This is a genomic window from Chryseobacterium sp. WLY505 (assembly GCF_030846215.1).
In the GTDB taxonomy this organism is placed as follows: Bacteria; Bacteroidota; Bacteroidia; order Flavobacteriales; family Weeksellaceae; genus Chryseobacterium.
Genome location: NZ_JAVCWI010000001.1, coordinates 979,779 through 1,171,321 on the forward strand (window position 1 = coordinate 979,779; position 191,543 = coordinate 1,171,321).

General features: G+C 36.4%; 161 protein-coding genes, 3 tRNA genes and 3 rRNA genes (1 of these 167 only partly in view). 82 read left to right on the top strand and 85 right to left on the bottom strand.

The genetic code is table 11. From position 1 onward, the window contains the following. The 7 genes from RAH34_RS04570 to RAH34_RS04600 all read right to left on the bottom strand — a co-directional run. A protein-coding gene (locus RAH34_RS04570) for a hypothetical protein (protein WP_306595313.1) crosses the window boundary here: on the bottom strand, nucleotides 1–940 show its 5' portion. 290 nt of this gene lie to the left of the window's left edge; 940 of the gene's 1,230 nt are visible here — the first part of the coding sequence; it begins with the start codon at nucleotides 938–940; the stop codon falls past the left edge of the window. A gap of 444 nt (nucleotides 941–1,384) precedes the next feature. Beyond that, the gene (locus RAH34_RS04575) at nucleotides 1,385–2,218 is read right to left on the bottom strand and encodes a GLPGLI family protein (protein ID WP_306595315.1); all 834 of its coding nucleotides are present in this window, start codon (nucleotides 2,216–2,218) and stop codon (nucleotides 1,385–1,387) included. 209 nt (nucleotides 2,219–2,427) lie between these two features. Continuing rightward, nucleotides 2,428–3,612 carry a glycosyltransferase gene (locus RAH34_RS04580; protein WP_114819445.1) on the bottom strand — a complete coding sequence of 395 codons (1,185 nt, stop codon included), beginning with the start codon at nucleotides 3,610–3,612 and terminating at the stop codon, nucleotides 2,428–2,430. After that, entirely contained in the window at nucleotides 3,612–4,655 is a 1,044-nt protein-coding gene (gene gwsS, locus RAH34_RS04585) for a grasp-with-spasm system SPASM domain peptide maturase (RefSeq protein ID WP_306595316.1), read from the bottom strand. Before gwsS ends, RAH34_RS04580 begins: the two co-directional genes overlap by 1 nt. Further along, nucleotides 4,655–4,849: a hypothetical protein gene (locus tag RAH34_RS04590; protein WP_114819447.1), complete on the bottom strand. Its 195-nt coding sequence runs from the start codon at nucleotides 4,847–4,849 to the stop codon at nucleotides 4,655–4,657. Before RAH34_RS04590 ends, gwsS begins: the two co-directional genes overlap by 1 nt. 8 nt (nucleotides 4,850–4,857) lie before the next feature. Continuing rightward, a complete protein-coding gene (gene gwsG, locus RAH34_RS04595) occupies nucleotides 4,858–5,844 on the bottom strand; it encodes a grasp-with-spasm system ATP-grasp peptide maturase (protein WP_162800863.1) in 987 nt (328 codons plus the stop codon). Nucleotides 5,845–5,933: 89 nt separating this feature from the next. Next, nucleotides 5,934–6,167 (bottom strand): hypothetical protein, encoded by a 234-nt coding sequence (locus RAH34_RS04600; protein WP_114819449.1) that lies wholly within the window; start codon nucleotides 6,165–6,167, stop codon nucleotides 5,934–5,936. Between the two features lie 978 nt (nucleotides 6,168–7,145). Between RAH34_RS04600 and RAH34_RS04605 the strand changes: the two genes are divergently transcribed. The 5 genes from RAH34_RS04605 to pyk are packed head-to-tail and all read left to right on the top strand — an operon-like array spanning nucleotide 7,146 to nucleotide 11,327. Then, nucleotides 7,146–7,385, top strand: coding sequence for an acyl carrier protein (locus tag RAH34_RS04605; protein WP_002976354.1), 240 nt, complete (start codon nucleotides 7,146–7,148; stop codon nucleotides 7,383–7,385). 34 nt (nucleotides 7,386–7,419) lie between these two features. Then, nucleotides 7,420–8,664, top strand: a complete 1,245-nt coding sequence (fabF, locus tag RAH34_RS04610; RefSeq protein ID WP_114819450.1) for a beta-ketoacyl-ACP synthase II — start codon at nucleotides 7,420–7,422, stop codon at nucleotides 8,662–8,664. Between the two features lie 9 nt (nucleotides 8,665–8,673). Beyond that, on the top strand, nucleotides 8,674–9,438 hold the full coding sequence (gene rnc / locus RAH34_RS04615; protein ID WP_114819451.1) for a ribonuclease III: 765 nt from the start codon (nucleotides 8,674–8,676) through the stop codon (nucleotides 9,436–9,438). Beyond that, the gene (locus tag RAH34_RS04620; RefSeq protein ID WP_034693113.1) at nucleotides 9,416–9,889 is read left to right on the top strand and encodes an IPExxxVDY family protein; all 474 of its coding nucleotides are present in this window, start codon (nucleotides 9,416–9,418) and stop codon (nucleotides 9,887–9,889) included. Before rnc ends, RAH34_RS04620 begins: the two co-directional genes overlap by 23 nt. Next, nucleotides 9,882–11,327 (top strand): pyruvate kinase, encoded by a 1,446-nt coding sequence (gene pyk / locus RAH34_RS04625; RefSeq protein WP_062675798.1) that lies wholly within the window; start codon nucleotides 9,882–9,884, stop codon nucleotides 11,325–11,327. The genes RAH34_RS04620 and pyk overlap by 8 nt, the downstream gene beginning before the upstream one ends. A 223-nt stretch (nucleotides 11,328–11,550) precedes the next feature. On the opposite strand, the gene RAH34_RS04630 is transcribed toward pyk, so the two are convergent. From RAH34_RS04630 to hutI, 3 genes are all read right to left on the bottom strand, one after another. Continuing rightward, a complete protein-coding gene (locus tag RAH34_RS04630; RefSeq protein WP_306595317.1) occupies nucleotides 11,551–12,843 on the bottom strand; it encodes an aldehyde dehydrogenase family protein in 1,293 nt (430 codons plus the stop codon). 138 nt (nucleotides 12,844–12,981) lie between these two features. Next, nucleotides 12,982–13,902 (bottom strand): formimidoylglutamase, encoded by a 921-nt coding sequence (hutG, locus tag RAH34_RS04635; RefSeq protein WP_306595318.1) that lies wholly within the window; start codon nucleotides 13,900–13,902, stop codon nucleotides 12,982–12,984. Nucleotides 13,903–13,988: 86 nt separating this feature from the next. After that, complete coding sequence (gene hutI / locus RAH34_RS04640) at nucleotides 13,989–15,212, bottom strand: imidazolonepropionase (RefSeq protein ID WP_306595320.1); 1,224 nt, start codon at nucleotides 15,210–15,212, stop codon at nucleotides 13,989–13,991. A 259-nt stretch (nucleotides 15,213–15,471) separates the two neighbouring features. Between hutI and ruvB the strand changes: the two genes are divergently transcribed. The 4 genes from ruvB (at nucleotide 15,472) to coaE (ending at nucleotide 18,686) form a co-directional block, all read left to right on the top strand. After that, nucleotides 15,472–16,494, top strand: coding sequence for a Holliday junction branch migration DNA helicase RuvB (gene ruvB, locus RAH34_RS04645; RefSeq protein ID WP_062675795.1), 1,023 nt, complete (start codon nucleotides 15,472–15,474; stop codon nucleotides 16,492–16,494). A gap of 61 nt (nucleotides 16,495–16,555) precedes the next feature. Further along, complete coding sequence (locus RAH34_RS04650; RefSeq protein WP_114819457.1) at nucleotides 16,556–17,167, top strand: FMN-binding negative transcriptional regulator; 612 nt, start codon at nucleotides 16,556–16,558, stop codon at nucleotides 17,165–17,167. A 13-nt stretch (nucleotides 17,168–17,180) separates the two neighbouring features. Beyond that, entirely contained in the window at nucleotides 17,181–18,047 is an 867-nt protein-coding gene (locus tag RAH34_RS04655) for an MBL fold metallo-hydrolase (RefSeq protein ID WP_306595321.1), read from the top strand. A 9-nt stretch (nucleotides 18,048–18,056) separates the two neighbouring features. Next, nucleotides 18,057–18,686 carry a dephospho-CoA kinase gene (gene coaE / locus RAH34_RS04660; RefSeq protein ID WP_306595322.1) on the top strand — a complete coding sequence of 210 codons (630 nt, stop codon included), beginning with the start codon at nucleotides 18,057–18,059 and terminating at the stop codon, nucleotides 18,684–18,686. Between the two features lie 138 nt (nucleotides 18,687–18,824). On the opposite strand, the gene RAH34_RS04665 is transcribed toward coaE, so the two are convergent. The 12 genes from RAH34_RS04665 to lpxB all read right to left on the bottom strand — a co-directional run bounded on the left by RAH34_RS04665 (nucleotide 18,825) and on the right by lpxB (nucleotide 39,015). After that, the gene (locus RAH34_RS04665) at nucleotides 18,825–23,255 is read right to left on the bottom strand and encodes a GEVED domain-containing protein (protein ID WP_114819460.1); all 4,431 of its coding nucleotides are present in this window, start codon (nucleotides 23,253–23,255) and stop codon (nucleotides 18,825–18,827) included. Nucleotides 23,256–23,422: 167 nt separating this feature from the next. Further along, complete coding sequence (locus RAH34_RS04670; protein ID WP_306595323.1) at nucleotides 23,423–26,455, bottom strand: reprolysin-like metallopeptidase; 3,033 nt, start codon at nucleotides 26,453–26,455, stop codon at nucleotides 23,423–23,425. Between the two features lie 277 nt (nucleotides 26,456–26,732). Then, complete coding sequence (locus RAH34_RS04675) at nucleotides 26,733–27,398, bottom strand: DUF6048 family protein (protein ID WP_306595324.1); 666 nt, start codon at nucleotides 27,396–27,398, stop codon at nucleotides 26,733–26,735. After that, a complete protein-coding gene (locus RAH34_RS04680) occupies nucleotides 27,364–27,840 on the bottom strand; it encodes a DUF6452 family protein (protein ID WP_306595325.1) in 477 nt (158 codons plus the stop codon). Before RAH34_RS04680 ends, RAH34_RS04675 begins: the two co-directional genes overlap by 35 nt. Nucleotides 27,841–27,871: 31 nt before the next feature. Further along, nucleotides 27,872–29,284: a 23S rRNA (uracil(1939)-C(5))-methyltransferase RlmD gene (rlmD, locus tag RAH34_RS04685; RefSeq protein ID WP_114819464.1), complete on the bottom strand. Its 1,413-nt coding sequence runs from the start codon at nucleotides 29,282–29,284 to the stop codon at nucleotides 27,872–27,874. Nucleotides 29,285–29,392: 108 nt separating this feature from the next. Beyond that, complete coding sequence (locus RAH34_RS04690) at nucleotides 29,393–30,934, bottom strand: TlpA disulfide reductase family protein (protein ID WP_114819465.1); 1,542 nt, start codon at nucleotides 30,932–30,934, stop codon at nucleotides 29,393–29,395. Between the two features lie 308 nt (nucleotides 30,935–31,242). Continuing rightward, nucleotides 31,243–32,010, bottom strand: a complete 768-nt coding sequence (locus RAH34_RS04695; RefSeq protein WP_034693080.1) for a succinate dehydrogenase/fumarate reductase iron-sulfur subunit — start codon at nucleotides 32,008–32,010, stop codon at nucleotides 31,243–31,245. A gap of 24 nt (nucleotides 32,011–32,034) precedes the next feature. Further along, nucleotides 32,035–34,047 carry a fumarate reductase/succinate dehydrogenase flavoprotein subunit gene (locus RAH34_RS04700; protein WP_114819466.1) on the bottom strand — a complete coding sequence of 671 codons (2,013 nt, stop codon included), beginning with the start codon at nucleotides 34,045–34,047 and terminating at the stop codon, nucleotides 32,035–32,037. 15 nt (nucleotides 34,048–34,062) lie between these two features. Further along, the gene (locus tag RAH34_RS04705; protein ID WP_047435493.1) at nucleotides 34,063–34,725 is read right to left on the bottom strand and encodes a succinate dehydrogenase cytochrome b subunit; all 663 of its coding nucleotides are present in this window, start codon (nucleotides 34,723–34,725) and stop codon (nucleotides 34,063–34,065) included. A gap of 145 nt (nucleotides 34,726–34,870) precedes the next feature. Then, entirely contained in the window at nucleotides 34,871–36,643 is a 1,773-nt protein-coding gene (locus tag RAH34_RS04710; protein WP_306595326.1) for a ComEC/Rec2 family competence protein, read from the bottom strand. A 141-nt stretch (nucleotides 36,644–36,784) separates the two neighbouring features. Further along, nucleotides 36,785–37,876: a glycoside hydrolase family 99 protein gene (locus RAH34_RS04715; RefSeq protein ID WP_306595327.1), complete on the bottom strand. Its 1,092-nt coding sequence runs from the start codon at nucleotides 37,874–37,876 to the stop codon at nucleotides 36,785–36,787. 35 nt (nucleotides 37,877–37,911) lie between these two features. Continuing rightward, on the bottom strand, nucleotides 37,912–39,015 hold the full coding sequence (gene lpxB, locus RAH34_RS04720; RefSeq protein ID WP_306595328.1) for a lipid-A-disaccharide synthase: 1,104 nt from the start codon (nucleotides 39,013–39,015) through the stop codon (nucleotides 37,912–37,914). 78 nt (nucleotides 39,016–39,093) lie between these two features. Here lpxB and RAH34_RS04725 point away from each other — a divergent pair, with 78 nt between their 5' ends. Both RAH34_RS04725 and RAH34_RS04730 read left to right on the top strand, forming a co-directional pair. Further along, nucleotides 39,094–39,603: a DUF2480 family protein gene (locus tag RAH34_RS04725; RefSeq protein WP_306595329.1), complete on the top strand. Its 510-nt coding sequence runs from the start codon at nucleotides 39,094–39,096 to the stop codon at nucleotides 39,601–39,603. 111 nt (nucleotides 39,604–39,714) lie between these two features. Beyond that, nucleotides 39,715–40,371, top strand: coding sequence for a DUF937 domain-containing protein (locus RAH34_RS04730; protein WP_306595330.1), 657 nt, complete (start codon nucleotides 39,715–39,717; stop codon nucleotides 40,369–40,371). A 60-nt stretch (nucleotides 40,372–40,431) separates the two neighbouring features. Here RAH34_RS04730 and RAH34_RS04735 read toward each other — a convergent pair whose 3' ends face one another. Together RAH34_RS04735 and RAH34_RS04740 are read right to left on the bottom strand one after the other, a co-directional pair. Next, nucleotides 40,432–40,551 (bottom strand): 30S ribosomal protein THX, encoded by a 120-nt coding sequence (locus RAH34_RS04735; RefSeq protein WP_079243310.1) that lies wholly within the window; start codon nucleotides 40,549–40,551, stop codon nucleotides 40,432–40,434. A 120-nt stretch (nucleotides 40,552–40,671) separates the two neighbouring features. Then, the gene (locus tag RAH34_RS04740; protein ID WP_306595332.1) at nucleotides 40,672–42,066 is read right to left on the bottom strand and encodes an MATE family efflux transporter; all 1,395 of its coding nucleotides are present in this window, start codon (nucleotides 42,064–42,066) and stop codon (nucleotides 40,672–40,674) included. 112 nt (nucleotides 42,067–42,178) lie between these two features. Between RAH34_RS04740 and RAH34_RS04745 the strand changes: the two genes are divergently transcribed. The 3 genes from RAH34_RS04745 (at nucleotide 42,179) to RAH34_RS04755 (ending at nucleotide 46,282) form a co-directional block, all read left to right on the top strand. Then, nucleotides 42,179–42,541: a hypothetical protein gene (locus RAH34_RS04745; protein WP_306595333.1), complete on the top strand. Its 363-nt coding sequence runs from the start codon at nucleotides 42,179–42,181 to the stop codon at nucleotides 42,539–42,541. 138 nt (nucleotides 42,542–42,679) lie between these two features. After that, complete coding sequence (aspS, locus tag RAH34_RS04750; RefSeq protein WP_114819474.1) at nucleotides 42,680–44,434, top strand: aspartate--tRNA ligase; 1,755 nt, start codon at nucleotides 42,680–42,682, stop codon at nucleotides 44,432–44,434. A 516-nt stretch (nucleotides 44,435–44,950) separates the two neighbouring features. Continuing rightward, the gene (locus tag RAH34_RS04755) at nucleotides 44,951–46,282 is read left to right on the top strand and encodes a M12 family metallopeptidase (RefSeq protein WP_306595334.1); all 1,332 of its coding nucleotides are present in this window, start codon (nucleotides 44,951–44,953) and stop codon (nucleotides 46,280–46,282) included. Nucleotides 46,283–46,351: 69 nt separating this feature from the next. Here the strand turns inward: RAH34_RS04755 and RAH34_RS04760 are convergent, their stop codons facing one another. Then, complete coding sequence (locus tag RAH34_RS04760; protein ID WP_306595335.1) at nucleotides 46,352–47,620, bottom strand: adenylosuccinate synthase; 1,269 nt, start codon at nucleotides 47,618–47,620, stop codon at nucleotides 46,352–46,354. Nucleotides 47,621–47,800: 180 nt separating this feature from the next. After that, nucleotides 47,801–48,370, bottom strand: coding sequence for a Crp/Fnr family transcriptional regulator (locus RAH34_RS04765; protein WP_114819476.1), 570 nt, complete (start codon nucleotides 48,368–48,370; stop codon nucleotides 47,801–47,803). 147 nt (nucleotides 48,371–48,517) lie between these two features. On the opposite strand from RAH34_RS04765, the gene RAH34_RS04770 reads away from it, so the two are divergent. From RAH34_RS04770 to RAH34_RS04785, 4 genes are all read left to right on the top strand, one after another. Beyond that, nucleotides 48,518–49,303, top strand: a complete 786-nt coding sequence (locus RAH34_RS04770; protein ID WP_114819477.1) for a Ku protein — start codon at nucleotides 48,518–48,520, stop codon at nucleotides 49,301–49,303. Continuing rightward, the gene (locus tag RAH34_RS04775) at nucleotides 49,303–49,908 is read left to right on the top strand and encodes a DNA polymerase ligase N-terminal domain-containing protein (RefSeq protein ID WP_306595336.1); all 606 of its coding nucleotides are present in this window, start codon (nucleotides 49,303–49,305) and stop codon (nucleotides 49,906–49,908) included. The genes RAH34_RS04770 and RAH34_RS04775 overlap by 1 nt, the downstream gene beginning before the upstream one ends. 71 nt (nucleotides 49,909–49,979) lie before the next feature. Next, nucleotides 49,980–51,851: a DNA ligase D gene (gene ligD, locus RAH34_RS04780; RefSeq protein WP_306595337.1), complete on the top strand. Its 1,872-nt coding sequence runs from the start codon at nucleotides 49,980–49,982 to the stop codon at nucleotides 51,849–51,851. 32 nt (nucleotides 51,852–51,883) lie between these two features. Continuing rightward, the gene (locus RAH34_RS04785; protein ID WP_306595338.1) at nucleotides 51,884–52,423 is read left to right on the top strand and encodes a hypothetical protein; all 540 of its coding nucleotides are present in this window, start codon (nucleotides 51,884–51,886) and stop codon (nucleotides 52,421–52,423) included. A 51-nt stretch (nucleotides 52,424–52,474) separates the two neighbouring features. Here RAH34_RS04785 and RAH34_RS04790 read toward each other — a convergent pair whose 3' ends face one another. The 5 genes from RAH34_RS04790 to RAH34_RS04810 form a co-directional block, all read right to left on the bottom strand. After that, nucleotides 52,475–53,320, bottom strand: coding sequence for a mechanosensitive ion channel family protein (locus RAH34_RS04790; RefSeq protein ID WP_306595339.1), 846 nt, complete (start codon nucleotides 53,318–53,320; stop codon nucleotides 52,475–52,477). Between the two features lie 276 nt (nucleotides 53,321–53,596). Next, on the bottom strand, nucleotides 53,597–54,331 hold the full coding sequence (locus RAH34_RS04795) for an SDR family NAD(P)-dependent oxidoreductase (protein WP_306595340.1): 735 nt from the start codon (nucleotides 54,329–54,331) through the stop codon (nucleotides 53,597–53,599). Nucleotides 54,332–54,471: 140 nt separating this feature from the next. Further along, nucleotides 54,472–54,834, bottom strand: coding sequence for a preprotein translocase subunit YajC (yajC, locus tag RAH34_RS04800; RefSeq protein WP_062675766.1), 363 nt, complete (start codon nucleotides 54,832–54,834; stop codon nucleotides 54,472–54,474). 10 nt (nucleotides 54,835–54,844) lie between these two features. After that, nucleotides 54,845–55,351 carry a DUF1573 domain-containing protein gene (locus RAH34_RS04805; RefSeq protein WP_114819483.1) on the bottom strand — a complete coding sequence of 169 codons (507 nt, stop codon included), beginning with the start codon at nucleotides 55,349–55,351 and terminating at the stop codon, nucleotides 54,845–54,847. Between the two features lies 1 nt (nucleotide 55,352). Beyond that, nucleotides 55,353–56,258: a transcription antitermination protein NusB gene (locus tag RAH34_RS04810; protein ID WP_306595341.1), complete on the bottom strand. Its 906-nt coding sequence runs from the start codon at nucleotides 56,256–56,258 to the stop codon at nucleotides 55,353–55,355. Between the two features lie 91 nt (nucleotides 56,259–56,349). Here RAH34_RS04810 and RAH34_RS04815 point away from each other — a divergent pair, with 91 nt between their 5' ends. Both RAH34_RS04815 and RAH34_RS04820 read left to right on the top strand, forming a co-directional pair. Then, nucleotides 56,350–58,011, top strand: coding sequence for an ABC transporter ATP-binding protein (locus tag RAH34_RS04815; protein WP_306595342.1), 1,662 nt, complete (start codon nucleotides 56,350–56,352; stop codon nucleotides 58,009–58,011). Nucleotides 58,012–58,110: 99 nt separating this feature from the next. Further along, nucleotides 58,111–58,446 carry a DUF3276 family protein gene (locus tag RAH34_RS04820; RefSeq protein WP_002976288.1) on the top strand — a complete coding sequence of 112 codons (336 nt, stop codon included), beginning with the start codon at nucleotides 58,111–58,113 and terminating at the stop codon, nucleotides 58,444–58,446. Between the two features lie 128 nt (nucleotides 58,447–58,574). On the opposite strand, the gene RAH34_RS04825 is transcribed toward RAH34_RS04820, so the two are convergent. The 13 genes from RAH34_RS04825 to RAH34_RS04885 all read right to left on the bottom strand — a co-directional run bounded on the left by RAH34_RS04825 (nucleotide 58,575) and on the right by RAH34_RS04885 (nucleotide 73,418). Beyond that, entirely contained in the window at nucleotides 58,575–60,908 is a 2,334-nt protein-coding gene (locus RAH34_RS04825) for a VCBS repeat-containing protein (protein ID WP_306595343.1), read from the bottom strand. Between the two features lie 208 nt (nucleotides 60,909–61,116). Next, complete coding sequence (locus RAH34_RS04830) at nucleotides 61,117–62,787, bottom strand: T9SS type A sorting domain-containing protein (RefSeq protein ID WP_114819487.1); 1,671 nt, start codon at nucleotides 62,785–62,787, stop codon at nucleotides 61,117–61,119. A gap of 150 nt (nucleotides 62,788–62,937) precedes the next feature. Further along, nucleotides 62,938–63,013, bottom strand: a tRNA-His gene (locus tag RAH34_RS04835). 35 nt (nucleotides 63,014–63,048) lie between these two features. Then, nucleotides 63,049–63,768 carry a bacillithiol biosynthesis deacetylase BshB1 gene (gene bshB1 / locus RAH34_RS04840; protein WP_114819488.1) on the bottom strand — a complete coding sequence of 240 codons (720 nt, stop codon included), beginning with the start codon at nucleotides 63,766–63,768 and terminating at the stop codon, nucleotides 63,049–63,051. 82 nt (nucleotides 63,769–63,850) lie between these two features. Further along, nucleotides 63,851–65,503 (bottom strand): hypothetical protein, encoded by a 1,653-nt coding sequence (locus RAH34_RS04845; RefSeq protein WP_306595344.1) that lies wholly within the window; start codon nucleotides 65,501–65,503, stop codon nucleotides 63,851–63,853. Nucleotides 65,504–65,594: 91 nt separating this feature from the next. Then, a complete protein-coding gene (locus RAH34_RS04850) occupies nucleotides 65,595–66,467 on the bottom strand; it encodes a PstS family phosphate ABC transporter substrate-binding protein (protein WP_306595345.1) in 873 nt (290 codons plus the stop codon). Further along, nucleotides 66,457–66,654, bottom strand: coding sequence for a DUF308 domain-containing protein (locus RAH34_RS04855; RefSeq protein WP_171006307.1), 198 nt, complete (start codon nucleotides 66,652–66,654; stop codon nucleotides 66,457–66,459). Before RAH34_RS04855 ends, RAH34_RS04850 begins: the two co-directional genes overlap by 11 nt. A 75-nt stretch (nucleotides 66,655–66,729) precedes the next feature. Then, nucleotides 66,730–67,572 (bottom strand): energy transducer TonB, encoded by an 843-nt coding sequence (locus tag RAH34_RS04860; RefSeq protein ID WP_062675757.1) that lies wholly within the window; start codon nucleotides 67,570–67,572, stop codon nucleotides 66,730–66,732. 29 nt (nucleotides 67,573–67,601) lie between these two features. After that, the gene (locus RAH34_RS04865; protein WP_114819491.1) at nucleotides 67,602–68,171 is read right to left on the bottom strand and encodes a biopolymer transporter ExbD; all 570 of its coding nucleotides are present in this window, start codon (nucleotides 68,169–68,171) and stop codon (nucleotides 67,602–67,604) included. An 11-nt stretch (nucleotides 68,172–68,182) separates the two neighbouring features. After that, nucleotides 68,183–68,791 (bottom strand): biopolymer transporter ExbD, encoded by a 609-nt coding sequence (locus RAH34_RS04870; RefSeq protein WP_114819492.1) that lies wholly within the window; start codon nucleotides 68,789–68,791, stop codon nucleotides 68,183–68,185. 61 nt (nucleotides 68,792–68,852) lie between these two features. After that, nucleotides 68,853–69,716, bottom strand: coding sequence for a MotA/TolQ/ExbB proton channel family protein (locus tag RAH34_RS04875; RefSeq protein WP_105681686.1), 864 nt, complete (start codon nucleotides 69,714–69,716; stop codon nucleotides 68,853–68,855). Between the two features lie 240 nt (nucleotides 69,717–69,956). Continuing rightward, a complete protein-coding gene (gene leuS, locus RAH34_RS04880; RefSeq protein WP_306595346.1) occupies nucleotides 69,957–72,770 on the bottom strand; it encodes a leucine--tRNA ligase in 2,814 nt (937 codons plus the stop codon). Between the two features lie 171 nt (nucleotides 72,771–72,941). Beyond that, the gene (locus RAH34_RS04885; RefSeq protein ID WP_047373532.1) at nucleotides 72,942–73,418 is read right to left on the bottom strand and encodes a lipocalin family protein; all 477 of its coding nucleotides are present in this window, start codon (nucleotides 73,416–73,418) and stop codon (nucleotides 72,942–72,944) included. Nucleotides 73,419–73,563: 145 nt separating this feature from the next. On the opposite strand from RAH34_RS04885, the gene RAH34_RS04890 reads away from it, so the two are divergent. Genes RAH34_RS04890 through RAH34_RS04900 form a run of 3 tightly spaced genes read left to right on the top strand, consistent with a single transcriptional unit; the run spans nucleotide 73,564 to nucleotide 76,002 of the window. Continuing rightward, the gene (locus RAH34_RS04890; RefSeq protein ID WP_306595347.1) at nucleotides 73,564–74,595 is read left to right on the top strand and encodes an acyltransferase; all 1,032 of its coding nucleotides are present in this window, start codon (nucleotides 73,564–73,566) and stop codon (nucleotides 74,593–74,595) included. A gap of 22 nt (nucleotides 74,596–74,617) precedes the next feature. Continuing rightward, on the top strand, nucleotides 74,618–75,376 hold the full coding sequence (locus RAH34_RS04895; RefSeq protein WP_306595348.1) for a glycosyltransferase: 759 nt from the start codon (nucleotides 74,618–74,620) through the stop codon (nucleotides 75,374–75,376). Further along, nucleotides 75,376–76,002, top strand: coding sequence for a deoxyuridine 5'-triphosphate nucleotidohydrolase (locus tag RAH34_RS04900; RefSeq protein WP_306595349.1), 627 nt, complete (start codon nucleotides 75,376–75,378; stop codon nucleotides 76,000–76,002). Before RAH34_RS04895 ends, RAH34_RS04900 begins: the two co-directional genes overlap by 1 nt. Here RAH34_RS04900 and RAH34_RS04905 read toward each other — a convergent pair. The 5 genes from RAH34_RS04905 to RAH34_RS04925 all read right to left on the bottom strand — a co-directional run bounded on the left by RAH34_RS04905 (nucleotide 75,994) and on the right by RAH34_RS04925 (nucleotide 79,518). Further along, on the bottom strand, nucleotides 75,994–77,232 hold the full coding sequence (locus RAH34_RS04905) for a 3-deoxy-D-manno-octulosonic acid transferase (RefSeq protein WP_306595350.1): 1,239 nt from the start codon (nucleotides 77,230–77,232) through the stop codon (nucleotides 75,994–75,996). The genes RAH34_RS04900 and RAH34_RS04905 overlap by 9 nt on opposite strands. Before the next feature lie 5 nt (nucleotides 77,233–77,237). Then, a complete protein-coding gene (locus RAH34_RS04910) occupies nucleotides 77,238–77,582 on the bottom strand; it encodes a cupin domain-containing protein (protein WP_306595351.1) in 345 nt (114 codons plus the stop codon). Then, nucleotides 77,579–78,046 (bottom strand): DUF1648 domain-containing protein, encoded by a 468-nt coding sequence (locus tag RAH34_RS04915; RefSeq protein ID WP_306595352.1) that lies wholly within the window; start codon nucleotides 78,044–78,046, stop codon nucleotides 77,579–77,581. The genes RAH34_RS04910 and RAH34_RS04915 overlap by 4 nt, the downstream gene beginning before the upstream one ends. Before the next feature lie 22 nt (nucleotides 78,047–78,068). Further along, nucleotides 78,069–78,785, bottom strand: a complete 717-nt coding sequence (locus RAH34_RS04920) for a C40 family peptidase (protein WP_034693014.1) — start codon at nucleotides 78,783–78,785, stop codon at nucleotides 78,069–78,071. Between the two features lie 85 nt (nucleotides 78,786–78,870). Then, a complete protein-coding gene (locus RAH34_RS04925; protein WP_114819500.1) occupies nucleotides 78,871–79,518 on the bottom strand; it encodes an O-methyltransferase in 648 nt (215 codons plus the stop codon). Between the two features lie 1,116 nt (nucleotides 79,519–80,634). Here RAH34_RS04925 and RAH34_RS04930 point away from each other — a divergent pair. From RAH34_RS04930 to RAH34_RS04940, 3 genes are read left to right on the top strand one after another with little or no spacing between them, the layout of a single operon-like run. Next, the gene (locus RAH34_RS04930) at nucleotides 80,635–81,228 is read left to right on the top strand and encodes a hypothetical protein (protein WP_306595353.1); all 594 of its coding nucleotides are present in this window, start codon (nucleotides 80,635–80,637) and stop codon (nucleotides 81,226–81,228) included. A gap of 53 nt (nucleotides 81,229–81,281) precedes the next feature. Next, a complete protein-coding gene (locus RAH34_RS04935; RefSeq protein ID WP_306595354.1) occupies nucleotides 81,282–81,854 on the top strand; it encodes a hypothetical protein in 573 nt (190 codons plus the stop codon). Then, nucleotides 81,817–82,821 (top strand): HTTM domain-containing protein, encoded by a 1,005-nt coding sequence (locus RAH34_RS04940; RefSeq protein ID WP_306595355.1) that lies wholly within the window; start codon nucleotides 81,817–81,819, stop codon nucleotides 82,819–82,821. The genes RAH34_RS04935 and RAH34_RS04940 overlap by 38 nt, the downstream gene beginning before the upstream one ends. 52 nt (nucleotides 82,822–82,873) lie before the next feature. Here RAH34_RS04940 and RAH34_RS04945 read toward each other — a convergent pair whose 3' ends face one another. Beyond that, nucleotides 82,874–83,707, bottom strand: coding sequence for an OmpA family protein (locus tag RAH34_RS04945; RefSeq protein WP_047435593.1), 834 nt, complete (start codon nucleotides 83,705–83,707; stop codon nucleotides 82,874–82,876). 87 nt (nucleotides 83,708–83,794) lie between these two features. Here RAH34_RS04945 and tilS point away from each other — a divergent pair, with 87 nt between their 5' ends. The 7 genes from tilS (at nucleotide 83,795) to RAH34_RS04980 (ending at nucleotide 91,682) form a co-directional block, all read left to right on the top strand. Then, on the top strand, nucleotides 83,795–85,147 hold the full coding sequence (tilS, locus tag RAH34_RS04950) for a tRNA lysidine(34) synthetase TilS (RefSeq protein ID WP_306595356.1): 1,353 nt from the start codon (nucleotides 83,795–83,797) through the stop codon (nucleotides 85,145–85,147). Beyond that, entirely contained in the window at nucleotides 85,120–85,698 is a 579-nt protein-coding gene (locus RAH34_RS04955; protein WP_114819504.1) for an RNA polymerase sigma factor, read from the top strand. The genes tilS and RAH34_RS04955 overlap by 28 nt, the downstream gene beginning before the upstream one ends. 61 nt (nucleotides 85,699–85,759) lie before the next feature. Beyond that, nucleotides 85,760–86,719 (top strand): redoxin domain-containing protein, encoded by a 960-nt coding sequence (locus RAH34_RS04960; protein WP_306595357.1) that lies wholly within the window; start codon nucleotides 85,760–85,762, stop codon nucleotides 86,717–86,719. 334 nt (nucleotides 86,720–87,053) lie between these two features. Next, a complete protein-coding gene (locus RAH34_RS04965; protein WP_306595358.1) occupies nucleotides 87,054–89,123 on the top strand; it encodes a thioredoxin family protein in 2,070 nt (689 codons plus the stop codon). A gap of 262 nt (nucleotides 89,124–89,385) precedes the next feature. Further along, entirely contained in the window at nucleotides 89,386–89,910 is a 525-nt protein-coding gene (locus tag RAH34_RS04970) for a biopolymer transporter ExbD (RefSeq protein ID WP_114822250.1), read from the top strand. A 110-nt stretch (nucleotides 89,911–90,020) separates the two neighbouring features. Next, on the top strand, nucleotides 90,021–90,803 hold the full coding sequence (locus RAH34_RS04975) for an alpha/beta fold hydrolase (RefSeq protein WP_306595359.1): 783 nt from the start codon (nucleotides 90,021–90,023) through the stop codon (nucleotides 90,801–90,803). A gap of 72 nt (nucleotides 90,804–90,875) precedes the next feature. Then, nucleotides 90,876–91,682 (top strand): patatin-like phospholipase family protein, encoded by an 807-nt coding sequence (locus tag RAH34_RS04980; RefSeq protein ID WP_306595360.1) that lies wholly within the window; start codon nucleotides 90,876–90,878, stop codon nucleotides 91,680–91,682. 35 nt (nucleotides 91,683–91,717) lie between these two features. Here the strand turns inward: RAH34_RS04980 and RAH34_RS04985 are convergent, their stop codons facing one another. Beyond that, nucleotides 91,718–92,722, bottom strand: coding sequence for a bifunctional oligoribonuclease/PAP phosphatase NrnA (locus tag RAH34_RS04985; RefSeq protein ID WP_114822248.1), 1,005 nt, complete (start codon nucleotides 92,720–92,722; stop codon nucleotides 91,718–91,720). A gap of 235 nt (nucleotides 92,723–92,957) precedes the next feature. Between RAH34_RS04985 and rpmH the strand changes: the two genes are divergently transcribed. Both rpmH and RAH34_RS04995 read left to right on the top strand, forming a co-directional pair. Further along, nucleotides 92,958–93,116 carry a 50S ribosomal protein L34 gene (gene rpmH, locus RAH34_RS04990; protein WP_002976260.1) on the top strand — a complete coding sequence of 53 codons (159 nt, stop codon included), beginning with the start codon at nucleotides 92,958–92,960 and terminating at the stop codon, nucleotides 93,114–93,116. A 153-nt stretch (nucleotides 93,117–93,269) separates the two neighbouring features. Further along, nucleotides 93,270–93,980 carry a cell division ATP-binding protein FtsE gene (locus RAH34_RS04995; RefSeq protein ID WP_062675736.1) on the top strand — a complete coding sequence of 237 codons (711 nt, stop codon included), beginning with the start codon at nucleotides 93,270–93,272 and terminating at the stop codon, nucleotides 93,978–93,980. A gap of 64 nt (nucleotides 93,981–94,044) precedes the next feature. On the opposite strand, the gene RAH34_RS05000 is transcribed toward RAH34_RS04995, so the two are convergent. The 3 genes from RAH34_RS05000 to RAH34_RS05010 are packed head-to-tail and all read right to left on the bottom strand — an operon-like array spanning nucleotide 94,045 to nucleotide 96,777. Then, the gene (locus RAH34_RS05000) at nucleotides 94,045–94,737 is read right to left on the bottom strand and encodes a tRNA1(Val) (adenine(37)-N6)-methyltransferase (RefSeq protein ID WP_306595361.1); all 693 of its coding nucleotides are present in this window, start codon (nucleotides 94,735–94,737) and stop codon (nucleotides 94,045–94,047) included. Next, nucleotides 94,737–96,191: a HAMP domain-containing sensor histidine kinase gene (locus tag RAH34_RS05005; protein ID WP_047435610.1), complete on the bottom strand. Its 1,455-nt coding sequence runs from the start codon at nucleotides 96,189–96,191 to the stop codon at nucleotides 94,737–94,739. Before RAH34_RS05005 ends, RAH34_RS05000 begins: the two co-directional genes overlap by 1 nt. A 1-nt stretch (nucleotide 96,192) precedes the next feature. Beyond that, complete coding sequence (locus RAH34_RS05010; protein ID WP_114822246.1) at nucleotides 96,193–96,777, bottom strand: riboflavin synthase; 585 nt, start codon at nucleotides 96,775–96,777, stop codon at nucleotides 96,193–96,195. A gap of 48 nt (nucleotides 96,778–96,825) precedes the next feature. Here RAH34_RS05010 and pdxA point away from each other — a divergent pair, with 48 nt between their 5' ends. The 12 genes from pdxA to RAH34_RS05070 all read left to right on the top strand — a co-directional run bounded on the left by pdxA (nucleotide 96,826) and on the right by RAH34_RS05070 (nucleotide 108,208). Beyond that, a complete protein-coding gene (pdxA, locus tag RAH34_RS05015; RefSeq protein ID WP_306595362.1) occupies nucleotides 96,826–97,917 on the top strand; it encodes a 4-hydroxythreonine-4-phosphate dehydrogenase PdxA in 1,092 nt (363 codons plus the stop codon). Nucleotides 97,918–98,001: 84 nt separating this feature from the next. After that, nucleotides 98,002–98,532, top strand: a complete 531-nt coding sequence (locus tag RAH34_RS05020; RefSeq protein WP_079243351.1) for a DUF177 domain-containing protein — start codon at nucleotides 98,002–98,004, stop codon at nucleotides 98,530–98,532. Nucleotides 98,533–98,599: 67 nt separating this feature from the next. After that, nucleotides 98,600–98,803, top strand: a complete 204-nt coding sequence (gene rpmF, locus RAH34_RS05025; protein ID WP_002976251.1) for a 50S ribosomal protein L32 — start codon at nucleotides 98,600–98,602, stop codon at nucleotides 98,801–98,803. Nucleotides 98,804–98,930: 127 nt separating this feature from the next. Further along, nucleotides 98,931–99,413 (top strand): acetyl-CoA carboxylase biotin carboxyl carrier protein, encoded by a 483-nt coding sequence (gene accB / locus RAH34_RS05030; protein ID WP_034692974.1) that lies wholly within the window; start codon nucleotides 98,931–98,933, stop codon nucleotides 99,411–99,413. Between the two features lie 84 nt (nucleotides 99,414–99,497). Then, a complete protein-coding gene (accC, locus tag RAH34_RS05035; protein WP_045501198.1) occupies nucleotides 99,498–100,853 on the top strand; it encodes an acetyl-CoA carboxylase biotin carboxylase subunit in 1,356 nt (451 codons plus the stop codon). Nucleotides 100,854–101,165: 312 nt separating this feature from the next. Next, nucleotides 101,166–102,413: an ornithine--oxo-acid transaminase gene (gene rocD / locus RAH34_RS05040; RefSeq protein ID WP_306595363.1), complete on the top strand. Its 1,248-nt coding sequence runs from the start codon at nucleotides 101,166–101,168 to the stop codon at nucleotides 102,411–102,413. Further along, nucleotides 102,414–103,214 (top strand): glycosyltransferase family 2 protein, encoded by an 801-nt coding sequence (locus RAH34_RS05045; protein ID WP_114822242.1) that lies wholly within the window; start codon nucleotides 102,414–102,416, stop codon nucleotides 103,212–103,214. Nucleotide 103,215: 1 nt separating this feature from the next. Further along, the gene (locus tag RAH34_RS05050; protein WP_306595364.1) at nucleotides 103,216–103,980 is read left to right on the top strand and encodes a polysaccharide deacetylase family protein; all 765 of its coding nucleotides are present in this window, start codon (nucleotides 103,216–103,218) and stop codon (nucleotides 103,978–103,980) included. Between the two features lie 53 nt (nucleotides 103,981–104,033). Further along, nucleotides 104,034–104,780 carry a glycosyltransferase family 2 protein gene (locus tag RAH34_RS05055; RefSeq protein WP_114822240.1) on the top strand — a complete coding sequence of 249 codons (747 nt, stop codon included), beginning with the start codon at nucleotides 104,034–104,036 and terminating at the stop codon, nucleotides 104,778–104,780. Between the two features lie 4 nt (nucleotides 104,781–104,784). Continuing rightward, on the top strand, nucleotides 104,785–105,771 hold the full coding sequence (locus RAH34_RS05060; RefSeq protein WP_306595365.1) for a hypothetical protein: 987 nt from the start codon (nucleotides 104,785–104,787) through the stop codon (nucleotides 105,769–105,771). Between the two features lie 3 nt (nucleotides 105,772–105,774). Further along, on the top strand, nucleotides 105,775–106,962 hold the full coding sequence (locus tag RAH34_RS05065; protein ID WP_306595366.1) for a glycosyltransferase: 1,188 nt from the start codon (nucleotides 105,775–105,777) through the stop codon (nucleotides 106,960–106,962). Nucleotides 106,963–106,966: 4 nt separating this feature from the next. After that, nucleotides 106,967–108,208: a glycosyltransferase gene (locus RAH34_RS05070; protein WP_306595367.1), complete on the top strand. Its 1,242-nt coding sequence runs from the start codon at nucleotides 106,967–106,969 to the stop codon at nucleotides 108,206–108,208. A gap of 48 nt (nucleotides 108,209–108,256) precedes the next feature. Here the strand turns inward: RAH34_RS05070 and RAH34_RS05075 are convergent, their stop codons facing one another. From RAH34_RS05075 to RAH34_RS05095, 5 genes are all read right to left on the bottom strand, one after another. Beyond that, complete coding sequence (locus RAH34_RS05075) at nucleotides 108,257–109,522, bottom strand: glycosyltransferase (protein WP_306595368.1); 1,266 nt, start codon at nucleotides 109,520–109,522, stop codon at nucleotides 108,257–108,259. 26 nt (nucleotides 109,523–109,548) lie between these two features. Then, nucleotides 109,549–110,202, bottom strand: a complete 654-nt coding sequence (locus RAH34_RS05080; protein WP_114822236.1) for a glycosyltransferase — start codon at nucleotides 110,200–110,202, stop codon at nucleotides 109,549–109,551. Between the two features lie 3 nt (nucleotides 110,203–110,205). Continuing rightward, nucleotides 110,206–111,003, bottom strand: coding sequence for a hypothetical protein (locus tag RAH34_RS05085; protein ID WP_306595369.1), 798 nt, complete (start codon nucleotides 111,001–111,003; stop codon nucleotides 110,206–110,208). A 181-nt stretch (nucleotides 111,004–111,184) separates the two neighbouring features. Further along, complete coding sequence (locus tag RAH34_RS05090) at nucleotides 111,185–112,573, bottom strand: MAC/perforin domain-containing protein (RefSeq protein ID WP_114822234.1); 1,389 nt, start codon at nucleotides 112,571–112,573, stop codon at nucleotides 111,185–111,187. A 280-nt stretch (nucleotides 112,574–112,853) separates the two neighbouring features. Beyond that, nucleotides 112,854–114,284, bottom strand: coding sequence for an MAC/perforin domain-containing protein (locus RAH34_RS05095; protein ID WP_114822233.1), 1,431 nt, complete (start codon nucleotides 114,282–114,284; stop codon nucleotides 112,854–112,856). A gap of 440 nt (nucleotides 114,285–114,724) precedes the next feature. On the opposite strand from RAH34_RS05095, the gene gltX reads away from it, so the two are divergent. Together gltX and RAH34_RS05105 are read left to right on the top strand one after the other, a co-directional pair. Beyond that, nucleotides 114,725–116,233: a glutamate--tRNA ligase gene (gene gltX, locus RAH34_RS05100; RefSeq protein WP_114822257.1), complete on the top strand. Its 1,509-nt coding sequence runs from the start codon at nucleotides 114,725–114,727 to the stop codon at nucleotides 116,231–116,233. A 49-nt stretch (nucleotides 116,234–116,282) separates the two neighbouring features. Beyond that, the gene (locus RAH34_RS05105) at nucleotides 116,283–117,239 is read left to right on the top strand and encodes an acetyl-CoA carboxylase carboxyltransferase subunit alpha (RefSeq protein ID WP_047435651.1); all 957 of its coding nucleotides are present in this window, start codon (nucleotides 116,283–116,285) and stop codon (nucleotides 117,237–117,239) included. 61 nt (nucleotides 117,240–117,300) lie between these two features. Here the strand turns inward: RAH34_RS05105 and RAH34_RS05110 are convergent, their stop codons facing one another. Beyond that, complete coding sequence (locus RAH34_RS05110; RefSeq protein WP_114822232.1) at nucleotides 117,301–118,071, bottom strand: DUF6759 domain-containing protein; 771 nt, start codon at nucleotides 118,069–118,071, stop codon at nucleotides 117,301–117,303. A 143-nt stretch (nucleotides 118,072–118,214) separates the two neighbouring features. Between RAH34_RS05110 and tsf the strand changes: the two genes are divergently transcribed. The 8 genes from tsf (at nucleotide 118,215) to RAH34_RS05150 (ending at nucleotide 129,642) form a co-directional block, all read left to right on the top strand. Further along, nucleotides 118,215–119,039, top strand: coding sequence for a translation elongation factor Ts (tsf, locus tag RAH34_RS05115; RefSeq protein ID WP_034692936.1), 825 nt, complete (start codon nucleotides 118,215–118,217; stop codon nucleotides 119,037–119,039). A gap of 280 nt (nucleotides 119,040–119,319) precedes the next feature. Next, the gene (locus RAH34_RS05120; RefSeq protein WP_114822231.1) at nucleotides 119,320–122,145 is read left to right on the top strand and encodes a gliding motility-associated C-terminal domain-containing protein; all 2,826 of its coding nucleotides are present in this window, start codon (nucleotides 119,320–119,322) and stop codon (nucleotides 122,143–122,145) included. A gap of 118 nt (nucleotides 122,146–122,263) precedes the next feature. Further along, entirely contained in the window at nucleotides 122,264–125,662 is a 3,399-nt protein-coding gene (locus tag RAH34_RS05125; RefSeq protein WP_306595371.1) for a T9SS type B sorting domain-containing protein, read from the top strand. Between the two features lie 204 nt (nucleotides 125,663–125,866). Next, nucleotides 125,867–126,661: a hypothetical protein gene (locus tag RAH34_RS05130; RefSeq protein WP_306595372.1), complete on the top strand. Its 795-nt coding sequence runs from the start codon at nucleotides 125,867–125,869 to the stop codon at nucleotides 126,659–126,661. Nucleotides 126,662–126,947: 286 nt separating this feature from the next. After that, nucleotides 126,948–127,712, top strand: coding sequence for a DUF6759 domain-containing protein (locus RAH34_RS05135; protein WP_306595373.1), 765 nt, complete (start codon nucleotides 126,948–126,950; stop codon nucleotides 127,710–127,712). A gap of 96 nt (nucleotides 127,713–127,808) precedes the next feature. After that, entirely contained in the window at nucleotides 127,809–128,486 is a 678-nt protein-coding gene (gene trmB / locus RAH34_RS05140) for a tRNA (guanosine(46)-N7)-methyltransferase TrmB (protein ID WP_034692928.1), read from the top strand. 17 nt (nucleotides 128,487–128,503) lie between these two features. Beyond that, complete coding sequence (locus RAH34_RS05145) at nucleotides 128,504–129,205, top strand: DUF6759 domain-containing protein (protein WP_306595375.1); 702 nt, start codon at nucleotides 128,504–128,506, stop codon at nucleotides 129,203–129,205. After that, nucleotides 129,202–129,642: a DUF6759 domain-containing protein gene (locus RAH34_RS05150; protein WP_306595376.1), complete on the top strand. Its 441-nt coding sequence runs from the start codon at nucleotides 129,202–129,204 to the stop codon at nucleotides 129,640–129,642. Before RAH34_RS05145 ends, RAH34_RS05150 begins: the two co-directional genes overlap by 4 nt. Nucleotides 129,643–129,925: 283 nt before the next feature. On the opposite strand, the gene rpsB is transcribed toward RAH34_RS05150, so the two are convergent. From rpsB to rplM, 3 genes are all read right to left on the bottom strand, one after another. Next, a complete protein-coding gene (gene rpsB / locus RAH34_RS05155; protein WP_034692922.1) occupies nucleotides 129,926–130,687 on the bottom strand; it encodes a 30S ribosomal protein S2 in 762 nt (253 codons plus the stop codon). 207 nt (nucleotides 130,688–130,894) lie between these two features. Further along, nucleotides 130,895–131,281, bottom strand: coding sequence for a 30S ribosomal protein S9 (rpsI, locus tag RAH34_RS05160; RefSeq protein WP_002976218.1), 387 nt, complete (start codon nucleotides 131,279–131,281; stop codon nucleotides 130,895–130,897). 6 nt (nucleotides 131,282–131,287) lie between these two features. Then, nucleotides 131,288–131,743: a 50S ribosomal protein L13 gene (gene rplM, locus RAH34_RS05165; protein ID WP_002976217.1), complete on the bottom strand. Its 456-nt coding sequence runs from the start codon at nucleotides 131,741–131,743 to the stop codon at nucleotides 131,288–131,290. 348 nt (nucleotides 131,744–132,091) lie between these two features. Here rplM and RAH34_RS05170 point away from each other — a divergent pair, with 348 nt between their 5' ends. Next, the gene (locus RAH34_RS05170; protein WP_306595377.1) at nucleotides 132,092–133,189 is read left to right on the top strand and encodes a DUF3667 domain-containing protein; all 1,098 of its coding nucleotides are present in this window, start codon (nucleotides 132,092–132,094) and stop codon (nucleotides 133,187–133,189) included. 38 nt (nucleotides 133,190–133,227) lie between these two features. On the opposite strand, the gene RAH34_RS05175 is transcribed toward RAH34_RS05170, so the two are convergent. Further along, nucleotides 133,228–133,560 (bottom strand): hypothetical protein, encoded by a 333-nt coding sequence (locus tag RAH34_RS05175; protein ID WP_062675912.1) that lies wholly within the window; start codon nucleotides 133,558–133,560, stop codon nucleotides 133,228–133,230. A 256-nt stretch (nucleotides 133,561–133,816) separates the two neighbouring features. Between RAH34_RS05175 and RAH34_RS05180 the strand changes: the two genes are divergently transcribed. The 4 genes from RAH34_RS05180 to RAH34_RS05195 all read left to right on the top strand — a co-directional run bounded on the left by RAH34_RS05180 (nucleotide 133,817) and on the right by RAH34_RS05195 (nucleotide 139,827). Then, nucleotides 133,817–137,164 (top strand): methylmalonyl-CoA mutase family protein, encoded by a 3,348-nt coding sequence (locus RAH34_RS05180; RefSeq protein ID WP_306595379.1) that lies wholly within the window; start codon nucleotides 133,817–133,819, stop codon nucleotides 137,162–137,164. Nucleotides 137,165–137,235: 71 nt separating this feature from the next. After that, complete coding sequence (locus RAH34_RS05185; RefSeq protein ID WP_306595380.1) at nucleotides 137,236–137,946, top strand: diphthine--ammonia ligase; 711 nt, start codon at nucleotides 137,236–137,238, stop codon at nucleotides 137,944–137,946. Between the two features lie 213 nt (nucleotides 137,947–138,159). Further along, nucleotides 138,160–139,272 carry a serine hydrolase gene (locus tag RAH34_RS05190; protein WP_306595381.1) on the top strand — a complete coding sequence of 371 codons (1,113 nt, stop codon included), beginning with the start codon at nucleotides 138,160–138,162 and terminating at the stop codon, nucleotides 139,270–139,272. Nucleotides 139,273–139,302: 30 nt separating this feature from the next. Continuing rightward, complete coding sequence (locus tag RAH34_RS05195) at nucleotides 139,303–139,827, top strand: 2'-5' RNA ligase family protein (RefSeq protein ID WP_306595382.1); 525 nt, start codon at nucleotides 139,303–139,305, stop codon at nucleotides 139,825–139,827. 30 nt (nucleotides 139,828–139,857) lie between these two features. Here RAH34_RS05195 and RAH34_RS05200 read toward each other — a convergent pair whose 3' ends face one another. Together RAH34_RS05200 and RAH34_RS05205 are read right to left on the bottom strand one after the other, a co-directional pair. Beyond that, entirely contained in the window at nucleotides 139,858–141,216 is a 1,359-nt protein-coding gene (locus tag RAH34_RS05200; protein WP_306595383.1) for a M64 family metallopeptidase, read from the bottom strand. A 2-nt stretch (nucleotides 141,217–141,218) separates the two neighbouring features. Beyond that, nucleotides 141,219–141,704 (bottom strand): hypothetical protein, encoded by a 486-nt coding sequence (locus tag RAH34_RS05205; protein ID WP_306595384.1) that lies wholly within the window; start codon nucleotides 141,702–141,704, stop codon nucleotides 141,219–141,221. 100 nt (nucleotides 141,705–141,804) lie between these two features. On the opposite strand from RAH34_RS05205, the gene ruvC reads away from it, so the two are divergent. The 5 genes from ruvC (at nucleotide 141,805) to RAH34_RS05230 (ending at nucleotide 145,340) form a co-directional block, all read left to right on the top strand. After that, nucleotides 141,805–142,359, top strand: coding sequence for a crossover junction endodeoxyribonuclease RuvC (ruvC, locus tag RAH34_RS05210; protein ID WP_034692903.1), 555 nt, complete (start codon nucleotides 141,805–141,807; stop codon nucleotides 142,357–142,359). A 151-nt stretch (nucleotides 142,360–142,510) separates the two neighbouring features. After that, complete coding sequence (locus RAH34_RS05215; RefSeq protein WP_114822220.1) at nucleotides 142,511–143,581, top strand: DUF4407 domain-containing protein; 1,071 nt, start codon at nucleotides 142,511–142,513, stop codon at nucleotides 143,579–143,581. Between the two features lie 173 nt (nucleotides 143,582–143,754). After that, nucleotides 143,755–144,348, top strand: a complete 594-nt coding sequence (locus RAH34_RS05220) for a phage tail protein (RefSeq protein ID WP_306595385.1) — start codon at nucleotides 143,755–143,757, stop codon at nucleotides 144,346–144,348. 5 nt (nucleotides 144,349–144,353) lie between these two features. Next, complete coding sequence (locus tag RAH34_RS05225) at nucleotides 144,354–145,046, top strand: T9SS type A sorting domain-containing protein (RefSeq protein WP_114822218.1); 693 nt, start codon at nucleotides 144,354–144,356, stop codon at nucleotides 145,044–145,046. Nucleotides 145,047–145,142: 96 nt separating this feature from the next. Next, nucleotides 145,143–145,340, top strand: coding sequence for a KTSC domain-containing protein (locus RAH34_RS05230; protein ID WP_114822217.1), 198 nt, complete (start codon nucleotides 145,143–145,145; stop codon nucleotides 145,338–145,340). Between the two features lie 54 nt (nucleotides 145,341–145,394). Here RAH34_RS05230 and RAH34_RS05235 read toward each other — a convergent pair whose 3' ends face one another. The 9 genes from RAH34_RS05235 to RAH34_RS05275 all read right to left on the bottom strand — a co-directional run bounded on the left by RAH34_RS05235 (nucleotide 145,395) and on the right by RAH34_RS05275 (nucleotide 154,596). After that, entirely contained in the window at nucleotides 145,395–147,260 is a 1,866-nt protein-coding gene (locus RAH34_RS05235; protein WP_306595386.1) for a GEVED domain-containing protein, read from the bottom strand. A gap of 348 nt (nucleotides 147,261–147,608) precedes the next feature. Then, nucleotides 147,609–149,069, bottom strand: a complete 1,461-nt coding sequence (gene guaB / locus RAH34_RS05240; RefSeq protein WP_306595387.1) for an IMP dehydrogenase — start codon at nucleotides 149,067–149,069, stop codon at nucleotides 147,609–147,611. Nucleotides 149,070–149,258: 189 nt separating this feature from the next. Then, a complete protein-coding gene (locus RAH34_RS05245; protein WP_306595388.1) occupies nucleotides 149,259–149,963 on the bottom strand; it encodes a hypothetical protein in 705 nt (234 codons plus the stop codon). A 25-nt stretch (nucleotides 149,964–149,988) separates the two neighbouring features. After that, nucleotides 149,989–150,492, bottom strand: coding sequence for a DUF4252 domain-containing protein (locus RAH34_RS05250; RefSeq protein WP_306595389.1), 504 nt, complete (start codon nucleotides 150,490–150,492; stop codon nucleotides 149,989–149,991). 11 nt (nucleotides 150,493–150,503) lie between these two features. Then, nucleotides 150,504–151,790 carry a DUF4252 domain-containing protein gene (locus tag RAH34_RS05255; RefSeq protein WP_228412050.1) on the bottom strand — a complete coding sequence of 429 codons (1,287 nt, stop codon included), beginning with the start codon at nucleotides 151,788–151,790 and terminating at the stop codon, nucleotides 150,504–150,506. A 16-nt stretch (nucleotides 151,791–151,806) separates the two neighbouring features. Further along, on the bottom strand, nucleotides 151,807–152,496 hold the full coding sequence (locus tag RAH34_RS05260; protein WP_306595390.1) for a hypothetical protein: 690 nt from the start codon (nucleotides 152,494–152,496) through the stop codon (nucleotides 151,807–151,809). Next, nucleotides 152,471–152,980, bottom strand: a complete 510-nt coding sequence (locus tag RAH34_RS05265; protein ID WP_002976192.1) for an RNA polymerase sigma factor — start codon at nucleotides 152,978–152,980, stop codon at nucleotides 152,471–152,473. Before RAH34_RS05265 ends, RAH34_RS05260 begins: the two co-directional genes overlap by 26 nt. A 99-nt stretch (nucleotides 152,981–153,079) precedes the next feature. Next, nucleotides 153,080–154,240: a putative sugar nucleotidyl transferase gene (locus tag RAH34_RS05270; protein ID WP_185144374.1), complete on the bottom strand. Its 1,161-nt coding sequence runs from the start codon at nucleotides 154,238–154,240 to the stop codon at nucleotides 153,080–153,082. A 104-nt stretch (nucleotides 154,241–154,344) separates the two neighbouring features. Next, complete coding sequence (locus RAH34_RS05275; RefSeq protein ID WP_002976190.1) at nucleotides 154,345–154,596, bottom strand: type B 50S ribosomal protein L31; 252 nt, start codon at nucleotides 154,594–154,596, stop codon at nucleotides 154,345–154,347. Nucleotides 154,597–154,780: 184 nt separating this feature from the next. On the opposite strand from RAH34_RS05275, the gene RAH34_RS05280 reads away from it, so the two are divergent. The 5 genes from RAH34_RS05280 (at nucleotide 154,781) to RAH34_RS05300 (ending at nucleotide 159,918) form a co-directional block, all read left to right on the top strand. Continuing rightward, nucleotides 154,781–156,190: a hypothetical protein gene (locus RAH34_RS05280; protein ID WP_306595392.1), complete on the top strand. Its 1,410-nt coding sequence runs from the start codon at nucleotides 154,781–154,783 to the stop codon at nucleotides 156,188–156,190. Next, nucleotides 156,190–156,516, top strand: a complete 327-nt coding sequence (locus RAH34_RS05285) for a nucleotide pyrophosphohydrolase (RefSeq protein ID WP_034692883.1) — start codon at nucleotides 156,190–156,192, stop codon at nucleotides 156,514–156,516. The genes RAH34_RS05280 and RAH34_RS05285 overlap by 1 nt, the downstream gene beginning before the upstream one ends. A 70-nt stretch (nucleotides 156,517–156,586) precedes the next feature. Then, nucleotides 156,587–157,810, top strand: a complete 1,224-nt coding sequence (locus RAH34_RS05290) for a 3-phosphoshikimate 1-carboxyvinyltransferase (RefSeq protein WP_306595393.1) — start codon at nucleotides 156,587–156,589, stop codon at nucleotides 157,808–157,810. Nucleotides 157,811–157,883: 73 nt separating this feature from the next. Beyond that, complete coding sequence (locus tag RAH34_RS05295; protein ID WP_306595394.1) at nucleotides 157,884–158,564, top strand: hypothetical protein; 681 nt, start codon at nucleotides 157,884–157,886, stop codon at nucleotides 158,562–158,564. A gap of 355 nt (nucleotides 158,565–158,919) precedes the next feature. Next, nucleotides 158,920–159,918, top strand: coding sequence for a phosphatidylinositol-specific phospholipase C (locus tag RAH34_RS05300; RefSeq protein WP_306595395.1), 999 nt, complete (start codon nucleotides 158,920–158,922; stop codon nucleotides 159,916–159,918). A gap of 223 nt (nucleotides 159,919–160,141) precedes the next feature. Here RAH34_RS05300 and RAH34_RS05305 read toward each other — a convergent pair whose 3' ends face one another. The 3 genes from RAH34_RS05305 to RAH34_RS05315 all read right to left on the bottom strand — a co-directional run bounded on the left by RAH34_RS05305 (nucleotide 160,142) and on the right by RAH34_RS05315 (nucleotide 166,515). Further along, the gene (locus RAH34_RS05305) at nucleotides 160,142–161,968 is read right to left on the bottom strand and encodes an alkaline phosphatase (protein ID WP_114822206.1); all 1,827 of its coding nucleotides are present in this window, start codon (nucleotides 161,966–161,968) and stop codon (nucleotides 160,142–160,144) included. A 123-nt stretch (nucleotides 161,969–162,091) separates the two neighbouring features. Continuing rightward, nucleotides 162,092–163,600 (bottom strand): RagB/SusD family nutrient uptake outer membrane protein, encoded by a 1,509-nt coding sequence (locus RAH34_RS05310; protein WP_306595396.1) that lies wholly within the window; start codon nucleotides 163,598–163,600, stop codon nucleotides 162,092–162,094. 26 nt (nucleotides 163,601–163,626) lie between these two features. Beyond that, on the bottom strand, nucleotides 163,627–166,515 hold the full coding sequence (locus RAH34_RS05315) for a TonB-dependent receptor (RefSeq protein WP_306595397.1): 2,889 nt from the start codon (nucleotides 166,513–166,515) through the stop codon (nucleotides 163,627–163,629). Between the two features lie 397 nt (nucleotides 166,516–166,912). On the opposite strand from RAH34_RS05315, the gene RAH34_RS05320 reads away from it, so the two are divergent. The 10 genes from RAH34_RS05320 to RAH34_RS05365 all read left to right on the top strand — a co-directional run bounded on the left by RAH34_RS05320 (nucleotide 166,913) and on the right by RAH34_RS05365 (nucleotide 182,390). After that, nucleotides 166,913–167,707 (top strand): SDR family oxidoreductase, encoded by a 795-nt coding sequence (locus RAH34_RS05320; RefSeq protein ID WP_114822253.1) that lies wholly within the window; start codon nucleotides 166,913–166,915, stop codon nucleotides 167,705–167,707. A gap of 122 nt (nucleotides 167,708–167,829) precedes the next feature. Then, the gene (locus RAH34_RS05325; protein WP_306595398.1) at nucleotides 167,830–169,434 is read left to right on the top strand and encodes an autotransporter assembly complex family protein; all 1,605 of its coding nucleotides are present in this window, start codon (nucleotides 167,830–167,832) and stop codon (nucleotides 169,432–169,434) included. A 319-nt stretch (nucleotides 169,435–169,753) separates the two neighbouring features. Beyond that, nucleotides 169,754–172,894, top strand: coding sequence for a SusC/RagA family TonB-linked outer membrane protein (locus RAH34_RS05330; protein ID WP_306595399.1), 3,141 nt, complete (start codon nucleotides 169,754–169,756; stop codon nucleotides 172,892–172,894). 20 nt (nucleotides 172,895–172,914) lie between these two features. Then, nucleotides 172,915–174,435, top strand: coding sequence for a SusD/RagB family nutrient-binding outer membrane lipoprotein (locus RAH34_RS05335; RefSeq protein WP_306595400.1), 1,521 nt, complete (start codon nucleotides 172,915–172,917; stop codon nucleotides 174,433–174,435). A gap of 82 nt (nucleotides 174,436–174,517) precedes the next feature. Next, entirely contained in the window at nucleotides 174,518–176,863 is a 2,346-nt protein-coding gene (locus RAH34_RS05340) for a phosphocholine-specific phospholipase C (RefSeq protein WP_306595401.1), read from the top strand. A gap of 188 nt (nucleotides 176,864–177,051) precedes the next feature. After that, nucleotides 177,052–177,630, top strand: coding sequence for a hypothetical protein (locus RAH34_RS05345; RefSeq protein WP_114822199.1), 579 nt, complete (start codon nucleotides 177,052–177,054; stop codon nucleotides 177,628–177,630). Nucleotides 177,631–177,735: 105 nt separating this feature from the next. Further along, nucleotides 177,736–178,536, top strand: a complete 801-nt coding sequence (locus tag RAH34_RS05350) for a WxL protein host-binding domain-containing protein (protein WP_306595402.1) — start codon at nucleotides 177,736–177,738, stop codon at nucleotides 178,534–178,536. Further along, nucleotides 178,529–181,282, top strand: a complete 2,754-nt coding sequence (locus RAH34_RS05355; RefSeq protein WP_306595403.1) for a hypothetical protein — start codon at nucleotides 178,529–178,531, stop codon at nucleotides 181,280–181,282. Before RAH34_RS05350 ends, RAH34_RS05355 begins: the two co-directional genes overlap by 8 nt. Then, entirely contained in the window at nucleotides 181,279–181,812 is a 534-nt protein-coding gene (locus RAH34_RS05360; protein ID WP_306595404.1) for a hypothetical protein, read from the top strand. Before RAH34_RS05355 ends, RAH34_RS05360 begins: the two co-directional genes overlap by 4 nt. An 8-nt stretch (nucleotides 181,813–181,820) precedes the next feature. Next, nucleotides 181,821–182,390 carry a hypothetical protein gene (locus tag RAH34_RS05365; RefSeq protein ID WP_306595405.1) on the top strand — a complete coding sequence of 190 codons (570 nt, stop codon included), beginning with the start codon at nucleotides 181,821–181,823 and terminating at the stop codon, nucleotides 182,388–182,390. 138 nt (nucleotides 182,391–182,528) lie between these two features. Here RAH34_RS05365 and RAH34_RS05370 read toward each other — a convergent pair whose 3' ends face one another. The 7 genes from RAH34_RS05370 to RAH34_RS05400 all read right to left on the bottom strand — a co-directional run. After that, complete coding sequence (locus RAH34_RS05370) at nucleotides 182,529–184,424, bottom strand: SusD/RagB family nutrient-binding outer membrane lipoprotein (RefSeq protein ID WP_306595406.1); 1,896 nt, start codon at nucleotides 184,422–184,424, stop codon at nucleotides 182,529–182,531. A gap of 15 nt (nucleotides 184,425–184,439) precedes the next feature. Beyond that, the gene (locus tag RAH34_RS05375) at nucleotides 184,440–187,337 is read right to left on the bottom strand and encodes a SusC/RagA family TonB-linked outer membrane protein (protein ID WP_306595407.1); all 2,898 of its coding nucleotides are present in this window, start codon (nucleotides 187,335–187,337) and stop codon (nucleotides 184,440–184,442) included. A 493-nt stretch (nucleotides 187,338–187,830) separates the two neighbouring features. Continuing rightward, a 5S ribosomal RNA gene (gene rrf / locus RAH34_RS05380) occupies nucleotides 187,831–187,938 on the bottom strand. 158 nt (nucleotides 187,939–188,096) lie between these two features. Then, nucleotides 188,097–190,851: ribosomal RNA gene (locus tag RAH34_RS05385) — 23S ribosomal RNA — on the bottom strand. 153 nt (nucleotides 190,852–191,004) lie between these two features. Then, nucleotides 191,005–191,078: transfer RNA gene (locus tag RAH34_RS05390), tRNA-Ala, on the bottom strand. A gap of 94 nt (nucleotides 191,079–191,172) precedes the next feature. Beyond that, nucleotides 191,173–191,246, bottom strand: a tRNA-Ile gene (locus tag RAH34_RS05395). 209 nt (nucleotides 191,247–191,455) lie between these two features. After that, a 16S ribosomal RNA gene (locus RAH34_RS05400) occupies nucleotides 191,456–191,543 on the bottom strand; the annotation flags it as partial.

The following is a 191,543-nucleotide window of genomic DNA, read 5'->3' on the forward strand; positions in this document are numbered from 1 at the left end:
AATAAATTTTATAATAATCAGGATCTTGTCGTGAGGAATTGGTTAGAGCTTCATCAGTAATAGATATAGCTCTGCTATAGTCTTTGATATCGTAATACAGATTAGCTATATACACGTACTCGTTAGGAGATATCTTGTACTTTGAATTCGTAATACGTTCAAGCAAATGATATTTCCTTTTTAAATTTCCTAAAATATCATATTTATTGTTTAAAATAAAATCAGTCTCTAAACTGCTTATAATCCAAGGATCAAAAACATAGTTTATTGAGTTGTAAATAGACATAGGAATTATAGTATTGTGATTTGCAGTGGGGAAATAATCATATTTCACCTTAAAACCGGGGCTATTTATACTATCAATTTTTTCTTTATACGCTTCTGTTTCTTTTTTAAACGAGTTTTCATATTGCCCCATCCCTCCATGGGATAAGTATAAACTTATATCCTGTGCGGGAACATTTAATTTATCGACGGTCTTGGATGGAGAGTACGCAATATACGCATGGAACAGCTTACTGAAGTTTATATTGTTTGCAATGTCTAAAACAAAGGATGCAGAATTAGAATGACCTAAAATAATATTATAATTCAATGCATTATATTGATTAAGGTGAACAATTGTTTTTCTCAACATCTCTGCTAACTCATTTACCCCTTCACCAAAATATAACTTAGAGCGGTCATATATCTCTACTCTTACGAATATTACCTCAGGAATCTCTTTACCAAAATTTTGTAAATAATATATGTTTGATTTAACTATATCAACAATATTTTTTTCCTGAGAATCTAATATAAAAAACACAGGATACTTTTTATTTTTCTCTGAAGAATTTTTAGCTGCGGGCAGATCAACAATTATTTTAGCGTTCTTAGTATTTACTACAGTATCACTTATCACAGACTTATTTTGTGAAGACAAAAGGTTAGATATCATAGCCGTAATAATTAAAAAGCATTTACAAAAAAATTTCATTTAGTCTTTATTACAAATTAATATTAATAATTTGATTACCTGCAGGCAAACACTTAAAGATTAAACCCTATTATAAACACATTTGATAATAAGGCCTTTGTACTTTTTAAACAAGATTAATCAGTGAAAAAGTAATCAATATGTCTTACCAGAGATTAAGTTAAATACAGAATGCATTGCTACTCCAGCAAGGTTAGAATTCAGTTTAAAACGCTCCAGGCAATTTCCATAACTAAAACAATAAATCATGTGAAATTAAACAGCATTTTGAAGATTTAATTTCACATGGTATCAAAACTAGGAATAACTCTGTTAATCCAATACATTCTTAGCTTATTATTCGGAGTATGCATTACATAGTCCGCAACAAAACCTCATTCATTTAAGTAACAAATAGTTATGTAATTATTTTTTTTGATAACGGATTACCTTGTTAATTTCAATCGGATTGTTTTCTTTCATCATTTCATCCTGTGCTTGTCTTTCAAAGATTTTCAGTTGATCTTTACTTGTAATTTGAGTACCTCTGTAAAAATATTGTGCATCCGGCTGCTTATCAAACTGTACCATAAAATCTTTAAATGGCTCATTGAATTTTTCTAATTTCTTTTTCCGAAACATTTCCTCACTAACCTCTAAAGGTTTGGTTCCTGCATAGTTTTCTATAAAACCGCTCGTATCATAGGTAGCATCCAATGACTTTGACTGCAACATGTTATATTTAAACTGACTTTTTGAATCATAAATTTGAAATATTAACCCAGGCAATCCTCTAAACTTATAAGGCCCTTCATTATAAGGAACTTCTTTGCAAAACCAAGCCGTCCAAAGTCTTCCTCCAAAAAATGTAGTAGCTTTCTGCAGAAGATATTGATCTGCCATTTTTGTTTCATTGCTTAAATTCCATTTCATTGAATCATCTGTTTGATAAACAAACAAATCATCCAAATTTTCAAAGTTTTTATTTTTGAAGGAATTACGCTCCCTTGTAATAATATTTTGAAAACCCCATGTTCGAAAGCGGTAATTCTGATTAGCTTTATTGATTGAATCCATCCTAAGGAATTTATATTCATAAAATTTGACATCCTTGGGATTAATATCCAAAACCATATTGGTTTTAATGTAATCTGTAGAGCTTGAATCTATTTTGAATTGTAATTCGTAAATAAAACGATGAGTTTGTGCGGAAGTAAAAACACAGCTCATCAATAGAAGAAGAAATATTCGGTTTAACATAGTGATTGGTAGTTTTTTTTAATAGGAAAAATAGCTATCGCATATTTACTATTATATGATAAATCTATAGAATTTTTCGATGCTAACAGAATTCGAAAAAAAATACAGTTTTAATTTTTGGTATTTTACCTAAAATATTTAATATAAAAAAGTTAAAAAATGTTTTAATTATTGAACTTTTTTTTACAGATTTTCGCAGAAAACCCGTGCTAAAAATACATTAGAAAGTGATTCACTTCATTGATATCATTAAGAGATTCTGAATCAAACCATTCCGGATTATCATCAATTAGCACATTCAGCTTTTCAGCAACAATTTTTGCTTCATCCATATGGCTTATTTTTATGCAAATTCTCAAATGTTTATATAGTAATTTCCAGTTATACAATTCTAATTCAACAAATAATAATCTTTGAGGAAATGGACTTTTACCATGATATAAGTTTAGAAACTTTTTCGAATACTTGTAAGCTAACGCATAGTCCTCATTGTCATAATAATGACAAATGATTTTGTATGCAGGCTCAGCTCTTACAGGATCAATATCATAAGCTTTTGTATATTCCTGTAAGACAATATCCCAATCTTTTTCTAATAAGCTCAAGATACGCCCTATCGTATAATGTGAATAAAATATTTCTTCACTGTACCCGCTATCTGCAATAGCAATTCTCTCTTGATATGCTTTTAATGCCTTATTTAATTTATCGATACGGTCATCATTATTAAATGTAAACAATGCTGAAAAATAGTAGCTTTGAGCCAAATAAAAAAGCCATCGCGCACTATCGCTTATATCACTTTTCTCCAGATGTCTTTCTAATATATTTGCGTGATTTAAATATTTTCCTGTCAAATTGCTTTGCCATGAGTTACCATCGTTATAAACGTTGATTTCAAAGTTTTCAATTACGGCACACGTAAATGCTGAATCACACTTTAAATATTCATGAACAGGGCCATCCCAAAAGAAAGGAATATCTGTTCTGAAAAATGTTAATCTTGAAAAGACGTCACCATTTAAATGCGCTTTGCTCAGGTATGAGTCTTCCGTCAGCTCATTTTTATTAAAATCTTTATGTACCACAACTTCATCACAATCCAGCCAATATCCATAAGTTTTCTTTTCGTCCCATCCCAGTGTATTAATAACTTCTTTTAATTTATGTAAAGCGAAATTGCGGCAACTGTCAAAGTAATCAAAAGCTTTATAAAATATAAACAATTGTTTTTTATTTGCTTCCGCCCACCGCTGAATCACCTCTACCGTATTATCTGTTGATCCCGTATCTACACACACTACCAAATCTGCTAAATATAAATTACTGTTTAACATTCGTTCGATAACATGCTCCTCATTTTTAAAAATAAAATTAAGTGCTATTTTTTTCATTATTCGTGCCAGACATTATGGTAAGGATCATAATTACATAAAGCAGGTTTTGCGCTGTGAATTTGGCTTTCATCTAAAAACCCTCTACAGTCACTGCATATATTTCTGTATTCACAATCTTTACAAGTATTCAATTGGTTTTTATTAATATTCCAGATATCAGTAAATGATTCTTTAATTACAATTTCAGTTAATCTCTCTTGTTTTATATTACCATAAGACGATGCCAATGTTGGACAATTCTTAATATTACCTTTGGTATCTACACCAATTTTCTTGTACAGACATGAATTGTATTTTATGGATTCATTAAACATCCTAAAGTTTGTCGTAAAATATTCAGTAGAGATTTTACCACAGTGCGTCTCATCTTTAATTTCCTGCATAATAAAAACCACATTTCCCATGTATGAGAAATATTCAGAATTAATGACTTCTATTTTATTAAAAGGAGTTGAATGAATAAAAACACTTTTAATTCTTAAGTGCTGTTTAGTTAAATCTATTAAAAAGTCAACATTATAGGATTCATCATATTTGATAATAAAATCCAGAGAAGTAATTCTTGAGTGGCTAAGAAGTGTCACAATTTTAATTATTTCTGCTTTTGATGGGGAATGAAAAAATCTGAACTGACAGTTTTTACACCCAAGCAATTCCAGATCAGAAAATATTTCCTCAAGATGCTTTAAATTTTGCGAACTGCTGTCAAAATCAATAATAGCACTTTCTATGATTGAAGGACTTTCAATATAATTATCCAGCAATGGGAAGTTATCTGCGAAATCAGAATAAAATATCAAATCATTTTCATATAAAAAATCCAAGTACTCCACTAAAACCTCTTCTTCCCCTTTGAAATCATCGAATAGCTTTTCTAGTTTTTGGTTATTATAGGTTAAAAGAATAGTATGTAAAGAATTTGGGATATGATACCATTCTTCTCTTTGGGTATCTACGATCACAGATCTTTTCACACCTTTTGTCATAAGACATACTGAGTATAATTGTAAAAATTTATCCTTTAAAATTGTATAATCCATTATTTAGTTTTCAGGTTGATGTCTTCATTTAGTTTTTTTAAATCAATAATTTTACTGATAGGTTTGTTTGCCCCTCCTTCGGGCACACAATAGGTGCTATCATAATCATTTATTGGAAATGCCTCTTGTTTTTTCTTATCAATATTTAATTTTATTTTGGTTAAATATTTATATACGTATGGTAGTTTTGTCATCTTGAAAATTAATTAGATAGATACTCTGCTATTTTTGATTCCAGATTATAAGAACATGATTGAGACACTGCTCCAAACTGCCCTACTGGATTTACCTCTAAAAAGTAATATTGTCCTTTTGTATATATTAAATCGAGTGAACCACAATTTAAATTTATCTTATGCATGAATGAAATTATTTTTTCTTCCACATCAACAGGTAATTTATAGCGAACATTCCGATTGGGTTTTTCGAAGTTGTATTTTCTGAAATCAGTTTGGGTCTTAGCGTCAGACTGGCTAAAAATAGCCATACTATAACAAGTTCCATGAAGATAAAAAATCCTGATTTCATATTCCTTTTCAATCTTGTGTTGAAATAAGCTAGGATAAAATTGGATAGAATCATTCATATCATCTGCCGGAACATCTTCAGTAAAATACATATATCTATTGACTTCATCCTGGGCATGAAGAATGTCTTGGATACTTTTAGTTATAAGTTTAGCTCTCGCTGTATTTTTAAAATTGGTTAAAATCTTAGTTTCAGGAATTGGCAAACCACAACTGCTCGCCAGGCTAAGCTGCTTTAATTTATTAATATGAGCGGTTGACTGACTTCCAATAATCTTCTCTGTATTGTTCTCTATATACCAATGTATATATTCATGCAATTCACGGGACTCTGCATACAGATGTTCTCTTGATTTAAGTGATACTTTTTCACTTTTAAATAGCTCATATATATCTTTCATTTCCGGTAAAGGAAACATGGGAATACCGCCTCTCCTGTACCAACATGAATAGACATCATTTAAATCCAGAGGTTCTTTGTTTTCAAAATAAAGTATAAATTTTGTCACTTCTCCGTTTTCGAAATCCAATCGTACATCAATCAGCCTGTCGGAATCTACATTTACCCTGTAAAAGTCTTTTTGAGAAGCTATCAGATAATCAATTACTCTATTAGTAGAGATATCAGATTTTTGACTTAATATTAAAATAGTTTTTTTCAACTTAAAATTATTTTTACTATTAAAAATAAAAAGCCTTAAATACTAACTATATAAATAAGCTAGATATTTAAGGCTGGATAATTTAAAAATTATTTAGCTGACCTACCAAGACCGAAGCCAGGTTCTAAGCCAACATTTGTTCCTCCATTTGGATCCTTTTCACAATCTGGGCATGCGCTATCAGTATCAAAAGTACTCTCATTGGTTACAGAACTTGATGTGCTCGTGTTGCCTGCTAAACCTCCTTTAATTAATTCAGTGATTTCCAAAGTGTTTTTTGAATACTTACCAAATTTCTCGCTGTTTAAACTTTCTAATTTCATAGTGTAAAAATTTAATATTTTGTAATGTTTTTTAGTTTTCTTTAAAGATCATTCTTAATTTAAACTGCGTGCACTCAATCACAATTAAAAATTCAACTTAAATCAAAACTTTTCTAAAAGTATTAAAAAAAAATTAAAGTATTCCACTGATTGTGAGTTTTTTTTTAATAAAAATAACAATTAAATACATTTGTTACAAACGTACTCTCATTTATGTGAATTAAAATTTTAAACCGTCAAGTATCTGCAAAGGCTTTGGGAATATTAGACAAATTCTGAAATTATCTCTCAGAAAAAAAATTACAGAATTAAAAATTAATTATATCTACGTCTATAGAAATAATTTAAAATTTCAATGTAAAATGTGTCAAAAAAAGCAGATAAATCGAGGTAAAAATCATAGCAGATATGTATCTGAATAGAATGCAACAGAAAGAAAATAAACACACTTGTATTTGGGAATTCAACTCTTATCAAAAACTCTATAATCATTAAATTTTATTTTGAATCTGTGTATTGTCTACAGTAAGGAGGATATATTCAAATACATTTAGAAGAAGACCTTTAATGGGAGTAGTCCTGCAACGACAAGTACTGTTAGAGCTTATATAATAAAGGAAACACTAAAATCAACATTATACAACAATGTGCCTAATATTATATTATGGTTAAAAAAAATTACAAAAATTGACCATAAGCCACAGATTTAAGACCTTTTCGGTGATAACTATACATAAATACACTACCCTCCATAGAGTACAAAGCTATTAATAATGAAATTTGTGTGATATATCTCTTAGTTCACCATGACAATTTACACCTTTGCAGCAACAGCAATATAACCACCTGAAAACGAAAAGACTAAAGCAAAACAATCTAAAATAAAAGCTTCTGGTCCACAAAAAAGACTAAAAAAATGTTTTATCGTAAAGAATTTTATATATTTGCACCATCTAACAATTAAAAAAATAATTTACTATGTCAGACATTGCATCAAGAGTAAAAGCTATCATCGCTGATAAGCTTGACGTTGAAGAAACAGAAGTAACTCCTGAAGCTAGCTTCACTAACGATTTAGGAGCTGATTCACTAGATACAGTTGAGTTAATCATGGAATTTGAAAAAGAATTTAACATTCAGATCCCTGATGATCAAGCTGAAAAAATTACTACTGTAGGACACGCTATCGCTTACATCGAAGAAGTAGTAAATAAATAATATTCTTCAACAAAAAAGAAATTAAACAAAGTTTATGGAATTAAAAAGAGTAGTTGTAACCGGATTTGGAGCAATAACACCAATAGGAAATAATGCAAAAGAATACTGGGAAAATCTTGTGAAAGGTGAGAGCGGTGCCGCTCCGATTACTCTTTTTGATGCCACAAACTTTAAAACAAAGTTCGCTTGCGAGGTAAAAAATTTCGATCCGTTACAGCATTTCGATAAGAAAGAGGCTAAAAAAATGGATAGAAATACTCAATTGGGACTTGTTGCAGCAAGAGAAGCTGTAACGCATTCCGGCATTATTGAAGACAATGTAGATAAAAACAGAGTTGGTGTAATCTGGGGTTCCGGAATCGGAGGATTAGAGACTTTTGAAACGGAAGTTTTAGGATGGGCCAATACGGAAATTCCGAGGTTCAATCCTTTCTTTATCCCAAAAATGATTGCAGATATCACTCCCGGACATATCTCAATCGAATATGGGTTCCACGGACCAAACTATACGACTGTATCTGCGTGTGCATCTTCAGCAAATGCTATAATTGATTCCAAAATGCTGATCCAGTTAGGAAAAGCAGACGTGATTGTATGCGGAGGCTCTGAAGCAGCCGTTACAGCAAGTGGTGTCGGTGGATTCAACGCAATGATGGCACTTTCTACAAGAAATGATGATCCTAAAACAGCTTCAAGACCTTTTGACAAAGACAGAGATGGATTTGTATTAGGAGAAGGAGCAGGATGTATCGTTCTTGAAGAATATGAGCACGCTGTAAAACGTGGTGCTACAATTTATGCAGAATTACTGGGAGGAGGTCTGAGTGCTGATGCACATCACATGACAGCTCCACATCCTGAAGGTCTTGGCGCTTATCTGGTAATGAAAAACTGTTTGGAAGATGCAGGCTTAACTGCTGATGAAGTAGATCATATCAACATGCATGGTACATCTACTCCATTAGGAGACATCGCAGAATCCAATGCAATTTCTAAATTATTAGGCGAGCATGCTTATGACATTCAGATTAATTCTACAAAATCAATGACAGGCCACCTTTTAGGTGCTGCAGGTGTTATTGAAGCTATCGCTGCATTGGGAACTATTATTCATGGTACTGTTCCTCCAACCATCAACCATTTTACTGATGATGAAAATATTGACAGCCGACTGAACTTTACGTTCAATACAGCTGTTAAGAAAGATGTAAAAGTAGCCATGAGCAATACTTTTGGATTTGGCGGGCACAACGCTTGCGTTCTATTTAAGAAAATCTAAATTCAATGAATGGAGTTACAGAAATACTTTTCTAAATTCCTTCTCAAAAAAAGAAAAAGACAATTAACGGAGAGAGAATATTTTCTCAGTACCGAGCTTAGAAAAGTTTTGGGTACAGAGGTACAGAATATCGCTCTTTACCGCGAAGCTTTTTCTTTGAAAAATTCTTCTAAAAATCAAGACAGCAATTACGAAAGACTTGAATTTTTGGGAGATTCTGTTTTGGGTACAATTATTTCTTGTCATTTGTTCCAGACTTATCCTCAAGCCAATGAGGGATATCTGACACAAATGAAATCTAAGATTGTTAATAGGAAAAACCTCAATAAATTAGGAGAAGATCTCAAGCTTACCAGCCTTTTGCAAAAGCAAAACAGCTCATCAGCTTTGGGAGAAAATATCTCTGGAAATTTGTTTGAAGCCTTAATCGGTGCCGTTTATTTAGACTTCCATTATGATGCCTGCAAAAGGATTATTTTGGAAAAATTGCTGACCCCTTCCGAGATCAATAAGCTTGAAAACAAAATTGTAAGTTATAAAGGTCTCCTGCTCGAATGGAGCCAAAAGAAGAAGGTCAATATAAAATACGAAACCTGCGAGGAAATACAGGCTAATAAATCTGTCGTATTCAGGTGCCATGTATGGCTGGGAGACGAGAAAATTGCTAATGCAACAGAGACTTCCAAGAAGAAAGCAGAGGAAAAAGCAGCACAGAGGGCATTTTATATTTTAAACAAAAAAGAAAATATACTTGGAAATTCAAAAACTTTATGATCTTGATGATATAGAATTTGAAGATATTGCCATAGGATTGGTAAGATTAGCCAAAGATGTACCTGCTCACGAGTTTTTCTACAAAATAAATCAAACCAACAACCTCAATTTTTCAAGGAAGAAAGATCTTGTCTTTCATGGAGGTTATTATGATTATTTTTTTCCAAGATTTGAAGCTTACCACAAGTATACGAAGACCTGTTTTACCTTCATTTCCAATAAATCTTCTGAAAGTAAACAAAAAAAAATTCAGACAGAACTCTTTACAGAAGAAGAAAACATTAAATTTTTATTAAATAATCAGGTAGATGTGGAATATATTCTGCATAGTTCGGAACAGTTTCCTGATTTTTCCGTAATTTTGCTCCCTGAAAATCTTGTGTTTCCAATTCAAGATTATACACTGAGTTCTGATGAGGAACTTTATCAAATTATCCAGTATTATGAATAAGTATTTAAAGAAGACAAAAATTATCGCAACACTAGGGCCTGCTTCATCGTCGAAGGAGGTAATGTTAGATTTAATGAAAGCGGGTGTTGATATTTTCAGAATAAATTTTTCACATGCAGATTACGACTTAGTTCGAAAAAATATTGAAATAATTAGAGAGCTAAACAATGAGTATGGTTATTCTGTAGGAATTCTTGGAGACCTTCAGGGACCTAAGCTGAGAGTGGGAGTTGTAAAAGAAGGGTCTTACCTGAATCCGGGTGATATTCTTACTTTCACCAATGAAAAGATGGAGGGAGATTCCACCAAGGTGTATATGACGTACCAACAGTTTCCGCAGGATGTAAAAGTAGGGGAAAGAATCCTTATTGATGATGGGAAACTCATGCTGGAGGTTATCGAAACCAATGAAAAAGATACTGTAAAAGCAAAAACTATTCAGGGAGGTCCGTTAAGTTCTAAAAAAGGAGTTAATCTTCCTAATACAAATGTTTCTCTTCCTGCATTGACAGAAAAAGATGTTCAGGATGCTAATTTCATGCTTGACATGGAGGTAGACTGGATTGCTCTTTCTTTTGTACGTCACGCACAGGACATTATTGACCTGAAAGAATTAATTGCCAACCATCCGAACGGTAAATTCAAGACTCCTATTATTGCGAAGATTGAAAAACCTGAAGGTGTTAAAAATATTGATGAAATCCTTCTTGAATGCGACGGATTAATGGTTGCACGTGGAGATCTTGGAGTAGAAGTTCCTATGGAAGAAGTTCCTGCGATCCAGAAAAACCTGGTAGAAAAAGCAAGGTTCTATTCCAAGCCGGTAATTATTGCTACCCAGATGATGGAAACCATGATCAACAGCTTAACGCCAACAAGAGCGGAAGTAAATGACGTTGCGAACTCTGTATTGGATGGAGCTGATGCCGTAATGCTTTCCGGAGAAACTTCTGTAGGGAGATATCCGGTACAGGTTGTGGAAAACATGGCTAAAATTGTAAAGAATATCGAGACCACTCATTTCTACCAACACAAAAATGAGCCTATCGAGAAAGATTATAACTGCATCGATGAAAGATTCATTACAAACAGGGTTTGTCTTGCAGCAGTAAGAATTGCTAAAACAACCAACGTTTCTGCGATTGTAACCCTTACTCATTCCGGATATACAGCTTTCCAGCTTGCAGCACACAGACCAAACTCTCACATCATTGTATATAGTGGTAACAGAAGAGTAATTACGATGCTGAACCTTCTTTGGGGTGTACATGCCTATTACTATGATATGAAAAAGTCTACTGACGAAACGATCATTCAGGTCAATATGCTGACGCACAACTATGGTTATATTGAAACCGGAGACTTCGTAATCAACATCAATGCTACTCCATCATATGAAGGTGGAAAAACGAATACATTGAGATTGACTACGGTATAAGCAATAAGCAATAAGCAATAAGCAATAAGCAATAAGCAATAAGCAAAATTACTTTTTGTCAAAGCATAAAAAAACTCCCGAAAATTGATTTTCGGGAGTTTTTATTTATTATGTAAAAGTACACTGTTAACTTTTAAACGGTAATTTGTCATTCTGACCGAAACGGAGTGAAGTGAAGAATCTCAGATATTCCTCGTTTCCCCGGAATGACATGATACCTAATTTAGTTACCAACAATAGTCTTAGCGGTCACAAATTCTTTTAAAGCTAATAAGGATAGTTCTGTTCCATATCCTGAAGCTTTTGATCCTCCAAATGGAAAACGTGGATCAGAGCTTGTCATACGGTTGATATTGACTGTTCCAGATTCAAGATTTTCAATGAAGAATAACTGACGGTCTCTATCTTTAGTCCATACAGAATTGGAAAGTCCAAAAGGAATATCATTGGCCATCTGTAAAGCCTCTTCATTAGTTTTTGCAGTCATAACCATACCAAGAGGGCCAAAAAGTTCTTCTTTTAAAATTGGATTTCCTTCCTGAACTCTGATTAAACCTGGTTTAAATTCATTTTCAGAAACTCTTTCTAAAGGAATAATGATTTCAGCACCGTTTTCCAATGCTCTATTGAACTGAGCTTCCAATTCATCAGCAAGATCCGGTCTTGCCATCCCTGCCAGTTTGGTTTCTTTATCCAAAGGATCTCCGATCTCATATTTCTTATATTCTTCAATGAATATAGGTAAAAATGCATCTTCAATCTTTTCATCAATGATAAATCTTTTTGCTGCAGTACAGGTTTGTCCGCAGTTTTGAAGTCTGGACTTTGCTCCTGCTTTTGCTGCAGCTTCAAGATCTGCATCATCAAAAATGATGAAAGCATCACTTCCTCCTAATTCAAGTAAAGATTTTTTAATATTTAAACCAGCAATTGAAGCCACTTCACCTCCTGCCTTTCCACTTCCTGTAAGGCTTACTCCTTTTACAGCATCATGTTCAAGGATTTCTTTTACCGCTTTATGCCCTACTTCAAGATTTTGAAAAATACCTTCCGGAAAACCAGCTTCCAGAAGAACTTCTTCAATGGCATTTCCACTTCCGAAACAAATTGAAGCATGTTTCAAAACGATTGTATTTCCAGCTAAAATTGCAGGAGTAGCAAATCTCAGCACCTGCCAAAAAGGAAAGTTCCACGGCATTACACCTAAGATTACTCCTTTCGGAGCATAATGAACTTCAGAATAAGCAAATTCTGAATCAACTTTTTCTGGTTTTAATATATTTTCAGCAGTGGCATAATAATTCATCATTAAAGCACACTTTTCCACTTCAGCAATAGATTCTGAAATGGGTTTATTCATTTCTGTAGTAATTATTTTCCCAAATTTCTCCGAATTATTCTTTAAAATTTCCGCTGCTTTTGCAATTAACTTCTGCCTTTCCTCAAACGGCACTTTTCTCCACACTGAAAACGCTTTATCTGCTTTAATAAGCTTGCTTTCAATTAATTGTTCCATAATATAAATTTCTGTTTTAAATTCAGCTAATGAATTTATGAGCGCTTTTATTTTAAAAGCACGGTGAAACGAGCAAATTCCATTCCTTAAGGGTCAATAAAATAATGATTTTCTCTATCGGAAGAATATAACTTTATCTTACATCATTAGCCATTCATTCACAAGACAGGCTGCCAGTCTTGCTGTTCTGTCCTGGATATCAAAAGAAGGGTTAACTTCTGCCACATCCAGTGCCACCAATTTTTTATTTTTTAAGATATGTCTGTAAAAATGCATAAAGGCTGCATCTGCAAAGATACCATTATATGCTGCAGCTGAGACTCCGGGAGCCACGGAAGCATTAAAGACGTCCATACAAATGGTAAGATAAGCATAATCTACGCTCTCCAGCAACTCATCAATACGTTGATAGATAGATGTAAGATTTTCAAAAAATAATTCGTCTGCCAGGATATATTTCATCCCATACTGATGAGCCGTATCAAAAAGTTTCAAAGTATTGGAGTTTCTCTGAATTCCAATATGTAAAGAATTGATAGGACCTTCCTGAGCAATCTGCCAGAATCCGGTTCCTGAGCTTGGTCCTACTCCATTTTCCGGCTGTCTGTTATCAAAATGAGCATCGATATTAATAATGCCAATTTTTTGTTCCGGAAAGGCTGTTTTAACACCTAGATAATGAGCGTAAGTTACCTCATGACCTCCACCCAAAACAAGAGATTTTCCTCCTTTCAAAAGTACTTTTGAGACATTTTTGGCAAGATTATTCTGGGTATTTTCAAGATTACCATCCTCACAGGTAAGATTCCCAAAGTCAAGCATTGAAAAGTCAGGAAGAATTACCGGAAAATTAGACATATTTTTCCTGATCACATCCGGAGCATCTTTCGCTCCCTGACGGCCTTTATTTCTCCTTACTCCTTCATCTACAGCAAAACCATGCAATGCAAAATCTCCTGTAGAAATATTGTCGTAATTACGTTCTTCTTTTACTCTCTGAAATAATCTGTGATAGAGAAGTTCTTCTCCGTCCAATCTGCCTTGCCAAATATTACTCATTATTCAGTCATTTGCCTATTGTATGTCATTGAATGAAATAGTTATGATCTTCTCATTCAATAACAAAGTATGGTTAATTTATAATTTTAAATCTGACTACCATCAATGTACACATGTTCTGCGTTCAAGCTTCCCTGATTGTAAAGTACATTCTGGAAGTTGTTGGTTTTAAAAGTGACAAAATCTGCTTTTTTCCCTGCTTCCAATTGTCCTCTGTCTTCAAGGTTCAATGCATAAGCAGCACGGAAAGTCATCCCTGCCAAAACTTCAGCTGTAGTTAGTTTCTGGAAAGTAGCTAAAATTGATGCCTGGGTAATTAAATTTCCCATTGGGGCAGATCCCGGATTCCAGTCACTTGCAATGGCTACAATAGCGCCTGCATCCAATAATTTTCTTGCCGGAGTAAATTTCTCACCTAGTCCAAGGCTCGCTCCCGGAAGGGCTGTTGCCACCGTATCAGATTCTGCCAGAAACTGAATATCTTCATCTATTGTTGCTTCCAAATGATCTGCAGATTTCGCTCCTACTTCTACAGCAATTCTTGAACTTCCAGGGGTAAACTGATCTGCGTGAACCGTAATTTCAAAGCCTAATTCTTTTGCTTTAAGTAAGAATTCTTTACTTTCTTCCGGCTGAAAAGCAGACTTTTCAATAAAGATATCTACTCTGTTTGCCAGTTCTTCTTCTTTTACTTTTGGTAAAATTTCGGTGATGATATATTCCAGATATTCGGGATTGCTTCCTTCAAAATCTCTTGGTTTTAAGTGGGCTGAAAGACAGGTTGGAACTAAAGTGGCTTTGGTTACATTCTGCGCTTTTTTAATAATTCTAAGCATTTTCAGCTCGTTTTCCACATCCAGACCGTAACCACTCTTCACTTCAATGGTGGTAATTCCGAGATCAACCAAAAAGTTGATTCTTTCTCCTAAAGTTTTTAACAATTCTTCTTCTGAAGCATTTCTTGTATGCTGCACGGAACTCCAGATTCCACCACCGCTTTCTGCAATTTCCAGATAGGTTTTTCCTGCATTACGCATGGCAAAGTCATTCGCACGGTTTCCTCCGAAACAAATGTGGGTATGTGAATCTACAAAAGCAGGAAGAACAACCTGTTCTCCTTCAATCTGTTCGATTTCTATGGTAGGATTTTCTGTTTTTAATGTTTCAAAATTTCCAACTTTCCGGATGGTATTCTGATCTACTACAATTCCTCCGTCTACAATAATTTCCAGCTGCTCATCGGAAAGTTTTCCTCTTAATGGTAAGTTAGCAAGCGTTACCACCTGCTTAAATGGTCCTATTAATTTCATTAGTTTAAAGTTAATGCATTGTTTAGATTCAAGCTGACTCAATTTTATATCAGTACTCTTTTCTAAACATTGAAAATTTTATTAATTTTCATTAATAATTTCTCCTCTCAAAAATACTTAAAATATCCCAATTATTTAAATCTTAGCTGTTCTCATTTTCAGCCGGGGCTTAAACCTCTCTATCAATCTCAACGTTTTCTCAATCTCAGCTTAAACCTTAGTCGAAATTTGCTATCTTTGAAGTAAATGAAATGAATTAATGCCAGATTTTTTACATCCAGATAAGGAAAACTACTCACGAGAGGAGCTGATGCAGGAAGAACAGATCCGTCCCCAGAGCTTTAAAGATTTTGCGGGACAGAGAAAGACGCTGGAGAACCTTGAGGTTTTTGTTACCGCTGCGAAAAGACGTGGCGGAGCACTAGATCATGTTTTATTGCATGGTCCACCGGGGCTTGGTAAAACGACTTTAGCCAATATTATCGCTAATGAACTTGGGGTAAACTGTAAGGTTACTTCGGGTCCTGTATTGGATAAACCCGGAAGTTTAGCTGGTTTATTGACCAATCTGGAAGAAAATGATGTTCTTTTCATTGATGAGATTCACCGTCTTTCTCCTGTAGTAGAGGAATACCTGTATTCTGCAATGGAGGATTACAAGATTGATATCATGCTGGAAACAGGTCCTAATGCAAGAAGTGTACAGATAGGACTGAATCCTTTTACTCTCGTAGGTGCTACAACAAGAAGTGGTATGCTTACAAAGCCAATGCTTGCCCGATTCGGAATTCAAAGCAGACTGGAATACTACTCTATTGAGCTTTTGTCTATGATTATTCAAAGAAGTGCAAGGGTTTTAGGCGTAGTTATTTATGAAGATGCAGCGATCGAAATTGCGAGAAGAAGCCGTGGAACACCAAGGATTGCGAATGCATTATTAAGAAGAGTGCGAGATTTCGCTGAGATCAAAGGGAATGGTGAAATTGAAATCAAGATTACAAAATATGCTTTGGACTCTTTAAATGTGGATGAATTTGGTCTGGATGAAATGGATAATAAGATCATGCGTGTCATGATTGAAAACTTTAAAGGAAAACCGGTTGGTATTTCTGCCCTGGCAACATCTATTGCTGAAAATCCGGAAACACTGGAAGAAGTGTATGAACCGTTTCTGATTCAGGAAGGGTTTATTATCCGTACTCCGAGAGGACGAGAAGTTACTGACAAAGCTTACAAACATTTGAATATTACAAGACCTAAAAATCCGGGAGAGCTATTTTAATTCAAAGTTTTGAGTTCAAAGTTTAAGGTTAAGGTTAAGGTTAATGAGAATTGATTAGTTTATGTTTATACCCAAATTATATAGAAGTGAAGATTTTGATGTGATGCGAAAGATCATCAAAGAAAATTCTTTTGCTTTACTGATTTCTTCCGTCGATAAGATACGGGCTACCCATTCTATGATGATGCTTAATGAAGATGATCCTCAAAATGCCTATATTGAAACTCATATTTCAAGAGCAAATCCCCAGGCCAAAGCCTTAAAAAATGGTGATGAAGTTCTTTGTGACTTCTTAGGGTCCCATACTTATATATCCAGCAGCTGGTATGATCATATCAATGTTTCCACCTGGAATTATGAGGCCGTACAGATTTATGGAAAAGTTGAAATAATGAATCATGATGAACTGTATGCGCATTTGGATAAATTAACGTCCAAATATGAAAGTTTTCAGCAATGTCCAATGATGGTGAAAGACATGGGAAAAGAATTTGTAGAAAAGGAAATGAAAGGTGCTTTTGGGATTAAAGTTATTCCAACCGAAATATTTATCAAACAAAAACTTTCTCAGAACAGAAAAGAGAATGATTTTAACAACATCATTACTCAACTTGAACAATCTGATGATAATGCGAGAAAGATTGCGGAGAAAATGAAATTAATAAAGAAATAATCAAAATATACATATGAAGTTATATCCAATACAATGTGGAAAATTTAAACTGGACGGCGGTGCTATGTTCGGAGTCGTCCCGAAGAGTCTGTGGGAAAAAACAAACCCAGCAGACGAAAAAAACCTGATCGAGCTGGGGACACGTTCTCTGCTTATTGAAGATGGAAAAAAACTAATCCTGGTAGACTGCGGTCTTGGTAACAAACAGGATGATAAATTCTTCGGTCACTACTCTCTTTGGGGAGATGATACTCTTGATAAAAATCTTAAAAAATACGGCTTTATAAAGGAGGATATTACGGATGTATTCCTTACTCACCTTCACTTCGATCACTGTGGTGGAGCGATAGAATGGAATGATGATAAAACCGGGTACAGACCTGCCTTTAAAAATGCCAATTTCTGGACAAATGAAAATCACTGGCAATGGGCAACAGAGCCTAATGCACGAGAAAAAGCAAGCTTCCTGAAGGAAAACATTATGCCAATGCAGGAAAGCGGGCAACTTAACTTTTTGCCACTTCCTACTACAGGAAACTATGGTTTTGCTCCTGATCTTAAAATGGACGTTATCTTCGTAGACGGACATACAGAAAAACAAATGCTTCCGGTTATCCAGTATCAGGAAAAAACTGTTGTTTTTGCAGCGGACCTTATTCCTACAGCTGGACATATCAACCCGGTGTATGTGATGGGATATGATACCAGGCCTCTTCTCACAATGGAAGAGAAAGCAAAGTTCCTGAAGCAGTGTGTAGACAACGAATATTTATTATTCTTTGAGCATGATGCCCACAACGAGCTGGCAAGTCTTAAAATGACCGAAAAAGGAGTGAGACTTGATGAGACGTTTAGCTTTAATGATGTTTTTGGATATTAATTTTTAATCATGGAAGAATTACATTCAGAAACACAACAGACAGAGCCGGAACCAGCACCCAAGATCATTGGTTTAACAGGAGGAATAGGTTCAGGAAAAACCACAGTAGCGCGCTTTATAGAGGAATTCGGTTTTCCGGTTTATTATTCCGATGACAGAGCCAAAGCCATTGTCAATGAGAGTGAAGACCTGAAAATAAAAATCAAGGAACTTCTTGGTGAAGAATCTTATGATGAAAACGGGTTGTATGACAGAAAATTTGTGGCTGATCAGGTTTTTAATAACAGAGATCTGCTTCAGCAATTGAATGAGATCATCCACCCCGCTGTAAGAATTGATTTTGAAAACTGGGTAAAGAAACAAAGCAAATATTTAGTTTTTAAAGAAACAGCTTTATTGTTTGAATTGAAACTTAACAGACAATGTTATAAATCTCTTTTAGTAACTGCTGAGGATAATATCAGAATTAAAAGAGTAATGGACAGGGATAACAAAACCTATCGCGAGGTAGAAGCTGTCATGGAAAAACAGATGCCTGAAAGGGATAAAATTAAAATAGCAGATTGTATCATTTACAATAATACCAATCTGGAAGAACTAAAAGAACAGACTGAAAAAGTAGTTTTCAGTATTGAATAAAAAAGAACTCGTTAGAAGCTTTTCTAACGAGTTTTTTTATGCAAAAAAATAATTTCTGAGGGATTATTCCAATGAGATATTTTAATAAAAAATAAGCCTCCATTTCTGGAGGCTTATTCTATTTGAAATTTAAATGACTTATTCTTTGATAAATTTCTTTTGGGTAGTATTACCGTTATCATCGATATCAATAACATAAACACCGTTAATCAATCTGCTTACATTGATCTGGTTGTTTAGTAAGATACCGTCAGCAATAACCTGCCCGGCAGCATTGTAGATCTTGTATTTAGCTCTTTTGCTAACATTTTTCACAAACAATACTGAGCTTACCGGGTTAGGATAAATCATCACACTTGTCTGATCAATTGGATTAGCAACTACCGGTTTAGAGATTCTTACCGTGTAATCCTCTACTTCTCCGTTTTTGAAGTCTGTACAGTTTACTGGGATGCCGTCTCTAGACATGGCTACTCTCATCACTACATACTTGTAATCTGTCATGCTTACAAATGCATCTGCAGGTACATTGAATTTACCTGAAACAGGGCTGTTTGAATTGGGTGAAGAAGTGAATACTCTTTCGTTGATGTCAAACTCTCCGTTTCTGTTGAAGTCAATCCAAACTGCAATTCCTTCGTTGTAAGTAGTTCCTGTCCATTTTTTCTCGATGATGATCTCATTGTCGGTTGATCCCTGGATCATTTCGATGAATGTTTTAGGAACTCCGGTATAATCTGTATAAGTAGATGCTCCGGATTCGTTCTCCATTGTTTTCTTACCTGTAGGCTTCACTGTCACTTTAGAGATATGCTCTCCTGTAGAGTTTTCAGCCTTCATCTTACAGTAGATTACTGTAGGCGTTGTAAAGTAGTAAGGAGGAGTATAGTTTCCTGGCGTACCATTACAGATATTTACTACCTGCATTTCATATTTTGTTAATTCTGTAAGACCAGTCAATACAAGGTTATTAACTAATGATGGTACTTCTGTCCAACTTGGAATACCCACTTTTCTATATCTAAGAACATACGTTGCTCCCGGGAACGGATCCCACTGGATAGCCGCTGATGTAGGAAGCAATTGAGTAATTGTTAATCCCGGAGGCGGAATCTGACATATTCTTTCTGTCGTAAATACTTTAGGGTTAGAATATGGATTTAATGTAGTTTCACCGTTACACTGGTTAGCAATCTGCACTTCATAAGTTGTATATGGCTCTAAAGGAGTTACACTTCCTAATACATAAGTATTTGCAGGAGCTGCCGGTAAACTTATAGTAGCCCATGTAGTAGTACCTACTTTTCTCCATCTCATTGTATACGTAGAACTTGCCGCAAGCGGAGACCACGTAATCAATGCCGTTGTTGGAGTAATATTTGTTACAGTTACATTTGGAGGTGTAGGATCACATCTGGTAGTGAAGGTCTTGATTGGAGTTGCGGTTCCAACGATATCTCCACAAATTGCTGCTACCTCTACTTCATAAGTAGTAGCTGGTGTCAATCCACTGATTACCAGCGGAAGGTTACCCAATTGTGCTGAAGCATATACTTGCGTCCAAGCTGTTGTTCCCTGAACTCTGTATCTTACCACATAGCTCACTCCTGCTCCTGTGATGGTTACTGTAGCTGTTGTATGCGTTGTAGTAAATGTTGGAGCGTTAGGAGTTGCATTGCTACAAGGTCTTATTCTTACTCTGTAGTCTTCCACTTCTCCATCTACTGCATTCTGACACATTGTAGGAGCACTTGTACGTTTCAGTACCACTCTCATTGTAGTTGTCAATGGTCCTGTGTAAGCATTTGAAGGAACAGCAAAAGTAGCTGTTACCGGAGTAGTTGTGTTAGCTGGAGATATTAAAATTCTCTCAGCATCTGTAAACTGTCCGTTTCTGTCAAAGTCTATCCACGCTGTTACAGCGTCGTTACCCGTTGCACCAGTCCATCCTTTTGCAACAGAGATTTTGTTATTCTGAGAATTTACATCTAAAGTAACAAGAGTCTCGGCTGTAGTATAGCTGATATAGTTGGTTTGTACTGAAGTATTATTCATTGGTGGAACTCCAAGATTCGAAGAGGTAATGGTTACATTCGAAATATGGTCATTCGTACCGGTACCTGTCATTGGACAGTAAGTTAACGGAGGTGTTGTGAATGTTACTGTTGACGAGTAAGATCCAGTAGAACCGTTACAAGTTGTAGAAACCTGAACATCATAATTAGTCTGTTCTGTAAGACCAGTTATTCCATAGAAGTTCTGACCAGCAGGAACTGTAGCTGTTTGCCAAGCTCCACTTGGAGAAACTCTCCATCTGATATTATAAGTAGCTCCTGTTGTTGCAACCCACGATACGGTTGCTGTAGTAGCACCAATATTATTCACTGTAATATTTGTTGGAGCAGCTGTTGAACAAGGCTGAGCATCTACAAATTTTACTGCATAATCTTCTACTTCTCCCTGAGTGAATGTTCCACAAGGATTGGCGTTATCAAAATATCTCATTACTACACGCATACGGGTAGGAAGGGTTCCCGTATAAACATTACCACTTGCAACGGTAGGTACTGCGAAAGTAGCTGTTACCGGAGTAGTTGTATTGTATGTAGTATTAAGAATTCTTTCACTGGTTTCAAATGTTCCGTTTCTGTTAAAATCTACCCAGGCTGAAACTGCATATGAAGAAGAAGAACCTGGCCAGTATTTATTTACAGAGATTTTATTATTTCCAGAACCTCTTTCAAAGATTACTACTCTTGTAGCATCTGCCGTATAATCTTTATAATTGTCAGATCCGGAATTACTCATCATAATAGGAGTATTCGTAGGAGTAACAGTTACATTATTAATATATCCGCTTGTTGCAGTATTACTTGTAGGGCCTGCAGTACAATAAGTAAGAGCAGGTGTTGTAAAGGTAATAGTTGGTGAGAATGCACCTGTTGTTCCTCCACATACCGTAGCTACCTGTACATCATAAGCAGTCTGCTCCAATAATCCGGTAAGAATTTGGTTACTGATTAATGGGGTATTTACTGCAATTTGCTGCCATGCTCCGGAAGGAGAAACCCTGTATCTTACTATATAAGTAGCTCCTGTAGTTGATGTCCAAGTAACATTTGCCGAAGAAGGAGTTACGTTGTTAACCATGATATTGGATGGCGGTGCTGTAGAACATCCTGCCAAATCGATCAGTTTTACTGCATAGTCTTCAGTTTCACCATAATAATAAGTTCCACAAGCGTTAATAGGGCTGTATTCATTTAATACAACACGCATTTTTGTCGTCAGGTTTCCTGTGTAGGCACCACCGGCAGCAGTTGGTACTGTAAATGTAGCGGTAACCGGAGTTGTTGTATTACTTGGTGAAGTAAGTACTCTTTCAGTTGCTTCAAAAACACCATTACGGTTAAAGTCAATCCAAACTCCTGTTAAGAAGCTATATTGAGTTCCTGGCCAAGCTTTTGAAACTGAAACGGTACCTGTACCTCCTCTTACCAAAGTAACTACTCTAGCAGGATCTGTACTGTAATCTGTATAGCCGCTCTGGCCAGAGTTGCTGTACATAGACGGAGCTCCCTGTGCATTCACAGAAACCTGATTGATATATCCGTCAATATAGGTACTTGTAGCACCGGAAGTACAATAAGTAAGTGCAGGGGTTGTAAAGTTGACACTGGAAGAGAATGCTCCCTGTGTACCTCCACAGATAGTCGCTACCTGAACTTCATATTGAGTCTGCTCAGTCAATCCGGTAATAATCTGGTTTGCGACCATAGGAGTCGTAACATTGATTGTTGTCCAAGCTCCCCCTGAAACAGGTCTGTATCTTACAACATAAGTGGCACCTGAGGCAAGATACCATCCTACATTAGCAGAAGTTGTTGTCAGGTTTGAAACTGTAATATTGGTAGGTGGCGCTGTTGAACAAGCTGCAAGCGGGTGGCTTTCCAACTGTATTCTTGGAATATCTGCAAGTCTGTCTTTTGCAGAAGGCGGTGCTGCAGGGTCCGGGTTTGCACTATCTTCATAATAGATTATCCCTCTATTTGCTCCTGCATTATATGATCCCCAGGCCGTACCCGGAGAAGATGCATAATCGGGAGTTTTTTCATTTACGGCAACCACAAGATTGTCTGTTCCATTCCATAAAAATGGTGTAGACAATTGAAGAGTTACCCAGCTTCCGTTCGTTAAGTTAGGTAAAACTCCGTCAAACACCTGAGTCATAGAACTTACCGGAACCCAGTTTGTATTGGATGTAAAGCTAGTCTGGGTTGTGTTTCCCATATATACCACCCAATCCTTATATACAGCCTGAGAGGCTGCAACGGTGGTGGAATAAAACTTTATAGCCGTGATATAGTTCGACGTACCAATGGCAGTCGTAAGTTCCGCAGCCGTATAGATCTGCTGGGAATAACTATACCCATAATAGGAACGTATGGGGAGATACACAGAGGTACCCGTTCCTGTCCCGATCTGTCCTGCCTGAGCCGAGACTTTGGATACAAAGCCTGTGCAAATCAAACAGAGAAACAGAATTAAAGAGGTAAAGAATTTCTTCATAATGTTTTCATTATAATATTAATCACACAAATCTAATCATTTTTTATTATTAATTTATAAGTACATTTATGTTTTTTTTATAAAAAAATAACAAATTTATTACTTATGCTCTAAATAAAGAAATCCCCGGGACTTCCCGGGGATTTACTAATATTTAAAGGTTATCTTTATTTCTTGATAAATTTAGATTTGAATTGTTCAATTCCTTTATCATCTATTGTAATAATATAACCACCTTTAACTAAAGCTGAAACATTAACCTTTCCATTATTGATATTTCCTCTGTCTACTAATTGTCCAGCTGCACTATAAATCTTATAAGTTGCTTTATCTGAAACTTTAGTAATATTCAGAACATCAGTTGCAGGGTTTGGATAAATCTGAATACCATTATTTTTAACAGTACTTTCAGAAGTAGCAAGGTTACCTGTAATCACTACGTTATAATCCTCAACCTCACCATCGAAAAGTTCATCACAAACATAATCTGAAGGTAATGATAAACCAACGTTACCACCTCCAGTTCCAGCACCTACATAGAATGCTACAACTCTCATTCTTAACGGCTGTCCTTCTACTGCATTCGCAGGAATTGTAACGTTCCCACTTACTACAGTTGATGGCTGCGTTAATGTTACAGGATAATTCAATACTCTTTCTGAATCACTGAAAACACCATCCTTATTAAAGTCTATAAATGCAGCTACAGTATCATAATCAGCACCACCGGAGTTCCCTACAGTAACAGACATAGGGTAAACGTTCCCTTTTGTTAAGTTAATCTGAAGTGCTGTATTTGTTGCATAGTTTGTATATGTACTATTTGCAGAAGTGTTATTTACATTCGCAAGTGTCACATTGGCAATATACTCATAGTCTGCACTCGTTGAAGCAGCGGCACAGTAAGAAAGTGCAGGTGTACTGAAGTTTACAGATGCAGAATATGTTCCTACTGTAGTACCACAAACTAAAGCTACCTGAACTTCATAAGTAGTACCATCAATTAAATTACTTAAGTTGATTGAAGGAACTGCTGTATCAGCTTCAGTCCATACAGTTGTACCTACTTTTCTGTAACGTACTTTATACGTTGCGCCTGTATAAGACATCCAAGATACACTTCCTGAAGACACTGTAATGTTACTTACAACAACGTTAGTTGGTGCAGCACTGCTACAAGCAGATAGAGGAGCAATACTTACAGGTCCTACTGCATAGAAAACATTTCCTATTGAAGAAACTCTTACTTTAATTGTCTGACCGTTCAATGAAGAAGGGAAAGTAAAGTTTTCAGATCCGTCGTTAGGTGTTGACGCAGATAGTACTGTCCAGGTTGTTCCGTTATCTGTAGTATAATCAATTTTTACATTAGCAACATTATAAGGAGCTGCATTGGTATTGGCAACAATCCATTGAACCGGAGTTGGCGTATTTACATCAGCATATTGGTTCGCTAATCTGAATGGGCCATTATCTCCTACAACAATAGTCTGAACTTTAAAAGCAGATTGCTGTTCAGCTACATTGGAATTATTATCTCTTACCGTTAATGCAAAATTTGTAGTTCTTGCCGTAGTAGATACTGCTTCCCAAGTATTGTTTGCATTATTTAATACTCCGTTCATTACAGACGTAAATTTCGGGAAATATCTTGTTGGGCTTGCGTTTGGAGCAGCAGATCTGAATGAAGCTCCTGATGTTGTATTTCCTAAGTTATATTTATTAATAGAAACTAAGGCATCATCTACTTCTTCCCAAGAATAAGTCATTGGGTCATTTTCAGGATCTGTAGCACTACCTGTCAAGGCAAAAGCAGTACCTTTTGGTATAGTATATGTTGGCAGATCAGCAATTACCGGTGGGTTATTGGTAATGGTAGTTTCTACGTCACAAGTTTTTGCAATTAAGTTCGCCTGTACCTGACCGATACTTGCTTTATGGAAATAAGGATCAGAGTTTTGCTGAACATCTGTATCAGGACCGGTAATACCAGCATATCCCATAATAGTAGTTCCTGAACCAGGTTCCATATTTACTCCACTTCCTTCAAGATTATGAGAGAAAGTATGGTTAGCTCCTAACTGGTGCCCCATCTCATGAGCTACATAGTCGATATCGAAGCTATCCCCTGATGGAATTCCATTTGCAGGAGAAGTAAATCCTGAACCTTTTCCTTTAGGAACTGAAGTTGTAGGATTAATACATACACATCCGATACATCCGGCGTTTCCTCCACCTCCTGATTTACCGAATAAGTGTCCGATATCATAGTTGGTATTTCCTACATTATTTGTCAAAGCCGTTTGCAGCTGTGTATTCCAAGCTCCACCCGCTCCGGTTGCAGCAGCAGAATATGGATCAGTAGCAGGATCAATATAAATTACATTAGGAAAGTTCTGTAAATTCAAATGCAATGCAAAGTCTTTTTCAAAAACCCCATTTACTCTGGTTAGAGTATTATTGATAGCAACAATTGCAGGAGCTCTTTTCTGATCATCCGTAGCAGTAGCAGGTACACCAGCAAGTCCCATAAAGTATTGCGTGTACTCACCCGTAACAGACATTGCCAGTCTCATTGTTCTGTATTTTTTATCAGAACTTTTGTTAAAAGTTGTTGGCTGATTAGTGAACGACTGTCCGTTTTTTAATAGAGCATCTATTTCCTTCTTAGCAGCAGGAGATTCTTCTGTAGAACACAAGAAACCGTTTTTATCCTTTTTTGTTTTAGGATGAACAGCATACACTGTTTTGTCTGCTGAAGCAGGATCAATAAATTCATATTTATCTCCATGGATAATCATTGACTGAAAATCATTAGGAGCGATACTGAATCTTAAGTATTTGGTAGGGTCATCTACACTTGTTCCAACATAAGATCCTAATTCATACTTGTCTGCCAGTTCTTTTACAACTACTGGAAAACTGTATACATTAAACCTTTCAATCTTCCCACTCATTGTAGGAAGAGAAATTACTACAGGAGTGGAATTTGTTCCCATTTCCTGTGCATTCTTCAGCTGAGATCTCAGTAAGTTCAGGTCCAGTTTATAGTACCCGTTACTTCTTACATTAGATTGATCTACTCTAAATCCTGTACTTCTTTTGTTATCGTCTCCTTTTTTAAGAGAAGTGGGTGTCCATTGGCCGAACACTGCCCCTCCTATACAAGTTAACATTAAAGCAGTAAATACTCTTTTCATAAATTAAAACACAATTATAATTTCCGCCAAATATAACCATTTTACGACTCAAACAAATAAAATAACTTAATATTTTTTAATATTATACATACAACAAGCACAATCATTAAAAAAAATTCAAAGCAAACAACAAGATTAAGTTTGTATTTTATATATTGTAAAAGTTAATGATTATCATTTCTAAAAATTATAAGTAGCATTCATTAAAAAAACCACAAACTTTAGAATAATCTAAAGTTTGTGGTTTTTATATTTTAAACGGTAAGAGCTTTTATTTCTAAAACTTATAAGCTATATTCCATGCAAATCCCATATTAAACTTTGAGGAACTTTTTCCAAACCCGGGAACTATCATCGGAGAGATGTCATCCTGCTTGGAAGTGTATACCATATATCTTGGCTGAAGATTCACATCAATATAAAAATTAGAGCTGAATAACTGCACTCTTCCTCCTATAGTTCCTTCCAGCCAAAAAGAAGACTGTGAGGATGAAGGAAATGCTTCAGAGGAGTTACTTCCCCCAAATCCACGAACGGGAACAGCCATATACTCCTGATTATAAAATGATCCAGCCACTTTTCCTCCGGCATAAAATCCGTTGAATTCATTTTCCGCATCTTTTGCAAGCATATAGAATGCTCCCAACTTAACGAAAGGACCGCTTGCCTTAGCATCGTAGCCATTCTTCTGATATACGTTTTTCTCAAAACCGGCTTCTGCAATAGCATGAATACTTCCTTTGATCTTTGAGGAAATAAATCCCTGATACAGCTTTCTATCCGAAAAAAATCCGGCTCCTGTATTCAATACATCAAGGCCAACCATAAAATTAGGTTCATATTTTTCGTGAACCTTCTTTTCTGCTTCCTTTTTTTTGTCTTGTGCCCAGTTTATTATTCCAAATAAACTAAAAAGAAAGGTAAAGATTAGTCTTGTCTTCATTCTCTATTTGATTTTGTCCGGCCTCCACTTTCAGCACCGGGTTAGGAGTTACTAATTCTGAAGTTAAATTCTCATAATACTTTTTGATTCCGCATCCCGGAGATACATAGGTCGATTTTGTAGTATAATTAACCCTTACTTTAGATTCCGTCCCCTTTTTGGTAAGTTTAAAATAAACGTCTGTATAAGGCGAGTTATCTACCCGTAGAGGAATTAACCTGGAATCAGTCTTTACAGCTACTCCCAAATCTACCTTTCCTGCACCATAATCTACTGCAACATAGAGAGAGTCCAGAGTAGTCTCTTTTCCACTGTCCATATCTCTGTAGGCCACCTTCATTCTGGGAGTTCCTTCTCCGCTTTCACAAATATCATCGTCACCCCCACAGGAAACAAGCATTCCTAAAAAGCAGATCGCTATAAGAAATTTAAAGTACTTCATATTAAGATTTGAAATTCAAATTTAAATAAATTTATTTTTTAATCAGTAATGCAATGTTTTCTACATGGTGTGTCTGCGGGAACATATCTACCGGTAAGATCTTCACCAAAGTGTAATGTTCTTTCATTAAAGCAAGATCTCTTGCCTGTGTAGCAGAGTTACAGCTTACATAAACTACTTTTTCCGGTGAAAGCTTAAGAATCTGTTCTACAACCTTCTGATGCATTCCGTCTCTTGGTGGATCTGTGATCAATACATCTGCTTTAGGATGATTGGCCATGAATTCATCATTAAAGATATCTTTCATATCTCCACAATAGAATGTTGTATTTGTTAAGCCGTTCAATGCAGCATGTTCTATTGCCGCATCTATGGCTTCCTGTACAGATTCTATTCCGATTACCTGCTTTGCATTTCTTGCAACATACTGAGCAATTGTTCCTGTTCCTGTATAAAGGTCATATACTACTTCATCACCTTTCAGATCTGCAAACTCCAGTGTTTTTCTGTATAGTTCCAACGCTTGTTTATAATTGGTCTGGAAGAATGATTTCGGTCCGATCTTAAACTTCAGCCCATCCATTTCTTCCATAAGGTACCCTTCTCCGAAGTATACATTGATGTTTAAATCATAGATAGAGTCATTCTGCTTAGGATTGATGGCATATACCAATGTTTTAATCTGCGGGAACTTTTCTAATAAGAATTCAAAAAGCTTCTCTCTGTTTTCTTTTTCTTCTCTGTAAAGCTGGAAAAGAACCATCCATTCTCCATGAGAGTTCTGTCTCATCATTAAGGTTCTTAAGAAACCTTCCTGATTTCTTACGTCAAAGAAATCCAAACCATTATTAACTCCATATTCTTTTACAGCCAGTCTAATAGCATTGGAAGGGTCTTCCTGAAGGAAACATTCTTTCAAGTCAAGAATTTTGCTCCACATGCCGGGAATATGAAAACCTAAAGCATCTTTGCTCCCGAAATTTTCTTCAGAACTGATTTCGTACTGAGTAAGCCATCTTGCATTGGAGAATGAAAACTCCATTTTATTTCTATAAAAATATTGTTCTTCAGATCCTAGAATTGGCACGGTTTCAAACTCATCAATTCCTCCGATTCTTTTGATATTGTTATAGACTTCTTCTTGTTTAAAATCAAGCTGTTTTTCATAACTCATGTTCTGCCACTTGCATCCTCCGCAAGTACCGAAATGAATACATTTAGGCTCAACTCTGTACGGTGATTTTTCAAGTACTTCAATTGCTTCGCCTTCATAATATTTCGACTTTGCTTTTTTCACTCTCACATTCACAATATCACCAGGAATTGCGCCTGTTACCATTACCGTTTTACCTTCTTCTGTTTTTCCTATTGCCACGCCTTTTGCTCCGGCAGTCAACAATTTTATATTTTCAAGAGTCAGATCTCTTTTTTTCTTCCTACTCATTCTAAAATTTTCTATTTTCCTAATGGGAACTTTTACATTCCAGTTTGCAAAAATACAATAAAAAAAACCTTATCCGAAGATAAGGTTTCTATACTGTGTTAAAGTTTATTATTTTGTTGGAGCCGGCTGTGGATTTGCTGGCTGTGGAGCTTGCTGCATTGCAGATGGATCAAGCTGTAATTGTGGCTGCATTTGTGCATTTGGATCTACCTTCGGTGCTGAAAGACCTGTTTGTTTATCCAAAATAGTCACCAATTCCTGCTCACCAAGGTTTACGAAAGATCTGCTGGCAATTTTACCATCTTTATCAATAATGACAAAGCAAGGTAATTTGAAACCATATACTCCGTATTTCTTAGCAATATCAGAGTTCAGCCCTCCTTCTCCATAAACATTTACTCCCTGAATTCCTTTTAATAAAGAATTGCTTGTTTTAATGAATTGATCTTTTGTATCGTCTACGTTTACAAAAACAAAATTCATTTTTGACTTATAAAAGTTTACCACTTCTTTTAATACAGGTACAGTAGCTTCGCTAATGTAAGGATTCCATGAAGCATAAAAGAATAACATATAAGGTTTTCCTTTGTTTTCAGAAAGTTGATATGCTTTTCCGTCTTGTTTTGCTAACGCTGCTTCTGGAGCTGCTTCTCCGATTTTAAGTCCTGTAATAGCAACCTGCATTTTTAAAAGGTCACTTTTAATCGTAGCATCTTTAATATCTGTATCGATGATCTTTTTAATCTTGTCAATATTGGCAGCTGGAGTTGTTGGATGAATATCAGCCTGAGCCATTACAAATGCAAGTAGATAATCTTTTGCAGTTTGAGATAAATCTTTTTTTGTTTTTAAATACTGAGCGAACATCTCAGAAGTTGTAATCCCAGTTTTTCCTTTGCTGTTTGCTTCCGCATACTTCTGGAAATCCGGAGTCATTTTTACAAGAAGATATTGTCTGTAAAGAGGAATCGTTTTTACCATTCCATCTTTATCTGTTTCTAATTGAGTTTCGTAATCTTTGAAAGCCTTAGAAGATTTGTAAGAAGGGTTTCCGGACATCTGGCCATGAGACATTTCATAGTTGGCAAGCAAGTTAAGAATGGTTACTTTCACATCGTTTTTCTTCCACTCTAAAAGTCCTTTGCTTGGATTATTTTTCTTGGCAAGGTCATCCACATTTTTATTAATATCTGCTTCAATTTTATGCATTCCTTTCAAAAATGCAGCTTCATCTCCACCCATTAATACCGGTAAATTTACTTTGCTACCATAGTCTGCCAAGAATTTCATACTTGCTGTAAGGAAGTCATTATTTTTTTTAGCATCTCCGGTAATCACATATTCATTTGGGAAAGTAGCTCCGTTTCCTGAGATATTTACTTTTTGTCCACCTTCAAGATAGATCAGGCTTTGTCTGCCAGCGTAATTGATTACGTACATTCCATCTTTAGGAGCGTCAAAATTTCCTGAAAAGTTTCCGTCTTTATCCAGACCTATATTAATTAAAGGCAGGGTTCCTACTCCTGAAGCTTCTACAAATTCAATTCTTTCTAATGGTGAGCTTCCGGTAATTTTTCCTTTTACTTCTACTTTTTTTGAACAAGACATCACAAAGAATGTGATGATAAACAATAAAAGATATTTTTTCATTTCAATTTTTAATATTACACAAAAATACGCTTTTTAGGGCTTGTTAATTCACTCTGATAATTTTTTTTAAAAATTTTATTATTACCATTCAAAAGGGATATTCCAATTATTGAGGGCTATCTTTTTGAAGGTAAAAAGTATTTGAAAGTTTTTTCAGAAAACGATTCAATTACCTCCCAAATATATACTTAATAAATAAAGAATAACGAAGATCAATCAATAAGTTAACAAACTTTAACAGGATCATCTTTTTCATAAAAAAAACGCCTCCAAAAATGAAGGCGATTTTTTATGTATTTGAATCAATTCTATCCTTGATCTGCAAGAGCAGCCATGTACTCTCTGTTCATTCTTGCGATGTTTTCAAGAGAAATACCTTTAGGGCATTCTACCTCACATGCTCCGGTATTTGAACAGTTTCCGAATCCTTCTTCGTCCATAGCCTTCACCATGTTCAGAACTCTTCTCTTAGCTTCTACTCTACCTTGTGGAAGTAATGCATACTGAGAAACTTTTGCTCCAACGAATAACATTGCAGATCCGTTTTTACATGTAGCTACACACGCTCCACATCCGATACAAGCTGCAGCATCCATTGCTTTATCTGCATCTTCTTTCGGCACAGGAATAGCGTTAGCATCCAACGTATTACCGGAAGTGTTCACAGAAATGAATCCTCCTGCTGCCATTACTCTGTCGAATGCGCTTCTGTCCACCATCAAATCTTTGATTACAGGGAAAGCAGCACTTCTCCAAGGTTCAATAACGATCGTCTCACCATCTTTGAACATTCTCATGTGAAGCTGACAAGTTGTAATACCAGTATCAGGTCCGTGAGCTCTACCATTGATGTAAAGAGAACACATACCGCAGATTCCTTCACGACAGTCGTGGTCGAAAGCGATAGGTTCTTTTCCTTCGTTAATTAAGTTTTCGTTCAGAATATCCAACATCTCCAAAAATGAAGAATCTGTAGATACATCTGATATTTTATAGGTCTCAAACTGACCTTTAGTTTTACTATTTTTTTGTCTCCAAATTTTCAGCGTAAGATGTAAGCCTTTTTTTGCACTCATAATGTTATATTTATAGGTTGGAGATTATTTATAACTTCTAGTTTTAACCTCGATGTTGTCGTATATCAATTCTTCTTTATGCAACACTTCTGCATTGATATCGTTTCCTTGATATTCCCAAGCTCCGACGTATTTGTAGTTTACGTCATCTCTTTCCGCTTCTCCATCCGGAGTTGAATGGTCTTCACGGAAATGTCCACCACAAGATTCATTTCTGTGTAGTGCATCGATAGCCATTAATTGTCCAAGTTCAAGGAAGTCTGCTACTCTGAATGCTTTTTCAAGCTCAGTGTTCATCCCTTCTCCTTCTCCTGGTACTTTTACGTTTTTCCAGAAATCGTTTCTTACTTCTTCAATTTCTTTGATTGCTTCTCTTAATCCTTCAGGAGTTCTTCCCATTCCAACTTTATTCCACATAATGTTTCCTAACTGTTTGTGGAAATAGTCTACAGAGTGAGTTCCTTTATTGTTTAAGAAGAAATCAATTTTATCTTTAATTCCTTTTTCAGCTTCGTCAAACGCTCCTGAGTTTGTAGGAATCGCTCCTGTTCTGATATCTGCAGAAAGGTAATCTGCAATCGTGTAAGGAAGTACGAAATATCCGTCAGCAAGACCCTGCATCAATGCAGAAGCACCCAATCTGTTTGCACCGTGATCAGAGAAGTTAGCTTCACCGATTACGAAACAACCCGGGATTGTAGACTGAAGGTTATAATCAACCCATACACCACCCATTGTATAGTGAACTGCAGGATAGATTTTCATTGGAGTTTTGTAAGGATCATCAGCAGTAATTTTTTCGTACATTACGAATAAGTTACCGTATTTCTCCTCTACCCAGCTCTTACCTAAATCGTAGATCTGCTGATCTGTAGGATTATGAATATGTTTTTCGATAGCGGCTTCTTTACCTTTTTTCATGATCTCTGTAGAGAAATCAAGGTAAACACCTTCCTGAGTATCATTATTTTCAATTCCGAAACCAGCATCACATCTTTCCTTAGCCGCTCTGGAAGCAACGTCTCTAGGTACAAGGTTACCGAATGCAGGGTATCTTCTTTCCAAATAATAATCTCTATCTTCTTCTTTAATATTTTCAGGTCTTAATTTACCTTCTCTGATGGCTACTGAATCTTCAATTTTCTTAGGAACCCAGATTCTTCCTGAGTTTCTTAATGATTCAGACATCAAAGTCAGTTTAGACTGTTGTGTTCCGTGAACAGGAATACAAGTCGGGTGAATCTGTACGTAACAAGGGTTTGCGAAGTAAGCTCCTTTTTTGTGAATTTTCCATGCAGCAGAAACGTTGGATCCCATAGCATTGGTAGAAAGGAAATATACGTTTCCGTATCCTCCTGAAGCAATTACTACAGCGTGAGCAGAATGTCTTTCAATTTCACCTGTTACAAGGTTTCTTGCGATAATCCCTCTTGCTTTTCCGTCAACAATAACAAGATCTAACATCTCATGACGGTTGTACATTTTGATTCTTCCTTTACCGATCTGACGGCTCATTGAAGAATAAGCACCTAATAATAGCTGCTGTCCAGTTTGTCCTTTTGCGTAGAAAGTTCTTTTTACCTGAACCCCACCAAATGAACGGTTATCCAGCTGACCGCCATAATCTCTCCCGAAAGGCACCCCCTGGGAAACACACTGGTCAATAATGTTTGCAGAAACTTCAGCTAATCTGTAAACGTTGGCCTCTCTTGCTCTATAGTCACCACCTTTGATGGTATCGTAGAATAATCTGTAAGTAGAGTCACCGTCTCCCTGGTAATTTTTAGCTGCGTTGATCCCTCCCTGAGCTGCAATAGAGTGTGCTCTTCTTGGAGAATCCTGGTAGCAGAACGCTTTTACGTTATATCCTTGCTCAGCCAATGTAGCTGCAGCAGAACCTCCTGCCAAACCTGTACCTACAACAATAATATCAATCTTATCTCTGTTGTTTGGTGCAACAAGGTTCATATGGTCTTTATGATTTTTCCACTTGTCTTTAAGAGGACCCGCTGGAATTCTTGAATCTAATTTACTCATACTAGTATATTGATATTATTGAGTTATAAAATGGAAAACTGCTACGATGATAAATCCTGCAGGGATAAGGATTGAATACCATGTCCCGAAAGCTTTGATCACCGGCGTATATTTTGGATGTCTTGCACCGATAGACTGGAATGAAGACTGGAATCCGTGTGCTAAGTGTAATCCTAATAGAACAAAAGAGATTACATACAAAGCCACTCTCCAAAGATCAGCAAACTTTTCATGAAGTTCCGGCCAGAAACGTTCTGCATCAGGAGTTAATCCTTCTACATACTTGTAATTCATTTCGTGTAGCCAGAAATCATATAAGTGAAGCGCCAAGAAAGCTAAAATAACAGCTCCTGAAATAATCATATTTCTGGACATCCATGAAGAATTCACGGATGCGTTGTTAGCTGCATACTTTACCGGACGCGCTTTATTATTCTTGATCTCAAGCACAAATCCCATTACAAAATGGAAAATTACTGCAAAACCAAGAATAGGCTGCATTAAGAACTGCACAAAAGGATTATAGCCCATAAAGTCAGATGCTGTATTGAATGCATCTTTATTTAGAACTGATAACAAATTGGTTGTCAAATGCAGTATAAGAAAAATCAGCAAAAACATAGCTGATAATGCCATAGCGTATTTTCTACCTATCGTAGAACTCGTTAAACCTGCCATATAAGTTTAAATTTGAATTTCCACAAAATTAAGAAAGTTTAACAATATCGAAAAGTGAGAAATCTCACAAATAGACAGTTTGTAATCTTTCTAAATAAGATTTTCACCCATTATAAATACAGGAAAATGGCTAAATTCAGAACCATCATTTGAGATCATAAACCTTATTCCTGAAAACTACTTTTTGAATGGTAGGTGACAACGCTTTTATCTCAAAATGATCTACCCGTCTGGAGGCACAATAAGGGTTGACTAAATACTGTAAAATCTTCGTCTTATTTTTCATATCCGAAATCCAGAAACAGACTCTGGCCCCATTTTTCACTGAAAAAATTTTGTTTCTGTTAAAATGATAAACCAATACCTCTTCTTTCTTATTTTCAAAAGCCGTCATCCCGCTTCTTATCATGAGAAATAGTAAGGCTGTCATTATTAATCTCATCGTATTTTTCACATTAAATTTCAGTATGGCGGCTCTCAGTAAATAGACAAACAGGGATACTGACATCACTTCTATCTCATTCATTGGGATATTTTCAAAGAACAGCACATCCACCTCAGCAAACCAGTGAATTACCTTCAGTAAAAACTCAATAATCCCGTCATACATACCATTTATAAGTTCAAAATCAATCCCAAAAGAAATAAGAACCGTTATTAGAAAGGAGAAAATAATAATGATCTCAGAAAAAGGCACGATCACAAAATTGGCAATGATTGATATCAATGAAAACTGATGAAAATAGTACAACACCAGAGGTAGCGTTGCCAGCTGTGCAGACAAAGATATTGTAATCGTATTAAACAGAAGTTTTTTAATATAATTATTCTGTTTTGGGAAGTATTTCAACAGAGGCTGATTCAGCCAGTAAATCCCCAAAACAGCCAAAAAGCTAAGCTGAAAACCTACATCAAAAAGCTGCTGGGTATCTCCGAATAGAATAAAAAAAGCAGATAAGGCCAGTGAGTGAAGCAGATCCGGCTTTCGCTGAAGCAAAACAAAGATGAAATAAACACTCAACATGATGCAGGACCGCAAGACTGAATTACCAAATCCAATGAAAGCAGCGAACAACCAGATAAAAACCAAACTGAAAATAACCGCATATTTTCTGAATTGTAAAGGAGCAAACCGGATGAGAAAAAAGTAGAACATTCCAAAAATAACCACAATATGAGTTCCGGAAATAGCCAGGAAATGAACAAGCCCTGATCTATTGAAATCTCTGACAGTACCTGTATCAATCTCTGTCCTGTCCGCCAGAATAATACCTTTTAAAAATTCTTTAGTTTTTCCTGAAATTCCTGTTTCATCAATTCTGTTAAGAACATCGAGCCTGTATTGTTTAAGCCAATCTGCCCATGTTAAGTCGTTCCTTTGGGCAGATACCATTCCCTCTGAAATATAGATCTGGTAACGGATATGCTTCCTGTTTAGATATTGTGCATAATTAAACTGAAAATCATATGGTGGTGCCTTAGGTTGCGTAATATAAGCATCAGCTTTGTAGTAGTGAATAAAATCCAGCACCTCCTTATTTTTTGGAACATAAAAAATTGCATTGAAAGTTGTACTGCCTTTCCGGGCTATTCCTTCATATTTTCTATATTTTTCAGAGGAATTTAATTTCTGAGAGATCTTAAATGAAACCGTTTCATGCTTCTTCATCAGAAGCTTACCAACTGGTGAAGAAGTGTTATAGAAATGAAGAACAATTCCTCCTCCAAACAACAGAAACATCAGGAAAACTGTTTTGATTTTATGCAGAAGATAAGAATGAAAGCAGATTAAAACAAGCAGAATTAAACAAGTTACAGCAACCCCATCAATCAAAGATTCTCCCAATGCTATTTTATCCTGAAAAAGAATTCCAAGAATAAAACATACTGCCAGAATAAGTAAGGGCTGCTTGTGCAATTTCCATTAATTATCCTTTTAAAATAGATAATTAACCGAGAATTTATAAACTCCTAAAGAACTAAATAAGCGCTCTGTATTCATTAAAAATGTCAACAGAACGCTTTATTTTTTGTTTTGAAAATTATGTTTGAAAGTATATTATTTCTTTTTCAAAAATTTATCCGTTAAACGCTTCGTTTCTTTAATATAAAATAAAGGATCTCTCCCGTAATCTTCATATTGGAAATCACCTGCTTTTTTAGGAACAGCAGGCTCTATTTGTGTTCCTTCATGCCATTCATTGAATGAGGTAATGCCAATAAATTCCGGATTTACTTTGGTAGCGGCATCAAACATTTTCTCATAATATTTTCCATTGTCTCTGCTTTTGAAATTTGCTTCATTCCACGGACGGATTCTTGTATCGGAATAGCCAGGACCTACACAAGGAATAAAAATCAGATGATGATCTTTAGCGAAGCTGGCCATAAAATCCCAATTAGCCGTTGTACTTCCGTATACAAATCCTTCGCTGGCAAAATAGGTATAGAAACCATCAAAACCTGCCGAATCAAAAAATTCAGCATCATCTTTCTCAACCCAAAGTCCGATATAAAGAGCATCTAAATCCGTGTTTCTGACTGTTCCCTCTCCATCTTTGGATAATATTTTCATCCATTCTTCTTTAGGAATTTTATAGCTGTCATACACATAAAACAGAGGTTTCCCTTCTTTTTTATAGAATGCATGATGATTGGAATACGTTTTTACCAGGTAAGAAAGCTGCTCTTTTAATTCTGAAGTATTTTTATAAAAGGGCTCAATGTGAAATGCTATTTTTAAATCAAACCGATCCGCAATATCTAAATATTTGATAAGACTTTTATCCGTAAACGAATCTTTTCCCAGCCAGCTTACAACAACCACTCCTACTCCGGAGTCTTTGATCATTTTCATATGCTGCTCGATGGTTTTCGGATCATTGGAACTGTAATTGCCTAGAGCCGGATAAAAATTTGCTCCGATATCATCTCCTCCTTTATGATGGCCCAGATTATTCCACTTCGGATTGCTCCAGTGAGGAAGGATCTCATGATTCCAATGCTGATACTCTCCGTCTGTTGCCGGATTGGCGTACCAGCCGTAATAAAATATCTGAACTTTATCTCTTGAGTTGCTTTGCTGGGCAAAACTGTTTGAGAATAATAATGTAAAAGTCAGGAATAACAGAAAACGGTTACAATAATTCATAGTTAAAAATTAAATAATCAGAAACTCAGTACAAACTATAATTTCAAAATCACGTCAGCAGCATGCTCACTGGCTCCTTTCCCGCCAAGCTTTTCTCTAAGAAGATTATAGTCATTCAGCACCTGCTCCCTTTTTTCTCCTGACAAAATTTTATTGAGCTCTTCAACCAGGTTTTTAGTATTCAGATCATTTTGAATCAATTCTTTCACCACTTCTCTATCCATAATCAGATTAACCAAAGAAATATAATTGATATTTTTAACCAATCTTTTAGCAATAGCATAGGAAATTTTACTTCCACGATAGCAAACCACTTCAGGGATATTCAACAAAGCGGTTTCCAACGTAGCTGTTCCGGAAGTCACCAAAGCAGCTTTTGAACATCTCAGCAGATCATAGGTTTTATTAGAAACAAAATGAACATTATCATCTACATATTTCTGATAAAATTCTTTTGGAAGACTTGGTGCTCCGGCAATCACAAACTGATAGTTTTGAAACTGCGGTCTTACGGAAAGCATTATTTCAAGCATTTTTTCTACTTCCTGTTCTCTGGAACCCGGAAGCAATGCAATGATTTCTTTTTCATTCAAGCCATGCTCTGATTTGAATTTTTCAATGCTTATTTCCTGAAGATCCGAAATAGCATCCAGCAACGGATGACCTACAAAATGAGAATGTACTCCATGTTTTCTGTAAAAGTCTTCTTCAAATGGAAGGATGACCATCATCTCATCCACATATTTTTTGATAATCTCTACGCGGCCTTCTTTCCATGCCCAAAGCTGTGGAGAAATATAATAAACAACTTTGATTCCCAATTCTTTGGCAAATCTTGCAATTCTCAGATTAAATCCCGGATAATCCACCAAGATCAAAACATCAGGTCTGTTCTTCTGAATATCCTCTTTACAGAATTTGATATTATTCAGAATGGTTCTGAGGTTCATCACCACTTCCAGGAATCCCATAAAAGCAAGATCACGGTAATGCTTCACCAACGTTCCACCCTGAGCTTTCATCAGGTCGCCACCCCAAAATCTGAATTCCGCTTGGGGATCCTTTTGTTGTAAGGCTTTCATCAGATTGCTTCCATGCAAGTCACCGGAAGCTTCTCCTGCAATAATATAATACTTCATTTCTATAGTAAGGATAGAGAACAAATTAAGATAGATATGATCTTAATTCGTAAATTTGTTCAAAGATAATGATAAAAAATGTCAGAAGAATTTGAAATCCGGAATAAAGTTGCAGAAAGCGGCCTTATCAATTTTGACCTTACCACTTTACTGCCAAAAGGGGAAAGAAAGGGTATTGACCTTAAAGATTTCCTTTGGCAGGAAATGATCCTGAAAGAAAAAGATTTCCGCGAAAAGGTAGATGCTATCGATACGGAACAATATAAAGACACTTATGTATACATTTACAATTCTGTTGACACTATTATTCCTCTTTGGGCTTACTTTGTTTTAACAGCAAAGATTACCGATGCAGCAAAGAAAGTAGTTTTTGGAAGCCGCGAGGATCTGGAAGTTATTTTAATGCATAATGCCATCCAGACTCATGATTTTGAGGAAATGAGAGGAAAAAGAGTGCTTGTAAAAGGATGCTCAGATAAAGAAATTCCTGAAAATGCTTATATTGAATTGGTAGAACAACTGAAACCTATTGTAAAATCCCTGATGTTCGGAGAAGCGTGTTCAAACGTTCCTATCATTAAAAACTAAAAGCTTCTGAAACGCTCTCAGAAACTTTAACAATAATTATGAAAGGGGGTGATTTTGTGAGGCATATTTTTTGATAACTTTGGTGTACTTAATACTAAATAAACACAAAAAATGAGTTTAATTGACCTACTTACAGGGAACACAGGCAACCAGGTTGCTGAACAGGCTGAAAATAAATTCGGAATCAATAAAAACCAGGTAATCGCGCTGTTAGCTGTTGCTACTCCTCTTATCATTTCTTATCTTAGAAATAAATCTCAGGATGCTAAAGAAGCAGAAGCTTTAAATAATGCTTTAGATAAAGACCACAACGGAAGTATTTTAAATGATGCTTCACAAATTGAAGCAAGACAGGCTGAAGGAGGATCTATTCTTGATCATATCTTCGGTGGGCAAAAAAGTACTGTTGAAAACCAACTGTCACAAAACACAGGAATTTCAATAGACAAAATAGGTCCTATTCTTGCGATGCTTGCACCTGTAGTAATGGGTTATATCGGACAGCAGAAACAACAGAGCAATGTAGGAGCAGGAGGTTTAGGAGATCTTTTAGGAGGAATCCTTGGAAATGCTTCCAATCAGGCACAAGCTCAGCAGTCTAATCCTTTGAATGACATTCTTGGAAGTGTTTTAGGAGGTGGCGGACAATCTCAATCTTCAGGAAATCCTTTGAATGATATCCTGGGAAGTGTATTGGGCGGTGGAAACCAACAACAAGGCGGCGGCGGTTTAGGCAGCATCCTTGGTAATATTCTGGGAGGTAAATAATTAATTTAATTTTCATAAAAAAAGACCGGAGATATGATCTTCGGTCTTTTTTATTTTTAATTACTTTTTAGATTTTTCTGCAGAAGCAGGAAATGATTTTGAAGCTTTTTTAGGTCTTCTTTTACCATAACTTCCGGAATTAATTTTTCCTCTTCTTGATTTTTTGTCTCCTTTTCCCATAGTATTATGTATTTGTTGTGCTACGAATTTAGAAAATACAATACTAAAATCCAATTAATGAAGCTGTTAAAGTTTTATAAATTAGAAAGGGAAGCTGGAGAATTCCATTACCTACGCTTTCTATACTTTTATTGTCTTCCATTTTCCTTTTTTAAATAAGATAAAAGCAACAATAGTAATCAATGTTTCTGCGGCTGGAATTGATATAAAAACTCCTTTAGGTCCCATATCAAGATATTTTGATAAAAAATAGGCCAGCGGAATCTGAAACAGCCAGAATCCAAAAAGATTAACCCAGGTAGGAGTCCATGTATCACCAGCTCCATTGAAGGCATTGATCATCACCATCCCGATTCCATAGAAAATAAATCCTATACTCATAATCTGAAGCGCATTTTTAGCAAAATCTTTAATAGCCATTTCCTGAGTAAAAAAGCTTACTAAAAAATTTCCCATAAAAAGAAAGATCAGACTAACTATCAGCATAAAAATGACATTATATTTCACGGTTTTCATCACCGACTGTTCTGCTCTCAGCATTTCATTCGCTCCCATATTCTGGCCTACCAATGTAGAGGCAGCATTACTCAATCCCCAGGCTGGAAGCATAAAGAACATCATCAATCTTAAAGCGGTCTGATAACCTGCCGATGCATTCTCCCCTCCGGTAGTTGCAACAAGCTCTGCAAGGAAAATCCAGCTGCATGAGGCGATGACAAACTGAAAAATTCCGGGAGTTGCAATTTTTATGATAGATTTAATTAATGCATAATCCGGTTTAAAATAAGGAAGTTTAATTCTTATCTGAGTATCGGCTACCAAAAGATGATAGAGCTGATAAATAACCCCAATACTACGTCCTATTGTTGTTGCCAAAGCCGCTCCTGTAAGACCCAAAGCAGGAACAGGACCTAAGCCTTTTATCAGAATCGGACAGAGAATGATATTCGCAATATTTGCGATCCATAAACTTTTCATAGCAATCATTGCATTTCCGGCTCCCCTAAAAATCCCATTAATTAAAAATAAAAGCATAATAATCGTGCTGCTTCCCATCATAATTCTGGTAAAATTCTTCCCATAAGCTGCTGCTTCCGGTTTTGAGCCCATCAGGATTAAAATCTCTTCTGCAAAGATCACCCCCAACAAGCTTAAAATAAAAGTAACAACAAAGGAAACGAATAATACCTGCGCCGCACTTCTGGAAGCCTGTTCAGGATTTTTCTCACCAATTCTTCTTGCTACCAAAGCTGTCGCTGCCATACTCATTCCAATGGCAATAGAATACATTATGGAAAGTACAGATTCGGTAAGTCCAACCGTCTGGATAGCGAAACCACTTTCTTTCAGATGGCCGACAAAATAGAGATCCACAAGTGCAAATACAGATTCCATAGCCATTTCCAACATCATGGGAATTGCTAAAAGCAGCACAGCACTTCTGATATTCACTTTCGTAAAATCAGTTTCTTCACCGCTGAATGCTTTTTTCAAAAACTCAATATATTTTGTCATTTCGCAATTAATATTTTATGTAATCCCAAAAATACAAATCCAATTATTAGAAAAACTTAGCAATTGGTAATAAAATTTAATTTAGATTTGTATATTCTTAAAAATTATCCTTATGAAAAAAATAATCTCTACTACTTTTCTATTTGGAATGTTACTGTCCGGCAGCATGTTCTCTGCCCAGAAGATGAGTCAGGAAAAGATGAAAGCCATTTATTCTGATGATATAGCAACATTTAAAAAACAGTTTGCTCCGGGAGATTACAACAAATGTTTCCTTGTGGGAGATCTACTTTATTCACCCCTTGGCTTCAGTGTAATGTCTGACAGAAAGAATATTATCAACTTCCTTTTGGATAACAAAGCGAATGTGAATAAAAAATGTCAGAATAAAACTCCTCTTGAAGTAGCTGATGAAACAAAAGGCAGTGAAGAAGTAAAGAGAATTCTGATCGCAAAAGGTGGTAACAGAATTTAAAAAAACCTAAAAACAATATATGAAACTTCCGAAAGGGAGTTTTTTTTATTTATAAAACCTGCAAAAATCTTATCTTTGCCAACGAAAAATTCAAGGTTCGGAATTGAACCTTAAACATTGAACTTTAAACAAATAATTATGTTTCGATCACACACCAACGGAGAGCTATCTCTGAAAAATCTGAATGAAGAAGTTACACTATCAGGATGGGTACAGACTATCCGTGATAAAGGATTTATGATTTGGGTAGATCTTCGAGATCGTTACGGAATTACCCAGCTGGTTTTTGACCAGGAGCGCTCTTCTGCCCAATTGATGGAAGAAGCTAAAAAACTGGGCCGTGAATTTGTGATTCAGGCTACCGGAAGAGTTATTGAAAGAGTAAGCAAAAACCCTAATATTCCAACCGGGGAAATTGAAATTCTGGTAGAAAAACTGACAATTCTGAATGATTCTCAGCTTCCACCTTTCACTATTGAAGATGAAACAGACGGAGGTGAAGAATTAAGAATGAAATACCGTTACCTGGATATCAGAAGAAATCCGGTAAAAGATAAGCTGATCTTCCGCCACAAAATGGCACAGAAAGTAAGAAATTATTTATCTGACGAAGGTTTCATTGAAGTGGAAACTCCTGTTTTGATCAAGTCTACTCCGGAAGGAGCAAGAGACTTCGTGGTACCAAGCAGAATGAACCCCGGACAGTTTTATGCATTGCCACAGTCTCCACAAACTTTCAAACAGCTTTTGATGGTAGGTGGAATGGATAAATATTTCCAGATTGTAAAATGTTTCCGTGATGAGGATTTAAGAGCAGACAGACAGCCGGAATTTACACAAATCGACTGTGAAATGGCTTTTGTAGAGCAGGAAGACGTGATGAACGTATTCGAAGGAATGACCAAAACGCTTATAAAAGATATTACTGGTCAGGAATTCGGAGCTTTCCCAAGAATGACTTTCGCAGATGCGATGAGAAAATACGGAAATGACAAACCGGATATCCGTTTCGGAATGGAGTTCGTAGAACTGAATGAACTGGTAAAAGGAAAAGACTTTAAAATATTTGATGATGCTGAATTAGTAGTCGGAATTAATGTAGAAGGATGTGCAGACTATACAAGAAAGCAGATCGATGAACTTGTGGATTGGGTAAAACGTCCTCAGATTGGTGCATCAGGAATGGTTTGGGCAAAATTCCAGAATGACGGAGTGAAAACCTCATCGGTAAACAAATTCTACAACGAGGAAGATTTAGGAAAAATCATCGAAAAATTCGGAGCAAAAGAAGGTGACTTAATGTTGATTCTTTCCGGAAACGAAAATAAAGTAAGAGCTCAGCTTTCAGCATTGAGAATGGAGCTTGGAAACCGTTTGGGACTAAGAAAAGGAAATGTATTTGCACCACTTTGGGTAGTTGACTTCCCTCTATTGGAATGGGATGAAGACACTGAAAGATACCATGCAATGCACCACCCTTTCACGTCTCCAAAACCGGAAGATATCCACTTATTGGAAACTGATCCTGGAAAAGCAAGAGCCAACGCTTATGATATGGTTCTGAACGGAAACGAAATCGGAGGTGGATCTATCAGAATTTTTGACAGAGATCTTCAGTCTAAAATGTTTGATTTATTAGGATTTACCAGAGAAGAAGCAGAAGCTCAGTTTGGATTCCTGATGAATGCATTTAAATACGGAGCTCCGCCACACGGAGGTTTAGCATTCGGATTTGACCGTTTGGTAGCGATTCTTGACGGAAACGAAGTGATCAGAGATTATATCGCTTTCCCTAAGAACAATTCAGGACGAGATGTAATGATCGATGCGCCTGCTTCGATTGCTGATGCACAGCTCGATGAATTAGAATTACAATTGAATTTAAAAGCATAAATGTAAAGCGGGGTATTTGCCCCGCTTTTTTTATATTCTCATTACAGAAGCCTTAAGTTCACTCTGAACTTCCTGATGTTTTATACTGACGATACTATTTTTGAAAAATAAATTTTAATAAAGCAGCATTATTTAGAATCAAAAAACATTACAAATCCTAACATTATTTATCAATTTTCTAACAAAACAAACTATACACTAGTAAAATATACATTTTCATACACTATGTCAAATATTCGTGAAATAATCAAATTTAAAATTTAATAGTAAAAATTAAATTAAAACAATTAAATCAACGAAATAAATACATTTTCCAAATAAAAACCCAACAAAACAATCATTATATTATGTTATATGTAAATATGATTTTTATTAATATATTTACGTTACACAGCTGAATTATAATGAAGACTTCATCAAAACTTAGGAATTGATGTATTTTTATAATCTCATGCGTATGATGATAATATAGCTGTTCATATTTTAAACCTTGATCACCAACCAATATTAAATAATATGAAAAGCAAACTATTACTATTATCAGGATGCCTTGTTCTGGCACTGAATTCATGCAGATCGGATATTGAAAATCCACAAACAGAATCTATCGACCTTACAACGACTAAGCTGGACAATGCAAAGGTTCACAAATTACTAATTGACGGAAAATACACTTATGTTAACGAAGTAAATGGTGAATATTTTTACGCAGAAGATATTACCATTAGCCCCGAACAGTTTAATGTATTACAAAAGCAGGCCAACCCAGGAACCTCAACAGCAGAGAAAAGTACCATTGTAAGCTCCTTTATCAAGACATGGCCGGATGCAACCGTCTACTATACATTACCCAGCCAGGGAAGTATGAGTACTCAGAATTACAATACTTTCCTGACCAATATCAACAAAGCATTTGATATGATTTCTTCACAGACCAGCATGCAGTTTGTTGAACGAACCAATCAAACAGAATATATCACCTTTACCTATACAACGTCCAACAGTTCTCCGCTTGGATGGCAAAAAAACAGAGTTAACGGTATAAAAATCTATAATATTACTTATCCCGCTATTATCGCCCACGAAATCATGCATTCTATGGGAATCATGCATGAGCAGTGCCGCCCGGATAGAGATCAGTACATCATTGTAGATGTTAACAAGGCTGTAGAAGGAAGCCGTCATAACTTCAATCTTTACAATGATTATGCAGGACATGGTGCTTTTGATTTCGGTTCAGTCATGATGTATCAATCTACAGACTTTGCTATAGACTCAAGTCAGCCGGTAATGACTAAGCTGGATGGATCTACATTCACCAAGCAAAGAACAGGATTGTCTGCAGGTGATTATGCTGGTATCAATCATTTGTATGGACCTGTTAATGCTACTTCTACAGTAAACGGAACGTATACTATGACAACAGCTTTAGCAAGTGATAAAAATGTAGATGTTTCAGGAAGTTCAACTACCGACGGCACCAGCATCATACTGTATTCAGCTTCTACAGGAAATAACCAGAGATTTACTTTCACCAAATCAGATCATGGTTACTATACCATCAAATCTATATTGGATCCTACAAAGGTATTAACCGTGAAAAGTAACGGAACAACGAATGGAACAGCTGTTGAATTAAGAACCAATGCTAATACAGATTCTCAAAAATGGTTATTATTCAATTTAGGAAATAATGGTTTTGGATTTGCTCCTAAGAACGCACCAGCATTGAGATTAGAGGTAAAAAACGGCACAACAACCAATCTTACCCCTATTGTAATCGGTACAACTGATCAGACGGTTCAGCCTTCAACAAAACAACGCTTCATCCTTACAAAAGTTAACTAAATTTCTTCATACAAGAAAAGAGGTTAGGAAATAAATTTCCTAACCTCTTTCTATATTTAAAACTATCTATTAGATTAATTTCAACATTTCATTTCTTCCCGGCCCGGTTGAAAGATAAGCCACAGGAATTCCTAATTCTTCTTCCAAGAACGAAAGAAACTCGTTGACTTCTTCGGGTAATTCTGAAGGACTTTTCATCGCAGAAAAATCCGCTTCCCAGCCATTCATCCATTTTAATATAGGTTTTCCGTTTTCAGGAAGTAAACCTGAAGCAGTTACAATCTCTCCGTTTTCCAGTTCATAATGGGTACAAACTGCTACGGATTTCAATCCACTTAAAACATCAGCCTTTGTCAGAACCAGCTGAGTCACTCCATTGATCATTACGGCATACTTTAAAGCAGGAAGATCCAACCATCCTGTTCTTCTCGGACGTCCGGTATTGGAACCAAACTCATTCCCTTTTGTTCTGATCTCTTCACCTAGTTCATCAAATAATTCAGTTGGAAAAACTCCGTTCCCTACTCTTGTACAGTAAGCTTTTGCAATTCCAAATATCTCACCGATCTTTTTCGGTGAAACACCTAAACCGCTGCTCGCTCCTGAAGCCGTGGTGGAAGAAGAAGTAACATACGGATATGTTCCGTGGTCAATATCCAGCATAGCAGCCTGAGATCCTTCTGCTAAAATTGTTTTACCTTCTGCCAGAGCGTTATTTAAATATATCTCAGTTTCTGTGCATTGGAATTTTTTCAGAAAATCTACCGCTTCAAAAAATTCATTACTTATTTCCTCCAGAGAAGGCAGTGTCATACCTTCAGCAGTCAGCATCTTATAATCTCTTTCTAAAATATGCTGTACTCTGCTTCTGAAGTCAGGAGTAAACATATCTCCTACTCTTACATTCTGTCTTAAAATTTTATTTGAATAAGCCTGTGCAATCCCGTTTTTGGTGGTTCCGATGGTTGTATAATCAGAACTTTCCTCCATAAAAACATCCAGAAGTTTATGAGTAGGCAGTACAAAGTGAGCTTTCAATGAAATAATCACATTGTTTTCCGGCTGAACCGTTTCATCAAATAACTGAAGATTTGCAATTTCTTTTTTAAAACTTACAGGATCCAGCACAGTTCCTGTACCAATAACATTCTGCACTCCTTTCATAAAAATCCCCGAAGGAATCATTTTAAGCGTAATTCTTCGGCCGTTTCTCTCTATGCTGTGCCCTGCATTAGATCCACCATTAAAACGTGCTGTAATGTCATAATTTTCACTGATCAGGTCAATAAACTTTCCTTTCCCTTCATCACCCCATTGTAATCCTAATACAATATCCATATTCGTACTTTAAATTTTATGGGACAAAGCTATGACAGTCAAGAAGAAAGACCATTGTCATTTGACAAAAAGAGATTTCTTGAGAAATCAGAAGCTAGATGTTAGAACTTAGTAACAACTCACCTACCCTATTACTTTCCCACTCAAAATAATATCATCTATCAATTATCATTAATAATTCTAGACTATATTTCTTCTGATTCTACTTAAAGAAGAAGGTGTCACGCCAAGATAAGAAGCCAGCATAGACTGTGGAACTCTGTTAGCAAGCCCCGGATAATGATTTAAAAAATGAATGTACCGTGATTTCGCATCCTGATTGAGCATGATACTGGCAACTTTCAGTTTATTCTCAACAACAAAAGCATGGATTCTTGCAAACAAAACCGGCCATACCGCAATTTTCTCTTCCAGCAGTTTAAAATGTTTAAGATCAATCACCAGCAGTACAGCATCCGTAATCGCTTCGATATCTTCATGCGCAGGCAGCTGATCTGTAAAGCCTTGAAAATCTCCTATAAATCTGCCTTCATAGATGAAATATCTGGTAAAATCATCACCCTGTTTATTATAATACAAAGACCGGAAAACCCCTTCTTTCACAAAAGCAATTCTTTGGCTCACCTTTCCTGCTTCTACAAAAGGTTCTCCCTTCTTCACAGTGATTTCCTGAATGCCTTCAGCAAGTAAAAGTTCATCCTGAGGATTCAGTGTTCCAAATTTTTTGATATAAGTAAAAAGCTCTTCCATATTTCTGTTTTACCCACGGATTGCGGAAATATAAAGATATAAAAGTCATTGCTAAAAACAATTGTCATTTGGCAACAAACCCTGCAAAAGGTACCACACAGGCTTCCAACGGCATGTTAATTGCTTGATTTTTAAAAACGTAAGACAATGAAAGCAATTTGGAACGGCGCTATTGGCTTCGGTTTAGTAAACATTCCTGTTAAAATTTACTCAGCAACAGAAACCACAAAATTAGATCTCGATATGCTTGACAAGTCTGATTTTTCCAATATCCGGTTTAAAAGGGTGAATGAAAACACAGGAAAAGAAGTTAAGTGGGAAAATATCGTTAAAGGTTATCTCATGGACGAAAAATATATCGTTCTTGATGAAGAAGATTACGAAGCCGCAAGCCCTGAAAAGACAAAAATCCTTTCTATTGATCAGTTCGTCAAAGAAGAGGAAGTAGACAGTGTGTATTTTGAAACCCCTTATTATCTGGAACCCCAGAAAAATGGAGAAAGTGCCTACAGGCTTTTATTGAAAGCACTTGAAAAAACATCCATGGTAGGAATCGGAACATTTGTACTCCGTGAGACTGAAGCCATCGGATTGATACGGCCTTACAATGAAGAGATCCTGGTTTTGAACCGGTTGAGATTCAACCAGGAAATAAGAAATTATACAGACTTAAAAATCCCTGCTCAAAAGGCTCCGAAACCTGCAGAACTTAAAATGGCTGTTAATCTTATAGAACAGCTTTCTCAGGAATTTGATCCTGCCATGTATAAAGATACCTATTCTGATGAGCTCATGAAGATCATTAAACAGAAAGCAAAAGGTAAAAATATTAAAGCCAAAAAAGTTCAGCCTGCAAAAGAAGGTAAAGTGATTGATCTGATGGCACAGTTAAAAGCAAGTCTAAGCAGTTCCAAATCCAAATCCGCATCATAATGGCTTTAAAAGATTATCATAACAAAAGAAAGTTCGATGAGACCAGCGAACCAAAAGGAAAAGCAAAAAAAAGCAAAGACAAACTGATTTTTGTGATTCAGAGGCATGCCGCAAGCCGGCTTCATTATGACTTCCGGCTTGAAATGGAAGGTGTACTGAAAAGCTGGGCGGTTCCGAAAGGCCCGTCATTAGACCCGAAAGACAAACGTCTTGCGATGATGGTGGAAGATCACCCTTACGATTATAAAGATTTTGAAGGAAATATCCCGGAAGGGAATTATGGTGCCGGACAAGTGGAAGTATGGGACAGCGGAACTTATGAACCTCTGGAAGAAAATTCTAAACTATCTGACGAAAAAGAACTGCTGAAGGAATTGCATGCAGGTTCTTTAAAATTTATTTTACATGGCAAAAAGCTGAAAGGTGAATTTGCTCTGGTTAAAATGAAAAATACGGATGATAACTCATGGCTGCTCATCAAACACAAAGATGAATTTGCAGAAAGTCCTTACAATGCTGAAGAAAACACTTCACCAAAGTCTCTGGTCACTCAGTTTTTAGAGGAAAAAAAAAACCTAAAAATAAAAGAAAAAAAGAAGTCATAACTTCTGAAAAACCATTCAGAAATTTTAATTCTTTAACAAACGAAAAAAAATTAAAGTCTTTTATCAAACCTATGTTGGCCAAACTTTCAGAGAAAGCCTTCAATGATAAAGACTGGATCTTTGAGATAAAATGGGACGGCTACAGAGCTGTTGCTGACCTCAGCCATGATGCTCCGCTCTTCTATTCCCGGAACGGAATTTCTTTTTTATCAAAATTTGACAAAATTGCCCAGGATTTCGACAAACAGAAACATCATATGATCCTGGACGGCGAAGTTGTAGCCTACGACGAACAAGGGAAGCCTAATTTTCAGCTTTTGCAGCAAATCGGAGATAATCCCAATGCAGCTCTTGTTTATCAGGTTTTTGACCTTCTATGGCTGAATGGTCATTCTACCGAAGAAATTCCTCTGATCCAGAGAAAAGAACTTTTAAAGGAAGCTTTAACAGAAACCCAGCAGATCAAATACTGCGATCATATTCCCGAAAAGGGTATTGATTTTTTTGCACAGATGAAAAAAATGAAACTGGAAGGTATGATTGCAAAGCGGGCAGAGAGTTTATATATTGAAAACAGCAGAACCACTGATTGGCTTAAAATCAAATTTTCCAATACAGAAGAAGTGATTATTTGTGGTTTTACAGAACCCAGAGGTTCACGGGAAAGTTTCGGAGCCCTGATTTTAGGAAAATTTATTGATGGTGAGCTTACTTACTGTGGCCATACAGGCACAGGTTTCAATACGGTTTCTTTAAAAGAAGTATATGAGAAACTGCAAAAAATAATTGTAAAGTCATCTCCGTTCGAACAGGTTCCTAAAACCAATATGCCGGTAACATGGGTAAAACCTGAACTGGTATGCGAAATCAAATATTCTGAGATTACCAGGGACGGAATATTCAGGCATCCTGTTTTTATCACAATCAGAGAGGACAAAAACCCGGATGACCTTAAAGATCCATCCTTCACCGAAAAACCTAAAGAAATGAAATCAAAAGCTACATTAAAAAAAGCAGAGGCTAGTGAGAAAGAAAAAGAGATCACTTTGGATAAACATCTTGTAAAACTGACCAATCAGGATAAAGTTTATTTTCCTAAAGATGGTATTACAAAAGGAGATGTCATTGAATATTATCAATCCGTAGCCCGATATATTTTACCTTACTTAAAAAATCGTCCGCTTTCTCTCAACCGGTTTCCCAATGGAATTGACAAGCAGAGTTTTTATCAGAAAGATGCCGGAGATCATATTCCGGACTGGATAAAAACCACCCAGGTATATTCTGAATCGAATGATAAATACATTGATTATATGTACTGCAACGATAAAGCGACTTTGGCTTATCTGAATAATTTAGGGTGTATTGATCTCAACCCATGGAACAGTTCTTTACCGGATCTTGAGCATCCGGATTATCTGGTTTTGGATCTTGACCCTTCTTCAAAAAATACATTTGATGAGGTAATTGAAACAGCGCTTCAGGTGAATGAGGTTTTAAAAACTATTAAAATAAAAGGTTATTGTAAAACTTCCGGAAGCACAGGAATTCATATCTATATTCCTATGGGAGCTCATTACGATTTCGATCAGGTAAAAGATTTTGCTCATATCCTTATGAAACAGGTGAATGAAAAACTGCCGAAGATTACCACTTTGGAAAGAAGCCTTCAAAAAAGGGATAACAAAAAAATTTATCTGGATTATTTGCAGAACAGAACAGGCCAGACTCTTGCCAGCGCTTACAGCCTGAGACCTAAACAAGGTGCCTCCGTTTCTATGCCTTTGGAATGGGATGAATTGAAACCCGGACTGAAACCTACCGATTTTACTATTAACAATGCTCTTGACAGAATTAAAGAAAAAGGAGAGTTGTTCAAAGCTGTTCTGGGTAAAGGAATTGATATGATGAAGGCATTGGAACTGCTGCAGAATATTGATTAATTTCTCTATTTTTGCCCGCAAAACTTTTAATCATGGAGGAGCCTATCAGATTGCAGTTATATTTCAATGAAAACATAGAAAGAGAAAATCAGAAATTTTTCTTTCAGTATACATGGAAAAAGCACTTTGTTGAACTAAAAAAAGCAATCATATATGCTGTTGTATTCCTCGCATTAGGATTTCTTCCTATAAAATCTTTGAATCTTGGTCCTGTTGCCATTATTTTTAAATATGGAAGTTTCTTATTTGTAGGATATATTTTCCTTCTGTTATATCAGTATTTCAATACTAAAAATAAAACCTTTAAATTAATCGAAGAACAAATTGATGACCTCAGAAGAAAACATGATGAAATAAGCTTTATAACACTTCATCAGGATAGTATTACCGTTAAAAATCCATTCAATACCATCAACTGCGTCTGGAATAAAACTCAGTATAAAATGGTTGACCAATACCTTATTTTAAATATGGTTAATAACAATTTCATTTTTACAGAATCTGAGTTTAAGGAGAATGAATATAAAATTTTATTAGATTCTCTTCAGCATTATTCTAAAAAAGAGAAGTAAAAACTCCCACATTATACTAATGCAGGAGCTTCTTAAAAAAATTAAATATAATTATTGATTATAAACATGAATATCTCTCTGTGGAAAAGGAATTCCGATTCCAGCTTTATCGAGAGCTTCTTTACAACCGATGATTAGTTCTTCGTTCATCGTCCAGAAATTTTCAGTAGAAGTACTTACTCTTACGGATACATTGACAGCACTGTCTCCCAATTCAGTCACCACCACCTGTGGGGCAGGTGTTGCAAGAGCATATTGATTATTCTTAATGACGTTCATTAAAATATCCTTGGTCTGCCTAAGATCCGCATCATAAGCAATTCCGATATCCAGTGATGTTCTCCTTGTTCCCAATTGGGTAAAATTGGTAATACTGTTATTGGAAACGACTCCATTAGGAATAACGATCAATTGGTTTTGCGGGGTGATCAGTTTTGTATGAAAGATATCTATGGCATCTACAGTCCCCGAAACCCCTGAATTGGTAGAAATAAAATCACCAATCTTAAATGGTTTTAATAGTAGAATTAAGATTCCACCTGCAAAATTTGTTAAAGATCCCTGTAAAGCTAGACCTACTGCCAAACCTGCGGCACCAATCATTGCGACAAATGCAGAAGTCTGTACTCCAAGCTGCGTTACAACAACAATAAATAGCAGAATATTAAGTCCCCAGTTGATAATATTTAAAAGAAAATGCTGCAGCGAAGCTTCCATATTTCTTTTTTTGAAACCTTTTTCAACCAGTTTCTTTATCATTCTGATCATCCATGATCCGATAAGATAAATCAATAATGCGGAAATGACTGCAGTAAAAATTCTCGGTGCCCATGAAATTGCTGAAGAAATTAAGGTATCCCAGTGTTGTTGAATCTTGTTCAATTCTAAATCGTCCATTGTATACTATGTGTTTTACTATTTATATCAATAAAAGTATTGACATCTTCTGCAGGATTTGGAAAAAAAAGAATTCACCCTGCACTGTTATCAGTGAAAGTAAACTATATTTTATCCTCTAAAATAGATTGACAGCAGAACGGAATATTTCTGCTTTACTCAATAATCATTCAGAAATTGAATCTTGCAGGAAGAAATAATTTTTCGGTCATAGAGTTACAAAAACGATACCGAAGTGGACAGTATTCAAAGAAAAAAAATATCAAGGAACATTCCTTAAGGTAATTTTGCGGCAAGATTTTCAGGTAAAAGCCTAAGAATATGGTAGATAATTTTCCATTTAAAATTTGGAACAATGGTAAAGGAACTTCCAGCATTGACAATAAATTTCGCCACATACTCCGGCTCCATGATCAGAGATTCATTAAGTTTTAACCCTTCGTTGATTTTTGTTCTGATATAACCAATAACCAGGGCATTTACAATAATTTTCCGGGAAGCTAATTCCTGTCTTAATCCAGCCAGAAACTGTGTAAATGCAGCTTTGGTACTGCCATAGACAAAATTGCTTTTTCTTCCTCTGACTCCGGACAAGGAAGAGAGTCCGATTATTCTTTCCAGGCTGGTATTGCTTTTATCCATTGCAATAATACTCAGGATAGAAACTCCACCCATATAATTGACTTCCATCATTTGTTTCGCTCCTTTGAAATCGGTCAGTGCTTTTTGATTGTCTACTAAAAAACCTGCGGCATAAACTACAATATGAGGTTGTACAGAAAGACTGGCATAAAACTGACGATGAGAATCAAAATCAGCAGCATCAAAATACAAAACAGAGACTTTTGAGCGGTCCAGATTTTTTGAATCAATGAAATTATTCAAAGCGGTTGTATTTCGGGAAGCAGCAATAACTGTAAATCCTTTTTCAACATATTGTATTATACATTGTTTCGCTACATCTGAATTAGCCCCCAGAATAAGAACGGTTTTGTTTGTGTTTTGATTCATGAAGCAAAGATAATTGTTTTATTAAACACTAATTTCATTAATTGTTTTTCACAAATGGACACAATTTTCAAACTAGTGTAGAAAAAATTGCGGCGGGTGAACAAAGTTCACCCGCCGCAGCTACATATTTTCAGACTGAATTATTTTTTTTCTTCAGTTGCTGTTTCTTTTTTGTCATCTGCCTTCTCAGCAGTTTTTGCTTTATCTCCAAAACGAGCCTCAGTCATTTCTCTTGAAACTGCAGCTTTTTCGAATTTCAGTTTTCCAGATAATGTTTCGATAACAAAACCGTCATCCTGAACCTGAGCAATTCTTCCGTGAAGACCTGACGTAAGAACTACTCTTGTTCCCACTTTAAGGTTTTCCTGAAAGTTTTTCTCCTGCTTTTGCTTTTTCATCTGAGGTCTGATCATCAGGAAATAAAATCCTACAAACATCACTCCCATCATGATCAGCATCATAGGTGAAGATCCACCTTGTGCCTGTAAAAATAGTGTCAGCATATTTTAAATATTAGGGTTGAATGTTCGCAGTGAACGTTAATCTGATTGGAGCTTTTTCTACATTAGCAAAAACGTCTGCATACTTCTGAACGTTTCCGTCGAAGCTTGAAGAATCAAAGTGTAATGTAACTTTTCCTTTTTTACCAGGCATGATTGGCTCTTTTGTAAAATCGGGAGCTGTACATCCGCATCCAGGCTTCACTTCAGAAATAATCAATGGGTTTTTACCTGTGTTGGTAATTTCGTATACGTGTTCTACTTTATCTCCCTTTTTGATTTTTCCAAAATCAAAGCTGTTTTCAGATAAAGCTACAGAAGTAGATGGCTCGTTAGAAACCGGAGCAGCTGCTTCACTATTTACAGGTGCTGCTACAGAATCAGTAGTTAGGGGAGCTACAACAGATGCAGAATCAGTAGCTGCAGCTTCAGCACTTTGAGTTTCTTTGTTTTCTTTTTTACATGAAACTAACCCAAATCCTATAATAGACAAGGCGATAATTGATAACGTCTTTTTCATTTTATATTCTATTTTGATCTTTACAATATTTATCTAAAATACCATTGATGAAGATATTGGAACGGTCTGTAGCAAATACTTTTGCAATTTCAATATATTCATTAATGATCACTCTTGAAGGGGTGAAAGCAAAGTTATCAAGCTCTGCAATGGCTGTAGACAAAATTACTTTATCCATTAAAGAAACTCTTTCCAGATCCCAGTTTTCCAGTCTTTCTTCCAGTTTCTTTTCATTGTTTTCCCAGTTGTTTAAGGTATCTTTCAACAACTTTACAGCGAATGTTTTATCTTCTTCATCTTTAATCATTTTGATCAAAGTTCTGCTTTCTTCATCTTCTCTCAGGAAACCGATTGTTTTTTGTACCATGGAATTGGCAATATGGATATCATCGTACCATGAAAGCTCCTTATCTCCCAGGTAATCATGAAAATCTTCATTTTCAGCAATATACCTCAGAAATAATTTACCTATAAATTTCTGATCTTCTTCGAAAGAATATCCTTCTTCTTTCATGAAATCCTGATAACGTTTCCCAGCAGTAATTCTCTGGAAAGTTTTTACCAATAAATCATCATGCATATCCCATTTCAACTGCTTGTGCTGGCCTGTAAAAAATAATCTTTCAGGGTTTTCTTCCAGCTTGCGCAATACCTGGTTATTGATGAATTTTTGGTTAGGATTAATATCAGCATCAGTTTTAAGAAATTTATTCTTACCAATTTCGATCTGATTTTCTGCCAAATCTTTCAAACCCACCAAAAAGTTGAGCTGATAGATGTATAGATAATAGATTTTCTCTATCCCGGCAAACATGTTTTTCTCTAAAACATCAAATTTTACAGGATTTTGGTAGTAAGAATACACGGTCTGTACTACTTTTTCACGGATTTGTCGTCTTCCTAACATTCAAAGAGCTTTTTTATGGGTGCAAAGATACAAAATTTAAAATTGATGAAATTCGTAGTGTGATGACATTTTTGTAATTTTGTCAAACTATATGAAAGCGCTAAAAACCTTAAACCCTTATTTTTGGAAACACAAAATACTATTGTTTTGGGGGGTACTCTTTATCATCGCCAGTAATTTCTTTAATATATATAAGGTTCAGTTTGTAGGAAAATCTGTGGATGAACTTACAAAAAGTGGGAACCTTGGTTTCAACCAGCAGGTTTTAATTTATGTTGGAATTATTGTAGGATGTTCTCTTCTAACAGGATTCTTCACTTTTATGATGCGACAGACCATCATTGTTGCCTCCAGAAGAATAGAATACGAACTTAAAAATAAAATCTACAGACATTATCAGGATTTATCTTTAACGGATTATAAACAAACCACCATCGGAGACTTGATGAACAGATTGAGCGAAGATGTTGTTGCAGTGCGAATGTATCTTGGTCCCGGGGTAATGTATGTAGCGAATTTGATTGTACTGGTGCTGATTACAGCTATTTACATGGTAAAGACGGATGCTTCCATGACGATGTGGACTTTACTTCCGCTTCCTATTTTATCTTTTGCTATTTATAAGGTAAGTTCTATTATCAACAAAAAGTCGAAGATCATGCAGAAAAGCCAGTCTGCAATTTCTACTTTTGTACAGGACAGCTTTTCAGGAATCCGTGTGGTAAAATTTTTCGCAAGAGAAAAATACATTGAAAAAAACTACGGCATCAAAGTTACCGATTATCAGAATAAAGCTTTGGATCTTGCCAAAACAGAAGCCTATTTCTTCACCATTATTCTTTTTGTGATCGGATTATTAAATGTTGCCATTATCTGGATTGGTGGTACAAAATACATTGCAGGAGAATTAAGCATTGGTAAGATTGCCGATTTCTTTATGTATATCAACACGCTGATTTTCCCTTTCTCTATGGTAGGATGGGTAACTTCTGTCAACCAGAGAGCTGAGGCCTCTATGCAGAGGATCAATGAATTCATGGATAAAAAATCAGAGATCATTAATACTAATTTTGAAAACTATCCGATCAAAGGAAATATAGAATTCAGAAATGTTTCCTACGTATATCCTAATACGGGAATCAAAGCACTGGACAATCTAAGTTTTAAAGTAAACGCCGGAGAATCGTTGGCTATTATGGGTAAAACCGGTAGTGGAAAATCAACGATTGCCTTATTATTATGCAGGTTAATAGATCCTACGGAAGGGGAAATTTTAATTGATGGTAAAAACCTGAAAGAACATAATCTTGAAAACTACAGAAATTTTATCGGATATATTCCTCAGGAGAGCTATTTATTCTCTGATTCTATAGAAAATAATATTGGTTTTGCCATTGATCATCCTTCTCACGAGAAGGTAGTAGAGTACGCCAATATTGCAGATGTTCACAAAAATATTGTAGAGTTTAAAGACCAATATAAAACACTTGTTGGTGAACGCGGAGTGATGCTTTCGGGGGGACAGAAGCAAAGAATTTGTATCGCAAGAGCATTAATTAAGGACCCCAATATCATTATTTTTGACGATTCTTTGTCTGCCCTGGACACTGAAACGGAGCAGAATATTCTGGAAAATATTGACAAAAAAATCAGTAACGCTACTTCCATAATCATCACACACAGAGAGTCTAGCGCCCAAAAAGCCCATCAGATTATCAACCTGACCGAAATTGCCAATTCTGTAACTGCATAGCCATTTCGTTCTCAATTGTTAAATAAATCATAAAAAAAATTTTGTGATTAAAAGAATTCTTTTATATTTGTTCTTAACAAGATTAAAAAATATCTAACAATGAGTGAATACAAGGAACGCCATGAAAATGAGATTTTCACGAAGGTGTTAAAAGCAGGGAGAAGAACTTATTTCTTTGATGTGCGCGAGACGAAAGCAGGAGATTATTATCTTACAATCACTGAGAGTAAGAAGAATTTCGGAGAGAATGGGGAAGCTACATTCGAGAAGCATAAAATTTACCTTTACAAGGAAGATTTTAAGAGTTTCCAGGAGATGTTTAATGAGTCCACAGATTTCATCATTAATGAAAAGGGTGAGGATGTAATTTCAGAAAAACATGACAAAGACTTCAAAAGCAGATCATATACAATTGATTCTGACGACGAGGTTTAAAAAAAGAATATCTAAAAACACAAGCATCTGAAAAAGATGCTTTTTTTATGCGGTAAAACCAACAATGCATAAAAAAACGGGCGACAGCCCGTTCTATTGAATATGAATCTACTATTATTCCCATTCTTTTATTCAACTGAAACAATTTCTTTTGATTCTTCTTTGTTAAAAGGTGCTGATTTCAGGAAACTGTATAAAACGTCTGGCAGCTCATTTTTACAAGGATCTTCCTGATTTCTGTTATTCATGCTGTTTACACTATTCGTAACATTTGCAGCAGAAAACATGACAATACCTCCGTCTTTTCTAAGGGTAGCCAACTCTTCATTCTTAGTACTTGGATCAAAATTTCCGAAACACATTATATTATTCCGGGTTTGTGGAATCGGAAATTTTTCAGCAGTAATGCCGGATAAGACATTTCCATTCATTTTAAATAATTTATAATCCCCGTCGAAATTCCTGTGAGCAATAATTTCAGCAGCACCATCGGCATCAATATCTCCCACAGCCAGCCCCTTCCAGTCTGAAGCTGAACCCCAGTTTGTAAATTCAGTAATTTTTGTAAGAACGCCACTATCACTTACCCGATAAACATGGATACCATTATAGATAGCGTTATTATCATCAGCATCCACAAGCAGTACTAATTCATCTTTACCATCTTTATCAAGATCACCTGATGCTACTGCTTTGATTTTAGAACTTGCAGGCAGATTAAGTGTATTTAAATATACTGATTGCATGTCTGTCCCAACAAATTTGCTCACTCTGGCTTCTTTATTAAAATTTCTTACTGTGATAACATCATCTTTTCCACCACTGATAAAGTTTCCAGCAACTACACCTACCCACTCTGACTGAGCTCCCCATCCGGTATATCTTGTATGTTCCACAATACTGCCGTTTTCAATTTTCAAGACATAAATACCATTTTCGTTGGCATCTGCATGATCGTTTAAAGCAATAATCTCACTTTTATTATCTCCAAAGAAATCACCTGCAGCCAGTCCTTTCCAGTTATTGAAACCACCATATACTTTACTGGTGCTAACCTGACGAAAGGCTCTGTCATAGGGTTCTAAGGTCTGCATTAAGCCGTCAAAATTTCTGATAACAACAAATTCATCATCGTTATCTCCATCAAAATTACCGCTGGCAACACCTCTCCAATCAGAGTCTTCTCCATACTCATGATCTGTATTGACAGGCACAATTAAGTTTTCAAAATTTGATAAAAGAGCCCATGTGATCGAAGAATCAAATACCGTTATATTACTATAGTAATTTTTAGCAGCCTGTAAATCTGAAACTATCTGATACAGCGTTTTATCATCATATTGAGATAAATACAACCATAAATAAGCGGTGTAAGTGCCATATCTAGGAGTCACAGTAGGGTCAGAGGTATTAATATTATATTTAATATTCCAATTCTCATCATTATAATTAACCCCATTTTTTATATGCAGAGGGGAAATATAAATATCTTTTGTCAACGTTTTAGTATAAGCATTGATATCTGCAGTAGTATAAATAAGATTTCCATTGATTGAAATACCATACCTGTTACATTCATAAGGAAAAGCTGCCGTTAAATCAGCATGAGAAATATCTTCGCGCAAAGTATCGTGCTTCCAATAGGTCCAAACATTAGATCCTAAGCTGGCATTAAGCTGTGTATTTGCTTTTATAAAATTGGCAATTTGATTGAGCTGGACAAGATAATTGTTTTCATCCGTTGCCCTATACATCTGCACCAGCACTCTTCCTACGGAGCTTTGCATATTAAAAGGTAAAATTTCGCCCGGAAAACCTATTGGTGGATTATTATCGCTGCGTTCCTTGTAATACCCTATCGTGTTGTTAGAACCAGGTTCTATAAACCACTGGGCTGCGTGGTAAGCAAGTGTTTCTTTTATTTTTTGGATAAGGTCATCAGCAATTGTAATATAGTTTTGGCCTGCATAACGTCCTGTTGAATTATATGTTAAGTTTTGAATAGTACTATCTTTTCTAACGATTGCTGCAAACTTAGCCATAGGATATGTAATATTGGCACTATGTACCAAATGAGAATAAGGTAATCCTGTTGTATCTGATACGGCATTATAATGGTTAGTAGACCAGGCAGCACCGGAAACATGGCGATAATCATAAATTATCGGGTATCCCAATGTAGGATTTCTCAAATCATCTCTCCTGTCTATTGTATTTCCGATACACTTGATTAAAGTTTCAGCATATTTTTTCTCGTGTGTTTTTTCATACATCAAAACCAGTGCTTCCATGTGGGAAGGCACGCCCCAGGCAAACTCAAGCTGATCCTGACTGGTAGAATTACCATCCCACTGGTCGAGTCCTCTGGTATCAAAAAGTCGTTTAAAATAAGATTGGGAACCCGATTGGGAATAGGATTTTATTGCAAAAAAAGCAATAAGAATTGTAAAAAGTTTTTTCATGTTAATAGCTTTGATTAAAGTGAGTTGAGTGAGATTTTTCTCACGATTCTCCTTAAACAAATATAAGTGTTTTAGTCACTGATCATAGAATTTATTTTGCAGCCCTTTAGGCTACAGTAAATCAAGCGAAAAGTTATTACACAGACTTGAAAAAAATAAAGCCTTTCAGATTTTGAAAGGCTAAAATAGGGTAAGAATTAAAGATAATTTATTCCTTAATAAATTGTTCTGTAATGATCTTATTTTCTGTAACGACATTTAGGATATAGTTTCCAGTCGGAAGTTCTGAAATATTTATTTTTGATTCTTTTGTAGTTTTTATGAGCTGCCCTGTGAGATTAAAGATCTCCACCTTTAAAATTTTATGACCAGTTTTTATATTTAAAACATCTTTAGCAGGATTTGGATAAATTTTAAAATCATTAATGGATACTTCTGCAACACCAAGACTTCCCATCAATTCATAAGCTCCGGCATCCGGGTTACCCATACGGGCTACTCCTCTTATATCATCTGCAGGAGCATCCGTTAATACTCCGTAATTAACAGCAACACTACCGGGTAACAAGGATAATCCATCATCTGAAGTTCTTAAAATTCCATCAGCTCCAACAATATTGGTTTCATCTGTAAAGCCGGGATTAGTCTGGAATATATTATTGGGATAACCATATAAAGAATTTTGGTTTGCCAAAGTATAAAATCCCTGCGGCAGCTGAAAAAGATTATTGTAGAAGTAATTTTCAGCGGGCCAGTCATTATGATTTTTATAATCTGCTCCGGGCTGACTATCCGTACCATTGATATTACCCCAGAATATATTATTTTTTACATAATTATTTCCCAAATAGGTAAAAAATCCGCCTCCTCTTGTTCCTGTATTTTTATAAATGGTATTGTTGATGACTTTATTGCTTCCGTAATAAAGAAAAATTCCACCTCCCATATAGTTTGAAGTATTTTCGTAAAGCAGATTATTTACAATGAGATTTGAACCCTTTTCAGTATAAATACCACCACCGCCATAATAATAGGTATCAATCTGGCTGATCCCAGCTTTATTTTTAGCAATTACATTTTTACTGATTACATTATTTACACCCAAAACCGCATAGATCCCTCCACCATCGCCCGTAGCAGTATTATCGTGAATATAGTTGTTGGTAATGGTATTGGTTCCTTGAAATACAATCACACCTGCGCCGTCATAAAAAGCTTTATTATTATAAATCTCATTGTTTGAAATGATATTATTACCATTTGAAGTATAAATTCCTCCACCTGAATAGCCGGAGTTCAAATAAATCCTGTTATTGGAAATTGTATTATTTCCGTTAATAAAATAGATGGCAGGACCTGCTAATCTCGAAGCAACATTTCCGTTTAGATTATTATTAACAGTACCATTCGCAAAGCCATTAGTAATAGAAAATCCATCTAATCTCACACCAATTGCATTGGTACTATGACCAGAAAACAATACAACATGGTAACAGTTGTCAGTTTTAGTTCCTAAGGTACCTATATCACCGCTCAGAATTGTTATATTATTGTTGATATTTCGCTCTGTTAAAGATATCTCAGTTCCATTAAATCCACCATACACAGAAATACCGTCTTTTAAATAAAACGTTTTATCCCGACTATCCGAAGGAGAGCTGTTTCCAAAGGGATCTCGTGCTGGAATATAAGTTCCGCTGGATACCCAGATTTCATCCCCAATCTGGCTCGCATTGATGACTGTCTGTAAATCATTACTTGCTGTAGCCCAAGAAGTGTAAGGTGCAATTCCAGCATTGGAATTAGCATTCACATACCTTACCGTTGAAGAAATTAGTATAGAATTCAATAAAAAAAGTAAAAAGTATATATTTTTCATCCCCGATTATGTTGATAATTACCGTGCAAATATACTTTTAAAAGTCATTAAAAAGAAAATTAACACACCAAAAAGTGGCGTATTAATATAAACTGACTATTCAGAGATAAAATAAAATAGCACATTATCTTTCGAAAATGTGCTAATTTAGGGTGAATGATGGGTCTCGAACCCACGACCTTCGGAACCACAATCCGACGCTCTAACCAACTGAGCTACAATCACCGTTTTCTGAGTGCAAATATAGGACAATTTCCTCAACTACCAAACAATTCCATCAAAATTTTTCAAAGAAATTAATCTTTCAGACGTAAAGCCCTCAGCATAAGCAACTCCCGATAACCGTCCTAAATCCTGAGCACGGTAAGTTAAGCTTTCATAAAAGTCTTTTGTGGTAATGGGAGTCTCAGGTTCTTTAGACGTTGGGTCATAAAACTGAGTTTTGTATGCCATACAAGCTTCCAACTTTGTATTAAGATGCTCCGAAATATCAATAACAAATTCCGGTTTGATATCTTTCCACTGAATATAATGAAAAACATGCTTCGGCCTCCATACTTCCTGAGATTCTCCTTCCAATACGGTTTCAATCTTCCGCAGTCCGGACAAAAAGCACGCATCCGACACTAATTTCGCTCCTTTTGCATGATCCGGATGTCTATCATCAATTGCATTAGCCAAGACGATTTCTGGCCTGTATTTGCGAATCATTTTTACGATTCTCATTTGGTATTCTTCAGAATTTACCAAAAAGCCATCTTTCATTCCAAGATTTTCTCTTGCAGAAAGTCCTAAGATTTTGGCTGCATCTGCGGCTTCAGCTTTTCTGGTTTCATCTGTACCTCTTGTCCCGAGCTCACCTCTTGTAAGATCTACAACAACACATTTTTTTCCTTCAGAAACCATTTTGGCAATAGTTCCGCCACATCCCAGTTCTACATCATCAGGATGGGCACCAAAAGCAAGTATATCAGTTTTCATAAACTCAAAGATAGGGTTTAAAATAAAAACTTCCCAAACATTACGTATGGGAAGTTTTAATATCTATAATTTAAATTTTAAATTATTTATTGATTTCTGCATTTAATTTTACAGCATCCTGATAAGTAGGATCTAACTGTAAAGACTTCGCTACATAATCTTTTGCTTTTGCAGCATCAGAATCTTTGCTCATGTATGCTACCGCAAAGTAAGCGTAAGCAAGAGTCTGTTTGTTAGCTTCCTGATCAGCTGGTTTTACTGTACTGATGAATTTCTCATAAGCCAATTTTGCAGCGTCATTATTTCCAGCTTGTTGGTAAGAATATCCCTGGCTGTAATATGCAGGTGCCCAATCCGGAAGAAGGGCAGACATTTTTTGCCATGTAAGGATAGCTCCATTCCAGTTTTTAACATCCTGGTACGCTGTTGCTAACTTAAATAATGAATCAGAATCCTGACTGTTGGCAGCAACTTTCTGTTTCAATGCTTCAATTTCAGGATTGGTAGGTCCTTTGTCAGCTTCTGCCTGAGAAGCTCCTCCACCGCCTGCGATGTTTGCCAATTCAAGATCCCACTTCATTGTTTCATCCTTAGCAGCTTTTGCAATACCTACTTTTTGCTGAGCTTCAGCCATTAAAGCAGATTTCTTAGCAGCATCTTTTTCATCTTTCGCTAAACCAGCAGCAATAAGCCCCTGTAAACCTTGGTCTGCAGGCAATATTCTTGTTTTCTCAGCCTGAGAAACGAAAGTATCCATATTTTGCTTAGCATCTGCATAATTTCTATCTGCATAGGCATTATACGCTCTTAATTTGAACTTAATCGGATCATCAATTTTATCAAAAATCTTGTCTAATACCATTTTAGAATTTGCATAATCTTCGTTTGTGAAGTATAGTTTTGCAATTTCTAACTGAGTATATGGATCTTCATCAGCATACTTTGTATAGTTGATAAGGTCTTGTGTAGCTTTCGCATTCTGCTGATATCTGATATTATAACCAGCCAACGCCTTATATGCAGGCGCGTAAGTAGCATCTACACCAACAGCTTTATCAATGTTTTGCTTAGCTTGCTGCCATTGTTGTGCAGCCATCCATAAAGTTGCCATTCTTGTATAAACGGAAGCTTTATTTTTAGCAGTAGGTAACGCTTTATCATAAGCAGACATAGCCTCTCCCGGCATTCTCTTTAATCTGTAAGCATCTCCTAATGTATAATAATAGTGTGCAGGAACACCTTTTTTCTCAGCTTTTTCAATAGCTTTAGTCAAAAACTGAATAGCAAGATCAGGTGAACTGTTTTTCTCGAATAGAGTTAATGCTTCAGCAGCTCTGAAAAGAACTTCAGCATCTTTTTCTCTTGAATCAGTAACTACTTTCTGAATTTCAGCAACGGCACTTTTATCACCTTTACCTAATTTAACAGCAGCTAAACCAATTTTGTTCAGATAACTTTTACCGTCAGCCGCTAAGCCTTTATTGAAATTTTCAGTTGCCTTAGCATAGTCCGGCTCTCCTTGTCTTAAGAAAGTATTTCCTAAATAGAAGTAGTTTTCAGCTGTGGGCTCTTTAGCAATCATTTCAGTGAAATTTGTTTTTGCCTGCGCAAATTTATCACTGTCTATACTGTTGATACCATCCTGCAATGTCTGTGCAGAGGCAAAACCGGCAAAAAATACCACGGCTGCTCCTAAAGCAATCTTCTTTACATTCATATTCATTATATCTTTCATTTTATATTTTCTAATAATTGAGTTTTATTATACACAATTTTTAGACCAAATCAAAAAGTTTAATATGGTTAAATTGTGAATTTAATATTTTTTAACGCATCTGAACTTCTCTCTTATAAAGATTATACGGCTGCAAGCCTTCTTTCTGTACAATCTTCTGTCCTAAATGGGTACACGAAAATCTTATAAATCCGTTGGCAATATTGAAATTACCTTCGTTAATCAGGAAATAAAGCACTCTTGTAAACGGATATTCCATTGTACGGAGTCCATCAAAATCTGCATTATATGATTTACCTTTCTCCACTACAGGAAGAACCTTCACCATCTCTCTCAATTTTTCTGAAGTTTTATCATAAGGACGGCTGAAAGTATTCAATCCAATAACGCCTATTTTATCAGGATATTTCCCCAATTCCTCTATAATCTTCTGATTTCCCGGAATAATTGAAAATTTCAGGTCTTTCGGTTGTTTTTTGAATTTCTCAGCAACAAAATTCAGGTTACTGGAGTTGGTTCCGTCAAAAATAAATTCTTTTTTATCAGACATCAGGCCGTTGTTGATTTCTTCCATTGAAATACTTTCTTTTGGAGAGTCTTTAGGAACGACAAAAACCACTGCATCCGCAGCAAATCTGGAAGGAAGAAACTTTAGATCTGTTCTTTCCTCATATGTTTTTATTTCTTCAGGGGTAAGATTTCTGGACATTACTACCGCTTTAGCACTTCCTTTCAAAAGATCCAGAAGTCCTAAATCTTCCTTCTTGGTTTCTACTTTGATGTGTGTTTCAGGATAGTTGATCATATAGCCTTCTGCTAATGCTTCTGTAACGCTTTGAAAAGATTCGTCGGTAAAAATGGTAAGATCACCTTTGTGATAGGATGGAGCGTTTTTCTCCTTTTTGCAGCTTGCAAGCATCATACTCAAGACAAAAATTACTGCAAGCTTTAAACTATTCTTCATTTCTCGATTTTTTAATTCTTGAGATCGCTCTGTAAATTCTAAAAATACCATAAATAATGAGCACCACTCCTAATGCATAAGCAACAGCAGGTTCTAAAATAGTAAAGAAGAATTTGTAGACAATCACTACAATTCCTAAAACGATATAAAACAATCCCGTAACCAGGGATAACCAATTGAACATCATGTAACAAAAATACCAAAAAAAATAAAAAGAGAAGCATAAGCCTCTCTTTTTATTTATATTTTGAATAAATAAGTCTTATTCAAAGTTCATCGTAAATGGTACGCTATAGTAAGATCTAACGCTCTCCCCGTTTCTCTTCGCAGGAGTCCATTTTTTAAGTTTCTTAACTACACGCATTGCTTCACTGTTGAAGTCACCATTTGGAGATTTCTCTTCAATAGTAACATTCGAAACAGTTCCGTCTTTTTCTACAACGAACTTAAGCTTCGCTTTAAGTGTTCCTTCACCTCCTTCCATCAAAGAAGTATCGAAGTTATCTCCCAAGAACTTTCTTAATGCACCCATACCTCCAGGATATTCTGCAGACTGGTCAACATCTTTATAGATCTCGTTAGGGTTGTTCGCTTTTACTTCTACTGTACTGGCTTTAGTACCTGTAGATGGTGGTGGCGGCGGTGGTGTATAAGCCGGAGCTTTTACCCCCTCCTGATTTTGTAAACCAGTTGTAGTTTCCAACTGCTTAGAAATCGGTGGTGGTGGAGTTTCAATTTTCGGAGCTTTTACAGGCTCAGGAACCACGTTCTGAATTACCTCAATTTTCTCCTCTTCTTTTGGAGGTGGAGGTGGTGGAGGTGGTTCTTCTTCTTTAGGCTGCTCGATAATCGGATCTTCTTCGATAATATCTACCAGATCTGCCTTCACTTCTTGCTTAGGCGGAGCGGTAAGATTCTTAATCGTAAGATAGATGAACGGAGACAAAGCTGCCAAAAGGAATAATGCTGTTCCGATAATAAAAGACTTTGTTAAAAGTCTCGGATACTGATGTCTAAGATCATAGGCACCATATTCCTTGTTTCTATTTTCAAATACGATCTCGTCTAAAGTAAGATTCTGACCGTATACATTTTCATCTGCCATAGATTAGATATAACAATTTTATGGTTAAATTACTTTGTGGCAGCAGCCGGTGCAGCAGCACCTCCTACTTTTTTCTCATAAATAGCCTTTTCCCAAGGTTTGATGTCAGTAACCCCGTACTGCTCACTTTTGGTAATTGCCATTTCATCAAGAATATCAACAAAGTTCTTATATACAGCATCGTCAGTTGGCTTAATGATCACGGTAAATTTCGTTTGATCTGCAGCTCTAGATTTTGCCTGCTGAATTACTTTTCTAATTCCTTCTCTGTCAAGACTAGTTTCCATAAGAGTTTGGTCATTCAAAGATGTAGCATCTTGCTGGTGCCAGAAAACTCTGTTATTTTTTCCTAATAAGATAGAAATTGAGTTAGAAAGTTTAATTTCTGTTGGAGGTGGTTTTTGTTTTTCATCTTTCGGTTTAGCCGGAAGACCCAAATCCATAACGTTCGGTTTACTGAACGTAGTTGTGAACATAAAGAAGGTAATCAATAGAAAACCCAAGTCCACCATCGGAGTCATATCGACTCTGGTGTTTTGCTTCTTGGAACGGACCTTGCCGCCCTTGCCGCCTTTCTCTTGTACTTGTACTTCTGCCATTTCTATCGATATTATTCGTTAGGTTTACCTTCTTGTGATGTAATCAACCAAAATTTAAGAAAATCAATATCTCTTAAACCTTCAAATAGGCTTTTCACTTTAGGATATTCAGTTGTAACGTCACCTTTAATCGCTAACTTGTAGTCAGGGTTAACGCTCAAACTTTCTTTTACCCAATCAATTAATTGCTTATTTGTACTGTCCATAGGAATTCCTGACGGACTTCTATAATTTTTCTGCTCATCTGCAGGCATATCCAAGTAACCTTTAAGCTGGTTCATTGGAACTCCGATTGCCTGAACTTTCTGGAAAGCAGCTTTTTGGTTGTTGTCAAAAGTAATTCCATACTTTTGTCCCATTTTATCCAAAAGAGCAATTCTTTCTGATGCATTTTCTACCGGCTGGAAATAGAATTTTCCGTCCGGAGTAGCGTTGATAGTCATTAAACTAGCATCAGGAAGCAATTTTTCCGAAATTGAAGATGGCGGTTTGATCTGCTCCACGTCAGGCTTTTTAAACTGAGTGGTCAAGATAAAGAACGTAAGAAGTAGGAACGCAACGTCACACATTGCGGTCATGTCCGTTACGACTCCATGTCTTTTAGGTTTGACTCTCGCCATTATTATAAAATATTTTTAATTAAACTTCTTTTAATTGCCAATGCAAATATCTTGCTAATTCTTAGTTGAATTCAGCGAAAGATTGTTGGATACTCATAGAGATCTCGTCGATCTTGTAAGTTAATCCATCAATTTTAGATGTAAAGAAGTTATAAAGGATAATAGCGATTGCTGAAGTACCAATACCTAATGCCGTGTTAATCAAGGCTTCAGAGATACCTGTAGATAGAGCAGCAGCATCCGGAGTACCACCTCCTGAACCTAATGCAAAGAACGCCTTGATCATCCCGATTACTGTTCCAAGTAGTGCGATTAGGGTTGCAACTGTACCTAGAGTAGAAAGGATCATCATGTTTTTCTCAAGCATTGGCATCTCAAGAGTAGTAGCTTCTTCGATAGCTTTGTTAAGAGCTACCATTTTCTGCTCTTTATTTAATGTAGTATCGTGAGAAAGTGCTTTGTAAGTAGTAAGACCTTCTTTTACTACGTTACCAACAGAACCTTGTTGTCTGTCGCACTCTTCGATAGCTTCGTCGATTTTGTTTTGGTTTAGTAAGCTTCTTACCTGAACAACGAAGTTGTCTAAGTTTCCTTTTCCAGCTGCTTTACCAAGAACGAAATATCTTTCAAAAGAGAAAACGATTACAGTAATCATGAAAGTAATCAAGATTGGTACGATAACCCCTCCTTTGTAGATAATACCTAAAAACGATTCTGGGTGAATGTCTTTTCCTTCAACACTTGAAAAAGCTACAGAACCACTTCCTAGTTTATCTGCATCTTTAAAGTTTCCTGGGCTACCAAGAACGAATAAATAAATACATACTCCTATAGCAAATAGAATAGGAATAATAACAGCTGGATTTAAACCTCCTGCCTTTCTAGCAACTACTTGCTCATCATTTTTTGAAACATTCATTTCCATATTTAACTAAATTATATTGTTTTAAAATTTTACAGGGTGTAAATTAAAGGCAAAATTAATTAAAATGCAAGAGTCTTAATTAAACATTTTGCTTTTTTTTGATAAAGAAATTTTAATACGATTTCGAAATAATAATTATTTTAAATTATTTTATTTATTTTATCCAAATTTAACATTTGAATTAAAAAATCATAAAAATAAGACACCCATTTTTTTTAATTTCCCAATGTTAATTTTTTTTTAAATTACGATATTCACAATACGGTGAGGGACTACAATGATTTTTTTAGGGGTTTTACCCTCCAAAATCTGTTGCATTTTCTCGCTCGAAATCACCAAATCTTCTACTTCCTTGGCAGATAATTGCGCTGAAAGTGAAATTTTGAACTTCATTTTACCATTTACACTTACCGGATACTCAATTTCGTCTTCAACCAGATAATCTTCATTCAATGTCGGGAATTGTTCAAATTCTATCGATGTACCGTGTCCTAATAAACTCCACAATTCTTCACAGATGTGAGGAGCATACGGAGAAATGATAACGGCAAGCGGTTCTAAAATATTGCGCTTGTTGCATTTTATTTTCTGAAGCTCGTTTACAGCAATCATAAAGGATGATACTGAAGTATTGAAAGAGAAGTTTTCAATATCGTATACTACCTTCTTTATTAAGGTATGTAAAACTTTGTATTCCGCTTTTGTAGGTTCTTCGTCTGAAACTTCAAACACGTCTCCGTTGAAATACAGGTTCCAGAATTTTTTAAGGAAACCATACACTCCGCTCAACCCTTGAGTATTCCAAGGCTTGGATTGTTCCAACGGTCCTAAGAACATTTCATATAATCTTAAACCGTCTGCTCCGTACTCTCCGCAGATATCGTCAGGATTTACTACGTTATATTTTGACTTGGACATTTTTTCTACTTCACGGTCTGTGATGTATTTTCCGTCTTCCAGAATAAATTCGGCATCTGCATAATCCGGTCTCCATGCTTTGAAGGCTTCTGTATCCAATTCGTCAGAGGTTCCTTTTAATAAGGATACGTCTACATGGATCTGCTGAGTCTGGTAATCTTTAGCTAAATTTTTTGATACATATTGATTCGTACCGTCAATTCTGTACACAAATGCACTCATCCCTAAGATCATCCCCTGGTTGATCAGTTTCTGGAATGGCTCATCATGACTGATATAGCCTCTGTCTTTTAAGAACATGTTCCAGAAACGGGAATATAATAAGTGGCCGGTAGCGTGTTCGCTTCCTCCTATATATAGGTCTACCTGTCCCCAATAATCTGCTAATTCTTTTTTAACAAAAGTTTCTTCATCGTTAGGATCCATATATCTAAGGAAGTACCATGAGCTTCCTGCCCAACCTGGCATTGTAGATAATTCTAACGGGAAAATAGTTTTGTCATCAATAAGATCTGTAGCAACTACTTTCTGGTTAGCTTCGTCCCATGCAAATTCTTTTGCATTTCCTAGTGGTGGATCTCCATCTTCTGTAGGTAAGTATTTTTCAACTTCAGGAAGTTCCAAAGGTAAAGCAGAAGTTGGCAACGTGTAAGGCATTCCATCCTTATAATATATAGGAACTGGTTCTCCCCAATAACGCTGTCTTGAGAAAATAGCATCACGCTGTCTGTAGTTTGTTGTTCCATGACCGATTCCTTTCGTTTCGATCTCGGAAATCATTTTTGCTTTCGCTTCATTATAGTGTAATCCGTTTAAGAAATCAGAGTTTACACAAACAGAATCTTTGGAATCAAAAGATTTCTCCTGAACATCTTCTTCAGTTTCCACCACTTTCTTGATTTCAAGATTAAATTTCTTAGCGAATCTGTGGTCACGCTCATCGTGTGCCGGAACAGCCATCACCGCTCCTGTTCCATATCCCATCAACACATAGTCTGAAATATAGATCCGCATTTTTTCATTGCTGAAAGGATTGATTGCATAACTTCCTGTGAAAGCTCCGCTCACGTTTTTTACATCAGACATTCTGTCTCTCTCCGTTTTTTTGGAAGTTTCTTCAATATAAGTATCTACTTCTACTTTTTGAGCATCTGTAGTAATCGTTTCCACTAAAGGATTTTCCGGAGCCAATACCATAAAGGTTGCTCCAAAGATGGTGTCAGGTCTTGTGGTAAATACCTCAACGGTTTCATCATGACCTTCTACTTTGAACTGAACCTGTGCTCCCTGAGATTTTCCGATCCAGTATTCCTGAGAATCTTTCAACGGTTGCGGCCAGTCTAAGGTATTTAATCCCTGTAATAATCTTTCAGAGTACGCAGAAATTCTCATGCTCCACTGCATCATTTTCTTCTGGAATACCGGGAATCCTCCTCTTTCGGATTTTCCATCCTTCACCTCATCATTCGCCAGTACCGTTCCTAATGCAGGGCACCAGTTTACTGTCGTTTCTGCTCTGTAAGCAAGACGATAGTTTAAAAGAATATCTTCTTTATCAATTTCAGAAGCATTATTCCATTCTTCTGCAGTGAAATTTAATTCGTCGTTCTGATTAGCATTTAATCCTTCTGTTCCTTTTTCTTCAAAATGTTGAATCAAAGACTCAATCGATTCTGCCTTATCCGTATTTTTGTTATACCACGAGTGATACAATTGGATAAAAATCCATTGTGTCCATTTATAATAGGAAGCGTCTGAAGTTCTTAGTTCTCTGCTCCAATCAAATGAGAAACCGATTTTTTTCAGCTGCTCTTCATATCTGTTGATGTTTTGTTCTGTAGTAACAGCCGGATGCTGTCCTGTCTGGATCGCATACTGTTCAGCAGGAAGTCCGAAGCTGTCATATCCTACCGGGTGGAGTACATTAAACCCCTGGTGTCTTTTGTATCTCGCATAGATATCCGATGCAATATATCCCAGCGGGTGACCTACGTGAAGTCCTGCTCCTGATGGATATGGGAACATATCGAGTACATAAAACTTAGGTTTGTCTGTGTTATTAGAGGTTTTATAGGTTTGATTTTCCTCCCAGTATTTCTGCCACTTTTTTTCTATCTGCTGATGATCGTAAAACACTTTGTATGTATGTTATATGTTAGACTGAATTATTTATCTTTTGTCAAGATTCACAAAATTAATGATTTTAAAGTAAATAGAAATTGAATTTATGATGAATTGCAATTCTCCCCTCAACAAAAAAATCCCATCCGGAGATGAGATCTGTTTTATATCCTGAAGTATATACTATTATTGAGTAACTCTTTTGAAGGTATATGTTCTTGTCTGGAATATAGTAGGATCCTGAGTCTCCTCTCTTACCGCAAGATTGAGCGTTGTAGCATCCAAAGTAATAACCTTTGCATTTTGCGGCTCTACAATTCCCTGGATTTTCATCTGAACGTCTTTCCCTTCCTTATTATAAGTATAATTGAATTTTATATCTGAAAGAATAGCACACTGACCAGGTGTAGCAGTATCTCCCCAGTTCGTTTTCCCTCCTTTAGAGTCAACGCTGAACCACCATCTTGTCTGTTTCTGACAATCTGTATAAGTAATCGTGTTAGAAACCGGGTCTTCACCAACTTCTACCGTGGTAACTACTTCTTTTAACGGTTGCCATGTCCCAACAAGAGGAGCTTCCAGAACAGTATCATTGTCGCTACTACAGCCTGTAGCTGCAGCAAACAAAGATAAACCTGCAAATAGTAATGCTAATTTCTTCATAGATCAATTTTTTCAAGCGCTAAAATTATAATTTTTTTGATTTATATTACTATTTTTTATGAAAAATTATTTCATCGACGATTATTTATATATATTTAAAAATAGGGACACCTCATTTTCCCTTTATTTAACAAATAATGAATCCATGAGCATCGTTCATTCTATTAAAAAAGTTATTTTTGCAGGAAACAAAATACAAATGCAGGATATTACGAGAAACAATTTTGATTTTATACGTGTTCTCCTTGCCTTTATTGTCTTTCTGGGACATCTTGGCACACTCAGCGCTTCTCCTGATCTCAAGATTTTTGAGCACAGCCCTATAGAAATTGCTGTTTTTGGTTTTTTCGCAGTAAGCGGATTTCTTATTGCAAGGAGCTATGAGAGGTCTTCAAGCCTGAAAAGCTATTTAAAAAAGAGAATCAAAAGAATTGTTCCCGCCTACTTGTTGGTTATTTTTTTATGCGCAATTTTATTGAGCCTGGTAAGCACCTACTCTTTCACCGAATATTTCAGCAATACACAAGTTTACAAGTACCTATTTTGGAATTCATTATTTTTAAATTTTAAAGCACCCTGGCTTCCCGGAGTTTTTGGGAATCAAGCAGTGAATGGTGCCTTATGGACATTAAAAATAGAAATGTGCTACTATTTTGCAGTTCCTTTGTTGTTCTTACTTTTTGGAAAAAATAATAAATACAGAAATACAAGTTTGATTATTCTATATTTCTTATCACTTATTTATCTCAATTATTTTGAATCTTTAAATAAAATTTCACTTGCCAAACAGCTTCCAGGAACATTATCCTATTTTATCCCTGGAATGTTGATTTACTTTAATTTTCATAAATTCATTCAACATAAAAATCTCATTTTCATCATTGCCTTCGTTACGGTGTGGATTGACTTATTTTTAAAAGTTCAGCTTTTTTCCCCAATGATGATCGGGGTTATTGTAATGTATATTGCCTATTCATTCAAATTCTTAAATAATTTCGGAAAGTATGGAGATTTCACCTATGGAATTTACATTTTCCACTTCCCTATTATCAGAACTTTCCAGACTTTAGGACTGTTTGAAGATTACAATCCATTTGTAATGGCTTTGGTATGTATGTTGGTGGTAATTGCGGTAGGTATAAGCTCCTGGCATCTTTATGAAAAAAGATTTTTATAATTTAGCAGTTTAAAAAACACAAATGAAAGATCTTGTCTCCATCATTACTCCCTGTTATAATTCTGCAGAATTTATCGAGGAAACCATACAGTCTGTCCTAAACCAAACCTACGAAAACTGGGAGTGGCTGATTACAGATGACCTTTCCAAAGACCATACGGTTGAGATCATCCGAAAATATAATGATCCCAGAATAAAATTACAGGTTCTGGAGCAAAACGGCGGCGCAGGAAATGCCAGAAATAAAAGTCTTGAAAGGGCACAAGGAAGATATATTGCTTTTCTGGATTCTGATGACTTGTGGTATCCTGAATATCTGGAAACCATGATTACTTTTCTTGAGGAAAACAATGCGGAACTGGCCTATTGTAATTATTCAAGGTGTGATGAATATACCATGGAACCTATTTTAAAAGATTTTGAAGCTGACACAATTGTTACTTTCTCTAATTTACTTAAAACCTGCAGGCTGGCTCCGGTTTCCACTATTTATGACACCAAAAGAGTCGGGAAATTTTTCTTTCCGGTAAAAAGTAAACGTGAAGATCATGTGATGTGGCTGAATCTTTTAAAAGTAATTCCGGAAGGGATTCCTGTACAAAAGACCCTGGCAAAATACAGAATGCGTGAAAACAGCGTTTCAAGGAATAAGAAAAACATCATCAAAGATCAATATCTTGTGTATAAAGATTTCATGGGATTCTCCACAGTAAAATCGTTGTATTATACGGCTAACTGGGCATTAAACGGATTCCTGAAATATTCAAAAATTTTCAATTAATGGAATATTCAAAAGAGTTCAAAGCCGCTTTGAGTGCTTTTTCCGGAACGGAGAAGGACAAACTTATTTTCAGACTCCTGAGAAAGGATAAATTATTGTCTAAAAAGCTTTACTTTGAACTGATTGATCCGGAAACCACAGATGATAAAAGAAATGCCATGGAAGAGCATGTGGAGGAACAGCTTCTTCTGGCTTCAAAATATGTGGGAAATGCCAAATATTTTCTGTCTACTGTGCGAAAAATAAGTGCTGAAATTACCGAGCATGTAAAAATCACGACTGATAAATTCGGAGAGGTTTCCCTGAATCTTCTTCTCGTGAATAAGGTATTGGAAAATAATGGTGATCTCAGCAGACAAAGGTTTGACAATGTTTACAAGCTTTATATTTATATCATCAACAAAGTTTTCAAGTCATTGATTCTTATAAAAAAACTGGATGAAGATTACTGGATAGAAATTGATGAATACCTTCGTGATACTCAGAATAAACTTTTAGAAAATCACTATCTTCAGAAACTTTGTATTAACAATGGTCTTGACTTCAATTGGCTGGAATGTGACAGAATTCCAGATAACATCGATCAGATTATGAAAGACATTAAAAGCCAGGGATTCTTAAGATAAAATTTTCTGAAGGATCATTCTGGTAGAATCAGGTTTTTCATCCACGAATTTTCCGGCGTTTTTAGACATCTCTTCAAGCTCTTCTCTGTTATCCTCATTCGTAAGAAATAAAACGAATTCTGAGGCTGTATATTCGTCAGGGAAAGACTTTCCGCCATTGGCAGAGATCAGGTCATCAGCTTCCGGATTCTTTTTGTAATGATTTCCAAAGATCACAGGAACACCAAAAGTGGCTGCTTCCAGAATATTGTGAAGTCCGGCATCATGAAATCCTCCTCCTACAACAGCTACATCTGCATAAGAATATAATCTGGACAATAAACCGATGCTGTCTATGATCAGAATTGGAGTATTGAAAGTTGAAGGTTGAGTGTTTTGTATTTCGCTGTACAGTAAAGCATCCGGGAATATATTTTTCAGATGTTCTACTCTTTTCAGATCGTGAGGTGCTATAATGAGTTTTACTGTATTATTTTTGCGTGAGACTACTTCTGCTATTTTCTCTTCTGCCTGCCATGAGCTTCCGAAAACTACCGCTTTATTATTTCCAATGAAGTCTTTAATAAAATCAACATGATTATTTCTTTCTCGCAGCTGTTTTACTCTGTCAAATCTTGTGTCTCCGGTTACGGAAGACTTCATTAATCCAACGCTTTTCGCCAAGGCTAAGGAAAACTGAGTCTGGTGGAAAAACCAATCTACATTTTTCTGAAGCTGCTTCACAAACCATTTTCCATAGGAAGTAAAGAAAGACTGTCTTTCATAGAACAGGGCAGAAATGACATAAATCTTTGTCCCTTTATTTTTCAATTCGGCAAGGAGATTGTACCAATAATCGTATTTAACCGTAAAAAATAGTTCAGTATTAAATTGGTCTGTAAATTCTTTTACAGCACTTTTTTTATCGAAAGGCAGATAACAAATAACGTCTGCAATATGTTTTTTCTTAACCACATTTTCATATCCTGATGGAGAAAAGAAAGTCACCAGGATTTTGTGCTGAGGACAATTCTCTTTCAGTTTCTCCAGAACAGGTAGTCCCTGCTCATATTCACCAAGACTTGCGGCATGCATCCAGATTACCTGGTCTGTTTTTGAAAATGCAGCTTTTACTTTATCTAAAGACTGGCGCCTTCCTTCAACGCCTTTTTTAGTTTTATCATTAATCATGGCAAAAACCTTCATACCGAAGGCAAGAAGACTGATAAATATATTGTATAAAAAAGCCATTTTACTTATTCTTTAATTTCAATTCTGTCATGATCCGTTGGAGGATTTGATATGACTAAAAACTCAATTTCTTCATCTGATTCATTGGAGATAAAATGCTTTGCTCCCGGCTCAATGGATAGAGATTCACCCTGCCCAACCAGGAATTTTTCTTCATTGATATAGAATACAGCTTCTCCTTTCAGAATATAAAAAAACTGTTCTGCCACTTTATGAAAGTGTAGTTTCTCTGAAGTTCCTGCAGGCATTTTCTCCTGCTTTACGGATAAGCTTTGGGTATTTTTAAGAATCCAGCTGTAACATTGGTTTCCCCAGATATAATGTTCTGAATTATCTTTAGAATGTATCATTTAAACAGATAGGCTATAAAAAGTAATGCGGGAGTAAAAAACACGACAAATAAAAAGATTGCAGCAAATGTAATTCTCGGTTTGGCCTGATCATCTACTGCATATCTGAACATATAGTCCTGAATATTCATAAAAATAATGACCAGTATTAAGAAGAGAATTCTCAATCCAATCTTCATAATTAAAAACTGAGCATTCATATTCTGCGCTGTAATTTCTACCGGGAAATGAGTGTCTTCAGGATGCCTCATACCATACATGAACAGAGCATATAATCCCAGAGCCAATACAGGCATCAGAAAGGCATACATTCTCCCACCAAATCCGTCCGCTTTCCCTTCCATGTCAAAATGTACAGGAATCCTCTCTGGCAATGTATTATAGTTTTTCAGGGTAAACCACCATAGAAAAACTACCAGTCCAAAATTAAAAATATCAAAAGTTGTAAAAAGAATATTTTCCATTTCAGACGAGATTGAATCAGGATTAGATGACGCTCTTCAGCACTCTTAGTTTATGAGTATGCTTATTCATTTCTTTATTGAAAATCCCTGTGGAATCCAGTGTGTCTATTCTTACTTTTCCGGAAGCATGGATGATTTTTTGATTTTCCAGCATAATTCCAACATGAATAATTTTCCCTTCTGCATTTTCAAAGAATGCAAGATCCCCAGGCTGTGTTTCTTCTATAAAAGTAAGTGCTTCACCTACCTCAGCCTGCTGTGATGCATCTCTGGGTATTTTTATATTGTGAATTTTGTAAACCAATTGGGTAAATCCGGAGCAGTCCACGGCAAAAAAGCTTTTTCCTCCCCACAGATAAGGTACATTCAGGAACTCTTTTGCTGTCAGAGCGATACTTTCACGCACATCATGACTTCTTCTTGAAGCCACCACCGGAAATTCCACTTCAGACCCCATAGAAAGTAAAGTTTTACCATCGTTCATGAGTACAGAAGAAAAGTCTTCGGTAACGACAGTCACTTTTCTTTTGGCGAGTTCTTCGTCCGTTATTGGTTTCAGCTGTTTGGTATCCATCCATCCTTCATAGCCATCATAATGCATTTTTATTTTGGTCCAGTTTTTATCCACTTCCAAAATATCTGCACTTTCTCCAAACAATATTTCCGTAACAATTTCAGCTCTGTCAGAATTTTCTGCACGAACCGGCGCTACTGTAACAATACAAACTCCTTTATTCATTAATTTTCAATTTAAAGATTGAATAATTTAAAGATTAAAAATACGATAGGTATCTCTTTAAATGTTTAATCCTTGAATATTTCAGTTACTTTCTGCGAAGAAAGTTGACTCCATCTCGCAAAGGTAAAATAAGATTTTCAAAATCTTCGTCTTTTGCTGCCAAATCATTTAATTCCTGGATAGACTGAGTAGATTTCAGCTTCGGATTTTCTTCCAACACTTTTCCATACCATAAAACATTATCAAAAAGGATCACCGTTCCGGATTTTGTATGCGGTTTAATCAGTCTGAAATATTCAGCATAGTTTTCTTTATCGGCATCTACAAAAATCAGATCAAAAAATTCATCTGTTTCTTTTAAATATTCCTTGGCATCCTGGAGTTTAAAATCAATCTGGCTGGCATATTCGCTGGATTCAAAATATTTTTTGGGAAGATAGGCAAGATCTTCATTCACATCCAATGTTGTAATTTTTCCGTCTTTTGATAACCCTGATGCAAGACATAAAGTAGCATAGCCGGTGAATGTTCCTATTTCAAGAATATTTTTCGGCTGCAGCATCTGGGAAATAATTGTCAGCAATCTTCCCTGCTGATATCCGGAAATCATATGAGGCTGTGTTGTTTTCTGATACGTCTCTCTTCTCAGCTTTTTCAGAATTTCGGATTCCGAAGAAGCGTGTGCCTCCAAATATCTGTCCATTTCAGGATTCTTTTCTTCAAAAAAACTCATACCATTTTAATTTAAACAAATTTAATGATTTTAAAACTTTCCCAAACCTTCTTTTTGTTCAATATAAAATACAAAAAAGAGAGAAACTAATTCCTCTCTTTTTCTTAGCCATCTAAATTCGATGTAAAAAAATATTATATGGCTATACAATATTGTCTTATCCCGGCACAAACCCATCCTGGGCAACACTTTGTTTGTGGACTCGAACAAAATATCTGTGGATTACACGCGTTAATAGCACCTTGCACAGTTTTCATTTCTCCTCTTGAAAGTTTTTTTAAATTTTTCATAATGATTTTAGTTTAGTATTAACTTCCTACTCTTTAGATTTTCGGATACCTCTTTAATATTTCCTTTAACGGAGATTTAAATATACATATTCTTTTATTAATCAACCAATTATATACACAAAAACTACACATTTAATAAATAAAAACACAAACTTCAGTGAAAACCCCATATAAAATACCGTGAAAACACGGATGTTATTTTTGTGGTATTAGTTATAAGTTTGCAATAAGAATAAGGGGTAAAAACACTAAGAGAAAACAAGATGATTGCAGGAGAGACACAAACTAACCATGAGAATCACAAAAAAGTTGTACTGAAAAGTAGAACTGATGCTTCTGCAGCAAAAAGTAAGACAGAAATATCCACTTCATTTTTGCAACGAATTATTTCACTCCTGAAAAAGGAAGAATTAATTTGATTAAAAAATAAATCCCGGCCACCTTCGGGATTTATTTTTGTTATATACTCAGATATTCCCTCTCAGGTTATTTCAGATTAAAACCTCATCGGATTCCTTCATCAATACTTTTCTCAACATCATTCTACAGGACTTCACTGAGTTCATTTTACAATTCATTCTCAGAATCCATATTTTAAGCTACAATACATCAAGCTGAAATATCCATGAACGGCTATTACTCTTCAAAATACTGATTCACATCTCACTTTACAAGTCAAAATCCTCTTAAAAAACAGGAAAAACACCTGTATATGACCGCTCATATGCTCCTACCTTTGATATACGTTTTCCAGCCATGAAACATTCAAATAAAGGAGGCATCCGAAAATCCTAAAAAAGAGTAGGGATATTTTAAAAACAACCACATGAAAACAAAGACTTTATTATTAATCGGAGCGATAGTGGGACTTGTAATGATATTCTCCCAGCTAAAACCTCAGGAAATGTCTTTTTATAAAGAAAAAGGCAATTACATTGTAGACCATAATTACATCCTGAAAGATGTGAAAAAAATTTCTGACGAAGACATGAAAAGTTTATTAAGTCTTCATAAACTTCATCAGAACAGTTTGGGTACCAATTTCATTATCTATAAAATCAACAGACAGTATGTGATCCGAGGATGCTTAATGAAAGCTAATATCGACTGGAAAAAGTATGGAGATCTAAAAGAAAAAGTGGAAGGTATCCTGAAAAAATATGGAGCTAAAGAATTGGGAACAGATTATTATGCTATTCAAAACAATCAGGTTGCGACCAACGCAGCTTTGCTATCCCAGAAAGACATCGCGTCTTTAAACAGATTAACCGTTAAAGGAGCAGAAGAATATACAATCTGTCCACCAACGATGGGTAGAAGAAATCTTACCAATGTGATTATCAAATCTTACAAAGTTAATACAGCCATTGATCCAAGAATCAATGTAAAGCTGAACAGTGTATTGATGAATTACAAATAACCTAAAAAGGCTGTATTTAATCTGAAGACAGCCTTTTTTTTAAATCTTTTGCCATGAAAAGAAAGCTTCAGTTATCCGGAATTTTTATGATCCTGCTGGTGGTTTTCACCATTGGTCTGAAAGGAACATTTGATGGATATTATGGTTTTTATTATGAAAATAAAGAGTATAAAAAACCAATGGCATATACTATTTCCGAAGACATTGCCCAGCTAAAACCCGTCAATATATTTACTTCTTACACTGGTTTTGATACAGGATATGGTTTCTATGCACCCAATGTTGCCAGCGACTTTGTCATGAGTTTTGAATTAAAAGATAAAAATGGCAATATCCTTGAACAAAAAAATCTGCCTTATTTTAAGAACAAAGAGAGCAGAGTAAGATACACCACTGTTTTTAACATGTTTCTTGATAAAATTTCAGATAAAAATAAATACGACAAAAAGTATTATCAGTATCTGGATATCATTATCAGACAGATCTCAGCTCACGTGATGAAAGAAAATCCGCTGGCTTCCAGCGTAACGACAAAACTTTATCTCTACAACTACCCTGCTATTGCAGATTTCAAAAAAGGAAAAACGAATGAAAATCTTATTCTTATTGATGAATTCAAATACTAAAGTGATGAAAAATCTGAATGCATTCTATACCAAAATTGAAAATTTCTTTTTCAGACAAGATAATCAAACGGAATTCTTAAGCTTCTTTCGGATTGCCATAGGAATTGTGATCCTTTTACAATTTACTGCGGTGCTGCCGGATTTTGAAAAATTATTTTCAAGCAACAGTATTATTCCTCAGGACATTATGAGTGTTTTTACACCAGACTGGCTGATTACCTTCCAAAAAATAGTAAGCTTTTTACAAACTCTCGGGATTGAAGAAAGTGCAACAATAGCAATAACAAAGGTTTCGTTTATTACTTTGTGTGTATTTATCATCACCGGATTTTATTCAAGAATTTCTGCACTTTTGTTACTTATATTGCAGATAGCCTTGCTCAAGGGAAGTTCTTTTTTTGCCTATGGTGCAGATTTTTTCACAAGCATGTCTTTATTCTATCTGATCCTTTTTCCTGCTGATCAGCATTTTTCGCTGCGAAATTTTATTTTCAGCAGAAACCCCGGACCTATGAATATTATTCTGGTCAAAAGATTATTTCAGATTCATATCTCAATTGCTTACTTTTTTTCCGGGCTTGACAAAGCTTTAGGATTCAACTGGTGGAACGGCGAATCTATCTGGAAAGCCATTCATCTGCCCTACTCCAACAGAGACCTGAATATTGATTTCAGCTGGCTGATAGAACATTCTTATATTCTGAGCTTGATTGGATGGAGTACCATTATTATTGAGATGTGTTATCCTTTCTTTATCTGGTACAAACCCACACAGAAAACATGGCTTTTCCTCACCATCTCCATGCACATAGGAATTGCACTTGTTTTGAATTTATATTATTTTTCAGCGATTATGATCGTATGGAATATCACCAACTTTTATTTTGAACAACCCGTTAAAAAAACGGTATCATCTTCAAAGAAAAAAATATCAGCAGAGTATATTCCCAAACAGATTGGTTCATAAAAAAACAAATCCCGAATTGCTTCGGGATTTATTATAATGTATGTTTTAGAGATTATTTCTTAGGAGCGATATCCATCAGTTTCATAAACTCATCGAGTTTAGGCATAATGATGATTTCCGTTCTTCTGTTTTCTGATCTTCCTGAAACGCTCATATTAGTCGCTTTTGGGTTGTATTCAGAACGTCCACCAGCAGTGATTCTTGCAGGATCAACTCCAAACTGAGTTTGAAGAACTTTAGCAACTGAAGTACCTCTTAATGCAGAAAGATCCCAGTTGTCTCTTGGAAGATTCGGAGAGTTCAACGGAGCGTTATCCGTGTTACCTTCAATTAATACTGAGTATTTATCGTAATCGTTGATCACTTTCGCTACTTTACCTAACACTTCCTGAGCTGCAGGCAAGATGTTGTAATCTCCTGTTTTGTATAACATTTTATCAGAAAGAGAGATCATTACCACTCCTTTCAATACTTTTACCTGTACATCTTCATCAGATACATTATCCAAAGATCTCTTCAGTTTATTAGACAATGCCAGGTTTAAGCTATCATTTTTAGCATTACTGGAGATCAATTGCTTGATATAAGAATTGGAAGCATTAATTTCGCCTACCAGTTTATCAATGTTAGCAGAGCTTTTTCCTGTATTGGACAGACATGCATCAAGTGATGATTTTAAAGCATCGTGCTGGCTTTTCAACAAGTTGTTTTCACCCGCCAATGCAGAGTTCTGAGATTTCAAATCCTGAATTTCTCTCTGTCTTTCTCCAATATTTTCAATACACTGCTTATAGTTTGTGCTCAAAGCATCATACTGCTTTTTGCTGACACAAGATGTCATCCCCAGCGCCATTGCAGAAACTGCTAAAATTTTTAAAATCTTCATAAATAATCATTTTTAGACTACTCAAAGTTAGGAAAATTCAATTGAATTATATCGGTTATCTTTGCATAAAAGAAATTCTCAACATCTATGTTGGATCAATCAGCCTTCACCAATCAATTAAAAAATCTTGTTCACGAACCGGAAAACCACACCTATCTTCTGGCGGTAAGCGGAGGAGCAGATTCTATGGTTCTCGCCTCTTTATTCAGGGATTTAGGGCAGAAAATTAAGGATTCCAGGTTCCGGTTTCAGGTAGCTCATATCAATTATAAACTTCGTGGTAATGATTCGGATCTGGATCAGAAAACAGTGCAGGATTTTTGTGAGAAAAATCATATAAAATTTCATTTGTACGAAGTTTCGGAAAAAGATCAGAAACCCGAAAATTCTATTCAGCTATGGGCAAGAGAGCTTCGATATGCTTTTTTTAAACAAATTCAGGAAAAAGAAAAGCTGGAATTTCTCGTTACCGCCCATCATCTCAATGATCAGCTGGAAACTTTCATCATTAATCTTTCCAAAGCTGCCGGCATTAATGGACTGAGTGGAATTCCATCAAATGATAATAAAATCCTTCGTCCCCTCTTAGATTTTCCCAAAAAAGAAATTTATCTGTTTGCTGACGAGAATACCATCGAATTCCGGGAAGATCTTTCTAATAAAAAAAGTGATTATCTGAGGAATAAGATCAGGAATGAGGTTGTTCCGCTGCTGATGGAAACGAACGATCATTTTCTGGAAAACTTCAGAAAAAGTTCTTTATATCTGAATCAAACAAAAGATTTTGTTCAGAAACAGATTCAGGAGATAGAAAATAATCTTACCATATTTAACCAAAACTATAAAATCTTATCAAAGGAAAAGCTGGATCAGGAAAGTGATTTCGTGAAATTTGAAATCTTAAAAAAATACGGATTCAATCAGGAGGAAGAAATCCCGAAAATCTTTCAAGCCGGAAATAACAGTTCTTTTTTTTCAAAAGAATATCAGTTGATTGTCAACCGGGATGAACTCATCTTTATTGATAAAAGTGGAAAAAAGGAAGCTCAGGAAGAAATAGTATTGATTGAACACTTTGATTTTTCCGAAAACCGGATCAGCATCAATCTCGTAGATGATATTGAAAACAATGAAGAAATCCACAAAGAATTTGAATGGGATTTCGATGCTGAAAAGCTTCAGTTTCCACTCCTTTTGAGAAAACAACAGGATGGAGATGAATTTTATCCAACAGGGTTTTCAGGGAAAAAGAAGGTTTCTAAGTTTTTTAGGGACGAAAAATTATCTGCTTTGATCAAGGAAAAGACCTGGTTATTGTGTGACTCCGCAAACCATATTTTGGGTGTCATCCCTCTCAGACAGGATCGCAGGTATCAGGCAGACAGAACTACTCATAAAAAGATAACTGTAACGTGGACAGAAAAACAACTAATTCGTTAGCTGTTGATGATTTTAAGAAAGACAGCAATATAGCTTTTGGAATTTTATACCAACAGTATTTTGGTTATACTCAGAAATTCATTCTGAACAATAAAGGTAATCTGGAAGATGCTGAAGATATTTTCCAGGATGCATTACTCATTCTTTATGAAAAACTCAATGCTGATGACTTCAAAGTACAAACCTGCCTGGGAAATTATATTATCGGAATTGTAAAAAATCTGTGGTTTAAAAAACTCAAAAACAGAAACTTTTATGTAGAGTCTCCTGAAAATTATTTCATGGAACATCAGGAGGAAATAAGTACTGCCATTGAAAATGAAAGGTATTACTGGGAAAAACTGGTTGGTTATATCAAATCGATCTCTTCCCATTGTCAGAATCTCATCCATGACATTTTTATTGAAAACAAAAGTATTGAAGAAATTCAGGATAAATACCAGTATTCCAGCAAACATAATGCTCAGAATCAAAAATACAAATGTGTAGAGCAGATCAAAAAAATTAAAAATAAAAATATTTTTACAACTGAAAATCAAATCGTTATATAAAATATTTTTATTTATGGGTGATTTTTTCATGAATCAGGGAACATAATAAGAAAAGAAATATATGTTCAAAAAAATCGTATTGAGCCTTCTTATACTAGTAGGAATTTCATTTAACGCACAAAGCGCAGGCATCAATTTTCAAAAAATTGATTTGGAAGCCGCGAAAAAAATCGCAGCAAAAGAAAACAAACTAATCTTCATTGATCTGTTCACCACCTGGTGCGGACCTTGTAAGCTTATGGCAAAAAACACCTTTACTGATCCCCGAATCGGAGAGATGTTCAATAAAAATTTTGTAAACCTTGCTATAGATGCAGAAAAAGAAGGGATCAGCCTGGCCAAAGAATTTAAAGTGGTTAACTATCCTTCCTTTTTATTCCTTGATTCAAAAGGGAAACTGGTTCAATATGATTTCGGATATTATAATCCTGAACAGTTTCTGGAAGTTGGAGCATCTGTCCTGAAAAAAAAGATGTCTCCATCCGGCAAAACGTTAGATCAGGTAAAAGGAAAAATGATCGGTGATAAAATTGATAATTTCACTGCTAAAGATCATTTGGGCAATACATTTTCTTCATCAAAGGAAAACAAAAAACTTGTAATTGTTTTTATCCGCGGGCAATGGTGTCCGTATTGTAACAAATACATTGAAACCTTACAAGATCTGACCCCTGAGCTGAAATCAAAAAACGCGAGACTTGTTATTATTTCTCCCGAAAAACCGGAATTTATAGAAAAGACGATCAGCAAAACAAAGACAGACTATACGGTTTTATATGACGAAGGATATAAAATTGCAGAAGCATTTGATGTTCTTTATACTCCTGATAATGAAACGCTTAATTTCTATAACTCAAAATTAAAAGAGGATTTTGCCAACAGCAGATCAGATCATTCCGGAAGGCTTCCTGTATCGGCAACCTTCATCCTTAATGAAGGAAAAGAAATTACATGGAGACATTTTGATCCGGACTATAAAAACAGAGCGTCCGTAGAAGATATTTTAAAAAATCTGAATTGATTTTCTCAAAGATTTTTTGCTCTGGAAAAGATCCTCATCATACTACCAAGTTGGCAAAATTGAAAAAATCTATAATCATTTTGAATGATAAATGAGGGACACTTCTATTGCGATTAGGGCAAAAGACAAAATATTTTAGGGATCAGGCTTAAAAAAAGAAAGTTTCTAAATTTTTTAGGGACGAAAAATTATCTATTTTAGCAAGGCAAAAAATCTGGACACAGACTCATTAAGAATAATAATGTATCTGACAGTCTTCCTTTCAGGTAAAACAGAAGATTTGCAAAGAATGAGAAAACGAAAACGGAGTCTCAAAATTTTAACGAAATGAACAATGAAATTTAGAAATTGGTTTTTATTAATTCTACTATTTTTAGCAACGGGAATTAATGCGCAGATAAAAAATCCTGTAAAGTTTAAATTCACCATCAATGACCTGGGGAATAATCAATACGAAGCGGTATTGAATGCTACCATGGAAAGCGGATGGCACATTTACTCTAAAGATTTACCGGAAGATACCGGAATTCCGACCGAGTATAAAGTAACAGGAAAGAATATCGAGTTGATCGGAAAATTTACCGAAGTAGGTAAAAAGCATGAAGAATTTTCTGAAGCGTTTGGAGGAACAATTGTTTTCTACTCCAATTCTGCAGGATTTAAGCAGAAATTTAAATTAAAAGATCCGACAAAACCCGCAGATGTCACTTCTGAGATTACGTATCAGACCTGTGACGACAGAGTTTGTCTCGCTCCCAATACTTTAGAATTCAATCAAAAAGTTACGCCAAAAGGAGTAACGGAAGAGGCTACGACCGAGGAAACTGCAGGTCCTGCAAAAGACTCTGTAAAAATAACGGAGACGGTAACTGAAAATCCTGCAAAAACAGAAGCTACGATCACAGAAACTTCAAAACTGGATCCCAAGCAGCTGAAAATTGAAAGTATTAATTTCAAAAAACCATTGACGGATTGTGGTACCGCCTCTACCAAGGTGGATGAAAATTACTGGACGTATCTATTCTTAGGATTTATCGGAGGATTAATTGCTTTGCTTACGCCATGCGTTTTCCCGATGATTCCACTTACCGTTTCATTCTTTACAAAAGGAAGTAAAGACAAAGCAAAAGGGAAAAGAGATGCGCTTATTTATGGGTTTTTCATTCTTCTTATCTTCGTTTTATTGAGTATTCCTTTCCATATTATTGATGGAATCGCCGGAAATATCTTCAACGAGATTTCTACCAGTGTATGGCTGAATATTGCGTTCTTTATTATATTCATCTTCTTTGCCGGAAGTTTCTTCGGGTATTATGATATTACTTTACCTAGTTCTATCGCCAACAAATCTTCTAAAGCGGAAGAAGCAGGAGGAATTATCGGTATTTTCTTTATGGCTTTGACCCTGGTAATTGTTTCTTTCTCATGTACAGGACCTATTTTAGGAAGTTTACTGGGAAGCGCAGTAACAGGTTCATCCAACGTTCCGATGCTGTTGACTTTTGCGTTGGCAGGATTCGGGCTGGCGTGGGCGATTATTTTTGGATTGCTGGCATTATTCCCGCAGGCATTACAAAGTCTTCCGAAATCCGGAGGATGGATGAATACGGTAAAAGTTGTTTTAGGATTCGTAGAGCTGGCATTAGCATTGAAATTCTTGTCTAAAGCAGACCTTGTATCCAAAACATTCTTCTTAAAAAGAGAACTTTTCATTGCGATCTGGATTATTATCGCATTAGGATTAGCCATCTATTTGTTAGGATTGATCAGATTCCCGCATGATGACAAGAAACCTAAAATCTCTGTCACCAGAAAAATATTAGGGGTATTGGGAATTGGTTTTGTGATCTATCTGGTTCAGGGGTTAATCCCATCTGACCGTCCGAAACTTCAGTTATTAAGTGGAATTTTGCCTCCATTGAACGTAAGCTATTTCCATGATGAGAAAGACGGAATCTTAGGAATGCATCCGGAACACGACTTCTTCAAAGCAATAGAACTGGCTAAAAAAGAAGACAAACCCATCCTGATCGACTTCACAGGATACGGATGTGAAAACTGTAGAAAAATGGAGGAATTTGTATGGAGCGAACCGGACATTTTACCGATTCTTCAGAATGATGTAGTACTGGCATCTCTCTATGTAGATGATAAGGAAGAGCTTCCTGAGGATCAGAAAACCAAAATTGACCTTGGAGACGGACAGATCAAGAAGGTAAAAACAATTGGGGACCGATGGAGTTTATTCCAACAGGTAAATTTTAATAACAACTCTCAGCCTCACTATGTTTTAATCACTCCTGACGGAAAGGTAATCAACACGCCTGTTTCGGGATACATGCCAAAAGAGGATTTCAAAAAATTCCTGGAATGCGGGGTCAATTTCTATAAAAAGAATAAATAGATTATTTACATATCATTCAAAAACTCACACTTTATCGTGTGAGTTTTTTTTGTATCGATCTTCGGCTTATGAGAACAATTGCCCAAGCAACAAAGTCATCATTATCATTTTTTTAAAAAATTAAAGAAAATGGGAACATCTGAAAAATAATTACAAAATCAATCAATAGATTCATGAATCTATTGATTATTCCATAAACAAGGCACGCTTGTTGTAAGAATTTTTCAAAAAAAACACCGTTTAACATTTAAAAATTTTAATCATGGCAGAAGTAATTGCACAAGAAAAACAAGGCGGAAAGCAAAAGAAAAAAATGATCCGCGTGGACATGACGCCTATGGTAGATCTGGGATTCTTACTCATTACCTTCTTTATGTTCACCACTAATTTTACAAAACCTAATGTAATGGACTTGGGATTACCGGCAAAAGATCCCAACCCTCATCCTACGGATATTCCTGTAATCGGAGATCAAAACCAGATTACCTTTATCCTTGGAAAAGACAACCGGGTATTTTATCATCAGAGCAATCAGAAAGATCTGAATACAGGAAACCTGAAAGAAACAGATTTCAGTGGAATAAAAATTTCAAAGATCATTGCTGAAGCGTATAAAAATGCTCCGGCACCTGATAAATTCACTGTGATTGTAAAACCAACAGATGAAGCCAACTACAAAAATTTTGTAGACATGCTGGACAACCTTGCTATTTCTAAAAAGGAAAGATATGGCGTAACAGACATCAAACCTTGGGAAACAAAGGTTTACAAGGAATTAACTCAATAAAAGACAAGGGCATTTTTTAAATGCTCTTTTTTTGACTAAATTTGAAAGGAGAAACAGATCCGCAGCATGCAAACTGCTGTATTATTTTTAACCTTCTAAATTTTGGAATCATGCTGAACTTTGAAAGAAAAGGAAACGGAAAAGAAACGTTGGTACTTCTTCACGGATTTATGGAAAACCTATCCATCTGGAGCGATATGGAACATCACCTTTCCAAAGATTTTTCACTGCTCAAAATTGATCTTCCCGGCCATGGACAGTCTGAAATTCTGGCTGAAGTTCACACCATGGAACTGATGGCTGAAGAAGTAAAAAAAGTATTGGATGATCAGCATTTAGAAAAAGTACATCTTCTGGGGCATTCTATGGGAGGCTATACGTCTCTCGCTTTTGCAGAGAAATATCCCGATTCTTTAAAAAGTCTTACTTTATTTTTCTCTACGTATTTTCCGGATGATGAAGAGAAAAAACAGCAGCGAATCAAAAGCTATAGAATCATCAAAGATGCTTTTGCCCATTATGCAAGAGCCGGAGTACCTAATTTATTCAATCCGAATGAAAGAGATATTCTGGAAGGAAAAATTGAAATCGCCCTTGAAACGGCCCTTTCCACCAATAATCTGGGGGCACTTGCCTGCGTGAAAGGTATGGTAGAAAGAACCGACAAAAAGCATGTTCTGGAAAACCTGGAAGCTAAAATCTTAGTATTGGCAGGTAAACATGATAATGCGGTAAAAACCGATATGATGATCAAACATCTTCCGGACAGAACCAATATCAAATCTTATATCCTGGACTGCGGCCATAACGGACATTGGGAAAAGCCGGGAATCTGTGCAGAAATCATCAATACGGAACTTCTCCACAATCTTCCTAAAAAACTGGTTTTATAAAAACAGATAACATGACAAATTAAGCTGTGCATAACAAAAAATCCTGTATATTAGTAGAGGATAATTTGGGTAATGGCTTTATTTTCATTCAAAAAAAAGAAACCACCGGCACCACCGGTTATCGGACTTACACTTTCAGGCGGAGGAATGCGTGGGATTGCCCATATCGCCGTACTGAAAGCTTTAGAAGAATACAATCTGAAACCACAGATTATTTCAGGAACCAGCGCAGGATCTATTATTGGTGCTTTTTATTCTTTTGGAAAAACGCCGGACGAAATGATGGAAATTGTAAAGCAAACATCTTTTTTCTCCAGGTCATCTTTAAAATTATCCAAAAACGGAATCTTCAGCTCCAATTTTATTTTAAAACTGTTCAAAGATTATTTCCCTGAAGACAATTTCAGTATTTTAAAAATTCCGGTGTATGTAGCGGCCACGGAAATGACCCACGGTATTGTAGACTTTTTTTCTGAAGGAGAGCTTTTTGGACCATTACTGGCTTCCTCAAGCGTTCCTTTTATTCTTCCTCCGGTAAGGATGGGTGAGAAAATTTATGTAGACGGCGGCGTTCTGGATAACCTTCCCATTGAGCCTATCATGGATAAATGTAATTTTCTGATTGCCTCTCATGTCAACTCCATCAGCTATGACGAATTAAGCAAGATGAGCCTGATGAAAGAGTTTGACAGAATTCTCCACTTAGCAATTGCAAAGTCGGTCTATTCTAAAGCAAAATACTGCAATATCTTTTTAGATCCACCCAAAATGACGAAATACAGTCTTTTCAACAAAAGATATATGGATGAAATGTTTCAGCAGGTGTACGATTATACCTGCCAGGAGCTTGAAGAAAAGGGGTTTCGTAAAAGTATTTAGAAGTTTTAATCAGAAGAATTTACAGTTTTTTGTTCCTATAAACCTTCTTCTTTCACTTTTTCTTTAAAGTTCACTATTGTTCCGGCTAAAGAATCTAAAGATTTCCCTCCGGCCGCATTAATGTGTCCGCCACCGTTGAAATATTTTCTTGAGAATTGGTTCACGTCCACATCATCTTTGCTTCTGAAAGAAATTTTAACGAAATCTTCGTACAGATCTTCCATGAAGAATGCAGACATTTTCACTCCGGCAATACTCAAACCATAATTCACAAAACCTTCTGTATCTCCTTTCTGGAAACCAAATTCTTTAAGTTCATTTCTGGTAAGGCTTAAAACGGCTACTGTTCCCTCATTTACTACTTCTATTCTACCAAGGACCAACGCAAGCAAATGCAGTCTGGAAACCGTGTTGGTATCCCATGTATTGGATGTGATCATGGCAGGATCTGCACCATGTTCAATCAGATTAGCAATAATCCTGTGTGTAGTAGCACTGGTGGAACGAAAACGGAAACCACCTGTATCTGTCATGATTCCGGTATAAAGACATTCTGCCATATCCTGATTCACCAGTTTTTCATCATTCATTGCTTCAATGAAATGATAAATCATCTGTGAAGTGGCAGGAATTACCGTATCAGAATACACAAAATCAAATTGTTCCGGCTGTTGGTGATGATCAATAAGAATTTTCTTCCCCGGAGCTTTTACCAACCAGTCTCCCAATAATCCGATTCTTGACGGAGAATTAAAATCCAGGCAAAAAATAACATCTGCTCCCGCAATCATATCAGCAGCCAGTTTTCTTTTATATTCTGCAATAATAACTTTTTTAGACTCCGGCATCCATTTCAGAAATTTCGGAAAATCATTAGGTACGATAACCTCTGCATGAATTCCTTTTGCTTTCAGATAATGTTTTAATCCCAAGCTTGAACCAATAGCATCTCCATCCGGGTTATAATGGGTAAGGATCACTATTCTGCTATCCTGGGTAAGTAATGTATTGATATCTAAAAGTTCTGCTGGTGTAAACATCCGGTGTTTATTTTTCGTTAAAATTAAAGTTTTCAAAGATAGAGCTTTTATATAAATCATTTAAATATTATTTTTGTACCGGAAAATGGTTTTCCCATGAGGGTTTATAAATACCCCACCGAAAAACATTACATTTTATTTTAAAAAAAGATCATTAAAGTTTGTAACTTATAAAAATTTATATATCTTTGCAACCTGAAAATTAATAGATTAATTACGATTTAAACATATAGTAATGAGTAAAAGAACATTCCAGCCATCAGAAAGAAAGAGAAGAAACAAACACGGTTTCAGAGAAAGAATGTCTACGCCAAATGGAAGAAGAGTTTTGGCTGCGAGAAGAGCTAAAGGCAGAAAGAGATTAACTGTAAGTGCTGCACGCGCTAAGAGATAATTTCTAATTATCATATACAAAACATGCTTGAGAAGTTCCTTTTCAGGCATTTTTTGTTGTTAAAATTTACTAAAATTTAGGCTACATCAACATCTTTTTTCTATTTTTAAAAGTTGAAATATTTTTATAAGAATTAGCCTTTAAAATTAAATTATGCCACATACAAATATCGCCGGAGACAATATTATAAGTTTACAAAATGCAAAGATTGCGCAAAAAAACTTTACTGTACTTTCTGATGTAAATCTTAATATAAAGAAAGGTAGATTCTGCTATCTTATCGGAAAAACAGGTTCCGGAAAAAGTTCCCTACTGAAAACGCTTTACGGACACATTCCATTAGCATCAGGACACGGAGCTGTTGTAGGATTTGATTTGGCAAAACTCAAGCCGTCTGACATCCCTAACTTAAGAAGAAAACTAGGTATCGTATTCCAGGATTTCCAGTTACTTTCTGACAGAACGGTTGAAAAGAATCTGAAATTCGTTCTTGAAGCAACAGGATGGAATGACAAAGTAAAAATGGAAGACCGTATCAACGAGGTTTTAGGAAGCGTGAACATGAAAAGCAAGAAGCACAAAATGCCACACGAACTTTCCGGAGGAGAGCAGCAGCGTATTGCCATCGCAAGAGCCCTTCTGAACCACCCGGATCTTATCTTAGCGGATGAGCCTACAGGAAACCTTGACCCTGAGACTTCCAACGAAATTATGACGCTATTAAAGCAGGTTGCCCTTGAAAATGGCGCTGCAGTAGTAATGGCAACACACGATTATCACATGATTCAGAACTTCCCTGGTGAAGCCATCAGATGTGAAGACGGAAAAGTTTCTGTATTGGATACTTCAGAATTATTCGAATAAGAATAAAAAAAAAAAATAAGAAGGTCGGAAATAACTAACTTCTAACATCTTATTTCTAAATTCTTTACTTAAAAACATGAAACTCTTTGGTGAGTTCAAGATATTGGTCCGAGTATTGTCTCGGACTTTTTTCTATAATAAAATCAGACTCGTTGATTTCTTTTTCTTGTGATGAAAACTCCAGAATCAATCTTTTTGCCTTTGAATTTTCAATTCCTTTGATATTCACTTTTCTGTTTAGATACAACCTATTTTCTTTACCGATGGAAATAAAAACTTTTCCTGCTTCCACAGGTATGATCACAGAAAATATTCCATTTTCGTTCAATAATTCTGCTGCTCTGCTGATCAACTGTCTGAAGTTCAATTCTACGGTCTGACGTGCAATCTTATCTTTTTCAGATCCCGATTCTTCAAAATAAGGAGGATTGGAAACGATGAGATCAAAACGATCTACCGTTTCAAAAGTTTTAAAATCCTGATGAATATTTTTCAGCCTTGCATGAAAAGGAGAATGTTCAAAATTGACTTGGGTAAGCTTTGCGGCATCTTCATTAATATCCAATCCCAAAAATCCGGCCTGAAGATTTCTTTGCGCAAGCATAAGAGAAATCAATCCGGTTCCGGTTCCGACTTCCAAAACACCGGAAGCATGTTCAACATCAGCCAAAGCCCCAAGCAGAACACCGTCTGTTCCAACACGGAAGACGTCTTTAGACTGCTGAATTTGAAATTGTTTAAATGTAAAAGGCTTCACTATAAATTAGTAGGCAGTGTAATAATGAATGTAGACCCCTTTCCTACTTCTGATTTCACAGAGATCTCACCTTTATAATCCTCGATCATTTTTCTCACCATGGACAAACCAAGCCCCATTCCACTACTTTTAGAGGTGAAATTCGGTTCAAATATTCTTTCATACATGTTTTCAGGAATCCCGACTCCGTTATCCTGAACAGAGATCATCACTCTTCTCTGATGCTGCTCCACATCCACATTGATAATGAGTTTCCTCTGGTCACTCTCTGCCTGTTTTGCATTGGTCACAAGGTTTGTAATGATTCTGGAAAGATAAATTCTGTCCATATTGATCATTATATTCGTCTTGTTGGCATGCATGAAAATACTGTCATCATTGAATACACGGAGAATATCTTCAACTTCCGTATTCAGATTGATCACTTCATTATTTTTTTCAGGAAGTTTGGCAAATTCTGAGAATGCTGAGGCTACCGTAGCAATCAGATCAATCTGATCGACAATAGTTTTACTCATTTGCTTTACTCTTTCTCTGATATTCGGATCTTCAGGATCAAATTTTCTTTCAAAATTCTGAATAGTCAATTTCATCGGAGTCAATGGATTTTTCACCTCATGAGCCACCTGCTTGGCCATTTCTCTCCACGCTTCTTCAGATGCTTTGAATCTAAGTCTTTCTTTCTGATCCTGAATCTGTAGAATCATCCTGTTATAGGCCCTCGCCAGAGCATTAAGCTCATCATTCTTATAATATCTGATAGGACGCATTTCGTTTTCAAATAACGTAATACGGGTAATCATATCAGAGAATTTCGTAATGGTTTTCGCAAGGCTATTAGAAGTCACCCAACTGATCCATATACTAAATAAGATAAGGAATATATCGACTAAAAGAATATATTTTACATACTGATGAAGAACCTCCAGATAAGCAGATTCATTGTGGTATAAAGGGATATAAACAATTCCGATAGGTTCAAGTTCATTGTTTTTCAGCAAAAGATAGGAAGAAGTAAGCTTAGCATCCTTAGCAGCATCATAATTCACCATATCTACCCTTGCGTCGGTAGACAGAATCTTATTGATGATTTCTATAGGAATTGTTTTCTGCTCAACCAATCCTTCATCTTTGTTGGAAAGCAAATAATTTCCTTTCAGATCATAAATAAAAATGTCATGCTGGTTGATATCCGCTATTTCAAAGATTTTATTCCCTAAAACTTCCGGAAGATCTTTCGTTTCTATCAGGGTCTGGCTTACGGCATAGTCCAGATATCGCATGACAGCATTGGTTTTATCCTGCATATCGATATTACTCTGCTGCAAAGAATGATTTCTCAATACAAAGTAAGGAACAAGAGATGTAGCAACGACACTTAAAAAACATACCAGCAAGAAACCGAAAAACACCCGGTTTCTTAAGCTATATCCTTTATACTTATTTATTGACATTCTACTTTTTAATTAACCTAGCAATATACTTACCAATGATATCAAATTCCAGGTTTACTTTGTCACCAATTTTCAAATGTTTCATATTTGTGAATTCCCAGGTATAAGGAATAATAGCTACAGAAAACTGACTGTCTTCACTTTTAGCAACAGTAAGACTGATCCCGTTTACTGTAATGGATCCCTGAGGTACCGTTACAAAAGTTCCGTCATTTTCATACTTCATCGTAATAAAATAACTTCCGTCTTTATTTTCGATACTCACCACTTCACCGGTCTTATCAACGTGTCCCTGAACAATATGACCATCCAGTCTTCCATCCATCTTCATACAACGCTCAAGGTTCACAACAGTTCCCAATTCCCATTTTCCAAGGTTGGTTTTTTCCAGTGTTTCGTTAATCGCTGTAACCACATAATGATTGTCTTTGATCTCAACAACTGTAAGACAACAGCCGTTGTGGGCAAGGCTTTGATCAATTTTCAGTTCGTTTGTAAAAGGGCAAGTCAGGGTAAAATCTATATTGCTTCCTTTTTCTTCAATCTTCTCAATAACACCAACTGCTTCAATAATTCCTGTGAACATATTATTTTTTGCTAAATTTGTAAATTATAATCTTCAAAGATAATCAAAATGAGCCCAAAAAACCATAAAGTACGAGTAGGAATTTCAATCGGTGATTTCAACGGCATCGGTCCGGAGATCATTATGAAGTCTCTGAAAGACAAAACTATTACAGATTTTTTCACTCCTGTAATTTTTGGTTCGGGAAAATTATTCACTTATCAGAAAAACATTTTTAAGCTGAATCTTAATTTCAACTATGTTAACGAGCCTTCACAGGCGCAGGCAGGGAAACTCAATATGGTGAACCTTACCAAGGAAAACGTGAATGTAGAATTGGGAGTTCCTACTGAAGAATCTACGAAAATGGCGATTGATTCTTTAGAAGCAGCTACTGAAGCTTTGATGAAAGGAGATATCGATGTATTGGTAACCGCTCCGATCAACAAGGATGAAATGGTAAAAATGGGATTCAAGCATGCCGGACATACAGGCTATTTTGAAGAGAAATTCAACAAAAAAGGATTAATGTTCCTTGTTACGGAAGATCTTAAAGTAGCTGTTTCCACGCATCATATTCCTATTGCACAGGTAGCTGAAAATATTTCCAAGGAAAAAATAAAGAAACAGATCAGAGTATTAAATCAGACGCTTATAGAAGATTTTTGTATTCAAAAGCCTAAAATTGCCGTATTAGGATTAAATCCTCACGCAGGTGACGGAGGCGTTATTGGAAACGAGGAAATTGAAATCATCAGCCCGGCTATTAAAGAACTTTCTGACAACGGAATACTGGCATTCGGACCATTTCCTGCAGACAGCTTTTTCCAACCGAATAAATACAAAAACTTCGATGCTGTTTTAGCGATGTATCACGACCAGGGACTGGCTCCTTTCAAAACATTAGCCTATGAGGAAGGAGTAAATTATACAGCCGGACTTCCTTTTATCAGGACCTCTCCTGACCATGGAGTTGCCTATGATATTGCAGGAAAAAATGTGGCCGATGAGCAAAGTTTTACAGAAGCGCTGTTCACAGCGATCAAGGTTTTCAAGAACAGAAGTGAATACAGCGAACTGATGAATGACCGCCTTCAGCCTAGAAAAATGGCTGTAGACAACGGAATAGATGAAGATCTACCGGAGGAAACTGAAGCATAAATCTTTAAAACAAATTTTAAATTAATTTGTTTCAGATTTTATTTGTTATTATAAAAAAAATGCATATTTTTGCACACTCATTTTATGGACAAGTTAAGAAACTATGACGTAAGCTTTTCCGGACTTAAAAACGGAAGACACGGGTTCAAGTTTGAGATAGATAAAACGTTCTTTCAATTATTTGACACTGAGCAGGAATTTACAAATCCTAGAATAGAAGTAAATGTATCCCTTGATAAGCACACTACTTTTCTAGAATTTGAGATTAAAATTAATGGATTAGTTGAGTTGGTTTGTGATATCACAAATGAAGATTTCGACTACCCTATTGAGAATGAAATCAAAATTCTGGTGAATTTCGGGGAAGAATATGATGACAGCAATGAAGATGTCATTACTATTCCTACTGCAGAGCATGCTTTCAATGTAGCACATTTGATTTATGAAAATGTAATGCTTTCTATCCCGATGAAAAAGATTTCACCGAATGTAAGTGATGACGATCTTAAAATTCTTGACCAGTTCAGTCCTAAAGATATTGAGGTAACTGAAGAAGAAGAACATGAAAGTGACCCTAGATGGGATGCTTTAAGAAAATTAAAAGACAATAATTAAATAGAATAATTTAAATATGATGAGATGATGAATCTCATCGCTCATCAATTAAAAAAGTTATTAGAAAATGGCACATCCAAAGAGAAGACAGTCGTCTACAAGAAGAGATAAGAGAAGAACTCACTACAAAGCTGTAGTTCCTCAATTAGCTAAAGATGCAACAACAGGAGAGCTTCACCTATACCACAGAGCTCACTGGCATGAAGGAAAATTGTACTACAGAGGTAAAGTAGTATTAGAAAAAGAAGTAGCTGCTACTGAAGAAAACTAAGAGTCGCTTTTCGCTGAAAAAGCCTCATTTTAATACAAAAACCGCCCAATTTTGATAAAATTTGGCGGTTTTTTGTTGTTTTTTACGTTTTTTTGGTATCTTTGGCATCAAATCAAATATCAAATTTATGGACATTAAAGACATACAAAATCTTATCAAGTTTGTATCTAAGGCTGAAGTTTCAGAAGTGAAGTACAAAACTAAAGATTTCGAAATCACTATTAAAACTCCATTAGCTGGAAGCGATGCTGTTTATGCACAACCTGCAGTATACCACACTGCTCCACAAGCAGTAGCTGCTCCGGCACCTGTTGCAACTCCGGCTGCTCCTGTTGCTGAAAAAGCTGAAGCTGCATCTGATGACAGCAAATATGTAACAATCAAATCTCCAATGATTGGTACTTTCTATAGAAAACCATCTCCTGATAAAGATGTATTTGTAAATGTAGGTGACGAAGTTTCTGTTGGTAAAGTAGTTTGCGTTATTGAAGCAATGAAGCTATTCAACCAGATTGAATCTGAAATCAGCGGGAAAATTGTTAAAATTTTAGTGGACGACGCTACTCCTGTAGAGTATGACCAACCTTTATTCTTAGTAGATCCATCTTAATTAAAATATTGATTAATGATGATTGATAATTGATGATAAAGTCAATTTCAAATTTCAAATTTTCAAATTTCAAATCGTATTAAGATGTTCAAAAAAATATTAATAGCCAATCGTGGCGAAATTGCAATGCGTATTTTACGTACTTGTAAAGAAATGGGGATCAAAACCGTTGCGGTATACTCTACTGCTGATAAAGACAGTCTTCACGTAAGATTTGCTGATGAAGCGGTATGTATTGGCCCTGCAATGAGTAAAGACTCCTATCTTAAAATCCCTAACATTATTGCTGCTGCGGAAATTACCAATGCTGATGCAATTCACCCAGGTTACGGATTCTTATCTGAAAATGCTAACTTCTCAAGAATCTGCCAGAAAAACGGTATCAAATTTATTGGTGCTTCTCCTGAACAGATTGAAAAAATGGGAGATAAAGCAAATGCTAAGGCTACCATGAAAGCAGCAGGTGTACCATGTGTACCAGGTTCTGACGGATTGATCGAATCTTACGAACACGCTGTAAAAGTAGCTGAAGAAACAGGATACCCTGTAATGATCAAAGCTACTGCCGGTGGTGGAGGTAAAGGGATGAGAGCTGTTTGGAAAGCTGAAGACCTTAAAGATCACTGGGAATCTGCTATTCAGGAAGCTGTAGCTGCCTTTGGAAACGGAGGTATGTACATGGAAAAACTGATTGAAGAGCCTAGACACATCGAAATTCAGGTTGCGGGTGACCAATTCGGTAAAGCTTGCCACCTTTCTGAAAGAGACTGTTCCGTACAGAGAAGAAATCAGAAATTAACTGAAGAAACGCCTTCTCCTTTCATGACAGACGAACTTCGTGAGAAAATGGGTGACGCTGCGGTAAAAGCTGCTGAATTCATTGGATATGAAGGGGTAGGAACTATCGAATTCCTTGTAGACAAACACAGAAATTTCTATTTCATGGAAATGAATACAAGAATCCAGGTAGAGCACCCTATCACTGAGCAGGTAATTGATTATGACCTGATCAGAGAACAGATTCTTCTTGCGGCTGGAACTCCTATTTCAGGAATCAACTATTATCCTAAATTACATTCAATCGAATGTAGAATCAACGCAGAGGATCCTTACGCGGATTTCAGACCGTCTCCAGGAAAAATCACAGGATTAAACATCCCTGGAGGACACGGAATCAGAGTAGACACTCACGTGTATTCCGGATATACAATTCCTTCTAACTACGACTCTATGATTGCTAAACTTATCACTACGGCTCAAACCCGTGAGGAAGCTATTGCAAAAATGAGACGTGCGCTTGAAGAATTCTATATTGAAGGTGTAAAAACAACGATTCCTTTCCACAGACAACTGATGGATAATGAAGATTATCTTGCAGGAAACTACACCACAAAATTCATGGAGGATTTTGTAATGGACAGAAAATATGATAATCACTAGGATTATTTTAAAAATAAAACTGAAGCTGCCTCTTTTGAGGCAGTTTTTTTTATAAACCTTTTAATTCAGACCCTATAAACGGAATTGAAATAGCCTCTTACCATTCATTAATAAAAATTAATAAACAGACCAAAAATAAAATTCTGCCCTTATAAAGATATAATACCTAAAACAACTGATCAACAAAGAAATTATTTTCTTATACAATATTATTCCACCCTAAAATCTACTTTAATTTTACCCTGAAACGATACTAGTTATTTGTTTATACATATCATTAATATTGCGTAAATTTGTTGAAAACCAAAATATATGTCAACAGCAGAACAAACAAAAAACTCACAGTATTTTATTGACCTTGAAGACAAACATGGAGCACATAACTATCACCCGCTTCCAGTAGTTCTGGACCGTGGAGAAGGTGTTTTCGTTTGGGATGTAGAAGGTAAAAAATACTATGATTTTCTTTCAGCATATTCTGCTGTGAACCAGGGGCACTCCCACCCAAAAATTGTAGGTGCATTGGTAGAGCAGGCACAAAAGCTGGCATTAACTTCAAGAGCATTCTATAACTCTAAATTAGGAGAGTACGAACAGAAAATCACTACCCTTTTTGGATTTGATAAAGTTTTACCCATGAATTCCGGAGCTGAAGCTGTGGAAACTGCGGTAAAACTAGCCAGAAAGTGGAGTTATGAAGTAAAAGGAATTGCGGAAAACGCAGCGAAAATTATCGTTTGCGAAAACAACTTCCACGGAAGAACCACAACGATTGTTTCTTTCTCTAATGATCCGGATGCCAACCAAAACTACGGACCTTTTACGCCAGGATTTATTAAAATTCCTTATAACGATATTACAGCATTAGAAGAAGTTCTTAGCAGAGAAGCAGCAAATATTGCAGCATTCCTGGTAGAACCTATCCAGGGAGAAGCCGGAGTATATGTTCCGGATGAAAATTTCCTTAAAAATGCTTCTGAATTATGTAAAAAATACAATGTCCTTTTCATTGCTGATGAAGTTCAGACGGGTATTGCAAGAACAGGAAAACTGATTGCATGCCACCACGAAAATGTACAACCAGATATTTTGATCCTGGGAAAAGCACTTTCCGGAGGAATGTATCCTGTATCCGCGGTGTTGGCAAATGACAACATCATGAATGTTATCAAACCGGGGCAACACGGTTCCACATTTGGAGGAAACCCTATTGCATGTGCTGTAGCAGTAGCAGCATTGGACGTGGTAGCTGATGAAAAACTGTCTGAAAGAGCAGAAGAATTAGGAAAGCTTTTCAGAGCTGAAATAGAGAAACTTATTGAAAAGACAGACCTTATTACCAAAGTAAGAGGAAAAGGCCTTTTAAACGCTATTCTGATCAATGATACCCCTGATAGTTCTACAGCATGGAATCTTTGCTTACAATTAAAAGAAAACGGATTGCTCGCAAAACCTACCCACGGTAATATCATAAGACTTGCACCGCCATTGGTAATTACAGAAGAGCAGTTGCTGGATTGCGTGAAGATTATTGAAAAGACTATTCTTGAGTATAAATAAATGGCTCTTTCCCTTGCAATCATTACTTATAATGAAGAAGAGAATATTGTAAGACTTTTAGATTCATTAACAGATATTGTGGATGAAATTATTATTGTCGATAGCTTTTCTACAGATAAGACCAAAGAGATTTGCACTCAAAAATATCCTCAGGTAAAATTCTTTGAGAAAAAATTTAATGGGTATGGTGAACAAAAAAACCATGCCCTTCATTTATGTTCCCATGAATGGGTTTTGTTTCTGGATGCGGATGAAGTTCCTGACCAAAATCTGAAAAAATCTATACAAAACATTGTTTCTTCAGAAAATACTGAATTCAATGTGTATAAAGCAAAATTCAACAATCATCTTGGGATTCACCTGATCCGATTCGGAGGATGGGGAAATGTATACCGTGAAAGGCTTTTCAGAAAAAAATATGTAAAGTATTCTGATGATAAAGTTCATGAATTTCTGATTACCGATCAGAAAGTGGGCCTTATGGAAGGTAAACTGGATCATTATACTTACAAAAGCATTCATCATCATGTATCCAAAATCAATAGATATTCTGATATGATGGCTGAAAAGATGTTTGAAAGAGGAAAAAAAATCAACAGATTTAAAATTATTGTAAGTCCTGTTTTTGAATTTATCAAGGTTTTTATTTTCAGATTAGGTTTTCTGGATGGATTTCCAGGATTTTATATTGCCAAAACAATGGCTTATTATACCTTTCTGAAATACATTAAACTGCATGAAAGAATACGGCTGTATGAAAAAATACGGCATCAGGAAATTGAAAAAAATACCGTAAAATAGTATGATCCTGTATCTTATTCCTCTTTTATTGGCGGTATTTATCGTTGTATATTTCCGTCTCTATTTATTTGCCGTGCCATACAACAGACTGGTCATTCTTATGTACCACCAGGTTGAAAAAGAAAGCCATGAAGATCTTACTGTCAGTTTAAAAAATCTTGAACAGCAGCTGTCATATCTGAGTTCAAAAAAGTATACTTCATATTTTTTTTCAGAACTTACCCTTTCAGCAAAAAGAAACGTTATCATCACCTTTGATGACGGATATAGAAACAATCTTGAGTATCTTCCCTCTTTACTGGAAAAGTATCATCTGAAGGCGACCATTTTTATCCCAACAGGATTTATTGAAAAGGGATATAACAATTATCCCATGATGACCTTTGATGAAATCAGAAGTCTGGATCAAAAATATTTTGAAATTGCCCTTCACAGTCATGCCCATGAAAATGTAAGAAATGTTTCCCTTGATTTTATAGAAAAAGATCTAAAAAAAAACATGGAAATCCTCGATGCCCATAACATCAGGTATTCAAAGGTTTTAGCCTATCCCTATGGAAAGTATCCACAAAAAAAACATGATAAATTAGCATTTTTTTCTGTTTTGGAAAAAATAGGAATCGATTTTGCAGTAAGAATTGGAAATAAGGTGAATTATTACCCTACCCAGCGCCGATACGAACTGTGCAGAATTGATATAAAAGGCAAAGATTCACTTATAAAATTCAAATTAAAACTTATCTTTGGCAGATTAAAACTATTTTAAAAAACAATTTTAGGGGAGTACTTACCTACTTCCCTGTCAAACAAAGCGTTGTGATGAATATAAGTGGTTTGATCATAACATATAATGAAGAGAAAAATATACAGGATGTCCTGGAGTCTTTTGATTTCTGTGATGAAATAATAGTTGTTGACTCCTTTAGTACGGATAACACTGTAGAAATTGCGAAGAAATTCCCTAATGTAAAGGTAATTCAGAATAAATTTGAAGACTTTACAAAGCAGAGAAATCTGGCTCTTGATACTGCAACTAATGACTGGGTTTTATTTTTAGATGGTGATGAGCGAATTACACCAGCCCTGAAGCAGGAAATTATTGATGAGCTTAATAAACCTGGACAAAAAGATGCCTACTATTTTTACAGGAAATTCTTTTTTGCCGAGAAACCGATTCATTTTTCAGGAACACAGTCTGATAAAAATTTCAGACTCTTCAGAAAATCGAAAGCCAGATATACGGCAGGAAAAAAGGTACATGAAACTCTGGAAGTTAACGGAACCATCGGAGTTTTAAAAAATAAATTACTCCATTACTCCGTTTCAGATTATGAATCTTACAGAAAAAAAATGATTCATTACGGAGTTTTAAAGGGGAAAGAACTGGCAGCTAAAGGAAAAAAGTACAATGTTTTAGTTCAATATCTTAAAACTGCTTTTAAATTCTTTAAAGCCTATATAATGAGACTTGGTATTTTAGACGGAAAAGAAGGCTATCAGCTATCCTACCTGCAATCTTTAAGCGTTTATGAAACCTATGAATCATTAAAAAAAGAGCAAAATTAGTTGAATGAAGATTTGTATCATTAGTTATGATTTTTGGGATTATGATAAGTATATTGTTGAAACATTATGCCAGCGTAGTATTGATGCTCACCATATAAAAATCAGCACCGTTACTCATTCCAACTTCAATGAAAGAGCTGTAAATGCGTTAAGCAAAACTTTTTTAAACAAAAATCTTAAGACTGAAAAAAGACAGAAATATGTTCTGGATTCTCTGGAAAAATTAGGACATCAGGATCAGATCCTGGTGATGAATCCGGATACATTTGATCTTTCTACCCTTAAAAAAATCCGAAAATCTACAGACCGTCTGGTAACCTATCTTTATGATAATCTTGAAAGAGTACCTGTGGAAGACAAACTCTATCTTTTTGACAAAGTATTTTCTTTCGATTATATTGATGTTAAAAAACATGGCTTTGAAAAATTAACCAATTATATCTACCTTCCCCATTGTGCAAAAGAGTCTCAAAAGCCAGAAATGGATCTTTTTTACATCACCTCTTATGATAACAGAAGGGTTTCATTGATAAAATTACTGGCTAAAAAGTTGATTGAACAGGGATTGAAGTTCCAGATTATGATTATTGGAAAAAAGTCCTGGAAGCATCAGCTCACCAATATGTTCATGACGGTACCTAAGAATCTTTTCCTGGTGTTCAGCATTAAGAAGATCCCGCATAATGATCTTCCCAAATATTATAAAAACTCAAAAGTTTTACTGGATCTGATGCGTGAAGGGCAATATGGACTCAGCTTCAGAGTTTTTGAGGCCATGTCTCTGGAAAAGAAAATCATTACTGATAATGAAGCCATTAAAACCTATGATTTTTACAATCCCAATAATATTTTGATTTTAAACAAAAATATTAGTAATCTTGACAAATCTTTTTTTGAAAAACCTTACGAGAAAATTCCGGAAGAAATCTACTACAGATACACTTTGGATAGTTGGGTGAATAAAGTTTTTGAACTTGATACTAAAAACTGACAAATGGGAATCTTAAAAAAAATAAAAAAACACTTCGAAAGAAAAGAAAAACTCAAAAACCTTCAGTCTAAGGATATAGTCAACATTAATCTATATGACGCTTCCCAAAAAACGATCCTGTTTGCATCAAGAGATTTTCCTGCCCATGATAAAGAATCCGGGGCTAACAGACTGAAAGAACTTATATTTATTTACAAAGAATTAGGATACAACTGCATTTTATTTGCTCCCCATATGTTTGAAGATGATTCTTATGTGAAGTTTTATCAGCAGCACAATGTTATCGTTTACATAGAGAACAATAAGTACAGGAATATTTACGATTTCCTGTCTTCTTTTAAAAAGATCGATTACGTTTGGTTCAACGGCCCTCTGGCGCTGAATCTTTTTTATAAAAAAATGAAAGCCGTTTTACCTTCTGCCAGATTCATTTATGATATGGTGGATATTCATTTCTTAAGGTTTAAAAGAGCGATCGAACTGGAACCTACCCGTATTTCATTAAAGAAGAATTATAAACATTTTTTCCGTCTGGAAACTGTTGTTGCTCCACAACTGGATTATATCATTGCCATCTCTGATAAGGAGAAAGAAATTATGAGCCAGTATGCGGACAAAAATAAGATCATTACGGTATCTAATATTCATTATCCAAAAATTGATATTTCTGAAAGAAAAAATTTCAGTGAAAGTAAGGGAATTACCTTTATAGGTTCTATCCACGAACCGAATATTGATGCGGTAAAGTTTCTCTATGAAAAAATAATGCCTATCGTCTGGAAAACTAATCCTGAGCTGGAAGTAAGCATCATCGGGAATGTTGCAGAAAAACTTGATCTTAAACTATTTCCTAAGTTTAAATTTTTAGGTTTTGTGGAAAGCATTGAAGAGCACTTTATGAATTCTAAAATTATGGTGGCTCCTTTAAGATTCGGTGCCGGCGTAAAAGGGAAAATCGGACAGGCTTTTGAATACTTTTTCCCCGTGGTTACTACGGATATCGGCGCTGAAGGTATGAAACTTACCGATAAAAAGAATGTACTGATTGCCAATGACGAAAACAGTTTTGCAGAGGCTATTATTCAGCTGAACAATAATGAAGAGATTTGGAATACTTTAAGCAGAAATTCTGTGGACAGTTTGAGAGCATTTTCACCTGAAGAAGTAAAAGAAAAACTTAAAACATTATAAAAACATGTCATTAAGCGTAAACTATCACGGTTTTTTTGATGGAAATTTTGGTATAGCAGAAGCCACAAGGCTTAATGCGACTGCTATGGAAAACGCAGGCATTAAAGTAAACCGCATCAGCTACTCAAGTGATACTCTTGAAAAGTCTAAAAGTGCCGCAGAGCCAGATGCATTAATTAATATTTTTCACATTAACAGTAATGTGACTCACGAATTTTTTTCAAAAAATCAGGATATCAATCTTGCGGGACATTACAATATTGTTTATTGGGCCTGGGAATTTCCCGAAGTTTCAGATAAAACTGTGGAGTTTCTGAATATTTTTGATGAATTATGGGTTCCCAGCGATTTCTGTGTCAATATTTTCACAAAATATACCGGGATTCCTGTGATGAGATTTTCTCACCCAATTCAGAAACTAGATCCTTCTGATGAATTTAAGTTTGAGGAGTATCATATTAAAACCAGCTCAAAGGTATATATTACAATTTTCGATTCTTTAAGTACAACTATTAGAAAAAACCCTGAAGCGACTATTGAAGCGTTCATTAATGTCTTTAAAGATGATCCTGAAAGTGTTTTGATTGTGAAAACACATAACCTCAACAGAAGTAAAGATGCTCAAAAAGTATTGGAAAAATATACTGACATCTCTAATATTATCATTATTGATGAACATTTCTCGAAAGAAAAGCTCCATTCTCTTATTCAGAAGTCCGATGTCCTTGTTTCTCTCCATGGTTCCGAAGGTTTCGGGCTTACGATGGCAGAAGCAATGTCTTATGGAAAGATTGTTGTAGGAACAGGATATTCCGGAAATCTGGACTTTATGAATGTGAACAACAGCTTCCTTGTTCAGTATAGTTTTATTAAAACCTCCAATACAAAAGGATTAATTGCCGAAGGTCTGACTTTAGCTAAGCCTGACTTGCATGATGCCACCCAAAAACTTTTGTATATAAAGAACAACTTCAAGTCTTTAAGCGCTGTTAAACAAAATGCAGAGGCTCAGATCAGAGATAATTTTTCTCTTGAAGCTATAGGAGATTTGCTTAAGCTACGACTGTCTTTTATTGACCAGATGAATAAGAAAGAAAACACCTCAGAAAATAGTGTAGGGAACGTTTTTTATCTTGCAGAAATAGACCGGTTAAGTGGAAGAGTGAATTACCTTGAGAAAACCTTGTACAATAAGATCAGGAGAAAAGTCAACACCTTTTTAAAGAAAGTAAAAGGTAAGAAATAAAAAAAGCGGTGGATTCAGGTAAATCCACCGCTTTTTATTGATAGTAAATTATTTCTTTTGTTTTCTATTTCTGAAATACATTTTGACCCCATAGATCCATTGAATAGGTTTGCTTTTCTTGTAAATTCTAAGATCTTTTCTCAGAAAAATACTGTCTGCATATAGTTTTATTAATGCCGACCTGCTTTGTTGAATTTTGCCCTCAGAAATAAGTTCTTCTGATCTTTTTCTGATCAGTTTCCCTACTCCATCAAGAGAGAAGTCATTTGCAATGGTTTTACGAGCATTATCCGACTTCACTTTAATATCCTCACCGCCCTGATATACTTTTTTCAGATATTCAGAAGCTTTTTCTAATGAAGGTTCAGACCAGACTGTATTAGAATCATAATTAAGATCATCCGAACCGTAAGAAACTTTCTCTGCCTGTACCAAAAAACTGTTTTCAGAATTCATGAATTCCAGATTTCCGGAATACTCTGTAGCAATAACAGGTTTTCCAAAATACATGGCCTCAGCCATCGTAAGTCCGAATCCCTCAGATCTGTGAAGAGAAATATAACTGTCACAGTTACTGATTACATAGTTCAGTGCATTTTTATCAAAAATCTTTTCTACAATTTTGATCTTTACTGAGTCTCCAATGGCCTCATTTATCTGTTGTTTTTCTAAAGAAAATTTATCTGATTTCGAGGTTTTAATGGTTAAAAAAGCATTATTATCCTTTCCGTCAAATGTTTCTCTGAAAACCTTAATCAGATTGAGTACATTTTTCCTTTGTATGGAACTGTTATAATCGAAAATGAATAAAAAATTAAAGGAGTCTTTATTATAAAAATTCAAAGCATCCGGATCTTCCGTTTCCTTCAGATGAATATCAATCGGATGTGGAATTACTTTTACGGGAGCTGCTATGTATTTTTCAATGCATTTCTTACAATATTCTGAAGGAGTCCAGACCTCATCAAAAAGATTAATATTCAGAAGATAATCTTCCGGAATCGTTTCTGATTCCCATGCCATATAAAGAATATTGTATTTTCTTTCAAAAAAAGAATAATCAAAATATTCAAAGAAGTTTGAAATTTCCGAAACAGATGGTGACACCTGAATCAAATTGATAGGATGGTCTGCTTTTTTGGAAAACTGAGTAAATGTAAGGTCATTATTATTATGATTGGTTCTCACATCATAGTTGATCATGCTGATGGGGATTCCAGCACTCTGTATTGCTTTACAATTAAGTCTTGTTGCTTCAGCAATACCAAACTCACCCTTAATAAATCCAAAAACGTTAATTCCTAAATCTTCCATTTTTATTTTCTAATAATTCAAACTGATTAATCTTCCAGGGTTTCATAAAAATTGTTCTGCTTTTTCTGCTTCTCAAAATTCTTTTTATGAACTAATGACAATTCATATTTTGCAGGAATTTCTGTAAAGTTTTTATTTCCATACAAAACTTCATGCACTTTATTCTTCCAGAAGATTTTTTTATTGTTTTTGATAATTCTTGGCTGATAGTCCGGAAAATTAATATACCCTTCATTATTCATCTTCCAACCCATTTGTTGCACATATTCTTCTGTAATCCCTTCCACTGTATTGATTCTGGGAACATAAAATATTTCAACACTTTTCTCTTTTTTAAGGTAAGGTTTCAATGTTTTAATAAAATGTTCAGTAGGATATTCATCAGCATCGATTTGAAAAAGATACTGACCATTTGCCTTTTCAATTAATCTGTTTTTAAAGGTGGCAAAATCTCCATCCAGCTTGGCCTCAAGTTTTATAATACGATCATAATGAGCGAGCAACTCTGTCACCTCTTGGTTTTTATTGGTAACATCCTGAAGAACAATAACCTCATCATTACCATCAATCAAAGGAAGAAGAGTATCCAATAATTTTTTAAGTTCCTTCGCTTCATCGTTAACGGTGATTCCGTAAGAAACAGTGATAAATTTGCTGGAAAAGCGTGAAAGTAAGCTCATAATTTAATTGTAGATTATAGGATAATTGCCAGAAAAGTGGGTAAAATAATTTTCAGCAATGATTTGTTTTACGTAATTTTTATACTTCCTTGTGGGATAAAAACAGCTTCCTGTTTTTTTGTAATAATATTTTTTGAAAAATCCGGGAAGTTTTTTCTCATCATGTTCTACTTCATTCCCTCTCTCCGTTCCTTTTATTTTATATAAAACCTGAACATTGAATGCGGGTGGCAAAGCTTCAAACCAGTTATTGATCTGAGAAAAATAAGCGAATGGTGTCTCTTCAAAACTGTTCAGCTCACCTTGATTGTGGTCTGAAAAATAATAGTCTTTAAAAACATCTGCTACATTTTTGGGTCTGAAAATAAATACGCCTCCATTAATGCTCCCCTGTATTAAAGGATTCGCTTCAAAATGCCGGTCCGTAAAATACATTTCACTGGTTTCTTCCAATATTCTCGGAATATGTCCCCAGGTTTTGTTGAATTCGTCAGTTCCTCTGGGATCCAGAATTGCCCCGAAATATTTGTCTTCCGGAAGAAAACCAAAAATAGAAGGTGCTTTATCCGAAATAATAATATCCAGATCCATAAAAAGAACCATATCATACTCTTTCGTTTCTGAAGGAATCAGCAGTTTCTGAGCTAAAAGCGGCCTGTGAAAATTCTCATCTATAGGTTTATCAATAATCTTTACATCCGCATCACATTTTTTAGCATAGCTTTCAAACATTGCTCTATTTTTATGGTACATTTTCCAGTACTTTTCCCCTACAATAAAAAGACATATTGCTTTTCTCATTGATCAACTAAATTTATAAGTTACAAAAATACATTTTTAATGAACGAATACCGGCAATATTCTTTTACTGTTCCTTTAATCAACGAAAATATTTTGCAAATATTCATTTTTTGTTCTCGTTATATAAAAAAACCATCCCAAAGCTGAGACGGTTTTTTTGTAAAATATTAATATTATTTAGTTAATAAGCGTAAAACTCAATTCCTTCCTTAATATAACCAGGAGGCGTTGCGCTGGATCTTGAATAATAATGATCTTTTCCATTCCAATACTGGTAGATAGGAACTGTATTTGGCTCCTGAGTAGCAAAAGCATTGAACTCGATTCCTTCAGATACATATCCCGAATAATATCCCGGAGTTTTTGTATAATAATGATCTTTACCGTTCCAATATCTGTAGATAGGAACTGTATTGGGAGCTTTATACAAGAATGCATTAAACTCTGTTCCTTCAAAAGAATATCCGCTGTAGTTTCCAGCAATTTTTGTATAATAGTGATCTACTCCATTATAATATCTGTACACCGGAATTGTTTTAAATTCAAGATACACTTTATTATCAATCAGATATTGATCTACATAGGCTTTAAGCTGAGCTTTTTTCACAGGATCTTTTACAAAGTCATAAATAATAATCAATCCATTACTTCCAAAGTCAACCAAAACAGAATTGCTTACACTTGAACTGTTCTGCCAGTTGGAAATATTAACTTTAGTGTTGGTCTGATCCAGATTCAAATCTCCTACCAAACCTTTTGAAGGATCTCCACCTCTGGTTTTGTAGGTCAACTTTTTAGAAAAATTCATGTGATATTCAGAAGTGTTCACGTCATTATCCACATTCACATTAAAGATATTCAGCATTCCTGCCTTTATTCCTATTCTGGCTGCCTTATCACGAGTCTGGCTTGTTGTTTCAGACTGGAATAAAATATCAAGCTTTGCGCCTGTATAAATATCAGTCATTACGTGAGTTCCATAATCCTGAACAATCTGCTGCGGAGTTTTTGTTTGTAAATCCTGTGCAAATTCCGGAGTAATATAATCACCCAGCATATCGGTAGTAGCGTTGAATCTTACTCTTTTCTGCTTAATCGTAAGGTTATAGCTTCCGTAGATATATTTAGCATCAAACTTATTGTTGGTTGTTACCGCTGAGCCAAAACCTACAGAGAGTATTTTTTTAAACAATGGAAAATTAACTGTTGCATCCACTTTGGTAGAAACCATTTTGGAGTAAGCTTCAGCATTTTCACCATAATCTTCGGAGTACTCCTGAGAATTTGTGTTTTCGCTGATTAATCTGTTGGTCTGCTCCAGTTTAAAGCGATCAATATCAACCACCTTAAAACCGGCAGCTGTTGCATTGGCATATTCACCGGTAACGTTATAACCATGCCCTAAGACATCATAAATTCCGTCTCCTGCAAATTTGGAAGCAGATAACCGGTTATTGGCTTTTGCCGCAGGGCTTTCCGGGGTTACCTCGCTGTTCAGCTCCTCCGTTGAACATGAACTCATAAAAAGCATCAGCAAACTACTGAAGCAAAATAAAATTTGTTTTTTCATAGATTATTAAAAAGTTTATGCAAATATAATATTCATCGCCAAGTGAAAAAATAATATTAAAGTGATTTATATCATTAATTAGTGAATTTAATGATAGGTTAAAATATCATTAACAAAGGGATTCAAGATCATAAATTAGAGAATTATTAAAAATAAATAATTATACATACTGCCCTCACATTAAAGCAAGCCTTATTTAATTATAAATAAAAAAATGGAGCCAGAATTACTGACTCCACTCATAATGTATAACCAAATTGATTTAATATAAATCCAAAAATTAGTTAGCTGGAATATAGAAAGCAATACCTTCTCTGATACTCCAATAGTTCACAGGACCTAAATTAGGTGACACTGAAAGATAATGATCCGATCCGTTTTTAGCCTTATAGCTATATACAGGGATTCTTCCAGCTCCCGGATCTTTATAAGCATAGAATGCTACTCCCATATAAACATTCCAATAAGAAGATGGTTGTAATGTACTTGCCTGGGTAAAATAATGATCTGCTCCCGAAGTACTCTTATAGCAGTAAATAGGAACTGTTTCAGGGGCTTTGTACTGAAAAACTTTAAATGTTGGTCCCTCATTAGTCCAGTAAGAAGACGGCTGAAGGTTGGTATTGAAAGTGAAATAATGATTACTGTCTGCCTGATTCTGGTAGCCGTACAACATGGTAGTATTATATTCCAATGAAATTTGATTATCAATCAAATACTGATCTACATACGCCTTAAGCTGCGCTTTTTTAGCTGCATCTTTTACCAGGTTATAAATAGGAACAAGGCCGTTATTTCCAAATTCTACCAATACCGCATTGCTCGCTGTAGAACTGCTCTGCCAGTTTGTAATATTGATTTTCGGAGCAGCCTGATCAAGATTCAATTCTCCAACCAATCCTTTTGATGGATCACCTCCTCTTGTTCTGTAAGATAATTTCTTAGAGTAATTCATAGATGATTCTGAAGTATTCACATCATTGGTTACATCAACATCAAATATAGATTTCACCCCCACTTTTACTCCGATTCTGGCAGCACGGTCGCGGCTCTCGTTACTTGTTTCAGACTGGAACATGATATCCATTTTAGCTCCGGTATAAATATCAGTCATAACATGAGTTCCGTAATCCTGCACAATCTGTTGAGGAGTTTTTGTTTGCAGATCCTGAGTAAATTCCGGAGTTACATAATCCGCCAACATATCTGTGGTAGCATTGAATCTCAGCCTTTTTTGCTTAATGATAAGGTTGTAACTACCATAAATATATTTGGCATCAAATTTATGGTTAGTTGTCACTGCAGAATTAAATCCTACCGATATTGTTTTTTTAAATAATGGAATTCCTGCAGTAACATCTACTTTTGTAGAAACCATTTTAGAATAGGTTTCTGCATTCTCTCCGTATTCTTCAAGGTACTGCTGCGTATTTGTATTTTCAGACAGTAATCTTCCTGCCTGTTCAGAATTGAAGCGATCAATATCAATTACTTTAAACCCTGCAGAATTAGCATTGGCATATTCCCCGGTAGCATTAAAACCATGCCCTAAAACATCATAAATACCGTCACCTGCAAATTTCGCTGCTGACAAACGATTAGTTTTCGCCGGACTATCAGGAGTAGATTCAGTAGTCAGATCTTCTGAAGAACATGCCCCCATGAATAGCAACAGCGCCGCACTGAAGCTAAATAAAATTTGTTTTTTCATAGTATTACTTTAAAATTTCCGACAAATATAAACTTCAATGCGTGGTGAAATACAAAAGCAAACCCTGATATATATCATTAATTAGTGATTTTAATACACGCTTAAAGAACTATGAATAAAGGAATTCAAAATCTCATAATTGTGATTTAATTTAATAATATCAATTATGAAAACAAATATAAAAACACTTACAAAAGAACACACGCACAAAACACAACAGTTATCGTTTATGAATTCATTTTTTCAGAAACACTTTTCACAGATTACGATCCATGAGTAAAAAATATGATCAGAAATATAAGATTGGGAGTTTTAAAAACCGTATTTACCGAAAATCTATGGAAATAAATAAAAAAGTCAGGATCAAAAAATCAATACGCGGTCAGAAATCATCTCTTAAACGCATAATTTTAAGTAAATTTGCAAAAATTAAAATTGAAATGGAGAAAGTAAGAGTACGTTTTGCTCCAAGTCCTACAGGACCATTACATTTGGGAGGCGTAAGAACCGCATTATATGATTATCTTTTTGCTAAAAATCAAGGGGGAGAATTTGTACTGAGAATTGAAGATACAGATACCGCAAGATATGTAGAAGGAGCTGAAGAATATATTGAAGAAGCTTTAGAATGGTGCGGAATCATTCCTGATGAAAGTCCTAAGAAAGGAGGAAAATTCGCTCCTTACAGACAGTCTGAAAGAAGAGACATCTACGACAGATATACAGAGCAGATCCTGAAGACAGATTATGCTTACATTGCCTTTGATACCGCAGAAGAACTGGATGCAATGCGTTCTGAGTATGAAGCGAAAGGTGATGTTTTCTCTTATGATAATAAAACCAGAAACCGTTTAAGAAACAGTCTTGCTCTTTCTGAAGAAGAAGTCCAAAAATTATTGGATGAAAAAACACCTTATGTTGTAAGATTTAAAATGCCTGTTGACAGAGTATTAAATCTTGAAGATATTATCCGTGGAAAATTTTCAGTTAATACCAATACTTTAGATGATAAAGTTCTGGTAAAGAATGACGGAATGCCAACTTACCATTTTGCGAACATCATTGATGATCATGAAATGGAAATCTCTCACGTCATCCGTGGTGAAGAATGGCTTCCCTCTTTGGGACTTCATACCTTATTATATGAAGCAATGCAGTGGGAAGCACCACAATTTGCACACCTTTCTTTAATTTTAAAACCAGAAGGAAAAGGAAAATTGAGCAAAAGAGACGGAGATAAATTCGGATTCCCGGTATTTCCTCTTGACTTCAAAGATCCTGCTACAGGTGTAGTTTCTAAAGGATACAGAGAAAACGGATATCTTCCTGATGCTTTCATCAACATGGTCGCATTACTGGGATGGTCTCCCGCAGATGATAAAGAAATACTTCCTTTAGAAGAGATGATCAAAGAATTTGATCTTCATAAAGTACATAAAGCAGGAGCAAGATTCAGTAAAGAAAAATCTGAATGGTTCAATCACCAGTATATTCAGATGAAGTCTGATGAAGAACTTCTTCAGATCCTGAAAAACACCGATCTTGATCTTTCCGCTGCTTCTGATGAAAAGCTACTGAAAGTAATTCATCTGATGAAAGAAAGAGCCACTTTCCCTAAAGATATCTATGAAAACGGAAAATTTTTCTTTGAAGCTCCGGTTTCTTATGACGAAAAAGCATCCAAAAAAGCATGGAATGATGAAACTTCTACCGTTTTAGGAGAATTGGCATCTGCATTTGAAGCTACAGACTTTGCTGCTGAAACATTAAAGCAAACCATGCATGATTTTGCTGAAAACAAAGGATTAGGAATGGGTAAAGTAATGATGCCGTTACGATTATCTTTAGTAGGAGAACTGAAAGGACCGGACGTTCCGGACATTCTGGAAACCCTTGGTAAAGAGGAAAGTATCTCCAGAATAAACAATGCTATAAATAATTTTAAATAGAATAACCATAATTTTTCATACATTTGAAAGATTTAATTTACTTCAAGAAATGGAATATTTAAGTTTCGAACTTCCTATCAAAGAATTGATGGACCAATACCAGACGTGTTCTTTAGTAGGAGAAGAAAGTGGTGTTGATGTAAAATTAGCATGCAGCCAGATTGAGGATAAGATTCTAGAAAAGAAAAAAGAAATCTATTCAAATCTTACACCTTGGCAAAGAGTACAACTGTCCCGTCACCCGGATCGTCCTTATACACTGGACTATATCAACGGAATGGCAGACAAAGGCAGTTTCTTAGAACTTCATGGAGACAGAAATTTCGCTGATGATCCGGCAATGATTGGAGGATTGATTACCCTTGATGGTCAGAAAGTAATGATCATAGGGACTCAAAAAGGAAGAACGACTAAAGAAAGACAGCACAGAAGATTTGGAATGCCAAATCCGGAAGGATACAGAAAAGCTTTAAGATTAATGAAGCTTGCTGAAAAATTCAATATCCCTGTGGTAACTTTAGTAGATACACCGGGAGCTTATCCTGGATTGGAAGCTGAAGAAAGAGGGCAGGGAGAAGCTATTGCAAGAAATATTTTTGAAATGGTTCAGCTGAAAACACCTATCTTCACTTACATCATCGGAGAAGGTGCCAGTGGTGGAGCATTAGGAATAGGGGTCGGAAATAAAGTATATATGTTGGAAAACACGTGGTATACGGTAATTGCACCAGAAAGCTGTTCTTCTATATTATGGAGAAACTGGGATCACAAAGAAGATGCTGCCAATGCATTGAATCTTACTCCGGCGGATGCTTTAAGAGAAAAGTTCATTGACGGAATCATAGAGGAACCCCTTGGAGGTGCTCATTATGACCAGGAGACAACTTATTTGAACTTAAAAAATTCAATTTTACAAAATATCAAAGCTTTTTCCAAATTTACAGGACAGGAGCTTGAAACCCAAAGACAGGACAAATTCATTGCAATGGGTCAGTTTAAAGGATAAAAAAATAAAAGGTTAAGAATTTCTTCTTAACCTTTTTTCTTTAGTTTACTTCTTTCTTATTCTATTCTGCAACATTCAGGGCAATCTCAATATCCTGAGTAATTTTCTTTACAGAAGAATATTTTGCATCACAGACTGATGTGGTCATTACATACTCTCCTTTATCAACCAGGATAAAATTCTCCCCTCTTGCAGGCACAGTTAGATTATAATATTTTTTTCCACTTATCTTCACAATAAGATTACAGGCTGATCTGTTCTTGATATTGATATAAGCTTCACTTTTATTGATGTCATTACTAAAAAGATGGGTAAGCATGGCGGCTCTTCTTTTATTTTCTTCACTTGGTTCAGCTTTGGATGCTCCTGCGGTTTTTGCTGCACCCGCAGATCCTACCGACGCAAAAGTAGTTCTTCTTTCTTCTTTTAAAGCGTCAATAGCAGCTGCTGTATTATTAGAAACAGGCTTCCCATTAGCAGTATATTTTTTATTTGCAGCAATCGTTTTTCCGCTATTCAGTTCATTATTTTTAACGATATTTTCAATTTTCTCTTTACTAATTGGTTTGATCGTAGGTTTTGCTTCCGGCGAATTATCTGCCATAATAATATCAATCAGCTTTCTTTTGAAATAGTCAGTTTTAGCATGACCAGGGTTCTGTTTCAAAAATCCGGCAATCACTCTTGCCTCTTTTGAAATCTCAGCTTCCTGCTCGGTATAGATAATTACAGTTTCTTTTTCAACAACAGCTTTAGATTTTGTTTTTTTCTTTTTTTGAGAAAAACCAAGAGCAAAAATGCATATAAATAGAAGAAAGAAGATTTTTTTCATTAATCAAACCTTTAAAATAGTATTAAATATATTAATAACGTGAAAAGTCATTTTTTAGTTTATCATTAAAATCATTATCTTTGCACTGCTCTAAAATTAAGCTAAAAATTAATACTAATCTTAAATAAAAAATAATAGATATTATGTCTTATACACCAGTTGCTGCAGACGTAGCTAAATTAAGAAACCAAACAGGTGCAGGTATGATGGACTGCAAGAAAGCTCTAGTTGAAGCTGAAGGAGACTTCGAAAAAGCGGTAGATATCCTTAGAAAAAAAGGACAAAAAGTTGCTGCTAACAGAGCTGACAGAGAGTCTACTGAAGGGGCAGTAATCGCAAGAGTAAACGAAGACAACACTTTAGGTGCTGTTATTTCTTTAAATTGCGAAACTGACTTCGTTGCTAAGAACGAGGCATTCGTTGAGCTAGCTTACGAATTAGCTGAAATGGCTATCTTCGCTGCTACTAAAGAAGAGCTTTTAGCTACAGATTTCCACGGAATCACTGTTGCTGAGAAATTAGTTGAGCAAACAGGAGTTATCGGTGAGAAAATTGAAATCGGATCTTTCGAAAGAATTCAGGGAGATTTCTTAGGAGCTTACATCCACGCTGGAAACAAAATTGCTGCTATCACTTCTCTTTCTGCTAAAGTAGACGGAGCTGAAGAAGCTGCTAAAGCTGTTTCTATGCAGGTTGCTGCAATGAACCCAATTGCTCTTGACGAAACTGCAGTTTCTCAGGAAACTATCGACAGAGAGTTAGAGATCGAAAGACACAAACTTACTGAAGAAGGTAAACCTGCAAACATTATCGACAACATCCTTAAAGGTAAAATGCAGAGATTCTACAAAGACAACACTTTGGTACACCAGGATTTCATTAAAGACGGAAGTATCTCAGTTGCTGATTACGTAAAATCTGTAAATGCAGACCTAAAAGTAACAGGATTTGTAAGAGTAAGCCTATAAGCGGACTTTTTCAAAAAATATTGAATCCCGGTGAATTTCACCGGGATTTTTTATTAACAGGATTCTTATTCACCGATACGATCTCCTATCAGAAAAATTCACCTGTTAAAGAACTATTTATTGATAATCAGAAAGATTAATCCCAATAACTAATTACCAGTTTCATATTCAAGAGGGCTTTTAATTAAAAATAGGAGCGTTTTTTTTAACATTTATTTAAATTTTATTAAAAGTATTTCATTTTTTATTTTATTTTTGTAGAAATCCTAATTCCATACTCATGAAAAGATTTCTACTCAGTTTAGTATTAATTTTTTTGACAATTAATACACTCTTTGCGCAAAGGGATACCGAGCATTGGATTGCTCCTTATTATGACAGTGTCGGAGGGTATAACAATATGATATACCTTTCTACTGATTCAGATACTCCTTTTGATGTAACTATCTACAACAACAATGCTGCACTTACCACTGTTACAATCAGCAAAAATAACCCGCAAACCTATAAGGTTGCCAATAACCTTATTTCCACAGGAACATCTACCGAAGCCTTCATTGTCGGTAATAAAGGGCTTTATTTAAAAGCAGTGAAACCTTTTTACTGTAGTTTAAGACTCGCTCAGAGTGTGCACGGGGAAGTAATAACCAGTAAAGGAAAGGCAGGAATTGGAAAAACATTTTTCGTTGCCGCCGCTCCCAATACCAATACCAGCAGTATCCAGAATTTTACGGCAGGTGTCCTTGCAACTGAAGACAACACCAATGTAACCGTATCATGGAACCCTACTGCCGGAGTCGTTTTTATTAATGGCACCCCGACTGGAAATACTCAGTCTTTTACTTTACAAAAAGGACAATCTTTTATTCTCGCCGGATCCGGATCTCAGTCTGGAAACAAAACAGGCTTCATTGGTGCTAAAATTGTTGCTGACAAACCAGTAACATTGACCAATGGAAGTTGTAATGCCAACTTCTCTGCTTCCACAACGGGAAGTGATCCTGTGCTTGATCAATCTGTTCCGGTGGACAGACTTGGTAATACCTTTGCAATGGTAAAAACAAGATCTACTCAACCTAGCTTAAACATGGAAGGAGGTCTTATTGTTGCTACCGAAGATAATACTGAAGTATATTTAAATGGTGGTGGTACCTCCGTTGCAACACTTGCTGCCGGAGAATGGTACAGAATTAACGAAACCAGCTATGTAGCTCAGGGGACATCAGGACATTCAAACATGTTCATTTCCACTACCAAAAATGTATATTTATACCAGTTTATCGGAGTTTTGCAAAGTGATGCAACCAATGGATTCAACTACATCCCGCCGTTAAACTGTTTTCTTCCAAGAAAAATTGATGAGATTGGGAAGATTAATGAAATGCCCCTTGGAGTGGGAGGAGCCAGCACAACAACAAGTGATCTTGTCGTAAAATTAAACATCTTAACAGAAGCTGGTGCTACTGTCATGTTAAATGACGCTCCTCTTTTGCCTGAAGCCGGACCTTATCCGTTGGCTGGAAATGCTAACTGGGTTACCTACGGAATCAACAGTGTATCCGGAAATATTAAGATTACGTCTACAAAAGCTGTTACAGCAGGTATCAACGGAGGGTATAGTTCTGCAGGATATGGAGGATACTTTGCCGGATTCTCATCAATCCCTGTCATTGCGAAAAAGACAGGTGAGTGTGTTCCTGGAATTGTTCTTGAAGTTGACGATGGATATGAAACTTATCAGTGGTTCCGTGACGGAGTTGCCATTCCGGGTGCTACCAGTTATACATATACGCCTACCCAATCAGGAAATTATACGGTAAAAGTAACAATGGGAACATGTCCTCCTGTGACAACTCCTATCTACAAAGTACAAACCTGTTTAAAAGAAACAACACAGGCACTTAATGCTTGCTCTACTAAAATTATCACCCCGACGTTTACTTCTTCCACTCAAACTGTGGTTCCAAGTACCGTAGTAATTTTAACCCCTCCTACCAAAGGAACAGCTGTTGTCAATTCAAACGGAACTATTACTTATACCCCTAACCCTGGATATTTAGGACCAGATAAAATTATTTATAAATTCTGTGGAAACTCTGTAGAATTTACAGATTGTGAGCAGGTAACCCTGAACCTTACTGTAGTACCATTCATCGTAACCGATGCTTCTATTAAGGCATGTTGGTATGATGTGGATCCTTACGCTTATTTTGATCTTACAAAAGCTAAGGTTACAGACTATAATGCGGTAACAAAAAAATACTACCGTACCCTTAATGATCTTACTGCAGGAATCAATCAAATCACAACACCAGAAAACTTCCCTTCAACAGGAGGATTTGTATATGTGAAAGTAACAACTGCTGAGGGCTGTACGGCCAATGCGAAAATTGAGTTAATCGTACTTCCAATTAAAAAGTCTCCTGTTCTGGTAGATCAGTATATCTGTATGGATGCAAAAACGAATCTGGACGCTGGCCCTGGATATGATTCATATCAATGGAGTACTGGAGCTACTTCTTCAGGTATCAGGGATATAGGTGTTGGAGAGTACACTGTAATTCTTGGTAAAAACGGATGTTTCCTCACACAGACTGTAAAAGTAAAAAAAGTTGAAGATCCGGTAATTCAAACGATTGAGATCAATAATAATACAGCAACTGTAATTGTAAGCGGTGGTAAAGCTCCATACAAATATGCTGTTGATGGAACTGCTAACTGGCAGGATTCAAGTACCTTCACAGGGCTAACAAGAGGACAGCACACTTTCTATGTAAAAGATGCCTATAACTGTACTCCGATTGCTGTGGAAGTTACCATTCCTAATCTATTAAATGCCATTACACCTAATGGAGATAATGTAAATGATTATATAGATTACAGTGAACTGGCTTATAAAGAAAATCTGAGCTTTGTTGTGTATGACAGATATGGAAACATGGTGTTCACCGGAAACAAATTCAACAATTACAGATGGGACGGAAAACACTTTGATAAAAAACTGGGAACAGGAACATACTGGTATCATATCAGCTGGAATGAATCCAACAAAGAAAAGACTCCAATAAAATATACAGGTTGGATTCTTGTTAAAAACAGAGAGTAATAATTAGTTTAAAACTATATTTAATAAGCCATGATTGTACAATCATGGCTTATTTTTATTATATTTTCAAGCATTCAATACTTTTTATTATTAAATTTGTGATAAATACTAATACTGAATGAAGAAAATTCTATCTTTTTTATTTATATTTTACATTTTCACCTCTTCTTTTGCCCAACTGGACAGAGAACATTGGTTTGCTCCGATGGTAGACAGAACCGGTGCTCCCAATCCTTATCAGAAACTGTATTTATCTACCAGCAGAACGACTCCCTTCCCAGTAAGCATTTACAATAATAATGTTTTGATTGGTACAGTAGTCATCAGTAAGAACAACCCACAGAAATTTGATGTTTTAAGAAATTATATTATTACCACACAGCAAACAGATCTGTTTACTCCTACGACGAAAGGATTATACCTTAAAGCAGAATTTCCTTTTTATGCCAATTTAAGATTCTCAGTATTTAACCATGCTGAAATCATTACTTCCAAAGGAATTCCCTCTACAGGACAAAAATTCTACGCAGCGTCCGCTCCTATCTCTGTGAGCAATGGTATTTTAAATTTTATGACCAGCATACTGGCTACTGAAGATAACACAACTGTCACCATCACCGGGTACAGCCCAAATGTTCAGTTTTCTAACGGAATGACTGGAGCGACCAATCCGGCAATGACTTTCACTTTAAACAAAGGACAATCTTACATCATTGACGGAATAGGGAATCTCACTGGAAATGTTGATGGTTTCATTGGCTCAAAAATTACTTCAAACAAGCCCATCAATGTCACCAATGGAAATTTTAACGGACAATACGCAGGAAACTTCCCTTCCAGCTCAGATATTTTAATGGATCAGGCAGTCCCTGTCAACAGACTTGGAAATGAATTCGCACTCGTAAAAGGTAACGGTCCTATTGGTTCTCATATGGAAGGGGCTATTGTTATTGCTACTGAAGACAATACTCAGATTTTTGTCAATAATGAAATTCCACCATTAGCAACCATCAATGCCGGAAAATACTTTGTCATCCCGGATTCCAAATATATCCTTCAGGGAAACGGACATTACAACTTGTATCTTAAAACATCACAAAATGCTTATGTATACCAAATTTTAGCAGGAGATTCCAATGTAGGAAATGAAACAGCCACCGGAGGATTTAATTATATTCCTGCTTTGAACTGTTATCTGCCAAAGCAAATTAATGAACTTGGCCTTATCAATGAAAATTTTGTTCATTCCAATGGTAATCCCGGAGGTATTCTAAATATTCCCACAAAGCTGAATCTTATTACGGAAAGAGGAGCTAACATAACAGTAAACGGAGCGAATCCACCTGCAATAACCGGTCCTTACAATATGACAGGTACAACGAATTGGGTTACTTACGGCATTCCTAATGTAACAGGTACTATTACTGTAGTTTCAGATAAAGCGATTATGGCTGGTATCACTGCCGGAAGTGATGCTGTAGGATACGGAGGTTTTTTTGCCGGCTTTCCTACACAGCCTGTTATTTTACAATCCGGAGGCGGCTGTATTCCCGGGATGGTTCTAACCGTTGACCCTTTAATATATGATACTTATCAATGGTACAGAAACGGGACTATCGTCCCGGGAGCTACCACATCATCAATCACCCCTACACTACCAGGATATTATACATGTTCAGTCACAATGGGAAGTTGCGCTCCCCTGGTCACAGAACAATTTAAAGTTCTGAACTGTACAAAACTTACCAATACCTCTTATACCGTTTGTAACTCCAAAACAATAATTCCTGCGTTCACCAGTTCATCACAGACTCCAGCTCCAAGCACTGTAGCCATTACAACAGCTCCTTCATTAGGAACAGCAGTTGTAAACCCTACTACAGGTATTATTACTTATACTGTAAATACTCCCGGAATATCAGGAACAGATACATTTACTTATACATTCTGTGGGAATGACCCTGACTTCCCTGATTGTGAAACAGTTACCGTTACTATGAATATTCAGGCTCTTTCGGTAATGAATACAACCCTGTTTGCCTGTGATATCAATGGACAGGGAACCTTCAACCTGACAACAGCAAATGTTACCAGTAACTCACCGGTTACTATTACGTATTACCCTACCCTTTTGGATGCTCAGAATGAAAATGCCGCAGCCTTGATAACCAATACAACAGCCTATACTGCACCCAATGGTACAATCATATACGCTGTTGTTAATAATAATATTGGCTGTAAAAATATTGCACAGATAACGCTATCACTTTTTAACAAAGCTGTTGTAGCGGATAATTATAATGGTGTCTTCTGTGATGATAATCTGGATGGAACAGTGACTGTTGTGCTTTCCAATATAACCCCGATTGTACTTAATAATCCAAATTACTTTCCTAATGTAAGATATTATGCCAATCTTGCAGACGCCAATGCAGGAAATAACAATACGCTCCCAAACAACTGGAGCTATACAGCAACTACAACCATTTATATCCGGGTAGATTCCCCGGACGGATGTGCTTCTGTAATCAAACCATTACAATTCAGTATCGGAGCAAAAATAACATTGATCACAAAAACCGTCACAGAAAGTACTTGTGACGATGACTTAGATGGGATAAAAAGTGTCAACTTAGCTCAGTTTATTCCTCAGTTTACATTAGATCCGAATGTTACTTTTACTTTTCATGCAACGTTGGCAGATGCTCAGAATGATGTGAACGCAGTTTCATTACCAGTTAATATTACAACTTCACAGACTTATTATATCCGTTTTGAAAAAAATGGGGTTTGCCCTGAAATAGGTACTCTGAAAATAAATATTAAAATTCCTAAGAAATCAGATATTTTAACAGACACGGCAATTTGCCCGAAAACCACTACCACCCTTAATGCAGGGCCTGGTTTTGAAAGGTATTTGTGGAGTACAGGGGCAACAACTCCTTCCATCACCAATGTAGCACCGGGAAGTTATTGGGTAGAACTCACTTTCAATGGCTGTGTTTATAAACAATATGTAAATGTTACAGAATGGCCGCTTCCTGTCATAACCTCTATTGAAATCGATGGAACAACGGTAAAAGTTGGAGCAAGCGGGGGTACACCTCCTTATGAATATTCCTTAGATGGTGTAATATGGCAGAGCTCCAATGTTTTTTACAATGTACCGAGAGGAGCTCATAATGTATTTGTAAGAGATTCTAAAATGTGCGAGGATGTTAAAAAATCATTTGCCATTATTAATCTGATCAACACGATTACTCCGAATGGAGACGGCGTTAACGAAGGAATAGACTATTCTGCTTTAATGAAGAATGATAATCTTGTATTCCGGATCTTTGACAGGTATGGGGCAGAAGTCTTCAGAGGCACTCCTGAAAACAGATATACCTGGGATGGAAGAATCGGTGGCAGATATGTTCCCACAGCAAATTACTGGTACTTTATCACCTGGACAGAATATGGCTCCAACCTTATGATAAAATACACAAGCTGGCTGCTTGTAAAACATAGGTAACCACAGAAAACCGGAAGAAAAAGCAGTGAAAACTTCAGCACTCTTTTCTTCCGGTTTTTTTATGTAAATGTTTTGTTTATTACATGAATGGCAAGTTTCTAACACTCCTTAACAATTAAATCCCAAAGTTTAATATAACTTTAACCACTATTCTTCATCTAACTACACAGAATTGCTTTATTTCTATGTAATTTTGCGCATTATATGAAGAAACTGTTTACTCTACTGCTATTGGTTTTTCTGGCAAAAATTAATGCACAAATATATTCCGGCGAGGTATTTCTGAGAGACAACTCTATTTTATATCTCAATCAGGTGTATGTCACCAACCTGAATACACAAAAAACCGTTCTTACGGACTACAATGGTAATTTTAATATTCCCGCCAATACCGGGGATGTCATCCGTTTTACCTCTATTGTGACGGAAAGAAAGGATATCAAACTGACTCCTCAGTCTATGGCGCAAAAAAATCTGGTTGAACTTAAAATTGCCTATTATGAAATTCAGGAGATTGTTCTCAGCAGATTTAAGCCTACCGGAAACCTCCGGTATGATGTGAACTCTTTACGAAAAGAAGACAAAGCATATGCCCTTAAAAAAGTAATCGGGCTTCCCGAACCCAAAGGAGATGGAACACCTCCGGAACTTCCTGTTGCCGGACTTCGGGATGGAGGACTTACCTTCAGCCTGGAAAGTATCTATGATATTCTTTCCGGAGAAAGAAAGAAAAAACAGCGTTATCAGGCTTATGAAAGGATGAACAGCTCCATAGCACAGATCAAAAATTATCTGGGAAAAGATTATTTTGCAAAATTTAAAATACCGGAAAATTTAATTGATAATTTTCTTCAGTTTGTTTACAGTTCAGAAAATATCCAGGCTTATGTATTGGCGGGCAATTTTGAAGCAGTAAAAATTCCTATTGAAAAATACCTTCCTATTTATCAGAAAAGACTAAGAAGTTCACACCTTCAGGAAGTAGTTGGCAGTAATTAGAATTTCCTTTAAAAAACAAATTAAAATATCTTATAACTCATGCACAGTGCATGGGTTATTTTTTTGTGGGTGATGATAGCAAGTCATCCTTAAGCATATTCTTACAGTATGAATTATTTAACTTTTACGCTATAATATTCCTTAATATTCAAAAATATGTTTAATTTTATCTCACAAACAAGTGTTTAAAATAAAAACACGGGATATTTCGTTATCAAATAAAAAACTAAGCAACCAAAACGCAAATTAAGAGTGAAGCACCCAATTTCTAACTTAATATTAATTAATGAAAAAAGTACTTTTACTTCTTGGCTGTATGTTATTCTTCACGGTATCTGCCCAAAAGAAAGGGAAAGATTATAGTGATATTCTAAAAAGTAAGAATATCTATGAGATCAATGCCTTTTTAAGAGATGCTCATCCTGATGATCCCCGAAGATCTGTTTTGAAACCCAGGGTAATGGAAATGATGAAAGAGTACATCAAAAATGCACATCCTGCTGATCAAAAGGTAAAAGACATGCAGGAAATGCTTGCTATGCTGAGAAGGAGGCCTTCTACCAAAATTACTTTTGATGAAATGAATGCCATCATCAAACAAAAGCAAATTGCAAAATACAAAGCTGAGCTGGCTGCAAAACAATCTACTACAGTCTATACACCCAGTACTGCTCAAAATACATACGTTGTAAACGCCAGTGCCAATGCCGCCATTCCTAATACTGAAGCAGAAGAATTCAATATGCTGATGGCTGTTTCCCCTGTGGAACATAAAAACAGGACTGTAAAAATCTTAAATTCCTTATTTGATAACGATCCCAATGCTAAAGAATGTATTGTTTTGATTCGAAATAAATCAGACTGCAATATTATTGTAAGAATGGAAGGCGTAGGAACTACCAAATACAGGCTGGCAGTTCCTGCACAGGGTGAAGGCTCCATTGTGATAAGTAAAGGACAGTATCTTTTTACCAGCCTGGTTTGCGGCGCACAATATGCTTCACAAAAAACAATTGAAAGACCCATTATGGTGGCCTTGGGAGGCCAGTAATACAAACTAAATACGAATGATTCTGATGTCTTTTACTACCAAAAGACATAGAGACTCCATAAATTTTCACTATTTTTGCACTCATTTTATAACTCAATGGGCAAGAATAAATTAGCAAGATTTGCAGAAAACAAAATATTACCGAATGTAATCCAGCCAACCAGAGAAGACGCTTTAAATGGTTTCGATCTTAAAGGAAAATGGAGAGATAATTTCTTTAAAAATGATAATCCAATTGTATTGGAACTGGGCTGTGGAAAAGGAGAATATTCTGTAGGACTTGCAAAAACATTTCCTGAAAAAAACTTCATCGGCGTAGATATCAAAGGAGCCAGATTTTGGTTTGGTGCTAAAGAAGCTGTGGATAACAACATGACTAATGTAGCGTTTTTGAGAACTCAGATCGAACTGGTAGATTATTTCTTTGCTGAAAATGAAGTAGACGAAATCTGGATTACATTCCCGGATCCACAGATTAAATACAAAAGAACAAAACACAGATTAACCCATCCGGATTTTTTAAACCGATATAAAAAATTCCTGAAGCCAGGAGGAATCATACACCTGAAAACCGATTCGGAATTCCTGCATGGATATACACTTGGATATTTACAAGGGGCAGGCTATGAGATTATTTCTGCCCACCATGATATCTATGGTGCACCAGAATATGATCCTAATACGGAACATTTGAGAGACATCAAAACGTATTATGAAGAGCTATTCTCAGCAAAAGGAAAAACTATTACTTATATCAAATTCCGGATAAGCTGATGAAATAAACAAACTTGATGAAAAAAAAATTTTTAACGATTTTATTCTTCACATTTCTTATTCCCCACTTTACACAGGCTCAGAAAAGCAGTAAAGACATTTTAAAAAGCACAAACATCAAAGAAATTGAAGAATACCTGAAGAACGCACACCCTGACGATCCTAAAAAGACTGTGCTGAAACCTAAGCTCATTGCTTTAAAAAACACAGAATGGACAAAGGGAGCGCTTACGGCCAAACCTATGGAAGCAAGACCCGTTATTGCAGACATTCCTAAAGGTGCAATGAGAAATCCTAATTCTGACGATGCGGAAGAGTTCAAAAAGCTTATTGCTGAAACATCTGCTGAGTATAAGGAAAAAACAGTAAGGATATTGAATGCAATGTTTAATGAGGATATTCACCGTAATGAAGCGATTCTCTTATTCAAAAATAATTCTGACTGTAATATTGTATTGCGGATAGAAGGACAAGAGTTTTACAATCTTGCTGTTCCTTCACATGCAGAAAATTTCATTGTACTAAAGAAAGGTTCATATACCTTGAGCAGCAATATCTGTGATATGAAATATTCCTCTCAGAAAGATATTAAAAAAAGTATATTTGTAACGGTAGACAATCCAAAACCTGCCAACACTGGACTGAAATCTGCTCAAAAGGAGCCCATAACGGAAAAGTCAGAGAAAAAACAAAAGTCAAAAAAAAATAGAATAGGATGAAAAAACTATTAGTTCTTACCGGAATTTCATTGATTCTTGCCAGCTGTAATGTCAATTATGGGGGCTATCCGGGAAGAACATCCTACCCTTATCCTGCTAATAATTCAGGGAACAGAGCCAATACAGAACGAGAGTATAACGATCTTATAAAGACTTATAAGCCGGAAACAGCAGAAGTACTTAATGATCTTCTCAACAGTGATGATCCCAAAAATCCCAGGACCTCTATTTCCGTGGAAAATAAATCTCCTTGTAATATGGTCCTTACGGTAAGTGGCGGCAATTTTTTCAAGAAAATTCCTATTGGCGCAGGAAAGATTGGATATACCATGGTTCCTAAAAATCAGAACTACAGATTATCCGGAGTGGTTTGCAACTCTACTTACCAGTCTACAAAGTTTGTCACAACTTCTTATTCTATAAAACTTTCAAACTAACATATAACCTGCAGGATCTGCAGGTTTTTATTTTTTTGATGAAATCCACACACGAGGTGACTTAAGAACAATCAAAGGAGGCTACCGAAGCTGTATAGACGGCTGTAATATCGAAATAGGTGAAATGTGCTGTAGCGGAGTATGCAGAATAGGAGTTATTGTTCCGACTACAGATCCTGACCTGCCTGAATTGATGGTATGTCCTAAGAAGCCTTAATTATCAAACAAAAAAAAACGCTGGACCGAAATCCAGCGTTTTTCCTATATTAAAGAAAATCTTCAATTATTCTGCATCGAAATCAGCATCTGTATCAGCAGATACTTTTTCTCCTTCTTCTTTAGATTTTTCTTTATCAGCTTTTCTTTGAGACTGACCTTCTTTGATAGATTCAGAAACTACGCTAAGGATCATATCAATAGACTTAGAAGCATCATCGTTTCCTGGGATAACGAAGTCAACTTTTCTAGGGTCAGAGTTTGTATCAACGATACCGAAAACTGGAATACCTAGTTTCTTAGCTTCAGTTACCGCGATGTGCTCTCTTAAGATATCAACTACAAATACAGCAGATGGAAGTCTCACCATGTCAGCGATAGAACCTAAGTTCTTCTCAAGGTTAGCTCTTTGTCTGTCAACTTGTAATCTTTCTTTTTTAGATAAAGTTTCGAACGTACCGTCTTTTTTCATTTTGTCGATAGAGTTCATCTTCTTTACAGCCTTTCTGATAGTAACGAAGTTCGTTAACATACCACCTGGCCATCTTTCTGTAATATAAGGCATATTAAGTTCAGAAGCGTGTTTTGCAACTACTTCTTTCGCTTGCTTCTTAGTAGCTACGAAAAGAACTTTTTTACCTGCAGAAGTTAATTTTTCTAATGCGCTGCACGCTTCATCCAATTTAACTGCTGTTTTATGTAAGTCTACAATGTGAATACCGTTTTTCTCCATAAAAATGTATGGAGCCATATTTGGATTCCACTTTCTCGTCATGTGACCGAAGTGTACGCCAGCCTCTAAAAGGTCTTTTACATTTGCTTTTGCCATGTTTTCTGTTTTTGTTAGTTTACTTTCCGTCTTTTAAACAATCAACAACTTCTTTAGATGGGAGAAGCGTTTGGATGCTAAACGTAACGGGCAATTGGCGGTTTGCTTTTTGCTTTTGGCAATGGGCTTTTCGCCGAGATTAAGTTTAAAAAAAATTTAATACATTCCTGTAGCCAATAGCCATAAGCCATCTGCCAACGAGAAATCTTAACGTTTTGAGAATTGGAATCTCTTTCTTGCTTTTTTCTGACCTGGCTTCTTTCTTTCCACCATTCTTGCGTCTCTTGTAAGTAAACCAGCTGGCTTCAATGCTAATCTGAACTCAGCGTTGATTTCGCATAAAGCTCTAGAAATACCTAATCTGATAGCCTCTGCCTGACCTGTATTACCACCACCGAATACGTTTACGGTAACGTCATACTGACCAACAGTCTCAGAAAGGATAAACGGTTGGTTTAATTTGTAAACCATCACGTCTGTAGAGAAATATTCTTTAGCATCTTTACCGTTTACTGTAATAACACCAGAACCTGGTTTTACATAAACTCTAGCTACAGAAGTTTTTCTTCTTCCGATTTTGTGAACTATAGACATAATTAATTATTTAAATTCGTTAACATTAATTGTTTTTGGCTGTTGAGCTTCATGTTTGTGCTCAGTTCCTTCATATAAATAAAGGTTCTTAAGGATAGCAGCTCCTAATCTGTTTTTAGGTAACATACCTTTTACAGACTTCTCTAATACCTTTAAAGAATCTTTCTTTTGAAGTTCAGCCGCAGTCATAGACTTCTGTCCACCAGGATATCCTGTATGCCAGATATAAGTCTTATCAGCCCACTTGTTTCCGGAAAGTGTAATTTTCCCAGCATTCAAAACGATTACGTTATCACCACAATCTACGTGAGGTGTGTAGTTCGTTTTGTGCTTACCTCTCAAAATCTTTGCAACCGTAGAAGCTAATCTACCTAACGGCTGTCCTTCAGCGTCTACCACAACCCATTCTTTATTAGCAGTAGCTTTGTTCGCTGAAACAGTTTTGTAACTTAATGTATTCACACGTTTTAGTTAAAGATTAAACATAATTTACCCCTAAAAGGGTGTGCAAAGGTACAAATTATTTTCGTAACCCAAAAACATATTTTATTTAATCTATATAATCTTCACTCTACACCCCTCTATCAATAGATTTTAACATTATTTATAATTTTGGCACAAATCTTGCGAACTCATGAGCCGATGAAAAAAACACTTCGTAGATTCTAGAAACACCAATGAAACAGCAAAGAGTTTATTCCCTCAACTCTTTCTTTTATTAATTTTACCTTAACGATTCCGCTAAAATATTCTGGCATATTTATAATTTCGTTGAAATAATTATATTTGCGGCAATTATATTCCATAATCATGAGCCACGGAAAAATAAGAGATGATAAAACCTGTCTGAACTGCGGACATCAGGTTGAAGAAAGGTTTTGCCCCCACTGCGGGCAGGAAAATATTGAAAGACGACAGCCATTCCATTTTCTTTTCACCCATTTCATAGAAGATTTTACTCATTATGACGGACAGTTCTGGGGAACAGTAAAAAATCTGTTATTTAAACCCGGCAAACTGACGAACACTTATCTCGAAGGAAAGAGACAGAAATTCGTGCCTCCTGTAAAGCTTTATATTTTCGTCAGTTTCATCACATTTTTCGTGTTTGCCCTTTTTCCTATGGTTAATACTGGTTCCCAAAAAGAAGGAAAAACGCAAGATCACAATAAGACAGATCTTTTAAAAATCATGAAGCCAGTCGGGAAACAGAAGCTGATAGACAGTATAAAAGCAAAAAAGCATCTGACTGCAAAGGACTCACTTACCATTGAAGAGCTTAAAGCTGTTCCTGATTCTTCTGAAATAGAAGACATCATGAACATGGACAAAAAAATAGATCCGGATGTAAGTTTTGGAGAATATAAAACCAGAAAGGCCTATGATTCTGCTAAAGCCAAAAACCCATCATCTCTCAGTTTTATTGAAGCTCCCATCGTTCACAAGTTTTTTGAACTTAAAGAAAAAGGGGTCAAGAAAAAGGAGATTATTGCCGGCATGGTAGAAAAGTCATTTCATAATCTTCCTAAAGCCCTTTTCATCTACCTCCCTCTTTTCGCATTCTTTTTATGGGTTTTCCATAGTAAGAAAAAGTGGTGGTATTTTGATCACGGAATCTTTACCCTGCATTATTTCTCATTTTTACTGTTAACCATCTTATTCATATTCTTACTTTCTAAATTGACAGGTCTAACAGACTTCTGGCTGATTAATACTATTTTATATTTAACAATATCATTCCTGCTGTTATATACTATGGCGTATTTCTTTATTGCTCACAGGCGGGTTTATCGCGCCCACGGTTTGGTAAGCATTATTGTCGGAATGATATTATTCACCATTAATTTTATTGCATTCATGTTTTTACTTCTAGGCCTTGCCTTAATAAGTTTCATGATGATCCATTAAATAAAAAGAGGCTTTTCAATGTGAAAGCCTCTTTTTATTTATTTTCTCAACGACTTGGTTGCCCTAAAGCTCGCTATGACATAATAGGCGACAAACACCATGGAAAACTTCAGAATGGATGGAATAGCCAGCTCAAGTTTAAAAATAAGAGTTCCTGCAAAAACCAGAATAGCCATTACTACAAAAGACAGTCCCAGTTTCTTTACCAATGTAATATCCGGAGTATCTAAATAATAAGCAATCCCCCACGCTGCGCCAAAAGCAATAGCATAGTAGAACTCTAAACCGATATTCTCTGAACTTAAAAAGAAATAATTGATCAGGAAGCTTACTGCAGTTCCCAATGCGAAATATATCAACGCTTTTTGCATGTTTGTAAAATATGGTGCAAAAATAGAGAAATTAATTTGAGAATCTGAAGAAGCCTTATTTGAAAATGAAATCGCCATAACTCATTTTAATTCTGTACTTACCGAACCATTCAACTTTCAAACATTTACACACAAAATTGGAGAGATATAATTAAATAATACGAATTAAAAAACTGAAAATCAACAATATAAAATCAAACACAAGGTTCTTTTTTTATTATTATATTTGGAAACTTAGAAACTTTCTAGAATTTTTATGGAAACCCAAAAATATACTCCAACCAACAAGGTAAGAATCGTAACTGCTGCTTCATTATTTGATGGGCACGATGCTGCGATCAATATTATGCGTCGTGTCATTCAGGGAACAGGATGCGAAGTGATCCATTTAGGACACGATAAATCAGCAGAAGAAGTTGTAAATACAGCAATCCAGGAAGATGCCAATGCTATTGCATTAACTTCATATCAGGGAGGTCACAATGAATATTTCAAATATATCTATGATCTGTTGAGAGAAAAAAATTCACCTCAGATCAAGATCTTTGGCGGCGGCGGCGGTGTAATTCTGCCTGAAGAAATCAAAGATCTGATGTCTTACGGAATCGACAGAATTTATTCTCCGGATGACGGGCGTGAGCTTGGTCTTCAGGGAATGATTGATGATCTGGTACACAGATCAGATTTCGCAACGGGAAAAGATGTTACCGCAAAAGATCTTGACGATATCAGTTTTGAAAACCCGTCAAGCATTGCACAGATCATCTCAGCTGTTGAAAACTTCTCCGAAGAAAAGCCTGAGCTTGTAAAAGCAATCGACGAGAAATCTCAAGATCTTACTATTCCAATTATTGGTATCACCGGTACCGGAGGAGCAGGTAAGTCTTCTTTAACAGACGAATTGGTAAGACGTTTCTTACGTTCCAATACAGATAAAAAAATCGCCATTATTTCCATCGACCCTTCGAAAAAGAAAACCGGAGGTGCTTTATTAGGAGACAGAATCCGTATGAATGCGATCAATGATCCAAGAGTTTATATGCGTTCAATGGCAACCAGAGAAAACAACGTTTCCGTTTCTCCGTTTATTCACTCTGCGCTGAACGTATTGAAGCTGGCTCATCCGGACGTCATTATCCTTGAAACATCAGGAATCGGGCAGTCTGGTTCAGAAGTTTCAGATTTCGCTGATGTTTCCATGTATGTAATGACTCCTGAATATGGAGCTTCTACACAGTTGGAAAAAATCGACATGTTAGACTATGCGGATCTGGTAGCATTGAATAAATCCGACAAACGTGGTGCATTGGATGCGCTTCAGGCGGTAAGAAAGCAGTTCCAGAGAAACCACCTTCTATGGGAAAGCCCATTAGATGATATGCCGGTGTACGCAACGAAAGCTTCTCAGTTTAACGATCACGGAACTACAGAATTATACAACAGATTAGTTTCAAAAGTAAACGATAAATTCGCGGATTTAAATCTTAAAACTTTTGTGGAGCAGGAAGTTACAGAAGAAGTAACGATTATCCCTCCGAAAAGAGTCCGTTATCTTTCTGAAATCGTTGAAAACAACAAACAATACGACATCAATATTGAAAAACAGGCTGAACTGGCCAGAAAAATGTATCATATTGAAGGCGTAAAAAATATCATTTCCAATGAAGTTTTGGATGCTGAATACCAAAAAGCAGAAAAAGAGCTTCAACAGGATAACATCGACTTCCTAAAAACATGGGATGATACGAAAAAAGCTTTCCATGCTGAGTTTTATTCTTATTTCGTAAGAGGAAAAGAAATTAAGGTTGAAACTTCCACAGAGTCTTTATCTCATTTGAGAATTCCAAAAATTGCATTACCAAAATACAATGACTGGGGTGATCTGATCAAATGGAAAGGCCAGGAAAACCTTCCGGGAAGCTTCCCTTATACTGCAGGTATTTATCCGTTCAAAAGAACCGGTGAAGATCCTACAAGGATGTTTGCAGGAGAAGGAGGCCCTGAAAGAACCAACAGAAGATTCCATTATGTTTCTGCAGAAATGCCTGCAAAACGTTTATCTACAGCATTTGACTCGGTAACATTATATGGTCAGGATCCTGCTTTACCACCAGATATTTATGGTAAAATCGGGAACGCAGGAGTTTCTATTGCGACACTGGATGATGCGAAGAAATTATATTCCGGATTTGATCTGGTGAATGCATTAACTTCGGTTTCAATGACCATCAACGGTCCTGCACCAATGCTACTGGCTTTCTTTATGAATGCTGCCATCGATCAGAATGTTGAAAAATATATCAAAGAAAATGGTTTAGAGTCTAAAGTAGAAGCTAAGCTGAAGGAAAAATTCGATGATAAAGGATTAGAAAGACCAAAATACAACGGTGAACTTCCTCCATCCAATAACGGTTTAGGACTACAGCTTTTAGGATTAACAGGTGATGAAGTAATCCCTGCTGATGTATATGCAGAAATTAAAGCTAAAACAATTGCTACGGTTCGTGGTACTGTTCAGGCTGACATTTTAAAAGAAGACCAGGCTCAGAATACCTGCATCTTCTCTACAGAATTTGCTTTGAGATTAATGGGTGACGTTCAGGAATATTTCATCAGAGAAAAAGTAAGAAACTTCTACTCTGTTTCCATTTCGGGGTACCATATTGCTGAAGCGGGAGCGAATCCGGTTTCCCAATTGGCATTCACACTGGCTAACGGATTCACTTATGTGGAATATTACTTAAGCCGTGGAATGGATATCAATGATTTTGCACCGAACTTATCTTTCTTCTTCTCCAATGGTATCGACCCTGAATATTCAGTAATCGGACGTGTGGCAAGAAGAATCTGGGCAAAAGCTATGAAATTAAAATACGGAGCAGACGAAAGAAGCCAGATGTTGAAGTACCACATTCAGACTTCAGGACGTTCTCTGCATGCTCAGGAAATTGATTTCAATGATATCAGAACAACTCTTCAGGCGCTTTATGCGATCTATGATAACTGTAATTCACTTCATACCAATGCTTATGACGAAGCGATCACTACTCCTACCGAGCAGTCTGTAAGAAGAGCAATGGCGATTCAGTTGATCATCAACAAAGAATTAGGATTGGCTAAAAACGAAAATCCGCTTCAGGGATCATTCATCATTGAAGAATTAACGGATCTTGTAGAAGAAGCTGTATATACGGAATTCGACAGAATCACAGAAAGAGGTGGTGTTCTTGGAGCGATGGAAACGATGTATCAGCGTTCAAAAATCCAGGAAGAATCTATGCATTACGAATGGCTGAAACACACCGGTGAATATCCGATCATTGGAGTTAATACTTTCTTAGGAAAAGATGGTTCACCAACTGTTTTACCAGGAGAAGTTATCCGTTCTACAGAAGAGGAGAAACAGGCGCAGATTGAATCTCTTCACAACTTCCAGCAAGCCAATGAAAGTAAGTCTGACGAAGCTTTAAGAAAACTTCAACATGCAGCCATCAACCAGCAAAACTTATTTGAAGTGATGATGGATGCTGTGAAATACTGTTCATTAGGACAGATTACCAATGCTTTATTTGAAGTAGGCGGTAAGTATAGAAGAAATATGTAATGTACAGATACAATCATTATAATTTATAAATACATGAAATCTCCCTATTTTTGGGAGATTTTTATTTTACAATGAAACCAAAAGCTTTATTCAACTGGAGCAGTGGAAAAGATTCTTCCCTCGCTCTTTATAAAATACTACAGGAAGGCCAGTACGAGGTCAGTACTCTGCTTACCAGTATCAATCAGGAATTTCAAAGAATCTCTATGCATGGTGTGCATGTTTCTCTGCTGGAAAAACAAGCGGAAAGCCTCGGTATTTCATTAACCAAAATGGAGCTTCCTAAAGAACCATCCATGGAAGAATATCAGCAGATCATGAGTACAACAATGACTGAAATTAAGGCTCAGGGTATTACTCATTCAATTTTTGGAGATATCTTTCTGGAAGATCTGAGAAAATACAGAGAAGACCAATTAAATGCTATTGGTATGAAAGCAGTATTTCCTCTTTGGAAACAAAACACCTCCAACCTCATCCATGAATTCTTAGATCTTGGTTTTAAAACCATCGTAACCTGTGTCAACGGATCTTACCTTGATCAAAGTTTTGCCGGACGAACTATTGATCAGCAATTCATTAACGACCTTCCTGAAAATGTAGATCCATGCGGAGAAAACGGAGAGTTTCATACTTTTACTTTTGATGGTCCTATTTTCAAAAATCCGGTTCAGTTTGAAATTGGAGAAACAGTGAAGAAAACGTATCCTAAGCCCAAAACATCTCCTGACGAAGAAGATGGAGAATATGTTTTCTGGTTTAGTGATTTGATATTAAAATAAGCCTGAGAATATTCTTCCACAGGCTTTTTCAATGTACTATTTATTACAGGAGTTATTTCATTCATAAGACTGAAATATTCCACAAAGATTGATTAAATCAGTATTAAATTGCTCCGGAACCTCATCCTAGCACGCAATTTGCTTCCCTTACTGCTCTTTAGGATATTTTAATATCTTTAAGAGTATCAATCATCATTAAAAAATACAACACCTGTGATCAAAAATTTAGTATTCCTTTCCCTTTTCTGTGCTTTGCTTTCATGCAGTACTACTGAAGCACCCAAAATGACGTATGTTGATAAAAAAGCAATTATAGATTCTACCATCACTGCTTTTCAAAAAACACTTTTAGAACAACAGATTGATTCTACTTTCAAGAAGTACCATTTCAATGGAAGTATTGCCGTTTTTAAAGATTCTATTCCACTTTACAGAAGGGAAAACGGTTATTCAGATTTTAAAAGAAAAACTAAAATTGACAGCAATACTATTTTTGCAATCGGATCTGTGAGCAAACAGTTCACCGCTGTTCTTATTTTGCTCCAGATGGAACAGGGAAAACTGAATGTGACAGATAAAGCTTCAAAATACCTGAAAGAATTTCAGATCAAAGAATATGAAAACATCACAATTCATCAGCTGTTAAACCATACTTCAGGTTTGAATCTGATGGGTGGAAAACTGATGTTCAAAAGCGGATCAGATTTCTTTTACTCCAACGATGGATTCAATACTCTTGGAAAGATTGTGGAAAAAGTCTCTGGAAAATCATATGATGCGAATGTATTGGAACTGTTCAAAAAAGCAGGAATGACTCATTCTTCCACAGGAAATATCTTCAAAGGAAATAATTTTGCCAGTGCTTATGTCGGGACACCTGCCAAATTCTCAGAAGTTCCCAATATGCCGAAAAGATTAGGCGGACCAGAAATAGGGACACCTGCTGGTGGAATATTATCTACGATTAAGGATCTTCATTCATGGAACAATGCTCTGTATGGAGGAAAAATTCTAAAACCAGAAACCCTTAAACTATTCATGGCAAAAAGTTCAGAAAGACATCATGCTATTTTTGGAAAAATGGGTTACGCTTATGGAATTATGCTTAATATCGGTCAACCCAATTCTTATTTCCACAGCGGTTATATAAAAGGTTCTCCTTCCTTAAACATCTATTATCCGGATACTAAAACTTCTGTGATTATTCTGTCTAATATTGCCGATGAAGAAAGAGGAAAAGGAGTGATCTTCAGACCTCATATTGAAGTGAAAAAAATCACTGATCATCTTGAGAATACACTTACACAGCTCAGGATAAAGCATTAATTTCCGGATGTAAAAAAACTAAATTGCGGTATGAAAAAAATGTACTTCATTGCCATTTATCCTCCTCAGGAAATTATTGAAGAAATAAAAGTGTTTAAAGAAGATCTGGCAATAAATTATGCCAATTCCAGGGCTTTGAAAAATGAAGCTCATATTACCCTTTTCCCTCCCTTTTCAAGAGAAATTGAACTGGAGGACGATATTCATATTGCTTTTCAGAAGATCAATACGCAGATAGCCCCCTTTGAACTGGAGATGGATGGATTTGGAAGCTTTCCTAACCCTAAAAATCCTGTACTCTATATTCAGCCAAAAGAAAATGTTCAATTAACAGAGCTTTATCATAGGGTAAAGGAATATTTTAATTTTGCTCAATATTCTTTTCACCCTCATATGACGGTGGGATTCAGAGATCTGACCTGGGAAAATTATCTTAAAGCATGGGAAAAATATGAAAGCACGGAATATAAAACTAAATTCATAGTTGACAAAATACTTCTCCTGCGTCACGATGGACAGTGGGTTCCTATTGCAGAGAAAAAACTGGAAAAATAAAACCGGCTGCTGGAGCCGGTTTCGTTTCATTTATTCTTTGATGATCTTCTGAGAAATAATCAGATTTTTATTTTCTTTTACATTCAACAGATAAGTACCTGCCGGATAGTTTTTAATATCAACCTTTATAGCAGAATCATTCAGTTCAAATCGGGATGGAATAAGCTTTCCCGAGGCATCATAAACTTCTACTTTCACCTCTTTTGAAAAGCCTTGTTTGCCTTTAATGAAAAATTCTCCATCTGTCGGGTTAGGATAAATACTGAAACGTCTCTCCTCAGCTTTTACCTCTGAAAGCTTAAGCGTAGTTTTGCTCAAAGTCCAGGAAACATTGGTAACATGGAGTGTACTGTGATTATCTACTTTCAAAAGCGGATTGTTATCTACTACCGAAAGCGTCAGGGTATTATTTCCATTGTTAAGTTGTCCCGGAGTGATAGTAATGCTGCTTCCTGCTTGTCCAAGAGCCGTTCCGTTTAAACTCCATGAATTGACCAGTGTATTCGGAATAGGAAGGATTTCGTTAACCGTGAAAGTAACATTGGATGTAGCATCAACAGTTGCATTATTTGCCGGAGTATAAGAATCTACAGGAGAAACCAGACTATGAATTTTTTCAATAATTGCCTCTTTACATACGGAGCAGAACTGTTGATTAAGATATCTCATCTCACAACTCTGATGCGGTCGGAACCAGGTTGGGCTTTCAGCATGCGCGTACACTCCTACTCCATTCAATCCTACCCAGTTTTTCCATTTTATCGTTGCCGGATTGGAGTTTTGTGTTTTATTGGGGGATTCCAGCGAGCCTGAAAACCAATATTCATCCGCTAATTTACCAAAAGAATGTCCCAGCTCATGCACCACAATTTCATTGGAAGAACCGTTGAGTGAAGCAAAAGCATAAGTTCCTCCGCAACCTCCGTATTCTGTAGAATTACCCAGCACGTAAGTAATGTCATAATCCGGGATATTGGCTGCCAGAACCTGCCCTACTTTATTGGTTGTATTACTGTAGATACAGCGGTGAACACCAACATCAAAAGTAGATCCGAGATAATTATTGGGATTCGTTACGGGAATCACAGGCTCTGTGACATCTGTTGCTGTTCCAGGATGTTTTACGCCAGATTCTGTAGAAATCACTTTTACTGCATAGGCATTGAAATAGTTTTTATATTCTGTATAGGGACTTTTTGTAAAAAGATAATTGACTGTATTCTGAGCCGATGTTGTAAAGGCGGCTTGCTCTGCTGCGGTAAATCCATCTCCTAAAACTGCAATAACAACTCGTTTACTGTTGTCACCATTCTGTAAAAGAGGAACGGTCTCGAATGACTGTGCAAAACAACTGCTTCCGATTAAAAGGGATAATAAAGTTTTTTTCATAATTATAGTTTTTGTGTGAATAATAATAGTACTCCATCATCAGTTGCTTTTTCAACCTTTACCGACTGTACATTTTCAGAATAAGAAAACCTTGCACTGAATTCCGTATTTTGAAGGGAAGCTTTATGTCTGGAAATCCCTTCTTTTTCATACACCTCCAATTCAGGATTGAAAGGATCTTTCACAAGCTGTTTACCTACTTCTTTTCCGTCAGACCCTGTTAATGTGATCACAAGATCACCCTTACGAACGTCATCTCTTTCAAAAGAAGGTACATGTTTTAGTCTGCCGTTTGCAATTTTACTGCTTTGAAGCGTAATTTTTGCATTTCCTGACTGATCTTTATCTGCCTTGAAAAACAAATAAATAATCCGGTCGCTCTTTGCTGTCAAAGTTTCTGAATGCTTATTCTGAACTAAATTATTTCCCTCTTTAAAACTAAACAAGAGAAAGACAGGAACAATAAGTACGTTAAATACATTTTTCATGATCATTTTTATTTAAAGATATTAAAATTTTAAACATAAACGAAAATGTTTAGTAATACTTTTTTATACTTAAAACATAGAAAGTCATATCTTTGAAGCAATGATTTCAGAGAAAATAATTTTAGGAATTGACCCGGGGACAACGGTAATGGGATTTGGTATCATCTCCGTAAAAAAAGGAAAAATGGAGATGGTCTCTATTCATGAACTCATCTTAAAAAAATATCCCAATCACGAAACCAAACTTAAATACATTTTTGAGAGAACCCTTTCCCTTATTGATGAATTTCACCCTGATGAAGTCGCTCTTGAAGCTCCTTTCTACGGAAAAAATGTACAGAGTATGCTGAAGCTTGGACGTGCGCAAGGAGTGGCTATGGCTGCCAGTCTGTACAGAAACATTCCTATTACGGAATATTCTCCCAAAAAAATCAAGATGGCTATCACCGGGAACGGGAACGCCAGTAAGGAACAAGTAGCAGGAATGCTTCAAAACCTTCTTAAATTAAAAGAATTTCCTACAAAATACTTAGATGCTTCCGATGGTCTTGCCGTTGCAGTATGTCATCATTTTAATTCCGGAACAATAGCAGATACCAAATCATATTCCGGATGGGAGAGTTTTTTAAAGCAGAACCCGGACAGATTAAAATAGCTTTTATACTTCTTTTGTAAATTTTCAAAATAAAAATTAACCGCCTTAAAAACAACATTTTACCCAAACACACATAATTACTTGGTAAAACATAATACTATCTTTTACATTGGTATGATTTTTAGTACTACCTTTGTATAAATTTTCAGTTATGAAAACAAACCAACAAACTATAAATCAAGGAACTCATAAAATAAACTGGTTCCAAAAGTTTCTGATGGTATGTTCAGGCGGGAACATCCATATTTTAAGAAAGACTCCGAGCGAATGGAATAAATTTTCCGGCATTGGAGGCATTGTCCTTTTCACTGCAGTATTCGCCACTTTGTCTGCAGGCTATGCTATGTATACAGTCTTCGACAATCTCTGGGCGGCTGTAGGATTTGGGATTCTGTGGGGTCTGATGATTTTCAATCTTGACCGTTATATTGTTTCTTCTATCAAAAAAACAGGAACATGGTGGAATCAGATTCTGATGGCTATTCCGCGTCTCATCCTTGCTACGTTCCTGGGAATTATCATTTCCAAACCTTTAGAACTTAAAATTTTTGAAAAAGAGGTGAACAAACAGCTGAATACCATTATTCAAAGAAATAAAAAACAGCTTCAGGGTGAAATGAACGGGCGAATTCTTCAACAGAGCGGACCTTTTGAAACAGAAAAGCAGCAGATTTCAGGAAAAATAGCTCAATACCAGCAGGCATATGATTCGGCCTCCGTAGAGCTTGAAAAAGAAATTCTTGGTAAACAATCCGGACTGACCAGTGGAAAAGAGGGTTATGGCCCAAATGCCAAACGTAAGCAACAATTAAAGGAACAGCGCAGGCTGGATCTGGAAAACTATCAGAAGCAGGCAGCTCCAAGACTTGAATATCTGGATAAAGAAATATCCAAGGTATATACAAATCTGGAAACGGAGAGAAAATCTACAGAAACCTTTGAAGATAAGTTCAATGGCTTTGCAGCAAGACTTCAGGCATTGGACGAACTTGGTAAGAATTCTGCAATCATTGGTCTTGCAGCGACTTTTATCATGGGATTATTCATCTGTCTGGAGATTTCCCCGGTCCTGGTAAAATTGATTTCTCATATCGGACCTTACGATTATCTTTTAGAAAAAACAGAAAATGATTTCAGATTGTATTCTAAAGAAAAAATTGAAAAAGGAAATGCACTGACTGATTTCAGAATTGATGATTTTAAGGATCATCTGAAAAATTAAAATGATAATTTACTCTATTATCCGAACGTAGACATTAGAGAAAAAATCTATAATAAATTACTTTTCAATAAATAAAATCTAACCTTTTGTTATATAACGAAAGGTTTTTCTTTTAATTAAGTATTTTCTGTAAAATATTTTCTAATTTTATATTACTTAAAATTCTTGCTATCATGAAAAACTTAATTTTTGCATGTACACTGCTGATAGGCAGTGCATTTGCTCCTGCTCTAAAAGCACAGGCATCAGAACCATTTTTAGGGCAAATAGCCTTTGTACCTTATAATTTTGCTCCAAAATACTGGGCAGAATGTAATGGGCAGCTTCTGCCTATCGCGCAAAATCAAGCACTTTTTTCACTACTGGGAACCACTTATGGAGGAAATGGAACCACTACATTTGCTTTACCTGACATGAGGGGAAGAGTTCTTGTTCATAACGGACAGGCTCCCGGAGCCCCTACTATGTATACCATGGGAGAAACCGGCGGAACTGAAAGTGTAACATTATTAATAACACAAATGCCGGCGCACAATCATACTGTGAATGCTGTAACGGCAGAAGGAAACCAAAATACGCCAACAAACAATCTTCCGGCAGACACCAAAACTCTTGATAAAGAATATTCTGATACAGCTGCCAACACTGTAATGAAAAACACAATGGTAGGAAATACAGGAGGAAGTCAGCCACACGAAAACCGGCCTCCCTTTATTACGCTGAAATGCATCATTGCATTAGCAGGAGTCTTTCCATCACAAAACTAATAATTATGAAAATTCTTTACTTATTATGTCTTGCTGTGGGAAGCTCAGCTTTCACGCAGACAATAACTTTCAGCGGATGTCCTAATCTGTTTGACAGCCCACCTAATACGTATGTTTTTAACAAAACAGGAGTAGATGCCTTCAGTAAGAACATTTATATGACCACTCCTATTGATGGCGGACAGGATTGTAGTGGATTAGGCACCTGTGAATTTAAAATTCAATGGAACAATGCGCTTACAAGATGGGAGTTTCTCGGTGATGAAGGAAACGGAACTTTTACGACACCTTATCTGATTTATTATAACTCAACAGGTAATAATTCTGTTCCGATACCTCCTGGTAATAGTGTCGGAACCTGGGTTGAAAATACAGCGATGACTAACGGACAATGTGGAGGAAGTCTTACTTCAGTAAACTCCACCATGTCAGGTGACGTACAGACCACTACATTAGGAACTTCGGAGCTTACCAAAAATAAAATTCAGATTTTCCCTAATCCTGTAGCTGATTTTATTACTATTTCCGGTATTGACGATGGGCTAACCATCCAGATTTACAATATTGACGGGCGTCTGGTAAAATCAGAAATGTTTGATTCCAAGATTGATGTTTCACAACTTGTTCCCGGAGGATATGTATTAAAAATAAATACCCGCAATTTTCAGATGCATCAATTTAAATTCGTGAAAAAATAGAGTATTATTTAATCTTAAAATCAAATACTGAAGCTTTCGGAATTTCCGGAAGCTTTTTATTGTAAGGCAAGGAATGTTTTTTGTATGAAATAGAATATGCCTTCAAGTGTTGTCAATCATTTCATCTATTTTCCGGATACTGAAATATTAAAAATTATATATCAGTCGGGGTCGGTTTATGATTATCTTAAGGTACCTCCTGATATTGTTGAAAATTTTAAAAAAGCCAGATCCAAGGGCCAATTTCTTAACAAAGTTATCAAGCCCAGGTTTAAGTACAGGAAGATAGAATAAAAAAATGTCCCCATTATCATGGAGACATTTATGTGTATTTAAAAGATGATCAATTTATTTGATGATCAGTTTAGAAGACTTACTGTCTTTTCCATTAGAAATCTGAATCATATAAACTCCTTTTTCTAATTGCTGGTCTACTTTGAAAACACCATTTCTTTCTTCAGATACAGATGGACTTGATACCAATCTTCCTGACATATCAGAAATAGAAACTTTCAGGTTTTTACCATTTTTAGCTTTAATGAAGATTTTATCTCCCGTTGCTACCGGGTTAGGATAAACTGTTAAGTCACCATTATCCGCTTTCACTTCACTTGTTCCTAAGTTGGTAACAAATTTTACAGTATAATCTTCAACCTGGCCATACATGAGCTGTCCGCAAGGTGTCATATTAGGGTTCTCATCATCTACAAGAACTCTCATTCTTAATGGCGTATTCAACACTACTGAAGCAGGTGCTGTAATGGTAGTACTGTAAGTACCTATCAAAGTAACCGGATCTGCAGCAATATTATCAACAGAACCTACCAGTTCAGAAGCTTCAAAAGTACCATTATTATTGTAATCGATCCATATTCTTACATCATTATTTGAATCTGAAACATTCACCTGAAGATTATGAGTTCCCGTTGCAGAAAGTTCAGTTGATGTTGCTCTTAAGCAGTTTGCACCTGTATAATCTTCATAGAAATTAGCAGCAGCCTGCCAATATCCCGTTGATGCATTATTAATATCTCCTAGTTTTACTAAAGTAGGGCCTACAAAATAGTTACTTGGTGTAGTAATACCTGTTGGGTTACATGCAGCAGCAATAGGAGTTCCAATTGCAGCTCCTGCAGAAGGAGCCGTTGCACCTAATGAAGTACTCAACCCTCCTTTCATCAAGAAAAAGTAAAGAGCCGCTCTGTCATGCTGTCCATTTGTAAATTTAAATGCTATCGGATTGGTATAGTTCATCATATTATACTGTACGCCCTGATAGTTTGCTCCTGTACAATAATTCATATCATTGTTGGTAGGTGCAGGATCATTCAGTAAACTTCTTGATCTTTCTGTATCACACACCTGATCATCATCATTCTCACAGTTACCAGTAGTTGGTGGGCAGAAATTAGTAGTTGTATCTCCTTGTGGTGCATCCGGGTCTACATTTCCAAAAGTATGAAGTAATCCCATACTATGCCCAAACTCGTGAGCCAGAGTAATATCATCCTGTAAAGTAACTACAAAAGATTTCATAAAGGATTCGTAGTTGGCATCGGCATTTTGAGGTAGCCCTGCCCATCCCATGATACCATATGTTCCACCTCCATCTACTTTATTCATGATATAGATATTAAAGTAAGACGCTTCCGGCCAGTGAGGAGCAATAGTTTTTACCTGTGCTGTAGTAACTCCATTAGCTCCATTACGCTTTACTCCATAAGTATCATATCCTGCAAGAGTTCCTCCGTTGTATCTAACAATTCCTGTAGTAGCATTACAATTAGGGTCTCTTTTAGCTAATACCAGTTTAATTGGCATCGTCGCAGCAGTACCAAAATCTGCCGGAACTCCCTGAGCCCACTGATAAGTCCCTGCATACATTTGATTACAATGATCCAACCAAGCCTGAATTTGCGCATCACTTTTATTGTAAGCTGTACCAATAGCAGCACCGGTAGGCGCTATTACGTGTACTACCACAGGAATTTCGTAAACTCCATTTACAATTTTGTATGCACTTCCATTTTTAGCAGTAGTATTTTGATTACCACTAATAATTTTGTTACGGATATTACGAATCATTTCATCAATTTCCGCATTCTGTTTTTGGTGTACTCTCTGTTCATTATCAAAGTCACACCAATCTTTTTTTTGCTGTGCAGATACTGAAAGGGATAGTAACAAAGCCCCACAAAGGATAGTTTTCTTCATTTCACTAATTTAAAAAATTAAACAATTTAAAAATTTACAGCCTTTACATTCTTACCCGTGATATTCACAACTAAAACAAGCAATAAATTTAAAATTTCATTACAGTTAGTAGAAAAAACTTAAATATTGTTACATTCAAATCAAAAAATAAAATTAACACCCAACCAAATAGAATAAATTTTATTTATATTATTATTGTAAAAAACGGAAAAATAAAAACAAATCGATAATTTAAAAAACGGATAATTTAAAATTAACACTCTATTAACCAAATCATTAAAACAAAATCATATAATAAAAAAACCGCACAAATTGTGCGGTTTTTTATATTTAAACTCAATTATAATTTTATAAAGAATAATTCGGAGCTTCCTGTGTGATAATAACATCGTGCGGGTGGGATTCTTTCAATCCGCTTCCGGTAATCATTACCAGTTTTGAGTCTCTCTGAAGGGTTTCAATATCTTTTGCCCCACAGTATCCCATTCCGGCTCTTAAACCTCCTGTCAACTGGAAAATAACATCTTCCAGTTTTCCTTTATGTGGTACTCTTCCTTCAATTCCTTCCGGAACGAATTTTTTAGCTTCACTTTGGAAATATCTTTCTTTACCACCTCTCTTCATTGCTGAAAGGCTTCCCATTCCCTGGTAAGATTTGAATTTTCTTCCCTGGAAGATAATTTCTTCTCCCGGAGCTTCATCGGTACCCGCTAAAAGTGAACCCAACATTACTGCGCCGGCACCGCTAGCAATAGCTTTAACGATATCTCCTGAAAGTTTGATACCACCATCCCCAATTACTGTTACATTTTGAGATTTAGCATATTCATATACGTTATAGATAGCAGATAGCTGAGGAACTCCTACTCCGGCAACTACTCTGGTTGTACAGATAGATCCGGGTCCTACTCCTACTTTCAATACATTGGCTCCTGCAGCAATAAGATCTTTGGCTGCATCTGCTGTTACAATATTTCCTCCTACGATATCAAGAGTAGGATATGCTTTTCTGATTTCTGAAATTTTATCTAAAACTCCTTTAGAGTGACCATGTGCAGAATCGATAGCTACAATATCAACTCCAGCCTGTACCAAAGCCTCAATTCTCGCTAAGGTATCTTCTCCTACACCAACTCCGGCTCCTACGATAAGGCGGCCGTTTTCATCTTTATTAGCATTAGGGTACTCCAACTGATTATCGATATCCTTGATGGTAATTAAGCCAACAAGTTTATTATCTTTATCTACGATAGGAAGTTTTTCAACTCTGTTTTTAAGAAGGATTTCTTTTGCTTTTTCAAGATTGGTATCTTTATCTGAAGTGATCAGATTTTCTTTGGTCATGATCTCTTCTACTTTCATATCAAGATTTTCCTGATATTTTACGTCTCTGTTGGTAATAATTCCGATCAGGACATTATCGGCATCTACTACCGGAAGACCGGAAATCTTATATCTTGACATAAGATCTTTAGCTTCACCTAAAGTATGATCTTTAGATAAAGTAACCGGATCAGAAATCATTCCGTTTTCGGAACGTTTTACACGGTTTACCTGAGCTGCCTGCTCAGCGATTGTCATGTTTTTGTGGATAAATCCTAACCCTCCGACTCTTGCTAAAGCAATGGCCAGATCAGCTTCAGTAACAGTGTCCATCGCAGCGGAAACTATCGGAACATTCAGCGTGATTTTGTCGGTAAGTCTTGATTTTAATGAAACCTGGTTAGGTAAAACTTCTGAATAAGAAGGGACTAGAAGAACGTCATCGAAAGTGATGGCTGTCTCTACAATTTTGTTATGAATAGACATCTTTACTTTCTTTGCAAAATTAGGTTATTTTAGTGAGATATGAAAATCCTTTTTGATAGTTTAAATAAAAATTAATAATCAATAACTTAAATCGAAAAACCGCTCTTTTTATAAGAACGGTTACGGTACAAAATAATTGAATAAGTTTGAAACTACTTTATTTATATGTTAAATAGGGACATTGAAGGTCTATTTCACGAGGTCTCCATTTTCATCAATATTCTCAATATGTGTTTGATTATTTTTGTCAATGTATAATTTTAATCTGACCTTTCCCTTATTATCACGGATAAAGATGCCCACATCACCATTGGCAGTCTTCCCTGCAAAGAAACGCTCACTTCCCAGCTTACCTTTTTCCTGTAGTTCTGCAAATGCTTTTTTAGAAGCTTCCGGATTGTTTAGTTTCTTTATAGAATCAGCAGCCTTAATAATATTTTCCATCGGAAAATCATCAGGACGGTCCCAGAGTTTTAAACCGTATACTCTTTTTTTGTCTTTTCCAGAACCTTCAAAGTACTGAAGCTGCATAATCTGATCTGTATTTCTCTGGTCTACAGAATATACCATTCCGGATTCTTTTTCATTGCCATCATATATGAGACCTCCACATTCGTCTCCTATAGAATTGAAGAAAATAAGGCCTGCTTCCCTCTCACGGGGTTTCATTTCCTTATGATTTACCAAACCGGGGTGCTGGCGTTCTTTATTACTGATTACCATTTTTAGGGTTCCGTCTTTCTCAACAATATTAATACGTTCTACATCTATTTCTTTAAAACGCTCGTTGGAAGATTGATTTTTAAATGCGAGAAAGAAAAACATAGCACACAGTACGGTAAGTACAACGGCATAGATTTTAAGGATGCGGACTTCTCTTATTAATTTTTCCATGCTGTGAATGTTTGAGATGATATGATTATTTATCAGAAACGGAATTAATCATTCTTGAAATGTCATTGGCCGTAAAGTTTCCTTTTACATCTACAAACACCATTTCGTTCTTATTGGAACCTACGGTAATCAGCATATTTTTAATGATCTCACCATCTTGTTTTACCCTTATGTTAATATCATCTCCATCATGTTTTATGCTGGCCCACTCTTCATAATGATTAAGATTTAAAAACTGAGCATAATCGTTTAGCATTTCCTTACTCCCATTGGTTACGGTAAGAACTTTTATTTTAGAGGCTTTCTTAACCAGGTCTATAGTCTCTTCACTTTCTCCTTCTTCTCTCAGAGCTTTCTTAATATAAGATTTTGCCAAAACCATGGGTACATTAATACTTGCAAATTGTGCTCCCTTGAAATCATATTCTGAATTCTGAAAAAAATCTATATTAGGTTTTTCTGAAACAATACACGATTGCAGCATACCCATTGTAAGAATAATAAGGAAAATGTTTTTAAGAGTCTTCATTGTTTAGTTTTTTATTTGATTTGTCTCAGACTGCCTCCTGAAATTTTATCCACTTTGGCATCCAGTTCAGGATTACCTTTCAGTTTTACATCTGCTCCTGAAGAAACACTCACTTTCAGCTTGTCTGTAACCAGCAAGGAAAGGCTTGCTCCCGAAGTAGATTCAGCAACTGCTGTGGCAATCTTAAGATCATCTGCTTTACACGAAGCACCACTGCTCGTTTCTATGACGGCAGACACGGCTTCTCCGGATAAGCTTACACTAGCTCCGCTTGAGGTGTCCAAAGCCAGTTTCTGTGTGGTAAGCTCAGCAGTCAAAACAGCACCGGAACTCGCTGTAACATTGGCAGCCTGTCTTGCATTGAAAGTTCCTTTAATAATTGAACCTGACTCTGCTTCAATCTCCATACTGTTTTCATTAACAGGATTCACTGCTGTAAAAATACTTCCTGATGAAGTTTTTATACCTTGAAGATTAGGAGCAGAAACATTAACATTAAGGTTTTTAAACCTCAGATTACGAGCTCCCTTATTATCCACATATATTTTCAGCACTCCGTTGTCTACTTTGGTGATCACATACTGAAGTTTATCTGCATCTGCAATTACTTTTACACTTCTGGTATTTTCCTGCTTAAAGGTAACATTAACTCCTACACTGGCATCTATTTTTGAAAACTCACCTACATTTCTATTATCTCCATTCAGGTAAGAAGAGGTATTTTCTGAAGTAAGACTGTTTCGCATCGTACTTGTTGCAGAAGAAGTGCTCGTTTCACCAGAATTTATGATCTTGTTAACGTCTGACAGCTTCATTTTTCCATTGAGAATAAAAATAATATTCTCTTCTTTGGAGTCTACATTGAACACCAGATTTTCAAGATAATTATCTTTTTCTTCTTCAGCCAGAAATTTCATGGAAGTTCCGTCACTGCTCATGGACATCAGTTCATTAAAATTCAGAGACTTTAAAGCATTGTTTACTCTCGCTGTCTTATCTTCATTCATTTTTATATTCGCAAGATTTTCATCTTTTAAACGATCCGGAAAAGTGATTTTTGGGATAATCAGAATTTTAAGACCATCTACTTCATTGAGAATGGGTTTTATTTTCCCGATGTAGGCATCATCAACATCTATGGTATTCAATAATTTGAACATCGGTTTTTTGATATTGATCGATGTAACTCTTCCATTTTTTTCAAAATCCTGAAAAAGCTTATCCAATTTCTCAGTCTGTGCAGAATAAGTTGCAAAGCTGCTTAGCATTAAGGCTATTATAAAAAATATTTTTTTCATGAGGTTGATCTGATTTTTAGTATTCGCTGTCAAGATTTTCATTTTTTTGGGAAGATGCTACAGTTTTTTTAAACTCGTTTCCTAATTTCATAAAGGAATATCTGGTAACATCCAGGGCTTCTTTTTCACTACTGATTCTCTTACCGTTTACAATGACATAAGAATCATTGTAAGCTGTTGCAGAATCATTTAAATTTTTACCTGAAAAAGAAGAATTATCAACATATCTGGGTTTTCTTTCTTTTTTAAGTCTTCCTCTTTTTGGCAGAATTTCGTCCATTACATCTTTCTCGGCCACCTGGTTATCCTGAAAAACAGAATCTTTTTTCACTCCGGAAATAGAATCTGTATGATTCACGGCAACCTGTTCCTGATGATCACTGTTTTCTTCAATGAATCCGGATTTCTGTTTTAAAATCTCGTCTTTTACCAGTTTTTCTCTATCCTTCACATCCGATGTGCCGGAATTATTATAATTGATGAATAGACCGATACCGAACACCAGCATTACACTGGCGGCCATCCAGAACCATTTGGGAAAGGAAGGTTTTTTCTTTTCTTCCAGTGGAATAAGAGGTGTCGTATTCTGTTCAGGTTCTGCACCTTCTGCAGTCTGAAGAAAGTCTTCAAAACTCCAGTCCATTTTTTCTTCCTTCATATCCCGGAAGACTTCGTTGTATTTATCTTGTAATTGATCTTTTTTCATAGCTCATCAGTTGTGAGATTTGTTCTTTTACTTTTTGTCTCGCACGCATCAGGTTTACCCTTACTGCATTTTCCTCCATTTCCAGCATTTCAGAAATTTCGGAAACATCATACTCTTCTACATCTTTCAAGTGGATGACCATCTTTTGTTTTTCGGGGAGCTGATTGATAAATCCTACAATATGTTCCTTAAGGTTATCAACTTCCATACTGTAAAGCTCCGAGCGATGAAGCTGCATATCCGCAAAACCGATCTTTACATCGTGATGCTTCAGACGGTTCAGGCATTCGTTCCGGACAGACTTCAGCGCATAGGATTTAAAATTCCCGAATTGCTCAAGCTCATCCCTCTTCTGCCAAAACTTCATCATGAGATCCTGTACTACATCTTCTGCTTCATCACTGCTCATGACAAACCGCTTCGCAAAACGATACATCTCGTCTTTGAGAATAAACACCGTATTCTTGAAAGTTTCTTGGGTCATGAGTTTTGTTTCTTATAGGTAAGACAATTGCTATTACTTATCTATTACATCAAAAATAAAAAAACTTCAAAAAAAAGTGAAGTTTTTATTATAATCGAATTAATACGTATCAAAAATATGTTTCAGAATCGCTTTATCTTCTTCTGTTAAAACGACTTTTCGTCTCGCCATAGCTCTCTCTGCTACTTCATATACTTTATCAAGCTTGAATCTTTCATCGTCTTTCAGTCCACCCCATGAAAAATTTTCTATAAGGTTTGGTGGAAAGCCTGGTTTGAAGATATTGGAAGCAACACCGATTACCGTTCCTGTATTCAATTGGGTATTAATGGCTGTTTTGGAATGATCTCCCATGATCAGCCCTGCAAACTGTAATCCAGTATCTTCGAATGATTTTGTTCTGTAATTCCAGAATTTCACATTACCATAATTATTTTTCATGTTTGAAGAATTGGTATCTGCTCCGAAATTACACCACTCCCCAATCACAGAATTTCCTACAAAACCTTCGTGGCCTTTACTGGAGTAGCCGAATATAATAATATTATTCACTTCTCCACCTACTTTACAGTGAGGGCCGATAGTGGTAGCTCCATAAATTTTAGCCCCAAGATTAAATTTGGAATCATCACAGAGGGCGATTGGCCCGCGAAGATGACAGCCTTCCATAACCTCAGTATTTTTCCCGATATAAATTTTACCCGTTTTTGTATTGATTGTAGAGAATTCAACACAAGCTCCTTCTTCAATAAAAAGGTCTTTTTTATCTCCTAAAAACCCATTGGTTGAAGACAATTCCTGTGAAGTTCTTCCTTTGGTAAGCAGATCAAAGTCGAAATCAATTGCATGATGATTATAGGTAAACAGATCTTTAGGTCTTTTAAAGAAGATAAGCTCTTCCTTAATATCCGTCATTTTTTCAATCTGATTCAGAGAAAACCCTTTCATATTGATTTTAGCAGCAATCAGCTCATCTTCATAAACCAGGGCTTCTCCCTGCTTAAGATCTTTAATCTGTTGAATTACGGTTTCTGTGGGAAGGAAATTGGGAACTAAAAAAAGACTTTCTTTTTCCTCCGGGCTTTTAAATTTATCCTGAAGATACATTTCTGTGAAGTAGGTTACCTCAGTATTTTCAAGGATTTTCTGCCACCTTTCGGAGAAGGTAAGAATTCCGCATCGCATTGCTGCAACCGGGCGTGTAAAAGTAAGCGGAAGAAAGTCTTCCCAATATTGTGCGTCTGAAAATACCAACTGCATCATTCAGTTTTTAAGTTTAAGGTTTAAAATTCAAGATCAACAAATTTACAATAAAAAAAGTCTCCCAAAAATTGGAAGACTTTAATATTTTAAATGTATAAAAATTACTTAGCGAATTTTTTATACTTGTTCATGAACTTATCAACTCTACCTGCAGTGTCAACTAGTTTTACTTTACCAGTGTAGAAAGGGTGAGAAGTTGAAGAGATTTCCATCTTGATTAGAGGATACTCTTGTCCTTCGTACTCGATAGTGTCTTTTGTTTCTGCAGTAGACTTGCAAAGAAACACCTCGTCGTTACTCATATCTTTGAAAACAACAAGTCTATAATTTTCTGGGTGGATTCCGTTTTTCATAATACTATTTTTAAAAAAATTAAGTTTGCTTTCGAAATAGTAATGGATATTTCTCTGCTAAATTTTAGGTTGCAAAAATACAACATTTTTTCTAAATTCCAAATACTGAATTCAATATTTTTTTATAGATAAGAAATTCAAAGTATTTTCGTTAAATTTGGAACTTACTTAAACTTTAATTTCAATGAAATTCAAATTATTACTGGCTTTTTCCTTCTGGATGTTACTTGTAGCAGTATCATGTAATAAAGATGACATCACGTTTGACAGTCCTTCACAGGAACTCCGCTTCTCCAGAGATACGGTATTTTGTGATACGGTCTATCATCAGGTACGTTCAGAAACTTATGTTGTAAAAGTATATAATAATGAAGATAAGGATATCATGATCCCAAGAGTGAACCTTGAAAAAGGAGCTGCTTCATTATATAGAATCAATGTAGATGGAAAACCGGGATATGATTTTAAAAATGTTCCTTTAAGAAAGAAAGACAGTCTTTATATTTTTGTTGAAATTGCTCCGGAAGCTACAGGACCGGAAGCCATTGCAGAAGACAAAGTTCTTTTTACAAGTCCTGGCGGACAACAGCATGTCACTTTATTTTCTGTGGTTCAGGATGCTGAATTTTTCATCCAGACCCCTGGCAACCCTAATGTAATTATCAGCTCCACCACATGGAATAACAATAAAGCAAAAATCATCTACGGAAATCTTACCATCAATCCAAGTGTGACCCTTGATATCAACGCCGGAACTAAAGTGTATTTCCACAAAAACAGCGGAATGAAAGTTTCTTCGGGAGCGGTCTTAAATATTAACGGAACTCAGGCCGATCAGGTTATCCTTCGTGGTGACAGAAATGATCCTTATTATGATACGATTCCTAAAAACTGGAATTCTATTAAAATGGAAGCCAATTCTACCCTTAAGATGAACCATGCAAGACTTTTCGGAGGGACGAGAGGATTGGATATGAAGCAAACCAATGCTACCATTACCAATTCCTTTATCCATACTTTCTTTGAATATGGAATCTATGCTGTAGGTTCTACCGTGAATGCGAACAATCTTGTGATGAACAACTGCGGTTTATCGTGTGTAGGGATTTTCCTGGGTGGAAAACACAGCTATACTCATGCTACCATTGCGAACTATTCTAAAACAATGAGTTCTTTTGACAGAACAGGAATTTTTGCAGCCAATGAATGGAAAAATGATGCCGGCCAATCCCAGCAGGGAGCATTACAGCAGCTTGACATCAAAAACAGTATTGTGTATTCTGACAGGGATGATGCGGTTCATTTCGAACAAACCCCAGGCCAGCAGTTTGAATTCTTACTTCAAAATTCATTAATCAAATATACCAGTGCCACCGGAGCAGGTTTCACTTTTGATAACAATCCGAATGTGATACAAACGGTAAAGAATGCAGAGCCTCAGTTTGTCAATTACTTTATGGCTAAAATGAATTTAAGAGTAAAACCAGGTTCACCAGCTCTTGGAAAAGGAAATACAGCAGTAGCAGCAACAGTACCTTTCGATATTGTGAATGTATCCAGAACGACCAACCCAACTTTAGGAGCTTATCAATAATGGAAATTACACAGTTACAGCAGCAGGTAGATGAATGGATCAAAACCATTGGGGTAAGATACTTTAATGAACTTACCAATATGGCGATGCTGACAGAAGAAGTAGGCGAAGTAGCGAGAATTATTGCCAGAAGATATGGCGAACAAAGCGAAAAGGAAAGTGATAAAAACAAAGATCTTGGGGAAGAGCTGGCAGATGTGCTTTTTGTAACATTATGTTTAGCCAATCAAACCGGAGTCAACCTACAGGATGCTTTCGACAGAAAAATGAAAATAAAAACTGACCGGGATAAAGACCGGCATCAGAACAACGAAAAATTGAAATAATAATAAATAATGAGTTATACATAATACATTAATTTATAACTCATTATTTTTTAAGATAATGTAGATCATAATGAAGCTAGAAAAATCAAAATTATCAGGTGATAAAACAGTACAGATCAGCGGTTCGAAAAGTATTTCGAATCGTTTATTGATTCTGGAAAGCCTGTTTAGTAATATAAAAATCGGGAATTTGTCCAATTCTCAGGATACTCAGCTGCTGAAAAAAGCTTTGTCTGAGAATACCGAAGTGGTAGATATTCATCATGCAGGAACAGCAATGCGTTTTCTTACTTCTTATTATTCTATTCAGGAAGGAAAAACAACTATTCTTACAGGTTCCGGTAGAATGAAGGAAAGACCTATCAAAAATCTGGTAAGTGCTTTGAGGGATCTTGGAGTAGAAATTGAATATATGGAGAATGAAGGATTTCCTCCTTTAAAAATTAAAGGAAGAAAAATCACTCAGACTTCAGTGAATGTTCCTGCCAATATTTCAAGCCAGTTTATCACTTCCCTGCTTCTTATTGCAGGAAAGCTTGAAAATGGGCTTGTCATCAATCTTGTGGGTGACGTTACTTCAAGATCTTATATTGAAATGACACTTGATATCCTGACCAGATTTGGTATCCAAAGCAGTTTTGAAGGAAATACCATCAAAGTAGAACCTTTCACTCTTGAGAATGATGCTGAGACAATTCATTATGAAGTGGAAAGTGACTGGAGCTCGGCTTCTTACTTCTACTCTATCTGTGCATTGGGAAGAGAAACGATTCATCTGAAAAGTTTTTATAAAGAATCCACACAGGGAGATTCCGCCATTGCTAACATCTATGAAAAGTTCTTCGGAATCAAAACTACATTCTCAGAAGATGTGCATCAACTAACGCTTGAACCTCAGCCTGATTTTTCTTTCCCAGAAAAAATTATTCTGGATATGAACAACTGTCCGGATATTGCACAGACTCTTTGTGTAACGGCAGCCGCTTTAAAAATTCCTTTTGAGATTTCCGGATTGGGAACCTTAAGAGTAAAAGAAACCGACAGACTTCTTGCCTTATATAATGAGCTTAAAAAGCTGGGGACGGAAACAGAAATCACAGATTTAACCATTCAATCCACCAGTTTCGGAGAGCCACAAGAGGGTATTTCAATCAAAACATACCAGGATCACAGAATGGCGATGAGTTTTGCTCCGTTCAGTCTGATCAAGGAACTCAATATTGAAGATGAAGATGTAGTAGAAAAGTCTTATCCCATGTTCTGGAAAGATCTTGAAAGTATACTGACTCATTAATGTCTTAAGAATGTGGTAATTTGAAATTGTTTTTTTATTTTGGATTACCACATTTTAATTTTATATAATCATCATGAAACATTTCTTTTCCTTTTTCTTTGTCTTAGCTGTTTCAAGCTTATCTGCTCAGAAGCTGAAAAATTTTTCGGTTCCGAAGGGTTATACTCAGATTGCAGAAGCCAAAGGCGATCTTGACAAAGATGGAAAAGATGAAACGGTCCTTGTATTTAATACGAATATAAAAGCATCATACGAGCAGAATCTGGAAGGTACAAGTGACTATAAAAGGGTTTTCTATATTCTGAAAAAGGAAAACAGCGGACTGAAAGTATGGAAAGAAAATTCTGATATCATTTTTTCAAGCGGATTCGGATTTTATCCTTCCGATAATACTCTTACAATCAATATAAAAAATAACTGTCTTGTTATCGAACAGCTGTTTTTTACCAATTCAAGGCATACACAGCAATATAAACATACCTTCAGATTTCAGAACGGAGATTTTTATCTGATAGGTTTGTACGATCATTTTGAAGATACCTGTGATTTCAGTTTTACGAATGAAATCAATTTTTCTACAGGCCAGGTAATTGTTGACAGAGAATATTCATCCTGTGATGATGATACCAAATTACCCGAAAACTCGCATAAAGAATTTATTCATAAATTCCCGGCTCTTATTAAAATGAATGATTTCTTTATCGGAGACCACAAGTTCAAAATTCCCGGGTCGAAAGATGATTTTGTGTTTTAAGAGAGGAGATTGAAGCTGGACGCTAGAGGTTACTCTTTGACGCCACATTTCTTTAACGCAAAGTAAAATTTATTCTAATGTTATAGTAAAGTGAGCTAAGAGGCCGACATATGTCGGTCATCAAGCTTTCTTTTTTATACATTAGCTTAGAAAAAATCAATTTTATTGATTTCATCCTTGCTTCCTCTACATTTCCGGAATTAAAAATAAACTTTGCATTAAGAAAATCAAACTTCCATCATCCATCTTCCAGCTCCTTGACTTTAAACCAACTTAATCATCTCTTAAAGTTAAATTAACTCCTAGTCCTTTGATATATTCTTATTTTTAATCTACATTAAAAAATAAAAAAACTATGTTCAAACAAAGCATGAAACGTATGACAGCGATCACTCTTGGAGTGGTTACTGCATCTATCTTTTTTTCCTGTTCCAATGACAGCATTATGGAAAGGGACTCTAATGAAAACAGTTTAGCATCTTTAGCAAAAACTAATAGTAGAGCTTCTTTAGCACCTATCGAGATGAACAGCTGGATGTCTGGTCTTCAGGATAACATTTCCATTTCAAAAATCTCAATTCCAGGAACTCACGATTCCGGAGCACGTATAGATGCCCCTGTGGTATCAGGTACAGCTAAAACTCAAGACCTCAGCATTGCTGAACAATTGAATGCCGGAGTCCGTTTTCTGGATATACGTTGCAGACATATTGACAATGCTTTCACCATTCATCACGGAGCAATTTACCAAAATCTGAATTTTGATGATGTGCTTAATGCGTGCTATGCGTTTCTTAACAGCCATCCATCAGAAACAATCATCATGTCTGTAAAAGAAGAATATGATGCTTCCAATACCACCAGAAGTTTTGAACAGACTTTTGATTCTTATGTACAGAAAAATCCTTCTAAATGGGATCTTGGAGCAAACATTCCTACGCTGGGTGCTGTAAGAGGAAAGATCAAATTATTAAGAAGGTTCTCTTCAGGAACAACTAAGGGAATCAACGCTTCACCATGGGCAGACAACACTACTTTTGACATCAACAATTCAGGAGTGCAGTTAAAAGTACAGGATTATTATAAAGTAACGAATAACGACGATAAGTGGAATGGAATTTTCAACCTTCTTAATGAAGCGAAAAATGATACAAATGGTAAGCTTTTCGTGAATTTCACCAGCGGATATAAACCTGGAATCTTCGGTATCCCAAGTATTCCTACCGTATCCAACAATATCAATCCAAGGCTTAAAACATTCTTCCAATCCAATACTCACGGATCATTCGGTATCATGCCGATTGACTTTGTGAATGCGGAGCTGTCTGAATTAATTGTTAAGACGAATTTCTAAATTATTATTTGTTAGCTATACTCAAAGGCTGTCTCTCTTGTTGAGGCAGCCTTTTTGCGTTTTGTTCTGCTTTTATCTCTCGCAGATTTTGCAGATAACGCAGATTAACTCAAACATCTGCTTAATCTGTAGAATCTGCGGGAGCCTTAAATTAATTCATAAAAAAAGACTGCTTCAAAAATGAAACAATCTCTCTTTATAAAAGTAAAAGTATAAATAAAAGCTATTTCTTAATTCCGTAAGCGGCCAGTATTTTGTTGAAGATCTCAGTGTTTTCGAACAATCCTGTGAATTCTTTTGAATGAGGTCCGTAAGCAAAAACACTTGACGGAATAGAGGTATGATCATTCGTACTGAAGTTTCCGAATACCCAGCCATCTTTCAGACTACCGTCCAAAAGAGTTAAACCTCCGGTTTCATGGTCTCCCACTACAATCACTAAGGTTTCTTTATTTTCGTCAGCAAATTTCATAGCCTTCCCTACCACATGATCAAAATCCAGTAATTCTGTAACCAGCTGCTCTATATTATTGCTATGACCTCCGCCATCCGTTTGGGAAGCTTCAATCATCATGAAGAATCCCTGTTTATTATTTTTTAAATCATTTAATGTAAGATCAAAGGCATCTGCCAGCCAGTTCCCTCTGCCATTGGTGATTCTTTGCGAAGCCAGAGGATCAATGACCAGAGTACGGTTATTGATTTTCGTTACTGATTTCAAATCCTGATAGAGATCGATTCCGGCATCTTTAAATTTCTGTATATTTTCCTGAGACAATCCGCTTGTAGGACCGCCGATCAGTATTTTTGTTTTCGAAGCGGCAAAATTTTTTAAAATAGGCTCTGAACTGTTTCTGTTATCCGAATGTGCATAGAAATCTGCAGGAGTAGCATCTGTAACATCTCCTGTGGAAATCAACCCGGAAGTCATTCCTTTTTCAGCAATAATATCAGGAATTTGTGCCAGTGCTTTTCCCATATGGTCTACTCCTACAAAAGTATTTTTAGTTTTCACACCGGTTGCAAATGCTGTAGAGCCAGGTGCAGAATCTGTAATGTAGGCGTTGGAAGAATTGGTCTTGGAAAGCCCTGTGGATTTTATGTTGAAAACATTCAGTTTTCCTTTGTTCGCTGTAAAGGCAGCATAATATTGTGGTAAAGAAGTTCCATCCGGAATAAGAAGGATGACATTCTTTACCTTTTTCTCGATACCGTCTGACTGATAAGTCGGAGTATAAGTGGCATATTCCTTTGTATTCTTATAAAAGTTTTTCGGAATCGTGTTCATGAATTTTTTAAGATCCGGAATATGATCCGTATTGATATAATCTACACCTGAATCCATCAGATTTACCCAGGCATTCGGGAAATCCGGAGCTCCATAAAAACGAACAGGCTTCTGCTGAGCATGTGCTTTGTCTACAGCAGTTTTGATTTTTTGTGTTTCTTCATCTCTTGGAATTCCTTTTCCATTCCATTTTACCAGTCCGGGAAGATCTGCACTGAACATTCCTACTCTTTTCAGTTGATCTGCAGAATAGGTTTTATCAAGATCTCCATCAAAATAAAGATAATTCGGATAATTTTTAAAATCTGCAGGCTGAGGTCTTCCTCCGGTAATGACAATTTTAATTCCGGAATTTCCGGTAATCTCCGGATATTTTTCCAGCGTGCTCACCAAAGCTGCCAGTGAAGTTTTATAATCCTGTTTTATATCAATCAGTAATTGAAGTTTCTTACCTGCATCAGGATAAATATTCCCTTTGTTCAGTTTAATCTGTTTAGAAATATTATCGAGATAAAGGTTTTCCAATGTTCTGTCTGCAGAAAGTTCCTTTTCGGTATGCGCTACCCAAAGTTTTCCTTTTACCAGAAAAACATCTGCCTCAATGGAGCCGAAGTTAGCATAATAAGCCTGCCAGAAAGGGATCTCCTGCATATAATCATTATGTGAATGTGCATTCCCTACATTATAATTTAGGTAATTCTGTGCCTGATTTTCAGAAAAAACAGCAAGGGCCAATACAACCCATATTTTTGATAGTTTCATTCGTATATCGTTATTATTTTAGAGGTCAGATGAAACGACCTATCTCCATAACTTTGAAAAAACTATATCACCACAGAAGGTTCTGTAATGATATAGTGACTTATATATAAAAAGATTAAAATTTTACCAGCCCTCATTTTGTTTAATGATCCCGTGACTGTTTACGATTTCAGCCTGTGGAACTGCCCAAACATTATGTACAGCCGGATTAAAGTTTCTTGCTGCCCAGACTACCTGTCCATTGATACCGTGCAGAGGCTTCGCATACGCTGCCTGCGCATCTCCCCAACGTACAAGGTCTCTGTGTCTATCTGCCCATTCACCCGCCAGTTCGCAACGTCTTTCATGTTTCAGATCGGCCAGTGTACATCCGTTTTTCGCAGGTAAGCCTGCACGTACTCTGATCATATTAATTTCCTGATCTGCAGATTTCCCTTGCATCAATGAAGCTTCTGCTTTGATCAGAATGACCTCAGCATAACGCATAATCGGAACGGCAAGGTCTGTACATGGATAATCTCCGTTGGCACTCACGTGACCACTTTTCAGCTCATATTTGAAGGCATCCATATATTTATTGAACTGATATCCGGTAAGGGAATTGGTAGAAGCGTATGTTCTTTCTTTTCCGTTAAAGGTAAATTTGTCTCCTATTTTAAGAATGGTAGCACTTCTTCTAAGATCTCCGGTTTCATATTCATCAAACAATTCCTTAGTCGGTTGGAAATATCCCCATCCGTTATATTCTCCCCATCCTTTGTTTTCAAGCATTACCCCCGGAAGAATACTTCCCCAGGCGGTAAACTTCGGAGTTCCGGGGATTGACCAGATGTATTCTGAGCTGTAGTTATTTTCAGCTTTAAAAACATCTGCAAAATTACCTAATAAGGCTCTGTTTCCTTTGGTCATTACTTCATTAGCCCAGAATTCTGCATTCTTCCAGTCTTTCATAAACAGATATACTTTTGCTAACAATGCCCAAGCTGCGGCTTTATGAGGTCTTCCGTAATCCTTTGCAGGAAGTTCTGCCTGTGTAGGTAATAATTCTGCTGCTCTTTTCAGGTCGTTCACAATGTAAGTATAGTTTTCCATGACGTTAGCCGCTCTTGGAATCGGGTTGGGATCCGGATCTTTTGAACGGTCGATAATCGGAACTCCTGCTTTTTCATTTCCGTAAGAATAAGCCAGCTCAAAATACATTCTGCTGCTCATGAACAGAGCTTCTCCAAGATATTTATTTTTTGTTGCCTGAGAGGTTTGAATATTATCAACGTTACGGATCACACGGTTGGCAACTCCAATCACATTATATCTTTTGTTCCATTGGGTTTCAAGATCACCGGCTGCGATATAATTGCTGCTGAAGTTTTTAGCATTATCTGCCTCACTTTTTGCTCTTCCGGTTACCATATCATCACTGGCATTGATAAACCAGAACAGCCCTCTTCCATAAAATTCGCCATCGAATAAAGGCTTATACATAGCGTTTGCTCCGGTAATTAAATCGTTTTCCGTTTTCCAGAAACTGGCTTCCGTAGGAGTTCCTTCCGGCTGAATATCCAATTCTCCCGTACATGACAGAAGCATCACTGATATTCCTGATACTAACAATATTTTATTGAAAAATTTCATTTCTTTTACTTTTTGTTGGTTAAAAACTATAATCCGACCTCTATTCCAAAGATGAATGAGCGTGCCTGAGGATATCTTCCGGTATCAACTCCATAAGAGTTCATCCCTACTTCAGGATCAAATCCTGTATATTTCGTTATGGTAAACAGGTTGTTGGAAGTCATATAAATTCTCACTTTGTTCACATCCAGTTTTCGGTACAATTCTTTTGGTAATGAATACCCAATGGTAAGGTTCTTCAGTCTTAAGTAAGATCCGTCTTCCACATAGAAATCTGATACTTTGGAGTAATTACCGCTTGGGTCACCGTGCACCAGCCTTGGAATATCGGTATTGGTATTCTGAGGTGTCCATGCATTCAGGATGTCTTTATCCATATTATAATTCTGTCCTGTTCCACCCGGGTTTAAAGAAATGAACTTCATCCCGTTGAATATTTTATTTCCGTAAACGCCCTGGAAGAATAAATTCAGATCAAAGTTTTTCCAGGTCATGTTATAAGAGAATCCGTAAGAAAACTTAGGATATGGACTTCCAAGATTGACGAAGTCATTATTATTAAGCACTCCTGTATTTCCTTCTTTCTTCAGGAATTTAATATCTCCCGGCTTAGCATTCGGCTGGATAAGATTTCCGTTGGCATCTTTATAATTGTTGATTTCTTCCTGAGTCTGGAAAATTCCTCCGGTCTTATACCCATAAAAAGAATACAGAGGATCTCCCACTTTCACACGCGTTGGCTTCAATACACCTCTTACTCCATTATCATTGATAAAGATCTCATCCACAGTAGCAAGCTGCTTCACCGTATTCTTTAGTTGACTCATTGTCGCTCCCACTGAGAACGTAAAATCATCTGAAATCACTTTGTTATAATTGATTCCCAATTCGTATCCTTTATCCTGGAATAATCCCGCATTCACATACTGATTATTATACGTTGCTGTACTTGGCAAGCTTACATTGAAGATCTGATCTTTGGAATTCTTTACGAAATAATCAAACTGTAAGGAAAGGCTATTGTGAAGGAATGAAGCGTCTACCCCGAAGTTGGTCTGCTCAGATTTTCCCCATTTCAGATCCGGATTCGGACGTGTGGTTGCATAATACGCAATGTTCTGAGAAGGATCCTGACCGAAAATGACATTATTATCTCTGGTCATCAATGGATTGACAGCCTGGTAGGAGACTCCACCAAGATTTCCTAAAATTCCATAGCTTCCTCTCAATTTCAGAGTGGAAAGCCATGAAATATTTTTCAGAAAATTTTCTTTAGAGACCATCCATCCTCCTGAAATTGAGTAATAATCCGAAAAGTGTTTTTCTTTAGAAACCAAAGAAGTTCCGTCTCTTCTTCCCAGCAAACTAATCATATATTTTCCGGCATAGTCATAGTTTACCCTTGCCAGATAAGAAGTTAAAGCACTTCTGTATTTATAACTGTCAGCTTCTTTATTAGTATCTGCCGCATTCTGAAGATATCTGAAAGCTTCCGCCTCACTTCTGAAATCAAAAGTTTTTGCACGGAATCCTTCTTCAGTTGTCTGCTGGAATGTTAAACCTGCAAGGAAGTCAAAATTATGTTTTCCTGCAGCTAATTTATACGTAAGAAGCTGCTCAGCAAGAGAGGTAGATACATTATTGGATTGATATTCCAGACTATTGGTATCAAAAATCTTTCCTACTTCCAATACTCTGGAATTAAACTCCTTTACATTTCCCAGTTTAAATGTCTGAGCAAAGTTAGAACGGAATTTTAAATCTTTTGCCAGTGTAATTTCAGCATAAGGGTTGATTAAAATTTCGTGGGTAGGATTTCTGATACTGATTCTTTTAAGATAGGCAACAGGATTGATCATATCTCCGTAACCACCTGCCACATCAATAGGCAATCCTGAGAAAGCACCGCTGGGTGTATATACCGGAACATTGGGCGGATAGTACATAGCAGCAACCAGGGCTCCTGTGTATCCACTTTTGGTATCTGCTGTGTTTCCGTCAGAGTAATTATAGTACATATTTTCTCCGATCGTTAACCAGTCTTTTACTTTATGCTCTGAATTAACTCTGAAATTGTATCGTTTTGCCTGAGTATTCAATAAAATCCCTTCCAGGTTTCTGTGGTTCATTCCCACAAAATATCTGGATTTATCACTTCCGCCGCTCAGATTTACATTGTATTCCTGAATAGTTCCTGTTCTGAAAATTTCTTTCATCCAGTCTGTTCTGGTAATTCTTCCGTCCGGATATTGATTAGGATTAAAAGCCATCGGTAAGCTTCCCAGTTTCCCGGCATTTTCATAGGCCTTGTACATCACGTCCTGGAATTCTGCTGCGTTCAGAGATTCTTTCAGTCTCCATGCCTGGTTTACTCCATATTTAACATCAAAATCTACCGTTAGATTTCCTTTTTTCCCTCTTTTAGTGGTAATAAGAATAACGCCTCCGGAAGATCTTGCTCCGTAAATAGCTGCGGAAGCATCTTTAAGCACAGAAATATCCTGAATATCGTTGGGATTAATAGAAGGGGTTCCGTTGAAAACCACTCCATCTACTACATACAAAGGAGTTTCACCATTGATCCCTCCCAACCCACGAATATTTACCTTAGGTGCTCCGTTAGGATCTCCACCCTCGTTCACTACAGTTACTCCGGGAGCTTTACCCTGAAGAACTTCTCCTACTCCGGACAAAGATCTGGAAGTAAGTTTATCCAGCGAAGCCTCCGAAACAGCGCCGGAAACTTTACTTTTTTTCTGTGTTCCGTATCCAACAACGACAATCTCGTCGATGGATTTTTCTTTTAAGCTGTCTTTTTTCTGAGCGAGGAACATCGGTGAAGCTGATATTGCACCAATAAGTAATACCCTTCCCGTTAAATACGTTACGGATACAGGGATTTTAAATACATTCATGATCTCCTTTTTGATTAGGTGCAAAATTAGACCAGCCTGCTCCCACACCTCATTAAGGTTTTCTTATGTTTTTATTAAGAAATTTTAGCTTTTTCAAGATACTACCTACCACAAAACAAAATCAAACAACTGTATATCAACAATATATGTAATTAAAAGTAATCATTCCTCAAATAATCCATGCATGATTGAGATTAAGTTTGTCTTAAGTTTATCATCAAATAGGGACAATAGGTGAAGAAATCATTAAAAATTATTTCAGGAATAATAAATAACTGAGTTCATTTTTCTTTTTTTACATTTGCTGAAAATAGATTTTACTTTTGAACACAGACCTTTAAAAACGTCACATTGCTATCGAAAGAAAAATAAAAATATTAAAAATCATACGAATTCAATGACCATCATTATAACAGGAACCTCATCAGGAATCGGGTTTGCATTAGCCGAATATTTTGGTAAAAAAGGACATAAAGTATACGGATTAAGCAGAAAGCATACAGAAAGCCAATACTTCAGATCTATACCCACTGATGTGACAGACAACACTGCAGTTCAAGATGCTGTAGCTGAGGTTTTAAAAACAGAAACTAAAATTGATGTTCTGATCAATAATGCTGGAATGGGAATGGTGGGTGCCGTAGAAGATTCTACCAAAGAAGATATTCTGAAGCTTTTCAGCCTGAATCTTGCCGGACCTGTACAGATGATGAGTGCCGTTCTTCCGAACATGCGTGAGCACAAATTTGGAAAAATAATCAATGTTTCCAGTATCGGAAGTGAAATGGGACTTCCTTTCCGCGGATTTTATTCGGCATCAAAATCTGCTTTGGATAAAGTAACCGAAGCGATGAGGTATGAAGTTTACCCATGGAATATTGATGTATGTTCTCTGCATCTGGGAGATATTAAAACCAATATTGCAGACAACAGAGTGATTGCACAGGTTTCCCAGCCTTACAAAAATGTTTTTGATAAAGTGTATGCGCTGATGAATTCTCACGTAAATGACGGAACAGAGCCTTTGGAAGTCGCCGAATACATTGAAAAACTTTTAGCAAAAAATAAATGGAAAGCTCATTATTATTTTGGTAAATTCGGGCAGAAAATTGGAGTTCCTTTGAAATGGATTCTTCCGCAGGGAACTTATGAGAATTTGATGAAGAAGTATAATAAACTGGATAAAAATTAGTTGATTGATAAGGCGCATTGTCATTCTGAACACCGACTAAAAGTCTGCGAACGTAGTTCAGAAATGCAGTGAAGAATCTTTTATATTTTATAGAGATTCCTGTTCATATTCATAAGAATAAATTGAAATTACTTTTAAAAATATTTTTTGTACTGTTCTGCGTTTTTACACAAGCGCAGAAGAAGCAGTATTGGCTGATTGATACGGAAACCAAAGTCCGAAAAAAAGTAAAAGATTCTACTTCTGCTGTAAAATTTCTGGATTCCTTAGCTCAAAGTAATTATTTCTTCACCCAGCTGAAAGACGTTAAAATAAAAGGGGACAGCACGGAAATTTTCTACGATAAAGGAAAAAATTTCAATGAAACTTATGTTAACCTTACGGATTCTCTTGTTCAAAAACTAAAAATTCAGAAGGATTTTTTTACTAAAAACTTAGATTCCACCAAGAAAAGTATCAACAAAACTTATATTGATGAAGGGTATTCTTTCAGCAGAATCAAATCTAAATACAAAGGACAGAAAAACGGCTATCCGATTGTAGAACTTGACATCAATAAGAATGATAAAAGAACGATCAATGGGTTTGTGGTAAAAGGATATGAAAAAGTTCCTAAAAGATTTATCAAAAACCTGGAAAAAGAGTTTAAAGGTAAAAACTATGATGACAAAAACCTGTTAGCCATCAACAAAACGTTTCAAAGTCATCCTTTTCTGACCCTCGAACGGCAGCCGCAAACTTTATTCACAAAAGATTCCACCAGCATTTATCTGTTTCTGGAAAAGAAAAAGACGAATACCTTTGATGGAGTGATTGGTTTTGGAAATGACAAAAGCTCAAAGTTTACGTTAAACGGAACCATGAATGTCAACTTCAGGAATATGTTCAATGGTTTTGAAACCGTCAATTTATACTGGCAGAGAAACCCGGACAAAGGGCAGAATTTCGATCTTAGAGTGGATATTCCATACCTTTTCAAATCGAATGTCGGGATGGATACGAAAGTAAATATCTACAGACAAGACTCAACATTTGCCAACGTGAAATTCCTTCCTGCTTTCTATTACCATATCAATAACAGGAATAAAATCGGTCTAAGGGCAACTTTGGAAACCTCTACTATTATTGATACCTTATACGTTCAGGGAAAAGATTACAACAAAAAAGGGATCGGGATATGGTATGAAATGACAGAACCCACTGATATTGACCTTTTCCTTTACAAAACAAGGATCAATGCCGGATATGATTTCTTAACAACTACTTATTCCAAAGATAATATAAAAGCCAATCAAAACCAGTTTTATTTCTTTGGAGAACACAATTACCACATTTCCGGAAACCATTTCCTGAACATCAAAGCAGAAGGTGCGATGATGGATTCTAAAATAGAGTTTTCTGCCAATGAATTATATCGTTTCGGAGGATGGAATTCTATGCGGGGATTCAATGAAAACTCCCTCGCCGCCGACTTTTATTATTATGGAAGTCTGGAATACCGGTATCTGATTGGTAACCAGGCCTTCTTTGACGTCTTTGGACAATACGGACAGCTTAATAATAAATCTTTAAATGTAAAACCCAAGCTCTACAGTGTCGGGCTCGGTTTCAATTTCTTCATCCCCATTGGTCTGATGAGCTTCCAGCTGTCTAATGGTAATGAGTTCGGAAATCCTTTTAAGTTTAATGATATTAAAATCCATTGGGGAATTCTGAGCAGGTTTTAGAAAGAAAAGAATGAAGCGCGAAGCTGAAGGCTGGAAGTTATCTGAGTCTTAGTTTCACAAACTGTTTCTTTCATAAGACGGAACTTCTCCTTCAAAAATTTATTACAGAGGACTTCAAGAAGTTGATACCCCACAGTAACTCCAGCATCCCTCCTTATATTAATATCTATATAATAAAGCAAAAGTCCCTATACAAAGGACATTTTTCATTTTACTTATTTATTAATTCTTATTGTTAAAAAATATTAAATCGTATTTTTATTTTAATACATCATTAAAGTACAGGTAACAGTGCACTGCTAAATTTGCCTTCAAAAAAATGAAGAAAACTCTAGCCACTTTTGCCGTTTTTTTACTTCCTCTTTACTTTTCTGCTCAGGAAATTAATATTTCAGGAAATGTAAAATCAGAAAACGGTTCTAGTGTTTCCGGTGTGAACATCACCGACAAAAACACAGGAAAGACTGCTACTACAGATGAAAATGGGAATTTCACCATTTCTGCAAACCCAAAAGACATTCTTGAATTTTTTGCTCCTGATTTTTCCGTTTATACCGTTGAGGTTTCTTCCAAAAAACAGTATTCCGTTGTCTTAAAAAAGCCAAACGAAAAGCAGATTGAAGGCGTTGTGATTACCGCATTAGGTATTGCCAAAAAGAAAGAAAAAATAGGATATTCTACTCAGGAAGTAGGAACAAAACAGTTTGAAACCATCACTACTCCAAGTATTGGAAATTTATTCTCCGGACAGGTAGCAGGATTGAACGTTTCCAATCCTACTGGAATGCAGCAGGCTCCACAGTTTACGCTGAGAGGAAACTCCAATCTGGTTTTTGTCATTGATGGTGTGATTGTAGAAAAAGAGGTTTTCCAGAATTTAGATCCTAATAATATTGAAAACATCAACGTCCTGAAAGGAGCTACCGCTTCTGCCCTATATGGTTCAAGAGGTCGTTACGGAGCTGTTTTAATCACCACAAAAAATGCCAAGAAGAAAGGATTCTCAGTAGAGTTTTCTCAGAATACCATGATTACAGCAGGGTTTACCAACCTTCCGAAAACCCAGACTGAATATGGAAACGGTTCACATGGAAAATACGAATTCTGGGACGGAGCTGATGGCGGAGTGAATGACGGAGATATGATCTGGGGACCAAAATTTGTTCCCGGATTACAGATTGCTCAATGGAACAGCCCTATCAGAGATAAAGTAACAGGACAGGTAGTTCCGTGGTATGGAGCAGTAACAGGAACTCAGTATGATGATAAATCAAGGTATGAAAGAGTTCCGATTGACTGGAAATACCATGATAACTTAAATACTTTTTTAAAACCTGCGGTTATCAACAATAATAACTTTGCGATCAGCTATAGAAATAACAAAGACGTATATAGATTCTCCGGGAATTTCATGAACTATGATGACAGAGTTCCCAACTCATATCTTCAGAAATACGGAATTAATTTCTCTTCTGAAAACCACCTTGGTGAGAAATTAATCTTTGATACAAAATTCAACTTCAACCAGGCCTTTACTCCTAATATTCCCAACTACGATTATAACCCAAGCGGACACATGTACACCATCCTGATCTGGATGGGAGGTGATGTAGACGGAAAAGCATTGAAAAATCATATGTGGATTCCCGGAAAAGAAGGAAGAGCACAGGCCAACTGGAACTATGCCTGGTACAACAATCCATGGTTCGGAGCGGAATATTACAAGAACCAGAACAGAACCGATATCATCAATGCCCAGACAGGCTTAGAGTATAAAGCTACACAGGATCTATCAGTAAAAGGGAAAATATCTCTTGTGGAAAACCATAGCAAAACGGAAATTCTGAGTCCTTATTCCTATTTCAATTATGATGCTCCAAGAAGTGGCGGTTATATTTTGAAAGATAACAAAACATGGAATCTCAACTATGATGTTCTGGCAACTTATAAGAAAAAAATATCTGAAAACTTCGATTTTACAATCAATGCGGGAGGTTCTGCTTTCTATTATAAAAACAACAACAATGAAAGGTCTACCGATGGATTAAAAATTCCTGAAGTGTACACTTTTGAAAACTCTATCGGAGCGCTTAAAAATTATACCTATCTGAAGGAAAAATTAATTTACAGTGCGTATTCAACCATTGATATCGGATTGTACAATGCATTCTTCATCAATGTTTCAGGACGTAATGACTGGTCTTCTACGCTACCTAAGGCCAACAGATCTTACTTCTACCCTTCTGCTTCCATCAGTGCAGTTATTTCCAACCTGGTAAAAATGCCGGAATCTATCAATATGTTGAAACTTTCTGCTTCATGGGCGAAAGTAGCGTATGACTTCCAGCCTTATTCTATCAGAAATTATTATCTGAACAATGAGGGAATCACATTCAACGGAAATCCTACGTATTATTATCCAACTACTCTGAATGTAGAAAATTCTTTGAAACCTGAGCAGACAAAATCTTATGAATTAGGATTAAGCGCAGGTTTTCTGAATAACAGAATTACTTTAGACGCTACTTATTTCAGAACATTAGATTATAATAATATCCTTCAGTTCCCTGCCGCAGAATCATCAGGTTTTACTTCACAATATGTAAACGGAAATGAGTATACCACCAAAGGTTTTGAAATTACCCTTGGTATGGTTCCGGTAAAAACAGCTGATTTTAGCTGGAAAACGTTGATTAACTGGAGTACTTACGAGCAAAAGCTGACTTCCATCTACGATAATATGCCGAACTACAAGAACATTCAGCTAGGGGAAAGAATGGACAGCTATTATGACTATACATGGCAAAAGTCTCCGGATGGAAAAGTAATTCTTGATGCGAATACAGGAATGCCGACAAGAGCCAATGCGCCAAGTAACTTAGGCCATTTCAATCCGGACTGGACTTTCGGTTTCAACAACACATTCAAATATAAAAAATTCACTTTAAACATTGGGATTGACGGAAGCATCGGTGGTGTAATGAGATCGCAGGTAGTGGAAAAAATGTGGTGGGGAGGAAAACATCCTAATTCTGTAGCCTACAGAGATCTTGAATATGCAAATCCGGGAACCTATTATTTTGTACCTGATGGGGTTAACTACAATCCGGCAACCGGAACCTATACTCCACACACCAAAGCAATCAGCTACCAGGACTGGGCACAGAACTATCCATACCGTGCGAGAGTAACACAGGATGAAAGTGAAGAGTTTGCTAACGTTTTCGACAGAACTTTCATTAAGCTGAGATCTGTAGTATTAGAATATGACTTCTCTTCGTTACTCAACCCAAGAGGAATGGTGAAAGGTTTCACCGCCAATATTTCGGCCTACAACCTGGCAATGTGGAAAAAATCAAAGAACCTTTATTCTGACCCGGATTTCCAGACAAAAACAGACAATGATATTCAGGATCCATCCAGCAGATGGTTTGGAATCGGTTTTAATCTTAAGTTTTAACTAAAAAGTACGTCAAGACAATGAAAAATACTATAAACAAAGTGACAGGGCAAAAAGGTAAAACAGCAAAATGGCTGATGAAATCTCTACTGGCAGCCGGAGTTCTGACATTAGCGTCATGTGAATCCAACCTTGATACCATCAATGAAAACCCTAATGACCAGGCCAGTATTGATCCCAAAAATCTATTGACTTACGTTGAAAAATATACTTTTCAGGTAAATGGAGATAATATGTATGCCTCCAGAATGATGATTGGTACTGATGGTGAAAATTCATACCAGTATATGAAATGGAATGATACTTCTTTTGAAGTCTATACCAAAGGTCTTCTGAACACTGGAAAAATGATGCAGGAAGCTGAAAAAAGAGGAAACAAAAATTATCTGGCTATCGGGAAGTTTTTGAGAGCCTATCATTTCTTCAATATCAGTTTAAAAGTCGGAAGCGCACCTTATTCTGAAGCAGCAAAGGGTGAATCTGGAATTACACAGCCTAAATATGATACACAGGAAGCCATCATGTCCGGAATTTTATCAGAATTAAAAGAAGCCAATGATCTTATTAATACCAGTGATAAAATTGAGGGTGATATTGTATACAACGGAGATGCTCTAAAGTGGAAAAAACTGATCAATTCATTCCGTCTTAAAATTCTGATCACTTTATCTAAAAAAACAACAGTAGGAAGTTATAATATCGCTACAGAATTTGCTTCTATTGCAGGAAGCCAGTCTCTCATGACCTCCATTGCAGATAATGGTGAACTTAAGTTTGCTGATGCAGCAGACAGCCGATACACCATGTTTAACAACAGTGGATATGGTTCGAGTTTGTACATGGCAGATTATTTTATTAATATGTTCAAAGACAGGCATGATCCACGTTTGTTCACGTTTGCAGCACAGACTACCGGAGCGAAAGAAGCAGGAAAAGCCATCACAGATTATACAGGATATAACGGTGGAAATCCAACTTCTCCGTATTCTGATAATGCAGCACTGATCACGGCAAAGAATATTTCCAAAGTAAACGATCGTTTTTATAAAGATCCTACCAATGAACCTGCTTCTGTATTAAGTTATTCAGAACTTGAATTTATTCTGGCTGAAGCTACGGCAAGAGGCTGGATTTCCGGATCTGCAAAAACACATTACGATAATGCGATCAAAGCAAGTTTCAATTTTTATCAGACCTATGTAAAAAATCCGGGACAATATTTCTCAGGATTTGATGTAAATCAATATCTGGCAACTCCTTTAGTCGTTTATAATAATGCTGACCCATTACAGACACAACTGGAAAAGATCATGACTCAAAAATACATGACGATGTTTCATCAGGCACAGTGGACTTCTTACTTTGATTATTTAAGAACAGGCTTTCCCAATTATCCTGTAAAAGCAGGAGTCACAGCTCCTTTCAGGTTCAGATATCCGCAGTCTGAGTATAATTACAACAGCAATAATTTAAAAGCTGCTTTAACGGCTCAGTACGGAGGAAATGATAATATCAACTCCAAACCTTGGTGGTTACAATAAAAATCTGATTAATTTTATATAAAACAAAGAAACCGCAGGAAAATCCTATTAACTTGCGGTTTCTTTCTTATTACGATTGAACATGAACAGAAGAGAATTTTTAGAGAAATCAAGTCTTTTATTAGCGGGATTAGGAACTTCAGGGGTTCTGCATCCTTCCATTTTAAAAGCTTTAGCCATTGATCCGGCTGCCCAGTCTACATTTTATGATGCAGAGCATGTTGTCATCCTGATGCAGGAAAACCGTTCCTTTGATCATGCTTTTGGTGCTCTCAAAGGAGTTAGAGGCTTTTTGGATAAAAGAGCTTTTGTAAAACAGGACGGCCATTCTGTTTTCTTTCAAAAAAATGACGAAGGAAAATATGCATCTCCTGCCCGTCTGGATTTAAGAAATACAAAATCGACCTGGATGAGCTCATTGCCTCACTCCTGGGCAGATCAGCAGAAAGCTTTGAACAAAGGAAAATTTGACCAATGGCTTCAGGCGAAAGCTTCGGGAAATAAAGATTATAAGAATATTCCACTAACCTTAGGATACTACAACCGTGAAGACCTTCCCTTTTATTATCAGCTGGCAGATGCCTTCACGATTTTCGATCAGTATTTCTGCTCATCGCTTACCGGAACTACTCCCAACAGATTGTTTCTTTGGTCCGGAACATTGAGAGAACAGCAAAACGGAAAAGTAAAGGCCAATGTTGTCAATGAAAATATTGATTATGACAAAGCAAGGCAGGCAAAATGGAAAAGTTTCCCGGAAATATTAGAACAGCAAAATGTTTCCTGGAGAATTTATCAGAATGAAATCAGTCTTCCAAAAGGAATGTCCGGCGAACAGGAAGCCTGGCTGAGTAATTTTACAGATAACCCGATTGAGTGGTTTTCAAGATTCAATGTTAAGTTTTCAAAAGGATATTATGAAAACATTCCCAATATCATCGCTTATCTGAAGAAGGAAATTGAAAAAAATCCTGATCAGAAAAAAAGACTGGAAGCCATGCTGGCGGAAGTTCAGGAAGATCAGGTGAAATACCATCCTGATAATTATTCCAAACTTTCAAAAGAAGAAAAAAATCTTCATGAGAAAGCCTTCACCACCAATTCCAAGGATCCGGATTACTGGAAACTGGAAATCGGAAAGGATGAAAACGGAGAGAGACTGGTTGTTCCGGAAGGAGACGTCCTGTTCCAGTTCCGTAAAGATGTGGAAGAGAAAAAACTTCCGTTGGTTTCGTGGCTGGTAGCTCCTGAACATTTCTCAGATCATCCGGGATCACCCTGGTATGGAGCATGGTATATTTCTGAAGTTCTGAATATTCTGACCAAAGACCCTGAAACCTGGAAGAAAACCATATTTATCATCAATTATGATGAGAATGACGGATATTTTGATCACGTACTGCCTTTTGCCCCACCAGTGAATCCAAGCCAGCCTGTAGATATGAACGGAAAAGAAGGGGTGGAATATGTAGATCAATCTCAGGAGTATATGAGCAATCCTTCTTTGAAAAGCTATGAAAAAGTAGAAGGAACTGTCGGATTGGGTTACAGAGTCCCTATGATCATCGCTTCTCCGTGGACGAAAGGAGGTTTCGTAAATTCTGAGGTATCGGATCACACGTCTGTCCTGCAGTTTCTGGAAAAATTTATTATGAAGAAATTCAAAAAGGATGTGCATGTGGAAAATATCAGTGACTGGAGAAGAGCGGTATGCGGAGATCTTACCTCTGCTTTCAATTCTTCCAGTATAAAAGCTCCACAGATGGATTATCTGAATCAAAAAGATTATGCTAAAACCATCAATGCAGCTAAAAATAAACCTGTTCCCAATCTGAAATGGTATTCCGAAAATGAACTTAAAGACAATTTGCTTGACATTCAGGAAAGAGGTCTAAAACCCTCCAACCCATTGCCTTATCATTTCCATGTAAACCTGGAAGGAGATCATATAAAAATGACTAATCTGAAAGAAAATGGAGTTCCTTTGCTTGTTTATGACAGAACTCAATTTGACAGCAATAATTATCATTTTTCATATGCTTTGTATTCCAAACAAAATTTATCCCATCCTGTACATTCCGGAGCCTATGATTATGAGATTTTTGGTCCCAATGGCTTTTTCAGGAAATTTCAGGGAAGTATTTCACCGGAAATAGAGATAATTTTAGAGAATATAACAGCAAAAAGTCAGGTTGAGCTGATTATCAGAAACCATAAAAAGAAAAATTTTTCCATCAATCTGGAAGATCTGTACACAAAAAATAAAAAAACAATTTCTGTACAAAAACCAGAAGAAAAAATAATGATCAATCTTGATCAATTTAAAGGTTGGTATGATTTGAAAATAACACTAAATGAGCATCTGTGGCACTTTGCAGGAAGAATAGAAACCGGAAAGGTCTCTGTTTCTGATCCGCACTGGGCATAAAAAATGTTGATCAATAGGGATAAAAGCCTGTACAAATTTGTACAGGCTTTTTTTGACTTATTCTGTTAAAGTATATTTAAAATATAATGCATTACATACAGTAAATAAATATTAATATAAAAATTATGATATATTTTTCTCAAACTATTCTGATTTTCATTATATTCACTTAACTAATTATCAGCATCATGAAAAAACTAAATTTGACTATTGCAGCGTCTTTATTTGCATTGACTCTATCCGGGAATTTGAGCGCACAAGACCTCGCTACAGATAACCACACGGTTACCATTTCTATTCCCGAAGTTGCACTGGTGGATATTGAACCAGCAGCAACCAAAAACATTACCCTTGGATTTACAGCTCCTACTGAAGCCGGAAATCCTATTCTTCCAGCTCCGGCCAACACTACTTTGTGGCTTAATTACTCTTCTATCAAATCTGTGGCAGATCCTACCCGTAACGTAAGCGTAAAAATGAACGCTATCATTCCTGGTGTGGATCTTCATGTAACGGCGGCAGCAGCCACCGGAGCAGGAGCAGGTACATTGGGAACTTCCGCAGGACTGCTTACATTAACTGGTACTGATCAGACAATTATTTCCGGTATTGGAAGTGCTTATACAGGAAATGGAGCTAATAACGGTCACAACCTTACCTATGCAATCGCTGCAGGAAGTGGTCCTGGAGGGGTAGCCGCGTACGCAGATTTACAGGCTACAGCTACTGTTGCTGCTACCGTTACGTATACGATATCAGACAATTAGAATTTAATTTAAATTCAATTTTGCGTTTCAAAAAACAAGAAGAAGTTGTTATTCAGTTTCTTCCTGGCTTTGTATTATTAATGATTTAACTCCAAACTTTACATCATGATAAAGCGTATCCTTCTTTTAATCATCCTGATTTTACAGTTCAGCTTTTTACATGCCGGTATTGTGATTCTCAACGGGCTTACGCATTCTTACAAAATAGAAAACGGAAAAGTATATAAGGGAAAAGTGGCTATTGAAAACACAGGAAGCAATCCTCAAAGTGTAAAAATATTTTTGCAGGATTATACCTATCATGCAGACGGAACCATCAATTATACAGCATTACGCACCAATAAACGCAGTAATGGAGAATGGATAAAGCTCAATACCAATCTTGTTACTCTTAAAGGTAAAGAAAAGACTGAAATATTTTATGAAATAACAGTTCCCAATCAGGCTATGGATCCGGGAAGTTATTGGAGTATAATCATTGTAGAGCCGGTAGAAGAAATAAAACCCAGCGACGGTAAACCTGGTGTGAGCATCACTTCTGTTATTCGATATGCCATTCAGGTCATTACAGATTTTGAAACAGAAAAGGCCAAACCGGACCTTAAGTTTGAAAGTGTAAAAGTAGAAAAACAGGAAGGAATACAAACAGCAAAAGTAGCTATAGCGAATAATGGCAATCTTTACTGTAAACCGACTGCTTCCATAGAAATCTATAACCGCAAAACGGGTGAAAAGGTGGGAACTTACGCAAGTTTAACGATGGGATTGCTGCCCAACACGTCCAAAACGTTTTACATTGATATCAGTAAAGTACCCCCCGATAAATACAAAGCAACTATCATAGCTACCGATGAAGAAGAGAATGCTTTTGCACTCAATGTGGAATTAGAAGTAAAAAATGAGTAGAACTTGGACTTTATTTATTATCATATCACTATTCCCGGTATTTATTTTTTCTCAAGAGCAATCCGATAGATTGATCAGTAAAAAAGATAGTTTAATGCCGGGAATGTCTACTTCTATTCCCTTCACCCTAGAAAACAATTCGGATGAGGCCAAGACCTATGATATCTCAGTTTCCACATCAAGTCCGTCTATCAATCCTATTTTGGCGAAAGGAGAATTTCAGATGCTCCCTCATGAAACATCAGTTTATCTCGTTCCTTTGCGTATCGGAACAGAAACAGGACAGGGTATTTATTCTGTTCTACTGAATATCACCGATCGGAATAACGGAACAGCTTTTACGAAAAACTCAAAAATAAAGATTTCCGGAAACAGAAATCTTTTGGTTACTGCGTTGAATACCCCTGAGTTTGTAAGAGCAGGGGAAACAATACGTGCTTCTTTTCTTTTAAAAAATAATGGGAATATCACTGAAAATATTCTCCTTGAAAGTAAAAATGCTGTTGTTGATCATGAGACGTCACTGATACTGGAACCTAATGAGTCTAAAATCATCAACATTCATAAAGTAACAAATGCTGAACTTGCTCAAAATGAATTTCAAAACCTAAACCTTTCGGTACACTCAAAGGGTAATCCCAAAGAAAATCAGGATGTCTATGCAAGTACACAGGTGATATCCGCAAAACCCTCTGAGAAAGATATTTATCACAGGCTTCCTGTTGCTTTCTCATTATCTTTTATCGGCATGCAGAATATGGGAGTGTATAATGATGGTTTTCAGGGAGAAATCTATGGTAAGGGAACACTGGACAAAGACAATAAGAATCAGATTGAGTTTAGGGCAGTTACTCACAATCCTGTAGAACTCAATACATTTACTCAGTATGAAGAATATTTTGTGAATTATAAACGGAACAATTTATCTATTCATCTGGGTGATAAAACCTACTCTTCTTCCTATCTTACAGAATTTGCACGATATGGCCGCGGGGCAGAAATCCGGTATGATTTTAATAAAGTGAGCTTTGGTGGATTTTATAATCATCCGAGGTTTTTCAAAGATATAAAAGATGAATTTAATTTTTATTCTGCGTTTAAAATCCGAAAAGAGTCCGAAATTTCTGTAGGATATCTCTACAAAACGCCAAGAAATGAAGAAATCAGATATAGTGAAGTAAGACTTGATTCTGATGCTCATCTTCCTTACGCTAAGGGAAAATTCAAGGTTTCAAACAATATAACTCTTTCCGGAGAACTGGCATACAGCACTACCCAAAAAACAGATGGAACAGCTTATTTATTACAGGCTGAGGCCGTTTTTAAAAAATTGAATGGAAATTTAATGTACATGAGAGCCAGCCCTGATTTCGCGGGATATTTCACCAATACAAATACTTTTAATGGTAATATTTCCTACAATCTCACAAAGAAAATAAGTGTCTTTGCCAATTATATGCAGGATGCCAAAAATTTCCAAAGAGATACACTGCTCCTGGCAGCACCCTATAGAAAATATTTTCAATATGGTGTACAGTACAAATATATACCGAGTGGTTTTATTATCCTGAGTAACGGGTATCAAACTTATAAAGACCGTTTGGAACCAAAACAGTTTGATTACTATGAACGCTACTTCAAAGTAAGTATTAATCAGCAGATAGGAATATTTCAGGTTAATCTGGATGGACAATTCGGTAAAACAGATAATTATCTGACAGGCTTTAACGGTAATTCAAGTTTTTACTCCGCCAATCTTTCATTTCAAAAATTCAGAACATCTTTTAACATCTTTGGAAGTTATGCCATCAGTTCAAGATATCAGCTTCAAAATCAGAAAAATCTTTATTATGGGGCCAGAATCCTCAGTCAGTTTTCTGATAAGACCAGCTTAAGTATCTTTTATCAGAACAATTATATGCCTGAGGAATATTTTAAAGACAGAAATCTGTTTGAGCTACTTTTTCATCAGCAATTATTTCCAGGGAATTATCTTGATCTTTCCGGAAGATACTCTCTGCAAAGAGGTGAAATTGGGGATAAAGATTTTATATTTTCCATGCGATACACATGGCGTCCAAACATTCCGGTACAGAAAACTGCAGAATATATTTCATTATCCGGAAATGTGAGCAACTTAGGCATAAAAAAAACAGAAGGAATAAGACTAATGCTTGGAAGTTACCTTTCCATTACGGATAAGGATGGAAATTATATGTTTAAAAACGTTATCCCAGGGAATTATTTTCTTGAAATAGACCGTTCCACGACAGAAATCAATGATATTTCAACCCAAACTTTTCCTGCTGCCTTATCACTCCTGAATAAGGAGAATACTTTTAATTTTGGATTAACTACAGCAGCAAATGTGCAGGGATACGTAAAATTCCTGGGAACCGGGGAAAAAGATCAACCGGAATTTGGACAATTACCCTCTGTAAAAGAAAAAAAGAAAAGAGAAAGTATTATTGTAGAAGCGAGCAACAATGATCAGACTTTCCGTAAGGTGTGCTATATAGGAGAAGATTTTGATTTCACCTATCTCCGCCCGGGAGAGTGGACTGTAAAAGTTTACCGTAACGGGCTGGATAAACGCTATAAGATCTCCACAGATAAATTTATTTTTACTTTACAGCCTTCAGAAACAAAGAAATTGAGCATCAATGTTGTTAAACAACAAATAGAAATCAAATATCAACAGGAATCCTTGAAAGTAGGATATAATGAAATAAAAAAGAAGAGATGATTGTGATCCGTTTCATATTGTTAATGGCGTTGTGCACTTTATCCGGTTCTGTTTATTCTCAGACCGCAAGTACAACTGTCAGTCTAACACTGCCCGTAGTAACTTTAATGGATGTAGAGCCAACAGGAAGTATAACTTTAAGTTTTACACGTCCTACTGAGGCTGGAAATGCCCTGGCAGCTCCCACTCCCAATACATCAAAGTGGATCAACTATACCTCTGCTATCGCTTCAGGGGGACTTACCAGAAGAATTACAGCGTCTGTAAATCAAATTATTGCTGGGGTCAATATAAGGCTGCAGGCAGCTGCAGCTTCCGGAGCAGGGGGCGGAACATTGGGAACATCGGCGGGGCAGGTAACGCTTACCACCACTCCCACCACAATTATTAGTGGCATTGGAGGAGCATATACCGGAAATGGAGCTAATAACGGCCATGCACTCACCATTTCACTTGCCACTGGTACTTATGCCAATTTACAGGCACAGACCAATACAGCTATCGTGATCACCTACACTATTACAGAATAAAATTAGCAATGAAAATCAAAAGCCCTTTTCTCAAAGAACAGTTCTTAAAAAGATATCTATACATTATTGCTTTAATGATGGGAAGCTACCTTCAGGGGCAAACCATAAATATTGCAGGAACAAGCTGGACTGTCAGCGTACCAACCATTACAGAGGCTGGAAATAACTATGCCGGTACTTATGATAATCCTGCACAATTAACATTATCCGGTAATTTGCCAGGATCCTTTCTTAATCTTCTTTCAGCCTCCGGAGCCAAAATAACCATGCAACTTGCACCCACTTCCTGGAATAGTTCCCTGAAGCTTTATGCAAAAAGGAGCGGAGGCACGACAAAAATCAATGGGCTTTGTGTAGGGTGTACTGCAACCATTAATGGTGGAACAGCAAATTATATAGAAATACTTCAAGCCAGTGCTGTAATTCTTTCAACAATTACTTTTAGCGGACTATTAGGAATCAGCAATAGTGTAGATTACTCTGCCATTAGTGTACAATTGCAAATTGGTGGTGTTTCTGTAACAATTCCTGCGGCAGCATATAGTACTCAGGTAGTTTTTACAATAGCAGCCAATTAAAGCTCTGAAGCCAATCCATATACTCTTTATCATAATTATTTGAACAATCCGTTTAAAGAGATATTCAGTCAATTTGTATCTAAAAAAACAATCCTTTTCAAAATCAGAAAAGGATTGTTTTTTAGTATTTAAACTTAATTAATGTTTGGCCCACCAAAGAGGAGTCAGTACAGCATCTGTGCCACCAAGTAATTGTACAGCTTTATCATATCCAGACTGATCGGTATTTCTGAACGTACTTGGATATCTTAATCTCTGAGGAAAATTCTGAATAGAATTCGTCATATAGTTCCCTGAGCTCAGATTAGGAAGGTTGGGTAATGGAGTTTCGATGGCTGGATTTTCAAAAAACGGCAGCCCAAGTCTTCTCTGATCATTCCAGGATTCTAACGGCAGCCAAGGCATATTGGCAATATATTTCTGGGTAATAATCTTGGTCAGTTTATCATTTTTTACCGATCCGTTCTTATAAATAGTATTCACAGGATATTTAATTTCAACAGAAACTAAGTTCCCGGCTACAGGATCTTTATATTTCATGGTATGGCTTTCTCCCGGTTCTGTAATATGACTGTAAGAAACAGAAGTACCGTCACGGTTATAATCCGTTGAAGCAATATACTGACCATAGAATTGTGAAACTCCATTATAAACAAAACTTTCCTGAATTCCTTTATTATAAGCAGCTTCATCACTCATTGGAACTGTCCAGCCTTTCAATGCAGCTTCTGCCAGAAGGAAATAGGTTTCCCAGCTTGCAAAAAATATTCTTGCATTCTTACTTTCCCTGTACTGCTTACCTAAGGCCGGCATACATCCTACTACATTTCTCAAGCCATTTCTCTGCCCTTTTACTCCCCAGTTTCCAATGGTATAGGCGTTCCAGGTATTTACGGTATTTATTGTTATTTTAGAATTATCTTCAAAAGTAAGATCTCCGTGATTGGTAGTTGCCTGATTGGTATAAGTCGGATACAAAGAGTAAACCGGGCTTGTAAGATCCCCCGGAATATAGAATGTTTTATAGGCTCTCGGATCGATTGTATTGGGTAATCCGTCCAGCCAGTATCCTGCACTTGGGTCGTTGGTCATTGTAGTGAACTGTTGATCATATTTTATACCAACATAATCAGATGCTTTTACCTGTGTATGCTGAGCTGCTGGTAATTGGTCTGTAGAATTTACTCCTCCCAGGCCAATGTATAAATTATTAAGGGTTGCGGACAAAATTTGAGAGTTCCATTCTCTGGACATAACGCCTGTCAGCGCATCCCATCCCGGTTTTTCAGCGACTTTAAAATTATCTGCACTTGTAGCGATAAACATATTTGAATTTGCTGCTGCTTCAAATTCTGTTTTTGCTTTTGAAGTATCTACTTCAGCAATTCTCATGGCAATTCTCATCCTCATAGAGTTGGCATATTTTACCCATTGAGTCCAATTGAACCCATACACCATATCATAGGCATTTGCATTGGATGGTACTCCTTGGGTTGTGTCCATTTTTGCAACTGCATCTTTCAATTCTTCCAAGATAAAATAGTACACTTCTTTTTCAGAATTGAAAGTAGGATTCGTTCCCTGAAAAGCCTGAATAGGTTGAGGTCCGAAATTATCCGAGAACTCACTCATTAAATAAGCTCTCCAGATTCTGGAAACCTGAATAACATTGTCATAATAAGGTTTTCCCTGCCCGGCCGCCTTTTTTTCATTCGCCAACTGAATGGCTGCATTCGCATTATTCAGCCAATCTGAAATGTATTTCCAGTATTCGGAAGTCCAGGAATCATCGTAAGTTCCACCTGCAATTCCGGTTGTCAAATGCTGTCTTGCTGCCGTTTTCCAGTATAAAACAAAAACGCGTTCTGCAATATTAGGATCCTGCTGGGCACCGAGAATTGAGTTATTTAATAAATATTCGGGTTCTGCCTTATTAGCGTCTACGGCAAACGGGTTATTATTGATGTCTTCAAAATCATTGCATGAAGTACATAGTAAACCCATCGTAAAAAATGATAAGATATATTTTTTCATTGTTTCAGTTGTTAATTAAAAGCCTAAAGTGATTGTAAATAAATAAGATCTTGAAGTAGGAAAAGCAAGGTTTTCAAATCCTGTAGCATTAGAATTAATTGCGAATACAGATTCCGGGTCGATTCCTTTAGCTTTACTATAGATCATCCATACGTTATTGGCCGTAAAAGCTACTTTAGCACTCTGTAAGGCTAGTTTTTGGAAAATACTTTTAGGAAAATTATAAGTCAGCTGAATATTTCTTAAACGAATATTGGTAGCATCATAAATGTTTTGCTCTGTAATTCCTAAGTTTCCGGATGTTACAGCTCCCCAATAATCCTGTTGAGTAATTTCTTTGGTATTTGCTGTATAGCCGCCATTTCCCTCCACTACGGCATCCAAAATCATATTATCACGTTTTCCTCCGGGCGCAGTGTCTGCAGCAAGTCCGTTCGCTTGTAATGCAGCTTGCGTTGCAGAGAAAAATTTACCTCCGATTCTGCCGTCAATTAAAAATGAAAGTCCAATATTTTTATAAACAAAGCTGTTTGTAAAACCAAACAAAGCTCTCGGGGTTTGATCTCCTAAATAATATTGATCAGAAGTAGCCTGCGGTAACCCGTTTTGATCCACAATCAATTTTCCGTAATAAGGACTGCTGGTATCCTCTACTCTCAGGAATTTCGTTCCGTAAATCGCTCCGTAAGGTTTTCCTACTTCTGCAAAGAAAGCAACGTTATCAAAACCTGATAAAGGATATTTTGAAACAATTCCATCAATTTTATCGATCTTGCTTTTTAACGTTGAAAAATTGGCATTGACATTCCACACAAAGCTTTCCTTCTTAAGGATATCCGTATTCATTACGAATTCAAACCCTTTGTTATGCAGTCCTCCTGAATTAATCATCATTCTTTCATATCCGGAAAGTGGATTTATCGGAATGGCTATAAGCTGATCGGTGGCATTATTATTAAAATAACTTACATCCAGAGACACTCTGTCAAAAAACTTCATGTCTGCTCCAACTTCAAAAGTTTTAAGCTTTTCCGCATGTAAATCCGGATTAAAAAGTATCTTGTTTCTTGCAAGTACAATATGTCCATTTGGATCTGTGGAAGCGATATATGTATTGTACAAGCTTTGAGGAGGTAAAGAGTTACCCACAATTGCGTAGGCCGCGCGAAGCTTAGCAAAGGTTAAGGCATTTAAAGTCGTACCATTTAATTTTTTCAGCATGTCTGTCAAAACTAATGAAGTACTCACAGAAGAATAAAAATAAGACCTGTTATTTATATTCAAAGTAGAAGACCAATCATTTCTTGCCGTAGCATTCAGAAACCAATATCCGTCATAATTAATTTCAGCAGCAGCAAATACTGAATTAATTTTTTTCCACATATCAACTTCGGTTGTTGTAACAGAAGCAAGATCACTCGTATTAGATGTGCTGAAGACATTGGCAATAACGAGATTTTGTGTGGAAAAATATAATGCTTTATCCCTGCTTTCCATCATCTGTCCATAAACAGAAAGCGATCCTCCCCATTTACCAACAATATTATCTTTTTTAGCATTAAGACTTATGATATAATTATTTTCATAAAACTTTTCCTGACCGGTAGAGTAAGAATTATTACGTCTGGATCCCGTCCAAACCCTGGCATCCGTATTTAAAGAATAAAAATCCGTTCCTAATCTTACATCTGCGCTCAGCCAGTTATTAAATTGATATTTAAGATAGCCGTTTAATAAAAACCTGTCTTTTTTATCATCGTTCAATGCATTATATGCGGTCCAATAAGGATTAATTCCATTGGAAGTGATCCAGCGCGATGTCACTCCATTTTGCATCTGTCCCTCACGATAATCTCTTATATCAATATTTTGAGGCATCAGAAGGATAGCTGGGTAGTGATTTCCATCACCTTGCCCTGCAGAGGGTCTGTTTGTACCTTTAACACTCATATATTGGGCTTTCACCTCAGTAGTCCACCTTTTATTAGCCCCAAAATTAGAATTCATTTTTGCCATAAAATTGAACCTCTCATATTTTGAATTCGGAATCTGGCTATTACTGCTTAAATAATTAGCAGAAGTGTACAAGCTTGATCCTTCACCAATGTTCTCCTGAAAGCTCAATGTATGTTGTGCAGTAGTTCCTGTCTTAAAAAAGTTTTTTAAGTTATCATGGACCGTCATATTTGATCCTTCAAAGGCGGGTCCCCAGGACGTTGTGTTATCAGTCGTTTGTGGGTTGGGTAAACCATTACTTCCTTGTGCAAAACTATGCTGCAAATCAGGTTTCATAAAAATATTTTCAAAGCCTAAGCTTGTAGAATATGTGATTCCTAATCCTCCTTTTCTTTTACCGGTTTTTGTAGTAATCAAAATAACTCCGTTACCACCTCTGGAACCATAAAGAGCAGAAGCAGCACCACCTTTTAAAACTGAAAGACTTTCAATGTCTTCCGGATTGATATCACTTAAACCATTACCCATATCAAGATCCGGATTCCAGAAATCGTTATTAGAATCTTTTCCATTCTGCTTAGCCTTTGATCCTAAGCTATTACTTAACGGAACTCCATCTACCACGATAAGAGGCTGATTATCTCCTGTAAAAGAATTAAACCCCCGCAGGTTAATTTTGGAGGAAGAACCTGGTCCAAAACTTCCTTTAATCACTTGTAACCCGGCAACTTTTCCTGCTAATGCATTGGTAACATTATTTTCTTTGGCGTCGACAAGGGTTTGTCCTTTCACATCCTGGAAAGAGTATCCAAGCGCTTTTTTTTCTTTTTTTACACCATAAGCTGTAACAACTACTTCGTCAATCTTTGACGTCTTAGTTGAATCACTTTGTGCATACAATCCACCGAAAAAGAATAAGGATTGGAGCAGCCCAACCTTAAAAATGGTTTTTCTCATAAAAATTAGATTTGGTATATATTTAATAATATCACAAGATATTTAAACAAATAAACGTAATTATCATTAAATTAATATACAATCATTAATTATTTATGCTAAATCCATTAATAAAAGCAACCAAATCTTTATAATTACAATATCTTTAATCATTTACTATGAGTGTAAAGCTTTTGATACTTAAATAATTAAGTAAAATTTAAAGTTAGAAGAGCTCTAGTCTGAATCTGGTACTTTGTGGGGATTGAGTTGAAGAAAATAATGGATTTGCTGAGACTCCTGCGGAGTGACCATTGGAGTGTGTGCTGTCCGTTATCATTGATAAGTGATCAATGATAAGTGATGAATGATGAATAGTCGATGTACTGCTCATTACTTATTACTCATTACTTATGGATCTGCTGTGTTTGTGTTGAATTAGATCCTGTTGGTGTAGATATAAAACAAAAAAACCTTTATCGTAAAGATAAAGGTTTTTTAAAAATAAAATAAAAACTGGCGGCGGCCTACTCTCCCGCGTTAGCAGTACCATCGGCGCTGGTGGGCTTAACTTCTGTGTTCGGAATGGGAACAGGTGAGCCCCACCGCTAAAACCACCCTAAAGGTTGTATATAGCAGCTGGCTATTTGCTGTTGGCTTTTGGCTGTTTTTGCCAATCGCTAACTGCTAGTTGCCAATTGCGTTTTTAAGCGATAAAAACTTTCACAAAGACAAAACCTTCACTGCGCATAAAGCACTTGGTTTATATTAGTAACCATAGACTATAAATCTACGGGTAATTAGTACTACTTGGCTATGACATTACTGTCTTTACACCTATAGCCTATCAACGTCGTCATCTACAACGACCCTTAAAAGATGTCTCATCTTGAGGCGAGTTTCGCACTTATATGCTTTCAGTGCTTATCTCTTCCAAACGTAGCTACTCAGCGGTGCACCTGGCGGTACAACTGATACACCAGAGGTTTGTTCAATTCGGTCCTCTCGTACTAGAATCAAGCCCTCTCAAACATCTAACGCCCGCAATAGATAGAGACCGAACTGTCTCACGACGTTCTGAACCCAGCTCGCGTGCCACTTTAATGGGCGAACAGCCCAACCCTTGGGACCTTCTCCAGCCCCAGGATGTGACGAGCCGACATCGAGGTGCCGAACCTCCCCGTCGATGTGAGCTCTTGGGGGAGACTAGCCTGTTATCCCCGGAGTACCTTTTATCCTATGAGCGATGGCCCTTCCATACGGAACCACCGGATCACTATGTCCTGCTTTCGCACCTGATCGACTTGTAGGTCTCACAGTCAAGCACCCTTATGCCATTACACTCTACGCACGGTTACCAAGCGTGCTGAGGGTACCTTTGAAAGCCTCCGTTACTCTTTTGGAGGCGACCACCCCAGTCAAACTACCCACCACGCAATGTCCTTCTGAAAGAAGTTAGGCTCCAAGTAAGTAAAGGGTGGTATTTCAACGGCGGCTCCACAAACACTAGCGTGCCTGCTTCAAAGCCTCCCACCTATCCTACACATTACTTACTCAAAGTCAATACGAAGTTATAGTAAAGGTTCACAGGGTCTTTTCGTCCCATTGCGGGTAATCGGCATCTTCACCGATACTACAATTTCACCGAGCTCGTGGCTGAGACAGTGCCCAGATCGTTACACCATTCGTGCAGGTCGGAACTTACCCGACAAGGAATTTCGCTACCTTAGGACCGTTATAGTTACGGCCGCCGTTTACTGGGGCTTCAGTTAATGCCTTCGCTTACGCTAAGCACCTTCCTTAACCTTCCAGCACCGGGCAGGTGTCAGACCCTATACAGCATCTTTCGATTTAGCAGAGTCCTGTGTTTTTGATAAACAGTCGCCTGGGCCTCTTCACTGCGGCCAACATTGCTGTTGGCGTCTCTTCTTCCGAAGTTACGAGACTATTTTGCCTAGTTCCTTAGCCACGACTCACTCGAGCACCTTAGGATTCTCTCCTCGACCACCTGTGTCGGTTTTGGTACGGGTTGCTTCACTTCGGCTTTTCTTGGATCAGATTACACTACAGCAGCTTCGCCCGAAGGCTAGGCCTTGACTATTCCGTCAGTCTCCAGCAGCTACATCCAACCGTCCCCTTTATTCGTGAGCAAGTATGGGAATATTAACCCATTGTCCATCCACTACCCCTTTCGGGTTCGCGTTAGGTCCCGACTAACCCTCAGCTGATTAGCATGGCTGAGGAAGCCTTGGTCTTTCGGTGAGCAGGTTTCTCGCCTGCTTTATCGTTACTTATGCCTACATTTTCTTTTCTATCCGCTCCACAATACCTCACAGTACTGCTTCGGCGCAAATAGAATGCTCTCCTACCAGATATATCTTAAATATAAATCCATAGCTTCGGTAATATGTTTATGCCCGATTATTATCCATGCCGGACCGCTCGACTAGTGAGCTGTTACGCACTCTTTAAATGAATGGCTGCTTCCAAGCCAACATCCTAGCTGTCAATGCAGTCCAACCGCGTTGCTTCAACTTAACATATATTTTGGGACCTTAGCTGTTGGTCTGGGTTCTTTCCCTCTCGGACATGGACCTTAGCACCCATGCCCTCACTGCCGTAGAACATTTATTAGCATTCGGAGTTTGTCAGGAATTGGTAGGCGATGAAACCCCCGCATCCAATCAGTAGCTCTACCTCTAATAAACTTATATACGACGCTGCACCTAAATGCATTTCGGAGAGTACGAGCTATCTCCCAGTTTGATTGGCCTTTCACCCCTACCCACAGGTCATCCGAAGACTTTTCAACGTCAACCGGTTCGGTCCTCCACTCTGTGTTACCAGAGCTTCAACCTGCCCATGGGTAGATCACAAGGTTTCGCGTCTAATCCTACTAACTATCCGCCCTATTCAGACTCGCTTTCGCTCCGGCTCCGGTACTTAATACCTTAACCTCGCTAGTAAAATTAACTCGTAGGCTCATTATGCAAAAGGCACGCCGTCACAGCATTACGCTGCTCCGACCGCTTGTAGGCGTACGGTTTCAGGTTCTATTTCACCCTTCTATTCGAAGTGCTTTTCACCTTTCCTTCACAGTACTTGTTCACTATCGGTCTTTCAGGAGTATTTAGCCTTGGAGGATGGTCCCCCCATATTCAGACAGGATTTCACGTGTCCCGCCCTACTCATTTATCATCTTAATATGCCTTTCATATACGGGGCTATCACCCTCTATGGCTGTTCTTTCCAGAACATTCTATTAAACATAAAAAGACTTTTGGGCTAATCCGCTTTCGCTCGCCACTACTTACGGAATCTCTTCGATTTCTTTTCCTCCGGGTACTTAGATGTTTCAGTTCTCCGGGTTTGCTCCTCTTACGAGGTGACATGTCTTCAACATGCCGGGTTGCCCCATTCGGATATCTGCGGATCAATTCGTGTGTGCCAATCCCCGCAGCTTTTCGCAGCTTACCACGTCCTTCGTCGCCTCTGAAAGCCTAGGCATCCGCCATACGCCCTTAACGATTTCTTTCCTATTGGTTACTCAAGCGCTTTATGCGCTCGGTTTTCTCTTTGTGATGTCTTTACCGTTAATGTCAATGATCTTAATTTCTTTCTTTCCGACTAATGAACAGATGTTGTTTTTGGCTCCATCCGTAACTTTTAAATCAGTCGTCCAAAACTGTGGAGAATAAGGGAGTCGAACCCTTGACCTCCTGCGTGCAAGGCAGGCGCTCTAGCCAGCTGAGCTAATTCCCCCTCTAGCTTGATTTGAGATTTGAAGTTTTAGATTTGATATTCATCCATAACGAATTTCAAATTTCAAATTTTCAATTTCAAATCACTTAATTAGTAGTCTCGGGCAGGCTCGAACTGCCGACCTCTACATTATCAGTGTAGCGCTCTAACCAGCTGAGCTACGAGACTCTATTATGAGTGATGAGTAATGAGTGATAAGTAATAATTTTCATATACCTTACAACTCTACTTCTTACTCGTTTTCTCTTCCCGTTTACTAATTTCTAGTGGGTTTTGTATTTTTATATATCAACCAAACAAAAAACTAAAGCTATGCTTTAAGTAAGTATAATGTATCTTACGATACTGATTTTGTTTAACGTCTTTAAGACGCTCTAAAATGAGATGTTCCAGCCGCACCTTCCGGTACGGCTACCTTGTTACGACTTAGCCCTAGTTACCTGTTTTACCCTAGGCAGCTCCTGT

What these genes read in the sequence shown, in the direction of transcription:
- RAH34_RS04575 (WP_306595315.1), bottom strand. Translation starts at nt 2,218, where the DNA reads ATGTTAAACCGAATATTTCTTCTTCTATTGATGAGCTGTGTTTTTACT.
- RAH34_RS04580 (WP_114819445.1), bottom strand. Translation starts at nt 3,612, where the DNA reads ATGAAAAAAATAGCACTTAATTTTATTTTTAAAAATGAGGAGCATGTT.
- gwsS (WP_306595316.1), bottom strand. Translation starts at nt 4,655, where the DNA reads ATGGATTATACAATTTTAAAGGATAAATTTTTACAATTATACTCAGTA.
- RAH34_RS04590 (WP_114819447.1), bottom strand. Translation starts at nt 4,849, where the DNA reads ATGACAAAACTACCATACGTATATAAATATTTAACCAAAATAAAATTA.
- RAH34_RS04600 (WP_114819449.1), bottom strand. Translation starts at nt 6,167, where the DNA reads ATGAAATTAGAAAGTTTAAACAGCGAGAAATTTGGTAAGTATTCAAAA.
- RAH34_RS04605 (WP_002976354.1), top strand. Translation starts at nt 7,146, where the DNA reads ATGTCAGACATTGCATCAAGAGTAAAAGCTATCATCGCTGATAAGCTT.
- fabF (WP_114819450.1), top strand. Translation starts at nt 7,420, where the DNA reads ATGGAATTAAAAAGAGTAGTTGTAACCGGATTTGGAGCAATAACACCA.
- rnc (WP_114819451.1), top strand. Translation starts at nt 8,674, where the DNA reads ATGGAGTTACAGAAATACTTTTCTAAATTCCTTCTCAAAAAAAGAAAA.
- pyk (WP_062675798.1), top strand. Translation starts at nt 9,882, where the DNA reads ATGAATAAGTATTTAAAGAAGACAAAAATTATCGCAACACTAGGGCCT.
- RAH34_RS04630 (WP_306595317.1), bottom strand. Translation starts at nt 12,843, where the DNA reads ATGGAACAATTAATTGAAAGCAAGCTTATTAAAGCAGATAAAGCGTTT.
- hutG (WP_306595318.1), bottom strand. Translation starts at nt 13,902, where the DNA reads ATGAGTAATATTTGGCAAGGCAGATTGGACGGAGAAGAACTTCTCTAT.
- hutI (WP_306595320.1), bottom strand. Translation starts at nt 15,212, where the DNA reads ATGAAATTAATAGGACCATTTAAGCAGGTGGTAACGCTTGCTAACTTA.
- ruvB (WP_062675795.1), top strand. Translation starts at nt 15,472, where the DNA reads ATGCCAGATTTTTTACATCCAGATAAGGAAAACTACTCACGAGAGGAG.
- RAH34_RS04650 (WP_114819457.1), top strand. Translation starts at nt 16,556, where the DNA reads ATGTTTATACCCAAATTATATAGAAGTGAAGATTTTGATGTGATGCGA.
- RAH34_RS04655 (WP_306595321.1), top strand. Translation starts at nt 17,181, where the DNA reads ATGAAGTTATATCCAATACAATGTGGAAAATTTAAACTGGACGGCGGT.
- coaE (WP_306595322.1), top strand. Translation starts at nt 18,057, where the DNA reads ATGGAAGAATTACATTCAGAAACACAACAGACAGAGCCGGAACCAGCA.
- RAH34_RS04665 (WP_114819460.1), bottom strand. Translation starts at nt 23,255, where the DNA reads ATGAAGAAATTCTTTACCTCTTTAATTCTGTTTCTCTGTTTGATTTGC.
- RAH34_RS04670 (WP_306595323.1), bottom strand. Translation starts at nt 26,455, where the DNA reads ATGAAAAGAGTATTTACTGCTTTAATGTTAACTTGTATAGGAGGGGCA.
- RAH34_RS04675 (WP_306595324.1), bottom strand. Translation starts at nt 27,398, where the DNA reads ATGAAGACAAGACTAATCTTTACCTTTCTTTTTAGTTTATTTGGAATA.
- RAH34_RS04680 (WP_306595325.1), bottom strand. Translation starts at nt 27,840, where the DNA reads ATGAAGTACTTTAAATTTCTTATAGCGATCTGCTTTTTAGGAATGCTT.
- rlmD (WP_114819464.1), bottom strand. Translation starts at nt 29,284, where the DNA reads ATGAGTAGGAAGAAAAAAAGAGATCTGACTCTTGAAAATATAAAATTG.
- RAH34_RS04690 (WP_114819465.1), bottom strand. Translation starts at nt 30,934, where the DNA reads ATGAAAAAATATCTTTTATTGTTTATCATCACATTCTTTGTGATGTCT.
- RAH34_RS04695 (WP_034693080.1), bottom strand. Translation starts at nt 32,010, where the DNA reads ATGAGTGCAAAAAAAGGCTTACATCTTACGCTGAAAATTTGGAGACAA.
- RAH34_RS04700 (WP_114819466.1), bottom strand. Translation starts at nt 34,047, where the DNA reads ATGAGTAAATTAGATTCAAGAATTCCAGCGGGTCCTCTTAAAGACAAG.
- RAH34_RS04705 (WP_047435493.1), bottom strand. Translation starts at nt 34,725, where the DNA reads ATGGCAGGTTTAACGAGTTCTACGATAGGTAGAAAATACGCTATGGCA.
- RAH34_RS04715 (WP_306595327.1), bottom strand. Translation starts at nt 37,876, where the DNA reads ATGAATTATTGTAACCGTTTTCTGTTATTCCTGACTTTTACATTATTA.
- lpxB (WP_306595328.1), bottom strand. Translation starts at nt 39,015, where the DNA reads ATGAAGTATTATATTATTGCAGGAGAAGCTTCCGGTGACTTGCATGGA.
- RAH34_RS04725 (WP_306595329.1), top strand. Translation starts at nt 39,094, where the DNA reads ATGTCAGAAGAATTTGAAATCCGGAATAAAGTTGCAGAAAGCGGCCTT.
- RAH34_RS04730 (WP_306595330.1), top strand. Translation starts at nt 39,715, where the DNA reads ATGAGTTTAATTGACCTACTTACAGGGAACACAGGCAACCAGGTTGCT.
- RAH34_RS04735 (WP_079243310.1), bottom strand. Translation starts at nt 40,551, where the DNA reads ATGGGAAAAGGAGACAAAAAATCAAGAAGAGGAAAAATTAATTCCGGA.
- RAH34_RS04740 (WP_306595332.1), bottom strand. Translation starts at nt 42,066, where the DNA reads ATGACAAAATATATTGAGTTTTTGAAAAAAGCATTCAGCGGTGAAGAA.
- RAH34_RS04745 (WP_306595333.1), top strand. Translation starts at nt 42,179, where the DNA reads ATGAAAAAAATAATCTCTACTACTTTTCTATTTGGAATGTTACTGTCC.
- aspS (WP_114819474.1), top strand. Translation starts at nt 42,680, where the DNA reads ATGTTTCGATCACACACCAACGGAGAGCTATCTCTGAAAAATCTGAAT.
- RAH34_RS04755 (WP_306595334.1), top strand. Translation starts at nt 44,951, where the DNA reads ATGAAAAGCAAACTATTACTATTATCAGGATGCCTTGTTCTGGCACTG.
- RAH34_RS04760 (WP_306595335.1), bottom strand. Translation starts at nt 47,620, where the DNA reads ATGGATATTGTATTAGGATTACAATGGGGTGATGAAGGGAAAGGAAAG.
- RAH34_RS04765 (WP_114819476.1), bottom strand. Translation starts at nt 48,370, where the DNA reads ATGGAAGAGCTTTTTACTTATATCAAAAAATTTGGAACACTGAATCCT.
- RAH34_RS04770 (WP_114819477.1), top strand. Translation starts at nt 48,518, where the DNA reads ATGAAAGCAATTTGGAACGGCGCTATTGGCTTCGGTTTAGTAAACATT.
- RAH34_RS04775 (WP_306595336.1), top strand. Translation starts at nt 49,303, where the DNA reads ATGGCTTTAAAAGATTATCATAACAAAAGAAAGTTCGATGAGACCAGC.
- ligD (WP_306595337.1), top strand. Translation starts at nt 49,980, where the DNA reads ATGTTGGCCAAACTTTCAGAGAAAGCCTTCAATGATAAAGACTGGATC.
- RAH34_RS04785 (WP_306595338.1), top strand. Translation starts at nt 51,884, where the DNA reads ATGGAGGAGCCTATCAGATTGCAGTTATATTTCAATGAAAACATAGAA.
- RAH34_RS04790 (WP_306595339.1), bottom strand. Translation starts at nt 53,320, where the DNA reads ATGGACGATTTAGAATTGAACAAGATTCAACAACACTGGGATACCTTA.
- RAH34_RS04795 (WP_306595340.1), bottom strand. Translation starts at nt 54,331, where the DNA reads ATGAATCAAAACACAAACAAAACCGTTCTTATTCTGGGGGCTAATTCA.
- yajC (WP_062675766.1), bottom strand. Translation starts at nt 54,834, where the DNA reads ATGCTGACACTATTTTTACAGGCACAAGGTGGATCTTCACCTATGATG.
- RAH34_RS04805 (WP_114819483.1), bottom strand. Translation starts at nt 55,351, where the DNA reads ATGAAAAAGACGTTATCAATTATCGCCTTGTCTATTATAGGATTTGGG.
- RAH34_RS04810 (WP_306595341.1), bottom strand. Translation starts at nt 56,258, where the DNA reads ATGTTAGGAAGACGACAAATCCGTGAAAAAGTAGTACAGACCGTGTAT.
- RAH34_RS04815 (WP_306595342.1), top strand. Translation starts at nt 56,350, where the DNA reads ATGAAAGCGCTAAAAACCTTAAACCCTTATTTTTGGAAACACAAAATA.
- RAH34_RS04820 (WP_002976288.1), top strand. Translation starts at nt 58,111, where the DNA reads ATGAGTGAATACAAGGAACGCCATGAAAATGAGATTTTCACGAAGGTG.
- RAH34_RS04825 (WP_306595343.1), bottom strand. Translation starts at nt 60,908, where the DNA reads ATGAAAAAACTTTTTACAATTCTTATTGCTTTTTTTGCAATAAAATCC.
- RAH34_RS04830 (WP_114819487.1), bottom strand. Translation starts at nt 62,787, where the DNA reads ATGAAAAATATATACTTTTTACTTTTTTTATTGAATTCTATACTAATT.
- bshB1 (WP_114819488.1), bottom strand. Translation starts at nt 63,768, where the DNA reads ATGAAAACTGATATACTTGCTTTTGGTGCCCATCCTGATGATGTAGAA.
- RAH34_RS04845 (WP_306595344.1), bottom strand. Translation starts at nt 65,503, where the DNA reads ATGAAAGATATAATGAATATGAATGTAAAGAAGATTGCTTTAGGAGCA.
- RAH34_RS04850 (WP_306595345.1), bottom strand. Translation starts at nt 66,467, where the DNA reads ATGAAGAATAGTTTAAAGCTTGCAGTAATTTTTGTCTTGAGTATGATG.
- RAH34_RS04855 (WP_171006307.1), bottom strand. Translation starts at nt 66,654, where the DNA reads ATGATGTTCAATTGGTTATCCCTGGTTACGGGATTGTTTTATATCGTT.
- RAH34_RS04860 (WP_062675757.1), bottom strand. Translation starts at nt 67,572, where the DNA reads ATGGCAGATGAAAATGTATACGGTCAGAATCTTACTTTAGACGAGATC.
- RAH34_RS04865 (WP_114819491.1), bottom strand. Translation starts at nt 68,171, where the DNA reads ATGGCAGAAGTACAAGTACAAGAGAAAGGCGGCAAGGGCGGCAAGGTC.
- RAH34_RS04870 (WP_114819492.1), bottom strand. Translation starts at nt 68,791, where the DNA reads ATGGCGAGAGTCAAACCTAAAAGACATGGAGTCGTAACGGACATGACC.
- RAH34_RS04875 (WP_105681686.1), bottom strand. Translation starts at nt 69,716, where the DNA reads ATGGAAATGAATGTTTCAAAAAATGATGAGCAAGTAGTTGCTAGAAAG.
- RAH34_RS04885 (WP_047373532.1), bottom strand. Translation starts at nt 73,418, where the DNA reads ATGAAGAAATTAGCATTACTATTTGCAGGTTTATCTTTGTTTGCTGCA.
- RAH34_RS04890 (WP_306595347.1), top strand. Translation starts at nt 73,564, where the DNA reads ATGAGCATCGTTCATTCTATTAAAAAAGTTATTTTTGCAGGAAACAAA.
- RAH34_RS04895 (WP_306595348.1), top strand. Translation starts at nt 74,618, where the DNA reads ATGAAAGATCTTGTCTCCATCATTACTCCCTGTTATAATTCTGCAGAA.
- RAH34_RS04900 (WP_306595349.1), top strand. Translation starts at nt 75,376, where the DNA reads ATGGAATATTCAAAAGAGTTCAAAGCCGCTTTGAGTGCTTTTTCCGGA.
- RAH34_RS04905 (WP_306595350.1), bottom strand. Translation starts at nt 77,232, where the DNA reads ATGGCTTTTTTATACAATATATTTATCAGTCTTCTTGCCTTCGGTATG.
- RAH34_RS04910 (WP_306595351.1), bottom strand. Translation starts at nt 77,582, where the DNA reads ATGATACATTCTAAAGATAATTCAGAACATTATATCTGGGGAAACCAA.
- RAH34_RS04915 (WP_306595352.1), bottom strand. Translation starts at nt 78,046, where the DNA reads ATGGAAAATATTCTTTTTACAACTTTTGATATTTTTAATTTTGGACTG.
- RAH34_RS04920 (WP_034693014.1), bottom strand. Translation starts at nt 78,785, where the DNA reads ATGAATAAAGGAGTTTGTATTGTTACAGTAGCGCCGGTTCGTGCAGAA.
- RAH34_RS04925 (WP_114819500.1), bottom strand. Translation starts at nt 79,518, where the DNA reads ATGAGTTTTTTTGAAGAAAAGAATCCTGAAATGGACAGATATTTGGAG.
- RAH34_RS04930 (WP_306595353.1), top strand. Translation starts at nt 80,635, where the DNA reads ATGAAAACAAAGACTTTATTATTAATCGGAGCGATAGTGGGACTTGTA.
- RAH34_RS04935 (WP_306595354.1), top strand. Translation starts at nt 81,282, where the DNA reads ATGAAAAGAAAGCTTCAGTTATCCGGAATTTTTATGATCCTGCTGGTG.
- RAH34_RS04940 (WP_306595355.1), top strand. Translation starts at nt 81,817, where the DNA reads ATGAAAATCTTATTCTTATTGATGAATTCAAATACTAAAGTGATGAAA.
- RAH34_RS04945 (WP_047435593.1), bottom strand. Translation starts at nt 83,707, where the DNA reads ATGAAGATTTTAAAAATTTTAGCAGTTTCTGCAATGGCGCTGGGGATG.
- tilS (WP_306595356.1), top strand. Translation starts at nt 83,795, where the DNA reads ATGTTGGATCAATCAGCCTTCACCAATCAATTAAAAAATCTTGTTCAC.
- RAH34_RS04960 (WP_306595357.1), top strand. Translation starts at nt 85,760, where the DNA reads ATGTTCAAAAAAATCGTATTGAGCCTTCTTATACTAGTAGGAATTTCA.
- RAH34_RS04965 (WP_306595358.1), top strand. Translation starts at nt 87,054, where the DNA reads ATGAAATTTAGAAATTGGTTTTTATTAATTCTACTATTTTTAGCAACG.
- RAH34_RS04970 (WP_114822250.1), top strand. Translation starts at nt 89,386, where the DNA reads ATGGCAGAAGTAATTGCACAAGAAAAACAAGGCGGAAAGCAAAAGAAA.
- RAH34_RS04975 (WP_306595359.1), top strand. Translation starts at nt 90,021, where the DNA reads ATGCTGAACTTTGAAAGAAAAGGAAACGGAAAAGAAACGTTGGTACTT.
- RAH34_RS04980 (WP_306595360.1), top strand. Translation starts at nt 90,876, where the DNA reads ATGGCTTTATTTTCATTCAAAAAAAAGAAACCACCGGCACCACCGGTT.
- RAH34_RS04985 (WP_114822248.1), bottom strand. Translation starts at nt 92,722, where the DNA reads ATGTTTACACCAGCAGAACTTTTAGATATCAATACATTACTTACCCAG.
- rpmH (WP_002976260.1), top strand. Translation starts at nt 92,958, where the DNA reads ATGAGTAAAAGAACATTCCAGCCATCAGAAAGAAAGAGAAGAAACAAA.
- RAH34_RS04995 (WP_062675736.1), top strand. Translation starts at nt 93,270, where the DNA reads ATGCCACATACAAATATCGCCGGAGACAATATTATAAGTTTACAAAAT.
- RAH34_RS05005 (WP_047435610.1), bottom strand. Translation starts at nt 96,191, where the DNA reads ATGTCAATAAATAAGTATAAAGGATATAGCTTAAGAAACCGGGTGTTT.
- RAH34_RS05010 (WP_114822246.1), bottom strand. Translation starts at nt 96,777, where the DNA reads ATGTTCACAGGAATTATTGAAGCAGTTGGTGTTATTGAGAAGATTGAA.
- pdxA (WP_306595362.1), top strand. Translation starts at nt 96,826, where the DNA reads ATGAGCCCAAAAAACCATAAAGTACGAGTAGGAATTTCAATCGGTGAT.
- RAH34_RS05020 (WP_079243351.1), top strand. Translation starts at nt 98,002, where the DNA reads ATGGACAAGTTAAGAAACTATGACGTAAGCTTTTCCGGACTTAAAAAC.
- rpmF (WP_002976251.1), top strand. Translation starts at nt 98,600, where the DNA reads ATGGCACATCCAAAGAGAAGACAGTCGTCTACAAGAAGAGATAAGAGA.
- accB (WP_034692974.1), top strand. Translation starts at nt 98,931, where the DNA reads ATGGACATTAAAGACATACAAAATCTTATCAAGTTTGTATCTAAGGCT.
- accC (WP_045501198.1), top strand. Translation starts at nt 99,498, where the DNA reads ATGTTCAAAAAAATATTAATAGCCAATCGTGGCGAAATTGCAATGCGT.
- rocD (WP_306595363.1), top strand. Translation starts at nt 101,166, where the DNA reads ATGTCAACAGCAGAACAAACAAAAAACTCACAGTATTTTATTGACCTT.
- RAH34_RS05045 (WP_114822242.1), top strand. Translation starts at nt 102,414, where the DNA reads ATGGCTCTTTCCCTTGCAATCATTACTTATAATGAAGAAGAGAATATT.
- RAH34_RS05050 (WP_306595364.1), top strand. Translation starts at nt 103,216, where the DNA reads ATGATCCTGTATCTTATTCCTCTTTTATTGGCGGTATTTATCGTTGTA.
- RAH34_RS05055 (WP_114822240.1), top strand. Translation starts at nt 104,034, where the DNA reads ATGAATATAAGTGGTTTGATCATAACATATAATGAAGAGAAAAATATA.
- RAH34_RS05060 (WP_306595365.1), top strand. Translation starts at nt 104,785, where the DNA reads ATGAAGATTTGTATCATTAGTTATGATTTTTGGGATTATGATAAGTAT.
- RAH34_RS05065 (WP_306595366.1), top strand. Translation starts at nt 105,775, where the DNA reads ATGGGAATCTTAAAAAAAATAAAAAAACACTTCGAAAGAAAAGAAAAA.
- RAH34_RS05070 (WP_306595367.1), top strand. Translation starts at nt 106,967, where the DNA reads ATGTCATTAAGCGTAAACTATCACGGTTTTTTTGATGGAAATTTTGGT.
- RAH34_RS05075 (WP_306595368.1), bottom strand. Translation starts at nt 109,522, where the DNA reads ATGGAAGATTTAGGAATTAACGTTTTTGGATTTATTAAGGGTGAGTTT.
- RAH34_RS05080 (WP_114822236.1), bottom strand. Translation starts at nt 110,202, where the DNA reads ATGAGCTTACTTTCACGCTTTTCCAGCAAATTTATCACTGTTTCTTAC.
- RAH34_RS05085 (WP_306595369.1), bottom strand. Translation starts at nt 111,003, where the DNA reads ATGAGAAAAGCAATATGTCTTTTTATTGTAGGGGAAAAGTACTGGAAA.
- RAH34_RS05090 (WP_114822234.1), bottom strand. Translation starts at nt 112,573, where the DNA reads ATGAAAAAACAAATTTTATTTTGCTTCAGTAGTTTGCTGATGCTTTTT.
- RAH34_RS05095 (WP_114822233.1), bottom strand. Translation starts at nt 114,284, where the DNA reads ATGAAAAAACAAATTTTATTTAGCTTCAGTGCGGCGCTGTTGCTATTC.
- gltX (WP_114822257.1), top strand. Translation starts at nt 114,725, where the DNA reads ATGGAGAAAGTAAGAGTACGTTTTGCTCCAAGTCCTACAGGACCATTA.
- RAH34_RS05105 (WP_047435651.1), top strand. Translation starts at nt 116,283, where the DNA reads ATGGAATATTTAAGTTTCGAACTTCCTATCAAAGAATTGATGGACCAA.
- RAH34_RS05110 (WP_114822232.1), bottom strand. Translation starts at nt 118,071, where the DNA reads ATGAAAAAAATCTTCTTTCTTCTATTTATATGCATTTTTGCTCTTGGT.
- tsf (WP_034692936.1), top strand. Translation starts at nt 118,215, where the DNA reads ATGTCTTATACACCAGTTGCTGCAGACGTAGCTAAATTAAGAAACCAA.
- RAH34_RS05120 (WP_114822231.1), top strand. Translation starts at nt 119,320, where the DNA reads ATGAAAAGATTTCTACTCAGTTTAGTATTAATTTTTTTGACAATTAAT.
- RAH34_RS05125 (WP_306595371.1), top strand. Translation starts at nt 122,264, where the DNA reads ATGAAGAAAATTCTATCTTTTTTATTTATATTTTACATTTTCACCTCT.
- RAH34_RS05130 (WP_306595372.1), top strand. Translation starts at nt 125,867, where the DNA reads ATGAAGAAACTGTTTACTCTACTGCTATTGGTTTTTCTGGCAAAAATT.
- RAH34_RS05135 (WP_306595373.1), top strand. Translation starts at nt 126,948, where the DNA reads ATGAAAAAAGTACTTTTACTTCTTGGCTGTATGTTATTCTTCACGGTA.
- trmB (WP_034692928.1), top strand. Translation starts at nt 127,809, where the DNA reads ATGGGCAAGAATAAATTAGCAAGATTTGCAGAAAACAAAATATTACCG.
- RAH34_RS05145 (WP_306595375.1), top strand. Translation starts at nt 128,504, where the DNA reads ATGAAAAAAAAATTTTTAACGATTTTATTCTTCACATTTCTTATTCCC.
- RAH34_RS05150 (WP_306595376.1), top strand. Translation starts at nt 129,202, where the DNA reads ATGAAAAAACTATTAGTTCTTACCGGAATTTCATTGATTCTTGCCAGC.
- rpsB (WP_034692922.1), bottom strand. Translation starts at nt 130,687, where the DNA reads ATGGCAAAAGCAAATGTAAAAGACCTTTTAGAGGCTGGCGTACACTTC.
- rpsI (WP_002976218.1), bottom strand. Translation starts at nt 131,281, where the DNA reads ATGTCTATAGTTCACAAAATCGGAAGAAGAAAAACTTCTGTAGCTAGA.
- RAH34_RS05170 (WP_306595377.1), top strand. Translation starts at nt 132,092, where the DNA reads ATGAGCCACGGAAAAATAAGAGATGATAAAACCTGTCTGAACTGCGGA.
- RAH34_RS05175 (WP_062675912.1), bottom strand. Translation starts at nt 133,560, where the DNA reads ATGCAAAAAGCGTTGATATATTTCGCATTGGGAACTGCAGTAAGCTTC.
- RAH34_RS05180 (WP_306595379.1), top strand. Translation starts at nt 133,817, where the DNA reads ATGGAAACCCAAAAATATACTCCAACCAACAAGGTAAGAATCGTAACT.
- RAH34_RS05185 (WP_306595380.1), top strand. Translation starts at nt 137,236, where the DNA reads ATGAAACCAAAAGCTTTATTCAACTGGAGCAGTGGAAAAGATTCTTCC.
- RAH34_RS05195 (WP_306595382.1), top strand. Translation starts at nt 139,303, where the DNA reads ATGAAAAAAATGTACTTCATTGCCATTTATCCTCCTCAGGAAATTATT.
- RAH34_RS05200 (WP_306595383.1), bottom strand. Translation starts at nt 141,216, where the DNA reads ATGAAAAAAACTTTATTATCCCTTTTAATCGGAAGCAGTTGTTTTGCA.
- RAH34_RS05205 (WP_306595384.1), bottom strand. Translation starts at nt 141,704, where the DNA reads ATGAAAAATGTATTTAACGTACTTATTGTTCCTGTCTTTCTCTTGTTT.
- ruvC (WP_034692903.1), top strand. Translation starts at nt 141,805, where the DNA reads ATGATTTCAGAGAAAATAATTTTAGGAATTGACCCGGGGACAACGGTA.
- RAH34_RS05215 (WP_114822220.1), top strand. Translation starts at nt 142,511, where the DNA reads ATGAAAACAAACCAACAAACTATAAATCAAGGAACTCATAAAATAAAC.
- RAH34_RS05220 (WP_306595385.1), top strand. Translation starts at nt 143,755, where the DNA reads ATGAAAAACTTAATTTTTGCATGTACACTGCTGATAGGCAGTGCATTT.
- RAH34_RS05225 (WP_114822218.1), top strand. Translation starts at nt 144,354, where the DNA reads ATGAAAATTCTTTACTTATTATGTCTTGCTGTGGGAAGCTCAGCTTTC.
- RAH34_RS05230 (WP_114822217.1), top strand. Translation starts at nt 145,143, where the DNA reads ATGCCTTCAAGTGTTGTCAATCATTTCATCTATTTTCCGGATACTGAA.
- RAH34_RS05235 (WP_306595386.1), bottom strand. Translation starts at nt 147,260, where the DNA reads ATGAAGAAAACTATCCTTTGTGGGGCTTTGTTACTATCCCTTTCAGTA.
- guaB (WP_306595387.1), bottom strand. Translation starts at nt 149,069, where the DNA reads ATGTCTATTCATAACAAAATTGTAGAGACAGCCATCACTTTCGATGAC.
- RAH34_RS05245 (WP_306595388.1), bottom strand. Translation starts at nt 149,963, where the DNA reads ATGGAAAAATTAATAAGAGAAGTCCGCATCCTTAAAATCTATGCCGTT.
- RAH34_RS05250 (WP_306595389.1), bottom strand. Translation starts at nt 150,492, where the DNA reads ATGAAGACTCTTAAAAACATTTTCCTTATTATTCTTACAATGGGTATG.
- RAH34_RS05255 (WP_228412050.1), bottom strand. Translation starts at nt 151,790, where the DNA reads ATGAAAAAAATATTTTTTATAATAGCCTTAATGCTAAGCAGCTTTGCA.
- RAH34_RS05260 (WP_306595390.1), bottom strand. Translation starts at nt 152,496, where the DNA reads ATGAAAAAAGATCAATTACAAGATAAATACAACGAAGTCTTCCGGGAT.
- RAH34_RS05265 (WP_002976192.1), bottom strand. Translation starts at nt 152,980, where the DNA reads ATGACCCAAGAAACTTTCAAGAATACGGTGTTTATTCTCAAAGACGAG.
- RAH34_RS05270 (WP_185144374.1), bottom strand. Translation starts at nt 154,240, where the DNA reads ATGCAGTTGGTATTTTCAGACGCACAATATTGGGAAGACTTTCTTCCG.
- RAH34_RS05275 (WP_002976190.1), bottom strand. Translation starts at nt 154,596, where the DNA reads ATGAAAAACGGAATCCACCCAGAAAATTATAGACTTGTTGTTTTCAAA.
- RAH34_RS05280 (WP_306595392.1), top strand. Translation starts at nt 154,781, where the DNA reads ATGAAATTCAAATTATTACTGGCTTTTTCCTTCTGGATGTTACTTGTA.
- RAH34_RS05285 (WP_034692883.1), top strand. Translation starts at nt 156,190, where the DNA reads ATGGAAATTACACAGTTACAGCAGCAGGTAGATGAATGGATCAAAACC.
- RAH34_RS05290 (WP_306595393.1), top strand. Translation starts at nt 156,587, where the DNA reads ATGAAGCTAGAAAAATCAAAATTATCAGGTGATAAAACAGTACAGATC.
- RAH34_RS05295 (WP_306595394.1), top strand. Translation starts at nt 157,884, where the DNA reads ATGAAACATTTCTTTTCCTTTTTCTTTGTCTTAGCTGTTTCAAGCTTA.
- RAH34_RS05300 (WP_306595395.1), top strand. Translation starts at nt 158,920, where the DNA reads ATGTTCAAACAAAGCATGAAACGTATGACAGCGATCACTCTTGGAGTG.
- RAH34_RS05305 (WP_114822206.1), bottom strand. Translation starts at nt 161,968, where the DNA reads ATGAAACTATCAAAAATATGGGTTGTATTGGCCCTTGCTGTTTTTTCT.
- RAH34_RS05310 (WP_306595396.1), bottom strand. Translation starts at nt 163,600, where the DNA reads ATGAAATTTTTCAATAAAATATTGTTAGTATCAGGAATATCAGTGATG.
- RAH34_RS05315 (WP_306595397.1), bottom strand. Translation starts at nt 166,515, where the DNA reads ATGAATGTATTTAAAATCCCTGTATCCGTAACGTATTTAACGGGAAGG.
- RAH34_RS05320 (WP_114822253.1), top strand. Translation starts at nt 166,913, where the DNA reads ATGACCATCATTATAACAGGAACCTCATCAGGAATCGGGTTTGCATTA.
- RAH34_RS05330 (WP_306595399.1), top strand. Translation starts at nt 169,754, where the DNA reads ATGAAGAAAACTCTAGCCACTTTTGCCGTTTTTTTACTTCCTCTTTAC.
- RAH34_RS05335 (WP_306595400.1), top strand. Translation starts at nt 172,915, where the DNA reads ATGAAAAATACTATAAACAAAGTGACAGGGCAAAAAGGTAAAACAGCA.
- RAH34_RS05340 (WP_306595401.1), top strand. Translation starts at nt 174,518, where the DNA reads ATGAACAGAAGAGAATTTTTAGAGAAATCAAGTCTTTTATTAGCGGGA.
- RAH34_RS05345 (WP_114822199.1), top strand. Translation starts at nt 177,052, where the DNA reads ATGAAAAAACTAAATTTGACTATTGCAGCGTCTTTATTTGCATTGACT.
- RAH34_RS05350 (WP_306595402.1), top strand. Translation starts at nt 177,736, where the DNA reads ATGATAAAGCGTATCCTTCTTTTAATCATCCTGATTTTACAGTTCAGC.
- RAH34_RS05355 (WP_306595403.1), top strand. Translation starts at nt 178,529, where the DNA reads ATGAGTAGAACTTGGACTTTATTTATTATCATATCACTATTCCCGGTA.
- RAH34_RS05360 (WP_306595404.1), top strand. Translation starts at nt 181,279, where the DNA reads ATGATTGTGATCCGTTTCATATTGTTAATGGCGTTGTGCACTTTATCC.
- RAH34_RS05365 (WP_306595405.1), top strand. Translation starts at nt 181,821, where the DNA reads ATGAAAATCAAAAGCCCTTTTCTCAAAGAACAGTTCTTAAAAAGATAT.
- RAH34_RS05370 (WP_306595406.1), bottom strand. Translation starts at nt 184,424, where the DNA reads ATGAAAAAATATATCTTATCATTTTTTACGATGGGTTTACTATGTACT.
- RAH34_RS05375 (WP_306595407.1), bottom strand. Translation starts at nt 187,337, where the DNA reads ATGAGAAAAACCATTTTTAAGGTTGGGCTGCTCCAATCCTTATTCTTT.